The organism is Mesorhizobium sp. M8A.F.Ca.ET.218.01.1.1 (assembly GCF_004791165.1).
GTDB lineage: Bacteria > Pseudomonadota > Alphaproteobacteria > Rhizobiales > Rhizobiaceae > Mesorhizobium.
In genome coordinates this window covers 115,343-289,775 of sequence record NZ_SRUZ01000009.1, presented here as the reverse complement: position 1 = coordinate 289,775, position 174,433 = coordinate 115,343, and the positions used below count along the sequence as shown (strand labels likewise).

Below are 174,433 nucleotides of genomic sequence, written 5' to 3'. Positions count from 1 at the left end.
CCCACAGTCGAGCTCCGGAGCACGACCCATGCAATGGGGACGCCTGCGCACTCTTGGCAGACTGTTTCGCAAGGAAAGATGCCGGCTGCCCACAAGGGCCTATCACACGCCGCGGTCATCATGGCTGCGACAGCAATGGAGCTCCTGCTGGAGCCCGCCCTCTTGAAAAAGGCGAAAGAAGAGCACCTGAACCTCAGGCACGGCTCGGATTATGTCGATCCGCTTCCGCCAACGGCCGTCGCGGAGATATGAGAACCAGCGCGGTGGCAACAGCTGAAGCCTCTGGGTGCTCCAAGTCTTTTGCTCGGGGACCATGGTATCAAGATCGGCATCCAGTTGGTGATCGAGATTTGCTGGCATCGGCCTCGCCGCTGCTTTGGGATCTGGAGATGCACCGCGCAATAACCCAAGGCGCAGTACCAATTTTGGTCGTCAAATCTGTAAAACAGGCACCGTGCGACGCGCGGTCACTGTTCGGCGCGTTGCCGCAGCGCCTTCATCGTCCTTAAAGCGCGTCAGGCTGCTGGCCCAGGATTTTCATCGGTTCCAAGGGGTATCAGGCACGTCTTTTCATCATGAAGGACTGCGGGGGCGGAAAAGATCAGATGTTGAGGGTAACCCCCCGCTTCACCACATCCATTGACACGATTGTTCGAAACTTCTTTACATTTCCATTGTGAAAAAAATGCTGACGCGTGAAATTCTCGTATTCCGTCATGCTGGAAACCACCAAAACAAGAACAAAATCAGCGTCGCCAGTGACGTAGTAGCATTGCTGGACCTCTGGCGCCGAACTAAACCGTGATTTCATCTGGTCGATCTCATCGATCGTTTCGCTGACGAGCTGCACCTCCACGATGATCGTAAGCGGTAGACCCACCGCCTCTGGCTGAATTTGGGCCACACAGGCACTGATTATGCCCTCCCGTCCCATCCGCTGGATTCGCCTCTGAACCGCGGGTGCCGACAGATGTACCGCTGCACCGATTTGCCGTTGCGACGTTGAGCTGTCGATCTGTAGGATTCTCAGTATCGCAATATCGAAACTGTCAAGAGCCATGGCGTGTTACAAACTTTCGTAATTCCTATCAAATTGTAGCGCCTGTATCGTACGTTCCCTGCGATATTAAGCGCTGCTCCAAGCGTGTCCCAAGCCCTGGCTTCCATCAGCCAAGCCGTAGCGATCATGAGTATTTATCACAATACAAAAAGAATATCAAAATATAAAAAGATAACTGTTGTAGTATCCAATCTGGTCGCTGCATATGCGGAGGATAATCGATGCTGAATAAAAAAATAGCGATCCCACGCAGAGGTTTCTCAGCAAGCGAGTTCCAGTCCAGGATTGTGAGGCTGCAAAAATTGATGCGAGACAAGCAGATTGATGCGTGTCTCTTCAATACTGAATCCGAAATTTACTATTTTTCAGGTTTCAACGAGGCGATATGGTTGAGCCCGACCCGACCGGTATTCCTGATCGTCCCGATAGAGGGTGATCCGGTTGCGGTCGTTCCAAAAATTTGCGCCCATGGTTTTGACAAGTCGATCGTGCCGGACGTGCGGACATGGGCGTCGCCTTGCCCCGATGACGAGGGGGTCACGCTGCTTGCCAGGGCGATCAGAGAGTTGGCGACAAAGTCACGACGAGTGGGACTGCCGCTCGGTCCCGAGACGCATGTCCACATGCCGGGTCGCGACTTTGATCGGCTGAAGTTGGAAATCGGCGGCATTGAATTCATTGACGCGACCTCTCTCGTTCGCACACTGCGCATTGCAAAATCCGAGGCCGAAATCGCCAAGATGGCCTATATTGGGTCGATCGCTTCGGACAGTTTCGAAGCGGTCGTCACGGCGGACATCATCGGCGTCCCGGAACGCGAAATTGCGCGTCAGATCAAGATCGATCTTTTGCAGCGTGGAGCAGATCAGGTCCATGATGTTCAAATCTTGTCGGGTGCTGGAGGTTACGGCGAGGTGATCGGCGCTCTCGGCGATCGGCTGATCCAACAAGGTGACGTAATTTTCATCGACATAGGTGCGACTTTCGACGGCTATTGGTGCGATTTCGATCGGGTTTACGCAGTTTCAGAGGCATCCAAAGCGACCACTGCTGCCTATGCGCGGGCCTATGAAGCAACCGAGGCTGGCATGGCAACGGCTTTGCCGGGCAACAATGTCTCGGATATCTGGCGGGCAATGTCGCAGGTCATGGGAACGACCGAGAGCAAGGTCGGGCGAATTGGTCACGGCCTAGGTCTGCAGAATACCGAGTGGCCCTCCATCATGGAGACCGACACCACCGCCATCGTCGAAGGGATGGTTCTGTGTGTCGAGCCAGGATATGAATATGCGCCAGGAATGCTGATGGTGCACGAGGAAAACATTGTCGTTCGTGCAAATGGCTTTCAACTTCTAACGCGCCGAGCCCCCTCGGAAATTCCAATCCTCTGACAAGCAATCGATTCTCGGCAAGGGTTCTCATACCAGGGAAACGAGCTGCAAGGAGCGTATTCCAACGTCATGGGCCGGGACCTAGCGCAGCCGAGCCGGGAGGTCAGGCAGCGTGCCATCCGGAATCGGATCAACGTATGGGGTTCGGGAGAGTGCGGCGGAATGTTCTTGTTTTGCGCGCAACAGCGATTCAGGACTGAGAAACAATCGCATGCCCGTTGCAGCCATAACCTTGGCCGCATGTTCCATGCCCTTCATTGCCGCATTGCTCTTTCCCTGCGCCACCAATTGCCAAGAATGAAATGGCGTTCCAACGGCGTAGTTTGCGCCATAGATTTCTATGGTCGGTGCGAGCCAGCTGACGTTTCCGACATCCGTGGAGCTGGTCAGGGTGTTGGGAATGCGCGGCGGAAAAAGCAGTGACGCCATGCCCGTTTGCAGCTCGGGCACCTTGAGGCCGATGCTTTGATATGCCTCGACGATGCTGTCATGTTCGAACGTCTTTTGCATCGCCTCTGCCAAGACATTGTCGGCTTCGTCGAAGGCCGGGGGACCAACCCGCCGGAACTCCTCCCACGCGATATCTTCAAGGACCCTGTTTCCAAGGAAATTGGCTTCCCCTGTGCGAACACGGTGGCTCATGGCGGTTTCGGTCATCATCGCGGCGCCCTGAGCGACCTTGGAAACCCGTTCGACGAGCGATCGCAGCTCAGGCGTATCGCGTCCGCGCACGACGTATCGCACCGTCGCTTTTGCCTGCACGACATTGGGAGCTTCTCCCCCGGCGTCCACGATCGCATAATGGATACGGGCGTGGCTTGGGATATGTTCCCTCAGATAGTTCACACCGACATTCATCAGTTCCACCGCATCGAGCGCGCTGCGACCCAGGTGAGGGCTCGACGCTGCATGCGAACTGCGGCCGGTGAAGTGAAAGTCAATCTCGTTGCAGGCCAGCGTGACGGCGTTCGGTACGCCTGCAAACCAGTAGGGGTGCCAGGTAATGAACGCGTCGACATCTTTGAAGGCGCCGTTACGGGCCATGAATCCCTTCCCAGAGCCGCCTTCCTCGGCAGGGCAACCGTAGTAACGAACTCGCCCGGGAATATTCTCCTGCCGAAGGTAGTTCTTCACAGCGGTGGCAGCCTGCATCGCTCCTGAACCCAACAGGTGATGTCCGCATCCATGTCCGTGTCCGTAGGGCTTGATCGGCGCGTGCGAGGCTACGCCTGCCTCCTGGCTGAGATGGGGCAGGGCATCATATTCGCCCAGAAAGGCGATGACCACACCACCTTCTCCTGCCTCGCCCATCACTGCTGTGGGCAGGCCGGCGACTTGCCGAGTGACCGTAAACCCTTCCGCCGAAAGGGCGCGAGCGTGCTCCTCGCAGGAGGCGAACTCCTCGTAGTTCACTTCCGGGTTTGACCATACAGTATCGGCCAGGCGCCTGAACGTGCCCGTCTTCTCGCTTACGAGGTTCCAAATTCTTTCAGCGTTCTGGTCCATGTCTGCTTTCCCAGGGGTCGCGATCAAACTGTCATGATCAGCCCTTTCTATTCGATAGCTGTCACAACATCTGCTTAAAAAAGCAGGCCACTTTAAGCGAACATTGCACAAAAACGCATGATTGCTTCTATATTAGCCGGTTTTGGACTTTCGGCGGGCGAGGCATGGACACATTGTTTCATTTGCATACCGTTAGCCTCAAAGATGCAAGCGATCACCGCTGCAAAAAAAAAGGGGAACAAACATGCACAGGCGCACTCTCTTAAAGGCCGCAGGAGCTCTCGGTGTGGCCTCGATCTTTCCGGCACCGCTCATCGCAAAGAGCCTTAAGGGTTCGGGCGAAGTGGTCATCTACGATGGCGCCGGAGCATGGGGTGAAGCCATGCGTTCGGCATATTTCGAACCCTTCGAGGCGGAAACTGGCATCAAGGTCATCGTCGAGCCGACGACCGATACAGGGGCCGTGCGCGCCAGCGTCATGACCGGAGCTCCCCGGTACGATATTTACATCTTCTCGGGTGGGTATGCGAACAGCTTCGCCAGGGACGGCCTGCTCGAAAAGATCGATTTTTCGTTCTTCGAGCGTTCGGACCTGGATGCCTTCCGGCCGGCGAAACCCACCGACTATTCGTGCCCGACCATCATTTACTCCCTGTTGATGGCGTACAATCCGGCCGCCTTTCCGAATGGCGGCCCCCAGACCTGGGCCGACATGTGGGACGTCAGCAAATTCCCGGGCGGGCGCGCATTGGGTCCAGGGTCATGGGGCGGCGAAGCGGGTACTTTTGAGATCGCGCTCCTTGCCGATGGCGTGACGCCAGATGGGTTGTATCCCATCGATTTCGACCGAGCGTTTCGCAGCCTGGACAAGATCAAGGCCAGCATCGTGAAGTTCTGGGAGAGCGGCGCCGAAGGCCCTCAGTTGGTGGTCGACAAGCAGGTCGCGATCGCCGCCGCTTGGAATGGGCGCGTTTCGGCCGTGAAGGATCAGGGCGGCGAGATAGCCATGAGCTGGCACCAGGCCCTCCTGCAATATGATGAATTCGGCATCTTGAAGGGAGCCTCCAACGTCGAGAATGCCTCCAAGTTCATTGCCTTCGCGTCGCGGGCGAAAAATCAGGCCGATTTCTCGAATAAGATCCTGTATGCTCCGCCCAATTCCAACGCCTATCAATATCTCTCGAAGGAACGCGCGGGCATGCTGCCGACGGTCCCTGACCTGCTTGCGTTGCAGATAGTGCAAAACCAGGCTTATTGGGCTGCGCTGCGTGACGACGGCAAGGACAACACCCAGTATGCCGCGGAACTCTGGGAAAACTGGATCACGCGCTAAGGGCGCGGGGATGCCCTTCCTCCCGCGCCGCAGCCGCCATGTCGGCACCGCAGGCATGATGGCGCCAGTGCTTGTCACTCTGGCGCTCATCTACATGATTCCCGTCGTGGGCCTGTTCATTAAAAGTTTTCAGGATCGCAACGGGTTTACACTCGATTCCTACCTGAACCAGCTGACATCTCCGGCATTCTTGAAGCTGCTAGTGGAGACGCTGGAGCTCTCGGTCGGGGTTACGATACTATGTCTGCTTTTCGGCTATCCAGTAGCCTATACGATCAGCCGGGTGAACAAGCGATCGGCCGCGCTTCTGCTCTTGCTCATATCACTGCCGTATCTGACATCAGTACTTATTCGCACCTATGCCTGGATCGTGGTGCTGGGTCCGAATGGCGTTGTGAACCAGTTTCTTATGTCGGTGGGCCTGACGTCGAAGCCGGTGCAGTTGGTGTTCAACCAGATCGGCGTTTACACGGGCATGGTCCAAATACACCTGCCGTTGATGATCTTTCCGGTCTATGCAGCAATGACCAAGATCGACCGTTCGCTCACGGCCGCCGCTGTCAGTCTGGGAAGTTCGCCGGCAAGCGCGTTCTGGCACGTCTTCGCGCCGTTGACCTATCCGGGAATTGTCGGCGGATCGACGCTTGTCTTCCTGTCGTGTCTTGGATTTTACACCACGCCCGCACTGCTGGGCGGGACCGCCGACTACATGCTGGCGCAAGGCATCACCCTTCGCGTCCTGCGACTGGCGGATCTGGCGGGCGCGGCAACCCAGGCGACCATCCTGCTTACGATCGTGTTGGCGGTTTTCGTCTTGCTGCGAAAGCGATTTGCGGCGAGCCTGGATGACGAGGCCTCTGCTCCAGCCCCTCTGAAACGCGGGGATGGTGCATCATCCGAGCCGCTTCTTTACGGTTTGCAACGAAGGTTCTCGACGATCCTCTATCGATTTGGAGTCATTGTTTCGCAGGTGAGAAATTATGTTCTTTGGGCCGTCACTGCGGCTGTCATGTTCTACCTCATTGTTCCATTCCTTGTGGTCGTCCCCCTGTCGTTTAGCTCCGCGGCTTATTTGACGTTTCCCCCTCCTGGTTATTCCTTGCGCTGGTACGAAAGCTTTTTTTCGAACACCAAATGGCTTGAGGCGACTTGGTTTAGCCTCCGCGTCAGCGTCATGGCGGCAATCGCGAGCCTGGCGGTAGGGCTGCCGGCCGCGTTTGCCTTGGCACGGCGGCAATTCGCCCTCAAGCTGCCTGCATATCTGCTGATCATTTCGCCGATGGTCGTTCCGCAGATCGTGATCGCGATTGCCCTCTATCTGATTGTCGCCCCACACAGAATGGTGGGAACGGAGCATGTTTTCCTGCTCGCCTATATGCTTTTGGGGATACCCTACGTCGTCGTGGTCGCCGTCGCCGGGCTTCAGCGGTTCGACACCTCCCTGGAATCAGCTGCAGCCAGCCTGGGTGCGCGACCGGCGGTCGTTCTTTTTACGATTACCCTGCCGCTCCTGATGCCCAGCATTGTCAGTGCGTTTTTGTTCGCGTTCATCGCGGCGTTCGACGATGTCGTGTTTGGACTGTTTCTCTCCGGCAGGGATGCCATCCCGCTTCCCATGAGAATGTGGGAAAACATCCGCCAGGAGATCGACCCTCAAATCTCGGTTGTTGCTTCGATTCTGCTCTTTCTCGTCATTGTCGGATACCTGGCGCATAACACCCTTGGTAGGCTGAGATGGTCGAGAGTTAACGGCCGCTGATGCGGTTTCGGCACGCGGCGTTCGACCCGCACACACACTCCCGAGGATCTTTCATGGCTACCTCTCTAGCAAACGGAGCTTCCGTATCGCTGAAAGGCGTGACGAAGCGGTATGGGAACTTTCAGGCCGTTCACCCGGTGGAACTGACCGTCAATGAGGGAGAGTTCATTTCTCTCCTGGGCTCAAGCGGATCGGGAAAGTCGACGATACTAATGATGATTGCTGGCTTTGAAGCCCCGACGACCGGCAGCATTTACCTGGACAATCAGGAAATCGTCGGCTTGCCGCCTTATCGCCGAAATATCGGCGTGGTGTTTCAGCGATACGCCTTGTTCCCGCACCTTTCCGTTGCCGGCAACATCGCATATCCGCTGCGTCGAAGATCGATGCCATGGCGGCAGGTTGAGATGGAGGTTGAGCGCGCCCTGCGACTGGTCAATCTCGAAGGGCTCGGCGATCGTTTGCCCAGCCAACTTTCGGGCGGGCAACAGCAACGCGTGGCCCTCGCTCGTGCCTTGGTCTTCCGCCCCCGGCTTTTGCTCTTGGACGAGCCGCTGGGAGCCCTCGATCGGAAACTCCGTCAGCAATTGCAAATCGAACTCAAGATTCTGCACAAGGAGATTGGGACAACCATCATCCTGGTCACCCATGACCAGGAAGAGGCCTTGTCCATGGCCGACCGGGTGGCGGTGATGAGCAAAGGACAGATCGAGCAGATCGGCAAACCATCTGAACTCTTCAACGCTCCGGCCAATGCCTTCGTCGCTGATTTCGTGGGCGAGACCAACTTGATTCCCGTGGACGTCGTAGAGCGATCGGACGATCTGGTGAAGGTCGCCCTTGAAAAAACGGACAAGGTTGTGCTGGTGGCCGCGTCTCAATGCCTGACGTCGCGAGGAAGCGCGCTCTTGGGTATTCGTCCCGAGCACGTCAAAATCGTCGCGAATGAGGGAATGCCTCTTAAAATCGTAGAGCGCGTGTTCAATGGCTTGACGACCAGCCTTCTGCTGGCTCTTGGCAATTCAAAAATTCTTGTCAGGGCTCCGACAGATATGATCGGCGGGATTGGTGGCGACATCTTGCGTGTCGAGTTCCCGATATCGGCATGTCGTCTTTACGATAAGCTCTGACGCGGGCAGTTGGTCTGCTTCCAAGCGAGGCAAGAGCGCGGACGTCAAATCTCGTTTTCGACACTGATGGAACACAAGACCCTTGTCGGTCGCAGGGCAAAGCACAAGTCGGCGTCAAGTCGCTGCGTGGACCCCGCGCGAGAAACGTGGTCAGATTTAAGTTTGTCAATAATTGATCGTGTTCGTGAAACAAACTTGCAAATAAGGTCATGTGAATGAGCACCGTTTTCTCCACGAATAGAATAGAGTTTTCCAACACGGAGCTTGATACATGTTTCTTTTGAACGCGAACGCCGCCTATCGCCAGCCACTCGACGATAGGGATGCGGAGACCCTGGGCATCGCGGCAGCGGTCGAAGTGGAGCGTCACCTGAGTTTCCGCGACAACCATGCCGAGACACCGCTGGTGTCGCTTCCGGGCTTGGCCGTGCAAACCGCAGTTGCGTCCATCTATGTGAAAGATGAGGGACATCGTTTAGGCCTCGGCAGCTTCAAGGCGCTCGGTGGCGCTTACGCGGTCATTCGCCTGGTCCTCCAGGAGGCTTCGAAACGGCTCGGCCGTGCCGTCGAGATGTCGGAGTTGAATTCGCAGGAAGTCAAAGCCGTGGCTGGAACGATGACCGTAGCTTGCGCCACCGACGGCAATCACGGCCGATCTGTTGCGCAGGGTGCCGAACTCGTCGGTGCGAAGGCAACCATATTCGTCCATGCCGGTGTTAGCGACGAGCGGGTAAGGGCAATTGGACGGTTCGGCGCAAATATGATCCGCATCGACGGTAACTACGACGACTCGGTCAAGGAGGCTGCGCGCGTTGCTGAAAGAGAAGGCTGGACTATTGTCTCGGACACGTCATGGCCGGGCTATGAACGCATCCCCGGTCTGGTCATGCAGGGCTATACCGCTCTCGTCAGAGAAGCGCTGCGAGCGTTGCCGGAAGCTCCGACACATGTGTTCATCCAGTCGGGGGTAGGCGGCATCGCGGCGGCTGTTGGCGGACATCTAGCGATTGAGTACGGCGACAAGCGGCCTGTATTCATCGTCGTCGATCCAGCGCGGGCGGCGTGCGTGCTCGAAACGGCGCGCGCGGGTCATCCGATTTCGATCAAGCATGGGCAGCCTACGGTGATGGCAATGCTCGAGTGCTACGAACCCTCGCTTGTCGCCTGGAGGATTCTTTCCCGCGTGGCCGACGCATTCATGACTGTGGATGAAGAAGACGCGATATCGATCATGAAGCGACTTGCCAATCCCGCCCATGGTGACCCATCGATAGTGGCTGGGGAGAGCGGCGGCGTCGGGCTGGCAGGGTTTCTCAAGGCGGTCGCCGATCTCAAGATCAAATCGAAACTGCGCCTCGACAGCGCCTCGCGCATTTTGGTCGTAAACACGGAAGGCGCGACTGATCCCGCGAAGTACGAGGAGCTCGTGGGCACGACGCCGGAAGCGGTGGCGGCGCAGCGCAGGACGGCATGACCATCGACAGCGAAGTTCTGAAGCCCCGAATCGCGGGGGGACTTGTGCCTCCGCGCACCAGGCCGGTGCCCTTGCGCTGGCGGACAACATCTCGGCCATCATTCGGGGACCGAATATTCGGCGGCCATTGCGATCTCATGGCCGGCATCGTCCTCCTACCGGATGCGTCTCCGCTCGGGCGCCCTTGCGCATGATCCAGCGGCACGACCGCAGTGTCGCCGCGGGTATGATGCTTTTGCCGGCTGCGCGCGAGCGTGGCGCGCTGCAAAATCACGGACCGCCCACAAACTGGTCCGTTCGGCCCGAGTACGATCAAAGTCGAGGGTAATCGATCGTTCGACAGTAATGCCTGCGCCCAGAGAGCGTGCAAATGATGCCGCTATCCGCCGCGTCCCAGCTTAATTCGGCCGTCCTGTAGCGGGGGTCGGATTCTGCGCATAGGCCGATTGATACGGGTGTGTTCGATCAAGCCCGCCGCCAAAGCTGATCCGGTGCACTGAGAAATGCTGCAATGCACAATGTGAATGCAACAACCCCATCCGGTCAGAATTTGAGCATAGGGGATTGACGCAGGCCAACCCGAATGCTTCTATTCTCGATATTCAATATTGATTCTCAATAATCGAGAACAAAGCAAATGGGACAAGCGCCTTCAGCCATGGTTCACCCCCCGATGCATGTCGGCATGACCTGCATATCCAAGACATATGATGGCCATAGCTTCGTGGTTCGCGATCTCAACCTTGACATCGCGAAGGGTGAATTCCTGACGCTTTTGGGGCCGTCGGGATCGGGCAAGACGACGACGCTCATGATGCTCGCTGGCTTCGAATATCCGTCAGCGGGTGAAATCACCCTCAACGGGCGGCCGATCCAGGACAAGCCGCCGGAAAAGCGCAACATCGGCATGGTGTTCCAGAACTATGCCCTCTTCCCGCACATGACAGTCGCTGAGAATGTTGGTTATTCCTTGCGGGTGCGAGGCTCCTCCAAGGAGCGGATCGCCACTCGCGTCGGCGAAGCGCTGGCGATGGTCCAACTTTCGAACCTTGCGCTACGCAAGCCCACGGCCCTGTCGGGCGGCCAGCAGCAACGAGTGGCGCTTGCGCGAGCGCTTGTCTTCGAACCCAGTCTGGTGCTCATGGATGAGCCGCTCGGCGCCTTGGACAAAAGCTGCGCGAGGACTTGCAGCTCGAAATCCGTCGGATCGCCGATCGGCTTGACCTGACAGTCGTCTACGTGACGCACGATCAGCACGAAGCGCTGACGATGTCCGACAGGATCGCCATCTTTAACGACGGCTGCATCCAGCAAATCGGTTCAGCGCAGGATATATATGGACGTCCGGCCAATCGCTTCGTGGCCGAGTTCGTTGGCGACAACAATTGTTTGGGCGCAGATGTCATCTCGATCGAAGGCGACCTGGTGCGCGCAAGGCTGCCGAGTGGCCAGGAGGTTTGGGCGCGCAGCAGCGTTCACACCAAGGTTGATCAACGAGCGACGATTGCCATCAGGCCAGAGAGCGTCCGCATTACCGGACAAAACCGCGCCGGGACGCTGAGTGGGCAAGTCAGCGACATCATTTATTGCGGCGACCAGTTCCGGATCCACGTCGAACTGCCGGGCGGGGAACGGTTGATTGCGAAGAGTTCATCATCGTTAGAAGTCCAGATGGAGATGGGCAGCCCTGTCCTTCTCGACTGGGAGCCGCACGATGCCTGGGCGCTTGACGGCAGATAACACAACCGAACATCCAGAGAGGAAGTCACATGTTACGAGCGAATCCGTTCAAGCATTCATGCCTTGTTGGGCTTGTCCTGAGCGCAGCTAGTTTACCAGCGCTGGCAGACGGACTTACCGTCGTGTCCTGGGGTGGTGCCCTACAGGAGGCACAGACAAAGGCTTTCCTCGATCCATACGCGAAAGCAAAGAACATCACCGTGACCCAGGATACATGGAGCGGCGAACTGGCCAAGCTGCGTGCCACGGTCGATAGCGGCAATGTTGCCTGGGATGTCATCGACGTCGATCCGCAAACAGGCGCGACCGCCTGCGATCAGGGCTTGCTTGAAAAAATCGGCGGCGATGCGGGCTTCAAGGCCGCCGGCCTTGTGGATGGTGCTCTGACTGATTGCGCCGTGGGAACCAGTGTCTATGCCACGGTCCTGGCGTTCCAGAAGCAGGCATTCCCAACGGCGCCCACCAAACTGGCGGACATCTTTGACACGACCCGCTTCCCCGGCAAACGTGGCTTTCGCAAGAGCCCGGTGGACACCCTCGAAGTCGCGCTCATAGCGGATGGCGTCGCGCCATCGGACGTCTACAAGACACTTGCAACTCCCGCCGGTGTCGATCAAGCGTTCAAGAAGCTCGACACGATCAAAAAAGACATCGTCTGGTGGGAGGCTGGCGCGCAGCCGCCGCAGCTTCTCAAATCCGGGGAAGTCAAGTTGACGCTGGCCTGGAATGGCCGCATCGCCGACGCCAACACAAAGGAAAACGCCGATCTGGGGATTGCCTGGACCAATCAGATCCGTGGCTTTGATATGTGGGTCATCCCGACCGGCTCCAAGAACCTGGCAACTGCAAAAGACTTCGTCGCTTTCAGCGTCAAGCCAGACGTTAACGCTGCCTTGAGCAATCACATCGCGTACGGGCCGACCGTAAAGGCAGCCAGCGATCTGGTCGCCAAGGACGTACTGCCGAACTTGCCGTCTGCCCCGCAAAACAGCGAGGGCGCCTTGGCCCAGGACGGATCATTCTGGGCAAAAAACGGCGACGCGCTGAACGCCCGCTTCTCCAGCTGGATTTCCCAGTAATTCTGACCACGGGAGCTCCTGGATGACACTGCCGTACGGCGACGTTGGCTTGGTAATGACGCAGACCAATACCGCGCCACAGGTAGCGTCGCCGGCGGCTCATGTCGTCGTTCGCTCGACGATCAGGAGGGACAACAATCGGAGGGCAGTCAGGGCTGCTCTTCCAGCGGCGCCCCTCATGATTTTCCTACTTTTGTTTCTAGTTATTCCGATAGGGTCAATCATACACACGGCGGTGTCTGACCGGGAAATTTGGAAAGCGCTGCCGCTTACAACGCAGGCGCTTCAGGCCTGGGACGGAGATGACCTCCCGGACGCCGCCGTCTATATGATGCTCGGACAGGAGCTTGAGGCCGCAGGGCATGCTGGATCGGTGCGCCCGCTAGGGCGTCGAATGGGTTACGAATTGTCCCGCGGGGCGAACATCATCCTCAACGCGCAGCGGACGCTTTCCGAGGATTTCGACCGCGCCGCCCCCGAGGCCTGGAAGGCCCAATTGATCAAGGCAGACCCGGCGTGGGGTCAAAGCGGTGTCTGGAGCATCATCAAGCATTACAACGGTCGCTACAGCGCCTTCTACTTGCGCTGGGCGACGGGCTTTCCCGTGAAGATAGACGCCGATGGTCGATTGTCCCAGGAAACGAGCTACGATTTCCAGTCGATCTATCTCAGGACGATCCTGATCAGCCTTGTCGTGACGGGCCTCACGATCGTGATCGGATACCCGCTCGCGTATGTCATCGCCAATTCCAGTGGGCGGACAGCCGCGGTTCTGCTGTTCTTCATTCTCCTTCCATTCTGGACCTCGCTCCTGGTTCGAACAATGTCGTGGATCGTCTTCCTTCAGACAAACGGCGTTCTCAACAATGCCCTGGCGGGAACGGGACTGATTTCCGAGCCGCTGTCCCTTCTTTACACCCGCATGGCGACGATCGTCGCGATGATCCAGATTCAGCTGCCGTTCACCGTGTTGCCCATGATCAGCGTGATGCGGGCGATTCCGGTGAACCAGGTCAAGGCCGCCCGCAGCCTCGGCGCCGGCCCACTCCTGGCACATGCGACGATTTTTCTGCCGCAGGCGGTTCCAGGCATTGCCGCCGGCGGCCTTCTCACTTTCGTGCTGTGTCTCGGCTTCTATCTGACGCCAGCATTGGTGGGTGGACCGTCCGATCAGATGGTGAGCTTCTTCATTGCCAGGTTTACCAATGAGGATTTGAATTGGGGGCTCGCTTCGGCGCTCAGTACCGTACTCATCTTTGGGGCAGGCCTTGTTGCTCTCCCGCTTGCGAGACACGTCGCGCGTCACTCATCGGATCGGATATAAACATGGGGCGCCGCGTCTATTCCGAGTTTCCGACTTACATTCGCATACCGCTCTATGCGTTTGTGGGGGTCGTTCTTCTGCTGCTGATGCTGCCGCTGGCGGTCGCTCTTCCGATCTCGTTCAATGCCGATCCCTGGTTCACCTACCCATTCCGTGCGCTGTCTCTTCGCTGGTTCGCACAGCTCTTTTCGTCACCCCTGTGGACCGGGGCAATGGTCAACAGTCTGGTGATTGCAATGTCCACCACCGTCGTGGCCACGACTTTGGGCACACTCGCGGCTATCGGGCTTGTCAATCCACGGTTTCCTTTCCGGACAGCCGTGATGGCGCTTGCGATCTCGCCGATGATCGTTCCCGTCGTCGTGCTCGGCCTCGGGCTGTTCATTTTCTTTTCGCCGCTCGGGCTGAACTATTCCTACGCCGGCGTCGTTATTGCCCACACCATTCTGGCATCACCCTTCGTTGTTATCACCGTCACGGCGACACTGACGCGCTTCGACTTCAACCTGATGCGGGCCGCGGCAGGCCTCGGTGCCGGCCGCGTGACGGCCTTTCGAACGGTGATGCTTCCAATCATCGCGCCGGGCGTCGCGGCGGGCGCGGTCTTTGCCTTCGCCTCGTCATTCGACGAAGTGGTGATGGTCCTGTTTATTGCCGGACCTCAGCAGCGAACACTTCCAAAACAAATGTTCACGGGGCTGCGTGAACAACTCGATCCGACGATCCTGGCTGCCGCCGCGGTGATGATCATCCTGACGAGTTGCCTGATGGCCGTGGCCTATAACGCTAACAAGAAAAGGTGAATTCATGCTGCACATCATGTCGCCAGACATCGGGAAGATTGGTGCTGCGCAAGCCGAATTGTTCGCCGATGATTATCTCGAGGAACCTTACTGGTGGTCTGCGGCGCCACTGCCCGCATCCAACGAGAACACGGAACCGGTCAGCCTTGGCGGCAGGGCTGATGTCGTCATCGTTGGCGGTGGCATCACGGGCCTGGTCGCCGCGCTTCATCTGGCCCGCTCGGGCTGCGACGTTGCTGTTTTCGACGCACAAAGGATCGGCGAGGGCGCTGCGCGCCGCAACGCCGGTTTTGTCGGGCGCACTTTAAAGCGGTCCGTCGAATGGCTGGCGGCGAGGTCGGGGCGCGAGTACGCGGTAAAGGTCTATCGTGAGCTTGATGCTGCTTTGCGCGGCGTCCAGGCCTTCGTCGAGCGTGAGCGTATCGATTGCCACTACCAGACCTGTGGCCGCTTCATTGGCGCCAATTCGAAAGCCCATTTTCGAGCTTTGATTGCCGAACTTGAACAGACCCGACAGGCCGTCGGGTTCGACTATTCCGTGGTCGAGAACCATGAAGTTCATACGGAAATCGCCTCCGACAGCTACCATGGCGGGGCGATCATTCCGGATCTCGGTTCGATTCATCCCGGGCTTTATCACGCGGGTCTTGTCCGCAAGGCGCTCGATGCTGGTGTCAGGCTGTATCCTCTCACCAATGTGGTGGGCGTCGAGCATGGCGCGAGCGGGAAAACTGTTCGAACTTCAAAAGGAACCATCGCTGCCCCTCATGTCATTGTCGCCACCAACGGTTATACGAGCCGCGACCTCAAATGGCTCGCAAGGCGGGTCATTCCTTTCCGCGGCTTTGTTGTCGCGACCGAGCTGTTGCCACCGGAAACAATCGACAAGGTAATACCGCGCCGCCGCACCTATCTCGACACCAGGATGAACATCGATTTTATTCGCCCCGCACCTGATTCAAGCCGCATTCTGTTTGGCGGCATGACTGGTACAGCGAGCCCGACGGCGACGCCGCTCGCCGGTGCGCTACGCGAACGCCTTGTGAGAATTCTGCCGGACCTCAAAGGGGTCCGCCTCAGTCGAGCCTGGACCGGGCACTGCGCCGGAACTTTCGATTTCATGCCCCATATTGGCGTCAAGGACGGGGTACACTTCGCCCTTGGCTACAACTTTGCAGGCATTCCACTTGGAACACATTTCGGGGAAAAACTTGCGGCCCGAATTCTCCAGCAAGGGGACCTGTCCTCGGCCTTTGATGTCGAAAAATTCCCGACCGCGCCTTTCTTTAACGGCTCGCCGTGGTTTGTGCCGTTGGCCATGCGCTATTTCGACTGGCATGATGATCGAATCGCAAGGGGCTAGAGCGCATACATCATGACGAAGACTCCGACCATCAAAGCGGCCGTTGAAAAGCCTCTGGAGCGCTATGTGCGTATTCTTGAGATCGTCGCCGGCTTTCCAGCCGGCATCTCGGGAACCGCCGTCGGCGAGATGCTCGACCTGCCGAAAGCTTCGGCCTACCGGCTGATGAAGAGCTTGGCTGATGTTGAATTGATCGAGCAGAGCGGCCCAAGCGCGGCCAATTTCAAGCTCGGGCGACGGCTGGAAAGACTGCTCTTTTCAGGGGCGAGCGACGACTGGTTCAAGGTCGTTGCACGCCCGACCTTGCAAGAGCTTTCAGAAAAAACCGGCCAGGCCTGTTTCATCGCGCGACTGTCGGGCGACAGCGTGCGCAGCCTCGACATGGTCGCCCCGGGCGATCTAGTCAGGGCCTACATCGTCCCGGGGCATGAAATCCCAGCGCACGCCGGCGCCTCTGCCAAGGCGATCCTAGCCTTTCAGGATTCGGACTTCATCGCTTCGATGCTCGACAAGCCGCTTAAGCGGTTCACGGCTGCGACCAAAGTCGACTTCGCCGTCCTCGTGGAAGAGCTGCAACTCGTGCGCAAAACCGGTGTGGCTTATTGCATCGGAGAGGATGTTGACGGGTTTGCGGCGATCGCCGCACCGATCAGGATCGATGGGCAGCGAACGCAGCATAGTCTGTGCGTGACGGGCACGATTCAGGGAATTATCGACACCAACCGGGAAATCAATGTCGCAATGGTCAAGCGCCTGGCGGAGAAACTCTCTAAGGTCCTGGAGAAACAATTCCGGCATACGTTAACAATTACAGCTTGAATCACGGGAATTCTTGGTTGTGCGGCAGCGTTTGGTAGTAACCGAAGCGCTCTTGTGGCATATACTATTATAAAAAAGCTTTTTTTAGCGCAACGTCGTCGAAGATATTCATAAGAAATATCTGACTAACGTCATCGATGGCGCTCGTTTTCAGAGAAATCAATGTGGAGCATTGCGATCTTGTGTTGACAGGAAGCGGCCGACAGGTTTATTTTCTCGTTAATTGAATAGATGTATCGATTATCGAGAAAGGCAATCCCATGAGTGCAATCGACTGGCGGCAGGCCGCGTCAAATCTCAATCTTCGCAAACAGGCATTCATCGGCGGAAAATTCGTGGACGCGGTATCGGGTGGGGTGTTCGACGCGATCAATCCCGCCAATGGAACAACGCTTGCCCAGATAGCGTCGTGCGACGCGGCGGATGTCGACCTGGCGGTTCGCTCCGCGCGCGGCGCTTTCGAGTCGGGCTCCTGGTCGCGGCGCTCGCCGAGCGATCGCAAGAAAGTGCTGCAGCGCTTCGCGGAGCTGATGCATCAGCACGGTGATGAGCTCGCCCTGCTCGAGACCTTGAGCATGGGCAAGCCGATCTCCGACGCGCGCTCAATCGACGTCCCGGCATCGGCCAATACGATCGCCTGGTACGCCGAGGCGATCGACAAGATCTACGACGAGATTGCTCCGACCGGCAGCGGTGCACTGGGTATGATTACGCGTGAGCCTGTCGGCGTCGTGGCGGCGGTCGTTCCATGGAACTTTCCTTTGCTGATGGCATGCTGGAAACTCGGGCCAGCGCTGGCAGCAGGCAACTCGGTCATTCTCAAGCCTGCCGAGCAGTCACCGCTTTCCGCGATCAGGCTTGCCGAACTCGCGGCGGAGGCCGGTATTCCCGATGGCGTGTTCAACGTGGTCACCGGCCTTGGCGAGACCGCGGGCAAGGCGCTTGGCCTGCACATGGATGTCGACGCTGTGACGTTCACGGGTTCAACTGAAGTCGGCAAGCTCTTCATGAGCTATTCCGCCCAGTCGAACATGAAACGCGTCGCACTCGAATGCGGTGGCAAGACCCCACATATCGTCATGGCCGATTGTGGCAACCTCGACGAAGCCGCGACAGCGGCGGCCTACGGCATCTTCTTCAACCAGGGTGAGGTCTGCAACGCCGGCTCGCGTCTTCTCGTCGACGCCAAGATCAAGGACGTGTTTCTTGAGAAGGTGATCGCGGTCGGAAAAACGCTTACGGTTGGCGATCCCCTCGATGCAGCCACGAAGCTAGGCGCCATGGTCAGCCAGGCTCAAATGGATCGTGTGCTCGACTACATCGATATCGGCTCCAAGGAAGGGGCCGAGCTCAAGTCCGGCGGCAAGCGTGTGCTCAGCGAGACCGGCGGCTATTACATCGAGCCGACCGTCTTCGACAATGTCAGCAACAAGATGCGCATTGCGCAAGAGGAGATCTTCGGCCCCGTCCTCGCCACCATCTCCTTTTCCGGGGCCGAGGAAGCGGTCGCGCTCGCCAACGACACCATCTACGGTTTGGCCGCCGCGGTATGGACCGACAACATCGACGTCGCGCTGTCCACCGCGCGCCAGCTGCGGGCAGGCTCGGTCTGGATCAACAATTTCGACGAGAGCAACATTACGATGCCCTTTGGCGGTTACAAGCAGTCGGGCTTCGGGCGGGACAAATCGCTGCATGCGATCGACAAATACACCGAGCTCAAGGCAACCTGGATCAAGATCCGCGCCTAGCGATCGTACTGGCTTCATCCCCTGACCAAGCACGCCCTTCGTCGTTATTTGAGGCGAAGGCACAGAAAGAGCCATGCATGCGCGATCCACGCTTCGATATACTGTTCGAGCCGGTGCGGATCGGACCTGTTGTCGCTCACAACCGATTCTACCAGGCACCTCACTGCAACGGCATGGGCAATTTGCGACCGCAAGCCCATGCCGCGATGCGCGGTATCAAGGCCGAGGGCGGATGGGCGGTGGTCAACACCGAACATTGCTCGGTCCATCCCTCTGGCGATCTGATGCCGGAGGTTCTGCAGATGCTGTGGGATGACGGCGACATCCCGCCGCTCGCCCTGATGGTCGAAGCCGTTCACGAGCACGGCTCTCTCGCCGGCGTGCAACTCGCCTATCCCGCCTACTACAATGCCAATCGCATGACCCGCGACGTGCCGCTCGGCCCGATGGACAGACCCGTCAGCGGACACCATCCGGTCCAAGTTCGTGCCATGGACAAGTCCGACATCAAGGCACTGCTGGGCTGGTGGAAGGCGGCGGCACAGCGTGCGCGCAAGGCCGGCTTCGACATCCTCAATGTCGACGGCAATTTTTCCACCATCGCCTTCCAATTCATTTCGCCCCGCAATCAGCGTACCGACGAATATGGCGGCTCGCTGAAAAACCGGGTTCGCCTTCTCAAGGAATTGATCGAGGCAACGCGAGAGGGTGGCGGCGATGCCTGCGCGGTGAGCGTACGTCTGATCATCGATGAACTGTTTGGCCCCGAAGGACTTCGCGCCGCGGACGAAGGGATAGAGGCCATAGGCTTGCTCGCCGAACTGCCGGACCTGTGGGATCTCGTCGTTGGAACCTGGGCCGACGATTCGCCGACCTCCCGCTTCGCATCGGAGAACGACCACGAGCCGTTCATGACCGGGATCAAGGACGTCACCACCAAGCCGGTCGTCGGGGTCGGGCGCTTCACCTCGCCCGACACGATGGCAAGCCTGATCCGTCGCGGCGTGCTTGACATGATTGGCGCTGCGCGCCCCTCGATCGCCGATCCCTTCTTGCCGAAGAAGATCGAGGAGGGGCGCTACGAAGATATCCGCGAGTGCATTGGCTGCAACATCTGCGTGTCGAGCCACTTTGCCATGACGAACCTGCGCTGCACGCAGAACCCGACCATGGGCGAAGAATGGCGCCGCGGCTGGCATCCCGAACGAATTTCCACCAAATCAAGCGATGCAACCGTGCTCGTGGTTGGCGGTGGGCCAGCGGGTCTCGAATGCGCCCGGGCGCTCGGTCAGCGCGGCTACCAAGTAACCTTGGCCGAGCGTCAAAGCCGTCTCGGTGGCCGCGTGACCCTCGAGGGCGAGCTGCCGGGCCTGCGTGAGTGGCTGAGGGTCCGCGACTGGCGCGTCACTCAGCTCGACAAACTCTCGAATGTCGGGATCTATCTCGAAAGCGATCTCGGATTGGCCGACGTTCTCGAGTTTGACGCCGATGAGGTCGTGCTGGCAACTGGATCGCAATGGCGCGCCGATGGCGTGGGGCGCGCGGCGTTCAAGCCGCTTGCATTGTCAGCCAGCGTGCCCGTGTTCACACCGGACGACATCATGGGCGGCAATATCCCTTCGGGCCGCATTATCGTCTATGACGACGACCACTATTACATGGGCGCCGTGATCGCTGAAAAACTGGCGCTAATGGGCAAAAATGTGACGCTGGTCACACCAGCGGCCGACGTGTCCTCCTTCACGATCAACACGCTTGAAAACATTCGAACAGCAAAGCGGCTATATGAGCGTGGCGTTGGAATGGTTACGCACATGGCGCTCACCGGTACGCATGAAGGCCAGGCCCTCTTCGTTGATGCGCGAACAGGCGCAACGAGCCACCGAGAGATCGAGGCCCTTGTCCTCGTCACAGCGCGGCTACCTCGCAACGAACTGTTTGAAGCGCTGACCGCCCGTCTTGACAGGGGTGACGCAGGCCGACTGCGCCGCGTCTCACGCATCGGGGATTGCGAAGCGCCGGCCGCCATCTATGCCGCCGTCTATTCAGGCCACCGTTTTGCTCAAGAATTCGAGAACGGCCACCCGACCTTGCGTCGAGAGCGGATCAATCTTGCCAGCTAGAACCATGTGATGAGCGACCTCATGTCAGCACCAGCGACACCAAATTCCGAAAAGCTTTATGCCCGTGCCCGCGAGGTCATGCCTGGCGGGAACACGCGCACGACCGTCTATCGCAAGCCGCATCAAATCTATGCCTGGCGCGGCGATGGCTGCCGGATCACCGATGTCGATTGCCATGTCCGGATCGACGCCTTGGGGAACTTCACCTCTCTGATCCATGGCTATGGCAATCGCCGGATCCTGGAGGCGGCCACACGGCAGCTCGAAGCCGGCACATGTTTCGGCATGCCTACCGAGAGTGAGATTCGATTGTCAGAAATCCTGTGCGAACGTCTGCCGTCCGTCGAGCAGCTTCGTTACACCAATTCTGGCACTGAAGCGGTGATGAACGCGATCAAGGCCGCGCGCGCCTATACCGGCCGACCGAAGATCGCAAAGTGCGAGGGCGCCTACCACGGGACCTACGATCCGGCCGAGACAAGCCAGGACGCCAGCCCCGCCACCTGGGGTGATATCGACAGGCCGGGATCCGTGCCGACCGCCAAGGGGACACCCCAGGGCGTGCTCGACGATGTCGTCGTCATTCCCTTCAACAACACGCCTGTGGCCGAGGCAATCCTTCGCGCGAGCGGCAACAGCCTCGCGGCTGTGCTCGTCGACGTCATGCCCAATCGCGCAGGGCTGGTGCCGGCAAAGCCCGAATATCTGGCGATGCTGCGGCGGGTTACGCGCGAGCTTGGGGCGCTGCTGATCCTCGACGAGGTCATCACCTTTCGCCTCGGCTACAATGGTGCGCAGGGCCGGTTCGACATCGATCCGGATTTCACTACGCTCGGCAAGATTATCGGGGGCGGCTTTGCGATCGGCGCCGTCGGCGGCCGTGCGGAAGTAATGTCGGTGTTCGATCCGAGCAAGGGCCAGCCCGCAGTGCCGCATGGCGGCACATTCAGTGCCAATCCCATGTCCATGTCGGCAGGGATAGCCGCTCTGGAGGAATTGACCCCCGCCGCATTCGAGAAGCTCGAGGCGCTCGGTGATCGCTTCGACCAGGGTATTCGTGCCTGTTTCGCCCGACACGGGATCAAGGGGCAGGTTACCGGACTGGGTTCGCTGCGCCGTGTCCACCTGACGGACGCACCGTTGAGCGACTACCGCTCCACATTCGCCGCAGATGGTGCCGCGCGGGTATTGGCCCTCGCCAAGACGTTGTTCGACGAAGGCGTGATCATTGCAGGCAATGGGTTGATGGCGTTCTCCACCGCCATGGAAGATGCCGATATCGACGAAATCGTGCGGGCCTTCGACCGAGCATTGCTGCCTTTCGCGTGATGACGCCGCCAGTACCCAATTCACAACCAAGGAACGGAATTTGAAAAGGGCCAGGGTCGACGTGAACAACAAGTGGGGGGCCGCGATCGGCTACTCCCGGGCCGTGCGAGCCGGAAACATCATTGTCGTATCGGGCACTTCCGCCTCTGGACCCGACGGGGTACTTCACCCCGGCGACGCGGAACAACAAACCATCGTGGTTCTGAAGCGCATCGGTGCGGCGCTGCGCGAACTCGACGCCACCATCGATGATGTTGTCGAGACGCGCATTTTCCTGCGCGACATGAACGATTGGGAAGCCGTCGGCAAAGCCCACGGCTCCGTCTTCGGCGACATTCGACCGGCAACGACGATGGTGCAGGCGGGAGCACTCATTGACGATGGCCTTCTCGTCGAGATCGCCGCCACGGCCATCCTTGCAACCTGAAGGAGTAGCCTGATGTCGAAGGACACCATCATCACTTGCGCCGTGACCGGTAGCCTGACAAGGCCGCAAGACAACGCAAATCTGCCGGTCACGCCGGAACAAATCGCCGCCTCGGCGCTTGAGGCCGCCGATGCGGGCGCGGCCATCCTGCATCTTCACGTTCGCCATCCCGACGGTCGGCCGTCGATGGAACTCGATCACTACCGCGAGCTCGTCCGTCTGATCCGCGCCAATAATACGGAGGTGATCCTGAATATCACCACCGGACCTGGTGGCCGGTTCCAGCCCGGTGAGGAGGACCCCAAGATTGCCGGCCCCCGGACCAATTTCGTGACGGCCGAACGTCGCGTCGAGCATATCCGCGATCTGCGGCCTGACATCTGCACCTTGGATCTCAATACGATGACGTTCGGCAGCGAGGTCGTCATCAACACGCCCCCCAACGTCAAGAAGATGGCGGAGATCATCTATGACTGTGGAGTCCAGCCCGAGTTCGAGCTTTTCGACAGCGGAGACATCAATCTCCTCAACGATTTTCTCGCAAGCGGTGTGTTTCGCGGTCCCCCGCTCGCAAGCCTTGTGCTTGGTGTGAAATACGGCTTCGCGACGACGCCTGAGACCATGATGTTCGCCCGCAACATGCTGCCACGCGACGCCATCTGGACAGGCTTCGGCATCGGCCGCGCCGCTTACCCGATGTTGATGCAAGCTTACCTGCTCGGGGGCCATGTACGGATCGGCATGGAGGACACGATCCGCATGTCGAAGACCGAGCTTGTGAAGAGCAATGCTGAACTCGTCGAGAAAGCAAAATGGCTTCTGGAAAGGCTCGGCGCCACGATCGCCAGCCCTGCTTCAGCACGATCTCAACTTGCTTTGAAGTCTTAGCAGTCCTCAAATAAGGCTCAATGCCAGACTAAGGCTGTTTGCAGAGGGGAACTCGAGATTTGCTTTGTTCCCATGTGGATGCCCATTTGGTCGACGGGAAGGTGCGTCAATATCCGCTCTGCGGCGACCCGACGGATTTGAGCCGTTACACGTCTGCGGTGAAGTTCGAGCAGGCAGGCCGCGGCGGATGAAGCTGGATCCACAAGACAGTTTGCCCGGGATTCACGCTGCCGGTCTTCGCTCCGCGCAATCATTTCCCCTCGGTGAAAGCCGCGGCCCGGTCCTGCTTCTGGCGGGAGGTACGGGACCACTCCGATCCTGGCAGTGGCATGGGCGCTGGAGCGGCAGGGCAGACGCTACGAACTCCACTACTTCACGCGCAGCAGCGCGCTCACGCCCCTCTTGTCGATCGACCGCGCTCGCGGCACTTCGAGGGACGGGCCTGCTGCTCATGGCCTCATGCGAGAAAGGCGTTTGCGGGACCTGCGAATGCGGTATGCTGGAAGGTCAGCCGATCCACCGCGATGCTTTCCTGTCCAGGCAGGCCGCGACAGTCGGTCTATCCCGTGCGTGTCTCGCGCGAAAGGTGTGCTCAAGCTCGATCGATCGGCAGGGCGAACGTTTTGGACTACAATGGCACCGCCGTCCCAACGCGACGTGAGGGCGCGCCAGATTTCCGTTCCCGCGAATCCGGTGACGAGAGCCCCTATGGTTCTGCGATCATCTGCGAATGACTGAAGAGAGCGCGAACGCAGTCAGCGTATCGCGCACCCCAGGTAACTCCGCTATCTGCTGCCAGATCTGACGAATGCGGTCGGCATCAGGCGATTCGACTCGCACCAGGAGATCAAAGTCGCCGCTCATCACATCGCATGCGACGACCTGGGGTATCTTGCGCAACGCCTGAATGACGTCGCCACCCCGCATTCGATCATGCCGGTAAACGAACATCAGCGCTGTCGTGACATGCTGGTTGCCACCACCTTCGCCCGTGACGATCGTATATCCCTTGATGAACCCTTCGCGTTCCAGGCGCTCGATACGCACGCGCACCGCGTTGCGCGACAGGTTGACCTTCGTTGACAGCTCAGCGTGCGAGATGCGTGCGTTGGCTTTCAATTCGCCGAGTATCTGTTCATCCGTTCGGTCAAGCAGATATTTCATGACGAGGAGGAGCCAGGGCAACAAGCAATGATGTCAGGGACAACCGACTCATAGGCAATCACGGCGACTTGCGGCAGGCAGGTCCTGTCTGTCTGGCTGGCGTAGCGCCTGGCGGTCGACGCCATCACGAAGTCCCGCAGCGCTTCGCTTTCCGCACAGGTGAGCTTGCGTATCTCCTGATAACCCTGGAGGAGGGCCCGCGCCCGTTCCTTGTCGAGCGCGCCGGTGCTCTGGCTCGCCCAGTCAACCAGCACATCAGCGACTTCAGCGATGAGAACGTCGTTGTGACGCAGCCTGAAGTTTATGACCCCGCTCACGCTTTCGCCCAGGAAGAAAACGTTTTGATGGTCCAACGCACCATGCACGGACCCGGTGCGCAGCTCTGTTGCGGCCTGTTCAGGGCTCCGGTCCAAGACAGTGTGGATTTGCGCCATCACGCGGCCAAGACTTGCGCACTTGGCGGCGCTCGCGTTGCTTGTGGCCGATCCTGACACGAAACTCACGACCGCAACCAGGCGCCCTGCCGCCTGAAAGGTGGCATCGCCTTCGACCGTTCGCATGGGCCTGGGGCAGGGAACCCCGTTGTCGTACAGCATTTCCATTGTCGCGAAGGCCCTTTCCAGATCGAGCGGTTCAGCACCGTTCTCGAACAGCGTTACAATGAACTCGCCTTCCTTGCTCCGAAAAAGATAGGTTGTTTCCCGGTCGCCATCCGCTATCCCGATGACCGACGACAGCGATGTCATTCCATAGGCTGCGGTAATCGAGATGCGATCTTCATCGGACAGTTCAGTAAAAATAGCCATTTTGTTTCCTTGGTTATGCCGAGACGTTGGCAAACGCCGCGCTGTCCGCGAACAACTGGTCAAGTTGGTTGGGCGCCAAAATTCCCTCTTCTTCGATGACCTGGCGCAGCTCCCGGTTCTCGGCCAAAGCCTTCTTCGACAGATCAGCCGCTTTGCCATATCCGACGAGTTTTGCCAAAGGCGTAGTGAGAACAAGAGATTGGTCAAGCAGGGTCTTGCAACGATCCACGTCGACTTCGATACCGTCGATGCAGCGCTGCTTGAAAATCTCCATCCCTCTCGTCAACATTCGCATTGATTGAAGAATGTTGAGGACGATGACAGGCTCCATCGCATTCAACTGCAGTTGGCCCGCGCTCGCCGCAAGGGTCACCGTGAGATCGTTTCCGATAACCTGGAAGCCGATCTGGTTCATCATCTCGGGAATGACGGGATTGACCTTGCCAGGCATGATGGACGAGCCGGCTTGCACCGGCGGCAGGCGGATCTCTCCCAGCCCCCCGCGTGGCCCACTGCTCAACAGACGCAGATCGTTGCATATCTTCGTGAGCTTGACTGCAATGCGCTTCAGGACGCTGGAAAAAGAAACAAAGGCGCCCGTGTCGGATGTCGCCTCGATGAGATTGCGGGCCGAGAGAAGCTCGAACCCGGAGATCAGGCTGAGATGCAGGCAGGCAGCACTTGGGAAACCACGAGGGACGTTTATGGACGTACCAATCGCGGATCCCCCAAGGTTGACTTCCTTGAGCAGCCTTGATGCCAGCTGGACTTGAACGATGTCCTCATCGATGAGCTCTGCAAACGCTTCGAACTCTTGTCCGACCATCATCGGCACCGCATCCTGAAGCTGGGTCCTGCCTACCTTCAAAGCACTGCCGTACTGAACTGCCTTGGCTCGAAAGGCGTCGCGCAGGCAAACCTGCGATGACACAAGCCCCTCGCAGGCGCGCAGGACGGTCAGGCGAATGGCGGTCGGATAAACGTCGTTCGTCGACTGGGAGAGGTTGACGTCGTCGTTTGGGTGCATCCTCGAGTAGTCGCCAATATCGGCCCCTAGCCTCATGAGGGCCAGGTTGGCGATGACCTCGTTGACATTCATGTTGGTGGACGTTCCAGCACCGCCTTGCATCATGTCCACGGGAAAGTTCTCGTCGATCCCCTTCAACGCGATGAGGTCGTCACAGGCTCCCGAAATCGCGAGCGCCTTATCTTCAGACAGAAGCCCCAGTTCATGATTTGCCAGGGCCGCGGCCTTCTTGACCATCGCCATGGACTGAATGAGTTCGGGAAAATCCTCGAGGCGAAGCCCCGACACGTCAAAGTTCAGCTCGGCGCGACGCGTTTGGGCGCCGTATAGCGCGTCCGCGGGAATTGAGAGGGACCCGATCAGATCAGCTTCAATGCGGTCTAAAGCCATTCTCTTGATCTCCCTACCCCAAAATACCTGCGTGGCGCATCGCCTCGTCGATCGACGCCTCAACCGGCGCGCTGACCTGCACCAGGGGAAGTCGCAGGTCCCCGCGTATCCGGCCAAGGCGTTGCAGGGCGTATTTCGGTCCGGCAGGATTGGTTTCGAGAAACAGCGCTTGGTGAAGTGGCATCAAGCGGTCCTGCAAGTCCAAGGCAGCTGCGTAATCCCCGTTCAGGCAAGCGCGCTGGAAATCGGCACACAAACGGGGCGCGACGTTGGCGGTGACGGAAATGCAACCGTGACCGCCGTAGACCATATAGCCCAACGCCGTCCCGTCCTCTCCTGACAGGAGGTTGAAGTCCTTGCCGCAGGCCATGCGTTCGAGCGAAGGGCGCAGAATGTTGCCGGTTGCGTCCTTGACGCCGGTCACATTCCGGCAATCCTTGAAAATCCGGGCAAGCGTCTCGACCTGGATATCAATGACGCTGCGCCCTGGAATGTTGTAGACGATGATCGGAACGGTTGCCGCGGCATCGATCGCTTTGAAGTGTTGGTAGACCCCCTCCTGCGTCGGCTTGTTGTAATATGGCGAAACGATCAGCACCGCGTCGGCGCCGGCGTCCTGAGCATGGCGCACAAAGTCTATCGCCTCCGCCGTGCTGTTTGATCCTGCGCCCGCAATCACGGGAACACGGCCCTTGGCGGTTTCGATCGTGATCTCGACAACCTGCTTGTGCTCGGCATGGCTGAGGGTAGGGCTTTCCCCCGTGGTTCCGCATGGAACCAGTCCGGATGATCCTTCCTCGATCTGCCACCCGATGAGGTCACGGAGCGCGACCTCATCGACATGACCATCAGCAGCAAATGGTGTGACCAGCGCGGTGATGGAACCCTTGAACATTCAAATACTCCTAAGTGCACTGATGGAATGAGTGGCCATGGCCGCGGTCACCGCTTCAGACGGTTGATGCACACGACTTTCGGTTGCGTCATGTCCTCATAGGCAAACCGCACCCCTTCGCGTCCCATGCTGCCATATTTGAAACCGCCAAACGGCATGGCGTCGAACCGGTAGTCGGAGGAGTCGTTGATCATGATGCCGCCGGCATCGATCCTGCTTGCGGCCTCGAGTGCCGCCTCCAGGTCATTTGTGAAAATGCCGGCGTGAAGGCTGTATTCGGGGCTATTTGCCAGGTCGATCGCATCAGCCAGCTCATCGAAGGGCTGCAGGATGACGATCGGGGCAAATACTTCCTCGTTCCACACATCACAGCTTGCAGGAACATTCTCCAGCACCGTCGGCGCGTAGAGGTTGCCGGCTGGCTTATGGCCGCAAAGCAATGTCGCGCCGGCATCAAGCGCACGGTCAACCATGGCAGCCGCTTTACCGACCGCCTTTGCGGAAATCATCGGACCGACATCGATGTCAGCGTCGAGAGGGTTGCCGGTCTTGAGCTTCTTGGTGTCTTCGACGAACTTCGCCTTGAACCGCTCATAGATGGAGCGCTGGATCAGAATCCTCTGCGTTCCGATGCAGTTTTGCCCGGCCGCCCAGTAGGCTCCCGATACGCAGCTCTCGACGGCAGCATCAAAGTCGCAATTCTCCATGACGATGACAGGAGCATTGCCGCCAAGATCCATGGCAAGCTTCTTGATGCCGGCATTTTTTGCGATGGCCTCGCCGGTGGCGAAGCCGCCGGTGAAGGAGATCATCCGGACGTGTCTTGCCGAAACAAGAGCTTTGCCAAGCTGCGCTCCGCCGATAGCAACGGTGATGACCTCGTCGGGCAGACCGCTTTCGACAAGCACCTCCACCAGCTTGATCGCCGAAAGAGGCGTGAGCTCCGATGGCTTCAACAGAACGGCATTTCCACCGGCGATGGCCGGGCCAAGCTTGTGAGCCACAAGGTTCAGAGGGTCATTATAGGGCGTGATGGCGGTGATGATGCCCAAAGGCTCCCTCGTGTACCAGCCCTGACGGGACTCCGATCCGACATAGGAGTCAAAGGGGATCACCTCACCGGCATTGCGCTTGGCCTCATCCGCCGAAAGCCTCAGCGTGTTGACGCAACGGCTTACCTCTTTCCGTGCCTGGGTCATGGTTTTTCCGGCCTCCCTGACGATGAGCAGCGTGAACTCCTCCTGGCGGGCTTCGACCAAGGCGGCTGCTTTCTCCAGGATTGCCGAGCGCCTGTGGCGGGGCAGGGATCTTGCCTCTTGCGCTCCGCGTGTTGCCCGCTCCAGGAGCGAATTCAAGCTCGCGGCGCTTGTCTCGGTCACCGTTCCAACGACTGTCCCGTCGAACGGGTTGATCACCACAATCTGGTCAACCACGGTCGTGTTGCTGAGAGCAAGGTTGTACATTATGCAGCCTCCTTCGTGGCGACCGACGCGTGAGCGTTGTGGATTGCGACGATGTCGGACAGGAGCGCGTAAGCGGTTTCAATGCGACCAGCGCCCGGACCGGTGATCGTGACTGAACCGAGAAGTTCAGTGTTCAGCGACACTGCATTTGTAGCGCCGTTGACGCTAGCCAGCGGATGGTCCAGCGGGAGCTGTTTGGGCGACACACTGCCGGTCACGCGGCCGTCGGCACTGCGCACCGCGGCGCCGATCAGCTTCCAGCGGCTGTTTGCCTTGGCAGCCTTTTCGATGTCGGCGGCCGAGAGATCGGAAATGCCCTTACAGGTTACATCCTCGGGCTTGAGGTTCGCCCCCAGCAACTCGTTAGCGAGGATAACCACCTTGAGACGGACGTCGAAACCTTCGACATCGGCGGTCGGGTCGGCTTCGGCATAGCCCAGCTGCTGTGCCTCTTTCACCGCCGAGGCAAAATCCAGGCCGCCTTCCATGCGGCCAAGCACGAAGTTCGAAGTGCCGTTGAGGATGCCTTCAAAGCCGGTTACTTCCGCGCCGGCGAGGGTCTTTTTAGCCATGCGGATGACAGGCGTGCCGCTCATGACGGAGCCTTCGTACTCGAAGTGGAGACCATTCGATTTCGCCAGGGTTTCGAGCTCCCGGGCAGCAATGGCCACAGGACCCTTGTTGGTGGTAACGACATGTTTTCCGGTCTGAAGCGCCCAGCGGCAATGGGAAACGGCGGGCTCGCCGTCGGTCGGATTGGTGAAGGTGGCCTCGACGACGATGTCGGCTGGAGCAGTCGTGATGATGGTCTCGTTGTCGGCTTCCGCATTTCCGCCCGAAAGCTGACCAAAGCCACCCTTCGCGAACTTCGTTTCCACGAGCATCTTGGCATCAAGGCCATTCGGGGAAATGACCGAACCCAAAAAGAGATCGCTGACCGCGACAATGTTCAGACGAAAGCCAAGGTCGCGTTCCCAGAGCTGGTTTTTCGTCGCAATGAGTTCAGCCAAAGCGCGGTTGACGCCGCCAAAGCCGATAAGCGCGATATTGTAGACTGTCATGAAGGCTCCCTCCGGCGAGATTCTGTTTGCTATTGTCAGGTGCGGACTGCTCAGAGGGAACGGTGCATATGGACCAAACAACTGGGCAATTGTGCTCGTTGCGTTGCCGTATTGGCACTCGTCTTCCTGATGGTGGGCCTGCAAGCTCGTTCGAACTGCCTGCCTCGCTGCGGCACCGGTGGCGTTTACATGGGGGGCCGTTCAGCGACCTTGAGGCGCCTTCCTGTTTGGGCGCCGCTGGCCAAGGCTTTCGAGGATCTTCTCCCTGCCCAGCACAAGGTCCCTGCCTGACACGGCTCAGGTGCTTGACAGCTTCATCATCAAAATTCCCGACACGACCAACGAGCCATCAAACGAATCGGCGACGCCGGTTTCCCAAGAATGGCCATGCCTAGAAGAAATGAGCCTACTGCTCCGATCCCCGCCCAAACCATGTAGGCGGTCCTAAGTGGCAAAACCCTCATGGAAAAGGACAGCAGCACGTCGCTGGCAATCATAGCAGCGACGGTGATTTGTCGAGGGGACGAGCAATGTGAATCCTTCAGATCTCTTCATAAAATAGGCCTAAACGATCTCAAGCAGGCCGGCGACGAACAGAATTATCCAATGCATGGTATCCTTCCTGGCGAATCTGATCAGTCGCGCGGGAGCTTTGAAGGGAAGCGGGCGCGGATTGCCCGCGAGAGACAATACACGAACCGTGATCCCGTCAGGATCTGCCAAACGTCCTATCAAGCGCGTGTGCGATGTCGGCGACCAGACCCTCGGTGTCATCAAGGCCGATCGAAAGACGCAAATGTCCTTACTTCCCAAAGTTCGGCTGGTAACGGTCCGACCCGCCAGGCCCAAGGGCAGGTGAGCGCGACATCGAGATGGTAGCGGCCCGCTTCAGCAGTGAACTCCGCACCACCCGTCGGGCGGGCGCCGCCGTCAGACGAAGCCGCCTTTGGCATCGGTTGTCTGCACGGGCTGCCAATTGGCAGTCCATTTTCCTTCAACGAGCATCGTCTTTGCCCTTCCACCGATCCAGCGGCGTGCGTTATCAACATCATGGGCACGTCGCGGCTTGCTGTTTGTTCGTCGATGTCGTTCCCCGGGCACTAAGGGCCGGGGAACGATGAATGCCCGGGTAGACGCCGACCCAGGTCGGAGCGATATTGGTGCCTTTGCCCTGGCCACATCCCAGGCCGATTTTGAGAGCGCCCAAGGCCTCGATGTCGCGCTACGCGGCTAGAGGACCGGCGATGGCTACTCGTGAGAACAGGTGTCTAGCATTAACATTCTAGTCAAGAAGGGCGACCGCGTCCCATCTACATGCCGATCACCGGAGCTGTCAGTTCGCCACCCCCGCGACATTCCAGGGCTTGCTCGGCATCATGATGGTGCTACCACCGTCCACCACCAACACTTGGCCCGTAATGAAACGCGCCTCGTCGGATGCCAGGAACGCCGCGGCCTCACCGACATCCCAGCCCTCGCCTTGCCAGTGCATGGGTACGGCGTTGTCGCGCGAGCTCATCATCTCTTCGAGGTCGTCGTGATTATCCTTGTGAGCGGACTGCACCATCGGCGTGGATAGCATCCCCGGCGCTATCGCGTTGCAACGTATGCCCTTCGCGGCGTATTGCGCCGCAACGGCCATGGTCAGCGAATTCACCGCTCCCTTAGAGGCGCTGTAGGCAATCCACGGGACGGTGAACCTCACTGCCGCAAAAGACGAAATATTGACGATCGCCCCTTTTGCCTGACGCTCCATGATCGGCAGCGTCCACTTGCACGTCAGAAACATGCTCTTCAGATTGACGGCGATGACTTGATCGAAGTTCTCTTCTGAGCACTCCACCGGGCCACCCATCTTGGTGATCCCTATGTTATTGTGTAGGACATCGATGCGGCCATTGTAGCCGAGGGACTTTTCGATCGTCTCCTTCACGCTGTTGGATTGGGTGGCATCGCAGCCAAAGGCGAATGCCTGTCCGCCCTGGCTCCGGATGAGTTCTGCCGTCGCGGTCGCCGCGTCCAGGTCGATATCGACACAGGTGACGGCCGCGCCATGGCGGGCATAGACAAGCGCCGTGGCTTTGCCGACGCCATGGACCGTGTCACTTACCCGCCCAAGGCTCCAGCCTTTCTCGACATCGTTGGCCGTCCCCGCGCCGAACAGCACGACATGTCGTCCTTCGAGCTGGCGCCCGCTTCTTGGATTTGAAAGTGAAGGAATGCTCATCTGACTTTCCGATAGTTGCTGTGTTGGCAGATGCGCAATCCGGGGCTCGGGCGTTTGCGCTAATTGATGGCCGCGTACATGACCTTCTCTTCGGTCGCCTCCAGGGCGGAGAACTCCTCCACCACCTTGCCCTTGCGGAAGACGAGCAGACGGTCCGATAGGGACATGATCTCCGGCAGGTACGACGAGATCACGACTACGGCCTTGCCCTCGTCGGCAAGCTGGTTCAGGTACCTGTGGATCTCAGCGATGGCGCCGACGTCAACGCCACGCGTCGGCTCATCGAAAATGATCAGGTCTGGCTGCTGGATCATCGACTTGGCGATCACCACCTTCTGCTGGTTGCCGCCGGACAGTTCGATTGCCTTGGCCTCAGCGTCGATGGAACGGATGTTGAGCCGCTTGACCCAATCGTTGCCATACCTGGTCGCTTCGTCCTCGGAAACGAGCGTCCTCCCCCGGCCAAGCTTTGCCAGCAGGCCGAGATAGATGTTCCATGAGATGGATTTTGTTTCGAAGAAGCCTTCGAATTTTCTGTCTTCGGTAATATATGCGATGCCGTCTCTCACCGCCGGAGCGGGCACGAGGTAGCTCTTTTTCTTTTCGTTGAAGACGACCTCTCCGCCGTGGAACATGTCGCGCTTGATGACACCGGCGACGACCTTGAACGTCTCGGTTCGCCCGGAGCCGACCAGTCCGAACATTCCCGTGATCTGGCCTGCAAAGACCGACAGCGAATTGTTCTTCACCATCGAAGCCATGCGAAGGTTCTGAACCGACAGAACACGCCGGCCGGCAGGCCGCACGAAGCTTTTCTTGGTCCCGTAGAGCGTCTGCGAAATGTCGCGTCCGATCATGGCTTTGACGATGCGGGCCTGATCGAAGTTTTCGGTGAGGTCGGTCACAATGTGCTTCGCATCGCGCAGGACCGTGATGCGATCGGAGATCATCAGGGCCTCTTCGAGCGCGTGACTGATGAATATGATCGAAATGCCGCGGCTCTTGAGCACTGAAACGAGGTGAAAGAAATGCTGCTTTTCCTCCGGTGTAAGCGTCGCGGTAGGCTCGTCGAAAATGATGACCTTGGCCTTCTGCAGAACCGCTCTTGCGATCTCGACCATCTGCTTCTTGGCCGCACCCAGCAGGCCGACGACCATGGCCGGCTCGACGTCGAACTGGAGCGACTGCAGGAATTGCTGCGCCTCGATGTTGATGCCGCGCATGCGATTGAAATAGCGCTCATTGCCGAGAAACAGGTTCTGGGCAACCGTCATGGTCGGCACCAGACTGGTCTCCTGAAAGACCATCGCCACACCGAGCTTGTTGGCCTCGTTCGGAGATTTTGGTGTGACCTCGTTGCCATCGAGGAACATCTTGCCAGACGTCAACTGCACGACGCCAGCCATGATCTTGGTCAGCGTCGACTTGCCCGCGCCGTTCTCGCCCAGGATCGCATGAACCTCTCCGCGCAGCAGCTGATAGTCGATCTCGTCGATCGCCTTAACTGAGCCGTACTTCTTCGTGGCGGCGCGAAGTTCCAGTACCTTGTCGGACATGGTGTCAAATTCCTCCCTGGGCAGGGACTTTCATTTTGAGAACTCTACCGCTTCCCTTAGACAGGACGAAGAGGAAGCCGTCGCATTCCCCCGTGGCCACAACGCCGTGATTTCGGCCGCCGAGGCGGCTGTGGAACGAATATTGTGGTAGCCCGGCCGCCGACAGCTTGATGACGAGTCCGTAGGACCGCGGCGGCGCCCACGGCTTCAACACGCCGCGCATCTTCACGCCCGCGCCCTGCAGCGGCTCCAGGAACGTGCGGCCAGAGCTCAGCGCCGGCGCAATCCAGTATTTGGGATCGACTTCGGCAACCATCCTCTTACGATAGGTTGGTTCGCGCAGCACGAATTCGATCAGCTGTGTGCGACCCGCAAACGCCGACAGCCAGGCCCCGCCGTCGGAGGCAGGCGACAGCCGGCAAGGATAGCCCGGCAGATGGTCGACAACGACGGACGTCCGCCCGTTAGCGTCGAGTTTGACGACACGATGCTTCCAACTCTCGGAGAACCAGATGGTCCCGCCGGATGCCAGAACACCGAAGGCGTAGGACAGTCCGCTCGCGAGCACCTTGGCGCCGCCGTCAGCCGGATTCAACAGGATGACCCGGCCGGTGTGTCCCTTGGTCATCACATCATGGCTCCACTGCGGATATGGATATTCGGCCGACCCGTCCGACACCGCGAGCGATCCATCCTGACGCACGCCTACTCCATTGACGGCATTGAAAGACTTGCCGTCCACGGCCTTCCAGCTTCGCCCGTCGAACAAGCCGCCAAGGATGCGGACTTCCTTGCCGTCCAGCGCGACGGCGAGACCACCACCCGGCATGCAGGCCAAGGCTGTGACGGGCCTATCGAGCGTGGCCGTCACTTTCCATTCGCCGCTTTCGTGAGAGAGGATGCGCTGGCCATCGGCCAAATAGATGGTCTTCCCGTCGGAAGCGAGATCCTCGGGCGCTTCGAATTCATCCAGGATCGTAGCGTCTTCCAGCAGGCTGTTCGGCTTCAGCGCACCGTCGAAGATCGGGATGGTGATCGCAGCCTCGCCGCGGCCCCTGATGTTGTCACTGACCCTCCGGAGAAGCTCAAGCATCGCGTTCTCCCCACCTGAAGTCATATTGAACGTAGTTCGGATTGGCGTCCTTGAGTTTGAACTGTCCGATGCGATTGTTGGTCAGGCCGCCGAGATAGAGGTACCCGCGATGCTCGCGCATTGACGTGATCATCGGATGGTTGACCGCGTGGAGGTCCCAGAACGTTTCCAGGATTTCACCCTTGTCGTTGAACTTGAGCACACATCCAGTGTTCAGGTTTGGATAGAGCCACTCGTCCTGGGGTACGCGCTTGGCCATGCGCCGGCGGAAACCGGGCATTTGCCAGGCGAGATCGAGTGCCGGGCTGCGCATACCAACCAACGACATCCAGTAATTGCCGTCGGAAGCGCGGTTGATGTTGTCAGGATAGCCCGGCAGATTGTGAAGCAGCATTTCCAGCTTGCCTTTCTTCGGGCCGTCGAACCAGTAGCGCTTGACCGTGCACCCCCAGGACTCGGCGAAAAGCAAGGACTGATTGTCCGATCCGATGCAGACGCCGTTCGGAAAGATGAGATGGTCGAGGACAGTATGAGTCCTGTTGGTGTTCGGGTCGTAGCAGATGATGCGGCCGTTTCCGCGCGCCTCGAGGGCGTCAATCGGCCAATCATGGATCTCGAAACGCTTCGTCGCCTCCGAGAAGAAAACGCGTCCGTCGTCTGCAATATCGAGGTCGTCAGCCAGACGCAGCCGGCTATCGTCATTCACGGAGGTATAACCACGGTTCGTCTCGTCGGTCGCCTTCTCCACCTTGCCCGACGGCGTGACGCGATAGAGACCCATGCCGCCGACACAGACATAGAGATTGTCCTGGCGGTCGAAGGCCATGCCGAGAGGCTGGCCGCCGATATGGGCAAAGATTTCCATCTTCTTGTAGTCCGGGGGAACGAACCGGACGATGTCGCCAAGACGCGAGCCGCCATAGAGATAGTTGTTCCGATCGAGGATCACGTCCTCCGCGCCCTCGACCTGTCCAAGACCGATCACGTTGACATCGCTCAGCTTGTCGTTGAGACCCCAGACCCCGCCATCCTTTGGGTCGGTGGAGATCAATGGCCCCATGAAATGATAAGCAGGGCTGACATAGATCTTGCTGACGATCCGGTGCTTGTTTTTCAGCCATCTGATGTCGATGGCGGCGGCGCCGAGTAAGATCGTCGCCAGCGCGATGCGGTTGATGCCGCCGACGAAGCCCATATTGGTCGCGCCGTTGATCAAGATCAGGACGATCAGCGTGCCGACCGTGGCCTTGGTGACGCTACCCTTGCCGCCGCCCAAGCTGACACCGCCGATTACTGCGGCGGTGAGCGCTGTGATCTCAAGACCGACGCCGATGTCCCCCCCCGCGGATCCCAGACGAGATGCGTAGAAAATCGCTCCGACAGCGGTGAGCCCGCCTGAGCCGAGATAGGTCAAGGTAACCGTCCGACGAACGTTGATGCCGCTATTATATGCAGAACGCCGGGCACCGCCGATCGCATTGATGTGCCAACCCGGGCGAAGTCTTGTTAGAAAGACGTGGCCATAGATAGCGACTGCGGCATATACCCAGGCGACCAGGGGAAAACCGAGGAACGCGGCCTCGGAAAGGAGTTCCCATGCTTGTGAATCCGGAAGGCTTCCCGCTATCTCCAACGCATGATCGAGGATCAGCATGTCGTAGGTGGCTCGGTATATGATCAGGGTGATCAGCGTGGTCAAAAACGCCCGAAGCCGGAAATATCCGATTAGGATGCCGTTCACGAGGCCAAGAAGACAGCCGCAGGCTATCGTGGCCAGGATCACGACGGGAAACGGAGCCGCGACGACGCCGATCAGATAAAGCGCTACGAAATTGCAGAGTGCGAAGATCGATCCGACAGACAGGTCGATGCCCCCAACGATCATGACGAGCGTGAGACCGAGAACCACGAAGCCGATCTCGGCAGCTTGCTGCAATGTGTCGGATATGCCGCCAAGGGTCAGGAAATCAGGCGTCAGGAACGACATGGCGACGGACACGACGATGAGCAGCAATACGGGGATTGCCGTTTCCATCCATCGCTTTGCCAGGATTTCACCCAGTATATGATCTGGCCAGTACCGATATCGGAACTTGACGATCTTTTGGGTCAGTGTCGCTTCGCGCCAGCGCGAGCCGTCAACATAGGCAGGTTCGGCTTTCGCAACGGTTTCGCTTGGTGGAGCGTATGTTTTCACAGAATTGTCCCCGGCGAGAAAAAAAATCAAGGACCGATCTTACGGCCGAAGAGGCGCTCGACAGGGTGGGTTGCGCCGGCCGAAGCCGACACAACCCGGTCCTGGGAGGACCTGCTGCGAACCATGGACATTGACGCGGCAGCCATGCCCGACGCCCGTGCGTCAGGACTTGCCAAGCCGCCAGCACATACCCGGCTCAGCCGCGTTCTGGGGCGTGACCACCTTGAGGGTCGTGTAGATGGAACCCTTGGAGTCTCCCACAGTGGCTCCAGCCTGGAGAAGCCACTTCACCACTCCCGCCATGGTCATCGCCTGAGCAGGCACGTCATAGCTGAAGTCCACGTCGAAAGTCCCGTCCGCGACCTTGTCACATGCACCTCTCTGTTCGCCGCCGCCCGAAGTCGCCAGGAATACCTGATCCTTCATACCGGCCTCGACGACAGCCGCACCGGTGCCGATGTCCATGCCGTCCCAGAATCCCACGATGCCGCATAGGTCGGGGTTCTGGCGTAGCACCGTCTGGGTAATACCCTTCGCTTTTGCGGCATCCCAGTCGGCCGCCTGGCTAGAGACCACCTTGATCTGAGGGTTGTCTTTGAGCACATTTTGCACGCCGGTCAGTGTAAAGGCGCTCGAGGCCGACGATGTCGGGCCCTGCACGATCGAGATCTTGCCGGATTTTCCCTTGCAAGCCTCGACCACGGCGGATGTCGCACGCTCGCCGACTTCCACCCAGTCGGCTCCGACATACACCGTCGACTGGTAGACGGAGCGCATATTGACCTGAACGACCTTGATGCCTTCAGCCTCCGCCTTTTTCAACAGCTTTGCGTAGGTTTGCAGGTCGGCATTGTGCACGATGAGCACAGCGGGCTTCGCCGCGATTAGGGTTGTCAGCGCCTGGGCTCCAGCATTGGAGTTCCAGTTTGGATCGCGGACAATCAGCTCGATCCCGTAAGGCTCAAGTTCCCGCTTCAGACCCTCCTGCCAACCCAGGGCCAAATCGAAACTCAGGGCGATCGGAAGGAAGGCGACCTTCTTTCCCTTCAACTTCTCCAGATATTGCGCCCGCAGCGGATCGTCCAGCCCGTCTGCATGGCTGATGGACACAGTCGCTTGAGAGCTTATTGCCGCCATCGCAGTGAAACACATTGCTGACAGCCCGTTTCTAAATGCGTATTTCATGTCATCCTCCCTTGTTAAAATTACGGCGGCCAAACAGGCCCATCGCTACTAAACGTCGCCTTGCTGGGCGGTCTCCTCGTTTCGTGGATTGATCTTGGTATCGACGAGAAGAGCGATCAGAAGAACAATGCCCTTGATGATGTTCTGGGCCGAATACGAGATATTCAGGATCGTCATGCCGTTGATCAGGGTGCCGATGAAGACGGTACCCAGGATCACGTTGGGTACGCCGCCGCGCCCACCGCTCAGGCCGATGCCGCCCAGAACGACGACCAGGATCACGTCGTAGATCAGCGTCGAATTGTAGATTCGCGTCGGCATGCTGCTGATCGACGCGGCCATGACGATGCCACCAAAAGCCGCGATCAGACCGGCCAGCACGTATTGGAAGACGATCGTCGGTCGCGTTGGAATGCCGGCGGTTCGGGCTGCATGGGGATTGTCGCCTATGGCGTATATGAAGTTGCCGACCTTCGTCTTCTTCAGGAAAATGGCGATTGCAATTACCGCCACCGCGAACATGAAAACCGGTTTGGGCACGCCAAATAAGTCACCCCGGCCTACCCAAGCGATGACATCAAGCTGCGAACTCCACTGCACGACGTCGAGGGTGAAGAACGCCGACTGTCCCAATCCCGCCAGGAATATGCCCGCGCCGAGGGTCGTGTAGAGCGAAGGGACCTCGGCATACGCCACAAACCATCCGACGATAAGCGAGAATAGGATCACGAGCCCAAGCGCCGCCAGGAAGGCCACGGGCACCGAGTGGCCGTCCTGCACCATTTGAAGGATGAGGCCCGGCGGCACCGCCAGCATGGCGACGGTCGAGAGATCGATGCCGCGGCCGATGACGATGATCGCCATTGAGAGTCCAAGGATGCCTAGAATTGATACGTTCTGAAGCAGGGCTATCAGATTGAGCTTCGTGAGGAAGCCCGGAAGAAGAACCGCAAACGTCAGAAACATCAGAACGAATATCACGACAACGATCCAGAACTGGCTGAACTTCAGGCCTCTCAGCTTTAAGATTTCTGCCGCCATTGACGTTATCCTCCCTCGACTATTTCCCGGTTAGGGCGTTGTACTTGTCGCCACTCCCCGCGGCGGAGCGCGACTAGCCTTCGGTATTCTCCACGCTCGGCAACCTCATCACGAACGGCGAGGGCACGCCGCGCTTCGTATTGATGAACACGCTTTTGGCTTCGAGATATTCTCGTATGGCTTCCTTGCCGTTCTCGCGTCCGATGCCGGAATTCTTGAAGCCGCCGAAGGGGGCAAGATAGCTGACAACGCGATAGGCATTGACCCAGACGGTTCCAGCCCGCAGTTTCGCCGGCATGTTGATCGCCCTTTCCAGGCTCTGCGTCCATATGCCGGCCGCGAGGCCGTAAAGCGTGTCGTTCGCGATCTGGATGGCTTCTTCGTCCGTCTTGAAGCGGATTACCGACAGGATCGGCCCGAAGACCTCTTCCTGAGCGATACGCATGCCGTTATTCACTTCGGTGAAGATAGTTGGTTGTACGAACAGACCGTTGCCGAGCCCCTCAACGCGCTCGCCGCCTAATACGCATTTGGCGCCCTCGCTCCTGGCGATGTCCATATAGGCGAGAATCTTTTCAAACTGGGGCCGTGTGGCGATCGGCCCAACATCGGTGTCGTCAGACATCGGGTCGCCAAGTCTAGCACTGCCGGCGAAAGCAACGAGCTTGTCCACGAAGGCATCGTGGATGTTGTCATGGACCAGCAGCCGCGAGCCTGCCATGCAGGTTTGACCGGCTGCGGCGAAAATGCCGGCCACCGCGCCCTTGACCGCATCGTCCAGGTCAGCGTCCTCGAAGACGATATTCGGCGACTTGCCGCCCAGCTCCAGCGAGATACGCTTGAAGGACTTTGCAGCCGCCTGGTAGACCGCACGCCCGCCGCCTTCGCCGCCCGTGAAAGCGATCCGTTCTACTAGAGGATGATTGACCAGCGCCTCCCCGACCTCGTTGCCCATGCCGGTGACGACATTGATGACGCCCGAAGGGAACCCCGCCTGCTCGAAGAGCTCGGCCAGATAGAGCATCGACGCGGAGGAATATTCCGACGGCTTGACAACTACGGTGTTGCCAGCGGCAAGTGCGGGAGCAAGCTTCCATACGGTTAGGACGAGCGGCGAGTTCCACGGCGAGATTGCAGCGACCACTCCGATTGGCTCATAGCGGATGTAGTGCATCATTCCGGGCCGCTCGGGTGGCGTCACGGCGCCTTCCACCTTGTCGGCCAAGCCGCCATAGTAATAAAACCACTCCGGAAGATAGCGCATCTGGCCGAGCATCTCGGCGAGCAGCTTGCCGTTGTCGCGAACCTCCAATTCCCCCAGTTTCTCCGCGTTTGCGGCGACGAGGTCACCGAGCCTGTAGAGGAGACGCCCGCGTTGGGTGGGCGTCATCTCCGCCCACGCCCCTGTCGTAAAGGCGCGGTGCGCAGCCCTGACCGCCTGATCGACGTCACGTGCCGTGCCGCGAGGCACCCGAGACCAGACTAGCCCGGTATACGGATCGATGCTGTCGAAATAGTCGCCACCCGCTGGTGGTGTTGACTGCCCGTCCACGTAAAGGGCGAGCGTCTCTGTTTTTTCGCTTCGAACATACACGGGTGGCCATCTCCCCTTGACACCTATATCTTCTATAGCAGAAAATTTAACCGATGGAAGAGAAATCTTTCATAGAAGATTCACGTCTTCAGTAGAAGATGGCACAGTTCGTTGACTAAAGCGGGCGGCGGCGTTCAAAGGCTGGATTCAGTCACCGAGAGCGAAATGTGACATCTGCGATGCCAATGCGTAGAGTGACGCGAATGATTTGGGCGGAAAATTAGAAGATGAAAACACCCGTAGCACCCCGAAGCACCGGACAAGACGCCGTCAGCCGCGTGTTCGGTGATCGTGTCCGCACGATACGCGAACAGGCAAACCTCACGCTGGAGCAGTTCTCGAAGCTGTCCGGCGTGAGCAGGGCAATGCTGTCGAAGGTCGAGAGAGGCGAGAAAAGTCCAACCATCGGTGTTGCGAAGCGTATCGCTCACGCTTTGGGTGCATCGTTTTCAGCTCTTCTCGGGGACGAACCTGCTTCGCGTCGGGCCTTCGCCTTGGTCACGAAGGACCAGAGGCAGGTGTTCCGGGATCCGGAAACGGGATTCGAGCGCTTCCTGCTGTCCCCAATCATGGCCGGCATGACCGTCGAAGTCGTCCTTCATCGCCTGCCTGCCGGTACGTCGACGGGCCGATTGCCGCCTTACCCGTCAGCCACCGGCAAGCATGTCGTGGCGTCCCGGGGACGTGTAGTCGTGGGCACTCCAGAGAATGAGACTGTCCTTGAGGAGGGCGATGCGCTCTACTTTGAGGCGGATGTACAGCATTGGTTCGAAAACCGGACCGACAAGCCAGCGGAGTATTACCTGATAATTTCGGCTCCCGCCCCCAACCGGCTCTCTTGAGCATATGGATCGGCCCAGATCGTCAAGGCGGGCTGGTATCGGGAGGTCGGGGTAAAGAGTCTCGACAGCCACGCGGTACGCTCCATGCTTGGAGCACGAGCTCAACTCGTCGGAATGCGGGTAGAGGTCACCAACCAAATTAGGCGCATTCTCAACAAATGGCGTTGTTCTTTCAAGACGAACGGGCGAACCGTTCGGACGGCTCGTGGATGAGATGTGCGACGATAGCAACCCTTGCTCACCCTCGGCACACGTTAATATTTATGCGACCGCCATGTCTCTCAAAGATCGAACCGATAACAGCGGCAAAAAATTGTGGCTCGTATTCGAGGCCAGAGTTGGAATTTTGCTGTTGGCGACCTCTCTGAGTGACCGAGTTCAACTCGATAGAGACGCAACTCGGCAAAGGCCGCGCGCCCGACAGCGCGGCGCCGAGCACATCCGGCTGTATCAGCACGAGAACGGCGTGGGCCCTGCGATCAACGGCGCGGTTTAGGCGCTGCGGTTCCCGTTCACCATGACGCTGAAGCGGCGCGCTCTGGCACGCGCGCTGATGGTCACCCCCTTTCCGCGCAAGCTGCCCGATGTCTTGAGCGTCGTGAGTGGTTCACGGTCGGCTGCGCAATCGTGCGCGCCACGAGTGAACCCGACTTACTGCCGCTCATACCAGACATCAAGAAGTCGGTTGCCGACCATAGAAAATAGACGATCCAGCGACGGCTCGGGCGTTGTCTTTTGAGCAACACAGAGCCGCCAAGATAGTGCTACCGGCATCACCAGGTAGCCTGTAGTCTGCTTGCAGTGACATCGAGAATGGGAGCTCGAGGGTGGCTAGACAAGTGATAGTTCCGAAGAATTCACCGCCGCCGCTTGGTCCTTATTCACCGGCAACCAGGGCTGGTGATACGATCTATGTCGGCGGCGTGCTGCCGACGGATGCCGAGGGAAAGTTGGTCGGCGATGGGGATGTCGCGGCCCAGACCCGTCATGAGCTTGAGCTCATCAAATCCGTGCTTGAAGCGGCCGATGCTTCGCTTGATGACGTGGTGTTCAATCAGGTCTTGCTGCGCGACATGAGCGATTATGCGGCGATGAACGCGGTCTACAGAACCTATTTTCCCAAGGATCCGCCAGCGCGATTTTGTATCCGTGCTGATCTCGTGAAGCCGGAATTTCTGGTGGAGATCATCGCCACAGCGCATGTTTCGAGACGAGGGTAGGTAAGTCAACGACGACAAAGCGTGGGCGAACCACGCTCAGATAAGGGGAACCAAAACTATGAGCAGACTGGAGAAGCTGATCGCCGACGTGTCGGCAGGACGGATTTCGCGCCGTGATTTCATTGCCCAGACCATGGCGCTCGGAGCTGCGAGTGCCACCTTGGGTTTGGGGTTTTCAACAAAGGCGAATGCCGGCGACATAACAGTCGGCTTCAGTTTCCCGAGCTTCGAACATTTTCGCTGGGCGCATGACCGTGCCTATTTCCAGGCGCGCGCCGACGAACTTGGCATGAAATACATCGTCCAGGGCGCCGAGGAGGATGTCTCCAAGCAGGACGCGCAGGTCGATGCGATGCTTGTCCAAGGCATCCAGGCACTCATCATCATCCCGGTCAACATCGATGCGGGAAAGGACCTTATCGAGCGGGTGAAGGCTGACACCAACATTCCCCTGATCTCCTACAACTATGTCATTCCATCTCCCAAGCTGGACTACTGGTGCGCCCGCGACAATTATCTCGTTGGTGAAATCCAGGCCAAGCAGGCGCTGGCGCAGGCCAAGAAGGGCAATTGGGCAATCGTCAGCGGTCCAAGCGGCGTCGATGTCGCACGCCAGAAGACGGAAGGCGCGCTGCGCGTGCTGAAGCCCTTCATCGACTCGGGCGAGATAAAGATCGTGTCGCATGAATGGCACGACGCCTGGCGTGCCGAAGGTGCGCTGGCGCAGATCGAGAACGCCTTGACCAAGACCAACAACGATCTTCAGGCTGTTGTGGCCAACGAGGACGGCATGGCGCTTGGCGCCCTTCGCGCTCTTACCGAACAAGGGCTGGCCGGCAAGGTCTGGCTGTGCGGTGAAGATGTCTTTCCCGAAGTCGGTCGCGAGATCGTCAAGGGCAACATCGCCATGAGTGCGTGGACGGATCTCATACAGATGGGCCGTGCCGCCGCCGACGCCGCATTCGCGCTGGCGCAGGGCAAGAAACCGGAATCCAACGACAAGGTGACGGTCGAAGGCATCGACGTGGCGGGCATGCGTATCCAGTCGCGCGGCGTGGATCGTGCCAACCTGGCCGAGTTCCTGAAGCTGACCGACTGGCTGAAGCCGGAAGATGTCGGCCTTTGATCTGGTTGAAACTCCCGAGCGTTTGACATGGTGCAGTATGCAGAGCGCGTTGGACGCGCGAAAGGTTTCGGTTCCGCCGATCAAGCCGCCCCGATCGTGAGGCTGAGCGATATCGCTGTCCAGTTCGGAGCACAGCGGGCACTCGGCGGCGTGTCGCTCGATATCAGGCGCGGCGAGGTCATCGGTCTTGTCGGCGCCAATGGCGCCGGCAAGAGCACGCTCGGGCGCGTGATTGTTGGAGAGGTGCCATTCGGCGGCTACAGCGGCCGTATGGCAATGGACGGCATTGAAACCCGCTTCGTGGATACCCAGCAGGCGCATCGGGCCGGCGTCGTCCTGATCCATCAGGAAGGCGCCGGCGTCGAACAGCTCACGATCGGCGAGAACGTCATGTTGACGATCGAACCCAATGCGCGTGGCCTCATAGACTGGACATCGCTTCACCGGCAAGCGGGCAAGGCACTGTCGGAACTGGGCGTCGACACCGACACCTGTGCTACCCTTGGGGCGCAAGGCGGTGTCGCCTTGATGGAACTGGTCGAGATAGCCAGAGCGATCGCGCGCGGGGGGCGCGTGTTTGTGTTCGACGAATCCACCGCGGCTCTGGGCGCCGACGAAGTGACGATCCTTCTTTCGAGGATGCGGGACCTGGCTGCAAAAGGCGCGGCGATCATCTTCATCTCTCATCACCTCAATGAGGTGCTTGCGGTTTGCGATCGCATTGTCGTGCTTCGCGATGGCCGCAAGGTGCTGGACGCCCCACGCGCGACCGAGACGCATGCATCGGTGATCGCGGCCATGCTCGGTCGCGACACCTTCGAGCATACAATGCGCATGGAAAATCCGGGCCATCCGCACGATGGTCCCGAGGCGCTGGGGCTCGGTGCCTGGAAGGTGGCACGATCCGAGAAATGCCGGCTGTCACTTGGGCCGATTGAGTTCGGCGCGCTTAGAGGCGAGATCCTGGGTGTCTACGGACCGTTGGGATCAGGCAAGACGGAACTGCTCCATTCGATCTTCGGGCTGCTGTCGGAGGAAACGACCGGTCAGATGCGCCTGAGCGGCGAAGCGTCGAGGCCGTTTGCCAATGCGCGCACCGCCCTGGGCCGCGGCGTTGCACTGGTTTCCGCCGAACGGCAAAAGGAAGGCATCGTTGCTGAACTGTCGGTTCTCGACAACATGCTGCTTGGGCATGGCCGCGCCGACCTGGTTCGCCACAAACTCTTCATCCGCCATAACAGCGAGCGTCGCTTGTGCGAGCAACTGGTCGAGGAACTCGGCATCAAGATCGACAACCTCGATCAACCCATCAGCTCGTTGTCGGGAGGCAATCAGCAGAAGGTTGTGCTTGCACGGGCGTTGATCAATCGGCCTCAGGTTCTTCTTCTCGACGAGCCGACACGCGGCATCGACATCGGCGCGCGCCAGGATGTGTACCGCTGGATGCGCAAGATCGCAGCCGAAGGCACGACCATCATCGTGAGTTCCCTCGAGGAAGGGGAAATCCTGACTTTGACCAGTCGCGTGCTGGTTTTGCGTGACGGAAGGCAGGACGCCATTGCGGATACTCAGGGAATGAGCGAGCATCAATTGACTGTTCTTGCCGTTGGGGGAGGGCTGCATTGACCTACGAAGCCTCAGACCCGCAGGCCTTGCCTGCTGAACTCAAGGTAGAACGCGCCGAGACGGGCCGTCGCCGCAGGTTGCTGCATCAGGCGCGGTCAGCTGGAGGTTTGCTGCTGGCGGTCGGCCTGGTCTGGCTCATTCTTTTCATCACGACCGACGGCGTGTTCATCAGCGATCGCAACCTCATCAACCTGATGCGCCAGACCTCGGTGACGGCCATGGTCGCGCTTGGCATGCTTGTCATCATTGCGCAGGGCGAAATCGACCTGTCGGTCGGCTCGTTCCTGAGCCTTTGCGCCACCGTGATAGCGCTCATGGAATCCTGGGCGGGATTGCCTGCTCCGGTCACCATTCTTGCCGCTCTTGTACTTGGCGCAATCGTTGGCCTGTGGAATGGGCTGTGGGTTGCGCGACTGGGCGTGCCGGCCTTTGTCACCACCTTGGGCGGCATGCTTGCGTTTCGCGGCATATCGCTCGCGATCTCCGGCGGCAACACCATTTCGGGAATTCGCGGCGACATCCGTTTCTTCGGCGAGGCGTTCATCACCGGCCCACCGCTGTGGTTGTTTCTCGCCGGAGCCATGCTGGTCGCCATGGCGCCCTTGCGCCGCGTCGAAGCCAGGCGGCGGCCGAAAGACCTGATCAAGGTGGCGGCGGGCCTGCTCGCGGTCGCAGCACTTGCCTGGATGACCCTTTCCTACCGTGGTCTTCCCATGCCCGTAGCGTTGACACTGGTGATTGGCGGGGCACTTGCCTACGCATTGAAGAATCTCGTCTGGGGCCGTCATGCGTTTGCTGTTGGAGGCAATCGCACTGCCGCCAAAATCGCAGGCATTGCTGTCGGCCGGCAGATCGTTATCAGCTACCTCCTGATCGGGGTCCTGACGGCGATCGCTGCGCTGATGTTTGTCGGCAGGCTTGGCGCTGCGCCACCCGAGGCAGGCTACTTCCTCGAGCTCAATGCCATTTCCGCGGTCGTCATCGGTGGCGCCAGCCTCTATGGCGGCACCGGCACTGTGACGGGCGTGCTGCTCGGCGCGCTCCTCATGCAGAGCCTTTCAAACGGCCTGTCTCTGATGAACGTACCCTCGGCCTATCAAAACATCACCAGCGGCTTGGTGCTGATGTTTGCCGTCTATCTCGATGCGGTCGCAAAGCGGGGAGGTGTGCCATTCCTGCGTCAGTAAATCCGTCCGACATGTTGCTTCGCTCGGCGGCCTGGACCTTGTTTGCGGCGGGGTTCCTGTCGAAGCGGCTTGCAGCCGGCGTCGAGCGGATAGGGCATCTCATTGCGGCCAGGCGTCATTGGAAGACGTTCGACCTAGGTGCCGTTGCAATCGAGGTCCCATCCGATTGGGGCAACGTGGAAGTCACCCCTGGTGGATATGTCGTGCACAATCGGGCCGCCGGCGCGCGCGTTGACGGCGATGCGGTCTGGTATTCGTCGGCTATCGAACTGCACATCGGCGCGGCTCAGCGGCGACCGCACCAGGCCAACGCTGCCTTTGCCTATCGGCACCGGGTTTTCGCATCTGCGTCCGGCCCGGTCCGCCTTACATTGGCAATCGCGTGTGGGGTCGGCCAGGCCCAGCGTAAGATCGCGTTGCGGGTGTTCGAGCAAGCCAATTCACGGGCCGGTCTCGACCTTTTCTGCAAGGATGCGTTGACCGCGCCGGACACTGATTTGGCGCCGCTGACACATGACCGCGTCGCGGTGATCCATTCGCATCCAATCAAGGTCAATCCACGACCCGGCGCGGCAAGACCGTGAACGGCTACAACGGAATTAGAGAAGGGATACGTCATGATCGAAGGTCATTTCATCATCAACCCAATCGCCCACGCTTACGATCTGTCTGACGCGAACCTGCAGCCGAATCCCTATGGCCGCGGCCTGCGCGACCTCCTGGTCAAGCTGCATCTGGTCTGGAACCCTCCGCACTTGCGTGTTCCAGCCGAGGTCTACATGTCCAACTGGCCGGTCGAGGCCGTGGCGCGGACACTCTTTCTCGAGACCGATGTCGATATGGCCGCCAATATGTATCTGCGGCTGGATTCCTGGTTTCGCGACGGGCTGTGCTCAAGGGCTAAGAACGTCGAAGCTGCGACCCGATGGCCGGAGCGCTATCTCACCTATGTCGGTGTCAGTCCGACACAGGGGCTGGAAGTCTGTCTGAGCGATCTCGAAGACCAGATGAAAGAGCTGCCGAATTCGATCGGTCTCAAGCTATATCCCGATGAGGTCGAACCGTTCCGCAGCTGGCGAATGGATGATCCGAAGCTGGCTTATCCTCTGTTCGAGCGCGCCCAGGAACTCGGCATCAAGACCGTCGCCATCCACAAGGCCATTCCCAATGGGCCGGTGCCGATAAACCCCTACAGGGTCGACGACGTCGATGGTGCCGCGATCCATTTCCCGGGTCTCAATTTCGAGATCGTCCATGCCGGGCTCGCTTTCGTCGACGAGACGGCGCACGCCATCGCGCGGTTTCCCAACGTCTATGCCAATCTGGAGATCACCAGCCTGCTGATGCATCATGGTCCCGGCATGTTCAGCGAGATTCTGGCGCAGTTTCTTTTCTGGGGCGGCCCTGAAAAAATCATCTATTCCGATGGCACGCTCTTTTGCCACACACAGCCGCTTCTGGAAAAATTCTGGAACCTCGAATTCAGCGAGGAACTCATGGCAAAATACAATCTCAAGCAGCTGACGAAGAGCGAGAAAGCGCTGATCCTCGGTGGGAACTACGCCCGCATCGTCGGTCTCGACATCGAGAAGGCCAAGGCCGCGATCGCCGACGACGAATTTGCCAAGGAACGCCGGCGGACTGGCATCCAGAAGCCATATTCGAACTGGCTTCGGATGTATGAGGAAGAGCGGCAAGCGGCGAGCGGCAAGGTGAGGGCGCTGGCATGACGGGGACCCTGGACGACCAGATCGCCGAGGCGCTTGGCTCGGTCTACGATCCGTGCAGCCTGGCCTCGAATGCGCCCGTCAGCATCATCGATATGGGCTTGATCAAGAGCTGGACCGTCGACGATGTCGGCAATCTTCGTGTGACGATGTGTGTCACATCGGCCTGCTGCACGATGGCGCCGAATATCGTGCGCGGCGCTGTCGCGGCGCTGACGGCCATCCCCGGGATCAAAGCGGCCGATGTTCAGATCGACCCCAGCGTATTTTGGACCCCCGACTCGATGACGGAGCGTGGCCGCGAGACGTTGCGCCGGCGACGCGAACAATCTCTGGCGCACACGAAGACGACACCGCAGCAGTGGCGACAGCAGGTCCCCTCATGACATTTTGGCCGTTGCCAAACCGGGATGACGGCGAACCAGAAACCGGCAGGAAGTTGAACGATTGGATCTGACGGCACTCAGGTACTTCTTCGAAACCGCGCTCGCGGGCTCTATCCGCCAGGCGGCCGAGCGTGTCCACGTCGCGCCGTCCGCCATTAGCCGTCAGATCGCCAAGCTCGAGCACGAACTGGGGACGGCACTTCTCGAACGGCGGTCGAACGGCGTCCGGCTCACGCCGGCGGGAGAACTGCTTGCCAAGCAAATGCAGCTGACCGTGCGCGATATCACGCGCGTCAGAAGCCAGATCGACGAGTTGAAGGGACTGCGGCGGGGCGAGGTCTCGCTCTGGTGTATCGAGGGGTTGGTCGACAACTACCTGCCGGATGTAATCGGGCGTTTTACGCAGCAATATCCCGAGATAACGTTCAACATCGTCATCACCAGCACCGACCGTATCGTGCAGGCGCTCATCGCCGACGAGGCCGAGATCGGTATCGCGCTCAACGCCTCTCTCAAACAGCCCATCGTCAACAGCGGCGGCTGGTCCGAGCCGGTGCAGGCCATCGTGGCTCCAGGTCACCCGCTCGCCAATCGCACCTCGGTTACCTTGTCGGAGTTGACCGAATTCAAAGCCGCCTTGCCGGATACGACCTTCGGCGTGCGTCGCCTGGTCGATCGCATCCTTGAAAGCCAGGGAACGGTGCTGCGGGTTCTTGCGACGACCAACTCGATCCAGATGACGGCATCCATCGCGCGGCAGGGAATTGCTTTTACCCTGATGCCCTATTTCGCCGTGGCGCGAGATTGCGCGGCCGGGTCTCTCGTGGCGGTGCCACTGGCGGAGACCGAAATGGAGATGGCATGCGTGGAATTCTGCACGCATGAGAGCCGCCGTTTGCCGCTCGCGGCGCGCGAGTTTCTGAACTTTCTGAAAAGCTCCGCGCCGGCATCGCATAACCCGCGCAAGAAACGCCTGCACGCGGTGGCATGAGAGCGGAGCAAGACAGTCGACCATCGAATCCGGCTGAGAGCACAAGGCGAAAATGACGAGATCGGACCGACGCTGGCCTGTGGTCATGGGGCTGGGCGTCACCCAGATCATCAATTGGGGTTCGACCTTCTACCTGCTGGCGGTCCTGGCCCAGCCAATTGCCAAGGATACATCCTGGCCGCTGCCTTGGGTCGCCGCGGGGCTTTCGGTAGGTCTGCTATCGGCTGCCCTGGTATCCCTGAAGCTGGGCTCGGCCATACGAAAATATGGCGGCAGGAACGTCCTCGCCGCCGGATCAATCGCGATGGCATTGGGCATGGCCGTCATGGCCTGGGCACCCAGCCTGGAAATCTATCTTGTTGCCTGGGTCTTGCTTGGTTTCGGCATGGCGGCCGGTCTCTATGATGCCGCCTTTGCGGCGTTGGGCTCCATCTATGGCCGCGGCGCACGAAGCCTCGTTGCCTCCCTGACGCTGATTGCGGGTTTCTCCAGCACGATCACCTGGCCTATGAGCGTCGTGATCCTGCATTATAGCGGCTGGCGCGGCGTCTGCCTCGCTTATGTTGCGCTGCATGTGCTGGTTGCCTTGCCGCTCCATTTGCTGATGCTTCCCAAGCACACCTCGCCTCACGCTCCAGACACTGGTGGAGAGGCTGGAACAGCTCCCCTCTTGGCATTGTCCGAGCGTCCAAGTTTTTTGATAATGGCGTCGGCACTGACCACGATAAGTACGATCGCCGCCGTCTTGTCGGTTCATGTCATCGCCATGATGACCAGAAACGGCCTGGCTTTGGATACGGCGGTTGGGCTAGCCGCCTTGATCGGGCCATCGCAGGTGCTGGCGAGATCCATCGAGGTCGCGGCTGGCCATCGCTACCAACCACTTTGGACGCTGCTGGCGGCTGCGACGTTGATCTTGCTCGGGCTTGCGATACTGCTTCTGGTTCCATCGCTGGTTTGGCTGGCTTTGGTCATTTACGGGGCCGGTGCGGGGATAGGTTCGATCGCGCGCGGCACCGTGCCGCTGTCGATCTTCGGCGCCGCTCGCTACCCGAGCATCATGGGGCGTTTGGCCTTTGTGGGACTGCTCGCACAGGCCGCGGCCCCTCCCATTGCCGCCATGATCCTGATAGCCAACCCGGATTTGCTCGCCATCCTGCTCGTGGCTCTGGCAGCGCTGGCTGTCGCCTTTGTCGTTTGTTTGTTGAACTTCAAGAGGGACCGTGATCAGTTGGTGCCTTCATAAAGCTGAGATACCGATCCGAAAGGCCTGGGGCGGTCTTCATGAAGAAATGGCAGGACCGCGGCGATGAATTCTTCCGGCAGGACCTGAGAGCAGGCATGTCCGCCGCGCGGCATGATCTGTAGTCGAGCACCTGGAATAAGCTGCGCCAGCTGGCGTGAGAAATATGCGGGCGTCAGGAAATCATCCTGCGCGCAAAGCACCAGGGTCGGCGCTGAAATCCGGCCCAGATCCTGCTCGCGGTCGAAGTTCATCACCGCATCGCAGCGGCTCGCCGCGATCGTCGCTGACGGGAAAGATGGCAGCGATGCGGCATCGGCTGCATCGAGCATCACGGCGTTCTGGTTGATCCACCAGTCGGGAAACAGGAAGAACGCAGTGGCGCTGATATATTCGGCGGCGGTTGGCGATTTCAGCAGGGCCTTTCGGCATTCGAAGACGCGACGCATGAATGCGTCGCACTTCGTCCATGTGGCATAGAGCACCAGCCTGTCTATGCGCTCGGGATGATCGATCGCCAGGACCTGTCCTATCGCACCGCCGGTGGAATGGCCGACAAGGTGTGCCTTGTCGAGCTTCAGGTGATCCATGAGCCCGAGAAGATCGTCGGCCATCTGTCCGACGGAATAGTCGATTTCCGACCGGCTGCTGCGTCCGGTCCCCCGGTGGTCGTGGACGATCACGCGGAAGTCTTTCGAGAACTGACGAATTTGCGGCTGCCAGTAGGCGCCCAACCCGCCAAGGCCGGCGACCATCAGCAGCGGCGGACCTTCGCCGTAGACGTCATAGTGGATTTCTCCGGTGCTAAGTTTCGCCGTCGGCATTCCACGTCTCCATCTGATGTGCGATTGCCGAAGCCCCGTCAGCCCGGCAGGACTGCTGATGACACCGGCAACGGCAGCAGCGACGGCTTCTGAATGGGTGTCAGCGGCCGACGATGTTTTCGCCGGCAAGGATGCCTGTCCGGGCGTGCATGGTGGTAGCGCAATGTTGGCTTTGCCGTGTTGCCCAGAACGTATCACCGGCCGGGCTGGGCAACCCCCGGGGGCAGCGGGATTGCGTTGCCGCAAGGGCAACGCCAGGCCGCCAACACGGCGCTACCAGCGGCGGCTGTTCTTCTGCGATGGTTGGGCTTCAGTCAGGTGATCGATGCAGCTGGCAAGCGGCTTACCGATCTCGTCTGACATCGCCGAAGAGGCGGTCAAGCTTATCGAGGGACAAGATGCTGAACGACGTTTTCGTTTTGGATGCGATTTGCCACGCCTACAATTTTCGTCTGGCAAACCGCATCGGACAACCCTATGCCAACGGCATCGCAGATGGCGTGTTCCAGATGCATCGGGAGTTCTCGCCGCCAAACCGGCCGGATCTGCTTCTTGATCGCGACACGTTCGACAACAGGATCTGCGATGTCGACGTCACCGGGCATTCAATCTTCGGCGAAAGCCACACCGATGCCGTCATTTATCACGAGCTGCCGCTCTACGGCTATTTCAAGGATGGCGGCTCGCCGCTGGCGATTGGCGAGGGGATGCGCGACCGCTGGCCCGGACGCGTGTTTCTCTACGGCGGTATCTCGCCGCACCAGGACGGCGTGCTCGACCGCATCGACGAATTGGTCGAGAAGCACAAGATTTCAGGCATCAAGCTTTACCCGCACGACATGATCGACGGGAAGCTTCGGTCGTTCGGCATGGATGATGCCGAGCTGATGTATCCGATCTTCGAACGGGTGCGTAAGCGCGGGCTGCGCATGGTTGCCATTCACAAGGCGATCGTCATGGGGCCGGTGCCGATCGAGCCGTATTTTCCCTTCGAGGTGGGTGCGGCTGCCCGGGCATTTCCCGAACTGACATTCGAGATCGTGCATGGCGGCTGGGCCTTCATGGAAGAGACCGTGTCACTTCTGCAATGGCATCCCAACATCACGGTGAGCACCGAGGGGACCACGGGGCTGCTGTTCAAGGCGCCACGCAAGTTCGCCGAGATCCTCGGGACGCTCATGGCGGCCGGCGCGACGGACAGGATCCTGTGGGCCATCGGCGGGCTCATGATCCATTCGCGCGATTTCGAGGAAGCGTTCTGGCGCTTCGAGATGCCCCAGGACCTGATCGACGGCTACGGCTTTCCCCCGCTGACCGACGAGGTAAAGCGCGGCATCCTTGGTCTCAATGCGGCGCGCCTCCTCGGCCTCGATGTTCAGGCGACAAAGTCGGCGATAGCCAATGACGAGTTCGCCAAACCGCGGCGCCTGGCGCCGCAATGGTCGGAGCTGCGCAGACATGCAGCCTGATCCGATTTCGGCAGCTCAGGTCAGGCAGGCGCTGGAGACCGTCATCGATCCGTGCAGCCGATCGGCTGGCGCACCGGCAGGTCTGGTTTCGATGGGGCTGGTGGGGCCGATCGAGATCGAGCCGCGCAGCGACGGCGCACACATTCGCGTGACGCTCTACATCACCGAGCCCGGCTGCATGATGGGAGCATTCTTCAAGATTACGGCCGAAGGCGTGCTCGCCGCCCTGCCTGGCGTCGCGGCGGCGAGTGCAAACATCGACTACGGGCATATGTGGCTGCCGACGCAGATGTCGGCTGACTACCGCGAACGGCTGGCAAGAGTTCGTGCCTGTCACCGGGGGCCGGATACCGGGCACGCAACGTCATCGGGAACATAACAACAAGGAGGGTAACCATGTCCAAATCGAGTTTCTTAAGCAGGTCGCTGGGACCGCTGGTTGTTACGGCTGCGGCGCTGACCATCGCTTCCACTTGGGTTGCGGATAATTCAAGGGCCGACGACCTCGGCTACGCCAACAAGGTGGTCGGCGCGGCGCTCTTGAGCAAAATGTCGAAGGCGCCGCTCGATGTCGGCGGCGTCGCCTGGAGCGGGAGCGACACCTCGCCGGCCCCGATCAAGGGCGGCAAGGTTGCGATCATGCCTTGTCCACTGGCCTATGCGGTGTGCCAATACCTCTACCAGTCGGCGGCCGACGCCGCCAAGGCCATCGGCTGGGAAGCCTTTCCCATCGACAACAAGGGCGACCCCGCGGTTGCACAAAAAGGCGTCGATGCCGCCATCAACAAGGGTGTCAACTGCGTGTTGACGCTCGCATCACCGGCTCGCGACATCAAAGCCCAGATCACACGCGGCAAAGGGAAGGGGATCGCGTTTGTCACAGGCTTTTCCGATGATCCGCGCGAATTCGGCGGTGATGTCGGCTACGGCCTCGACTATGCGGCGGCGGGCTCGATACTCGGCGCTTACATTATCGCCCATGGCGGCGGGGGCATCGTTGTGTTCAACGCGCCGCAAGATCCGCAGCTGACGGTTCGCATCAACGGCTTCAAGAAATTCATCGAGCAATATGGCGGGTCGTCGGCAAAGATCATCCACGAGGAGGATTTCTCGCTCGCCCAAGGCGGGCCAGGGGAGATCACCAAGATGCAGGCGCTCCTGACCCGCTATCCGAAGGATTCCTTCAAATGGGTGATCGCGCCTTTCGACGAGACCCTTACCCCGCTTTTGCAGACTGCCCAGCAGCGCGACAGAACCGAGATCAAGGGCGTAAGCTTCGATGGCGAGGAAGTTGCCTATGCCGACATCCGCAAGGGCGGCCCGCAGGTGGCAACCATGAGCTGGGGGCTTGAGTGGGTCGCGTGGGCGGGCATCGATGAATGCAACAGGGCGCTTAACAAGGCTGAAGGGGGGGTCAACAAGGACTTTCCCCTGCAGATAACGGAAGCCAGCAACGTTCCGGGCAAGGATCTCAAATACGACTTCAAGTTCGATTTCAAGTCCCACTACACCAAGATGTGGGCCGCTGCGGCCGCCGCGAACTAAGTCCCATGGCAGCTCTCCCTGCATTAGCCCCGGAAAGTGGCCAAACGCGTCCGGTACTGGAATTGCGCGACGTCACCAAGTCGTTTGGACCGATCAAGGTTGTCGATCGCGTAAGTCTGGAACTTCATGCAGGCGAGATACATGCCCTGGTGGGCGAAAATGGAGCCGGTAAGTCCACGCTGATCCGTGTGCTTGCCGGCGACCACATCCCTGAGTCTGGCGAGATCATTTTGGCCGGACGAGCGGTGCGCTTTGCCCATCCCGCGCAGGCGATGGAAGCAGGCGTTGGCTTCGTCCATCAGGTTCCGATGTTCGTTCCCACCCTATCGATCACGGAGAATCTTTTTCTCGGCGTGCCCTTCGCCAAAGGCAAGGCGGGGTTGATCGACTGGCGTGCGGCGCATCGCACCGCGAGTGACGACCTTGCCCGGGTCGGCCTTGTCGTCGATCCGCGGCAAAGACTGGAACTGCTCAGGCCGCACGAGCGACAACTCGTGGCCGTCGCCAGGGCGCTGAAACGCAATCCTCGTATCCTCGTCCTCGACGAGGTCACAGCTTCGCTCTCCGAGCCGGAGGTAAGAATACTTCACGAGGTCATCCAGCGACTGTGCCACGGCGGCGTTGCCATTGTCTATGTCAGTCACCGGCTTGAAGAAATTTTCCGGTTGGCGGATCGGGTGACCGTTTTGCGGGATGGTCGAAAGATCGCGACGATGCCGGTCGAGGGACAGACACAGCGCAGCATTGCCGAACTCATTGTCGGTTCGTCGCTGGAACATCTGTTCGGCCGACGGTCGGGTCCGTCGCCCACGAGCGCGTCCAAGCCAGTCCTGGAGGTGCGCGGGTTAAGCGACGGGAAGGTTCGTGACATTTCGTTTTCGCTGGCGCGCGGTGAGATCCTCGGTCTGGCTGGTCTCGGCGGATCCGGGCGAACGCGACTTTTGCACATGCTCTTCGGTGCTCGCCAGACTGTCGGCGGCGAGGTGGCGGTTGACGGTGTGCCGACAAAGTTGGCGAGCCCCGCTGATGCCCTGCGTTGTGGCATCGCGCTGCTCACCGAGGACAGGCAGGAGGACGGCTTTGTGCAGACCATGCCGATCTGGCAAAATGTGACACTGCCCTGGCTCAGCCGCTATCGGCGCAATTGTCTCCTCAAACCGGCAACCGAGCGCATCACAGCAGTCACTTTCACGACGCGGCTCGCCGTTCGCATGCCCGGTATCGACGCACAGATGAGCCAGCTGTCGGGCGGCAACCAGCAGAAAGTGCTGCTCGGCCGCTGGATTTCCGGCAGCCCCAGGATTCTTCTTCTCGATGAGCCGACGCACGGTGTCGACATCGGATCCAAGGGCGAGATCCACGAGATTATCCGGGGTCTTGCAAGCGAAGGCATCGGTGTCGTCTTCGCGTCATCGGAACTGGAAGAGATCGAGGCTCTCGCGCACCGGGTCCTGCTGCTCGGCGAGGGCACGATTACTGGCGAATATCGCGGCATCGAGGTGAGCAAGGACAGGATCCTGCATGCCTTGCTGGCCGAACGTGGAAAGGACTGACCCCTATGGACTTGCCTGTCGCATCAGCCGGAAGCGAGGAGTTGGGCGGGGGCATCAAGACAGTCGCCTTTCGGCGCAGTCTCGATCTCGGTAGCCTGATGCCGATCATTTTCTTTGCTGCCCTGGTGTTTGTTTTCGGAGCGGCGGAACCCCGGGCTTTCCTATCGCACGACAATTTCAATTCCATTCTCAATGACGGTGCGGTGCTCGCCATTCTCGGCTGTGGCCTGACCGTCGTGCTGATAGTCGGCGAGTTCGATCTGTCGATTGCGGCGGCCGCATCATTCGGTGGCGCGCTCGCTGCGGTACTGGGCACTGATCTGGGCTGGCCGGTCCTGCCGATCGTTCTTGCTGTTGTCGCCAGCGGCATCCTGATCGGCATGGTCAACGGCGTGTTGATCACGCACTTCGAAATCCCCGCATTGATCGCTACGATCGGCGTGTCGAGCCTGCTCGACGGCATGACGTTGTGGATCACCGGCAACTCAATCATATTCACTGGCTTCTCCGACCAGTTTCTTTTCGTAGGCAGCTGGTCTCTCTGGGGCCTGCAGGCGCCGGTCTTCTATCTCGCGTTTGTCGCGGTGATCCTGATCGTAATCCTTGGCTACACAAAGACCGGCCGTCACCTCTATGCGACCGGTGGCAACCGAGCGGCGAGCCGCATGTCGGGCATCGATGTTAAGCGCAAGGTGATGCTGGCCTTTGTCGTGGCGGGCGCACTCGGCGCGCTTGCCGGTTTCGTCTACACCTCGAGGCAGGGATCGCTTACGCCGCAGTTCGGCACCGGCTTCCTGCTGCCCACTTTTGCCGCGTCATTCCTGGGATCGGTTACGCTGAGCCAACGCTCGTTTCACATCGTCGGCACGCTGATCGGCGTCTATCTCATCGAGACAGGCAGTGTCGGCCTGCTCATTGTCGGAGGGCCGGCCTACACCCAGCAACTGTTTGCCGGCGCCGTGCTTATCCTCGCCACGATCGGAGCGCGCTACCAGCGTCCCTTGGGTGTCCGTAAGAGTTGACGGTCAGGCGTTCCCGCCTTGATCAAGAACCGCTCGTTGGGTGGCGATCGCCTGGCCGACCATATCCATGAAGGCTCGGATGCGGGGCAAACGCCGCAGACGCTCATGGGTCAAAAGCCAAAGTGAACTCGAGCTGGGCACCGCTTTGAACGTTACCCTGTGGAGGGTCTTGTCCTTTCTGGCCATGAAAGACGGCAGAACGGCCAGGCCTAATCCGGCGGAGCAGGCACGCTGCGCTGTGAGGAAGCTGTTTATGTGCAAGCAGGCGGAGGCGCCCCTCAAATGCGCGGCTTCAAATTCCACGACTTGCGGAGGAGCTTCTGCATTGCCCCAGATGATCCAGGGAAGATCATTCGGTTCGTGTCGGTCGGCAACCGATTTTGCGACATACACACCCAGTTCCAAGTCGCCGAGCATTCGACCAACCAGAAGCGCTGGTGGCGCCTTTGTGCAGCGCAAGACAATGTCGGCTTCGCGTTCGTTCAGGTTGAGGATCTTGTTATCCAGCCGCAGATCGACGGTCACGCCCGGATACTGCCGGACAAAATCGTGTAGAGCCGTTTCCGCAAAGGCGAGCGCCAGATCGTCGGTGGTGGAAAAAGAGATCTTGCCTTCGAGCTGAACGTCGCATCCGACGACGGCGAACTCCATGTCCTGGATCTCGCGAAAGATTGCGTCGGCAGCGGTGAGGACGCGCTGGCCGGCTTGTGTTAGGTCGAGCCCGGCTCGAGATCTGTAAAACAGCCGGGATCCCAGCCTTTCTTCAAGCGCGTTTATCCTGCGCAACACAGTCGCGGCATTGACGCCGAGTGAACCGGCCGCGGCTGTGAAACTGCCATGTTCGGCCGCCCGTTTCACGAATCTCAGCTCGTCCCAGTCCGCAATGCCTGCCAAAGGTCACACCTTCCGGTTAATCCATGTCCCATACCATTTCATGCTGCATCCACGCAATGAAAACATTCACTATTCGATGTTTGTGCTGCGATTGGATGCTGATACCGATGACTGGCATCTGGCACCCATCGGAGTTGTTATGACCAAGGTCCTCGTCTTGTACTATTCCGCCTACGGGCATATCGAAAAGATGGCCGAGGCCGTGGCTGCCGGGGCGAGGGAGACCGGCGCCAGTGTCGACATCAAAAAGGTACCTGAACTGGCGCCGCCAGAGGTCGCCGCAAAGAGCGGCTTCAAGATCGACCAGGCCGCTGATGTCGCCAAGGTCGAAAATCTTGTCGAGTATGACGCGATCATTGTCGGGGTTGGAACGCGCTACGGCCGGATGGCCGCGCAAATGGCGAACTTTTGGGATCAGACCGGTAGCCTGTGGATGACGGGCGCCTTGATCGGCAAGATCGGCGCGGCCTTCACCTCGACGGGAACGCAGCATGGCGGGCAGGAAACGACGCTTGTTGGAATACTTGCCAGCCTTTTGCATCACGGCATGGTCGTGGCCGGCTTGCCCTACTCTTTTAAAGGCCAGATGCGCGTCGATGAGGTGACAGGCGGAACGCCCTATGGCGCAAGCACCGTAACGGGCACCGACGGCGCCAGGCAGCCCAGCGTCACGGAACTGAACGGCGCGCGGTTTCTGGGGCGCCACGTCGCCGACATTGCGAAAAAATTGGCTGCCAGGGGCCCAGGCTAGAGCAGATCTGGCGGCTTCGGGCACTCTTCGATTCTGAGTTTTGACGATGCTGAAGATCGATAATTTTTCAGGATGGCTGCTGCTTGTCTTTGCGCCTTTCGCATGGGCCAGCAATATTGTTGTTGGGCGGTCCTTGGCGGGCATTGTCGAACCAGATCTACTGAACTTGACGCGATGGGCCGGTACCGCCCTGGTATTGTTTCCGTTTGTCGCGCTCCAATTACGATCGAACGCGGCAGCCGTGAAAAGATCCCTGCCACTTTTGCTGTCGTCGGGCATCGTCGGACTAGGTCTGTTCCAGACAATGCTGTACTTAGCCGTGTCGCTTACGTCGGCGACCCATGCAGCTACCGCGCTCTCACTCTCACCGCTGGTGGCTATGATCGTCACGCGTCGCGCGGGGGTGATCGGTCACGCTACTTGGGTCGGGTTTGCCGTGTCGTTGGTTGGCGTTATCATGGTGCAGTCGGACGCGCTTGTCGGAAGGCAACTCGATTCCAAGCTGATCCTGGGTGACGCGATCGCGTTGGGCGCTGCGCTGTTGTGGGGCGCTTACAATGTGCTTGCCGCAAAATTGCCCAAGGACATTCCTCCCTTTACCTCTCTGTTCGTGATGTCGATTGCCGCAATGATCACGTCTTCGTTGCCTGTTTTCGCTAGGGGCGACTTTCACGCCATCAAGTCTTTGAACGCCTGCGCATGGCTAAGCATCATTTATCTTGTTCTCGTCGTATCGGTCATGGGGCTGGCTGCCTACAACATTGGGGTCCGCAGTCTGGGCGCCGCGACAGGAGGGCTGTTTATTCATCTGACACCAATTTTTGCGGTAGTTCTTTCCTTTTTTGTTCTGGGCGAGCATGTCAAGCCAATTGACGGTGCCGGCTTCATGTTTGTTTTGATAGGACTAATCATAGCCGTGCGAAAACCCATGGGGCGGCCGAACCTGTAAGCTCTGGAGGAGTAGAAGTCTCGATCGTCTTTGTTGTGCGTTGGTACGGCGTGAAGAAGAATAGTTGGTGACCATCGTCACACGGGGCCGATGACTGCCGCAGCCATCTCTGCGAAAAATTTGGCTTCGCCAGACCATATTGGCGCATAGTCTGTTTTTTCGGCAAGGTGTCTAGCGAAGGCAACCAGCATGAAAGCTGTCGGTCCGCTGTCGCCCCCTCCCGGACATTCACAAGCCCGCCGATAGCCGAAGTGAGCCAGTGCTATGCCGCCTCTCCATGTTCGCTTTTTGTGCTTCGAAAGTCGCATAAATGGCAGACTGGAATTGGCACACGCGTGACAGCCCAGCTAGGCGTTATCCAATCGCGCTCCACGGCAGCGGATACGCCGATAGCACCCATGATGGATGGGGAAGATATATAAATAAAATCAGCCATTTACGAGTCTCTGTGTGCAAAAAACGCACACGAAAGTTCCGCTTCTCTTCTTTTTTCGTTCCCACGATGAAGCCGCCGACAGCCCTATTTGGACGCTCTTTTGCCGACGATATTGACCGTTCCATTGCGGACGTTCACTGCGATATCCGTGCCCTTTGTTGTCCGATACGGCGTCCAATTTGCCTGGGGTTCCTGGAAGGTTTTCGAACTTTCTGTCTTGCGACTCCCGTTGAGATGCGCGCGCTTCTGAAGGAGGTGGGGCTGTCTGGATCCGCTGTGGTGCAACTGGGTTCGAGTCGGTAGAGAGCTACCGCCAATACAGCGCTGCAACCGAGTTCGTCTGCTGACGGGACTTCGCAAGCGAGATCAGCAGAGTCAAATCCTGTCCCCGCAACGACCCCCTGGCCTCGGCGTGATCGCGGCTCGATGCGCTGGGTGAGCCTGTCGCGAGCAACAGGTTCGGGCGGGGTATGTCGATCGCCTAAGCCGCGTCACATAAACTGAACATCGTCCGTTTTGTGTGCCTGTCTACGGATCGTCAAGTTGGCCCAAGGCTGCCGTTCGGCAATGCGCCTCAAGTTGGCCATTGAACTTATCATGGCCGCCGTCCAGAAGCGGACATCCGAGCGGCTAGCCGCAATGGCACCTTTGCGCCCAACAGCGGCCACCTTCCCCTTGCTGGTGCACCCGCTTCTATTGGTTACAAGCATCGGAGCGGCCGTGGACAGGCTGCTACGCGCGTTACCCGGGCTACGGGGTCGAACTCGGTGCGGGGCTTATTTGGCGAAGCGGCTTCGGAATTCGGTAGTGGTGTTGCTGTGGGGGAAGGGTTCGGCCGGGATCGGCACGCCGAGAAAGGCGCACAGGTTCGGCCAGCCTTCGGCCACCTGATAGACCAGCAGGCGCGACGGCGGGAAAGCCGAGATCACTTCGGCGTTGTGGGCTTCGAGCACTTCGATAGCATGGGTTTCGTCGTCGAGACGACCGCTGAAAATTTTCGTCTCTATGACGGCCCGGCCAAAACTTTGCGGGTCGGAGGTCTGGCCCATGGTGTTGAAGATCGTGGCGCGTGCGCTCCTGTACCAGTCCTCGGGGTTGCGAACGGTGAGGATCAGCTTGGCGTCGGGGAAATACTCTGCGAGTTCGCGCCAGAAATAGGCCGTCGGCCAGTCGACTGCCGACTTGTAGCCGGCATAGACGACGTCCCAAGCCACCGGCTCGCCGCGCCCCGCGGCGCGGATCAGGTCGCGGTGCTCGGGGTTAGAGTTGACGTCCTCCATGTGATGGCACGGCCCGAACCCGAGCATTTCAAGCGCCAGGTTCAGAGTGTGCGTGCCGGTGCGGCCGAACCCTGCCCCGATAACAGATAATGCCATGCAATCCTCCTGTGGCGGGAGCGGATCATAGATTGCAGAGGTTGGGAAGGGAGGATGGTCCTGGCGCTCACCCTGAGAGACCAAATCGGCATATCGAGCGATGCGCCGAACTCGCTCTGCCCGAAGGCTACATAGCGGGCCGGCCGGTTACGGCGTCGATAGCGATCCGAGCCGCAGGAACTAGGCGGCAGTCTTCGTTTCCAACATCATAGCCCCGACAAGGGTCGCTTCGGGGCAATTTCGGCCTCGGGCAGTAGGTGGTCGTATGTCCGCATTCTCGTTGCACAGCCCGGACGCTCCCTATCAGCTCCCGGCCCGGAGGGGGTCGTTGAATGGTCCTACAATTCGGATTCGACCGGTGCTCCTGGAAGCTTTTCGAACTTTCTAGGTCGCGCCTCAGCCCGAATTGCGGTTGCTTATGGATAAAGTGGGATTCGGGTTTTGGATAGCTATGAAGGCATCGACTTCTGGCGCGTGCGCCGGATAGCGCGTGGAGGCGACTAAGAAAGACGAGCAAGCCGAGGTTACCGAAGCTGCGGCCCAACCCTCCGCCCGACCGCCTCCCACGCCAGCTCGACCGGCGCATGCATAGGCTGCGCCAAGGCGCAAGCCGTGAGGGAAGGCTGTGGGATAACTCCTACTGCGGTAGCACCCCAACATGCGCCACCGCTTCGGCAAAGGGGTCATGGAGGGCCAGCAGGGCTAGCAGCGCGAACACTGATCCAACGAAGATAGCTCGGACAGGCTAGCAATATGATCCATTTTCGCAGGCTGCACGTGTTCAGGCGCGAATTTGGAATACGTCTGACTGCAATTGTGAAGCCGAATACTCGCTTACTTGCGGGGATCGAGCAGACTGCGGGCTACGTCTTCTATGTGCGTGCGCATAGCGGTTTCCGCTTGCAGGGCGTCGCGACCGCTGATGGCATCCAGAATGGTCTTGTGCTGCTGCGCATAGTGCTCCCGTCGCTCCGGCGTGAGTACAGCCTGACGCAGCTGGCTCCACGTCCTTTGCCGTCTTATCGCATTAAAGCTATCGAAAATTGAAAGCAGGAGTCGATTGCCCGTGACCAGACACAGTGCCCGGTGGAATTGCCCATCCCAAGACTCCCACGCTGCAGGATCTCCCGAGGCTCTTCCTTTCTGAACTAGTCCGAACATATCGGAAATTTGAAGTTCGCTCGCACGCAGCGCTGCCATTCGGGCGATCTGAGGTTCGATCGCTAGGCGTGCCTCTAGCGCCTCGGCCGGGCTCGTGTTTGCGGTAACGAACGACAGTTGTGTCGGTGCTTTCTCGGGACGCGAACCAGCAAAGGTACCCTGACCGACATGGCGCCAGATCCGTCCTTCCGCCTCGAGCCGATCAAGCGCCACCCGCAACCCCATTCGACTGACGTCAAGCTGCCGCGCTAGATCGCGTTCCGGCGGAAGCCGGCTCTGCGGCTGGAAACGGTTCTCACGCAGCATTTCGTCAAGCTTCTGGTGAGCGTAGTCGGACCTCTTCATACTAGACCATTCCGCATTGGCTTATTTTGATTGGCGAGCGCCCACTGTGTGTTGACAGGGCGCAAGCGTTGGGAAATAGATAATGAAACTCATAACAAGAACACTATCAACAAATAGACCAATAAGCAATGGTCCAAATCGTTGGGCCGATAAACAAGGGGAAGGTTGCCAGATGTCTCGTTTCTCCAAGAGTGCCGGTTGTGCCATCGCGCTCGTCTTCGCGGTTGGTGTTGCTCATGCGGCTGAGGTGGCGCCGCCAGCGGATATCGCCAAGGCGGGCAAGATCACGTATTGCGCCGAATTCGGGAACCCGCCGCTCGGTTTCTACGACGAAAACCAGGTTCTGGGCGGTATGGATGTCGATATCGGCACAGAGATCGGGAAGCGGATGGGGGTAAAGGTCGAGTGGAAGGAGACTGCATTCAGCGCGATCGTTCCGGCTCTCCTGGCGAAACAGTGCGATGCCATTCTGTCGCAGCTTTTCGACAAGCCGGCGCGCCGCGAGGTCGTCGACTTTGTCAACTACATGTATTCGAGCCAGTCGCTCTTAGTGGCGAAGGGCAACCCGAAGAATGTCAAGGGACTTGATGATCTTTCGGGTCTCAAGGCCGCAGTGGACAATGGCACGACGATCCAGAGCCTGCTGGACGAGCAGAACAAGAAATTCAAGGAAGCTGGAAAACCTGAGGTAACGGTCACGGTCTTCCCAAAGGATTCCGATGCTCGCCAGGCGCTGCAAATTGGCCAGGTGGATGCATACGGAACCACTCTCGAAACAGCTGCTTTCTTCCTCCAGAAAGCGGGCCATATTTTCGACATTGGCGGCGAGCCGTTCGCTAAGATCAAGACCGGAATCGCCACCCGCAAAGGTGAGGTCGAGATGCATGATGCCGTTCAGAAGGCCTTCGATTCGATGAGGGCCGACGGTACCTACAAGAAGTTACTCGCGAAGTGGGGGCTCGAAGGGGACGCAATCGAATAGGCGGCCTTCATGAACTTCGAATGGGGCGTTTTCTGGGAGTACCTGTTCTGGCCAAGTTCGGTCTATTTGCACGGTCTCTGGCTGACCCTAAGCATTAGCGTGGTCGCTCAGGGCTTCGGAACCGTTCTGGGGCTGTTCATAGCCTTGGCCCGGATTTCGAAGCATCGCCTTCTGCAAGTGCCCGCGCGAATCTTCGTGTGGGGTTTTCGCGGCACGCCATTGCTGGTGCAGATCGTTTTTATTTACACCGGCTTGGCGGCCGCGAACATTTTTCGCTTCGAGGACATCAATCTCGGCTTCGCGACGCTTCCCGGCAATCTGCAGGCAGGACTTCTTGCATTGACGCTGAATGAAGCAGCCTACATGGCGGAGATCATTCGAGCCGGGATCAATTCCGTCAACCTAGGCCAGACGGAAGCGTCAAAGTCCCTGGGAATGACATATGGCCTCTACATGCGCCGCATCATACTGCCGCAAGCAGCGCGCGTAGTTGTCCCGCCGCTGGGCAACGAATTCAACAGCATGCTGAAAAACACGACACTGCTGAGCGTGATTGGCGTCCCCGAACTTCTGCTCGCAACGCAGATGGTTACCTCCGTAACCTTTCGTGTTTTTGAGCTGTATATGGTGGTCGCCTGCTACTATCTGACCCTCACCACGCTCTGGGGCTTTGTCCAGCAGCGGCTCGAGTCACGGTTTGGCGATCCTGCCGCGGCAGCTTCCCGCAAACTTGCATCAAAGGGATACCGGCGCCTGTTCGGTTTTGGACAAATTGGAGAACCGCGATGAGCGATGATCCGGTGGCGGAGCCTGCGATTGTCACCGCGCGCGGAGTGGAAAAACGCTTCGGAGACCTTCAGGTTCTCAAGGGAATCGATCTTACCGTCCGCAAGGGAGAGGTGGTCGTCATCGTTGGTGCGTCGGGGTCGGGCAAGACCACGTTCATACGCTGCATCAATCACCTTGAGAAAATTCAGAAGGGTCGGATCGAGGTCAACGGCCATCTGATCGGCTATCGCGAACGCAATGGTCTGCTTGTTGAAGACAGCGAGCGCAACATCGCTCGTCAACGCTGCGAGATTGGAATGGTCTTTCAGCTGTTCAATCTTTTTCCCCACCTGACGGCCCTCGAAAACATTATCGAAGCGCCGATTCACGTGCGCAAGATTCCGCGTGAGGAAGCGCTCCGAACGGGCCGCGCATTGCTCGCCCGCGTTGGCTTGGCCGAAAAAGAGAACACTTACCCCGCGCAACTGTCTGGTGGTCAGCAACAGCGTGTGGCCATTGCCCGTGCGCTGGCCATGCGTCCTGCCCTTATGCTGTTCGACGAGCCGACCAGTGCGCTCGACCCTGAGATGATTGGCGAAGTCCTGGACGTCATGAAGGAACTCGCCCGCGAGGGCATGACCATGATCGTGGTGAGCCACGAGATGGGCTTCGCGCGCGAAGTGGCAAACCGCGTCATCATGATGCACGGCGGCCAGATAATAGAGGATGCGCCTCCGGAGCAATTCTTCACCGCGCCTGCCCATGAACGGACCGCGGCATTTCTATCTCGAGTCATTGGCAAGCGAGATTGAGGGCGGTACGCATGAACACGATCCGCGATATCCTAAGTTCAGCGCCCTCGAGTGCTCGAGCAATTGGGGCTCCCGCGCGCTCGGACGTCACCTCGGGAGAACTGCTGGCTCTTGTCGATCGAACGGTCATATCTCTCAACAATCTTGGCATTGGGAGGGGTGACAAACTAGCCATCGTCCTTGTCAACGGCCCCGAGATGGTCGCCGCCTTCCTAGCCTGCGCAACCACCTGTACGACAGCTCCACTCAATCCAGCCTACCGCGAGGACGAGTTTTTCTTTTACCTGGATGATCTCAAGGCGAAGGCGCTTCTCGTTGCGGCCGGTAGCAAGAGCCCAGCGCTCGCTGCAGCCGCTCGTGTCGGGATACCGATAATTCACCTGCACGCACGAGAAGAGGGTCCGGCTGGTCTCTTCGATATGTCGGGCACACCGTCGGTGGCCACCACGCCTGGACCGGCGGAATCTGAGGATATCGCCCTGGTCCTCCATACTTCGGGTACGACCTCCAAACCCAAGATAGTGCCGCTTAGTCATACGAACCTGCTGACTTCAGCGGCAAATATCGTAGGGACGCTCAAGCTCGGGCCGTCGGACCGTTGCCTCAACATCATGCCACTCTTTCATATTCACGGTCTGGTGGCGGCCGTGCTGGCAAGCCTGTCGGCTGGCGGCAGTGTCTTCTGTACGCCCGGCTTCAATGCGCTGAAGTTCGTCAGCTGGATGAACGAGGCCAAATCGACCTGGTATACGGCCGTGCCGACGATGCACCAGGCGATACTGGCGCGCAGCAGTGGCAATGCGGAGCTTATTGCCGCCAACCGGTTGCGGTTCATCCGTTCGAGCTCGGCATCATTGCCATCACCCGTCTTCGCCGAAATGGAGCGCGTTTTTGCGTGCCCGGTTATCGAAGCCTACTCGATGACTGAGAACGCCCATCAGATGACGTCCAATCAGTTGCCGCCAGGCCAGCGCAAGCCAGGAAGTGTCGGCGTCGCTGCGGGACCCGAGGTTGCCATCATGGCCGCGGACGGACGATTGCTTGCTCCCGGACAGGAAGGAGAAATCGTCACACGCGGCGCAAACGTCACGCGTGGCTACGAGAACAACCCGAAAGCGAACGCCGAGGCATTTGCTCACGGCTGGTTTCGCACCGGCGATCAGGGTGTGATGGACGATGACGGTTTTCTTCGCCTTACGGGCCGGCTGAAGGAGATCATCAACCGCGGTGGCGAGAAAATCGCCCCACTTGAGGTCGATGAAGTCTTGATGGCCCACCCTGCGGTTCACCAGGCTGTGACCTTCGCCATACCGCATGACAAGCTTGGTGAGGACGTTGCCGCGGCCATTGTGCTGAGGGAGGGAGCCCAGGTAGGCGAGCGTGATATTCGGGAGTTCGCGGCGGGTCGGCTGGCCGACTTCAAAGTGCCACGACTTGTAGTCTTTGTGCCGGAGATCCCGAAGGGCGCCACGGGCAAGATGCAGCGCATTGGCCTCGCGGCAAAACTTGGGCTCGCATAGGATGGTCAACACCGCATCACGCGCCAAGATTGATTCCGCAGCGGTGCTCGCCCGCTTCAGGGAAGCGAAAGCGAGCGCGATCGGACGCGAACCCCGGAGCTGTCGCGACATTTTGCAATCGTAACTGACAAGCAAATGGGTGGCGCGTCTCAAGGCTCGCCGTTTTCATTCTGTCCGTGCCAATAGGAGTACACTGTGCGCGACTTCCAACTACCTGGCCGCTCTCCGGCAATGGCCATGAACGGCATGGCCGCCACCCACAACCCGCATGCGGCGCGAGTTGCCATTGAGGTGCTGCAAAGTGGAGGCGCGGCAATCGATGCAGCAGTTGCCGCAGCCGCGGTGCTTGCAGTCGTGGAACCGCAGCAAACCGGAATCGGCGGCGACTGCTTTGTCATCATGGCCAAGAACGGCACCGATCAGATTGTTGCCTATAATGGCTCCGGGCGAGCCCCGTCCAGACTTCCGGCCAGCGGACTTGCCGTTGGCGAATCTCAGCTTGAAGATTCAAGCCCGCATGCCGTTACCATCCCGGGCGCTATTGATGCGTGGACCCGGCTCGTGGCGGATCATGGACGCAAGGAGATCGGCGAGCTTCTTGCCCCCGCAATCGCTTTTGCGCGGAATGGATTTCCGGTTCACCCTCGAGTGGCGCAAGATTGGGCTGTGGATGAAGCGCGGTTGCGGCGCGACCCCAATGCAACCCGCGTTTTCCTTCCGCGTGGCCGGGCCGCTCGGGCCGGTGAGATCTTTCGCAACCCCGGTCTGGCTGACGCGCTTAGCCTGATCGCCGCCAAAGGGAGAGATGGTTTCTACAAGGGACCTGTGGCTGAGGATATCGTGAGCTACCTTCGCAGCCTCGGTGGCTATCACACTCTTGATGATTTCGAGATCGCCGCAGGCGAATATGTCGAGCCCGTGCGTACAAACTACCGTGGTATGGAGGTCTGCCAGATCCCGCCCAACAACCAGGGCATCACCGCGCTCCTCATGCTCAACATCCTCGAGGGTTTTGATCTCGCCGCGCTCGAACCTTTGGGGGCTGAGCGCCTGCATCTTGAAATCGAAGCCGGCAGGCTGGCCTACAGGGATCGTGATGCATTCGTCTGCGACACCCGCCATGCGGCTTTTCCGGTGAATGAAATCCTCTCCAAGGACTATGCCGCACGCCTTCGCAATGAAATCCGTCGCGACCGTGTGGCAGACCATCTGCCGCCGCCGCTCATGCGCAAATCGGATACTGTTTACCTGACGGTCGTCGATCGCGATCGCAACTGCGTCAGCTTCATCAATTCGGTCTATTGGGGCTTTGGCTCAACGCGAGTCTCGCCGACCTATGGCATCACGCTTCAAAATCGCGGCATGGGTTTTTCGCTCGATCCTGCTCACCCCAATGCGATAGGACCGGGCAAGCGCCCCCTCCACACGATCATGCCCGGGCTCGCCTTGAAGGATGGTCGGCCATTCCTTTGCTATGGGGTCATGGGGGGCGACTATCAACCTTTCGGACATACGCACGTATTGACCGGTATCGTGGACTTCGGACTCGATCCACAGGAGGCAATCGACCAGCCCCGCGTCTTCTATTCGCTGGGCGACACTCAGGTCGAGCGTGGCGTTCCGATCGGCACGGTCGAGGGGCTCAGAAAGCTCGGCCATCGGCTCGTCGAGGCAACCGAGCCGCTTGGCGGCGGACAAATGATCAAGATCGACTGGTCGGAAGGGGTGCTCATCGGAGGTTCGGATGCTCGCATGGACGGCTGCGCCCTTGGCTACTAGGTCCCCGACCCACCATACGCCATCGGCTCCTTTACTGCCGTCAGTTGGAGCCTCGTCGCGCGGGGTGGATCGGGTGCGGGTGTACTGGTCGACAATGCAACAGGCGATTGGCTGATGCGGATCTGCGTGTTTGGCGCGGGAGCGATCGGCGGTCTCGTCGGTGCCAGGCTTGCCGCACAAGGCGACGCCGAGGTGAGTCTCGTTGCCAGAGGTGCCCACCTTGCCGTTATTCGCGAAACGGGTTTGACGCTTAAGTCGGAAGATAGCGAGACCACCGTCACCGTGCGCGCGACAGACCAGGCCGCCGATCTCGGCCCCCAGGATTATGTCTTCCTGGCGCTCAAGGCCCATTCGCTTCCCGGCATCATTGAAAACCTGAAGCCGCTTCTGGGCCCTGAAACGGCGGTGGTCACGGCGCAGAATGGCGTGCCCTGGTGGTACTTTTACAAGCATGGCGGCGTGCACGAAGGCCGCCGCATCGAGTCCGTCGATCCGAAGGGGGTGCTGTGGGAGGCGATCGGACCTCAGCGCGTGATCGGCTGTGTCGTGCATCCGGCCGCCGAAATCGAGTCTCCCGGCGTCATTCGACATATCGAAGGCGATCGCCTACCGATCGGCGAGCCTTCAGGCGAGAGGACCGAGCGCACCGCCAATCTGGCCGCTCTCCTCGCGTCGGCTGGATTCAGGGCGCCAATCCGCACGCAAATCCGCAATGAGATCTGGGTGAAGCTGTGGGGCAATCTCTCGTTCAACCCAGTTTCCGCTCTGACCGGCGGAAAGCTCGATGAAATCTGCGCCGATCCAGGCACGCGGGCGATCATTCTGGCAATGATGGTCGAAGCTCAGACGATCGGCGAGGCGCTGGGGGCAAATTTCGGGGTCGATGTCGATCGACGGATTGCCGGCGCGGCCGCGGTCGGCAAGCACAAGACATCAATGCTGCAGGATCTGGAACTTGGCCGGCCGATGGAGATCGATGCTCTGGTGTCGGCGGTCCAGGAGCTAGGCCGTCTCACCGGCCATGCGACCCCGACGATCGATATCGTCGAGGCGCTCATTCGGCAACGTGCCAAACTCGCCGGCTGTCTTTGACGACCACCCCCTTCACGCCATTTGATCGGCGCTCATTGTTGCTGCCGCCGCCCGGATCACTGTCCGGGATGAAAGCCCGATCGGCGCGCAAGCGCAACGCACGGAGCGTTGCTTCATTCTAATTGAGGTCTATGTTGCAGCCCCACGTATCAATCAAGTTTATCCAAATTTCTAATTTGAGTGTATTCCCGAATTGTGCGCTCCATTTTCTCACGATGAGATCGCATAGAGATTGAAACTTTTGCTGTAAATCATGGTCACTGGTTGAAATCTTTATTACGACATCTGGAACTGCGGAAGACTGCACTGCCAAGGAATTAAATTCTATTGCTGTACACTGATTTAACTCGATGATGATATCGTGATCAGGAACGTTGAGAATCCTTTTTGTGGCCTGGTAAAGGATGTCCATCATCGGGGCGCTGTGGTCGGCCAAGCGTTGCTGTGTTTCAGTGGATTTAGGGAAAATTTCAATGTACGCCATTTGACTATATGCCCTCTTAATTTCGTGCTCTGTTCGCGATTGTTAAATATAAGAATTAACCCAGTGATGTAGTCGGCTAATATGCGTTATTTATCTCTGATTTTTACTTCCATCAGCTCTATGGGAAATCCAATGGACGGCTCCATGTCCATCTTTACCTCTCTAGAGAATTCAGATGAAAGCGTGTCAGTCACCTTCCACCCCAGCTTTGATAGCCGGTCCAATTCTGCGTCCATATTAGGGGTGAGGAAGCCAATTTCACTCAAGTGCCCAATTGGTGCACCGCACCCGGTATCGTATCCCAGCCGTTGTTTTTCGAGCGGCTCCATTAGTTCAAGATAGAAATCGTCGTTCACCCACGCACCGCTGACAAAAGCTTCCCCCTTGAATAAATTTCCTTCAACGCGAGTAAAACCTCCTTTGCCGATACCAAAAGACTCAGACAGCAACCTTTCCGTGCGACCGATATCCTCAACCCGAATGCAGACGTGGTTCATGATGAGCCTCTGTTCCTGATCGCATTTTTTAACCAGGCGCATCATTCGGCCCTCAAAGCCTTCTTCCCTGTTTTGATTTTCCATAGCTAATTCCTCCGATGGTTTCGCCAAACAAAAGTACGAGATACTGACAAGATCAGTCGTCAAAGCGCGGGCAACCAATTAGTCGTGGCTGTCGACGCAAGCGGCAACTCGCTCCTTGAGGTCAATCCCCTCCCTTAGGCCGGGTCGGCCAAAACATCCGGCGAGGCACAGGCGCATCTAACCTCCCGGCGCGACAACATTGAGGACGCAGCGACCAATCGCATCGAGGCAGTATCCCCCTTCGAGCACAAACATGTGGGGGCGGCCCAAGGATGCAACGGCTTCGCCAATCCGGTTGAAATCAGCCAACTCCAAGGCCAGACGTCCTGCGGGATCCTTGGCATAGCTATCCACGCCAAGCGCCACCACCATGTAGTCTGGAGAATAGTCGTGCAGCCTCTCGAGCGCGGTCGTCAAACCTTCGCTGTAGCCCGACCAGTCGGTGCCGGGTTGGAGTGGCAGGTTCAAATTGAAGCCTTCGCCGGCGTCGGCGCCGATCTCGTCGGCGTACCCGGAGAAATAGGGATAATCCACCGCGGGATCGGCATGGAGAGAGATGGAAAGGACATCGGACCTGGTCCAGAAGATGTCTTGAGAACCGTTGCCATGGTGAGCGTCAATGTCCAGGATCGCGACCCGAGCGCCATCTCGCGTCAGTTCCTGTGCGGCCAGTGCGGTATGGTTGGTGTAACTCGTACCTCCACCCATGTTCCAGCAGGCATGATGCCCCGGAGGACGAGCCAGGACCAGGCCCGGCAATCCAGCGACGCGAAGGTCCCCGGCAGCCTGAAGTGAAGCCCCTGCTGCGCCCAAGGTTGCAGGCCACATCGCCGGCGTGATCGTGCTCACCCCGTCGAACATGTAGTAGGCGATCTTGCCTTCTATCGCGCTTGGGCATCGCGGCGGCCGGTTGCGGTGCGGCCAGACGAAGCCGACGCCGTCGAGTTCGGTTCCGAATGAGCTAGACCATTCATCCCAGGCCGTGGCGAGGAAATCCAGGTAGTCTGCGGAATGAATGGTGCGCAGATCTACCTTCGATGCGGGTGCACAGTCCAAGACATCGGTGTGGCCCGCCTGCCGTAAGACATCCAGAACAGCGCTGGTGCGCTCCGCCACGTCCAGCGTTGGGATGAACCTCCCAGGGGTGAGCTCGACTTTGGATTGATGCTCCAGATGAGCATCGCACTTGTAGATCTTCATCTGCTGATCCCCGGTTGGCTCAGGCGCTATTTGCGATCCGAAGATCGGGTGGCACATCTGTCAGCGCGGTGTGAAGGGCTTCAAAGCACCGGTCGGCGTCGGCGGTGCTGAAGGCCAATGGCGGCCTTATCTTGATGATGTTTCCGAAGGGACCGGTCGAGGCAACCAGGACACCGAGGCTCTTCATCCGTTCACGCACCCAGCGGGCCGCGAGTTTCGCGGGAGCGCGCGAGGTCCGGTCGAGGACAAGCTCGGCTCCGTAGAAAAGGCCGCGCCCATGGATGTGGCCGACAAGCTCGTGCGTGCCGATCAAACCGTCGAGAGATGCCTTGAGATGCGCGCCGACACGCTCGGCGTTGCCTTGCAGGTTCTCGCCCTGCAGCACGTCCAAGGTGGCGTTGGCGACAACCGTCGAGACCGTGTTGCCGCCGAAGGTGTTGAAATAGCCAGTGCGACGCTGGAACTCCAGGGCGATTTCGCGACGCGTCACGAGCGCGGCGATGGGGTGCCCGTTGCCCATCGGCTTTCCCATGGTGACTATGTCGGGACGAACATCGAATGCCTCGAAGCCCCACATATGCGTGCCCGATCTTCCGAAGCCCATTTGGACTTCGTCGGCGATGCACAACGCTCCTGAACGGCTCGCTTTCTCGAAGGCAAGGCGCATGTAGTCGCCCGGCGGGACCAAGGCGCCGTTGCCGTCAAAGATCGAGTCAATCAGCAGCGCTGCAGCGCCCGATCCCCTTGCTCGAAGGCGGACCGCTGCTTCGGTCACGTGATCGGCGTAGCGTTCCCCCAAATCGGCCTGGTCGCCTCGATGGATGCCCCGGTAGACATTAGGGGGCGGCACCGCCTCGACCCAGCTCGGCTTGTCCTTGATGTCGTATTCCAGCAACGAAAGCGGCGCGACCACCGATGTGTTGCCATGATAGCTGTTTTCTGTGATGATCACGCCTTCGTTGCCGGTAACCGACCGGGCAATGCGAACCGCCAGGTCGTTGGCTTCCGAGCCGGTACAGACAAAGATCCAGGTATCCAGGCCTTCGGGGAGGGTCGCAGTCAGCCGCTCTCCCAGCCGCAGGATCTCGCTGTGAAGATAGCGGGAGTTGGTGTTGAGCGTGGCCGCCTGCTGGGCGAGCGCCTGCACCACATAGGGATGGCAATGCCCCACATTGGCGACGTTGTTGTAACAATCCAGGTACTCCGTCCCGGAGGCGTCGAAGAGTTTTGTGCCGCGACCACGCACGAGTTCCAGCGGCTCGTTGTAGAAGGTGTAGGCCTCGCCCAAGACCGATTGCCTGCGGAACATCAGGGCTTGGATATCGGTCGTAGTCTGTTCCACCACGGGCGATGAAATCGGCGTGGGCACCACGGAGGGGGTCATCGAGGCGACGAACGCGTTGCCATCGATGTTGGCGAGGCGTGATACGGCAGCCGAATACAGGGTTTGCAGTTCGTCGAGGTGCTGGTCGTGCCGGCCGTTGACTGCAGCCTGGTAGCGGACGAGCCCGACCTGCAGGATCAGCCGGGCAAGCACCAGATCCTTGAGCACCGCCAGATCGGCGGCCTCCAGTGGCATATATCTCTGGTAGCCGCGCACAATTGCTGATGCAGCAGCCACGGGTTCCGGGCTCCAATGGATGAAAGACGCTACAGCGACGGCGAGGTCCTGCGCGACCGTCCCATAGACCATGTCGCCAAAGTCGATAACCCCCACAACTTCGAGCAAAGGCTCGGCCCGGACCAGAACGTTGCTCTCGTGGAAATCATTGTAGATGACCTGGGATCGGAGGCGGGGCAGCGCCGCAAGGGTTGATCCGGCGAAGTGCTCCAATGCCCGGTCGACGTCTTGGCGGATTTCTTCTGGGATATAGTCCCGCAGCCAATCACCAAGGAGCAGGCCATTTGCCAGGTCCCACGGCATCGGTCGAACGGCACCGCGATGATTGAACCCTTGCAGCGCCCTGGCCAGGCGGCCGTGCGCCGCCCCGAGAGTCAAAAGTTCGTCGGTGGAGAGCTTGAACCCTCGTTGACCCAACTGGTCCATGACAGTCGTACCGGAGACGAACGAGAGAGCGCGTAAACGGTGTTCTCTACCCTCTCCATCCGAAATGCTGGAAAGCAGGTCGCTTCCAAGGGTCCTGCGCACTCGCGGGACCTGGAGCGCCGGATCGACCCTTTCGATATGTTCAAGCGCTTTCGCCTGAAAGATGAGACTTTCCTCATCCTCTTCGAGAGATGCGATCTTGACGACAAACCTCTCGCCGGCGGCAGTGACAAGACGATAGTTCTGTTCTCTTTCCCCTCCCAGCTGATGCCATTCGCCTGCCAGCCCGTAGTGCTCGAGCACATGGTCTGCGACCGGCTTCAGGTCCAGTTGCGGCGCCTTGATGCTGCGCAGGAGCGCACGCGCTTCAGTCTCGGTGATCTTCGTTTGCATGGTCGAACTGGTACCTCGATTTCGACGCCCGGCCAGCTACGCCGTCATGGCGGACGTGAGGGCGTCGCCCAGATCCTGGCGTCTCATGTACCCTACCGTTCTGCCCGTGGAATTGCCGAAGGCGATCACGCTGGCCCCGCCCTGAAATGTTTCCGCGACTTTTCGGAGTGTAACCTCAGCCTCGAGTTGCACGTCGAAAGCGCCCGGCTCTCCATGCTGCATGAAATTTTCCGCCGTCAGTATTCGACTGCGTTCCGCGCTCGCGGTGAATGCCCTCACATAGGAATCCGCAGGATTCAGGATCAGTTCCGCCGCGCTGCCGGTCTGGACCAGTTGGCCCTTGCGCAAAAGGGCGATGCGATCTCCAACGCGTGCGGCCTCATTGAAGTCATGGGTCACGAACACGGCTGTCTTGGAGAGCGTTTTCTGCAGCCTGAGAATTTCGTCCTGCATCTCTTCGCGAATGAGTGGATCGAGCGCTGAAAAGGGCTCGTCCAGCAGCCAAAGGCTCGGATTGGTTGAGAGGCTGCGAGCAATGCCGACGCGCTGCTGTTGGCCTCCGGAGAGCTCATAAGGATAATGATCCTCTTTGCCGGACAACCCGACAAGCCCAATCATATCGAGCGCCTTCTGCTTTCGCGCAGCTGCGCGCACACCTTGAATCTCCAGTGGCAACTCCACATTGCCGACCACGGTACGGTGGGGAAGCAGCGCAAAATTCTGGAACACCATGCTCATGTGCGTACGGCGGAGCAGTTGCAGGCTCTTTTCAGGCACGGCGCGTAAGTCCTGACCCTCGAAGCACAACGCTCCTTCCGATGGCTCCACCAGGCGCGTCAAGCATCTCAGCAGAGTGGACTTTCCGGACCCCGACAGTCCCATGATGACCAGGATCTCGCCCTTGGCCACGGAGAGATCGACGCCGGCCAACGCGACGAAACCGCCGCGCTGCTCCACAGAGGAGATGTTCTCACTCAGCGGCAATTCGGGATCGATACTATGCGCCTTGGCCGGTCCGTAAATCTTCCAAAGGTTCTTGCAACTCAACATGGCTATCCCCGACAATCCTCAGCCTAATTCCCTGGCTTCGTTCAACATGATCGCGTCGGAGGAGGTGTAGCCGCCATCGACAGCGATGCTCGTACCCGAGACAAAGCTGGCCCTGTCGGACAAGAGGAATGCGACCACGCCAGCGACCTCCTCCGGCCTTCCGTCCCGCCCAAGAGGCGTGATTGACGCTGACCCTGAGGACGCCCCAGTTGTCATGTCGGTTTGGATCCATCCCGGCGAAACGGCGTTGGCGCGGATGTTTCGGGAACCGAAATTGCATGCGAGGCTCTTGGCCAGATTGATCATCGCCGCCTTGGACGCCGCGTAAGCCATGCTTGCGTAGGAGCCGAAGAATGCGTCGGTGGAGGCTACCAAAACCACCGATCCTCCCGACACGATCTGCTTCTGCAGTCCAAGAGTCAGCCGCAACGCTGCATTCAGATTTACTTCGAAGGTGCGGTCCCAGATCGAGATGTCATATTCAGTAAATCGCTCGAATTTGACGATTCCCGCATTGTGGACGATGCCCCGAAGCTGGACACCCTGCAGGCGCCGCATCAACTCGTCCTGACTCTCGCGCGCGCCGGCATCGAAATGGTGAAGCGTGACTTTTCGCCCCAAGTCGTCGCCATACGAAACCAGGCCCTCTGCCGCTGTCGCATCGCTGATGTAGGTGGCATGCACATCGTAGCCATCCCGGAGCAACATCTCCGCAGTCGCTCGCCCAATACCGCGGGACGCGCCGGTGACCAGCGCAATCGGAGCTTCACTTGGATTCGACATATTGTTCCTCGATCCTCTTTTTGGCTTTTGGTCTCAGTTTCTGATCTTGATCCATTTCAAGGAACAGGTTCACGCCTTTGCAGGCATACTGCAGGGCAGAGGTCAGAATTTCCTTGGCACTGGCCGCGTCGGCCGCCTCCAAGGCGTCGATGATCGCAACCAGGGCCGCATTCAGTCTCGTGACGATGCCCTTTTCCTCGAAGGCCTCGCGCGCCGGCGGAGCTGTCTTGATCCAGACGCTTTCGATCATCTCGATGAGCGCTTGAGATTCCCCTCGCACATAGATCTTCATCAGAAGGCCGTTGAACCGAGGGGCGTATCCAACGGTGTCGCCAGCCTCGATGTCGCGCTGCATGCACTCGGCTTCGCTTCGGAGCGCCTGGATCGTTTCACTCGATAGACGCCCCGCGGCCCTCTCCAGGGCAAGGCATTCGAGGCTCACCGAGATCTCAAGGTATTCGTTGAAGCTCTGCCGGGAAACGAAGGGGACACGCGCCGATCGGTTTTCCTCGACGATAAGAATACCCTCTTCGCCTAGGCGCCGGAACGCCGTACGGACCGGCATCGGGCTGACGCCCAGTTCGGCGGCGATATCGCGGATCTTCAGGCGCTGTCCGGCCCGCCAGCGGCACTCAAGGATATCCTGACGGACAAGCTTGTACACGCGGTCCGAAGCGGTCGTGCTCTGCTCGTCCTTCGTTGTCATTTGTGACTCATTTGTGATATCTAGCGTCCATATTATGCTGTATTCAACCCGACATTCCCGAGCAATGCAACTTCTTTTTCTATTTTTGTGATTGACATGTGATAAGAAGTGCGCCCTACTTTGGCTCATAGGTCATTTTGAAAGGGTGTTTCGCGATGCGGTTTCCACTCTCGTCAGTCACGTTGGCGTCTGTGCTCTGCGCCAGTCTGTGCATTTCTTCCGGCGAGGCGCTCGCCGCCGCGCAATCCCAGGATCCGGTGCGGCTGGCGGTCGTTAGTGCGCCTGACGCGGACTTCATCACGAACGTGTTCGGGACCTTGCTCAAAAAGGCCGGATACAACATCCAGTACGTGCATACCGACTACACGGCGCAGTTCACGGCCATAGAGCTCGGCGACCTCGAGATCAGTCCCGCAATTTGGTCGTCTTCTCCCGAACTGATCGCAGCTGCGCTCGCGTCCGGCTCTGTGACGAAGGTGGGGTCGGTCGGCGTCAAGATCAGGGAAACCTGGTGGTACCCCAACTATGTCGCTGAGCTATGTCCGGGATTGCCGGACTGGAAGGCGCTCAAGAATCCTGCCTGCATCAAAGCGCTGTCCAACCCGGAGACGGACGGAAAGATCAATTATCTCGGAACACCGGCAGACTTTGATGCCGACGACGAGCGCCGCATCGCGGCGCTAGGCCTCGACGTCCACATAACGTTGCCGGGTACCATGGCGGCCATGGTCGCCACGATGCAGGGCGCAATCGAGAGGAAAAAGCCGATCATCGGATTTGGTTTCGTGCCTCACTGGCTGTACGGCTCCGGCGTGGGCACCTTTGTCGATTTCCCGCCCTATGAGGACGCGTGCCGCAGCGACCCCGCCTGGGGCGTCACCCCCGATCTCGTGGGTGACTGCGCTTTACCCACGGGAGATATCATCGAATTGATCAACAATGATTTCGCCAAGCGCGAGCCCAATGTAACGGATCTCTTGAAGAAGTTTGTTCTGACCAATGACGATGTTGCCTGGGGCATCCTCAAGCAGGATAAGGGCGGACTTACGCCCGAAGCTGCCGCGGCTGAGTGGATTTCCACCAACGAGAAAAAGTGGTCACCGTGGCTTCAATAACCTTCGGCGCGACATCTGTGGCGCCGCTCATCCGCCACAAATGGCTGCTGAGCAGCCGTTTGTGGGTGACATTCGGCCTCATTTTGCTCGTCGCTGCCTATGTTGGGCGGGAGGTGCTGCCCGAAGGGTTGTACGTCTGGCCGAAGCAATGGCTGCTGCCGTTGCTTAAGATGTCCAACGATGTGCTCAACCAGTTGCTTCGCCGATCCGAAATTTTTGGCGAGCCTCTCCGGGTCTGGACGCGTGCGGGTGGGGAGGCAGTCGGCCTTCCGATGCGGGGCCTGCAGAACCTTCTGACCACCGGCTGGTCCTTTCCGGGTCGCACTGCAGCCGAAACGGTTACTCTGCCGCCATTGTCGTGGGTGTCGGTCGTTCTTGCTGCAACCTACATGGGTTGGCTCGCCGGTGGGCGCCGCCTGGCTGTCCTGGCGTTTGCAACTTTTGCGTACTTTCTTGTTTTCAATCTTTGGGCTCAAGCGACATTGACGCTCGCTTCCGTGGCGTTTGCGATCGTCGTCGGCGTGATCTTTGGCCTGGTGCTTGGCGTGATGCTGTTTCGTTGGCGTTGGCTCGAAACCGTATTGAACCCCGTCTTCGACGTCATGCAAACGATTCCGCCATTTAGCTATCTGGTGCCAGTCCTGATCCTCTTCGGGTTCGGTCCCGTCGCGGCGTTGGTGGCAACACTGATCTTCGCCTTGCCGCCGATGGCGCGAGCGGTGGTGTATGGCCTGCGTCGGTTGCCGGACCATACGTTCGAACTGTCCAGCATGACCGGTGCCTCCCGCTGGCAGGGCACATCGAAGATCCTTTTGCCAAGCGCGAGGGACGACCTCCTTTTGGGCGTCAATCAACTGGTGATGATGGCGCTGGCTATGGTCATTCTGGCTTCCATGATCGGCGCAGGTGGTCTGGGAGCGGAAGTGCTTCGCGCGATCCAATCCCTCAAGATCGGTCGCGGGTTGGAGGCGGGGATTGCGATAACACTGCTGGCCGTACTGCTTTACGGCTACGGACATTCGATCGCCGTGCGTCGACCTTCTCATCTGTCTCGACCGCAACCGATAAGGCACCTCGCAATCCTGGCCGCCATCCTCGTCATTCCCACAGTCGGGGGAGTCGCAATCGCACCTCTGGCGCAATATCCGGTCGAGTTGACGATCTCGACCGCTGATTTCTGGTCACGCGTCATCAGTTGGCTGAACGGCAACTGGGGCGATGGTTTCGAAACCGCCCGGCTGACCATCACGCTCGGCGTCATTCGGCCCTTGTTGACGATACTGAGAGATCTCGGCTGGGCGTCGATTGTTGCTTCCATGCTGTGTTTCGGCTTCGCGCTGCGGCGGCCTTCTCTTGCTGTCCTGTCTTGCGCCACGCTCATCCTGATCGCTGCCATTGGCTATTGGGACAAGTTGCTGATCACCTTCAATCTGGTGACGGTCGGAACGCTGCTCTCCCTTTTTGTCGGAGCGCCCTTGGGAGTATGGGCCGGATCTTCGCGCCGCGTGCACGCGGTGTCGGAGGTTGTCGTCACGACCCTGCAGACGTTGCCTTCCTTCGTATACCTGGTGCCCGTTGTCATGCTTCTGGGTCCCGGAGATGCAACCGCGGTGATCGCCATTGCGCTCTACTCCGTGGCGACGACGGTGCGATACACGGACCATGCCATCCGCAATGTCGATCCAACCACGATCGAAGCCGCGGTGGCGTTCGGGGCCACCCCACTTCAAACGTTCTGGAAGGTTCGTCTGCCTCTTGCCCGACCTGGTCTGATGCTGGGTCTCAACCAAACGATCCTCATGTGTGTTGGGATGGTGGTCATAACGGCGCTTGTTGGCTCACAGGGGCTTGAACTGGAGACCGTGGATGCCATCGCTCGTGTCGAGGCCGGCAGAGGATTGCTTGCAGGCCTTGCGATTTCCGCACTGGCAATCATTCTGGACCGCTATGTAGGCGCGGTCGCGGAGAAATTGAACGCCCCCGGCTCGCCCCGCGCCAAATCATCATGATCATCTATGTTCCGGCTGCCCGCTACGGCTGCGGAATTGTGAACATTGAGGGTGGCACGTTGAAGTCATTCAGGGCCTCGGCGGCGGGACGCGCCGTCGGCCAATTCCATGTCTTCTGATTCCAGGAACAACGCGACACAAGGAGAGGGTTTCGCAATGGTTGACTTTAATGAGCGCCTTGCAGCGCTGCGGGCGAAGTTCGCCGACAGTCTCGAGTTTCATGATCCGAAATTTCGCAAGGTTGGTGAGAAGATATTTAGCGGCGGAACCCGTCTGGCGCCGTATTCCGGCATCTCAACCTTTGCCGGCTTGCCATTGAAGACAATCGATTTCAAAGCACCCGACTTCGGCGATCTCCAGGTAGCGGTAGTCGGCGTGCCAATGGACCTTGGTGTAAGCAACCGACCTGGATCGCGTTTCGGGCCACGTGCGATACGGGCAATTGAGCGGATTGGGCCGTACAATCACGTCCTCGAATGCGCGCCTGCGTTCGATCTTAGGATCGCCGACATAGGCGATATTCCTTTCGCAAGCCGCTACCGCCTGGAGCAAAGTCACGATGATATCCAGGCGGCGATTGCGGCGGTCGTCGCTGCGGGCGTAATTCCCGTCTCGGTTGGAGGTGATCACTCGATCACTCATCCTATCCTCAAGGCCGTCGGCCGCGATCGTCCGGTCGGGTTGATCCATATCGATGCGCATTGCGACACGGGCGGCCCTTTCGATCAGACGAAGTTCCATCACGGCGGCCCGATGCGTAACGCGGTCTTGGACGGCGTGCTCGATCCCGCTCGGACAATCCAGATCGGAATTCGCGGCTCGTCGGAGTATTTGTGGGAATTCTCCTACGCCTCGGGCATGACGGTCATCCATGCCGAAGAAATTTCGGGCCTTGGAATCGAAGCCGTGATCCGCAAGGCGAGGGCGATTGTAGGCGACGGCCCGACCTACCTTTCTTTTGATGTCGACAGCGTCGATCCGGCCTTCGCACCGGGGACAGGCACTCCAGAGATTGGCGGGCTCACGACGCGCGAGGTGTTGGAGCTCATCAGGGGACTGAAGGGCGTCAATCTTGTGGGCGCAGACGTCGTCGAAGTGGCTCCGCAATACGACGCGACAACCAACACAGCGCAGGTCGGCGCACAGGTGCTCTTTGAAATTCTGGGCCTGCTGACGTTTAGCCCTTCGCTCGCATGAGCGAGGGTGTGAGCCTTATCCGAATTGGGAAGGAGCATCGTTATGCTCGATAAGCGGAAGTTCTATATCGGCGGCGAGTGGGTATCGCCAATCGCCGGGCAGGATCTGGAAGTTCTGAACCCTGCAACCGAAAAGCCGATTGCCGTCATTTCCATGGGTACGCCAGAGGATATCGCCAAGGCTGTCGTAGCGGCAGAAAATGCCTTCGCTTCCTACAGCCGAACCACTCTTGAAGAGCGCCTCCGGCTGCTCGAAAGATTTCTGGCCATTTACAAGCGTCGCTACGACGAGATGGCTGAAACAATAACGTTGGAACTTGGCGCCCCGATCACCATGAGCCGGCAGCAGCAGGCCGATGTCGGTGTTGGCCATCTGCAGGGGTTCATCGATGCGCTGCGTGATCTGAAAGCTCGCGAGGAATTGCCGAATGGCGATATCATTCTGCGCGAACCTATCGGCGTCTGCGGTCTAATTACACCTTGGAATTGGCCGATCAATCAGATCGCACTGAAGGTGGTGCCGGCCCTCGCGACGGGTTGCACATGCATCTTGAAGCCTAGCGAATTCACGCCCCTCAACGCCATGTTGTATGCTGAGATGATTGATGAGGCGGGGTTTCCCCCAGGTGTCTTCAATTTGGTCAATGGTGGCGCTGACTGCGGCGCGGCGCTTTCCAGACATAGGGACGTCGACATGATGTCCTTCACAGGCTCTACGAGGGCCGGGATCGCAGTTAGCAAAGATGCTGCCGACACTGTGAAAAGGGTAACCCTGGAGCTTGGTGGCAAATCTCCGAACATCGTTTTTGAAGATGCAGATCTCGATGAGCGGGTTTCCGCCAGTGTTGCCGAATGCTTCAATAACTCTGGCCAGTCCTGCGATGCACCGACGCGGCTGCTCGTGCAGCGCTCTGTCTATCAAAGGGCAGTCGAGGTAGCGCGTCGCGCTGGCATGGCCGCCGAAGTAGGGGACCCAATGAAGGAAGGCGCGCACATTGGGCCTCTGGTGAGCGAAATTCAGTTCGCTCGTGTACAAACCTTGATTAATGCTGCGATTGATGAAGGTGCGCAGTTGCTCGTTGGCGGCCCCGGCAAACCGAAGGGTTTTGAAGCTGGTTATTTCGTAAGGCCAACTATCTTTATCGACGTCGACAACGAGATGCGCATCGCACGGGAAGAGGTTTTCGGGCCGGTTCTTGCGATCATTCCTTTTGACAGCGAGGAAGAGGCCATCACCCTGGCGAATGACACGACATACGGCCTTGCCGCCTTTGTGCAAACCGGTGATCCGAAGAGAGCAGAAAGGGTGGCTTCGCGTCTGCGGGCCGGCATGGTGCATATCAACGGAGCGCCGCACCGCTATGGAAGTCCATTTGGCGGCTACAAACAATCCGGTAATGGCCGCGAGGGCGGAAGGTTTGGCCTTGAAGACTTTCAGGAAGTAAAAGCAATTCACAAACCTGACGTAGCCTAACGTCCCTTAGGCCTTTCGCAGCTGCCAGGTCGACGCTGCTACCGTCGATGGGCACCGAGAAGCCAACCATAACGCGGCCATGACTTGCACAAAGGTGGTGGCGATCATCCACGAAGATCGCTTTGAATGTCCGATTAAGTTCGGGAGCTATGACCAGATCGGCGAAGCATATCCTTGCTGGGCGGGCCGATCTCGGATCCCGAAGGTGCCCCTCGAGTTCGAACGGGCGCTCAGATCGCACGAAACTTATGCATAGTTCACCCGACCACCGTTTTTCAAAACAGATCTGCATCGAGGCACGGTGCCACCGTGCCGTCAGCCTGACGGTCTCGATGCCTGGTCGACCAACCAGTCGACGAACCGGCCGATCGCTGGATTAGCCAAGCCTTCCTCATGGCATATGCAGTAATAGCTTCGGGATGCCGCAACACTGAGCGTCAAGGGTTGAACCAGTCTGCCCTCATCCAGGTCCCTGAAGGAAATGATGTCGTTTGTCAGGGCGACACCATGACCATCGCGCGCGGCCTGAAGCACCATGGCAAAGTTGTCGAAATAGATATCGGACTCCACGGAATGGGGTACGCGTGCTTCCGTTAGCCAACGCCGCCATTGGTCGCCGTCGTCTTCATGGAGCAAGCGATGTTTGAGCACATCGTGAGGCTCGCGAATTGCATTTGGACCTCGCAGCAATTGTGGGCTGCACACTGGTGACGCGTAGATGCTGTGCAGCATCCGCCACCAGAATCCAGCCCAAGGTGGATTCCCATAGACGATGGCGACATCGACTTTTCGCCAGTCCACTTCCTCGAAGTCCACTGCTGTGTGCATCTGCATGCGAAGATCGGGGTTTGCATCGAGAAACCGAAAGATCCTGGCCGTGAGCCAGGTCGTTCCAAAGACTGAAGGCGCCGATACGCGCAGCTCCGCCCTGTCTGACGTGGCGTAGGCATTGGCCGATATGTCGCGGATCGAATCCGCAATCTGATGCATGGCCGTGCCGACGCTTTTCTGCAGCGTCGCGCCCCGTTCAGTCAGCACGAGGCGGCGGCCGCTTTTCCTGAACAGGTCGATGCCAAGCGAAAGCTGCAAGGCACGCAGCTGCTGGCTTATGGCGCCTGGCGTCACATGCAATTCGGCAGCCGCGGCCGCGACATTGCCGAGCCGCGATACGCTTTCGAAGGCTCGCAGAGAATGAAGGGACGGAACGGCCACGTATCACCTTAGTTTAGAAAAACTGCTCTAACTAAATGCTAAAGATTTAGCTTGTCTCATAGTAATTGCAACATATGGTCCTCGGCAGCCACAAAACGGCATCGCAAAATAAAATGGGGAACTGGATATGCTTCACGAACGCACTGCCTTCGCAGCGAAAATCGCCTTTGGCGGACTGGTCGTCGCCACCCTTGTCGCCACCGCGCCGGCGGCGCAGGCCGGAGGTGCGGATCTTGTCCATAACGGCGTGCTCAGCGTCTGCACCGGCGGCGATTTTCCGCCCATGCAATATTATGAGAATCCAGGCGACGAGAAGCTTGTCGGTTTCGAAGTCGATGTCGTGGATGCCATCGCAAAGCAATGGGGCGGCACCACCAAATATGTGGTCGGCGACTTCAAGGTGCTGTTGCCATCGCTCGGCGCCGAGCGATGCGATCTCGTCGCCAGCGGCATCATGGTGACCAAGGAGCGCCTGCAGGCCTATGACGCCGTTCCCTACTTCGTCTCCAATGTGGTGCTGGTGACATCGGCTTCGGATTCAGAGACCAAATCGCCGCTCGACCTCAGCGGCAAGGTGCTGGCGATCGAGGCGGGCACCACCTACGAGAAGACAGCTGCGGAGCTGAACGCCGAGCTGACAAAAGCCGGCAAGGCGCCCGCGCAGATACAGACCTATCCGTCCGCCTCCGCCGTCATCGAGCAGATCCTAGTCGGCCGGGCTGCGGCGACGATCACCCAGGACACGACGGCTGCATTCCGCATCAAGCAAATGCCAGGGCGGCTGCAGGTGCCATACAACTATGGCGATGGTGAAACTTACGGGATCTATCTGAGAAAGGGCGGCGACAACCGCGAGGCCCTGGTCAATGCCATCGAGACCTTGCAGGCCAGCGGCGAGATGAAGGCGCTGTTGCAGAAATGGAACCTTCCCGAGGCCGCCGCAGACGTCAAGCACGCGACCAATTAAGGGACGTGCCGAGGTGTTCGACAGCAAGCTCTTCCTGACGGCCCTGTTCGGCTGGCCCCTCGCCAAGGGGGCTTTGCTGACCCTCGTGCTTTCGCTTCTGGTGATGACCGTTGCCCTGGCGATATCGCTGGCAACAGCAGCACTGGCCACGTCGAAGCGGCGCTGGATCCGCCTGTCGATCGCCGCGTTTGTCTGGCTTCTTCGCGGCGCACCCGCGCTGCTCGTGCTGCTGTTCGTCTGGAATGGACTGCCGCAGATCTCGGCGGTGTTCCGCTCGGACTGGTTCAGTCCGTTCGTCGCGGCGTTTCTCGCCCTGACCCTGATTCAGATTGCCTATCTGACCGAGATCCTGCGCAGCTCCTATGCATCGATCGGCAAGGGGCAATCCGAGGGTGCGGCGGCCCTTGGCCTGCACCGGGGTCAGATATTCTTCCTGATCATCCTGCCCCAGGCGCTTCGCGTCGCGCTACCGGCCCTGGTCAACGAATTCATTTCCTTGCTGAAGGCAACCTCGCTGGCGACGGTCATCTCCTTGAAAGAGCTCATGACCGTCACCCAGTTCGCCATCGCCACCAGCTTTCGGTTCTTGGAATGGTATGGCGCGGCGCTGATCTACTACATGTCGATGGTTTCGGTTCTGACTGTCGTTCAGATCAAGCTCGAGCGTCTGCTTGCGCGAGGACATCGTTGATGCCGCTCACCCCAACTGGCGAAGTGCATCGTGCTGCCGACTGGTTCTCACGCGAAACTCTGGGTAGGGGAATCACGCGGATATGGGAGCCGCACGTTCATCCCTATTTCAGAAGCAACGTCTATCATGTTCGCGGGCGCGACGTCGATCTTGTCGTCGATGGGGGCATGGGGCTAGTGCCTCTCAGACCCGTGCTGAACCTGCCACCTGGCAAGCCGGTAGTAGCCGTTGCAACGCACATCCATGTCGATCACGTCGGCGCATTAAGCGAGTTCGAGATGAGACTTGGCCATCGCGAGGAGTCTTCGTTTTTCGACGACATGGCGGATGAACACACATTGGCTCATCTCTTTCGCGCGCAGCGCGACGCCGTCAGCAAGCCTCCGCATGAGGCATGGTCGCTGCTGCATTTCCAGATCAAATCGGCGCCACTGTCCCGAATTCTCGACGAAGGCTGCACCATTGAGACCGGAGACAGGTCATTTCTGGTCCTTCACCTCCCTGGTCATTCGCCAGGGTCGCTCGGTCTTCTTGATGAACGCAACGGCGATTTTTTAGCCGGCGATGCGATTTATCGCGGACGATTGGTCGATGATCTTCCAGGTTCGGACGTGCACGTCTATCGAAAGACAATGCTGCGTCTTTTGGAGATAGAGTTCAACAGGGCATACTGCGGACACGGTGAGATAATCGACGAGAATGAACTGCGATCGATTGCAAGAAGTTATTTAGCGAGCTGAACGTTACGGGCCGCGCATTCTAGCCGTGGCAGTGCAGGTCCCGCGATCTGGCCATCCGCCAAGCTGGATGCTGCTCCAGTGCCCCATCTGGCAAAGCTCTGCCTCGCAACCACACTCATTGAGAACCGCTCCTTAGGGTCAACCCGCCTCAACCTCGGCTTCAGAGGTCATCTGCCGAATGGCAGCTTTCCGTCGACCTCGCCCCGATAGCGGACCGTCCGGTAGCGTGAAGAGTTTCGGGCGCCGGCAGGCGTTCGAAAGTCCCCGAGGAAGGAACCCGTGGGCCACAGGCGATGGCTATGGGGATTTCGATTTGCGGCTGGTGTCGGCGACGGCGCGACCGCTGCTGGGAAGGGTGGGGATGGATGCGGGGAGGCCGCTTCGTTGTGCCTCCGCGCGGTTTAGCCGATCCCGCACGAGGCTCGTTGCGACGCTGTGGGCGGCGATATTGATGATGGACACGCGTGGGGCCGTTGCCAGAGGCGGGGCGCCTGCGGGTGAAGGTTCGACCATGCCATGCCGGGTCATGGAGTTGTCTCCCGGTTCGTCGCGGTTGCATCGGGCGGACCGCGTGGCTGCCTCCGGCGCTCGAACGTCTCGATGATGATCATGCGTCCGCCGCAGCAAGGGCATGGCGGGCGGAAGTCTTGGCTGGCCTTGCGGGCGGAGCCGGCGAGCAGGCCGTAGTGCCGGATGCGATGGAAGCCGCGCAGCAGGACATGGAGCAGGAAGCGGCGGATGAACTCGTCAGCCGCCAGCGTCATGACCTGCTGCCGATCAACGCCGTCGCGGCGATAGTCCTTGTAAAGGAAGGTGACGCCGTCGTGGTCGAACGCGATCAGGCGGCGGTTCGAGATCGCCACCCGGTGGGTGTAGCGCGACAGATAGGCGAGCACCGCCTCCGGCCCGGCGAACGGCGCCTTGGCGTACACCACCCAGCGCTTCTTGCGGACCGGCGACAGGTGCCGCACGAATGCCTGCCGCGCGGACAGGTGCGCCATAGATCCGAAGAAGGCGAGCCGTCCTGCGTCGTGCAGCGCGACCAGCCGGGTGAGGAAGAGCCTTCGGAACAGCTTGCCGAGAACCCTCACCGGGAGCAGGAAGGCCGGGCGCGACGATATCCAGCGGCTTCCGTCCGGCGCGGTGCCGCCGCCCGGCACGATCATGTGGGCATGCGGATGGTGTCATCGCCGATCCCCAGGTGTGCAGCACCGCGGTGATGCCGATCCTGGCGCCGAGGTGCTTCGGGTCGGCGGCGATAGTCAGCATCGTCTCCGCTGCCGCCTTGAACAGCAGGTCGTAGACGAGCGCCTTGTTCTGGAACGCGATGTCGGCGACCTCGGCCGGCAGCGTGAACACGACATGGAAGTAGCCGACCGGCAGCAGGTCGGCCTCGCGCTCGGCCAACCACGTCCGTGCGGCCGCGCCCTGGCACTTCGGGCAGTGCCGGTTGCGGCAGGAGTTGTAGGCGATCCGCCATTGGCCGCAGTCCTCGCAAGCCTCGACGTGACCGCCAAGGGCTGCGGTGCGGCAATACTCGATCGCCGACATGACCTTGAGCTGGGCGAGGCTCAGGTGACCTGCATGGGCGGCCCGGAAAGCGGGTCCGGCAGCACGGAAGATGTCGGCGACCTCGATCGAGGCGCGCACGGCTCAGATGTCGGGCGACTTGAACAGGCCGAGCTTGTCGAGCGGGCTCGTCACGGCACGCACCGTCCGGGTCGCCACCTTCGCGTAAAGGGCGGTGTTGTTGAGCTTGGCATGCCCGAGTAGGACTTGGATGATCCGGATGTCGGTGCCGTCTTCCAGCAGGTGGGTGGCGAAGCTGTGGCGCAGCGTGTGCGGCCCGACCCGCTTGGCGATGTCGGCGCGGCCTGCGCCGCCTCGACGACGATGTGATAGAGCTGCCGCGTGCTGATCGGCTTCATCGCGTGCTGTCCGGGAAACAGCCAGCCGTCGCGGTGCATCACGCCCTGCTGACGTCCGACCTTCCACCACTCACGCAGAAGCGCGAGCAGGTCCTGCGAGAGCATGGCGTTGCGATACCGCCCGCCCTTGCCACGCTCGACGCGCAGCAGCATGCGCTCGCTGTCGACGTCGGCAACCTTCAGCATCGACACCTCGGCGACGCGCAGGCCCGCGCCATAGGCAATCGACAGTGCGGCCTGGTGCTTGAGGCAGGTGGTGGCGTTGAGCAGCCGGGCGACCTCGTCGCGACTGAGCACCACGGGCAGGTTGCGCGGATGCGACAGCCGGACGAGCCGGCGCGCCAGGTCCGGGCGGTTAAGCGTTTGGGTGAGGAAGAACCGTAGCGCCGACACGATGCTGTTCATCGTCGGCACGGGAACGCCGTCTTCCTGCTGGTTGATCTGGAACCGGCGCAGGTCATCGGCGGTCGCTGTGTCTGGTGAACGCCCGAGAAATGTCGCCAGGCGTCCGATGTCGCGGAGATAGTTGCGCTGCGTCTCGCGTGAGAAGCGCCGCATGTTCATGTCGTCGATCAGCCGCTGGCGCAGCGGGCTGACGGGTGCATCGAGAACGGGATGGTGCATGGTCAGGCTCCTTGTTGAAGAAGCCCGCCATGCTCTGCTCCAGCCGAACGACGCTCAACGCGAGCGCGACGACCGGTTCTTGATCTCTACCTCAACCGCAGGCATCCCTCCCGCGCAGCGGGTTCGTTCATCGGCCCTATTGTGGACGTCAGACGGTCTACAATTGACCATCGACTGGGGTTCCTGGAAGCTTTTCGAACTTGCTGTCTTGCGCCTCCAGTCGAAATGCGCGCTTCTGAAGGAGGTTAGGGTCCCTGGATCGCTGTGATGCAACCTTGATTCAACCACTGTGGGGTTCGAGTCGGTATCGCGCTACCGTCTTTCCCCCCGCGCATCGAACTGCCAGTTTAAGCTTCGCTTACGGCTGAGCGAAGAGAGCCTCCACTCACCGCGCCCGCTGAGGGCTCAATCCTCTGCAATCGGCTCATCCCTTGACCCACGACCGACGCGCCATTCGTGAGAAAGATTATGTCCGACTGCTGGCCGCCATGGCTCATGTCGCTCTCCTCCGTCACGCCTCTCTATCTCCCGATGTCCACGAGATCCCCTGGCGCCACACCATGTGTCGGCGCTCACGTTTGCGCCCGATGATCCATGCTGGGAGGTTGTTTGCCGAGTCGATCAACCTAACTCCGGCAGGTTCCTGAACAACTCCAGCGCCTCGGGATTGGCGAGCGCCTCCTTGTTCTTGATGGCGCGACCGTGCACGACGTCGCGCACCGCGAGTTCGGTGATCTTGCCCGACTTGGTGCGCGGGATGTCTGACACGGCGACGATCTTTGCCGGCACGTGGCGGGGGCTCGCCCCGGTGCGGATTTTCGACCGGATGCGTTTTTCCAGATCGGCTTCCAGCTGCACGCCGGCGGCCAGCCGTACGAACAGCACAACCCGCACGTCATTGTCGAAATCCTGGCCGATGCACAGCGCCTCCAGAATCTCGGGCATCTGTTCGACCTGGTTGTAGATCTCCGCCGTACCGATGCGCACGCCGCCCGGATTGAGCGTCGCGTCGGAGCGGCCATGAATGATCAGGCCGCCATGGGCGGTCCATTCGGCAAAGTCGCCATGGCACCAGACATTGTCGAAGCGCTCGAAATAGGCCGCCTGGAATTTCTTGCTCTCGGGGTCGTTCCAGAAGCCGATCGGCATCGCCGGAAAAGCCCTGGTGCAGACCAGTTCGCCCTTCTCCTGCCTGATAGGCTTGCCGTCATCGTCCCAGACATCGACGGCAAGGCCGAGGCCCGGCCCCTGGATCTCGCCGGTCCACACCGGTTCGATCGGCACGCCGAGCACGAAGCAGGAGACGATGTCGGTGCCGCCGGAGACCGAGGCCAGGTGCACATCCTTTTTGATGCCGTCATAGACGAAGCGGAAATCCTCGGGCGAGAGTGGCGAGCCGGTGGAGGAGATCGCCCGCACGCTCTGTAGATCATGCGTGCCGATCGGCTTGAGGCCGGCCTTGCGCACGGAATCGATGAATTTGGCCGAGGTGCCGAAGAAGGTCATCTTCTCGGCATCGGCGAAACTGAACAGCACATTGCCGTCGGGATAGAAGGGCGAGCCGTCATAGAGTAGCAGTGTCGCGCCTGACGCCAGACCCGACACCAGCCAGTTCCACATCATCCAGCCGCAAGTGGTGAAGTAGAAGAAGCGGTCGCCATCGAGCAATCCAGCATGCAGCCGGTGTTCCTTGACATGCTGGATCAGCGTTCCACCGGCCGAATGGACGATGCATTTGGGAATGCCGGTCGTGCCTGACGAGAACAGAATGTAGAGCGGGTGCGCGAACGGCAATCGTTCGAAGGTCACGGGTTTTGCAGCGAAGGGCGCCAGCGCGTCTTCGAGCGCCGCAGCCTTGTCGACGGTTTCGGCTACGTCGGCAGAGGTGCCGAGATAGTCCACGATCAGGATCTTGCGGACGGTGGCAAGTTTCGTCGCGACCGCGGCGATCTTGTCGGCGACTTCGATGGCCTTGCCATTGTACCAGTAGCCGTCCGGCGCAATGAAGACGACCGGTTCGATCTGGCCAAAGCGGTCGAGAACGCCCTGCTCGCCAAAATCGGGAGAGCATGACGACCAGACGGCGCCGATCGAAGCGGTCGCCAGCATGGCGGCGATGGCTTCCGGCATGTTGGGTATCATGGCGGCGATGCGGTCGCCCTTTTTGACGCCGAGCGACAGGAAAAGCTGCTGCAGGCGCGACGTCAGCGCATGCAGTTCGTTCCAGGACAGCCGACGCTCGACCTTGTCTTCGCCATGAAAGACGATTGCGTCGCCCGAGCCGGTCTTCTTCAGCAGGTTCTCGGCGAAGTTCAGGGTGGCGTCGGGAAAGAATGAGGCGCCGGGCATCTTGTCGCCATCGACGAGTACGCGCTCGCCCTTGTCGCCAACGATGCCGCAGAAGTCCCAGACGAGGCTCCAGAAGCTCTCGCGATCCTCGACCGACCAGCGGTGAAGTTCGGCATAGGAGGCGAAGGATGCGTCCGCCTGCGCCGCAGCGGCTTTCAGAAAAGCCGTCATCGGCGCGGCGTCGATCCGGTCCCGCGTCGCGGTCCACAAGGGTGTGTCTGCGGCCATAATTGTTCCTCCCAAAACTGTCGCGATCAGGGCAGCTGGTTCATGTCGACTGCGCGCGAGATCTCATAGTCGGTGCTCCTGCTGGCGGGCCCGCGTCGGACTTGAGACGAGAGAAGAGGGCCCAGCCAGGCCGACGCTCCTTGTTTTGCTACTGGAGGCTTCGATTCAGATGAACAAGGTCGGGACCTCGCGCTTGAAGATGCGGTCTGCCGGCTCAGTTCCCAAATACTCCCTGGCAGCCTTGTGTCCAGAAAACACCGCCGCTTGAATGATCCCCGGCGCGACCGCGTCGCCGATTGTTGTGTGCGGAACACCGGCCTCGCAAAGCCAGGAGGACAGATCGTCTTGTGGAAGTCTTGACGTAACACTCAGCAAGGCCGCTGCGGGGATAGCCGGCAACGGTTCGTAAGTGTCCGACCGATTGATATGCAGCGCACCGTCCTTCCACTCCACGGCCGTCGTGTTCGGATACATCTTGACGCCGGCCGCCATCAGGGCGCTGAGGACACGAGGCTGTTCCAGCGTGTAGCCCATCCAGCCCGCAATCGCGGGCTGAGGACAGACGAGGTGAACCTCGTGGCCTTTCGCCGCGAGATGTTCTGCAAGGACATTAGCCATGTAGTAATGATCGTCGTCATAGATCACGATCGGACCGGACAGGCTCTCGCCGTCCAGGATGCTGTCGGGCGTGAAAGCGCAACCGGAGAAACCTGGGATCGGCGTGTACCGGGTGCGGCCAAGTCCGTCATCCCTCCAGCGCGATCCAGTGGCCACGAATATGTGGTCGGCGCCAAACTCGCAGGCAATCTCGGGTGTGATTTCGCTGCCTAGGAAAAGCTCGACATTCGGCATCTGCTGCATCTGGTAGAGACGGTAGTCGCGGACCCGGTTCCAGGCTGACAAGCCCTTCAGCCTGCTTTCCTTGGTGACGCGTCCACCCATCACTTCCGACTTTTCGGCGATTGTCACCTGGTGGCCTGCCCGCGCGAGGGTGAGGGCGCAGTCCAGCCCGGCAGGTCCGCCGCCGACGACAAGGAGGTTCTTGTTGGTCTGAGCTTTGGGAACGCGTTCAGGATGCCAGCCGCGCCGCCATTCTTCACTCATCGTCGGGTTTTGTGTGCAGCGCAGCGGGATCGAGTACGCGTCGGAGGCCACGCAGATGTTGCAGCCTATGCACTCCCTGATCTCGTCCACCCGTCCTTCGCGGATTTTTTGGGGCAGGAACGGATCGGCGATAGACGGCCGCGCGCCACCGATCAGATCGAGGACGCCACGGCGGATCTGGCTCACCATTGCGTCGGGGGATGTGAAGCGGCCGACCCCGACGACCGGCTTTGTCGTCACTGTTTTCACGAAGCTTGTAAATTCTTCCTGCGCGCCCTCGGGGTCAAAGCGGGAGGTTCCGGAGTCGCGGCTCCAACCCGAGACATTGACGTCCCAAAGATCCGGGATTTCCGCCAGGAGCTCGACCACGTCGCGCCCTTCGCCGCTACTCGATATAGCTTTGGGCCCGGTGAGTTCATGCACCGCAAAACGAATGGCTACGGCTATATCGTCGCTGGCCTCTTCCTTGGCCTCCTCCAGGACCTCGCGTAGCAGCCGAACCCGGTTGGCGAAGCTGCCGCCATATTCATCCGTTCGGTGATTATAGGCCGGGGTCAGGAAGTGCCACAGGATCGACGCGTCGTGAGCGGCGTAGACATAGACGATGTCGTAGTTCGCCTGTTTCGCCCGTCGAACCGCGGCGCGATAGTTCTCGCGTAGCAACTTGATGTCGCTTTTGTCCATGGCTTTGCTTTGGACCGGGACCTCAGGCTTGAGAACGGGGAGACTGGATGGGCCGAGAACCGGATAGCCATTTGCCAGGCCCCGCGAACGCATGCCGCTGTGGCCGATCTCGATGGCCGAAAGCGCGCCATGCTCGCGGATCCTCTCGGTCAGCCGTGCATGGCTCCTGACGTCGACCTCATCCCAAAATTTCTCGATCGGCAGGTTGGAGATATCGGATGACGGATCGATCTCGGAAAGCTGCATACAGACGGTGCCCCAACCGCCTTCCGCCTTCATCGCCCTCATGCCGATGGAGCCGTTGGGCATGAGGGGAGAGTGGCCCGTCGCGTGCGGCACAGCGAAGAATCGATTTGGCGCCACCTTCGGCCCGATCTTGACGGGTTCAAACAGAACCGCATAGCGAGCGTCGATCGGGGTGGCGTGTATCGTCATTGTAGTGCCTTCTTGACGATGCCTCGATCGACCCAATCGTCGAATATTCCAAGCACCGTTTCAGCAAACAGCGCGTCGTTTATGTGCGCGTCGATCTCGGTCAATTCCACCGGATGCCGTATCGCTGAGCGCATTTCATCGAGGAACGCTGCTAGTCCTGCCGGGTCATGGGCAGGTTGCCCCTCCCGGTCCCATTCCTCGATACCTTGAATAGGCAGGATCACATGCACGGGAGCCAAGGCTTTGGCCAACCGATGGCCGATCTCGCGGGCGGTCTCGCGCCGCTCTTGCGCGTTCAACGCGGCGGAGGAGATCAAACGATTGTGCGCGTGGCAGGGTCTGCCGGCGAAGCGGGCGGGGATATCTTGCCAACTGGGAAAGTCTATCAAGTCGACGCAGCCCGGAGCGACGAGTTGTGGGACCTTGTTCTGTCCGGCTGACACAAGTCGGTCCTTGCCACCGTTGACGATAGAGCCAACCAGAAGGTTCCCGAGCTCGGGAAGCGCGAAATCCATGACGGCGCAGAAATATCCTTGCGCGGCCAGATTTTCAAAAGCCATTCCGCCCATGCCAGTCGCATGAAACACCGCAAGTTCGAACCCTCGCTCTTCCAAGGGGCCCTTGAGTAGTCTCATGTAGGAAAGGCACGAGCTGCCAAGGCTCATCATGCCAATGATGGGACGATCCCGCTTCGGCGTTTCGACCGATTGCGCGGACCCCAAAACCGCGCCCGCAGCCTGGCTTAAAGACGACTTGCATATGGAGTTCAATCCGAAGAGGCCTCCCGCCCACAGGATCATCTGGATGTCGGGCGCTAGTCTGTCCGCGGGGACGAGGGGGGAATACGCGACTGTAGAAATCACATATTTCGGTACGCCGAGTGGCAAGGCACGAGCGCAGTCGAGAGCCAGGTCCGTGCCCATGGTGCCGCCCATGGCAATCATGCCGTCGATCTTGCCTTCCGCGTGCAGCCTCGCTGTCAGGATTGACGCGCCGCGCGCCATGATCTGCATCGCGGTGTTCTCGTCGCCGGACGCGATCGCCGTCTGGATCGACGACCCGCCAGCCTCGGCGACATCGTGCTTGCTGATGTCGGTCGGCCGCATGGGACCACCGAGAACGCTTACGTCCATCGTGAGCGCTCGGCCGCCCTGTGCGACAATCCTGTCAGCGAGATAGATCAGTTCGTCCGACTTCGTATCGAATGTACCGATAACAAGGATCGTCTTCGTTTCTTTCGTTGTCATGGTTCCCACTCATTTTTTGTTTTTTGGTTAGTCGGTCTCAGCCACGCATCCGCTCTCCCTGCGGGTCGTAGAGGGGCTGAAGCTGGACCTGGATCGGATAGCGTTTGCCGGCGATCTGGACCTCGAAATCACCCTCTTCGAGCCATGCCTTCGAGACGCCATCCTCACGATGCAGGCTTGCAAGCCCCAGCATTTTGCCAACGCGGTAGCCCCATCCTCCGGAGGTGACGTGGCCCACAAGGTCATCGCCTTTCCAGATCGGTTCATTGTGCGCGAGATAAGGACCTGTTCTTCCGAGGCCGTTGACGGAGACCGATACCGTCCTGAAGAGCGTGGCTGCACCGCCTGCCTTCTGCCTTGCGAGAGGGCCTTTGCCGATGAACTCGCTCTTGTTGAGATCAACAGCAAATCCTAGGCCGGTTTCGTAAGGTGTGTCCTCCTCGGTGATGTCATGCCCGAAGTGCCTGAAAGCCTTTTCAAGGCGGCAACTTCCCATGGCAAACATTCCCATATGCCGCAGGCCGAGTGGCGTTCCGACCGTCAGGATGTTCTCGTAGACACCGTGCGTGAACTCCGTCGAAATCAGCAGCTCGTAGCCAAGTTCGCCTACGAACGATCTTCTGATGGCCCAGACCCGTGCATGGGCAAGGTCGATTTCCCGCGCGGCACCGAACGGAAATTTCTCGTTGCTGAGGTCGTCTATCGTCAGGGCGGAAAGTATCTCGCGAGACTTCGGCCCATGGATCGTCAGCAGCGCGTAGGACGACGTGGCGTCGAAGATTTCGAACCGCCACTCCGGGTCCGCATGCATTTCAAGCCAGGCGCGGTCGCGAACCTGGCTGGGGTGCCCCGTAACCACGAGGAATTTCTGTGGGCCGATCCGCGTGACCGTCACGTCGGCCTCGATGCCGCCGCGTTGATTGAGGAATTGGGTGTAGACGGAGGTTCCGACCGCCACGTCCATCTGGGCACCGCAGACCCTGTTCAACATTTCGACGGCATCCGGTCCCTGCACCAGGAGTTTGGCGTACATGGACTGGTCAAGGAGCACCGCCGCATCCCGGGCGGCGGCACATTCGTCGGCCACCAGGGAAGACCAGTATTGCTCGCCGACCGAAGGTTTGTCCTGCCATCCCAAGCCGGACGGGTCGTAATACATTGGAATTTCCCAGCCGATGCGCTCGGCGAAAACAGCGTTTTGCGATTTCAGCCTGTCGTGCAGTGGTACCCGACGTACCCCGCGTGCCGTTTCGATCTGGCGGCCCGCCCAGTGGATGCCGTAATGGAATCCGACGGACTCACCGACCCTGTCGGCATTGTATGTCGAGTTGGATTGAAAGGGATGGGCGCGAGAAGCCAGCATGGAGTTCATGCTGCGGCTCGGATATCCGTCGATCAGCCACTCCGCCATCGTTAAGCCGACGCCGCCGGAGTTCAGGATGCCGTTGGAATTCATGCCGGCGGCAATGAACAGGCCTGGCATTTCCGGCGCGGGGCCGAGGTAGGGCCGACCGTCCGGTGTGAAACTCTCGGGGCCGTTGAAAAACGTCTTGATCCCCATCTCGGCAAGCGCTGGCATGCGGGCGAAGATCGTCTCAAGCATCGGTTCGGTATGTTCCATGTCGAATGGAAGTTCGTCGAACTCGAAACCGTCTGGAATGCCCTCTTTGCCCCAAGCCTTGCCCAAGGCTTCGAAACCACCGATCAACAGCTTGCCCGCGTCCTCCTTCCAGTAGGTCCGTTCTTCGCCGACGACAAGGCAGGGCAGGGTGCGCGGGAGGCCGGCAATCGCTTCGGTGACGATGTAGAAATGCTCCGCTGCATGAAGGGGCACAGTCACCCCATGTGCCTTGGCAAAGCGGCTTGTCCACATCCCGCCGGCGAGAATGACTTTTTCGGTGGCGATCACACCCTGATCGGTTTCGACACCAATCACCCGGCCGTTCTTCGTCAGAATTCTTGTGGCCGAAGTGTTCTCAAAAATCAGCGCCCCGTTGTTGCGAGCGCCGCGGGCCATCGCCTGGGTGACGTCCAGGGGATTGACCTGACCGTTGGAGGGAACGAAGAAGCCGCCTTGGACGCCCCCATAGTCCACCAGGGGCCAGATTTCTTTCAGCTCCGGGATCGAGAGTATGTGGCTTTCGATTTCCATTCGTCCGGCATGGTCATGGTTGCGCAGCAACTGGTCCATCCGGATATCCGACAATGCGAGATGCAGCGTGCCGTTCTGCTTGTAGCCCGTTGCCTGTCCCGTCTCACTTTCGAGTTCCATAAAGAGCCGTGCGGTGTATTTCGAGAGCGCTGTCTGCGAGCCAGACTCACGCAGTTGCCCGACGATTCCTGCCGCGTGCCATGTCGTCCCACTTGCAAGCTGTTTACGCTCCAAGAGCACCGCACCCGCCATTCCGCGTTTCGCAAGATGGTAGAGGGACGATATGCCGATGATGCCGCCGCCGATGACGACTGCAGGAGCCCGTTCTGGGAGTGACCTTGGGGATCTGTTTTCGGTCATCAGAGTTGAATCCACGCTGTCTTGAGATTGAGGAATTTATCGAGGGCATGCGGCGACTTGTCGTGACCGTTGCCAGACTGTCCGACGCCACCGAGCGGCACGGTGATGTCCGGCCCTCCATATGTGTTGACGTGGACGACGCCGGCCCTGATCGCCCTTACCATGCGATGGGCGCGCGAGAGGTTGGACGTCCAGACGCCGGATGCCAGCCCGTAAATCGTCGAGTTTGCGATCCGAACCGCGGCGGCCTCGTCGTCAAAGGGCGTGATCGCAAGCACCGGGCCGAACACTTCTTCCTGGGCAAGGGCGGCGTCTGGAGCGACTTGGTCAAACACCGTCGGCGCCATGAAGAATCCCCCTGTTTCCTCGCGGATTCGGGTACCGCCGGTAAGCAGCGAGGCGCCATCGGCTGTGGCCCGGGCCACAAATTCCAGGTTCTTGAAAAGTTGGTCGGCGCTTGCAATCGCGCCAGCCTCGGTTCTGACATCAAGGGGATCGCCCAACCGCATCTGTGAAGCAAATTCGGCCACTTTTTGCGCAAAATCAGCGTGAATCGAGCGCTCTACCAAGAGCCGGGAGCCGGCTACGCAAACCTGACCGGAGTTGCGGAATATGCCATAGGCCGCGACCTTGGCTGCCTGATCGAGATCCGGTGCGTCCGCGAACACTACGTTCGGCGACTTACCTCCGAGTTCGAGATAGACGCGCTTGAGATTAGATCGGGCGGAATATTCGAGAAGCCTCCGCCCTACGGGACCGGAGCCCGTGAAAGCCAGCACATCGACGTCATTGTGGAGTCCGAGTGCGGCACCGACGACGGAACCCTGCCCGGTGACCACATTGAAGACGCCGGCCGGCAGGCCAGCCTCCGAACAGATCTCCGCCAAACGCAGCAAGGTAAGTGATGCGACCTCCGCCGGTTTTACGACAACCGAATTTCCGGCCGCCAGCGCGGGAGCGATTTTCCATGCTCCGATCATCATCGGGAAGTTCCACGGAACAATCACGCCAACAACGCCGACGGGGTCATGATGAACCAGGCCGAGAACCGAAGCGGCCGTCGGTGCGATCTCGCCGTAGACCTTGTCGATCAACTCGCCGTAGTAGCGGAACGTGTTGGCCGCGCTTCCAGGCTCCGCCTTTATCGCCATCGAGATTTCGGTGCCGTTGTCGCGGACTCCGAGCACGGCCAGTTCCAGCGCATTCTTTTCGATGAGTTCGGCGATGCGGTGCATCACCTTCTTGCGTTCGGCCGGCGCAGCCCTCGACCATAATCCACGGTCGAAACTCGCCCTGGCACTCGCCACCGCCAGGTCGATATCGCCTTCTTCGGCTTCAGCGAGGCGCGTAAGGATTGACCCATCAAGCGGCGATATCACCTCGCGCGTCCCGCCTTTCAGGGCCTTGCGCGCTTTTCCGTCGATGAAAAGCCCTTGCTCCGGAACTGAAAGCCCCCGAAGCTGGTCGATCTGGATTTGATCCATTGGTTGTCCTTACGGTCGGTTCCGAGTCGTTCTCAGTCACGCTAAATCGGAATGGTGTCGCGGGCTGCCTTCAGCGGTCAGATAGACCGAGCCAGCGGGACGAGCGTTTTGAGGCAAATTCATTCGGATTTCCCATTATGGCTTGACCGTCGTTTCGCGGTTCATTATTGTCACCATCAGTTTAAAAAGCTTGCATTAGGTTTGAAGTTCTGTCAAGTAGCACTCATCGAGGAGAGGAAATCGTGCCGAAATCCGGACCTGGGGAAACAGTTCCAATGATGAAAAGCGTCGATAGGGCGCTTTATCTACTTTCATATTTTACCGTGCAGGAACCGGAATGGGGCCTGAGCGACCTCGCCCGAAAGTCCAAAGTCGACAAAGCAACGACTCTTCGGATCCTTGTTGCGCTTATTCGCAACGGCTTTGTGGAACAGCATGCGGAAACCAAGAAATACCGCCTGGGGATTGCCGTACTCAGGCTGGCTCGGGTTAGAGAAGCTAGTTTCCCGCTCCTGTCATTCATCAATCCCGTGCTCGACAGGCTTGCCGAGGAGATGGAAGAAACCGCGCACGCCACACTGGCGGCCGAGACCGCAATGATCACGGTAGCGGTGACGGAGCCGAAGAGATCGACCCGTGTCTGGGTGAACCCGTCGCAATTGCTGCCTTTTCACGCGACCGCATCTGGTCTGGCGTTTCTGGCGTTCGCCGCGCCTGAGGTCCGCGACGGGGTTTTTGCCGAGGGAGAATTGGTCAGGTACACGAAAAATACCGTGGTCGACGAAGAGGAACTGCGGGCGCAATTGGACCAAATCAGGAATCGCGGCTTCGCCTTTGCGCCTGGGTCTTTTGAAGTGGAATCGAGCGGTGTGGCCGCGCCGATCTTTTCCAGCAGTGGCGACGCTTTTGGATCGGTGGCGATCGCCGGTGTCGCATCTCGAATGACGAAGGACAGGCAGTTGAAAGCCGCACGGCTCGTAGTCGGGGCTTCGGTGGAAATATCTCGCGCAATCGGCGCTGAACCTCATCCGAGCATCCTGCGTGCAACGAAGGATCTTCTTGATGCCTGAACGCCGTAGTGCGCTTGTCCTCGATTTCGGCGGTGTGATCTCGAAAACGGTCTTTGAAACCCAGCGCCTGAACGAGGCCGCCTTGGGACTGCCTGCAGGCACCCTTGACTGGATGGGCCCCTTCGACACCGATGGCGACGCGTTGTGGCAACAGATGCAGTCCGGGGCAATCACCGAACGGGACTACTGGTACACGCGGGCACGCGAGACCGGCAAGCTCCTCGGTGAGACCTGGGATGAACTCCCCGTGTTCCTCCAGCGCATCCGGGGTGATGATCCGCAGCTGATGATCAGACCAGAGGCGTTGCGCGCGATTGAGGTTGCCAAGGACGCGGGTAAGAAGCTTGCCATCCTGTCGAATGAGCTCGATCTGTTCTATGGCGCGGGATTTCGGTCCAAGCTTCCATTCCTTCAGATGTTCGACCTGATCGTCGACGCGACGTACACAAAAATCCTGAAACCCGACCCGCGCGCTTACGGGTTCGTCTTCGACGGGCTTGGCCTTGCCCCTTCGGATTGCGTGTTCGTGGACGACCAGGCCAAGAACGTCAAAGGAGCGTCGGACGTCGGGATGCACATCGTGCACTTCGATGTTACCGGGCCAGGCGAAAGCTATGCCCAGGCAATCAAGATGCTGGGAATTTGAGAGGAACAGAGGGTGCGAGAGACGAATTTCCTTGTTGAGAACAACGCCCGCCACATGTGGCATCCCATGGCGCATCCCGCCGAGATGCAAGCGAACCCGCCGCACATCATCAATGCGGCCGAGGGGGTTGAGGTCACCGATATCCACGGCAGGAAGCTGCTCGATGCCGTCGGCGGCCTTTGGAATGTCAACCTCGGCTATTCTTGCGAGCCGGTGAAAAAGGCGATCCGCGATCAACTGGACCAGCTTCCCTATTATTCCGCGTTCCGCGGCACATCGCCGTCGCCGGCGATCGAGCTCTCATACGAGCTGGCGGAATGGTTCAAGGAAGACGGCCTCGTGCGTGCGTTCTTCACGTCGGGCGGTTCGGATTCGGTCGAGACCGCTTTGCGTCTGGCGCGTCAGTATCACAAGATCAATGGCCAACCCGAGCGCACCAAGTTTGTTGCCCTCAAGAAGGGCTACCATGGCACGCATTTCGGTGGCGCATCGGTCAATGGCAATGCCAACTTCCGCCGCAACTACGAGCCGTTGCTACCTGGGGTTTTTCATCTCGCCGCACCTTATGCCTACCGCAATCCCTTCGGCACCTCTGATCCGGCGGAGATTGCCCAGGCGATCGCTCGCCAGTTCGAGGATGAGATCGCCTTCCAGGGGGCCGATACGATCGCTGCCATGATCATGGAACCGGTGCTGGGGTCGGGTGGCGTTATCGTGCCGCATGAAACCTTCATGCCATTGATGCGTGCCATTTGCGACAAGCACGGCATTTTGCTGATCGCCGACGAGGTGATCACAGCGTTTGGACGCACGGGCGCCTGGACCGGCTCGCGTGGCTGGGGTGTCAAACCGGACTTCATGTGCACGGCCAAGGCAATCAGCAACGGATACTTTCCGTTCGGCGCGGTGATGATCTGCCAAAAGGTGGCAACGGTATTTGAGGCCTCCAAGGGCGCCATTGGCTCGATCGGCCACGGCTACACCTATTCAGGTCACCCAGTTGGAGCCGCCGCAGCGCTCGCGACGCTCGCCGAAACAAAACGTCTCAACGTCGCCGCGAATGCAAAGGCCCGGGGAGCGGAGTTGCTTGTGGGCCTTGAAGGCCTCAAGGAGAAGCATGAGCTGGTAGGGGACGTGCGGGGTCTCGGTCTGATGTGCGCGCTTGAACTGGTGTCGGACCGCAAGACGAAATCGGCAGCGGCCAAAGACGTCGTGCAGAAGGTTTTCGACACCGCATACGAAGAAAGCGTAATGGTCCGCACTTCCGGTGCCAACGTCATCATCTCACCCCCGCTCGTCATCACGGCGGCAGATGTGAAGCGGATCGTCGCCGCACTCGATGTGGGCCTCGCGCAAGCCGGGCGATAATTGATTGAGATGGAATATTGCCTGGGCCATGTGGTCCCGGAATAGGGAAACTCACCCCGAAAATAAGGGCACAATCAAGTGAAAATCCTTGTACCCGTGAAGCGAGTTGTGGATGCGAACGTCAAGGTTCGCGTCAAGGCTGACGGTTCGGCTGTAGAACTCGCCAACGTCAAGATGGCGATGAACCCGTTTGACGAGATCGCGGTCGAAGAGGCGCTCCGGCTGAAGGAAGCCGGCAAGGCGGAAGAGATCATCGTCGTCTCTATCGGACCGCAGCAGGCGCAGGAAACCTTGCGCACCGCGCTCGCCATGGGCGCCGACCGCGCCATCCTGGTCAAGACCGATGAGCAGACCGAGCCGCTCGGTGTCGCCAAGGTGCTGAAGGGCGTCGTCGACGCCGAACAGCCTGGCCTCGTCATCCTCGGCAAGCAGGCGATCGACGACGATTCCAACCAGACCGGCCAGATGCTGGCAGCCCTTCTCGGCTGGGCGCAGGGCACTTTCGCCTCCAAGGTTGTCATCGACGGCGACAAGGCCAAGGTGACGCGCGAAGTCGACGGCGGCCTGCAGACGGTGGAACTGAAGATGCCGGCGATCATCACCGCCGACCTTCGCCTCAACCAGCCGCGCTATGCCTCCTTGCCCAACATCATGAAGGCCAAGAAGAAGCAGCTCGACGAAAAGAGCCCGGCCGACTACGGCGCCGACGTCAAGCGGCGGCTGAAGGTGCTCAAGACCGAGGAGCCCAGCGGCCGCAAGGCGGGCGTCAAGGTCAAGTCGGTGGCCGAATTGATCGACAAGCTCAAGAACGAAGCCGGCGTGCTGTAAGCGATCGGAAAAGGAGACAACAACATGGCTATTCTTCTGATTGCCGAACACGACAACGCAACCCTTTCCGACCAGACCGCCAAGGCGCTTTCCGCGGCCCTGCAGATCGGTTCGGACGTGCATGTGCTGGTCGCCGGCAAGGGCGCCAAGCCGGCGGCGGATGCCGCAGCCAAGCTCAAGGGCGTCACCAAGGTGCTGCTGGCCGATGCCGATGAACTGACCGAGCGTCTCGCCGAACCGCTGGCGGCGCTGGTCGTCTCGCTGGCCGGCGCTTACGACACCATCATCGCGCCTGCGACCTCGTCGGGCAAGAACGTCGCGCCGCGCGTCGCCGCCCTGCTCGATGTCGCGCAGGTCTCCGAGATCATCGAGATCGTGTCGCCCGACACCTTCAAGCGGCCGATCTACGCCGGCAATGCCATCCAGACGGTGCAGTCAACCGACGCCAAGAAAGTGATCACCGTGCGCACCGCATCATATTCGAGCGCCTCCCAAGGCAATGCGGCTGCCGTCGAGCTTGTCTCGCCGGCAGCCGACCCGAGGCTCTCCATTTTCATTGAGAACAAGCTTTCCGACACCGACCGTCCGGAACTAACCTCGGCCAAGATCATCATCTCGGGCGGCCGTGCGCTGGGTTCGGCGGAAAAATTCAAGGAGGTCATCCTGCCGGTCGCCGACAAGCTCGGTGCGGCTGTTGGCGCTTCGCGCGCCGCGGTCGATGCCGGCTATGCGCCGAACGACTGGCAGGTCGGCCAGACCGGCAAGGTGGTGGCTCCCGATCTCTACATCGCGGTGGGCATCTCCGGCGCCATCCAGCACCTCGCCGGCATGAAGGATTCCAAGGTCATCGTCGCCATCAACAAGGACGAGGAGGCGCCGATCTTCCAGGTAGCCGACTACGGTCTCGTCGCCGACCTTTTTGATGTCCTTCCCGAACTTGCCAAAATTTGACACGAGGGGAATGAAAACGTGCCGCAATCCTACACGATTACCCTGTCCTGCGACGACCAACCCGGCATCGTCGCGGCGGTCGCGACGGAACTTTCCGCCCTGGGCGCCAATATAACCGAGAGCAACCAGTTCTGGGACCGCCTTTCCAACCGCTTCTTCATGCGCATCGCCGTCGAATTCAGGCAGCCCACAACCAAGGAACAGGTCGAACACGCCGTGAAGCCCGTGTTGGACCGCTTCGGCATGAAGGCCGATGTCGTCGACGCCGGCCGCAAGCTGAAGATCATCATCATGGTTTCCAGGTTCGACCACGCAATGTTGCATCTGCTCTACCAAATCCGTGTGGGATGGCTGCAGGTCGAGGTTGTAGCTATCGTGTCGAACCACGAGGACAGCCGCCGAACCGCAGAGATAGAGGGTATCCCCTATCACGTCTTCAACATCACCAAGGACAACAAGGCGGAAAAGGAGAAGGTGCTGCTCGATCTCGTCCGGGAGACGGAGGCAGATCTCGTGGTGTTAGCCCGATACATGCAGGTGCTCTCGGACAACCTCTCCACCCGGCTGTTCGGAAAAGTCATCAACATCCATCACTCGTTCCTTCCGTCGTTCAAGGGAGCAAAGCCTTATCATCAGGCCTTCGAACGCGGCGTGAAGCTGATTGGCGCGACAGCCCACTATGTGACGCCTGATCTCGACGAAGGGCCGATCATCGAGCAGGAAACGGAGCGTGTGACGCATACGATGACCGCCGACGATTTCGTCGCCACGGGCCGGGATATAGAAAGCAGGGTGCTGGCCAGGGCGGTGAAGATGCACCTGGAGCGTCGGGTCATGCTCAATGGCCACAAGACAATCGTTTTCGCGTGACCAGGGCCAGATGAGAGAACCAGTCATCATCTCTGGAGCAATCGTGGCGGCTTCAATACTCGAACGAGTAAAACTCGAAACTGAGGCCTTGAAGAGTTCCGGCATCAATCCTGGTCTTGCCGTGGTTATCGTCGGAAGTGATCCAGCCAGCCAGGTTTACGTCTCCTCGAAGGGGCGGAAGGCCGAAGAGTGCGGCTTCCTCTCACGAAAGTATGAATTGCCCGAAATCACGTCCGAGAAAGAACTTCTTGGCCTGGTGCACACATTGAACGAAGACCCGAAAATTCATGGACTCCTTCTGCAGTTGCCTTTGCCAAAACATCTGGATGCAGGAAAGATTATTCAGGCGATATCGCCTGACAAGGACGTTGATGGGTTCCATTATGTCAATGTGGGTATGCTGGGAACTGGCGAACTCGAGGGCGCGCTCGTCCCGTGTACGCCAGCAGGGGCGATGCTGCTGATTGAGTCGGTCCGGGGCAAGGACCTGTCAGGTTTGACGGCGGTGGTCATCGGGCGGTCCAACATCGTCGGCAAACCGATGGCCAATCTGCTGCTCGCGTCGAACGCGACCGTAACGATCGCGCACAGCCGAACAGCGGAAATCGAACAGATCTGCCGAGGGGCCGACATCCTGGTCGCCGCTGTCGGCAAGCCGGACTTCGTGAAGGGAAACTGGATCAAACCGGGTGCCACGGTTATCGACGTCGGTATTAACCGACTACCCGCAGCCGATGGCACCGGAAAGGGACGTTTAGTCGGCGACGTTGATTTCGAGGACGCTTGTCGAATTGCCGGGGCAATCACTCCCGTGCCCGGCGGCGTCGGGCCGATGACGATCGCGATGCTCATGGCCAACACCCTTAAGGCCGCCCAGCGCAGCGCTCGGTGAAGAAGACTCTAGAGCGGTTCGCATTTAGGTTGACTTATAGCCTGCGCTTTCGATGTAGTTGTTGCATTCGTTTGGGCTGACCTGGTCGAGGGTGTGGGCGATGGCGTTGTGTACGGCCTCAATGCTTCGTTTGGCGGCACGTCGCATGCAGTGCTTGAGCTTGGCGAACAGTTTCTCGATTGGGTTGAGATCTGGACTGTAGGGCGGCAGGAAGAAGAGCCGCGCCCCAGCAGCTCTGACGATATCGCGGACGGCTTGGCCCTTATGGGAACCGAGATTGTCGAGAATGACGATGTCCCCCGGCTTCAGGGTTTTGATGAGCTCGGTTTCGACATAGACGCGGAAGGCCTGCGCGTTGATGGGTCCGTCAATGACCCACGGCGCCTCTACCCGGTCATGGCGTAGCGCGGCGATGAAGGTCATCGTCTTCCAATGGCCATGTGGCGTGTGGGCCATCAGCCGCTTGCCGCGCACACCCCAGCCGCGCGATGGCGCCATGTTGGTCTTGACCCATGTTTCATCCAGGAAGACCAGGCGCGTAGGGTCAATGCGGGTCTGGTAGCGCATCCATTGCGCTCGCCGGCGCATCAGCTTTGGCTTGAGCTGCTCGGCCGGCAGAATGGTTTTTTTTAAAACTCTTGCCCTCGCGATGCAGGAAGCGACCGACGCTCGCAGGGTGGATGGTAAGACCACGTTCAGCCAGTGCCGCCGTCAATTGATGAAGCGTCACGTTGGCATCTCGCTCGACCTCGCCCAGGACGAAAGCACGATGCTCCCCGTCGATCAGATAGGGCCGGTGACCGCCCATCTTGCCGGGTGCCGCACTACCAAGGCGACGCTTGCGCGCCGCCCACTTGATCACACTCGACACTGCCACCTTCAGCGCAGCAGCCACCTCGCGGCTCGTCTCGCCCTCTTCAAGCCGGGCCAGTGCCCGCGCCCGCAGATCCATCGAATAAGGCTTCGCCATCAGTCCCGACCTCCAACGGTCAGAACATCGAATCTGATTTGCTCATTCTTGGGAATCCCGATTCAGATAAAACGCGAACCGCTCTAGCAGCGACCAATCATTGCCTCAGCCTTGGTCGAATTCCACGAGTCCTCGATTGACCACGCTGCTGCCTCCGTCGACGTTGATCAGGGCGCCGTTGACATACGAGGCTTCCGGCGAAAGGAGAAACGCGGCGACATTTGCTATTTCGCTCGCGTCAGCTGCCCGCCGTTGCGGCACGAGCCGCGTGACACGGCGATATCCCGGCTCTGGGTCCCCGCCTTCGGTCAGCATGCTCATTTCCATATCGGCCATCTCCGTTCGCACCCAGCCCGGGGCAATCACGTTGGCGCGAAGACCATGGCGAGCGTATTCAAGGGCTATCGTCTGGGTTAGGAGCGTCACACCGGCTTTCGACGCACTGTAGGCGGCCAGCCCGGCACCGGCCGTTGCGCCCGCAACGGACGAGATGGTGACGATCGCTCCTTTTGTCCGCAGCAGATGCGGAATTGCAGCTTTCGCCATTACAAACGGCGCGGTCAGATTGACGTCGATTTGGGTTTGCCAGTCGACAATGGACATCTCCGAGACGGATGCGGCGATGACAGTGCCTGCGTTCAGGACCAGCGAATCCAGGCGACCGAAATGGGCAACGACCTTTTCAACTACGGCTGCCGCGTCAGCGGGCACGCTTATATCAGCCGCAATCGCCAGTCCGCCCGTCTGGTTGGCGACGGTTTGCAGGATTGCCTCTCTTCGCCCGCAGATTGCGACGAAATGCGTGGACGCCAATTTCAATGCGATGGCTGCACCGATCCCGGTGCCTCCGCCTGTTATCAGGGCTACAGGCCTGCTTTCGTCGACTGCCGAAGGCATCTCCGATTACCCTTTCCTAAGCCACCAAATTGCAGAAGGAACCGCGTTCAAGATCACCAGCCTGTGCCAAGATAGTCGTCCGCAAGACCGTATGAATCGTCGAGGTAGCGTGACAAGCGTGCGCCATTGTCGGCCAATTCCGGGCGTTCTCCGATCCATCCAATGTAAGTAAGACTACGCAGAAGCAGGAAGAGCGGCAGCAGCGATTCGGAACGTTCAGACAGTTCCCTGCTTTGCCTATAGCCATCGAGAACCGCCTTCTTGATTGCCGGGTAGTGGGGCTCCTTGCGGTTGCGCAATAGCGTCGTTGCGATATCGAAGACACGCCACCCGTAACCGGAGTCATCGAAATCTATGAACTGGACGGAGCTTGGCGTCACCAGGACGTTCTCCCTGACGAGGTCTGCATGGATCAGGCCGAAATCAAGGTTCTGGACGCCCTCGAGTTTGGACGACAAGATACCGCGAAGCCTACCGAGTTTGTTTTGGTCTGCCACCGACAGAGCGTCGAAATCCCAGAAACGTCCCCATAGAGGGGTCTCCCCGAGCAAACCGTCCTTGTCCCAGGATGGACGGTCGAAAGCACCGCCGCATACCCAGGCGTCGCTGATGTTGTGGAGATCGGCCATCTTGTTGCCGAGGGCGCTGAACAGGCGAACGAGATCTTGCGGTTCGTGCTCAAGCATCACGCCCGACTGGCCCAGCGGCGCTCCGGAGAGCCAAGACACGATGTCGGCGTTCTGTTCGGGAAAGTCCACGCTCGACGGCAGCGCTATATAGTCGCCGCCGTTGAGAGTGGGGAGGGGCGTCGGGACCTCGATTCCGCCTTGCCTCAGCACCTTCATCCACTGCAGCTCCGAACCAAGGGCCGCGGCGCTGTGGTATCCAGGACGGTGGAGCCTCAGGACCGCGGGGCGCCCGTCCGAAAGTGCAATCCTGAAGACTGCATTCTCACGGTACTTCAGAAGCTCCGGCTGCTGGGGCGAGAGTCCCCAGTGAGCGAGTGCTTCCTTGGCTCTGAGTGAAAGACGTGCAGATAGCGCCTCGGAAATGTCTCCCACGACAAATCTCCCTAGAGCGCTGTCAGCACGTCATCGAGGGTGCCGATCAACAGGTCGGCATTTTCCGTAGTGAAGGGCATCGGCGGGCGGATTTTCGTCGCGCACTGGTGGATGCCGAGCTTGCCCATCAAAACCCCGCGCTTGCGCATTTCGTTGATGAGCCGCGTTGCGAGTTCAGGCGCGGGCGTCTTCTCCGCCCTGTCGAGCACAAGTTCCGCCCCGAAAAACAGTCCGTTGCCACGCACGTCGCCGATGACGGAATGCTTTTGCGCCAACCGCACGAGGCCGTCCTTGGCATATTTGCCGACGTTTTTTGCGTTTTCGACCAGTTTCTCGTCTTCCAGCACGTCGAGTACGGCCATGCCCGCAGCACAGGAAACCGGATTGCCGCCAAAGGTGTTGAAATATCGAAACGCCTTGCGGAATGCGTTCAGGGTCTCCGATCCCGCCACGACGCCAGCAATGGGATGTCCGTTTCCCATCGGCTTGCCCAGCGTGACGACATCGGGAACGATGCCGGCGTGCTGATGTCCCCACATGTTGTCGCCAGTCCTGCCAAACCCAGGTTGGACTTCGTCGGCAATTAGAAGACCCCCAGCCTTTCGCACCGCTTCGGCCGCTCCCGTCAAGAATCCCTTGGGCAAATCGGGGAAGCCCTCGTTCGCGAAGAACGGGTCGACGATCAAAGCCGAGAACCCGTGTCCGCTCTCGTCAAGCGAACGGATCGCCTTCTCTACCTCAGCGGTGAAAGCAGCTGCAAACGGTTCGCCCGCAACCCCACCCAGTGGCCGGTAGCTGTCGGGTGCCGATACATGACGGACATGGCCGCCATAGCCTCCGACAGGTGGCATACGTGTCGACAGCTGGGAAACGGCCGTCGTGTTTCCGTGGTAGGTGAAGTCTGTTGCGATCACCCCCGTCTTTCCTGTGACGGCTTGTGCCATCCGAAGAGCGATGTCGTTCGCCTCGCTACCGGTACAGGTCAGGATGGCGGCATCCAGCGAATCGTCGAAGTAACCCAAAAGTCGTTCTACGTAGTTCAGGATGCCTTCGTGGAGATACCGGGTGTGTGTGTTCAGCGTTGAAGCCTGTCGGCAGATCGCATCCACTACATACGGGTGGCAATGGCCGACATGGGGCACGTTGTTGTAGCAGTCTAGATAACGCTTGCCGTCCGCGTCCCACAGCCAGACACCCTTTCCGCGGACGAGATGCACAGGATTCTCGTAGAAGATCGAGGTGTTCTTTCCGAGCAATTTCTCGCGCCTGGCGAGCAGAGCCTGCGTGTCGTCCATCATCCAGCCTGTTGTGGTTTGTTTGACCGTCGGTTCATTATTGTATCCATCAGATAGATTATCGGTCCGAGGCTTAATCGATGTCAAGTATGCCATCGCAAAATAGCGTTGCTGCAGGCCGGTTGACATTTCCAAAAAAAATCACATGATAAAGAACCATCGGTGATAATAATGAACCAATGACGCCGATGAACTCTAGAAGGGGAATTTGGATGTCAAAGGAACAAACCTCAGCTGATCGTGGGCTGCGGGCAGGGACACTGGGAGCAGCGGCCATCACGTTGATGGTGGTGTCTGCCGTAGCCCCGCTCACCAATATGGCGGGCGTCTTGCCCGTCGCCATTCTCTTCGGCAACGGCACGGCGATCGTCCCGGCCTTCATGCTGATGATGATACTGGTACTGATTTTCTCGGTGGGCTACGTGACGATGGCCCGCCACGTGCACAATGCGGCTTCGTTCTACACCCTGATTACAAGAGGACTAGGAAAGACCGCCGGCGGAGCGGCCGCCATTGTGGCGCTTCTCGGCTACAATTGCATGCAGATCGGCATGTCGGGGATGTTCGGCCCTGTCTGCACCGATCTGGTCAAGACATTCACCGGTGTCACGGTGCCGTGGTGGGCATTCAGTCTTTGCGCGTCGGCTCTGATCGGGATCCTTGCCTATCGACGCATAGACCTTTCCGCGAAGGTGCTCGGTATTCTCGTCATCGCCGAATTCGCGGTGGTTTTGATCCTTGACCTGATGATCGTCTACAAAGGCGTTCCTGGTGGGTTCAATCTCGCCCCGCTTTCGCTGTCGGGTATGCCAAGCACGTCCGCACTGGGTGTCACATTCGTGTTTGCCTTCGGCTGCTACATCGGCATTGAAGCCACAACCCTCTACAGTGATGAGGCGAAAGATCCGAAGCGGACCATTCCGCTCGCCACATACGCGGCAGTCCTCCTGATCGGCGTTTTCTATTCCATCTCGACCATCTGGATCGTCGAGGCTGCGGGCACGTCAACGATTGTCACCCAGCTGCAGAACATCGGCGACCCGATCCAGTTCGTGTTCAACATCGCAAATCAATATGTCGGCAACTGGCTGGCTGTGTTGATGCGCGTGTTGTTCGTGACCAGTGTTTTCGCTTGCCTGCTGGCCTTCCACAATCATGTCGCCCGGTATTTCTACTTCCTCGGCAAAGAAGGTCTTGTGCCGGCCTGGCTCGGCCGCACTCATGACACCTATCAGAGTCCTCATCGCGCCACGATCGTGCAGACGGTTATCGCACTCGCGGTGATCTCGGTCTTCGCCATCGCAGGCCTCGATCCGCTACTTACCCTGTTCGCATGGATCGCGAACGTGGCCGTCATATGCATCATCCTTCTGATGCTCGCGGTCTGCCTCGCAGTCATAGCATTCTTCAACAAGAACCCGGAACTGGAACCGAACCAGCCGATCAAGACGAAGATCATGCCTGCTCTTGCTGCTGTAGGCTTTGCTGCCGTGGCATACTTCGGCATTAGCGGTTTCGACATCCTCACGGGCACTCCGGGCCCGTTGGCTGTCGCGCTGCCGTCCACGATCCTGGTGGCTGCCGTCATTGGGGCGGTGAGGGCAATGATGCGGCCTGGAGCCGTCGCTCGGTTAAACGCCGACAGAGTGTAACAACTTCAAGACAAGACGAGAGGGCTCGCCTAATCGGCTGGCCCTTTCGACCTCAATCGCGCCGGCTGCCAGCCCAGGTGCGACCGAGCCCTGATTGGTTCCAAACGTGACGGTTGGCAACGCTACCAGATTAGAATTTTCGCGGAACGGAGGTTTCGAAAATGGCCCAGGCACCGATACACCGCGCAAACACTCCAAAATACATGCCGGGCTTCGGTAACGACTTCGAGACGGAGTCTCTTCCGGGCGCGCTGCCGCAGGGCCAGAATAGTCCGCAAAAGTGCAACTTCGGACTGTATGCCGAGCAGTTGTCAGGCTCGCCCTTTACCGCACCCCGTGGCACGAATGAGCGATCCTGGCTCTACCGCATCCGCCCCAGTGTGCGGCACACGCGCCGGTTTTCCAACGCCAGCTACCCGTTCTGGAAATCGGCGCCGTGCCTCGATGATCATTCTCTGCCGCTCGGCCAATTGCGCTGGGACCCGCTCCCGGCCCCAACGGAAAAACTCAACTTTCTTGCCGGCATTCGCACCATGACGACGGCCGGCGACGTCATGACCCAGGTCGGCATGGCGGCGCATGTCTATGTTTTCAATGACGACATGGTCGACGATTATTTTTTCAATGCCGACGCCGAACTGTTGGTTGTGCCGCAAGTCGGCGCTATTCGCGTTATCACCGAAATGGGCATCATTGATGTTGAGCCTTCCGAGATCTGCCTGATCCCGCGAGGCATGATGTTCAAGGTCTCACGGCTCGGCGAGGGCTCCGATTGGCGCGGCTATGTCTGCGAAAACTACGGTGCCAAGTTCACCCTGCCGGATCGCGGCCCTATCGGCGCAAACTGCCTCGCAAACCCGCGCGACTTCAAGACGCCGGTCGCTGCCTATGAGGACAAGGAAACGCCATGCCGCGTGCATGTGAAATGGTGCGGCAAATTCTATGTCAGCGAAATCGGGCATTCGCCGCTCGACGTTGTTGCCTGGCATGGTAATTACGCGCCGTTCAAATACGACCTGCGCACCTTCTCGCCGGTCGGCGCGATCCTGTTCGACCATCCCGATCCATCGATCTTCACGGTGCTCACGGCGCCAACCGAGGAATCGGGAACGGCGAATGTCGATTTCGTCATCTTCCCGCCTCGCTGGTTGGTGGCCGAGCACACGTTCCGCCCACCTTGGTACCATCGCAATATCATGAGCGAATTCATGGGCCTCATCGAGGGCCAATACGACGCCAAGGAAGAAGGCTTCGTACCGGGCGGCATGAGTCTGCACAATATGATGCTGCCGCATGGCCCGGATGCCATGGGCTTCGAGAAGGCATCCAGCGTGGAACTGAAGCCGGTGAAGCTAGACCACACCTTGGCCTTCATGTTCGAGACCCGGTATCCGCAGCAACTGACTCGCTACGCCGCCGAGCTCGAGACTCTGCAGGATGACTACCTTGAATGCTGGGATCATCTGGACCGGAAATTTGACGGAACCCCAGGCATCAAATGATGCCTCAACTACGCATCAATTCATGAATCCTGATGCCACGTGGTGAAGAAGGACGGTTTGGCGGAATGAAACTCGCAACGATCAAAGACACAACCAGGGACGGAAGGCTTGTCGTCGTCTCAAGGGATCTAAGCCGCTGTTGCGAGGTCGGTCATATCGCGCGCACTGTTCAGGCAGCCCTCGATGACTGGCGAAATGCTGCTCCCCGACTTCGAGAGATCGCCGAAGGCCTCGAGGCAGGTTCGCAACCCTCTACGCCGTTTTATGAAGGTGACGTCTGCTCGCCACTTCCGCGTGCTTACCAATGGGCTGACGGCTCGGCTTACGTCAATCACGTCGAGTTGGTGCGAAAGGCCCGCAACGCCGAGATGCCGGAGAGCTTCTGGAGCGATCCTCTGATGTATCAGGGTGGCTCTGACAGCTTTCTTGGCCCTCGCGATCCCATCGTCATGGCCGACGAAGCTTACGGGATCGACATGGAAGGTGAGGTGGCCGTGATTGTGGATGACGTCCCAATGGGCGTGTCCGTCGATCAGGCCGGTGAAGCCATCCGCCTTGTAATGCTGGTCAATGACGTCTCTTTGCGTGGTCTCATTCCCGCGGAGTTGGCCAAGGGCTTCGGCTTTTTCCACTCAAAACCCTCGTCCGCTTTCTCGCCAGTAGCCGTGACGCTCGATGAACTCGGGAGCGCCTGGAGGGATGGGAAACTACACCTCCCCTTGCTTGTTGCCTTGAATGGCGAACCGTTCGGCAAAGCCAACGCGGGCATCGACATGACCTTCGACTTTCCTCAACTGATCGCCCATGCCGCCAAGACCCGGCCGCTCGCCGCAGGAACGATCATCGGCTCGGGGACCGTGTCCAACAAGCTGGACGGCGGCCCCGGCAAGCCTGTGTCCGAGGGCGGCATGGGGTATTCCTGCATCGCAGAGATCCGCACTATCGAGACTATTCAGAGTGGCGCCCCGAAAACCCCCTTCATGAAGTTTGGCGACACGGTGCGTATCGAGATGAAGGACATGGCAGGACAGTCGATCTTCGGTGCGATCAAGCAGAGCGTTCAGAAACGAGTTCAAACCTGAGGCGAGGTTACCGCCTTCCTCCACCAGCTCTCTACGAGCAAAAACAAGGAATTTTGACTATGGCAAAAGCATTTGCTTCGCAGGGCGACCTTGCGGAAAAGAAGATTTCCTTCACCGAAGTCGGTAAGGACCTCTGGGCGTTTACGGCCGAGGGCGATCCGAACACCGGCGTGATTATCGGCGACGACGCCGTGATGATCGTCGATGCGCAGGCCACCCCACGGCTCGCCGGCAAGGTTGTCGAGAATATCCGCCGCGTCACCGACAAGCCGATCAAATATGTCGTGCTCTCGCACTATCATGCTGTCCGGGTTCTCGGTGCCTCCGCCTACAATGCGGAGCAGATATTCATGTCGGAAAAGGCGCGCGGCATGGTCGCCGAGCGCGGCAAGGAAGATTGGGATTCGGAGTTCCAGCGCTTCCCGCGCCTATTCCAGGGACACGAAAGCATTCCGGGCCTGACCTGGCCAACCATGACCTTCAAGGAACGCATGACGGTCTATATGGGCAAGCGCCGGGTCGACCTGATGCATCTTGGTCGCGCTCACACCGCGGGTGACATCGTAGCCTATGTCCCCGACCAGAACGTCATGTTCACCGGTGACATCATCGAATATCACTCTGCTTGCTACTGCGGCGATGGTCACTTCAGCGACTGGCCGGCAACGATCGAGGCGATCCGTGCATTTGACGTCGACGCGATCGCGCCGGGGCGCGGCGACGCGCTGACCAGCAAGGAGCTGGTGAAAAAGGCTCTCGACAACACTGTCGACTTCGTGCGCTCGACCTATCGACCGATCGCCCGCGTTGCCCAGGGCGGCGGCACGCTGAAGGAAGCGTGGGACGCCTGCCGAGCCGAGTGCGACCCGAAATTTGCCGCCTACGCGATCTACGAACACTGCCTGCCATTCAACGTCGCACGCGCCTACGACGAAGCGCTCGGCATCGACACTCCACGGATCTGGACCGCCGAACGCGACCGCCAGATGTGGGACGCCCTGCAGCGATAAATGCTGTCGAAAGGTTCGATTGGGAGGCACACATCACCAAGATCTTCGAAACACCGCTCTATCCCTACCGGCGATCGTCTGACCAGGACGCCGAGAGACCCGTGCGCCGCCCTGTCGCCATCGTCGGGGCGGGGCCTGTGGGCCTTGCTTTGGCGATCGACCTGGCCAGTCAGGGCATTGCCGTCGTTGTACTCGACGAGAATGACAAGGTGAGCTTCGGTTCGCGTGCCATCTGCTTTGCCAAGCGCTCGCTGGAAATCCTGGATAGGCTCGGCTGCGCGGCTCCGATGGTGGAGAAGGGCGTGCAGTGGAGCGTCGGCAAGGTGTATTTCGATGAACGACAGGTCTTCGAATTCAACCTGTTACCCGAAGGTGGTCACAAACAGCCGGCTTTCATCAATCTCCAACAATACTACCTCGAGCAGTATCTGGTTGACCGTGCCTGCACGCTGGAGGCGGAAGGGCGACCGATCGAACTGCGCGGCAAGAATCGCGTGACAGGCGTCAATGATACCGGAAACGGTGTCCGTGTCTCCGTCGATACGCCGGATGGCCCGTATGATCTGATCGCCGACTGGTTGATCGCCTGCGATGGCGCAGGTTCCCCCGTGCGTAAGGCACTCGGCCTCGATTTCATCGGCAGGATCTTCGAGGACAACTTCCTCATCGCCGACATCGTTATGGAAGACAGTCCTGCTTTTCCGGTTGAGCGCCGCTTCTGGTTTGATCCGCCCTTCAACCGCGGCCAGTCCGCGCTTTTGCACAAGCAGCCTGACAATGTCTGGCGGGTCGACCTGCAGCTTGGCTGGAACATCGACAAGCAAGCGGAATCGACGCCGGCAAAGGTGGTCCCGCGCTTAAAGGCGTTTCTCGGCGAGCACGCGCAGTTCGAACTCGACTGGGTCTCGATCTACACGTTCCAATGCCGGCGCATGGAAAAATTCCGCCATGGTCCGGTGATCTTTGCCGGCGATAGCGCGCATCAGGTCTCGCCCTTCGGCGCCCGCGGCGCCAATTCGGGCCTGCAAGACACTGACAATCTTGCCTGGAAGCTCAAGCTGGTGATCGACGGCAAAGCGCCTGCGAGCCTGCTGGACAGCTATGACGCCGAGCGGGTGCAGGCAGCTGATGAAAACATCCTCAATTCGTCGCGCTCGACAGACTTCATCACGCCGAAGTCCGAGACCAGCCGCCTCTTCCGCGACGCCGTGCTCGATCTTTCAGAGCACCTTCCAGCCACGCGCCCCATGGTCAACTCAGGCCGCCTTTCGGTTCCATCGACCTATGAGGGCTCTCCGCTGAACGGGCCCGATTGTGACGGTTTGCCGATGCAAACCCGGCCAGGTTCGCCGGCTGTGGATGCGCCTGTGGGCGGAGGCTGGCTACTCGACCACCTTGGTGGCGGCTTCCAGCTTCTTACCATCAATGCCGGGGCGCCTGAGATGCTGGACATCGACGGCATTCCGATCGAACGCGTCGTCGTGGCCGCGACCGGCGACGACACCGAGGCTTTTCGCGCACGTTGGCTCGGGACCGCCACGAGCGCCGTTTACCTGCTTCGTCCAGATCAGCACGTCGCTGCCCGCTGGCACGCATTCGACGAGACAGCGGTGCGGAGGGCGTTGCTGAAAGCCATCGGGAGATTGCGATGACGGCACTGACAACCATGCCCAACATAGCTCGACCCGATGATTTCTATGCGGAACTGCTCGACGCTCATGAGGGGTTGAGCAAGGCTGAAAGCGATGCTTTGAACGCCCGTCTTATCCTGCTGCTCGCCAACCATATCGGTAACCGAATGGTGCTGAGTGAAGCGCTCAAAACCGCGTTACACTGCGGCAAACCGACGTGAGCGAGATCGTTCTCTATGATTACTGGCGCTCGTCTGCGAGCTACCGTGTGCGCATCGCGCTCAACAACATCGGCCTCGCTTATCGAGCAGTCCCCGTAAACCTCCTGGACAAGACCCATAAATCGCGGGACCATCTGGCACGCAATCCGCAAGGTCTCGTACCCGTGCTCGACATCGACGGCGTGGTGCTGACCCAGTCGCTGTCGATCATCGAATATCTCTGCGAAACCCGCGAGGCCACATTGCTGCCGAAAGATTCGCCCGGCCGCCAGCGCGTTAGGGCTCTCTCCCACGCGATCGCCATGGATATTCATCCTGTGTGTAACATGGGCGTCTGCGCCCATGTCGTGGAACTCACTGGAGGCGGCGACGCAGTCCGCACTGCTTGGATGCGTAAGTTTATCGGGGAGGGGCTTCGCGCGTTTGAAACCCTGCTCACGCATCCGTCAACTGGCAGATTCTGTCATGGAGACAGCCCGACTATGGCAGATTTCTGCCTTGTGCCGCAGGTCTACAATGCTGAGCGATGGGGTGTCGATCTCAAGGACATGCCCCGCATTCGGGCCATCGATTCCACTTGTGCGGAACTGCCAGCCTTTCGCGCGGCCCATCCGGAAGCGGTAAAGACATGATTGCGAAAGTGCGCCCCGTGCACCTAGGCCGTGGTGACGAATTAACGGGTTGGGATTCCCACGGAGGTGCAAATCAGATTCAAGGCTGACTTTTGGAGGTCAGCGATGGACTGCGATGCGCTTCGGGGCGATCAGTGGGAACGGATCAAGGGATTTGTGCCAGGCGGCACGAAAGGTAAGCGCGGTCCGCGCACGAACAATCGGCGATTTCTGGATGCGCTGTTGTGGATGGCCCGCTCGGGTGGGCGCTGGCGTGATCTACCCGAGCGGCTCGGCGACTATCGATCGGTGAAGCGGCGCTACTATCGCTGGATCGAAATGGGCGTTCTCGACGAGATGCTTATGGTTCTTGCTCGCGAAGCCGATCTGGAATGGCTGATGATCGATTCGACCATCGTGCGTGCGCATCAGCACGCCGCTGGTGCGCGCCGGTCAAAAGGGGGGCGGATGCCCAGGGCCTGGGCCGGTCTCGCGGCGGCCTGAGCACCAAAATCCACGCCGCAGGCGATGCACTCGGGCTTCCGGTTCGCCTGATCGCAAGCCCGGGGCAGCGCAACGACATCGCCTATGCGCATGAGCTCATCGACGGCTTCCAAGCAGAATGCACAATCGCCGACAAAGGCTATGACGCCAACCATCTCATCGACAAGATTGTTGAGATGCAGGCAGCAGTCGTCATTCCACCGAAGCGAAACCGAAAAGATCAGCGTCCTTACGACGCCGATCTCTACAAGGAGCGCAACATCATCGAGCGCTTCTTCAGCAAGCTCAAACAATTCCGCCGCGTCGCAACCCGATACGACAAGCTGCTCGTCAACTTCATGGGCTTCGTCAAACTCGCGGCTATCGCTATCTGGCTCAGATAGTTAAATCGTCACTACGCCCTAGGGCGACCACTTGAACGCCAGCTCACGACATAAAAAGCAGCCCGATAGCCTTCCCATGAAGGCCGGTGCCGCGTCGGTCGCGGGCGCGCTGTCACAGGGCCAGAACTGAGCCTCACCAAAAACTTCTCCGGACCGGTGCGTCCGATTTGGCCTGCTTCGCCGGTTTCGGCGTCGGCAATCCTGCGCTTTGCAATTCTTCGCGTAAACACCGAACCGACATCGCATTGCTGGTCTGACTTCGCTTGCGCCGAGTTCTATCGGACGTCACCGCCGGCCGCAGGCTGACGAGCCTGATAACCGAGGCCGTGCAGAGGCGCTCTGGGTCAACGGCTTTGCACGACGGTCCAGCCTTCAATCGACTCCTTCACTGCTGGACGGGCATTGACACTCGCGTTTGCGCCGGAAATAGTAATGAAACGGCGTTGCGATATAATCAACGATTCACGATCGTATCGAACAAGCGTCGCGTATGGACCGATAGGCGGCAAGACAAACGCGGAGGGCTGATGCCTGAAGGCGATCACTTTTCCATCTTGTTCGAGCTTATCCAGATCGGCTTGGAAGCCGCTTTTTGAGGGGAGAAAGTCAGTGTCCAAGCAAATTCCCGCACGCGCCGATGTCGTAATTGTCGGGGGTGGAATCGTCGGAACCTCGATTGCCTACCATCTGCCGAAGTTCGGAAAACGTGACGTCGTCTTGCTGGAGCGCAAGAAACTGACATCCGGAACGACGTGGCACGCGGCCGGCATTGTCGGTCGACTGAGGCCGTCGCGATCAATGGCTGATTTAGCGAAATATTCGATAGATCTTCTGCGCCGCCTCGAAGAAGAAACCGGGCAGTCCACAGGATTCAAGCAGAATGGCGGCTTTATGATCGCCCTCGACGAAAATCGGCTGGAACTCCTGAGGCGCTCCTCTTCCTATGCCCAATATATTGGCGTTCTGGCCCCCATGGTGACGCCAGAAGAACTTCAAGAGGCGTGGCCGCTTCTGAACATTGATGGCATCCTAGGGGCGCTTCATATTCCCGAAAATGGTCAGGTCAATCCTGTGGACTATACCATGGCCCTGGCCAAGGGCGCTCGCCAAGGTGGCGTCAGCATCTTCGAGGATACAAATGTCACTAGACTCCTCAAACGCGGCGATAGGATCGTCGGCGTCGAGACTGAAGACGGGCAGATCGAGGCGAACACGGTTGTTCTGGCCTGCGGCATGTGGACTAGGGAACTGGCGCGCAAGGTCGGCGTGGCTGTGCCGCTTCACGCGGCCGAACACTTCTATATGGTTACGGAACCGATCGCCCAGCTCGACTCAAAAACGCCCATTCTGGTGATTTCGGAAGAACGATCTTACTACAAGGAGGACGCAGGCAAGTTGCTTGTCGGAATTTTCGAGGAGCGTGGCAAGGCATGGGCCACGCACGGCATTCCGGAGGAATTCGAGTTCGATAGTCTGCCGGGGAACTACGAGCACTACGAAAACGAACTTGCCATGGCAACAAAGCGCGTGCCGCGTCTAGAAAGCGCTGGTGTGCAGACCCTTTTCGTCGGGCCGGAGAGTTTTACCGCAGACGGCCGCTATCTCATAGGGCCGGCCCCCGAGGTCAGCGGATTATTTGTATCAGCTGGCTTCAATTCCAGCGGCATTATGTCATCAGGCGGCATGGGCAAAGTCGTGGCGGAATGGGTTGCCTCAGGCAACAGCCCGGTCGATATGCATGCGTTCGCCCTTACCCGCACAATGCCATTCCAAGCCAATCGCCACTTTATGGCCGAACGAGTGACCGAGTCGATTGGCATCTGGTCAAACATGCCTTGGCCCGGCAAGCAAATGAAGAGCGCTCGCGATGTGCGTCGGATGCCACTGCACCATGAACTGAAAGCGGCTGGTGCGCACTTTGGTGAGCGCGTCGGCTGGGAAATTCCGCTTTGGTACGCACCCAAGGATTCCAGCGAGTTCCGATACAGATTGGGGCGGCAGGATTGGTATCCGTTTGCGCGCGAAGAAAGCCTGGCTGTCCGCGACAATGTCGCGCTGATTGACCAATCGGCCTATGCCAAATTCGTCATCTCCGGTCCGGATGCACTCCGCGATCTCAACAGGCTCTGCGCAAACGAAATCGACGCACCGGTCGGAAAAGTGGTTTACACAGCTTGGTTGAACGAGAAGGGTGGGTTCGAGGCGGATCTCACGGTCACAAGATTGGCCGAGGATCGCTTCCTGGTCATTTCTGGTTTCGCCGATCAGAGGATCGATCTCGCGTGGTTGGATGCTAAATTGCCGAAAGGCGCGGCGACTGTCGTTCAGGATGTCACAAGTTCTTTTGGTCTCTTGGCTATAATGGGCCCCAAGAGCCGGCAGTTGCTACAGAGTCTGAGCGATTCTGACCTTTCGAACGATGCCCTCAATTTTGGGTATTCCGACGAAATCAACCTGGGACATGTAACAGTTCGCGCTTCTCGCGTGACCTTTGTAGGTGAACTCGGGTATGAAATCCTGGTGCCTACCGAGATGTGTGGCTATCTCCACGACCTGATCGTTGGAGCAGGTGCCGGCTTCGGATTGCGCTATGCTGGACTCTATGCGGTAGCGGCGTGTCGCCTGGAGCGCGGATATCGCCTGATGGGCTTGGACATCACTGCCGACGAAACACCGGTTGAGGCCGGTCTCGGCTTCGCGGTGGGCTGGCACAAGGTGGGCGACTTTATCGGCCGGGAAAGGGTCGAGGCGCAGCGGGGGCGCCCCCCAGAATCTCGGCTCGTTCAGTTCGCCTTGGAAGGCGACGACGCACCGATCCTGATCGGCAACGAGATCATCTGGCGCAACGGCGATCGGGTGGGCACCATCACCTCTGGTGGCTGGGGCTTTCGCATCGACCGATCGCTCGGCATGGGTTACGTATTCGCCCCCGGCGGTGCTTCTGCTGATTGGCTGAAACAGGGAAGCTTCGAGATCGAGGTGGCAGGTGCGAAATTTCCTGCCGTGGCTCAATTGGCTCCATTCTACGATCCGACTGGCGAACGGACACGTATGTGAACCCCCAGATGCCACGTTCGAGTAAGATAGAACCGTCGCGATTTGTGGTCGCAGTGCCGGAGAGCGCGATTCTGCGCGATGCACTCGATCATGCTCGAGCGATGGTGAAATCCGCCGGCCACGAAGTGGTTTCACCACGATTGCCACCGGAAGAGTGGGGAGACCTCACCACCCGCATCGACATTCTGGTGCTGACGCCGCGGGGTCGTTTCCCGGTCGCCTTGATGAAGAAGGCAGGGAGGTTAAGAAGCATTGTTTTTCCGACGATCGGCGTCGATCCACTCGACGTCAAGACGGCAACGCTCGCCGGCATAGCGGTCGGCCATGGAGCACCGGCTGAGAGTGTCTACAGCATGGCGGAAGCAACGGTGATGCTCATTGCGAGCTTGATGCACCGTGTTGCAGAAAAGCAAACGGTGTTGATGAATGGAAGTTGGCGCGAGCCGTTGGTGCTTGGCCGTATGCTACGAGGAAAGACAGTAGGGCTGGTCGGATTTGGCCGCATCGGTCGAGCGGTGGCTGAGCTTTTGGCGCCGTGGCAGGTGAGAATCCTTGTCGCCGACCCCGCAGTGACGGATGCAGACCTGGACGCGACCGCAGTGCCTCTAACAAATCTCCTTCGTGAGAGCGATGTCGTATCGCTCCACATGACGTTGACCGGTGCCAGTCGTAGCTTGATTGGGAGAGATGAACTTGCTCTGATGAAACCAGGCGCCGTGATCGTCAACACGTCACGAGGCGCGTTGATCGACGAAGATGCGCTGGCAGACGCGCTACAGGCAGGTCGCCTCGGCGGGGCGGCAGTTGACGTCTTCGCAATCGAACCCCTGCCAGCCGAAAGCCGGCTGCGTCATTGTGCCAACGCAATCCTCACGCCGCATAATGCGGGTCACACCGTTGAACTGATGCGCGCACTTACGGAGTCCTTGATCGACAATCTGCACGACTTGCTGGCCGGTAACCCTCCGCGCCATTTGTACAATCAAGAAGTCGCTGCCAATTGGCAAGGGCGCTTCGGCTCGGCAGCGCCCAAACTGCATACAACCGTTGACAGATAAGAACATGGCCCAGCAATCCGATCTGGTGGCGCGACGCGCCAAACTTTTGGGGGCCAAGTCTCAGCTCTTTTACGCCAATCCGATCCACCTCGTGCGTGGGGAGGGTGTTTGGCTTTTCGACTCGGACGGCAGGCGCTATCTTGACGCTTATAACAATGTGGCCCATGTCGGCCATTGTCATCCGCATGTCGTAGAGGCGATGCATCGACAGGCGTCGCTGCTCAACACCCACACTCGCTATCTGCACACGACCATTCTCGACTATGTCGAACGTTTGACAGCGACGTTCGCTCCGCCGATTTCGACAGCGGTTCTTGTGTGTACCGGCAGCGAGGCGAATGATATCGCGCTACGAATGGCGCAAGCTGTTACCGGGCGCCTGGGCGTTATCGCTACGGACGCGACGTATCATGGAAACACCGCCGCGGTCTCACAGCTAAGCACGCGCATGCCGCCGATCGGCGGCCAAGCTCAACATATTCGGCTCGTACCGGCACCGGATAGCCTTAGGCCAGGGGATGGGCAGGAAGGTGAGCGGTTCGCTGCCGACGTCCGCGAAGCTATCGGGTCGCTGCAGGCCGCTGGAATAGGCATGTCGGCCTTGATCGTGTGTCCGATGCTGGCCAATGAGGGATTTCCAAGTTTGGTCAACGGCTTCTTCGATGGCGCCATCGAAGCCGTGCGCTTGGCTGGTGGACTGGTGATCGCCGACGAGGTGCAACCTGGATTTGGTCGCACAGGCACGCATTTCTGGGGCCACCAGCGCGTCGGCTTCCTGCCCGATATCGTAACCATGGGCAAGCCGATGGGTAATGGCCACCCCGTTGCCGGCGTCGCGACATCAGAAGCGATTTTGGCATCGTTTCGCGAGGCCTTCCGCTACTTCAACACTTTCGGCGGCAATCCAGTGTCGTGTGCGGCAGCCAACGCGGTGCTGGACGTGCTAGAGGGCGAGAACCTCATCGACAACGCACAGCGAGTAGGTGAAGCGTCGCTGGCACTGATGCGCCCCTTGACCGAGAGTCATAAGTGCGTCGGTGATATCCGAGGTACGGGGCTGTTTTTCGGGCTGGAACTGGTCCGTAACCGCGCTATCCGCGACCCAGCGCCTGACTTGGCGACCGCCGTCGTCGATGAAATGCGCGAACGTGGCGTTCTGATAGGCAAGACCGGCATTCACGGCAACGTTCTAAAAATAAGACCACCAATGCCTTTTGGCATTGAGAATGCGACATTCCTCGTTGGTATCCTTGATGAGGTTCTTGCCGACCTTGCCTGCGAGGCGCTCTGATGACCGGGCATCAGAACAACGCCGATGAAGCCGTCGCGATGAAGAATCTGGCTCGTCAGGCGCTGATAGCCTGGGGGGTCGAAGACTGCGATCCAGTATTGCTCAAATACCGGGAGAACGTCGTTTTTCGTGTCGTCATGCCAAGTGGCCTGCCTGCGGCATTGCGTATCCACCGGTTTGGCTACCATTCCGACGCCGCGTTGCGATCGGAGTTGCAGTGGATGAACTACCTGCAAGCCAGTGGCATCCCGACGCCCCGGCCGATTGCAGCTTTGTCGGGTGAGTTGTTCGTGCATGCTCGGACGGAGGCTTCCTCTCAGTCGCGGCAAGTTGACTGCATGTCCTGGGTGGAGGGGCGGCCGCTTGGCCAGAGTGGCGTCCCGCTAAACATGTCAGGTGACGAAGCGAAGCGTTCTTTCTCAGCCTTGGGACGCACGATCGCGCGGATGCACAATCTGACTGAGGCGTGGCCTCTTCCCTGTGATTTTGAAAGGCACGCATGGGACTTCGGAGCTTTCTTCTCCGAAAATCCATTGTGGGGGCCTTTTACCAACTCGCCTCTGCTCGATCATGCCTTGCGTGACCTCGTATCGAAATCTCGGGAAAAGGCGATGGGTGCTTTAGTGGGTTTCGAGAAAAGCGCCAGGACTTTCGGATTGATACATGCAGACCTTGTGCGCGAAAATATTTTGATGAGCGAGGACCACTCGGCCCAAGTCATCGATTTCGATGATTGCGGCTTCGGATGGCGTATGTACGACGTTGCGGTGAGCCTCTATCAGAATCGAGAGGATCCGCTCTTTGACGTCATCGAATGCGCATTGCTGGAGGGGTATGCCTCCGAAAGGACGTTGACAGCGCGTGACATCAAGGCACTGCCATTGTTCACCGCCTTACGCGCTTTTGCAATGATAGGGTGGATGCAAAGTCGAGCCGACAGCGATGCGGCGCGTGAGACCGGAGCCAGAATGTCAAAGAAAGCGGCCGAAACGGCAACTTGGTATTTGGATCATGAATAGAAACGACAGGTTGGTTCGCATCGCGGTCATATTGGTTTGTGCGGCTCCGTCCGCACCGTGCCTTTTTCAAAGCCTGCTCTTTCCAACCGCGCGCTCCTGGTCCCATCGCACCATTGCAGCTACTTGACCGAGAGGTTGCGAGGGGACTAGTCACGAGGAGCATTTAAGTCAGGGCGCTATGAAAACGGCAAAGCTTACGATCCGATTGCTTCGAGAATTTAGTGTTCAGCATCCCGAACTCGGGGTCAGCGAACTCGCCCGCCGGCTGGTGCTCGACAAGGCAACAATACATCGACTCCTGCGATCGCTGTGCGAAGAAGGCATTATTGAGCAGAATTTGGCGACCAAGAGGTACCGCCTAGGGTTGGCGATTTTGGATTTGGCGGCTTCGCGTCTTCAGGCGCTTGGCTTTGTTGAGCTCGCCGCAGGCGAGATGCGCAGCCTTCGCGAAGAGGTTGGTGAAAGCGTTGGCCTACATGTACGAGATGGCCGCGATATGGTTTGCGTACACTATAACGAAGCGTCACACCCGCTGACTGTTCGTTTCACTTTGGGTGAGCGATCACCGGTCCACGTCACGGCTACAGGGCTCATCAGTCTCGCGGAGATGTCGGCGCAAGATTCGGCGAGCGTGGTCGAGGAGGCAGCCCGCGCATATCCGGCATTTCCCGCGCCAGACATCAACGATTTTTCGGAGAAGCTGGCCAAGGTACGGCAAGAGCAGCTGTCAGTTGCCGACCAAAGTTACCAGAAAGGCGTGCGGGGAATTGCGGTTCCTATTCGCGATGGGGATGGTTCGCTGGTTGCCACGCTTAGCATAGTTGCACCGGCCAGCCGGCTCTCGACAGTGGAACTGCTCAAGCACCGATCAGTGTTAACTGAAACGGCCCGGAGAATTGGTCGCAAAATTCCAGTCGGAATGGAGGTGTTGGCGGCGAACGCGGTGCAGACGTCCTAGTCAAGGCTTTCTAGACAGCGCTTCTACCGCCTTCGCAAGGTAAAATAGCGCCCGTCGTCCAGCGCGATTCATCCGACAACAGGAATAGCGCTGCGCGAGCCATGTCCTGAGGGTGCGCTACATAATTCATCGGGAATGCCTCTGCGAGTTGCTCGCGGTCCTCTTCAGATGGCTTCCAAGCATCGAACATTTCCGACCGCGTCGGGCCAGGTGCGATGGCGTTGACGCGAATTCCATCACGGGCATAGTCAAGCGCGGCGCAACGCGTTAGCGCGGTCAAGCCCCACTTGCTGGTAGCGTAGATGCTGTTGCCGGCGGCGCTGATCATGCCAGCAATGGACGAGGCATTGACGATCGACCCACCTCCCGATTGAAGCATAGTTGCGGCCTCGTGTTTCAAGCAAAGGAATACGCCACGCAGGTTGGTTTGCATGACCCGATCGAATTCCTCCACTTGTGCCATATGAATTGGCAGCCGCGCGCCGCTCACTCCTGCACAGTTGAAAGCGCCATCCAGACGACCGAAATGTTCTGATGCGAAGCGTACGGCGTTCTCCACGGACACTTCATTACATACGTCACAGGCGACCGCGGCAGCCTGCAACCCCTCGGCACGCAATTTGGACATAGCGTCTTCAACACGTTCGGTACGTCGGGCCGCTGCTACGACTTTGGCGCCTTCCCGAGCGAAGAGCTCAGCCGCTGCTGCGCCAATGCCGCTCGAAGCGCCCGTTATGAAAATGACCTTGTCTTGCAGTCGCGTGTAGCAAGTCTCAAGTGGCGGTGGATTGAGATATCCCAAAGAGTTCCTCCGATTTTAGTTCTGTCGCTCGAACCACCCGAACCAGCTTTGCTGGTGCGGCACTCCTGGCGTTGATTTCGCGAGAGAATGCTCGCGGCCGCCGATGCGTTGGCGCACTACGCCGGTGATGGTGTGAACTCCTGTTGATACAGCGTTGACTTATTATCAATGACGTCTCGCGCGCAGAATGTAAATCATGCAATTGTTTAGGGAAAACTTCAGGCGTTCAGCCGGCACGAACGCCGTTCGCATGACGGTTTGGGATTTCGCCAGATAACAGCGCAGCCCCTAAGCCGAGCCCGTGGCAACGCGCCCGACAAAGTGGGCTCGATCCCCCGCCAGCTTTGTTGACACGAACTGCTTTTGACCATAGCGTATCGATATCGACACCGGTGTTGATTTATTTGAAACGAGACAGAATGCGATGAGCCCGGATTTCAAAAACTATGCTGCCTTCATCAAGGCCAACAACGCGCGGCACATTCTGCATCCGATGATTTCGCCTCAGGAGACGGCCAGGTCGGCGCCGTTAATCATCAGCAAGGGCAAGGGCGTGTTCGTCGAGGACATCGACGGACGGTCCTATCTCGATGCGGTCGGCGGTCTCTGGAACGTCAACATCGGCCATGGGCGTGAGGAAGTGAAACACGCAATCGTCGAGCAACTCGACCGCATCGCCTACTACACAACCTTCGGCAAGACCTCGAACCCGCCGCAGATCGAACTGTCGACGCGTCTGAGTGAAATGCTCGCGGCCGAGCAAATGGCCAAGGTGTTATTTTCATCCGGCGGCTCGGACGCAGTCGAGACCGCGCTCAAGCTCGCGCGCCAATATCATAAGCTGACCGGGCAGCCGGAACGCACGAAGTTCTTCTCGTTGAAATACGGCTATCACGGCGTCCATTTCGGCGGATTGTCGGCCGGCGGCAATCCGCCGTTCCGGCAGGCTTTCGAGCCGCTGATGCCTGGTTTCTTTCAGGTCGACAGTCCATTCCTGTACCGCAACCAGTGGACGACCGACCCGCAGGAACTGGGACGGATCTGTGCAGAGCAGTTGGAGCGTGAAATCGTCTATCAGGGCGCCCATACCGTGGCGGCCGTGATCGCCGAACCGATCCAAGGTGCCGGGGGCGTAATTGTCCCCCCAGAGAACTACTGGCCGTTGCTGCGCGATATCTGCGATCGTCATGGTGTGCTTTTGATCGCCGACGAGATCGTCACCGGCTTCGGTCGCACTGGCGAGATGTTCGGATGTCGGCTCTGGGGCGTAAAGCCCGACATCATGTGTTTCGCCAAGGGCATCACGGCAGGCTACATTCCCCTGGGCGCAACAATGGTCAGCGCCAAAGTCGCGGCGGCGTGGGATAACCCGGCCAATCCCGCACCGATCATGCATGGCTATACCTATTCTGGCCACGCGCTGGCCTGTGCGACGGCGACCGCGGTGCTGGACATCGTGGTGCGTGAAAAGCTTTCTGAAAACGCAGCCGCGCGGGGAGTTGAGCTCATGGACGGGCTCAAGGCCGTTGCAGAGCAGTCGACGATCATCGGTGATGTGCGCGGCCGCGGGTTGATGGTGGGCGTGGAACTGGCGCGCGACAAGGATACCAAGAAGTCTTTCGGGCCTGCTGATCCAGAGATGAGGGTTTTTGCCGAGACCTGCCTCACCAAGGGCGTCATCGTTCGGGTCATGGCCAGCAAGGTTATCCTGTCGCCGCCACTGACGATCAACGCCGAGCAGGTCACGACTATCGTCGAGACGATCGGTCAGGCAGTTGCCGCCGTAGAGCGGGTCCAGAAAGCCGCTTGATGAACACGAACCCCGATTTTCAACAACGCATCAATGCGGAAGCCGCCAAGTCCCTTTCGCCGGCCATGTCATTCGTGGACGGAAAGTCCTGTGAGGCCATTAGCGGCCAGCGCATGGACAGCATTTCGCCAATCGACGGACTGAGACTTACCGATTTTCCCGAAGGCGACGCGGCCGATATCGATGTCGCGGTTGAGTCGGCGCGGCGGGCCTTCGCGGGCCGGCGCTGGGTCGGGCTCGGTCGGCGCGAACGCAAGAAAATCCTCCTGGGGTTCGCCGATCTGATCGCCCAGCATCAATTCGAACTGGGTGTTCTGCAATCCAGAGACATGGGCATGCCGGTCGGGATGGCCATCCATATGGATGCCGGCGAAGCTGCCGGCACCATCCGCTGGTATGCCGAGGCGCTCGACAAGCTCAGCGATGAGATGCTGCCGATCTCGGATCGCGAGACCGGGCTCGTCGCCAAGATCGCGCTCGGAGTCGTCGGCGTCATCGTTCCATGGAACTTCCCGTTGATGATCGCAGCCTGGAAGTTGGGTCCGGCGCTGGCCAGTGGCAATTCCGTAGTCCTGAAACCAGCCGAAGACGCCTCGCTGGCGATCATCCGGCTCGCCGAACTTGCCAGTGAAGCAGGGGTACCGGACGGCGTTTTCAATGTAGTGACCGGGCGCGGCGACAAAGCAGGTCGCGCGCTTGCACTCCATCCCGACGTCGACGCGATCGCTTTCACCGGGTCGGGCCGGGTGGGCGGACGGATTCTACGCTACGCAGGCGAAAGCAATCTCAAGCGGGTCAGTCTCGAATGTGGCGGCAAGACCGCCAACATCGTGCTGGCCGACGCACCGGATCTGGAAGAGGCCGCCCAGACCGCCGCTCGCGCTATCTTTCGCAACCAGGGACAAATCTGCAATGCACCGTCCCGCCTCCTGGTTGATGCCGCCATTCACGATGACTTCGTCAAGCGCATCACGGAAATCGCCGCAACGCTGAAGACCGGATCCCCGCTTCATCTAGGCAATGATCTCGGCCCGGTGGTCAACGCTCGGCAGCTCGATGGCATTACCCGGGCAATCGCTGTTGCCGAGGGACAGGAGGGCGTGAGCCTGATGCTTGATGGACGCAAGGCGCAACGGCCTTCCGAGGGCTGCTTTATTGGACCGACGATTGCCGTCGGTGTCGAACCCGCCTCGAAGCTGGCGCAGGAGGAAGTGTTCGGGCCGGTGCTCGCCGTAATGTCTTTCACGTCGCTCGATGAAGCCATCGCGATCGCCAATGGCACACGCTACGGCCTTGGTGCCGCTGTCTGGACACGTGACATAGACAAGGCACTCCACGCCAGCGAGCGCCTGCATGCCGGCAGCGTCTTCGTCAACGCCGCCGGAGGCGTGAACATCGAAATGCCGTTCGGTGGCTTCAAGGAGTCCGGCTTCGGTCGCGATCGCTCGCTGCACGCCTTCGACAAGTTCACGGATATCAAGGCGACGCTCATTCGCCGTTCTGCCCGCGCTGTCGGAGCCGTCGTATGATCGTCGCCACGCAACCGGTGAAAGCGACGACTGCAGCCACGGCCTTTCTCGAAGCATTGAAGCGGCGTGGAGTCGACTACCTGTTCGGCAATGCAGGAACGGATTTTGCCGCGATCATCGAGGCCTATGCGACGCATCCCCAGCCATCCGCCCTTCCTCGACCGATCACCGTGCCGCACGAAAATCTTGCGGTGGCCATGGCGCACGGCGCCTATCTTGCCACTGGCAATCCGCAAGCGGTCATGGTGCACGTCAATGTCGGGACGGCTAACGCAATCTGCGGGCTCATCAACGCCTCTCGCGAACAGGTGCCGCTCATCCTTTGTGCCGGCCGCAACCCGATCACCGAAACGGGTTCCCTGGCATCGCGCAACGCTTTCATCCACTGGGCTCAGGAGATGTTCGACCAGGGCGCCATGGTTCGCGAGGTCGTCAAATGGGACTATGAGCTACGTCGGGCAGATCAAACCGACCTTGTCGTCGACCGGGCGATAAGCATTGCCACGGCCCATCCACGTGGTCCGGTCTATCTCACCTTGCCGCGCGAGACCTTTGGCGAACCCGTGTCTGTTGAACCGGCACGGACTTCACCACAGGTGGCGCCGCCCGCTCCTGACGAGAACGCCATCAACATTGCTGCAAAATGGCTGGCTGAAGCGAGGCGTCCACTCATCGTGACCGGCGCGCTTGGTCGTGAGGCGCGCGAACGCCAAGCATTGGCGGCCTTTGCCGGAGCCCACTCGATTGCGGTGGCGGCGCACCGCCCGCGCTTCATGCCGCTTGATATTGATAATGCAAGCTTCGTTGGTTTCGAACCCGGGCCCTTGGTTGAGGAAGCCGACCTGATCATCGTTGCGTCCTGCGACGTGCCGTGGATTCCCCTGCATCACAGTCCTGGTGCCAGGACGCGCGTGATCCACCTGGCCTTCGATCCGAACTTCTCGCGGTATCCCGTGCGTGGATTTCAGGCCGACCTGGCGATCGATGGCGATGTCGCCACAGCCATGCGTTTGATCCAGGCCGCAAGCCACGCCGAGGCAGATGTGGTCGAGGAAAGGATTGCCTGGCTCGATACCAAGCGGACTGCGTTCAGGACCCTGAGAGAACGAGCCGTAGCCGACGTCGAACTGCCAAGCTATGCTCAAGTGGCACGTTGCCTGGCCGACGTGTCGGGGGAAGGCGACACCATTCTCGCCGAGACGGCATTCCCGACTGAGCTTCTCGCACTCGATGGCGGTGGGGGCTATTTTGGCGCGCCAAGCTCCGGCGGTCTTGGCTGGGCACTCGGCGCGGCTCTCGGAATAAAACTGACCGCGCCGGAAAGACGCGTCATCAGCCTGGTTGGCGACGGCGCCTACATGTTTGGCAACCCGACCCCTGCCCATTTCGTTTCCCGGGCAAATCAATTGCCGACGCTGACCATCATAATGAACAACAGCATGTGGGCAGCAGTTCGGCGCGCCACGCTTTCCGTCTACCCGGACAGCGAAACCAGATTGAACAGAAATGCGGTCTTCACGTATCTCGAGCCAAGTCCCGAATATGAAAAGATCGTCGAAGCATCCGGCGGCTACGGCGAGCGGGTCGAGCAGGCGAAAGACCTGCCGGCAGCGCTTCGCCGTGCCCTGCATGCCGTAGAGCAGGAGGGACGTCAGGCCGTCCTCAACGTGTTGGTTGCCTGAACATAAAACCGGGGAATACTCAACAAAACGGAGGACTAAAAAATGTTCAAATCTCACATCAAGGCACTGTGTCTCGGCGCCGCTCTGGTCACAGCCACCGCCCTAAGTGTCAGTGCTCAAGAAAAGCAGATCACCGTCGCCAACTTCGGCGGTCTCGTTCAGGACATGGTCCGGGAGCTCTATTTCAGCCCCTTCGCGGCCACTGGCGTGAAGCTGGTGGAAGACAGCCGTGACTATGGCATCGGCGTCATCCGCACCCGCATCGAAGGGGGCAACAACACGTGGGACGTTGTTGCCGCGGAAGATGTCGAGGTGATCCAAGGATGCCAGGAAGGGCTCTTCGAAAAAATCGACTATAGCAAGATCAAGGAAGCCGCCAAGCTGATCCCGGATGCCAAGCTCGATTGCGGCCTTGGTGAGGTCCTCTACAACATGTCGATCGCCTACGATCCCGCCAAGACCTCAGAAGCACCTCAAAATTGGGCCGACTTCTGGAACGTCAAAAAATGGCCTGGCAAGAGATCTCTCTATCGCGACCCACGCGATACGCTGGAGGCAGCGCTGCTTGCCGATGGAGTTGCGCCGGCCGACGTCTACAAGACGCTCGCCACGCCGGAAGGCCAAGATCGCGCCTTCGCCAAGGTCAAGGAACTGATGCCCAACATCATCTGGTGGACCAATCCGGGACAGTCGCGGCAGTTTCTGGCAAGCGGCGAGGCGGTGTTCATTGCCACCTACGACAGCGGTATCAACGCCACCAATCTCGGCGAAGGGCTTAAGAACAAGGTCGTCAACAACAATTCGATCCGCCACATCGACTACTGGGCGATCCCGAAGGGGGCGAAGAATCTCGATACGGCCTATAGCTTCCTGAATTTCGCGACCGAAGCGGAGAGACAGGCGCAACTGGCATCCAAGATGGGGATCTCGGTTCCGAACACCGATGCTCTGCCCTTGGTCAAGCCGGAAGTGCTGCCGTTGTTGTCGGCCAATCCTGACAACATCAAGACGGCGATCCAGTCCAATGCAAGCTTCTGGCTGGACAATTACGATGCGCTGAACCAGCGCATGACGACCCTCATCGGCCAATGATAGAATGACACAGTATGGGCGCCTCCACAGGGTGCCCATACTGTGTGCATGTTCGGTTTCATGTTTACCAACCTCGCAAAGATAGCGGCCCCTCTCAGGCGGCTCGGGAACGCGCAGGCCCTTATCCTGGTCGCGCCGCTGTTCCTTTTCCTGCTCGTCACGTTCTTCGTGCCGATAGCGGCGACGCTGTGGCAGAGCGTTTCGGATCCGCTGGCCCGGCAGGCACTTCCGCGCACGATTGCCGCTCTTGGCGAGTTCGACGGAAGTTCGCTGCCGGACAGCCCAGCATTCGCCGGCTTGCAGCACGACCTAAAAACCACCGCTCCGGAAACACTGGCCAAGGCAGCCGTCCGCATCAATTCGGATCTGCCGGGTTTCCGGTCACTTCTGTTCAAGACGGTCACCGCCGTGTCGGCCGAGCCCGCTACGCTGACGGGGCCGGACTTCGTCGCCATCGACGCGCGGTGGGGCCAGATCGCGACGTGGGCGGCAATCAAGCGCGCCGGCGGTCCGCTGACGGACGCCAACCTACTTGCCGCGCTCGACTTGAAGCGCACCGATCAGGGCGCTATCGCCAAGGTGGCGCCTGACAAGGCGCTTTTCGCCGGCATGCTTGTCCGTACGGTGGTCATGGCCGCCTGGGTGACACTCATCTGCCTGATCGTCGGCTTCCCGCTCGCCTATTTCATAGCCAGCTCACCGCCACGGCGGGCCGGATTTCTGATGATCTTTATTCTCCTGCCGCTGTGGACATCCATACTCGTGCGAACCCTGTCCTGGACCGTCCTCCTGCAACGCGAGGGCATCGTCAACGCCGTGCTTGCGGGGCTCGGTGCAGGTGGCGCGCCGTTCGACCTCATGTTTAACCGTATGGCAGTCTATGTCGGAATGACGCACATTCTGCTGCCGTTCATGGTCCTTGCCATCTTCAGCGTCATGAAAGCGTTCCCCGACGGCTATCTGAGGGCGGCATCCTCGCTGGGTGCCAAGCCGTTCACGGTGTTTCGCCGCGTCTACCTGCCCCTGGTTATGCCTGGCGTGGTGTCCGGCTGCCTTCTCGTCTTCATCCAGGCTCTCGGCGCCTATATTACGCCGGTGCTGCTCGGCAATCCGAACGACCAGACGATCGCGCCGATCATCGCCTTTTACGTGACGAAGAGTTCCAATTGGGGGCTGGCTGCAGCTCTCTCGCTGATACTCCTTGTAGCAATCGTGCTGCTGTCCAGCGTCTATCGCTCGATTGCTGGCGGCAAAACAGTCGGGGTGGTCTGACCATGGCACACGGCATCCGGGCCACGCCACTGCAGATTGCCTGCCGATGGGGAGTTCCTGTCGTAGCCACGCTCGCCTGCATATTTCTTGTCGCCCCGATCCTGATTTTCCTGCCGCTGTCCTTCAACTCCGGCAGCTTCTTTCGCTTCCCCCTCGATGGGTTGAGCTTGCGCTGGTATCAGGATCTGTTCACCTCACCCTTCTGGATACGCTCTCTTTTCAACTCATTGCTGGTCGGCGCGTGTGCGACGGCGCTTGCCATGGCTCTGGGCGTGCCAGCGGCCTTCGGCCTGTGGAAAGCGACATTCCGCGGCAAGAGCCTGCTGGTCGGACTGCTGATCTCGCCCATGATGGTGCCGGTCATCATCACCGGCGTTTCTGTCTACTACGCGTCGGCACCGTTCCTGCTCAACAACACCTACATCGGCCTCATTCTGGCGCATACGGCGATCGCGGTGCCCTTCGTCATCGTGACGGTCTCGGCCAGTCTTTCTGGATTCAATCCGGATTATCTGCGTGCCGGTGCCAGCCTCGGCGCGCCGCCCCTGCTCATCTTCCGCAGGATCACCTTGCCACTCATTCTTCCGGGCGTGGTCAGCGGCGCACTGTTTGCATTTTCCGCTTCGTTCGATGACGTCGTCATCGCGCTGTTCATGGCCGGACCCGAACAGCGCACCCTGCCGCGCCAGATGCTCACCGCCAGTGTCGACGGCTTTCGCCTTACGATCACGGCGGCTGCCTCGCTGATGATCCTGATTTCGGTCGCTTTAATGGCTGTGATCCTGATGCTGCAGCGCCGCAGCCAGCGTCTGGCGGCGAAGATCGCCTGATCACTTCAATCCCATAGGTATTCATTCGCAATGACACGAACGATAGAAACACAGGTGCTTGTCGTCGGCGGCGGCCCGGTCGGCCTCACCCTCGGCATGGATCTCGCGTCGCGCGGGGTGGAGACGCTGTTGGTGGAAATGCGGCATGAGGGGGAGCCGCCGAGTGTCAAATGCAATCACATAGCAGCTCGTTCGATGGAGATTTTCCGCCGCTTGGGCGTTGCCGGAAAGCTGCGGCAAACCGGCTTGCCGGCCGACTATTCCAACGACATTTCCTACCGAGTGAGCTTCACCGGCAAGGAATTGTCGCGCATCGAAATTCCGTGCCGGAAGGACCGCTATACGGCGACCGGCGGCCCTGACACATGGTGGCCGACGCCGGAGCCGCCGCACCGGATCAACCAAATCTATATCGAACCGGTGCTGTTCGCCCATGCCGCGGCGATGCCGAATCTCTCCTTGCTCAACCGTGTCCAGATCAATGATTTCACCCAGGATGACGATGGCGTTCAGGCAACGGGGCGGCTGCTCGATACGGGCGAGACCATCTCCATTCGCGCTCGCTATATGGTTGGCTGCGATGGCTCGCGTTCCGGCGTGCGTAAGGCGATTGGCGCCAAGCTTTCCGGTACGGCGGTCGTGCAGCGCGTCCAGTCCACTTATATCAGAGCGCCGTCGCTGCTGTCGCTCAGCAACCTGAAGCCCGCTTGGGCGACATTCTCCCTCAACCCGCAGCGTTCCGGCAATGTCTATGCGATCGACGGCAAGGAGAAGTGGCTGGTTCACAACTATCTCAGGCCGGGCGAGGAAGACTTTGAAGCCATCGACCGCGACTGGGCGTTGCGAACCATCCTCGGCGTCGGTCCTGATTTCGCTTACGAAATTCTTAGCAAGGAAGACTGGATCGGTCGGCGCCTGGTAGCCGACAAGTTCCGCGACAGGCGCGTCTTTATCTGCGGCGACGCGGCCCATCTATGGGTGCCGATGGCCGGGTACGGCATGAATGCCGGCATCGCCGACGCTGCAAACCTCGCCTGGCTGCTCGCCGCTCACCTGAACGGCTGGGCGCCGGCATCCATTGTCGACGCCCATGAGAAAGAGCGGCTGCCCATCACCGAGCAGGTGTCGCATTTTGCGATGAACCATGCGCTGGCGTTGTCGAAGCAACGCGGCGACGTTCCTGACAACATCGATGATGACGACGCCGAGGGCCAGCGAGCAAGAGCCGCGCTTGGCAAACTCGCCTATGACCTCAACGTTCAGCAATATTGCTGCGGCGGGCTGAACTTTGGCTATTTTTATGACCAATCCCCCATCATCGCCTATGACGGAGAAAAACCACCTGCCTACGGCATGGCCGACTTCACACCGTCCACGGTTCCGGGCTGCCGGACCCCTCACGTCTGGCTCGACGATGGCCGCTCGCTCTACGACGCGATGGGTCCCGATTACACGCTGCTTCGCTTTGATCCTTCGATTGACGTGACCACATTCTTGGCCGCAGCGGACGCGATCGCTGTTCCTGTCCGGTTGCTCGATGTCACGGCGGAGGACGCTGCTGGCGTCTACGACAAGGCCTTGGTCCTCTCGCGGCCCGACCAGCATGTCGCCTGGCGGGGTGATACCGCACCGACTGATCCGCTCGGTCTTATCCAGCTTATTTGCGGAATGGCCATACAGCACGAGGCAGCATGACCAACAACCCTCAGAGGACCGTTTCAGCGGTTCAATCCTATCCCGATCTGCGCTTGCTGATCGGCGGCGAATGGCATGAGCGAGGCGATCGTGAGTCAATACCGGTCTTCAATCCCGCGACCGAGGCCGTTCTTGGCAACCTGCCCGTGGCAACTCAGGACGACATGGACGCCGCTCTAGCGGCGGCGGCAACCGGCTTCGAGCTATGGCGGAGACGTTCGCCCCTTGACCGTTCCGATATCATCCGCCGCGCGGCCGCAATCGTTCGGGAAAGGGGTGAGAGCATCGCGCGTCTGATCACGCTCGAAGAAGGCAAACCTCTGGCCGAGGCCCGTATCGAGGCGGAAGCCGCTGCGCAGACTCTGGAATGGTTTGCCGAGGAGGGGCGCCGGGCTTACGGCAGGATCATACCCTCGCGCATCGAAGGGATGCAGCAATTCGTGGTCAAGGAACCAGTCGGCCCGGTGCTGGCGATCGCGCCCTGGAATTTTCCAGCCGTCAATCCGGCCAGAAAGCTCGGCGCGGCATTGGCCGCGGGTTGCTCGTGCATTCTCAAACCACCCGAAGAAGCGCCAGCCAGTGCCATGTCGATCGTCCAGGCGCTCGACGATGCAGGGATTCCCAAGGGCGTGATATCCATGCTGTTCGGTATACCTGCCGAGATTTCATCGTATCTGATCGCCTCCCCGATCATACGCAAGGTATCGTTCACCGGTTCGGTGCCCGTCGGAAAACATCTGATGGCGCTCTGCGCCGCAGGCATGAAGCGGACAACGATGGAACTCGGCGGCCACGGTTCGGTCATTGTCGACCGTGATGTCGACATCGATGCCGTCGTGCGGCTTTCAGCGATGGCGAAATATCGCAATGCCGGCCAAGTGTGCGTGTCGCCGACCCGCTTTTATGTCCACAAGGCGATCTATGTTGAGTTTGTCGAACGCTTCGCTGCCATTGCGGATGGCGTTGTGGTCGGCGATGGCTTCCTGGAAGATACGGCCATGGGACCTCTTGCCCATTCGAGACGCGGGTCTGCGCTGGATGAACTCGTGGCCGATGCCGAAAAGCACGGCGCTAACCTGCGTGCCGGCGGCCATCGGCGTAACAGCCCCGGTTACTTCTTTTCACCGACGGTGTTGTGCGATGTATCAGAACATGCGCGTGTCATGAATGAGGAACCGTTTGGCCCCGTGGCTCTGATCAATCCGATCGACTCGATCGAAAGTGGAATCAAGCAGGCCAATCGGCTTCCCTACGGTCTGGCCAGCTATGGTTTCGGCGCGACCGCAGACGCGGCGAAGGCATTTTCCAGCGGGCTCGAAACGGGGATGGTCGGGATCAACAGCTTTACCATTTCCTTTCCCGAGACGCCGTTTCTGGGCATTAAGGACAGCGGACACGGGGCCGAAAACGGTGTCGAAGGCCTTGAGACCTGTCTCGTCAGCAAATTCGTGAGCCAGATATGATGAGCGACTTGTCGGCAAATCCCGCGCGAGCCCATGACGAGACCGCACTGGTCCGGTTCATCAATGTACAGAAATCGTATGGAGGCCTTGGCCTCGTCGTCAAAAACCTCAACCTCGACGTACTCAGGGGCGAATTCCTCACCTTGCTCGGCCCGTCGGGCTCCGGCAAGACGACCACCCTGATGATGCTTGCTGGCTTTCAGGATGCCACCTCAGGAGAAATCCTGCTGGACGGACGGCCAGTGACCCAGACGCCGCCGCATGAGCGCGGCATCGGCATGGTGTTCCAGAGCTATGCACTGTTCCCGCACATGACCGTGGCACAGAATCTCGCCTTTCCCCTTGAGGTGCGCCGCGTCGCCAAGGCCGACATCGCCAACCGGGTCAAACGCGCGCTCGATATGGTTGAGCTGCCCAATTTCGCAGGGCGACGCCCCTCGCAGCTTTCCGGCGGCCAGCAGCAGCGCGTCGCGCTAGCGCGGGCACTCATCTTCGAGCCGACAGTGGTTCTGATGGATGAACCGCTGGGCGCGTTGGACAAGCATTTGCGAGAGCAGATGCAATACGAAATCAAGGCGCTGCATGACCGTCTCGGCATCACAATGATCTACGTGACCCACGACCAATCCGAAGCCCTGACCATGTCGGACCGGATAGCCGTGTTCAACGATGGCATCATCCAGCAGCTTTCGACACCGCAGGACCTCTATGAACGTCCCGCCAACGCGTTCGTCGCCCGGTTCATTGGTGAGAACAATACACTGACAGGGAAGGTCGCCAAGTCCGGCAAGGACGGACTGTACGATGTTGCCTTGTCAGGCGGTGGCGTTGTGCGTGCAGTCGCCGATGAGTCTCTCGCGCCAGGCGATGGCGTGATAATTTCGGTCCGCCCGGAACGCTGTCTATTGGGCCATGACTTTCCAGACCCGATGAACCAATTCGATGGCAAGGTGCTCGATACGATTTATCACGGCGACCATATTCGGGTGAAAGTTCACGCGGCGGGCTCGGAGAACTTCATCATTAAGACAGTCAACGCAAGATCCGACCTGCCACTGCGGCCTGGCGTTGATGTGAAGATAGGCTGGGACCCAAAAGACTGCCGCGCCTTTCGGTGAGGTCTCTGTCAGCAAGCTACCGTCGTTCTTCGCTTCGACTAACAGCAATGTCTCCCCAGCATTTAATCAAAGCACGCTTCAATTTCTCTCGCTCGTTCACGATCGGCCATATTCAAGTCCAGGTGCTGGGACTCCGAACGATCTCCGTCCGTTCATGCGGCGATTGGCGGCAAATACGCGTCATTCGGAGCCATTCTGCCTGACGTGGACCATTCCACCGATGGTGGTTTCCACTCGACCCAGCGTCCCGTCAGGGATCTAGGCTCGCTACGGGTGAGAGCAGTGCCCCTATGCAGCCGATTCACCTCTATCGGTCCGGCGGGACTCGGTGCTGTCGCCCAGATGCGACGAAGGATGACCGCGAGCTTTCGGGCGAGTGCGATCTTGGCTTTTGCCGATTGGCGGCCTCACGGCCCAGACGCGCGGACCATCGACCATTCGTCTCATATGTCGTTTGCCACTTCTTAAGGTGAGGGCGGTCCGCACCATCTCGGCTTTGGCCTTGCTAATGCGGCCGGTGCGGACGAGTTCGACCGACTGAAGCTTGCTCATAGGCTGAAGTGACGAGGCACAGCGAGTCTGTTTCAAGCGCCGCTCTAGCGGGCGAACGCGATGCGGATTGTTCCATGAGGGCCGAAATCGGCGACGATGCTGTCGCCGTGGCGGGCTTCGACCGGGCGCACGAACGAGCCTGACAGCACGACCTGTCCAGCAGCGATCTGCATGCCGTATTGGTGCAGCCGGTTGGCCAGCCAGACGATGCCTTTGGCCGGATGATCGAGCACGCCGGCGCCAAGGCCGGTTTCCTCGACCTCGCCATTGCGCGAGACGATGGCACCGATCCAGCGCAAATCGGCTTCGCGCGGCCCGGCTGCGCGGCCAATGACGATGCCGGCATTGGCGGCATTGTCGGAGATGGTGTCGAAGAAGGTCCTGACCTTGCCGGTCTCCTTGTTGATGCGCTCGATGCGGGTGTCGAGGATTTCAAGGGCAGGCGTGATGTAGTCGGTGGCGTCGAACACGTCGTCGATCGATACGTCAGGGCCTGCCAGCGGCGCCTTCATAACGAAGGCGATCTCGGCCTCGATGCGCGGCTGGATGAAGCGGTCGCCGGGAACGGTGCCGCCGTCGTCGAAGAACATGTCGTCGAACAGTACGCCGGAATCGGGAATGTCGATGGCGAGCGCCGACTGCATGGCCTTGGAGGTCAGGCCGATCTTCCAGCCCTTGATTGTCAGGCCGGACGCGACCTTCCGCTTCACCAGTGCTGCCTGCACGCGGTAGGCGTCGTCCATCGTCGCATCGGGAAAATCAAGGCTGAGCAGCCTGATCTGGCGGCGGTTGCGTTCGGCCTCGAACAGCCGCGCGGCGGCGTCCTCGACTTGCTCGGGAGTCATCGTGCTGTCCCTTCGTCGACGACGCCGTTGCGAAGCAGGCCGATGCCGTCTGCGTCGACCTCGATGACGTCGCCCGGCTTCAGCCAGATCGGCGGGTCGAAACGGGCGCCGGCGCCGGTCGGCGTGCCGGTGACGATGACGTCGCCGGGCACCAGCGTGGTGAAGGTCGAGACATAGTTGATGATCTTGCGGAAGGAAAAGATCATGCGGCTGGTGCGGTCCTGTTGCCGCAGCTCGCCATTGACGCGGGTGGTCAGCGCGATGTCGGCGATCTGCGCCTCGCTGGTGTAGGGCACCAGCCATGGGCCGATGGCGCCGGTGCGGTCGAAATTCTTGCCCTGGGTGACGTTGAACTTGGCGTGGCGAACCCAGTCGCGGATGGTGCCTTCGTTGCAGAGCGAAAGCGCTGCGATGTGGTTCAGCGCTTCCGTCTCGGCGATCCGCCGGCCCGCCTTGCCGATGACGATGACGATCTCGCCCTCATAGTCCAATTGCGACGATTCCGGCGGCCGTACCAACGGCGCGCCATGGCCGACGAAGGAGCGCGGGAAGCGGATGAACAGCGACGGGTTGGAGGGGGCCGCCTGGCCGTCCTTGTACTCTTCGTTGCGGTCGGGAAAGTTGACGCCGACGCAGATGATCTTTTCCGGGGAGGGGACCGGAATGTCGTAAGCGATATCGTCGAGGGAAAAGTCGGCGGCAAAGGCCTCCGCCTCTTCCGCCAGATGTTGCAAGGCTTCGGCCTCTATCACTTCTCGCAATGTCGGCCACTGCCTATGGCGCGCCGACAGGTCGACGACGCCCTTGCCGGTGATCGCGCCGTAGCGCTTTTTGCCGCCGACGGTGAAGGTGGCGAGCCGTGCCTGTGCCGTCATGCTGATTTCCCCATCACGCCTGTTCCAGCCATCGTCATGGCGCGATGATCGGCGAGGCAGAGAGATCGGGCTGGCGCGGCTCGATACCGGCAAAGACGCTGCCTTCCTCGAACCAGCTTTTGGGCGCCGGCGCGCCCCACAGCGTCTGCCGCTGCGGATCCTTGAGGTCCCACTTGATCGGCTCCAGATCGGGATCGACCGTCTGGTAGTCCGAACAATAGATCTCGATGCGGTGATTGTCGGGATCGCGGATGTAGAGGAAGAAGGCGTTGGAAATGCCGTGCCGGCCGGGACCGCGCTCGATGTTTGCGAGGTAGCCGGTCGTCGCCATCAGGTCGAGCAGATCGATGATGTTGAGCGGGGTCGGCACCCAGAAGGCGAGGTGGTGCAGGCGCGGTCCGACACCGTTGGTGAAGGCGATGTCGTGGACGCCACCCTTGCGGTGCGTCCACGCCGCCCACAGTTTTCCACTGCTGGCATCCTCGGTGTACTCGGTGACACGAAAGCCGAGCTCGTTGTAGAACGCCACCGATTCATCGACGTTGGGCGAGAAGCAGTTGAAGTGGTCGATGCGCAACGGCTTGACGCCCTTGTAGAGCGCGTATTTCTGGTGAATCGGCGGCAGCCGCTCCATCTTCGAGTAGAACTCCAGCGGAATGCCGTGCGGGTCGCGGGTGCGGAAGGTCCGTGACTGGTACGGCCGCTCGACCCATTCCACCGGCAGGCCTTTGCCTCTGAAGAAGTGCTCGGCCTTGTCGAGATCCTCGTCGGAGAACAGCTTGAAGCCGAGGTCGCGGGCTTCCGGCTTGGCAGCCTTCCGCAGCACGATGCAATGGTGGCCGCGCTCTTCCAGCGCGCGCAGATAGATCGCGTCCTTGCTCTCGTCGGTCACCTGCAGGCCGAGCGTGTCGACATAGAAGGCGCGTGATTTTGCGAGGTCGGTCACTGCCAGTTCGACATGGCTCAGCCGCACGATGTTGAAGGCCGGGTAGAGGTTGGGTGTGGGCAAGGGCATCTTGATGTCTCCGGTCAGCCGCCGAGCTTCTGGATCGAGTGTGGCGCGGTCGCGAACGCGATGTTCTTGGTTTCCATGTAGAAATCGAACGACCAGTCACCGCCGTCGCGACCGATGCCCGAACTCTTGACGCCGCCGAACGGCGTCGGCAGATGGCGCACATTTTCTGAGTTGACCCAGATCATGCCGGCGTCGAGCGCGTCGGTGAAGCGGAAGGCGCGGGTGACGTCCGAGGTCCAGAGATAGCCGGTCAGGCCGTACTGCGTGTCGTTGGCCAGCGCCAGCGCCTCGGCCTCGTCCTTGAACGGGATGGCGGTCAGCACCGGTCCAAAAATCTCTTCCTGGGCGATACGCATGCGGTTGTTGGCGCCGGTGAACAGCGTCGGGCTGACATAGCAGCCGCCGCCAGGACCATCGAACTTGCCGCCGCCGGCAGCGACCGTGGCGCCTTCCGACTTGCCGATCTCGATATAGGACAACACCTTTTCCTCATGCACCGGATGGATCAGCGGACCGACCACGGTTTCCGGGTCGAGCGGATGGCCTATCTTGATGCGCCTTGCCTTCTCCGCCACCAGCGCGGTGAACTTGTCATAGACGCTTTCCTCGACCAGCAGGCGCGAAGACGAGGTGCAGCGCTCGCCGTTCAGCGAGTAGATCATGAAGACGGCGGCGTCGGCGGCGCGCTCCAGATCGGCGTCGGCAAAGACGATGACCGGGTTCTTGCCGCCAAGCTCGAAATGCACGCGCTTCAGCGTATCGGCGCCTTGCTTCATGATCATCGAGCCGGTGCGGCTTTCGCCGACGAAGCCGATCGCCTTGATGTCAGGGTGTTCGGTCAGCGCCTTGCCGGCATCCTCGCCAAAACCGTTGACGAGGTTCCAGACGCCCTTGGGCAGGCCGGCTTGCTCGGCGATCTCGACCAGCAGCCGCGCCGTCAGTGGTGACAGTTCCGCCGGCTTGTGGACGATGGTGCAGCCAGCGGCGAGTGCCGGCGCGATCTTCCACGTCGAAAGCATGAAGGGCGTATTCCATGGCGTGATGACGCCGACCGGGCCGATCGGCACGCGCGTGGTCATGTTGACCTGGTTCGGCGCGCGGATCGTGCGGCCATCGCGCGCTTCGGGCGCGCGATCTGCGTAGAAGCGGAAGTTCTCGGCACCACGCAACGCTGCCTTGGCCATGAACTTCAGCGACTGGCCGGTGTCCATGCACTCGACAAAGGCGATCTCCTCGGCGCGTGCGACGATGGCGTCGGCAATCTTGTGCAGGAGTTTCTTGCGGGCGTCGCCGGCAAGCGCCGCCCAGTCGCGAAAGGCCGCCTTCGCCGCCTTGGCGGCGCGGTCGATATCGGCTGCCTTGCCGCGCGCAACGGTGGCGATCGGCTTCAGGTCGATCGGCGAGATCGTCTCATAGATCGAGCCGTCGGCAGCGGGTACCGCCTCGCCGCCGATCTGGTTGAGCACGCCGCCCTTTTTGAAGCGGTCGAGATAGGCCTCGGCCTTCTTCAGATTGTCGTCTAGAGCCATGAGGTCTTTCCTGTCACTTGCCACGCCCTGTCACTTGCCTCGCAGGCGCGGGTGGATGGCATTCTTCTTCCAGCTCAGTTCGGCGTCGATCTCGCGGATCTCCAGCGACAGCGCGAAATGCGGCGTCGTGAACAATGAAGCGAGATGCTCGGACACTGCCGCGAAGATCGCTTCGCCGGTGCGTTTCTTCTCTTCGTCAGTGCGGCCCTTGCCGATGCGGAAGTTCAGGTCGATGAAACCGTTCTCGGGCAGACGGTCGGCGATGGCATAAGCATCAGCGCGAAAGGCGCGCACCCTGACCGCGCCCGGCTCGAACAGACCGGTTTCGAGGATTGTCCGCGAGACCAAAGCGCAGAGCTCCGTCATGTCGACCCTGGCGTCGAGATTCGCCGAATAGTCGATCACCATGTGCGGCAAGCTGTCGCTCCAGTCGGACATATACGCTGTCTTTAATTAACGTGCGTATTACATTTTGTTGATGTATTGTCAATTGCTTTGCAGTTGGGTCAACATCCTTTCCCGTGCGCTCGACATCCTAACTTGGCTGTGAGTTCGCGGGTGATTGCCAATGGGCTCATGCGCGCCTTCGTGGAGTCTTCCTTGCGAATAACGGAAACCAAACGCTCCCTGCCAATGGCCCTGCTTCGTGCCCGTGAAGTGATCATGGCGCACTTTCGACCGATGCTTGCCCGACACGACATCACCGAGCAGCAATGGCGCGTGCTGCGGGTGCTTGCCGAAACCGGGCCGCTCGAAGCAACCGAACTCGCCAATCGAGCCTCGATCTTGCCGCCTAGCTTGACCCGCATCATCAAGGCGATGGAGGAGCGGCAGTTCATCACCCGCAACAGGGTAAAGGATGATGGGCGTCGGGCACTGATCGCCATCAGTCCGGCCGGGCTGGCACTGATCGAGGACCTGTCGCCTGAGCGTGCCGCGATCTATGAGGCGATCGAGCAACGCTACGGTGCCCAGCAGCAGGACCGGCTGCTTGATCTGCTAGAAAGCCTGATCCAATCGGAATCCTCTTAACCACCGAAGCTACCAGTGCAGTCGGCAGCAAGCAGTTGCGACTGACATAGAGCAATGCCGCCTCTGCCTCCTATGGCCATTTCCGCCAATAGTGAACAAAAAGAGAACAAAGTGTCAAGCATGCCCCTTGACGGGGGAGGAATATGTTCCTTATTTCAGCGTGATCTGAAGCAGAAAAGGACCATGGCTCGGCGTCAATCGCGCTGGCCGGCGAAGCTATGGCAAAAACAGCGGAAGACAATTTTCGGATCGAGGTATGGGATCGAGAGGAGCAGGCCCTATCCGAAACCATTTCGCGTTCCCCCGATTCAACGGTGAGTCAGGCAGCCTGGCAAGCTGCCATCCGGCGCCGGCCAGGCATGTTGCTGATCCACTACAACAGTCGGCATGTGATGGAGAAAATCCTGACACCAGGCGAGGTCAAGATCCCACCGCAGGCCATCATTGATGGTAGCGTTCATGCGGGCCTCGACGTGGCGCTCGGCGATCTTCGCGAATGGCATGTGTTGCGGGCCTGGTGCAGATCCTGTTCGCACCATGCGACGGTAAAGCCTGCCGGGCTCATCGAACGCTATGGAAAAGGCGCTCTGTTCAGTTCGGTCGAGCGAGCGCTCTTCTGCACGAGTTGTGACAGGGGAGGGCCTGTCAGGCTGGAAATTCACAAGCTGCCACGCAATTGAGGGGCGAACGGATGCAAGACCTCATCGAATTCGTCCAGGCCCACTCGGCACTGGTTGGACAATCCTATCGCATCGTCGCCGATCAGCGGCCGGACTGTCGAGAACCGGGAATGCGAGCGATCTCCGCCGGTCGGCTTCGACGCAAAACATGCGGACCACCGCGGGCGGGGACAGTCGGTCCCGCATCCCGTCCTGCGGCCGGCGCTATGCTGACGCTCCTACGGCTGGCCCGTTCACCGCCCGCGGCGGGGGCGAATTTCCTCCGTCCTACGTGCGACAATGATCCGCGGTGCGGACGCGCGCAGGACTGCGGCGTATACGCCGTTCTTCCTTAGAGCGCCGACGGTCGCCGGCGCGGAGATGCTTGGACATGGAACCGAATCCCAGGCAGGGTATTGAATCGGACTATGTATCCGAGTTCCGCATGTCGGCTGTAGATGGCACCCTCGGCATCAGCAAAAGGCGCACACGGCACCGAGACTCGGAATCTATCCCTAGACATCCGCTGCCGGGATTTCGGTCCTTCCAGCTCTGCACATTGACAGACCACATACCGGTCGGCGGGGATTGGCTCTTCGAGATGAAGTTCGACGGCTATCGTGCCCAAGTCGCCATCTCCGGCTCGAACGTCGTCGTCTATACCCGCAATGGCCACGACTGGACCCGACAGTTCAAGGTCATCCTGCCGCCGCTTCGGAGACTGACCAAGGGCGCGGTGCTGATCGACGGTGAGATCGTCGCCATCGACAGCCAGGGCCGCACGAACTTCTCCATGCTGAAAACCGGCATTGCCGCGGGTATGCCGCTCAAATTCTATGCCTTTGATCTGCTTGAATTCGATGGCGAAGATCTGTCGAACCAGCCGCTCCTTGAGCGCAAGGAGCGACTTGAGTCCCTGCTAGGGTCGCGCCGCCCTGAAGACAGCCTGCAATTCTCCAGCCACATCCTCGACCAGGGCAAAAGGGTGTTCGACGCCATGTGCGCGGGCGGCCACGAAGGCGTTATCGCCAAGCGCGCCGACAGCTCCTACGTCGGCGACCGCACCGGGAGTTGGCTCAAGATCAAGTGCACGAAGCGACAGGAATTCGTTGTCGGCGGCTATCGCCCAAGTGACACAGGACATGGCATGGCCTCGCTGATCCTCGGCACTTACGACAATGGCAAGCTCATCTATCGCGGCCGCGTCGGCACTGGGTTCACCGCAGCTATGCGCAAGGACATCCTCGCGAAGCTCGAGAAACGCCATCTTGAGAAACCGGCTTTCGCCTCCGTTCCGAGAGACATTGCCCGCCGTGCCCGGTGGGTGAAGCCCGAGCTTGTCGCCGAAGTCACCTATGCCGAAGTGACACCGGACGGCAGCTTGCGACATCCAAGCTTTGAGGGCATGCGCGAAGATAAGCGAGCCGACCAGGTAGTGATGGAAATGCCGAAGGCGCCGGCAACTCTTGGCTCCCCCAATCTCGATCCGGGAATCGGCAAGGAGATCGCCGTTGCTGTCGGCGTCAAGCTGACGCATCCGGACAAGGTCATGTATCCCGGGACCAAGGTGACCAAGGCCACGCTTGCCGCCTACTACGCCGTGGTCGCCGAGAAGATGCTGCCGCACATACAGGATCGGCCGCTGTCGCTGGTGCGCGATACCGACGGCGACCTGCAACAGACCTTTTTTCAGAAACACAGACTGCCAGGCATGCCCAAGGCCATCCATGACGGCCAGTTGGAGAAGATGTCTGGGAAGGAAAGCCGGATCTTGTGGATCGATGACCTGGCTGGGCTGATCGCAGGCGTCCAGATGAACGTGCTCGAATTCCACATCTGGGGAAGCCTGCGCCAGCAGCCGGATCTGCCACACCGCATGATCTTCGACATCGACCCCGACGAGGGCTTGGGCTTCACTGCCGTCAAGCAGGCAGCCCTCGACGTTCGGGGCATCCTGGAAGCGCTTGGACTGCAGTCGTGGCCGTTGCTGTCCGGCGGCAAGGGCGTTCATGTGGTCGTGCCGCTCGTCCCGGAGGCAGACTGGGACGAGGTCAAGAGCTTCTGCCAAGACTTCGCCGAACTGCTGGCCCGTACAGATCCGTCGCGCTTCGTCGCCAACATGAGCAAGGCCAAGCGCAAGGGCCGGATGTTTCTCGATTACCTACGCAACGGCCAGGGATCCACTGCAATCTGTCCCTGGTCCACTCGGGCACGCGAGGGGGCGGGGTGTGCGGTGCCCGTCAGCTGGGAGGAGTTGCCCTCCTGCGAAAGCGCCAACGGTTTCGATGTTTTCGCCGCCGCCGCGCGGGCTCAGCTGCCGGAAGCCTGGGAAGGCTATTTCGACGTCGAACAAACGCTTACCGAGCGCATCCGCCACGCAGTCCGGTAGGAATAAGCATTTGGCGCGGACCGCCTTTGCCCAAAATTCGAGAGCGTCCCTCTTCTGCGGGAGGCCCCCGCAACGCCGTCTAGAGTGAGAGTACGGACCAGTTTGCCGTGACGGGTTGAGAGCTGGAGGAGAGGCCTCCGGCGCCCGTCGCGGAGAACCGCGATGTCCAGACATTACGCTCGCGCCGGCGCTGACCGGTCAAGCCTCTATGACGATATCACCAGCAAGATCATCGCCGAACTGGAAGCAGGGCGCTTTCCCTGGGTGCAGCCCTGGGGCACGGCGGCGGCGCAAGCGCCCCTTGCTATGCCGGCCAATGCCGCGACAGGCCGCGCCTATTCCGGGATCAACGTGCTGATCCTGTGGGGTGCGGTCGTCGAGCATGGCTTTCCCATCCAGGGCTGGCTGACTTTCCGCCAGGCGCTATTGCTGGGCGGCCATGTCCGCAAGGGCGAACACGGCACCACCGTCGTCTATGCTGACCGCTTCATCCCTGACGACGCGAAGAATCGCGCGCGGGAAACCGGCGAGGCGGCACAGGCCATACCGTTCCTGAAGCGCTTCATCGTGTTCACGTGGCGCAATGTGAAAATCTGCCCGACGATCTGGCCGTGGCTCCGCCTGCACCAGAGCCCGGGCTGATCGAGCCGGCAGTCGAGGCCTATCGCTTAGCAAGTTCCATAAGATAGATTACGCGACTTTCGCCAGTAAGTGTTAGTACTTCTTAATAACTTAAACGCATTAATGGCGATTTCTGCAAGTCTTGTCGGTTGTAATCGAATGACAAACCCTCATTGTTGCAACAGGACGGCTTACTCTTCGACAGATCGATTTTATCAACACCACGTCACCGTCTGATTAAGACTGGGCGGCGGACTCTGCTCTTCTGAAACGCCGGGGTCGGCACCCCAGGTGAGACGATATCGGCCTTCGCTCGCCTCCCCTCCCGGCGCACTCACTTGTGCGGCATGCAAAAGACGCCCTCGGATTCCATGAGTACCGCGCCACCCTTCAACTCGCTCAGTGCGCCGACCCACGCCTGCGAATAAGTGCGGCTGGCATCCACGGCCGTCAGCCAAAGAACGCGGTTGTCGGCCAATTCAACTTTAACCTCCTGCTGCAAAGGGCTCCCCTGCACGGTCTGTTGATAGTGGCGTTTGATCCTGACATTGCTGGCCGGAAACTCAGCTTCGTTGCTGCCGTAGTTCAGCACAAATCCAGTGTGGTCCTCAACCACCGAGCAACTGCCATCGCGCTCGCACACGATTTTGGCTGCGGTCTTGCAGTCCCATTTCAGTGAAGCGGGCCACATAGGATTGTCTACGTTTGATCGGGGCTTGTCGCTCTGACCAGCCGCCGTCAACACAGCGCCTGTGTTCAAAATCACCGTGGACAGGAGAAGCACCTTGAACACTACAAACCTCCGTGAATTGTGACCCTCATAGTGCCTCGTCCTGCTCGATCGCCTGGCTTAGCGCATGTTGAGATTGAACCAGCTTTTCTGGCGCACGCCGTTCGCGTCATCATACTCGATGAACCAGGGCTTTCCGCGCATCGGTCGAGGGATGGTGTAGTAGGTGGGGCCATTACCAAGGGAATGCCCTCGATCGTTTCCCGCAGGCTGGATTGTTGCCGCAACCACCTTACCGTCGATTTCGATTTGGACCGGACGTGATCCGTCTCGATGATGCCCGCCGAGGGCGTTGTTTTTGAAAACAACGGGCAAGGAGAGCCTGTCGGCCGCGATGCGGCAGATGTTCCGTTCTTGACCTAAGCCCGGCCGATCGGATTCGGAGCTGCCAACTGCTTGCCAGCCAGACGGACAATCCTCATACTTCTCAAATCTCGCCGCGCTGGAGTTGGCTTGCGGACAGGTCGGCCAATTAAAACCCGGGGCTTCCATCGCCGCAATCAACTTGTAAATTGGCGGGTGGCACGAGGGGGTGCCTTGCCAGTCGCCGGAAAGACATAGGAGGACCTGACAGCCCCATTCCGACGCTTTCGATTGGGATGGAAGAGCTGCGGCGCCCGCGATGGCGACGGCACCCCCTAGTAGGAATTTGAGTATGGTCATAGCCTTTCCTCGCTACAGATTTGACAGTTTACTATGGACGATCGGCGCGAAAAAGGACAGGTCGAAAAGGCAGGTTTGTGCGACTACATCGATTTATGAAACGAGACGGCGGAGGCGTGGTCGACAACCCGTTGCGCGCCAACATTGCACTGACGCTTGAGCGGGAGAGAGCCAGACGCGGCCTAACCCATATGCACATGGCCGAACTGTTTCGGACCCCCGAGGGCGAAAAACTGGCCTATCGAACCTACATTCAGACTGTGCGTCACAAAAACAATGTCACATTGACGACGCTGCAGATCATGGCAAACGGCTTGCAACTGTCTTTTGCATCACTGCTCGCCGGCGGCAAGAAAGTTCCGGAATGGGCGCATCGGTTGGACGACAATGCGATTCGCAAGCGGCTGGCGCACATCATCGATTTTGAGCGACAACGACGTACTTTGCACCGCTATGAGATGGCCGAACTAATCGGCGTGGCGGAGGCGACATTCACGAAACTGGAACGCGCGAGCGGCAATATCAGCGTGGACACGATTGCGGCGATCGCCAAGGCGTTGAAACTTGATCCAGCGACCTTCCTCTTTTCCGAAAAGATCCCGCCTGGCGGAGCCGACACCTAGCCGCCGGACGAGTGTTCCTAAAGGGCCTGTAGTACGCCTCAGCCGGCGACCGCTCCCATGCCCCTGCCCGTCAGGCCCGGCGGCACTAGACTAGCACCCCCGCCGCGGCTGTCGGGCCGCTGCTGTCATCGTCGGCTGCTAGCCTGTTGCAGCGGCGGGGATGATAAGGGACTTTGACATGGACGACTGTGCCGGCGTCGGGAATTCTGCTGATGAAGAGCTTCCCCTTGAGGGTCGAAACCATATGAGAACAAGCCGTCAAACCTAGCCCGGTGTAATTGCCGGCGCGTGCAGAGTACAAGGGTATAGTGACCTTTTCGACAACTGCCGGTGTCACGCCTGCGCCGTTGTCGGCCAATTCCAGGGGTCGGTTCGGGTAGGGGGCGACCCAGATTCATCACTTTCGTGTCGTGATGCACACCAGAGAATTTGCTGGTGAACTGACTGGCCAACGCCAAACTCATGCTGACCGGGCAGACTTGTCAGCACACGACAGAAAACGCTTCAAGCTCAAACCGGCCAACAAAATGTATGGCGGCATGGCCAGCGAATAATGACCACAGTTTAATTCCAAAATATTTGGCCTAGCTTCGGCGTCCTTCAGCCTCTGCATGAACCTCTCCGATAGCTCTGGCAACACCACTTTGTCTCTCTTAGCCAACACAACGTGAAGACCGAGATCAGGCCGTGCCAAACTACGTGCGTAATTCTCCAAGTTAAGGGGACCCCAAGCCCTTCTGAGATCGGTCAGCTTAATCTCAGGCTCGAGACTAGCACGTATCAATCGTGTCGCGCGACCCGTCCAAACCATATCCGCTAGACTCCCCGCCGTCAGAAACAACGAGGCTTTCGACACAGCCGAGTCGTGCGCCGCGAGAAGGCCCGCAACCCAGGAGCCTAAGCTCATACCGAGAACCGAAATCTCTCGATAGCCTTCGATCTTCAACCAACGTATGAGTTTTCGCCCATCCAACACTGCTTGCCTTACAGATTGGATCGTTCGACCGAGACTAGGGCTAAGCATATAGTCGGCGTGCACGGAGCCGGGACGGCTGCGTTCGAAGTGATAAGGCATAGCGATCTCGACAACCGTGGTGCCACGCTGGGAGAAGAAGTTGGCAATCTGACGATTCCGGGAGCTTGCATTCCAATGGTGAAAAATCACCATCGCCTGATCGAACGACCCGCTTTCTGTGATTTTCGCCGAGACGACATTGTTCTGTTCGATATCAGTAGATATGTCCGATGGAAATTTGAGCCACCCATCTAGCCTTTCAAACCCCTGAACACGCACATTCGGGTCATCGAAAAAGGCTGGATCAGCCACGGCTTGGTCCGCAAGGGCACAGAATTCCTCGATACTTGTTATCTCATCCGCACCTGGAAAGGCGCGTTCCGCGTCAAGGGCGAAATCGGTTGATTTCTTCCCTTCCTCACCGCGTCGCGCCCGCCGCTCATCCCAATGATCAAGCCAACTATGATACACTCTGATTGTTTCCCAACTTAATCGCTTGCCGTCGCCCCAACCCTGGATCAAACAAGCCATATATCGCGAACAGCACTCCAACGCCCAGAAGGATCGAAAAGCCGGCAAATGCATCGATCAGCAAGTAGCTAGCCACGAGTAACGCTACGATCGCTGACATCTTCCACAAAGACATACGAAACCGAGGTTCGACACCTACACGGATGGAGCCGTACAGAAATACAGCACAGGTCGAAATAGCGATAAGAAGGCTACTATAATGGGTCGGCCTACGGTAGCTGATCACGGCGGTCACATCATTTCGCCCATAGAAGGCGGAAGACATATCGCCGACCAACCACGCCACAATATTCTCCCCACGCGATGTCAGGTAAGCACTTTGGAGCTTCATGACTATGGCGATCAGAAGCCCCAAAACAGTACACCGAAAAATCGCACGCATAACCCTGAGGCTGGCTTCATGGAAGCCGTATTGATAATCCACCTCGGGCGAATTACTAGCCGCTTTTCCAATTTTCCAAAGATCATGGATCACTGTATAAAGCAAAATTAGACCTACGAAGAACAGATAAAAACATAGGCACATGTATAGGTAAGCGAGTCCCGTGAACACGATCGCTTCCGGCACCGATATAACTTCAGGGCGCACAATCGCTAACGAGCCCCAGTCCGTCGCATAACTGCCACCACCTTTGAGCAACGGGATTAAAGACACGCCGATCCACTGAAAAAGACCAGCGAATACCACACAAATCAAAAGAACCGCCCAATATGAATACGAAGAAGCTTGTACGCTGCGCGCCCAGGCATCGTCGCTTTCCATCTTGTCGTCCTGCGCTACAAGCTTTGGGCGGCCTTCATCTTTCCAAAAGGTCACCAGCTCTGTCACGAAGGCAAAAAACAGTGGCAAAAATACCATGAAGACGAATGTCCAATTCGCTGTCCAAAGAAACCCAACTTGCTTGACGACGCCATCCGCCCGGCCATATGTCACGCTGTGAATCCCCGTAAGATACGACAAAAACCCAAGAGCGGTGACACCCGCAAACACCGACGCCGGTAAATTCAGGGGAGATCCGCGACTAAAAAACGCCTCCGATTTCCTCGCCAAACTAAAACGCCGGCTCGGCCCCTTGGGGTCAGTATCCCGTGTCAGCACTGCTGGGGAGTCTGTCTCGTCGTCGAAGGTCGCCGTCAGTGCCGTATCTGGAATCTCCTGTGCAACGCTGCTTCCGGCTCTCTTCCATCCTCGTCTCTTGATCGATAGCCGCGATTGCGCCGCACTAAGCTCCATCTGCCATTCGCTAGTTGCGATCGGATCATCGCATCCGAGAATCCTCGCCAGCCAACGAATGTTGGCAGTGCTAATACCCTTCTCGTTCTCTTGAAACCAAAGCTGCACCGTTCGTAGATCGACCCCAACCCGGTTGGAATCAATCTGTGAAATCGCCTCTGCAAGGAGCTCGGGCGTCCATGGGCCGGCAGGAAACCCGTCTTTGCCCAGTAGTCGACCCGCGCCCGCCGCCGCCAATCGTTTGAATAATTCTTTGAAATCACTCCCGTCTCTGGGCGGAGGGAGAAATAACTTTCCGTTCTTAAACAACAACTTATAGGCTCTAGTTTCGTTCCGCTTCGCTAGGCTTCGTATCTTATCGTGCCTTCGTGCTCAATCAACGCTTTTATCAACTGGATTTGGCCGGCACGGGAGACGATCGATGACTGGTGACCCGCTGGAGAGGCTGCACACGGTTGTTGCGGGGGAGATGTTTCGCAAACCGCCGGCCAAGGCACTGAGCTGCCCGGATCGGTCGCGACCGCATGAGCGAAAAGTAGGGGAAGCCAGGGCTTCGGGAGCCTGAGAAGCAGAGGGATGAAGCCATCCCTATTTTTCTCGCCTCCCGAGGTATCATTTACGAATTGTCATGAGCGTGGAGCCAATCGATGCCCATTCAAGTGGTCTGTAACAACGGAGTGGTGGAAGAGGCCGACGGGGTCCCGAACCTGATCGCGGCGCATCGTCAAGCAGTCGCCATGGTTGAACGTCTCGGCAAGCGATGGACGGGGGCAGAAGGGCCGGACGCGACCCTGACCGGCCGGCGATTGGATTCGGTCATGGCGGAAGAGGTTATCGCGCGTCGGCGCGCGGCCGCTGCGCCGGTGGCCGATGTCGTTGAGATGAAAATGAAGGCAGCTTATTTCTGTCGGTTGTTGGGGAACGACTGGTGCGAGATTGACGTCGACGATTTGCGCGCGTTGCTCGATTCTTTCGCGAAACTGCAGGCCTAGGAGAAGAGCGCTGAAATCCATGAGGCCACGGTATTCCAGGCCACGTAGATTCCCGCCGGCACCAAGATGATCGCGATGAATGCGATAGCATCGCCGATTGCGCCGTCGGTGCGTCCTTCCACGGGATAGTAATATTTGTGCGCCTCATCGTCGTGCTTCATTCTTGTCTCTCCGATCGCTTATTTAGCAGCAGCTGAACAGGGTGCTGAAACGTCGTGCCCCACAAACCTGCACGTTTCATCTTAGCGTTGATTTCCGCGACGAGGTAGTTCTCATTGACGGCTTTGCCCTTTGCTGTCGTTGCGGCAAACGCGTATCCGGTCGCTATGAGCGCGGTGCCGACGTCGATTGTGTCGCCATTCAGCTGCGCACCGCAGACGACAAAGGCCGCCTTGTCGAGGGCGTAGCCGATTGGCTGGCATGTCACCGCCGCGCTATCGAACAGTGCTGCCAGATGCGCCAGCGAGATGTTCCCGCAATCGAGTTTGTTCCCATTTCGCTGTTCAGCCGACGTGCCGCGAAGACATGACTGCACGCCATAGAGGCGGAAAAGGTGGTCGCCGTCACGCCAGGTATCTCCGGTCAGCAGTTGAGCCGATTTCGACACCGCGAAGGGCGTTGGCGCGGCAGATTGGGATGCACCCTGGGCCTGTGCCGATGCGCACAAACCAAAAGCGGCCAGCACTGCAAAGCGCGCCTGTTTCATTCCTGGAACTGTCCACCGAGGTCGGCGGAGTGCTCCAGATCGGGGCGCAGCGACTTGCCGTCCTTGTTGCGTCCGATTGCGGCCATGCCGAAGAAAACCATTTCGTCATCGTCGTAGGCGACGTTGTACGGGTCGTTTGTATTGCCCGCACCCACGAGAGAAAAACACGACACGGCGTCGGGTTCCCCCTTCCTGCTCTGCAGCACAAGCGTTTTGCAAAGCACGACAGAAGCACGATGGTTGTAGATTCCTTCTTCATAGTCCTGCGCGGCTTTCGTGCAGTCCCACGCCTGCGTCTTGTAGGTAATCTTTGGATTTGGGCAGGCGGCGAGGCCGCGCAGTCGATAGGCCACGCCGTTGATGACGCGCTCGGTCGCCGACGACGCCTTAACCGGCGAACTGAGGGTCGCCGCGTCGCGCTGAAAGAGCGCGCCTTTCGCATCGTAGCGCTCATAGACGAACACCTTCTCGCCCCGCTTGGCAAACTGGAGCAGGTAGTGTTCCGACGGCTGCGCGAAGGCATTTGGAGCGTCGGCGCCGGCAGCATAAGCCGCGGTGCCCTGGAGCAGCAAAACCGTGCAAAGGGCAATCTGTTTCATCGAAATCCGTCCCTGCGGTGCATATGGTGTTGACACTTTACTAGGGCTGCGTGTAGCCATAGTAAAGTGTTAAATTTTGGCGACAGTATGAACACTCGAACAGCTCTTCTGCTCACCCTGTGTGCCGCTACAATGCCCTTGGAAGCGCACGGCCGGGATCTGGCATCAGACCGCGTCGCGGTCGCCTTTGCAACGCCGGCGCAAGCCCTTACCTCAGTCGGGGCGCAGAGGCCTGGGGCGTGCAAGACCGGAAACCGTACTGAAGTCGTCGAACTTGTGCGTTCAGTCGCGCTGGACGAAGGCTTCGACGCCGATCTGGCCGAGGCGATCGCATGGGCTGAAAGCGATCTCGGCGCCAATCAGGGTCCGTCCAAGGCCGGAGCCCTTGGGATCATGCAGTTGATGCCGGGGACGGCGGCCGATCTCGGCGTGAGCGACCGTTGCGATACGCAGGCGAATGTTCGGGCTGGCTTGCGCTATCTGAAGTCACTCTATGACGAGTTCCAGGATCCGCTGCTGATGCTGGCGGCATATAACGTCGGGCCCAACAGCGTCTACAAGGCGCAGGGCATTCCGGTGAATCCGGAGACCGCGGAATACATCGTGAAAATCCTCAACCGCTGGAAGTTCGGCGGTGTCGCGAAGAAGCCCGTCCTGACCAAATCCGAAATGCTCGCGGCCGGTCCGCCAGCAAGCGGAGACGCTTGGCAGGAGGGTCATGTCATGGATTTCGGCAACTGAAAGGAGCCAAGGGTGGAATACAGGAAAGCAGGCAAATTTGCTCTGAAACTGGCCTTGGCCTCGGCGGTCGGAATAGCTCTGGCGCCAGCCACCGCATACGCCCAATCGGCGGCGCCAGTCGAAAACGTGCTGGAATGGTTCGTCGGCGTTCTGCAGGGCAACATAGCGCGCTCATTTGCCATCATCGCGGTCTGTTTTCTCGGCTTCCTCGCCATGACGGGACGGCTGGCGTGGATGATGGCTTTTTCCATCATCATTGGCATCGCTCTTATCTTCGGCGCTGCCCAGCTGGTGGACGCGGTTCGCGCGACGGCAGGAGGTAGCTGAGCCATGGACGACGAGGAAGTCTATGTCGAGCCGGTCAGCCTGCCCCTGACACGCCCCCCGATGAAATGGGGGGTGCGATATGAGGTTTTTGCCCTGAACGGCATCCTGGCGGTGATCGGTTTTATCGCCACGAGCAGCTTCATGCTCGGCCTTGGCGTGTTCGGCGTAGTGCATCTGGTCAGCGCATATCTGTGCCAGCGCGACCCCTACATCTTTCATATTTTCGAGCGGCGCGTCTCCAAACGCGGAGCGGTGGCGAACCTTACTTTCTGGGGGGCGAGGAGCTATTCGCCATGAGCCTCGATGCCGACCTGAAATTTGGCCGTGAGCGCCGCCGCGAAAAGCCCGCGGCGATGCACATCCCTTACCTTCGCCATGCCGATGACAATCTGATCGTGACGAAGAGCGGCTTTCTGGTCGGCGTCATCCAGCTTAGTGGCCTGCCGTTCCAGACGATGGACCAGGCCGAGCTGAACAGCCGAATGTTCAACCGCAACACGACGTTCCGCAATCTCTCGACGTCTCGCTTTGCGGTCTACACGACGATCATCCGCCGCCACGTGACGCCTGAGATCGAAGGCGACTTTGACAATCCTTTCGTGGCCGAGCTCGACGCCCGCTACATGGATGAGCTTGGGGCGAAAAACCTTTTCGTCAACGAGGCGTATCTGACTGTCATACGCCGACCGATGGTCGGCCGCGTCGGCTGGGTGGACAAGGCGCTCAATGCGTTTCGCATAAGTACCGCGGGCGAGGAAACCCGCGAAGAGGCGGTGGCCGAATTGCGTGACATCCTTGATGGGATGGTCAAGGATTTCACCGCTTATGGGGGACGTCTTCTCGGCGTCGTGAAGCGCCGCGACAGCTTCTTTTCCGAGGCCGCCGAATTTCTGGCGAAAATCCTCGCCGGTGGTAGCGACGTGGAAATGCCTTTGCCGCGCATGTCGCTTGGCGATGTGCTGGCGACGCGGCAGCTGTTTTTCGGCAAGTCGGCGCTGGAACTTCGCGGTCCGGACCAAGCCAAGCTCGGCGCCATGGTGTCGATCAAGGAATACCCACCGTTCACGGCTCCGGGCTCATTGGACGGTCTGTTGCGCCTGCCACACGAGTTTGTGCTCACGCAAAGTTTCGCGATCGAAGACCGGGTAACGGCGATGCGCAGGATCAACACCATCGCGAACCAAGTTGAGGGTTCCGACGAGGCAGGCACGACGGTCGAGGTATCCGTCCACGACGGTGCCGACAAACTGGCCGGCGGCGAAGTCGTCTTCGGACAACATCACATGAGCGTCATGGCATTGGCGCCGGACATGACTGGGCTCAACCGTGCGCTATCCGACATCACGGCCGAGCTTTCGCGCATGTCGATCGTGCCGGTCCGCGAGACCCTAAACACGGAACTGGCCTTTTGGGCGCAGTTGCCGGGAAATTTCAGCTACATCGCGCGACGTGCGTTGATCTCGTCGCTGAATTTCGCCGGCCTTTTTTCAGGACACAATTTCCCGTCCGGCCAACGTGAGCGGCTGCATTGGAAACGGCCCATCGCCTTGCTCGAGACGACCAGCCAGACAGCCTACTATTTCAATTTCCACGTACACGATGTCGGGCACTTCACGGTGTTCGGCCCGACCGGCTCGGGCAAGACCGTGGTGCTGTCGTTCCTGATGGCGCAGGCCATGCGCATCATGCCGCGGCCGCGGTGTGTTTATTTCGACTACATGCGCGGCGCCGAGATCTTCGTTCGGGCGCTCGGCGGTCGTTACGAGGTGATGGAACCCTCTCAGCCGACCGGGTTCGCCCCATTGCAGCTTGATGACACGGCGGAAAACCGTTCTTTCCTGGAAGACTTGCTCATCTACATTCTGACGCCGGAAGGCGGTGCGCTTGATGTGGCGGAGATGCGCGTCATCAACGCGGCCGTCGACATGATCTACAAGATGCCGCGCGAACAGCGGACCTTCGAGCTGCTGCCTGAAGTGCTGCGAGGCTCGCTCATGCCTGGCATGAATGATCTGGCGGCGCGGATACAACCCTGGCTCGACCCAAAGGACAAGGGCTGGCTTTTCAACAATCCCGTCGACTTGGTTGATTTCTCGAAACCCGTTGTCGGGTTCGACATGACGAAGATCCTGGGCGACCGCAAGCTGCGCTCGGCGGCGTTGCTCTACATCTTCCATCGTCTGGAGGACGTCATCGACGGCTCGCCGATCATGCTCTTCCTCGATGAAGGCTGGAAGCTGCTGGACGATGAGGTTTTCGCTGCCTTCATCAATGAGACACTGAAGACCATTCGTCGCCGCAACGGCGTGGTGGGCTTCGGCACGCAGACAGCGGAAGACGTCGTCAATTCCTCGATCTCGTCGTCACTGATCGAGCAAACGAAGACCAACATTTTCTTCCCCAACCCGAAGGCGAGCAAAGAATCCTACATGGAGCGCTTCTCGCTGACAGCGAAGGAATTCGAGTTCGTGCGCCGAACCGCGAAGGAAACACGCACCTTCCTCGTTAAGCACGACAGCGACTCGATCGTTGCCAAACTCGATTTGTCGGCGATGCCCGATCTCATCAAGGTCTTGTCCTCGAACGAAGCCAACAGCAAGGAATGCGCACGGCTGCGGGAGACCTTCGGCTACGAGCCGGAGATGTGGTTGCCGTACTTTTGCGGATGGGAGGACGAGCATGACGAAGCGGCTTAGCAGCTTTTGTCTGGCCGTGGCTCTCACGACAGCGGAAAGTTTGAGCGTGGCTGTCGCTCAGATCGCGGTAATCGACGGGCCTAACCTCGACAAGCGGCAAGAGGACGAGCAGCACAGCACTAAGTCGGACGAGGCCAAGAAGGATGAAACCGACAAGAAGAAAGGCGTCGTCTGCACCTATTCGAACAAATACCGATCACAGATGTTTCGCCGATCGCCGGCCGAAGCGTTGCAGCGCGACGCGGGCAACGTGAAGATGATCCGCTATTATGCGCAAAAGTACGGTGTGCCCGAAGGCCTGGCGCTTTCCGTTGCTTATCAGGAATCGCGCTTCGACACATGCGCCGGGAGCCACACCGGCGTCAAAGGCGTCATGCAGCTGACCAAGGGCACCGGCAAGTCCATGGGACTGGACCGCGACGTGAACGAGCAGAATGTCGAGGGCGGCGTCAAATATCTCGGAATGGGCGTGAAGCAATGCGGGGCGACGAATTACAGCTGTCTCGCCTCCTTCTACAACGGATCGAACGCTGCCGAGCAAAGAGGGTGGGCCGGCGGTGTTGGCCGCTGGAACAGCTACTTCAACGACTATGTAGCGAGCGGCAAGGCTCCCGCCGCCGCGCCGCCACCATTTTCGATCGTAACGGCCGACGGCGCAGGCGGCACAGCTCAGGAAGACGCCATGGGCGCGGTGAGGAAGGCGGCTGGCGGCCTTGATGCAAGCTCATCGCAGATGGGCGCCAACAATGCTGCAATCGACGCGCTGGCGGGCAACGTTGGCCAGGTTACCGAATACAAGGATGCGTGGGAGCTGAACTCGTCGGCTCGTGGGATCAACGCCGATGTCACCAACCAGTACCTCGCCCAGGCGGGGGATTTTACGACGTTGCTGGCCCAACTTCTATCGTTGCAGAATGTTCAGGCATCGCAGTCTTCCAAGCTGGTGCAACAGCCGAAGAGCGGGTCTCCAAACCCGTTGTCTTGTGATCCCGCGGAATTGGAGCGGTTGAGGATCGATCGCGGCCGGTGGCTGCCATGCGCACTTGAAAACGCGGGGGCAAGCTCGGCCGACAGCAGCGCGACGATCATCACCAGTGATCCTGCCGGCGCTGCCAGCGTGATCAATTCTCTACAGCAATAGGAGGCTGACATGAAAAAATTCGCGATTGCTGCCAGTCTGGCGCTTTGGGCAAGCACGGCCCACGCACAGATTGCCGTCATTGATGGCGCCAATCTCGACGTCGCCCGCAAGAATGCGGACAACACCAACTCCATCATGGATTCGAACAAAGATATCCTGAAAAAGAGCGAGGAGATCCTGCAGGCTCTCAGCGGCAGTCGTGACGGTTCGCTCGGGATCGGACAAATGGGTCTTGGCGGCAACATGTCGATTGCCCAGGCTCCCTCGTTCGGATCGATCCTGAACGGCGGGGCTCTTTCGTTTGGTGGCCTTTCACCCGAAATCCAGAAAATCGCCGGCGCCGTCATCAATGGGCTGCAGCTGGTGAAGCAGCTCCAGCAGATTGCCGGCAAAGAGACGAGCGCCGTCAACACAGTCTATGGCGGCAGCGTCAACGTGGCCTCGCTGCTAAGCGCGCTGACTTCGCAGGCCTCGCAGGGCGTCACCCAGCGCCAACAGTCCCTGCAATCCGCGAGTGGGCAGATCGGGCAGTCGCAGGACGTCAAGGGATCGGTGGACCAGAACACACGAATGCAGCTGGAAAACGCGCGTGCGGTCAACGAACTGATCGGCGTCCAGAACGGCGCGGTCGCGGCCCTGAATGAGAAGCTGAAGGGAGATCTTCTTCGCCAGAGCCAGGTGCAGAAGATGATGACACCGCGCACCGTCAATCCGTTCGCGGAATTCGGCAAGAGCGGGGGCTGAACGCTTGTCGGGGCGAGTCCTGCGCATATGCGTTGTGATTGGGCTCGGTGCCGGGCTTTTTGGATGCGCAAATCGCGAACTGAAAGCGCCGTGCGGGCCTTTGGCGTATGCCCACGCCGACGAATGCGGCGCGTTGAAGCCGGTCAATTCAACGCCGTTCGCCAGCATCATTGACGAGGATCCATGAACGGTCTCGCCGCAAGCATTCTGGGTGGCATTGACAACATCGGTGAGGACTTCGTCCGCACCGTCTATATGCAGTTGGGCAATGCGATGGGCAACGTCTTCACCCTGATGCTGACCCTCTATATCGTGTGGTGGGGCTATTCGATCCTGAGTGGGCGTGAGTCGATTTCGCCAATCGAAGCGGCCTATCGCCTCGGCCGCGCCGTCATCATCTATCTGCTGCTGACCGGATGGGGCACATTTTCCGCGACGATCTATCAGCTCGTGCAAAGCATTCCAGACGAGGTCGGTAAGGTGATCGTCGGCGCCGTGTCGCGGGCCACCGGCAATCAGCTTAGCGATCAAGCGGCAATTCCAGCGCTGATCGACAATCTCTACCAAGGGGCCCAGGACGTCGCCAATCAGGTCTACAGCGGATCCTTCTATGACATTTTTGGTGCGCTCTTGTCGCTGCTCGTCCTGCTGTCTGCCATCATCTTCGCAGCGCTTGCCATTGCCGCGATCATCGCCGCCAAAGTGATGTTGTTCATCACGCTGGCCTTGGCGCCGATATGGATCATCCTTTGGCTTTACCGATGGTCCTCGCGCATGAGCGAAGGCTTTCTTTCGCTCACCACCTTCCTGATGATCCAGCAAATCCTGATCTACGGCTTTCTCGGTTTCTACTTCTCGCTCGTCAATGCGGCGCTGAACACCGCCACATCAGGCGGAGCGACCATCGACAGCAAGATGTCGCTGGTGCTGCCCCTGGTGCTGGTGACGATCATCGGCATCTACGTTCTCATGCAGATACCCTCGATTGCTTCGATTCTGAATGGTGGCGGGTATCTCAGCACCATGGGCGCTCGCTACTCATATGGGACGTTCGGCAGGAATGCCGTGCGCTATTCCGGCGCGCGATGGGCCGCAGGCCGCGCCGCTCGGGGCGCCCGGCAGGTCGCGACAAACAGTTTTCGATCTTCGCGAGCAGCCAGGGCCGATGCCGCAACCCGGACCGCCATCCAGCAAGGTGCGCGCGATAACGCCAGGCCTCTGGCCTAAGCAAGAACACAACGATCATTGATCGCGACCCTTGGATCGGGATGCGGCGCAAACGAGGCTATAGGAAAGTGTCAAATCCATCGGAAACAGCTGCTAACGGCGGCAGCGAGCTCGTCGACAGACGCTATTACAGGGCGGGCGCGACCTGGGAAGACGACACGCACAGGTCAATGCGGCGATCGCGTACATTGGCATGGATCGTCAGCGGCGTTTCCGGACTGGTGGCGGTGCTTTCGCTACTGGCGCTCGTGCTGATCCTGCCGCTCCGGCAGTTCGAACCGTATGTTGTGGAGGTCGATAAATCGACGGGCTACCTCGAGATCATGCGGGCGCTTAAGCCTGGCGATTTGTCGCAGAACGAGGCCGTCACGGCGGCCAATCTTGTGCGCTATATCAGGGCCCGCGAAACCTACGATTCCCGTGAGCTGAAGCAGAATTACGACCTGGCGCAGCTCTACTCCACCGACGCGGCGTCCAAGGATTTGACATGGCTGTACACGCCAGCAAATCCGCAATCGCTCGAGAAGATCTATGGCCGCAATGCCACCATCTCGGTCGAGATCAAGTCGGTTTCCCTGCTCAATCGCAACACCGCCTCGGTGCGCTTTGCCACTACGACGCGTCGGGACAATTCGACCACGACCGACAATTGGGTCGCGGTGATAAAATTCCGCTACACCTCAACGCCACTCAAGAACGAATGGCGTTTCGACAACCCGTTGGGATTTCAGGTTACGGACTACCGCCGCGACCAGGAATCGGCGCCGGCTGCGGGTAGCCTGCAATGAGAGGGCGTGTGAGACTCGCCCTGGCGACCGCCGCCCTTCTGCTCGGCGCGATCCACGGCGCGGCCGCACGCGATGGCCGCATCCGATATGTCACCTTCAACAATGACGACGTGACCACGGTGCGCGCAGCTCTTGGTATTTCAACGATGGTCGAGCTAAGCCCGACCGAAGTCATCGAAACCGTCTCCGCCGGCGACACGAAAGGCTGGTCGATCATCCCCAAACGCGGATCGCGGTTCCTCTTCGTCAAGCCGTTGGAGCGCGATGCTTGGACCAACGTCAACGTGGTCACCAACCGGCGGGTCTATTCCCTTCTGCTGCAGGCGACTGACAATAGCCGCGACCGGGCATCCTTCCAAGTCCGGTTCAAATACCCGGACGAGGATATTAACGCGCGCCTGCTCTCGCAGGCCAAGGAGAGCGCCGCCGATCCGGATTTGAAGGATCTGAACTATGCCGATCTCAACTACGACTATGCGTACAAGGGCGACGACAGCCTGAAGCCGCGCACCGTGTTTGACGACGGCACCAAGGTGTTTCTGGAGTTCAAGGGTGACATTCCGGCGATTTTCGTTGTCGACGACAAGCGTCAGGAGTCGCTGGTTAACGTTCGCACGCAGGGCAAATACACCGTCATCGACAAGGTCGCACGGCAATTCACCTTGCGGGCCGATGGCAAGACGCTCTGCCTTTACAACCGGGCGCGACCCAACGCTATCGATCCAGTCGAGCAGGTCTACGGTCCAACGAAACTGACAGGTGGTTCCACCCTGTTCGGGTCCAGCGGAGGGCGGTGATGACGCAGATCGACTATAACCAACTGGACGGCAGCCCGACTGTCGCGCGCCGCGGTGCGGGTGTGGGTACCAAAATCGCCCTGGTCGGCCTCGGCGTGGTGCTGGTAGCCGCGCTAATATGGCTGAATTGGCCTCGAGAGCCGGTATCGCGCGATCTTCGCAGCGATGCCGAGGAAAACTTCAACCCGCCGGAGTTTCGCCCGCCGGTGCTGAACGAGCCGCCGCAGCCTGCCGACGGCACGATCGACCAGATCGTGGTGCCGCCAGCGGCCGACGACCTGAAGGGCACGCAACAAGCCGATAATGTCGATCAGACCGTGCAGGAGGGCGCGGATCTCGATGCTCAGCGGCGCGCACTGGAGGCGCAAATGGCGGCCGAGGAGACTCGCCGCAAGGCCGAGGCGGAAGAAGCCCGTCGCAAGGCCGCGGCTGAGGACGAGGCTCGCCGCAAGGCTGAGGCCGCCGAGCATGAAAAAGCGGTGTGGGAACGCCTGCGCTCGAACCAGATGGTGACGAATGGTGAAGCCGGCTCGACGGACGCCGGCCCCCAGGCGGCACAGGTAGAAATCGCGCCCGACGGTCAGATCATCCCGGTCCCCGGCGCCGACAGCGATCCCAACAAGGCATTCCTGGCACAGTCAGAGGCAAGTTCTTCCAGTATCGTCAAAGCCAGGGTCTTCCGACGCACCGATGCGTTGATCCCTGAAGGAACGATCCTTCGCGGCTATTTGGAAACCGCGATCAACACCGACCTTCCCGGTGCCGTGCGCGCTGTCGTGCGTGAGGATGTCTTCTCGCTCGACGGCAGGCGGATTCTCATCCCGAAAGGGTCGCGCCTGACCGGGGAATACCGCTCGGGGCTTGCGCGCGGTCAGAAGCGTGTTTTCATCGTCTGGAGCAGGCTCATCCGCTCTGACGGCATTTCCGTCGATATCAAGTCGCCCGGTGCAGATGCGCTCGGCCGCGGCGGCATGGGCGGCCGTGTCGATACGCACTGGGTTGAACGGTACGGCAACGCTATCATGCTTTCAGTCGTTGGCGGCGTCTCTGAATACCTATCCTCGCTTGGCGACAGCAGCCAGGATGGACAACAGCGCCAGGTGTCGACGACCGATCCCGTGACCGGTGAGACCACGACCGTAACTTACGGTGGGAATGGCTCGCAGCGCGACGCCCGCAGCATCGCGTTCGATAAGTCATCGACCGCCCTGCAGCAACTCGCGCAAGAGGCGTTTCGCGACACGCAGAACATTGGCCCGACAGTCTACGTCGACCAGGGCACATCGATCGTCGTGCTGGTGCGGAGAGATCTCGATTTCTCGGACCTGTACGCTGATCCCGTCCAGGAAGAAGTAGCGCGCCTGAAGGCGGGTGGGCGGCCGAAGACGGCGATCGATCCGACGCCTCTTTACGCGACGCCAAAGGATCATTTCTATCCCGGCTATGGGAGCCGGTGAAATGAATGCCGTGCATCCCCTCCCCGACCCTTGGGCGAGAGCCCCGGTGCTGCGCGCTCATCTGGAGCCAATATGGTCCTATTTGAACGAAGAGTCCGTTTCCGAGATTGCGATCAACAGGCCAGGTGAATTGTTCATCGAACGCTTAGGCGCTAAGGAAATGGAGCACGTCGTCAAGCGCGAGGTCACTCCCGGCTGGATTAGGCATATCTCGACGGGCGTCGCCTCGGCGACAAATCAGGTCATCAACGAAGAAAAACCGGTCCTGTCGGCCGCGCTACCTTCGGGTGAGCGTATCCAATGCATCTTGCCGCCCGCGGCTCCCGAAGGCGGGGCGATCTCGATCCGCAAGCAGGTCATCATGGATATGAGCCTTGATGCCTACAAGGATCTTGGCGCATTCGAAAACACGGCGATGGGCAGCGGCCTGGCGCTCTCAGCCGAAGAAAAGCGACTTGTCGAAATGCTGCACGACACGTCGCCGATGGACTTCTTGCGTTATGCGGTGCGCAACCGCGTCTCGATCGTCGTTTCAGGCGGTACGTCGACCGGCAAGACGACGTTTTTGAATGCACTCCTGAAGGAGATCCCGGCTCATGAACGGATCATCACGATCGAAGACACCCGCGAACTGAGGCTGCCGGCTCCCAACAACGTCACCCTGATAGCCTCGAAGGGCGACCAGGGCCTTGCCAAAGTCTCCGCGCAACAGCTTCTCGAAGCTTCGCTTCGCATGCGACCCGACCGTCTGTTGTTGGGCGAGTTACGCGGCGCTGAAACCTTCGCGTTTCTCCAGGCGATCAACACCGGCCATCCGGGCTCCCTCACGACCGTTCATGCCAATTCCGCCCGGTCCGCCTACGAGCGGCTGGCGCTAATGGTCATGCAGGGCAGTACGGGGCTCTCACGGAGTGAAATCCTCGATTACTTGCGCGAGGTCATTCCGGTGGTCGTCCAGATGGTCCGCACCGAAGGCGGACGGCGCGGTATCAGCGAGATCAAGTTCACCAAGGCGGAGACGATCTAACGAGGCCCATCCATGCAGAAAATCGCAACAGCAATTTTCATGGTGCTCATGGCGATGGCCGTGGGCGCCCTGCTCTTCACGGTCGCCTATGTCGCGACAGATTGGTACCGGACTGGCTCCCACGTCCTGTTCGACCAGCTGAACGCCAATCCCTTGCCGGTTGTTCGTCTGGCCTGGACTGACGTGACCGCGAGAAATTTTGACCGCGTACAATATGCCGTTGCAGCGGGTGCATTAGGGTTTCTCTTGCCACTGGTGAGCTTGTTTCTCATGCGCCCGAGAAAGCGCAATGACTCTCGCTTCATGACCATGAGCGACATATCGAAAACCGGCCTGACGAAAGTGGGCGGCGTCTTCGTCGGTCGAGCCGGCGGCGGGCTTGCCGAAATTCTGTCGCCCGGCCGCGATCAGCGCTCGGGCAAGATCCACTTGACGCAGCGCAAGCTGATCGGCGGTAAGAAATTGTGGATTGATGGCGATGATGTCGGCGGCTTCATCATAGGGCCGCCGCGCTCCGGTAAGGGCACGTCTCTCATCATCCCGAACGCCTTGACCTGGCCGCATTCGCTCGTGGTTCTCGACCTGCGGGGCGAGACCTATGCGGCGACTGCTGGTTACCGTTCGACCATGAGCCGCGTGGTGCGTTTCGCGCCGGCTGATCCGGACGGGAATACCGCGTGCTACAATCCGATGGACTTCATCTCGCTGGACTCGGCACAGCGCGACATCGACCTTCGCAACATCGCGGCAGCGCTGTTTCCGCGCCCCCCTTCGAACGCGGATCCCTATTGGGTCAACGACGCCCGCCTCCTTTTTACCGGCATAGCATCCTTCGTCATGGAATCGCCTGCGATCCTAAACGAGAAGAAGACCTTCGCCACAATCCTCGAGATCATGAACGGCGCCGAGCAGCCGCTCCTCGAATTCATCGGCTCGCTGCGCGATGAACGCCGCCGCGAATGCTCGCATTTCACGCTGCAAACCCTGTTGCCGTATTTCGAAATGTCTGAGCGGCAGTTTTCCGGAATCTATGCCGGCGTGCGGACCGGCATGGCCCCCTTTCTCAACGAGCGCCTGATGCGAGCTACCTCGCGCAGCACGTTCGATATTCGCAAACTCAAGCGCGACCGGATCTCTCTTTATCTCGACGTACGGCGCGAGCAAATCACGTCGCTTGGACCGTTGTTCAACGTCCTGATTACGCAGATGATGAACTTCATGTCGGAGACTATGCCGCGTCCGGACGAGCATCCGGTGCTTGTGCTGCTCGACGAGTTTCAGAACCTCGGCAAGCTCGAGAACGTGACCGAAATGGCGAGCGTGCTTGGCGGCAACGGGGTCTCCATGTGGTTTTTCGTGCAGTCGCTGAAGGCCGTAGACGAGATTTATCGCCAGGAAGGGCGCAAGACGCTCATCAACGCTGCTCGCGTGCAGATCTTTTTCGGCGCGCAGGACGCGGACGATCTGCGCTACGTTTCCGAGCAGCTCGGCGAAACGTCGGACGTGCAAAAGGACGTGACACGCACCAAGGCAACGTTGTTCGACACATATTACACGCGCTCGGAGCACCGCAAGGAAGTGCGGCGGCCCCTGATGCGGCCAGATGAAATCCGTACGCTCGACAAGAACAAGGTCATCATATTGCCGCGCGGCGAACTGCCGATCCTCGGCACCCGCAATTTCTATTTCGCCGACGGCCAGCTCGCCAACCGCGCGTTCATGCCCCTGCCCGCCTCTACCGACGCTTCGCGCACGAAAAGCCCTGCATTGGACGCTTCCGGGGCGGTTCCATCTCCTGCGCTTCCGACGATTGTGCCGACAGCACCGGCGTACCGCTCGGGCCTCTTGCAGACGCGGCTGCGGCGCGGCGCGACATTTGCCGCAAAGGCAAACCGTATACCTCGACCTCAGGGCCGGCGCACAATCGTGAAAGACCGGCTGAAAGTAACAGACGCTGCAGCCGCGCCAGCTTATGCCGCCATAGATTTTGCCGCTTTGGCCGCCAAAGCGGTGACAACACGCATAGCGCCCGACAAAGAAGCGGCGGTTGCGGCCATCCTGAACAAGGTGCGTTCTCTGCGCGCCAACGCATCCGACACCGAGACTTTCGATCGAAATCTGAGCATCGTCGAAGAAGCTTTGCCTGATCTAGTCGATGGGTAGGCTAGCATTCCGATGCGGCGTAGAGGTCATTGTCTACCGTGACCTTGTTCGTCATGGCGGTGGAGGACATTGCCACGCGTTTCGAGCAGCGCCGAGGTCTCAATCGAGTTCAAGCGCAAATCCCGCATAGACCGCGCTTCGCGCAATGAGATCACCAAGTTCCCAGTCCGTGAGTTCGCAAAGGGGAAGCATTCTCCTCACGGTGTGGCTAACCTCGGATATCGAAATAATCGGGCTGCCGAGGTTGTCGATCAGATGCGGACAATCGCTTGGCGAACGTCCGACAAGGTAGGCGTCTGCGCGAGCGCGGGCAATCTCCGGCCCTATGAATAGAGCCGTAGTTGTGCCGCCACGGCTGTTTTTAAGTCGAAGGCGACCGGCACACCGTGAACAATGGATGCTGCCGCCACGCCATCAGTGACCGCGCGCAAGTATTCCTTTGTGCGTGGTCGAGGTCGAACACGAGGCGGTCGGCCTCGCTTTCGTAGCTGCGCTTGTTTCGAGGCGATAGCAAGAGTGGGCCAGCGGTCGTGCTGTTGCACAGAGTTCCGACCTTCAAGACGAACATCCTCTCTAGGCCTACCGACCATCAGAGAGGGGGCGAACCGTGCGTTCGCCGCTTTGAGTGGGACGCCAGAATACCGCGTATCATGCGGCCAGCGCCCACCGCAGTGATCGCCTATCTGTCGAGTGGCGCATCATCCTGATCCCACCCAAATACATCTTGATGCGGAACGTCAACGTCGCGAAGGCGGAATCGCGATACCAGAAATTTCTCAGCTCCCTCATAATCCACGCTTGGTGGCCAATGCAGCTGCCAGCTGCTGAAAAAGGCGCCAAGGTAAACCTTGGCATGGGCGCGTAGCAGCTCATCGGTGAACACCGCCGGGAGAAGCGCATCGGCCTCGGTCTCGACCTTATCTAGCAGGGCCATTCCCCGGCTTCGGAGCTCCTCAAGTGGGAGATCTTTCGGCACATCAAGCCGAATGCCCATCGCGATGTTGCTTAAGATGCTCAGAATCTCCCAATCTTTCATGCCTCGTTCATGCATCTCGAGCAATCGCGCCCGAGTGCCAGGATCGTGAGCGATGCCTGAAATTGTGTACCGAAGCGATACAAGGACTTTGTCATACCTATTTTGCGCGTCACCGAGTGCACGTTCCAACTCGAACGTTGGACCCGGCCCGTCGAACCACTCAACACGGCCGCCGGCGCGGCTGACGAAGGAACGCTCGGGATCGAGAGGCGCGATCGACTGGCGGAAGAGCTCGGCAAATAGATCCTCAGGAACAAACTCCCGGAACAGTTCCGCGTAGGGCCGACCAACAAAGGTTGGTTCCAGCACGGACCTGTCAAATTGCCTCGCTAAGGCCTCATCATCGAGCACGGAGATTACGCGAAGGGCCGCAGCGAACACCAATAGAACATCAGCACTTTCCTCCGGCCCTCGGTCCCGCGACGGCAGCGTCACGCGAAATGCGGCTCGCGTCTCGGTCGGCTCTTCTACCGTCAGTCTCTCAATCGCGTCGGAAACCTCGATATTCATGATGATATCGACCGGGACGATTCCCAGGTCCCTGTTCGCGAAGGCGAAGACTACAAGCTGCAGTTCCGCGATAATCTGCTCGGCCGGTGGGGTCGTGCGATAATCGTTGAGGAAAACGCAAGTCCAGCGGATGCCGAGCCCCTCCCAGCGGACGTGTCGTTCGAGCCCGAGATCGCCGAAGGGTCGATCGAGTAGTGCTTCCTCAAGGCCGGTCCACGCCTCCGGCCAGGTGCCTCGTTTCCAAAAGCCATCAGGCTTGTTCGCGGCGCTCAGAATCGGATCTCTGAGCAAGGGAGGCCACTCGCCTACGAGTTCGTCTAGCGCCTGGCGTGTCGTCGGGCTCCCCCGCTTCAGGAAACCAAGTAGGGACGCCAACTGTCCCAGATTGCTCTGCAGCCGCGGATGCCGCTCTGTGTTCAGTGGATGATCGTCATGGAAAATATGGGCTTGAACGAACACGGGAAGCAGCCGAAGAAACCCAAACGAATTGCCGGCACCGTCTTCGGCATCGAGCAGCTCGAGCAAAGCCTCGGGTTGTAGGCGGCGGACACCGTCCTCCCGCTCGTAACGGGTTAGAAGCGCGGCCGTCATCGCATGGTACTTCGCAGCATAGGCGAGACCATGTTGGCGATATTGTTCGGCAAGCAGGACCAGGATGCGCACCGCTCCTACTAATCGCTCACCAGAGAACCACTTGGCTTTGGCTCGATGAAGTTCCCGGATGGCAGCCGCGGGTTGGTCCCGCTCGAGCAGCGACAGAGCTCGATCGATGGCCTTCTCACCGGCCGCCACGCCGCCCATACGCTCAGCCAGCAGATCATCGGCTCGTGCTGCGAGACCCATCAACTCCGGATCGTCCCCGCGGAGCTTGACTATCTCGACCAGCAAATCCGCAAATGCTTCGATCGGATAAAGTGACGCTTGCTCGGCGCTGTCCAACATGGCGTTCCAGAGTGCGATCACAGCAGAAAAATCGGGCGCCAGGCCGGGTCCTGCAGGCGTCTGCGCTAGAAGGGCCCGCACGTGCAGCAGGCCCGCCCTTCGTCCCGGACCGATCGCTTCGTCGAGTTGTGATTGCACGGCATCTGCGAGTTTGCGCCGATAGTCATGCAGATCGGACTCCTTCGTGAGAAACTGTCCCAGCCAGTACCCGCCAAACGCGTAGGTCAGTAGCGTCGCAGCCGTAGTCAGATCGCCGATGTCTGTATGGGCTTCGACGTCAACGAAGTAGTCGGCAACCAGATGAGCCTGACTGGTCATGTCGCCGCGACCACGCAGATGAGCCACGGCTATCTCATAACTCGCCGAGCGAACCAGATCGCGCGGCGCCATCGGCACGAGGAAGCCCGCCATTCTCTCTATCCAGAATGATAGGTCCGGCCGTGCGACAGGTTCAAACGTAGCATGACGCAAACCCGCTTTGATCGCAACGAAGTCGGCGCGGCTGATCGGAAGCACCGTCCGAGCCTTCCAGTCCACCTTATGCTGCGCATAGCCGTCGTCGTCCGACTGCATCTGTGGGCTGATCTCGGCTGGGACGTGCAGAAATTCCTCCGCGATCCAGAACAGGTCGGGCTCAGCCAACCACTCTGCAATGGTATTGCCGTCGAAGATTTGGAGCTCAGCCCCTATGCCGCTGGCCGCAGTGACCAATTCCTGGCGTTTGGCAATCGGGAGATTCGCCTCGCAGAAATAGACGATCTCGTCGACCTTGCCGGTCGCGAGGATCTTTTCGACATCGCTACGGATCTTTCTTTCTATGCGCTTTTCGAGACTACAGGCAAACGCGACCGCCCATTCTCGCGATGAGCGCGCCGCGAACAGGGAGCCGGCCACGGGTAGCGCAATCCCGGTTCGAAACGTCTCGAAATCGCGGCCTCCGTCCCCACCGGCGCTGACAGGGCCCGTCGCAGGCAGGATGTTGCTGTAGATGCGGGCGCGGGCAAGGTGGCGTGCGAGATGCTCGAACTCGTGATGCGCGTTACGGGAACCCAATTCGCTCAAATGAAAGCGAAGCTGGGCGGCGAGTTGGACAGGATTTACCATTTCATGCGCGTGTGCCGGCCGAACACACGCCCCCCGATCCCACGATCTGCGAGAATTGCGATAAACGCGACCCGGTGAGCGTATGGGTCGAGCACATATCAATGTCCGCCTTCACCGGTTCAACCGCGGAGCTGGATACGCTGGCGTATCTGCTGGTAGATTTGAATCTCGGCTTCGTGTGCGACCTGCACGACGATGGCAAACCGTTGGCGGTCAAGCTCCGTCGCCCACCCGGCTTCGCACCGAACGACCATGTAATAGCGATCGCCGTAGTTCGAAATGTCGGTCTTGAACGTCGCAGTAGCCGACTGGAGCGTACTCTTCTCCCTCGATTGCGGACCGGGAACCAGCTTACACTGGAACCGGTTCGCGATGTCGGGGATCGCCTCGTCACGCGGTCTGCGGCGATAGTGTTCCGAGATCAGCGCGGGCTCGCATCCCCGCACAAGGCGGAAACTCATACCGACGCCGGCATAGTCATTGCGGCTGTGACGGACCGGCGGATCGTACGCAAGCGAAACGCGGATCGTGCGCCGGCCATTTGTGCTCTGAAATAATGCTGGGACCGGCAGCTCGTAGATGGCGAAATAATCCATCGCCAGCTCGTCTTCCGCATAGAGCACGACGCGTGCATCATCGGAGAATGCGGCGTGCTCCAGATTGATCTGCCCGTAACCACACACGTTCCGGACTGCGTCGTCGCCCAACGGCGACAAACGCTGGTATGCGGCCTCAGGTACAGTCGCCGATGTGGCAAGTAGTGCGCGTACGAGGTTGGCCGACGCCTCTGGAAACCGGGACAGCACCTGAGCCGCCTTGAAGGCGACGATCGGAGCCGCATAGGAGGTGCCCGATCCGCTGGTAATCAATTGGTCAATCGGCCGATGATGAAGCGTGAGCAGTCCGGCGCTCGCGATGTCGCCGCCGTCGCGTAGTCTGTGAACGAGTGGGTCGACGATCATCGTACCGCCGAGATCGATGAAATCCGGCTTGACCGATCCCTCCACCCCGGGCCCGACCCGCGTAAATGGCGACGGCTCGCCCTCCTGCGTGATCGGCCGCACCGCAACTTCTGC

At 59.5% G+C, this 174,433-nt stretch carries 144 protein-coding genes and 7 pseudogenes (1 of these 151 only partly in view); 95 read left to right on the top strand and 56 right to left on the bottom strand.

Annotation, left to right across the window (positions count from 1 at the left end):
* Positions 1–252, top strand: a pseudogene (locus EN861_RS35895) (amidohydrolase); the annotation flags it as partial.
* A 349-nt stretch (positions 253–601) separates the two neighbouring features.
* Here EN861_RS35895 and EN861_RS29265 read toward each other — a convergent pair.
* Positions 602–1,060, bottom strand: coding sequence for an Lrp/AsnC family transcriptional regulator (locus EN861_RS29265; protein ID WP_135866993.1), 459 nt, complete (start codon positions 1,058–1,060; stop codon positions 602–604).
* 221 nt (positions 1,061–1,281) lie between these two features.
* Here EN861_RS29265 and EN861_RS29260 point away from each other — a divergent pair, with 221 nt between their 5' ends.
* The gene (locus tag EN861_RS29260) at positions 1,282–2,451 is read left to right on the top strand and encodes a Xaa-Pro peptidase family protein (protein WP_135866991.1); all 1,170 of its coding nucleotides are present in this window, start codon (positions 1,282–1,284) and stop codon (positions 2,449–2,451) included.
* An 81-nt stretch (positions 2,452–2,532) separates the two neighbouring features.
* On the opposite strand, the gene EN861_RS29255 is transcribed toward EN861_RS29260, so the two are convergent.
* The gene (locus tag EN861_RS29255) at positions 2,533–3,957 is read right to left on the bottom strand and encodes an amidohydrolase (protein ID WP_135866989.1); all 1,425 of its coding nucleotides are present in this window, start codon (positions 3,955–3,957) and stop codon (positions 2,533–2,535) included.
* A gap of 286 nt (positions 3,958–4,243) precedes the next feature.
* On the opposite strand from EN861_RS29255, the gene EN861_RS29250 reads away from it, so the two are divergent.
* The 16 genes and pseudogenes from EN861_RS29250 (at position 4,244) to EN861_RS36855 (ending at position 23,960) form a co-directional block, all read left to right on the top strand.
* A complete protein-coding gene (locus EN861_RS29250; RefSeq protein ID WP_189343769.1) occupies positions 4,244–5,290 on the top strand; it encodes an ABC transporter substrate-binding protein in 1,047 nt (348 codons plus the stop codon).
* A gap of 10 nt (positions 5,291–5,300) precedes the next feature.
* Positions 5,301–7,049: an ABC transporter permease subunit gene (locus tag EN861_RS29245; RefSeq protein ID WP_189343768.1), complete on the top strand. Its 1,749-nt coding sequence runs from the start codon at positions 5,301–5,303 to the stop codon at positions 7,047–7,049.
* Between the two features lie 53 nt (positions 7,050–7,102).
* Positions 7,103–8,179 (top strand): ABC transporter ATP-binding protein, encoded by a 1,077-nt coding sequence (locus tag EN861_RS29240; protein ID WP_189343767.1) that lies wholly within the window; start codon positions 7,103–7,105, stop codon positions 8,177–8,179.
* Positions 8,180–8,450: 271 nt separating this feature from the next.
* Positions 8,451–9,653: a diaminopropionate ammonia-lyase gene (locus EN861_RS29235; RefSeq protein WP_135866980.1), complete on the top strand. Its 1,203-nt coding sequence runs from the start codon at positions 8,451–8,453 to the stop codon at positions 9,651–9,653.
* A 673-nt stretch (positions 9,654–10,326) separates the two neighbouring features.
* Positions 10,327–11,393: pseudogene (locus EN861_RS29230) on the top strand (ABC transporter ATP-binding protein).
* Positions 11,394–11,422: 29 nt separating this feature from the next.
* Positions 11,423–12,472 (top strand): ABC transporter substrate-binding protein, encoded by a 1,050-nt coding sequence (locus tag EN861_RS29225; RefSeq protein WP_135866978.1) that lies wholly within the window; start codon positions 11,423–11,425, stop codon positions 12,470–12,472.
* Positions 12,473–12,494: 22 nt separating this feature from the next.
* Positions 12,495–13,796 carry an ABC transporter permease gene (locus EN861_RS29220; RefSeq protein ID WP_135866976.1) on the top strand — a complete coding sequence of 434 codons (1,302 nt, stop codon included), beginning with the start codon at positions 12,495–12,497 and terminating at the stop codon, positions 13,794–13,796.
* Positions 13,797–13,798: 2 nt separating this feature from the next.
* Entirely contained in the window at positions 13,799–14,599 is an 801-nt protein-coding gene (locus EN861_RS29215; RefSeq protein WP_135866974.1) for an ABC transporter permease, read from the top strand.
* Positions 14,600–14,603: 4 nt separating this feature from the next.
* Positions 14,604–15,962 (top strand): FAD-binding oxidoreductase, encoded by a 1,359-nt coding sequence (locus tag EN861_RS29210; protein WP_135866972.1) that lies wholly within the window; start codon positions 14,604–14,606, stop codon positions 15,960–15,962.
* A gap of 12 nt (positions 15,963–15,974) precedes the next feature.
* Positions 15,975–16,781, top strand: a complete 807-nt coding sequence (locus EN861_RS29205) for an IclR family transcriptional regulator (protein ID WP_135866970.1) — start codon at positions 15,975–15,977, stop codon at positions 16,779–16,781.
* 260 nt (positions 16,782–17,041) lie between these two features.
* Entirely contained in the window at positions 17,042–18,532 is a 1,491-nt protein-coding gene (locus tag EN861_RS29200) for an aldehyde dehydrogenase (protein WP_135866968.1), read from the top strand.
* Between the two features lie 77 nt (positions 18,533–18,609).
* Positions 18,610–20,655, top strand: coding sequence for an FAD-dependent oxidoreductase (locus EN861_RS29195; protein WP_135867251.1), 2,046 nt, complete (start codon positions 18,610–18,612; stop codon positions 20,653–20,655).
* A gap of 9 nt (positions 20,656–20,664) precedes the next feature.
* The gene (locus tag EN861_RS29190; RefSeq protein ID WP_245512143.1) at positions 20,665–21,984 is read left to right on the top strand and encodes an aspartate aminotransferase family protein; all 1,320 of its coding nucleotides are present in this window, start codon (positions 20,665–20,667) and stop codon (positions 21,982–21,984) included.
* Positions 21,926–22,411, top strand: coding sequence for a RidA family protein (locus tag EN861_RS29185; RefSeq protein ID WP_245512142.1), 486 nt, complete (start codon positions 21,926–21,928; stop codon positions 22,409–22,411). Before EN861_RS29190 ends, EN861_RS29185 begins: the two co-directional genes overlap by 59 nt.
* A 12-nt stretch (positions 22,412–22,423) precedes the next feature.
* Complete coding sequence (locus EN861_RS29180; RefSeq protein WP_135866966.1) at positions 22,424–23,299, top strand: 3-keto-5-aminohexanoate cleavage protein; 876 nt, start codon at positions 22,424–22,426, stop codon at positions 23,297–23,299.
* A gap of 187 nt (positions 23,300–23,486) precedes the next feature.
* The gene (locus EN861_RS36855; protein WP_348630911.1) at positions 23,487–23,960 is read left to right on the top strand and encodes a 2Fe-2S iron-sulfur cluster binding domain-containing protein; all 474 of its coding nucleotides are present in this window, start codon (positions 23,487–23,489) and stop codon (positions 23,958–23,960) included.
* A gap of 59 nt (positions 23,961–24,019) precedes the next feature.
* On the opposite strand, the gene EN861_RS29170 is transcribed toward EN861_RS36855, so the two are convergent.
* The 15 genes and pseudogenes from EN861_RS29170 to EN861_RS29095 all read right to left on the bottom strand — a co-directional run bounded on the left by EN861_RS29170 (position 24,020) and on the right by EN861_RS29095 (position 40,998).
* Entirely contained in the window at positions 24,020–24,463 is a 444-nt protein-coding gene (locus tag EN861_RS29170) for an Lrp/AsnC family transcriptional regulator (RefSeq protein ID WP_135866964.1), read from the bottom strand.
* Complete coding sequence (locus EN861_RS29165) at positions 24,460–25,269, bottom strand: phosphotransferase (protein WP_135866962.1); 810 nt, start codon at positions 25,267–25,269, stop codon at positions 24,460–24,462. The genes EN861_RS29170 and EN861_RS29165 overlap by 4 nt, the downstream gene beginning before the upstream one ends.
* 13 nt (positions 25,270–25,282) lie before the next feature.
* Positions 25,283–26,686 (bottom strand): aspartate ammonia-lyase, encoded by a 1,404-nt coding sequence (locus EN861_RS29160; protein ID WP_135866960.1) that lies wholly within the window; start codon positions 26,684–26,686, stop codon positions 25,283–25,285.
* A gap of 13 nt (positions 26,687–26,699) precedes the next feature.
* Entirely contained in the window at positions 26,700–27,581 is an 882-nt protein-coding gene (gene dapA / locus EN861_RS29155) for a 4-hydroxy-tetrahydrodipicolinate synthase (protein WP_135866958.1), read from the bottom strand.
* Positions 27,582–27,628: 47 nt separating this feature from the next.
* The gene (locus EN861_RS29150) at positions 27,629–29,044 is read right to left on the bottom strand and encodes an aldehyde dehydrogenase family protein (protein ID WP_135866955.1); all 1,416 of its coding nucleotides are present in this window, start codon (positions 29,042–29,044) and stop codon (positions 27,629–27,631) included.
* Complete coding sequence (locus EN861_RS29145) at positions 29,044–30,105, bottom strand: homoserine dehydrogenase (protein ID WP_135866953.1); 1,062 nt, start codon at positions 30,103–30,105, stop codon at positions 29,044–29,046. Before EN861_RS29145 ends, EN861_RS29150 begins: the two co-directional genes overlap by 1 nt.
* A 297-nt stretch (positions 30,106–30,402) precedes the next feature.
* A pseudogene (locus tag EN861_RS29140) lies at positions 30,403–30,660 on the bottom strand (SMR family transporter).
* 281 nt (positions 30,661–30,941) lie between these two features.
* Positions 30,942–31,110, bottom strand: a pseudogene (locus tag EN861_RS36460) (glutathione S-transferase family protein); the annotation flags it as partial.
* A gap of 328 nt (positions 31,111–31,438) precedes the next feature.
* Positions 31,439–32,332, bottom strand: a complete 894-nt coding sequence (locus EN861_RS29125) for an SDR family NAD(P)-dependent oxidoreductase (protein ID WP_135866951.1) — start codon at positions 32,330–32,332, stop codon at positions 31,439–31,441.
* Positions 32,333–32,391: 59 nt separating this feature from the next.
* On the bottom strand, positions 32,392–33,888 hold the full coding sequence (locus tag EN861_RS29120) for a sugar ABC transporter ATP-binding protein (RefSeq protein WP_135866949.1): 1,497 nt from the start codon (positions 33,886–33,888) through the stop codon (positions 32,392–32,394).
* Positions 33,889–33,892: 4 nt separating this feature from the next.
* Entirely contained in the window at positions 33,893–34,981 is a 1,089-nt protein-coding gene (locus EN861_RS29115) for a hypothetical protein (RefSeq protein ID WP_135866947.1), read from the bottom strand.
* Complete coding sequence (locus EN861_RS29110) at positions 34,974–37,094, bottom strand: SMP-30/gluconolactonase/LRE family protein (RefSeq protein ID WP_245512145.1); 2,121 nt, start codon at positions 37,092–37,094, stop codon at positions 34,974–34,976. Before EN861_RS29110 ends, EN861_RS29115 begins: the two co-directional genes overlap by 8 nt.
* Before the next feature lie 246 nt (positions 37,095–37,340).
* Positions 37,341–38,363 (bottom strand): sugar ABC transporter substrate-binding protein, encoded by a 1,023-nt coding sequence (locus EN861_RS29105; RefSeq protein ID WP_245512140.1) that lies wholly within the window; start codon positions 38,361–38,363, stop codon positions 37,341–37,343.
* A gap of 48 nt (positions 38,364–38,411) precedes the next feature.
* On the bottom strand, positions 38,412–39,404 hold the full coding sequence (locus EN861_RS29100) for an ABC transporter permease (protein WP_245512139.1): 993 nt from the start codon (positions 39,402–39,404) through the stop codon (positions 38,412–38,414).
* A 73-nt stretch (positions 39,405–39,477) separates the two neighbouring features.
* Positions 39,478–40,998, bottom strand: a complete 1,521-nt coding sequence (locus EN861_RS29095; RefSeq protein WP_135866943.1) for an aldehyde dehydrogenase — start codon at positions 40,996–40,998, stop codon at positions 39,478–39,480.
* A gap of 227 nt (positions 40,999–41,225) precedes the next feature.
* On the opposite strand from EN861_RS29095, the gene EN861_RS29090 reads away from it, so the two are divergent.
* From EN861_RS29090 to EN861_RS29040, 10 genes are all read left to right on the top strand, one after another.
* A complete protein-coding gene (locus EN861_RS29090; protein WP_135866941.1) occupies positions 41,226–41,840 on the top strand; it encodes an XRE family transcriptional regulator in 615 nt (204 codons plus the stop codon).
* Between the two features lie 827 nt (positions 41,841–42,667).
* A complete protein-coding gene (locus tag EN861_RS29080; RefSeq protein ID WP_135866939.1) occupies positions 42,668–43,060 on the top strand; it encodes a Rid family hydrolase in 393 nt (130 codons plus the stop codon).
* 58 nt (positions 43,061–43,118) lie between these two features.
* The gene (locus EN861_RS29075; RefSeq protein WP_135866937.1) at positions 43,119–44,186 is read left to right on the top strand and encodes a substrate-binding domain-containing protein; all 1,068 of its coding nucleotides are present in this window, start codon (positions 43,119–43,121) and stop codon (positions 44,184–44,186) included.
* A gap of 27 nt (positions 44,187–44,213) precedes the next feature.
* Positions 44,214–45,812, top strand: coding sequence for a sugar ABC transporter ATP-binding protein (locus EN861_RS29070; RefSeq protein WP_135866935.1), 1,599 nt, complete (start codon positions 44,214–44,216; stop codon positions 45,810–45,812).
* Positions 45,809–46,999 (top strand): ATPase, encoded by a 1,191-nt coding sequence (locus EN861_RS29065; RefSeq protein ID WP_135866933.1) that lies wholly within the window; start codon positions 45,809–45,811, stop codon positions 46,997–46,999. The genes EN861_RS29070 and EN861_RS29065 overlap by 4 nt, the downstream gene beginning before the upstream one ends.
* Positions 47,000–47,010: 11 nt before the next feature.
* On the top strand, positions 47,011–47,583 hold the full coding sequence (locus tag EN861_RS29060; protein WP_135866931.1) for a hypothetical protein: 573 nt from the start codon (positions 47,011–47,013) through the stop codon (positions 47,581–47,583).
* Positions 47,584–47,616: 33 nt separating this feature from the next.
* Entirely contained in the window at positions 47,617–48,729 is a 1,113-nt protein-coding gene (locus EN861_RS29055; RefSeq protein WP_135866929.1) for an amidohydrolase family protein, read from the top strand.
* Positions 48,726–49,112, top strand: coding sequence for an iron-sulfur cluster assembly protein (locus EN861_RS29050; RefSeq protein ID WP_135866927.1), 387 nt, complete (start codon positions 48,726–48,728; stop codon positions 49,110–49,112). Before EN861_RS29055 ends, EN861_RS29050 begins: the two co-directional genes overlap by 4 nt.
* Before the next feature lie 61 nt (positions 49,113–49,173).
* Complete coding sequence (locus EN861_RS29045) at positions 49,174–50,103, top strand: LysR family transcriptional regulator (protein WP_135866926.1); 930 nt, start codon at positions 49,174–49,176, stop codon at positions 50,101–50,103.
* Between the two features lie 85 nt (positions 50,104–50,188).
* Positions 50,189–51,349, top strand: coding sequence for an MFS transporter (locus EN861_RS29040; RefSeq protein ID WP_245512138.1), 1,161 nt, complete (start codon positions 50,189–50,191; stop codon positions 51,347–51,349).
* On the opposite strand, the gene EN861_RS29035 is transcribed toward EN861_RS29040, so the two are convergent.
* Entirely contained in the window at positions 51,331–52,416 is a 1,086-nt protein-coding gene (locus tag EN861_RS29035) for an alpha/beta fold hydrolase (protein ID WP_189343766.1), read from the bottom strand. The genes EN861_RS29040 and EN861_RS29035 overlap by 19 nt on opposite strands.
* A gap of 152 nt (positions 52,417–52,568) precedes the next feature.
* On the opposite strand from EN861_RS29035, the gene EN861_RS29030 reads away from it, so the two are divergent.
* From EN861_RS29030 to EN861_RS29010, 5 genes are all read left to right on the top strand, one after another.
* Positions 52,569–53,639, top strand: coding sequence for an amidohydrolase family protein (locus EN861_RS29030; RefSeq protein ID WP_189343765.1), 1,071 nt, complete (start codon positions 52,569–52,571; stop codon positions 53,637–53,639).
* Entirely contained in the window at positions 53,629–54,018 is a 390-nt protein-coding gene (locus EN861_RS29025) for an iron-sulfur cluster assembly protein (protein WP_189343764.1), read from the top strand. Before EN861_RS29030 ends, EN861_RS29025 begins: the two co-directional genes overlap by 11 nt.
* Positions 54,019–54,035: 17 nt before the next feature.
* The gene (locus EN861_RS29020) at positions 54,036–55,184 is read left to right on the top strand and encodes a substrate-binding domain-containing protein (RefSeq protein WP_135866914.1); all 1,149 of its coding nucleotides are present in this window, start codon (positions 54,036–54,038) and stop codon (positions 55,182–55,184) included.
* Positions 55,185–55,246: 62 nt separating this feature from the next.
* Entirely contained in the window at positions 55,247–56,737 is a 1,491-nt protein-coding gene (locus EN861_RS29015; protein WP_189343763.1) for a sugar ABC transporter ATP-binding protein, read from the top strand.
* A 5-nt stretch (positions 56,738–56,742) separates the two neighbouring features.
* A complete protein-coding gene (locus EN861_RS29010; protein ID WP_135866910.1) occupies positions 56,743–57,759 on the top strand; it encodes an ABC transporter permease in 1,017 nt (338 codons plus the stop codon).
* A gap of 3 nt (positions 57,760–57,762) precedes the next feature.
* On the opposite strand, the gene EN861_RS29005 is transcribed toward EN861_RS29010, so the two are convergent.
* Complete coding sequence (locus EN861_RS29005) at positions 57,763–58,653, bottom strand: LysR family transcriptional regulator (RefSeq protein WP_135866908.1); 891 nt, start codon at positions 58,651–58,653, stop codon at positions 57,763–57,765.
* 139 nt (positions 58,654–58,792) lie between these two features.
* On the opposite strand from EN861_RS29005, the gene wrbA reads away from it, so the two are divergent.
* A complete protein-coding gene (gene wrbA / locus EN861_RS29000) occupies positions 58,793–59,404 on the top strand; it encodes an NAD(P)H:quinone oxidoreductase (protein WP_135867246.1) in 612 nt (203 codons plus the stop codon).
* A 46-nt stretch (positions 59,405–59,450) separates the two neighbouring features.
* Positions 59,451–60,353, top strand: coding sequence for a DMT family transporter (locus EN861_RS28995; protein ID WP_135866906.1), 903 nt, complete (start codon positions 59,451–59,453; stop codon positions 60,351–60,353).
* Positions 60,354–61,565: 1,212 nt separating this feature from the next.
* On the opposite strand, the gene EN861_RS28985 is transcribed toward EN861_RS28995, so the two are convergent.
* Complete coding sequence (locus EN861_RS28985; protein WP_126070474.1) at positions 61,566–62,165, bottom strand: sulfotransferase family protein; 600 nt, start codon at positions 62,163–62,165, stop codon at positions 61,566–61,568.
* Between the two features lie 834 nt (positions 62,166–62,999).
* Complete coding sequence (locus EN861_RS28980) at positions 63,000–63,671, bottom strand: FCD domain-containing protein (RefSeq protein ID WP_126070473.1); 672 nt, start codon at positions 63,669–63,671, stop codon at positions 63,000–63,002.
* Between the two features lie 172 nt (positions 63,672–63,843).
* On the opposite strand from EN861_RS28980, the gene EN861_RS28975 reads away from it, so the two are divergent.
* From EN861_RS28975 to EN861_RS28950, 6 genes are all read left to right on the top strand, one after another.
* On the top strand, positions 63,844–64,653 hold the full coding sequence (locus EN861_RS28975; protein ID WP_126070472.1) for an ABC transporter substrate-binding protein: 810 nt from the start codon (positions 63,844–63,846) through the stop codon (positions 64,651–64,653).
* Positions 64,654–64,662: 9 nt separating this feature from the next.
* Positions 64,663–65,442 carry an amino acid ABC transporter permease gene (locus EN861_RS28970; protein ID WP_126070471.1) on the top strand — a complete coding sequence of 260 codons (780 nt, stop codon included), beginning with the start codon at positions 64,663–64,665 and terminating at the stop codon, positions 65,440–65,442.
* Complete coding sequence (locus EN861_RS28965) at positions 65,439–66,233, top strand: amino acid ABC transporter ATP-binding protein (RefSeq protein ID WP_126070470.1); 795 nt, start codon at positions 65,439–65,441, stop codon at positions 66,231–66,233. Before EN861_RS28970 ends, EN861_RS28965 begins: the two co-directional genes overlap by 4 nt.
* 11 nt (positions 66,234–66,244) lie before the next feature.
* Positions 66,245–67,753: an acyl--CoA ligase gene (locus EN861_RS28960; protein WP_126070469.1), complete on the top strand. Its 1,509-nt coding sequence runs from the start codon at positions 66,245–66,247 to the stop codon at positions 67,751–67,753.
* 195 nt (positions 67,754–67,948) lie between these two features.
* Positions 67,949–69,532: a gamma-glutamyltransferase gene (gene ggt, locus EN861_RS28955; protein WP_126070468.1), complete on the top strand. Its 1,584-nt coding sequence runs from the start codon at positions 67,949–67,951 to the stop codon at positions 69,530–69,532.
* 114 nt (positions 69,533–69,646) lie between these two features.
* On the top strand, positions 69,647–70,624 hold the full coding sequence (locus tag EN861_RS28950) for a 2-dehydropantoate 2-reductase (RefSeq protein ID WP_135867245.1): 978 nt from the start codon (positions 69,647–69,649) through the stop codon (positions 70,622–70,624).
* Positions 70,625–70,742: 118 nt separating this feature from the next.
* On the opposite strand, the gene EN861_RS28945 is transcribed toward EN861_RS28950, so the two are convergent.
* The 7 genes from EN861_RS28945 to EN861_RS28915 form a co-directional block, all read right to left on the bottom strand.
* Entirely contained in the window at positions 70,743–71,108 is a 366-nt protein-coding gene (locus EN861_RS28945; protein ID WP_126070466.1) for a hypothetical protein, read from the bottom strand.
* An 86-nt stretch (positions 71,109–71,194) separates the two neighbouring features.
* Positions 71,195–71,689, bottom strand: coding sequence for a VOC family protein (locus EN861_RS28940; RefSeq protein WP_126070465.1), 495 nt, complete (start codon positions 71,687–71,689; stop codon positions 71,195–71,197).
* Positions 71,690–71,866: 177 nt separating this feature from the next.
* Positions 71,867–72,889, bottom strand: coding sequence for a histone deacetylase family protein (locus EN861_RS28935; protein WP_164548778.1), 1,023 nt, complete (start codon positions 72,887–72,889; stop codon positions 71,867–71,869).
* Positions 72,890–72,908: 19 nt separating this feature from the next.
* On the bottom strand, positions 72,909–75,329 hold the full coding sequence (locus EN861_RS28930; RefSeq protein WP_135867244.1) for an aminotransferase class III-fold pyridoxal phosphate-dependent enzyme: 2,421 nt from the start codon (positions 75,327–75,329) through the stop codon (positions 72,909–72,911).
* Between the two features lie 36 nt (positions 75,330–75,365).
* Entirely contained in the window at positions 75,366–76,379 is a 1,014-nt protein-coding gene (locus EN861_RS28925; RefSeq protein ID WP_126070462.1) for an ATP-binding cassette domain-containing protein, read from the bottom strand.
* Between the two features lie 18 nt (positions 76,380–76,397).
* Positions 76,398–77,162 carry an SDR family oxidoreductase gene (locus tag EN861_RS28920; protein ID WP_126070461.1) on the bottom strand — a complete coding sequence of 255 codons (765 nt, stop codon included), beginning with the start codon at positions 77,160–77,162 and terminating at the stop codon, positions 76,398–76,400.
* Positions 77,146–77,868, bottom strand: coding sequence for a GntR family transcriptional regulator (locus EN861_RS28915; RefSeq protein WP_164548777.1), 723 nt, complete (start codon positions 77,866–77,868; stop codon positions 77,146–77,148). Before EN861_RS28915 ends, EN861_RS28920 begins: the two co-directional genes overlap by 17 nt.
* A 155-nt stretch (positions 77,869–78,023) precedes the next feature.
* On the opposite strand from EN861_RS28915, the gene EN861_RS28910 reads away from it, so the two are divergent.
* The 4 genes from EN861_RS28910 (at position 78,024) to EN861_RS28895 (ending at position 83,662) form a co-directional block, all read left to right on the top strand.
* Positions 78,024–78,983 (top strand): ABC transporter substrate-binding protein, encoded by a 960-nt coding sequence (locus EN861_RS28910; RefSeq protein ID WP_126070459.1) that lies wholly within the window; start codon positions 78,024–78,026, stop codon positions 78,981–78,983.
* Positions 78,962–80,992, top strand: coding sequence for an ABC transporter permease subunit (locus EN861_RS28905; RefSeq protein WP_135867243.1), 2,031 nt, complete (start codon positions 78,962–78,964; stop codon positions 80,990–80,992). Before EN861_RS28910 ends, EN861_RS28905 begins: the two co-directional genes overlap by 22 nt.
* A 156-nt stretch (positions 80,993–81,148) precedes the next feature.
* On the top strand, positions 81,149–82,189 hold the full coding sequence (gene speB, locus EN861_RS28900) for an agmatinase (protein ID WP_126071189.1): 1,041 nt from the start codon (positions 81,149–81,151) through the stop codon (positions 82,187–82,189).
* 42 nt (positions 82,190–82,231) lie between these two features.
* The gene (locus tag EN861_RS28895) at positions 82,232–83,662 is read left to right on the top strand and encodes an aldehyde dehydrogenase family protein (RefSeq protein WP_126070457.1); all 1,431 of its coding nucleotides are present in this window, start codon (positions 82,232–82,234) and stop codon (positions 83,660–83,662) included.
* Between the two features lie 315 nt (positions 83,663–83,977).
* Here EN861_RS28895 and EN861_RS28890 read toward each other — a convergent pair whose 3' ends face one another.
* Positions 83,978–84,874 (bottom strand): LysR substrate-binding domain-containing protein, encoded by an 897-nt coding sequence (locus tag EN861_RS28890; protein ID WP_126070456.1) that lies wholly within the window; start codon positions 84,872–84,874, stop codon positions 83,978–83,980.
* Between the two features lie 127 nt (positions 84,875–85,001).
* Here EN861_RS28890 and EN861_RS28885 point away from each other — a divergent pair, with 127 nt between their 5' ends.
* Genes EN861_RS28885 through EN861_RS28875 form a run of 3 tightly spaced genes read left to right on the top strand, consistent with a single transcriptional unit; the run spans position 85,002 to position 87,272 of the window.
* Positions 85,002–85,841, top strand: coding sequence for a transporter substrate-binding domain-containing protein (locus tag EN861_RS28885; RefSeq protein WP_135867242.1), 840 nt, complete (start codon positions 85,002–85,004; stop codon positions 85,839–85,841).
* A 13-nt stretch (positions 85,842–85,854) separates the two neighbouring features.
* Complete coding sequence (locus tag EN861_RS28880) at positions 85,855–86,532, top strand: amino acid ABC transporter permease (protein ID WP_135867240.1); 678 nt, start codon at positions 85,855–85,857, stop codon at positions 86,530–86,532.
* Positions 86,532–87,272, top strand: a complete 741-nt coding sequence (locus EN861_RS28875) for an MBL fold metallo-hydrolase (protein ID WP_126070453.1) — start codon at positions 86,532–86,534, stop codon at positions 87,270–87,272. The genes EN861_RS28880 and EN861_RS28875 overlap by 1 nt, the downstream gene beginning before the upstream one ends.
* 524 nt (positions 87,273–87,796) lie before the next feature.
* On the opposite strand, the pseudogene EN861_RS28865 reads toward EN861_RS28875, so the two are convergent.
* From EN861_RS28865 to EN861_RS28830, 7 genes and pseudogenes are all read right to left on the bottom strand, one after another.
* Positions 87,797–88,922, bottom strand: a pseudogene (locus tag EN861_RS28865) (IS91 family transposase).
* A 3-nt stretch (positions 88,923–88,925) separates the two neighbouring features.
* Positions 88,926–89,824 (bottom strand): annotated as a pseudogene (locus EN861_RS28860) (tyrosine-type recombinase/integrase).
* Between the two features lie 621 nt (positions 89,825–90,445).
* Positions 90,446–92,401, bottom strand: a complete 1,956-nt coding sequence (locus EN861_RS28850) for an acetoacetate--CoA ligase (RefSeq protein ID WP_135867238.1) — start codon at positions 92,399–92,401, stop codon at positions 90,446–90,448.
* A gap of 165 nt (positions 92,402–92,566) precedes the next feature.
* Complete coding sequence (locus tag EN861_RS28845) at positions 92,567–94,624, bottom strand: FAD-dependent oxidoreductase (protein ID WP_126070450.1); 2,058 nt, start codon at positions 94,622–94,624, stop codon at positions 92,567–92,569.
* Positions 94,621–95,871, bottom strand: a complete 1,251-nt coding sequence (locus EN861_RS28840; RefSeq protein WP_126070449.1) for a Tm-1-like ATP-binding domain-containing protein — start codon at positions 95,869–95,871, stop codon at positions 94,621–94,623. The genes EN861_RS28845 and EN861_RS28840 overlap by 4 nt, the downstream gene beginning before the upstream one ends.
* Before the next feature lie 37 nt (positions 95,872–95,908).
* A complete protein-coding gene (locus tag EN861_RS28835) occupies positions 95,909–98,383 on the bottom strand; it encodes an FAD-dependent oxidoreductase (protein ID WP_135867236.1) in 2,475 nt (824 codons plus the stop codon).
* The gene (locus EN861_RS28830; RefSeq protein WP_126070447.1) at positions 98,383–99,867 is read right to left on the bottom strand and encodes an aldehyde dehydrogenase; all 1,485 of its coding nucleotides are present in this window, start codon (positions 99,865–99,867) and stop codon (positions 98,383–98,385) included. The genes EN861_RS28835 and EN861_RS28830 overlap by 1 nt, the downstream gene beginning before the upstream one ends.
* Before the next feature lie 275 nt (positions 99,868–100,142).
* Here EN861_RS28830 and EN861_RS28825 point away from each other — a divergent pair, with 275 nt between their 5' ends.
* From EN861_RS28825 to folD, 7 genes are all read left to right on the top strand, one after another.
* Positions 100,143–100,937 (top strand): IclR family transcriptional regulator, encoded by a 795-nt coding sequence (locus EN861_RS28825; RefSeq protein ID WP_245512137.1) that lies wholly within the window; start codon positions 100,143–100,145, stop codon positions 100,935–100,937.
* A complete protein-coding gene (locus EN861_RS28820; RefSeq protein ID WP_126070446.1) occupies positions 100,930–101,583 on the top strand; it encodes an HAD-IA family hydrolase in 654 nt (217 codons plus the stop codon). The genes EN861_RS28825 and EN861_RS28820 overlap by 8 nt, the downstream gene beginning before the upstream one ends.
* Before the next feature lie 12 nt (positions 101,584–101,595).
* Positions 101,596–102,951: an aspartate aminotransferase family protein gene (locus tag EN861_RS28815; protein ID WP_126070445.1), complete on the top strand. Its 1,356-nt coding sequence runs from the start codon at positions 101,596–101,598 to the stop codon at positions 102,949–102,951.
* A gap of 78 nt (positions 102,952–103,029) precedes the next feature.
* The gene (locus EN861_RS28810) at positions 103,030–103,779 is read left to right on the top strand and encodes an electron transfer flavoprotein subunit beta/FixA family protein (RefSeq protein WP_126070444.1); all 750 of its coding nucleotides are present in this window, start codon (positions 103,030–103,032) and stop codon (positions 103,777–103,779) included.
* 24 nt (positions 103,780–103,803) lie between these two features.
* On the top strand, positions 103,804–104,730 hold the full coding sequence (locus EN861_RS28805; protein WP_135867235.1) for an FAD-binding protein: 927 nt from the start codon (positions 103,804–103,806) through the stop codon (positions 104,728–104,730).
* An 18-nt stretch (positions 104,731–104,748) separates the two neighbouring features.
* Positions 104,749–105,600, top strand: coding sequence for a formyltetrahydrofolate deformylase (gene purU, locus EN861_RS28800; RefSeq protein ID WP_135867232.1), 852 nt, complete (start codon positions 104,749–104,751; stop codon positions 105,598–105,600).
* Positions 105,601–105,610: 10 nt separating this feature from the next.
* The gene (folD, locus tag EN861_RS28795) at positions 105,611–106,492 is read left to right on the top strand and encodes a bifunctional methylenetetrahydrofolate dehydrogenase/methenyltetrahydrofolate cyclohydrolase FolD (protein ID WP_135867230.1); all 882 of its coding nucleotides are present in this window, start codon (positions 105,611–105,613) and stop codon (positions 106,490–106,492) included.
* A 24-nt stretch (positions 106,493–106,516) separates the two neighbouring features.
* Here folD and EN861_RS28790 read toward each other — a convergent pair.
* From EN861_RS28790 to EN861_RS28775, 4 genes are all read right to left on the bottom strand, one after another.
* Positions 106,517–107,462 (bottom strand): IS630 family transposase gene (locus tag EN861_RS28790; protein WP_135867228.1). Its coding sequence is split into 2 segments (ribosomal slippage): positions 106,517–107,122 and positions 107,124–107,462, totalling 945 coding nucleotides; the frame shifts between segments, so codons are not numbered across the junction.
* Positions 107,463–107,567: 105 nt separating this feature from the next.
* Positions 107,568–108,359, bottom strand: a complete 792-nt coding sequence (locus EN861_RS28785; protein ID WP_126070440.1) for an SDR family oxidoreductase — start codon at positions 108,357–108,359, stop codon at positions 107,568–107,570.
* Between the two features lie 53 nt (positions 108,360–108,412).
* On the bottom strand, positions 108,413–109,420 hold the full coding sequence (locus tag EN861_RS28780; protein WP_126070439.1) for a phosphotransferase: 1,008 nt from the start codon (positions 109,418–109,420) through the stop codon (positions 108,413–108,415).
* 11 nt (positions 109,421–109,431) lie between these two features.
* Entirely contained in the window at positions 109,432–110,715 is a 1,284-nt protein-coding gene (locus tag EN861_RS28775) for an aspartate aminotransferase family protein (protein ID WP_135867262.1), read from the bottom strand.
* A 212-nt stretch (positions 110,716–110,927) separates the two neighbouring features.
* Between EN861_RS28775 and EN861_RS28770 the strand changes: the two genes are divergently transcribed.
* The 8 genes from EN861_RS28770 to EN861_RS28735 all read left to right on the top strand — a co-directional run bounded on the left by EN861_RS28770 (position 110,928) and on the right by EN861_RS28735 (position 119,311).
* Positions 110,928–112,367: an APC family permease gene (locus EN861_RS28770; RefSeq protein ID WP_126070438.1), complete on the top strand. Its 1,440-nt coding sequence runs from the start codon at positions 110,928–110,930 to the stop codon at positions 112,365–112,367.
* A 161-nt stretch (positions 112,368–112,528) separates the two neighbouring features.
* The gene (gene hmgA, locus EN861_RS28765; protein ID WP_135867226.1) at positions 112,529–113,869 is read left to right on the top strand and encodes a homogentisate 1,2-dioxygenase; all 1,341 of its coding nucleotides are present in this window, start codon (positions 112,529–112,531) and stop codon (positions 113,867–113,869) included.
* 65 nt (positions 113,870–113,934) lie between these two features.
* Positions 113,935–114,951, top strand: a complete 1,017-nt coding sequence (locus tag EN861_RS28760; RefSeq protein ID WP_126070436.1) for a fumarylacetoacetate hydrolase family protein — start codon at positions 113,935–113,937, stop codon at positions 114,949–114,951.
* Positions 114,952–115,010: 59 nt separating this feature from the next.
* Positions 115,011–115,961, top strand: coding sequence for an MBL fold metallo-hydrolase (locus tag EN861_RS28755; protein ID WP_126070435.1), 951 nt, complete (start codon positions 115,011–115,013; stop codon positions 115,959–115,961).
* Positions 115,962–115,993: 32 nt separating this feature from the next.
* The gene (locus tag EN861_RS28750; protein WP_135867261.1) at positions 115,994–117,613 is read left to right on the top strand and encodes an FAD-dependent oxidoreductase; all 1,620 of its coding nucleotides are present in this window, start codon (positions 115,994–115,996) and stop codon (positions 117,611–117,613) included.
* Positions 117,610–117,813: a DUF2783 domain-containing protein gene (locus tag EN861_RS28745; RefSeq protein WP_126070434.1), complete on the top strand. Its 204-nt coding sequence runs from the start codon at positions 117,610–117,612 to the stop codon at positions 117,811–117,813. The genes EN861_RS28750 and EN861_RS28745 overlap by 4 nt, the downstream gene beginning before the upstream one ends.
* Positions 117,810–118,445, top strand: a complete 636-nt coding sequence (gene maiA, locus EN861_RS28740; RefSeq protein WP_135867224.1) for a maleylacetoacetate isomerase — start codon at positions 117,810–117,812, stop codon at positions 118,443–118,445. The genes EN861_RS28745 and maiA overlap by 4 nt, the downstream gene beginning before the upstream one ends.
* Before the next feature lie 105 nt (positions 118,446–118,550).
* A protein-coding gene (locus tag EN861_RS28735) for an IS5 family transposase (protein WP_135867222.1) occupies positions 118,551–119,311 on the top strand; the annotation gives its coding sequence in 2 pieces (ribosomal slippage) (positions 118,551–118,890 and positions 118,890–119,311; 762 coding nt in all).
* Positions 119,312–119,655: 344 nt separating this feature from the next.
* On the opposite strand, the gene EN861_RS28730 is transcribed toward EN861_RS28735, so the two are convergent.
* Positions 119,656–119,928: a hypothetical protein gene (locus EN861_RS28730; protein ID WP_126070432.1), complete on the bottom strand. Its 273-nt coding sequence runs from the start codon at positions 119,926–119,928 to the stop codon at positions 119,656–119,658.
* Here EN861_RS28730 and EN861_RS28725 point away from each other — a divergent pair.
* The 5 genes from EN861_RS28725 to EN861_RS28705 all read left to right on the top strand — a co-directional run bounded on the left by EN861_RS28725 (position 119,921) and on the right by EN861_RS28705 (position 126,694).
* Complete coding sequence (locus EN861_RS28725) at positions 119,921–122,368, top strand: FAD-dependent oxidoreductase (RefSeq protein ID WP_126070431.1); 2,448 nt, start codon at positions 119,921–119,923, stop codon at positions 122,366–122,368. The genes EN861_RS28730 and EN861_RS28725 overlap by 8 nt on opposite strands.
* Complete coding sequence (locus EN861_RS28720) at positions 122,365–123,426, top strand: NAD(P)-dependent oxidoreductase (RefSeq protein ID WP_126070430.1); 1,062 nt, start codon at positions 122,365–122,367, stop codon at positions 123,424–123,426. Before EN861_RS28725 ends, EN861_RS28720 begins: the two co-directional genes overlap by 4 nt.
* Before the next feature lie 4 nt (positions 123,427–123,430).
* Positions 123,431–124,717, top strand: a complete 1,287-nt coding sequence (locus EN861_RS28715; protein ID WP_135867220.1) for an aminotransferase class III-fold pyridoxal phosphate-dependent enzyme — start codon at positions 123,431–123,433, stop codon at positions 124,715–124,717.
* Positions 124,717–125,736 carry a phosphotransferase gene (locus tag EN861_RS28710; RefSeq protein ID WP_135867218.1) on the top strand — a complete coding sequence of 340 codons (1,020 nt, stop codon included), beginning with the start codon at positions 124,717–124,719 and terminating at the stop codon, positions 125,734–125,736. The genes EN861_RS28715 and EN861_RS28710 overlap by 1 nt, the downstream gene beginning before the upstream one ends.
* 178 nt (positions 125,737–125,914) lie before the next feature.
* On the top strand, positions 125,915–126,694 hold the full coding sequence (locus tag EN861_RS28705) for an IclR family transcriptional regulator (protein WP_126070427.1): 780 nt from the start codon (positions 125,915–125,917) through the stop codon (positions 126,692–126,694).
* A 10-nt stretch (positions 126,695–126,704) separates the two neighbouring features.
* On the opposite strand, the gene EN861_RS28700 is transcribed toward EN861_RS28705, so the two are convergent.
* Positions 126,705–127,496, bottom strand: coding sequence for an SDR family oxidoreductase (locus EN861_RS28700; protein ID WP_126070426.1), 792 nt, complete (start codon positions 127,494–127,496; stop codon positions 126,705–126,707).
* A 424-nt stretch (positions 127,497–127,920) separates the two neighbouring features.
* On the opposite strand from EN861_RS28700, the gene EN861_RS28695 reads away from it, so the two are divergent.
* The 9 genes from EN861_RS28695 to EN861_RS28655 are packed head-to-tail and all read left to right on the top strand — an operon-like array spanning position 127,921 to position 139,987.
* Complete coding sequence (locus tag EN861_RS28695; protein ID WP_126070425.1) at positions 127,921–129,306, top strand: aminotransferase class III-fold pyridoxal phosphate-dependent enzyme; 1,386 nt, start codon at positions 127,921–127,923, stop codon at positions 129,304–129,306.
* A complete protein-coding gene (locus EN861_RS28690; RefSeq protein WP_126070424.1) occupies positions 129,306–130,835 on the top strand; it encodes an aldehyde dehydrogenase family protein in 1,530 nt (509 codons plus the stop codon). Before EN861_RS28695 ends, EN861_RS28690 begins: the two co-directional genes overlap by 1 nt.
* Positions 130,832–132,517, top strand: a complete 1,686-nt coding sequence (locus EN861_RS28685; RefSeq protein ID WP_126070423.1) for a thiamine pyrophosphate-requiring protein — start codon at positions 130,832–130,834, stop codon at positions 132,515–132,517. The genes EN861_RS28690 and EN861_RS28685 overlap by 4 nt, the downstream gene beginning before the upstream one ends.
* Before the next feature lie 42 nt (positions 132,518–132,559).
* Positions 132,560–133,609 (top strand): ABC transporter substrate-binding protein, encoded by a 1,050-nt coding sequence (locus tag EN861_RS28680; RefSeq protein WP_126070422.1) that lies wholly within the window; start codon positions 132,560–132,562, stop codon positions 133,607–133,609.
* A gap of 60 nt (positions 133,610–133,669) precedes the next feature.
* On the top strand, positions 133,670–134,881 hold the full coding sequence (locus EN861_RS28675) for an ABC transporter permease (protein ID WP_126070421.1): 1,212 nt from the start codon (positions 133,670–133,672) through the stop codon (positions 134,879–134,881).
* A complete protein-coding gene (locus tag EN861_RS28670) occupies positions 134,776–135,711 on the top strand; it encodes an ABC transporter permease (RefSeq protein WP_348630910.1) in 936 nt (311 codons plus the stop codon). Before EN861_RS28675 ends, EN861_RS28670 begins: the two co-directional genes overlap by 106 nt.
* A 30-nt stretch (positions 135,712–135,741) precedes the next feature.
* Positions 135,742–137,406 (top strand): FAD-dependent oxidoreductase, encoded by a 1,665-nt coding sequence (locus EN861_RS28665; protein WP_135867216.1) that lies wholly within the window; start codon positions 135,742–135,744, stop codon positions 137,404–137,406.
* A complete protein-coding gene (locus EN861_RS28660) occupies positions 137,403–138,869 on the top strand; it encodes an NAD-dependent succinate-semialdehyde dehydrogenase (protein WP_126070419.1) in 1,467 nt (488 codons plus the stop codon). Before EN861_RS28665 ends, EN861_RS28660 begins: the two co-directional genes overlap by 4 nt.
* The gene (locus EN861_RS28655; protein WP_126071184.1) at positions 138,869–139,987 is read left to right on the top strand and encodes an ABC transporter ATP-binding protein; all 1,119 of its coding nucleotides are present in this window, start codon (positions 138,869–138,871) and stop codon (positions 139,985–139,987) included. The genes EN861_RS28660 and EN861_RS28655 overlap by 1 nt, the downstream gene beginning before the upstream one ends.
* 596 nt (positions 139,988–140,583) lie before the next feature.
* Here the strand turns inward: EN861_RS28655 and hpaH are convergent.
* The 5 genes from hpaH to EN861_RS28630 are packed head-to-tail and all read right to left on the bottom strand — an operon-like array spanning position 140,584 to position 145,220.
* Positions 140,584–141,384, bottom strand: coding sequence for a 2-oxo-hept-4-ene-1,7-dioate hydratase (gene hpaH / locus EN861_RS28650; RefSeq protein WP_135867213.1), 801 nt, complete (start codon positions 141,382–141,384; stop codon positions 140,584–140,586).
* The gene (locus tag EN861_RS28645; RefSeq protein WP_135867211.1) at positions 141,381–142,259 is read right to left on the bottom strand and encodes a fumarylacetoacetate hydrolase family protein; all 879 of its coding nucleotides are present in this window, start codon (positions 142,257–142,259) and stop codon (positions 141,381–141,383) included. Before EN861_RS28645 ends, hpaH begins: the two co-directional genes overlap by 4 nt.
* A 34-nt stretch (positions 142,260–142,293) precedes the next feature.
* Complete coding sequence (hpaD, locus tag EN861_RS28640; RefSeq protein WP_135867209.1) at positions 142,294–143,274, bottom strand: 3,4-dihydroxyphenylacetate 2,3-dioxygenase; 981 nt, start codon at positions 143,272–143,274, stop codon at positions 142,294–142,296.
* A 14-nt stretch (positions 143,275–143,288) separates the two neighbouring features.
* Entirely contained in the window at positions 143,289–144,803 is a 1,515-nt protein-coding gene (hpaE, locus tag EN861_RS28635) for a 5-carboxymethyl-2-hydroxymuconate semialdehyde dehydrogenase (RefSeq protein WP_135867207.1), read from the bottom strand.
* A 30-nt stretch (positions 144,804–144,833) separates the two neighbouring features.
* On the bottom strand, positions 144,834–145,220 hold the full coding sequence (locus EN861_RS28630) for a 5-carboxymethyl-2-hydroxymuconate Delta-isomerase (RefSeq protein WP_126071183.1): 387 nt from the start codon (positions 145,218–145,220) through the stop codon (positions 144,834–144,836).
* Between the two features lie 159 nt (positions 145,221–145,379).
* Between EN861_RS28630 and hpaR the strand changes: the two genes are divergently transcribed.
* From hpaR to EN861_RS28610, 4 genes and pseudogenes are all read left to right on the top strand, one after another.
* Positions 145,380–145,835, top strand: coding sequence for a homoprotocatechuate degradation operon regulator HpaR (gene hpaR, locus EN861_RS28625; protein WP_126070414.1), 456 nt, complete (start codon positions 145,380–145,382; stop codon positions 145,833–145,835).
* Positions 145,836–146,053: 218 nt separating this feature from the next.
* Positions 146,054–146,515, top strand: coding sequence for a hypothetical protein (locus EN861_RS28620; protein WP_126070413.1), 462 nt, complete (start codon positions 146,054–146,056; stop codon positions 146,513–146,515).
* Positions 146,516–146,885: 370 nt separating this feature from the next.
* Positions 146,886–148,883 (top strand): DNA ligase D, encoded by a 1,998-nt coding sequence (ligD, locus tag EN861_RS28615; RefSeq protein WP_245512136.1) that lies wholly within the window; start codon positions 146,886–146,888, stop codon positions 148,881–148,883.
* Between the two features lie 162 nt (positions 148,884–149,045).
* Positions 149,046–149,545: pseudogene (locus tag EN861_RS28610) on the top strand (ArdC-like ssDNA-binding domain-containing protein); the annotation flags it as partial.
* A gap of 293 nt (positions 149,546–149,838) precedes the next feature.
* Here EN861_RS28610 and EN861_RS28605 read toward each other — a convergent pair.
* Both EN861_RS28605 and EN861_RS28600 read right to left on the bottom strand, forming a co-directional pair.
* Positions 149,839–150,297 carry a hypothetical protein gene (locus tag EN861_RS28605; RefSeq protein WP_135867205.1) on the bottom strand — a complete coding sequence of 153 codons (459 nt, stop codon included), beginning with the start codon at positions 150,295–150,297 and terminating at the stop codon, positions 149,839–149,841.
* 57 nt (positions 150,298–150,354) lie between these two features.
* Positions 150,355–150,957, bottom strand: a complete 603-nt coding sequence (locus tag EN861_RS28600; protein ID WP_127415128.1) for a hypothetical protein — start codon at positions 150,955–150,957, stop codon at positions 150,355–150,357.
* 116 nt (positions 150,958–151,073) lie between these two features.
* On the opposite strand from EN861_RS28600, the gene EN861_RS28595 reads away from it, so the two are divergent.
* Positions 151,074–151,580 carry a helix-turn-helix transcriptional regulator gene (locus EN861_RS28595; protein ID WP_245512135.1) on the top strand — a complete coding sequence of 169 codons (507 nt, stop codon included), beginning with the start codon at positions 151,074–151,076 and terminating at the stop codon, positions 151,578–151,580.
* Positions 151,581–152,040: 460 nt separating this feature from the next.
* Here the strand turns inward: EN861_RS28595 and EN861_RS28585 are convergent, their stop codons facing one another.
* Positions 152,041–153,066 (bottom strand): dienelactone hydrolase-related enzyme, encoded by a 1,026-nt coding sequence (locus EN861_RS28585; protein WP_135867201.1) that lies wholly within the window; start codon positions 153,064–153,066, stop codon positions 152,041–152,043.
* Positions 153,056–154,669, bottom strand: a complete 1,614-nt coding sequence (locus tag EN861_RS28580) for a hypothetical protein (RefSeq protein WP_135867258.1) — start codon at positions 154,667–154,669, stop codon at positions 153,056–153,058. Before EN861_RS28580 ends, EN861_RS28585 begins: the two co-directional genes overlap by 11 nt.
* Before the next feature lie 338 nt (positions 154,670–155,007).
* Between EN861_RS28580 and EN861_RS28575 the strand changes: the two genes are divergently transcribed.
* Positions 155,008–155,352 (top strand): hypothetical protein, encoded by a 345-nt coding sequence (locus tag EN861_RS28575; RefSeq protein WP_135867198.1) that lies wholly within the window; start codon positions 155,008–155,010, stop codon positions 155,350–155,352.
* Here the strand turns inward: EN861_RS28575 and EN861_RS35605 are convergent.
* From EN861_RS35605 to EN861_RS28565, 3 genes are read right to left on the bottom strand one after another with little or no spacing between them, the layout of a single operon-like run.
* Positions 155,349–155,513 carry a hypothetical protein gene (locus EN861_RS35605; protein WP_171026564.1) on the bottom strand — a complete coding sequence of 55 codons (165 nt, stop codon included), beginning with the start codon at positions 155,511–155,513 and terminating at the stop codon, positions 155,349–155,351. The genes EN861_RS28575 and EN861_RS35605 overlap by 4 nt on opposite strands.
* Entirely contained in the window at positions 155,510–156,058 is a 549-nt protein-coding gene (locus EN861_RS28570) for a thermonuclease family protein (RefSeq protein ID WP_135867196.1), read from the bottom strand. Before EN861_RS28570 ends, EN861_RS35605 begins: the two co-directional genes overlap by 4 nt.
* Entirely contained in the window at positions 156,055–156,657 is a 603-nt protein-coding gene (locus EN861_RS28565; RefSeq protein ID WP_135867194.1) for a hypothetical protein, read from the bottom strand. The genes EN861_RS28570 and EN861_RS28565 overlap by 4 nt, the downstream gene beginning before the upstream one ends.
* A gap of 87 nt (positions 156,658–156,744) precedes the next feature.
* Here EN861_RS28565 and EN861_RS28560 point away from each other — a divergent pair, with 87 nt between their 5' ends.
* The 12 genes from EN861_RS28560 (at position 156,745) to EN861_RS28505 (ending at position 169,765) form a co-directional block, all read left to right on the top strand.
* Positions 156,745–157,398 (top strand): lytic transglycosylase domain-containing protein, encoded by a 654-nt coding sequence (locus EN861_RS28560; RefSeq protein ID WP_135928197.1) that lies wholly within the window; start codon positions 156,745–156,747, stop codon positions 157,396–157,398.
* Between the two features lie 12 nt (positions 157,399–157,410).
* A complete protein-coding gene (locus tag EN861_RS28555) occupies positions 157,411–157,725 on the top strand; it encodes a TrbC/VirB2 family protein (RefSeq protein ID WP_023720448.1) in 315 nt (104 codons plus the stop codon).
* 3 nt (positions 157,726–157,728) lie between these two features.
* A complete protein-coding gene (locus EN861_RS28550) occupies positions 157,729–158,022 on the top strand; it encodes a VirB3 family type IV secretion system protein (RefSeq protein WP_006339854.1) in 294 nt (97 codons plus the stop codon).
* On the top strand, positions 158,019–160,421 hold the full coding sequence (locus tag EN861_RS28545) for a VirB4 family type IV secretion system protein (RefSeq protein WP_135867190.1): 2,403 nt from the start codon (positions 158,019–158,021) through the stop codon (positions 160,419–160,421). Before EN861_RS28550 ends, EN861_RS28545 begins: the two co-directional genes overlap by 4 nt.
* Positions 160,405–161,562 carry a transglycosylase SLT domain-containing protein gene (locus tag EN861_RS28540; RefSeq protein WP_135867188.1) on the top strand — a complete coding sequence of 386 codons (1,158 nt, stop codon included), beginning with the start codon at positions 160,405–160,407 and terminating at the stop codon, positions 161,560–161,562. The genes EN861_RS28545 and EN861_RS28540 overlap by 17 nt, the downstream gene beginning before the upstream one ends.
* 9 nt (positions 161,563–161,571) lie before the next feature.
* Positions 161,572–162,306, top strand: coding sequence for a type IV secretion system protein (locus EN861_RS28535; RefSeq protein ID WP_135867186.1), 735 nt, complete (start codon positions 161,572–161,574; stop codon positions 162,304–162,306).
* Between the two features lie 183 nt (positions 162,307–162,489).
* The gene (locus tag EN861_RS28530) at positions 162,490–163,533 is read left to right on the top strand and encodes a type IV secretion system protein (protein WP_135867184.1); all 1,044 of its coding nucleotides are present in this window, start codon (positions 162,490–162,492) and stop codon (positions 163,531–163,533) included.
* A 41-nt stretch (positions 163,534–163,574) separates the two neighbouring features.
* On the top strand, positions 163,575–164,321 hold the full coding sequence (locus tag EN861_RS28525; RefSeq protein ID WP_348630909.1) for a type IV secretion system protein: 747 nt from the start codon (positions 163,575–163,577) through the stop codon (positions 164,319–164,321).
* A gap of 8 nt (positions 164,322–164,329) precedes the next feature.
* Positions 164,330–165,118 carry a TrbG/VirB9 family P-type conjugative transfer protein gene (locus EN861_RS28520; protein ID WP_189343762.1) on the top strand — a complete coding sequence of 263 codons (789 nt, stop codon included), beginning with the start codon at positions 164,330–164,332 and terminating at the stop codon, positions 165,116–165,118.
* Positions 165,118–166,575, top strand: coding sequence for a type IV secretion system protein VirB10 (gene virB10, locus EN861_RS28515; RefSeq protein WP_135867178.1), 1,458 nt, complete (start codon positions 165,118–165,120; stop codon positions 166,573–166,575). Before EN861_RS28520 ends, virB10 begins: the two co-directional genes overlap by 1 nt.
* A 1-nt stretch (position 166,576) precedes the next feature.
* Entirely contained in the window at positions 166,577–167,602 is a 1,026-nt protein-coding gene (virB11, locus tag EN861_RS28510; RefSeq protein ID WP_135867176.1) for a P-type DNA transfer ATPase VirB11, read from the top strand.
* A gap of 12 nt (positions 167,603–167,614) precedes the next feature.
* Positions 167,615–169,765 (top strand): type IV secretory system conjugative DNA transfer family protein, encoded by a 2,151-nt coding sequence (locus EN861_RS28505; RefSeq protein ID WP_135867175.1) that lies wholly within the window; start codon positions 167,615–167,617, stop codon positions 169,763–169,765.
* A gap of 679 nt (positions 169,766–170,444) precedes the next feature.
* Here EN861_RS28505 and EN861_RS28495 read toward each other — a convergent pair.
* Complete coding sequence (locus EN861_RS28495) at positions 170,445–173,357, bottom strand: hypothetical protein (RefSeq protein ID WP_135867173.1); 2,913 nt, start codon at positions 173,355–173,357, stop codon at positions 170,445–170,447.
* Between the two features lie 119 nt (positions 173,358–173,476).
* Positions 173,477–174,433, bottom strand: the 3' end of a protein-coding gene (locus EN861_RS28490) for a S8 family peptidase (RefSeq protein WP_135867171.1). Its footprint extends 1,380 nt past the window's final position; only the last 957 of its 2,337 coding nucleotides appear in the window; the start codon falls outside the window, past its right edge — the gene reads right to left on this strand; it ends in the stop codon at positions 173,477–173,479.

Bases quoted from the DNA above. Each gene is read 5' to 3' on its own strand.
- EN861_RS29265 (WP_135866993.1), bottom strand. From the start codon at position 1,060: ATGGCTCTTGACAGTTTCGATATTGCGATACTGAGAATCCTACAGATC.
- EN861_RS29260 (WP_135866991.1), top strand. From the start codon at position 1,282: ATGCTGAATAAAAAAATAGCGATCCCACGCAGAGGTTTCTCAGCAAGC.
- EN861_RS29255 (WP_135866989.1), bottom strand. From the start codon at position 3,957: ATGGACCAGAACGCTGAAAGAATTTGGAACCTCGTAAGCGAGAAGACG.
- EN861_RS29245 (WP_189343768.1), top strand. From the start codon at position 5,301: ATGCCCTTCCTCCCGCGCCGCAGCCGCCATGTCGGCACCGCAGGCATG.
- EN861_RS29240 (WP_189343767.1), top strand. From the start codon at position 7,103: ATGGCTACCTCTCTAGCAAACGGAGCTTCCGTATCGCTGAAAGGCGTG.
- EN861_RS29235 (WP_135866980.1), top strand. From the start codon at position 8,451: ATGTTTCTTTTGAACGCGAACGCCGCCTATCGCCAGCCACTCGACGAT.
- EN861_RS29225 (WP_135866978.1), top strand. From the start codon at position 11,423: ATGTTACGAGCGAATCCGTTCAAGCATTCATGCCTTGTTGGGCTTGTC.
- EN861_RS29220 (WP_135866976.1), top strand. From the start codon at position 12,495: ATGACACTGCCGTACGGCGACGTTGGCTTGGTAATGACGCAGACCAAT.
- EN861_RS29215 (WP_135866974.1), top strand. From the start codon at position 13,799: ATGGGGCGCCGCGTCTATTCCGAGTTTCCGACTTACATTCGCATACCG.
- EN861_RS29210 (WP_135866972.1), top strand. From the start codon at position 14,604: ATGCTGCACATCATGTCGCCAGACATCGGGAAGATTGGTGCTGCGCAA.
- EN861_RS29205 (WP_135866970.1), top strand. From the start codon at position 15,975: ATGACGAAGACTCCGACCATCAAAGCGGCCGTTGAAAAGCCTCTGGAG.
- EN861_RS29200 (WP_135866968.1), top strand. From the start codon at position 17,042: ATGAGTGCAATCGACTGGCGGCAGGCCGCGTCAAATCTCAATCTTCGC.
- EN861_RS29195 (WP_135867251.1), top strand. From the start codon at position 18,610: ATGCGCGATCCACGCTTCGATATACTGTTCGAGCCGGTGCGGATCGGA.
- EN861_RS29190 (WP_245512143.1), top strand. From the start codon at position 20,665: ATGAGCGACCTCATGTCAGCACCAGCGACACCAAATTCCGAAAAGCTT.
- EN861_RS29185 (WP_245512142.1), top strand. From the start codon at position 21,926: ATGCCGATATCGACGAAATCGTGCGGGCCTTCGACCGAGCATTGCTGC.
- EN861_RS29180 (WP_135866966.1), top strand. From the start codon at position 22,424: ATGTCGAAGGACACCATCATCACTTGCGCCGTGACCGGTAGCCTGACA.
- EN861_RS36855 (WP_348630911.1), top strand. From the start codon at position 23,487: ATGAAGCTGGATCCACAAGACAGTTTGCCCGGGATTCACGCTGCCGGT.
- EN861_RS29170 (WP_135866964.1), bottom strand. From the start codon at position 24,463: ATGAAATATCTGCTTGACCGAACGGATGAACAGATACTCGGCGAATTG.
- EN861_RS29165 (WP_135866962.1), bottom strand. From the start codon at position 25,269: ATGGCTATTTTTACTGAACTGTCCGATGAAGATCGCATCTCGATTACC.
- EN861_RS29160 (WP_135866960.1), bottom strand. From the start codon at position 26,686: ATGGCTTTAGACCGCATTGAAGCTGATCTGATCGGGTCCCTCTCAATT.
- dapA (WP_135866958.1), bottom strand. From the start codon at position 27,581: ATGTTCAAGGGTTCCATCACCGCGCTGGTCACACCATTTGCTGCTGAT.
- EN861_RS29150 (WP_135866955.1), bottom strand. From the start codon at position 29,044: ATGTACAACCTTGCTCTCAGCAACACGACCGTGGTTGACCAGATTGTG.
- EN861_RS29145 (WP_135866953.1), bottom strand. From the start codon at position 30,105: ATGACAGTCTACAATATCGCGCTTATCGGCTTTGGCGGCGTCAACCGC.
- EN861_RS29125 (WP_135866951.1), bottom strand. From the start codon at position 32,332: ATGAGCATTCCTTCACTTTCAAATCCAAGAAGCGGGCGCCAGCTCGAA.
- EN861_RS29120 (WP_135866949.1), bottom strand. From the start codon at position 33,888: ATGTCCGACAAGGTACTGGAACTTCGCGCCGCCACGAAGAAGTACGGC.
- EN861_RS29115 (WP_135866947.1), bottom strand. From the start codon at position 34,981: ATGCTTGAGCTTCTCCGGAGGGTCAGTGACAACATCAGGGGCCGCGGC.
- EN861_RS29105 (WP_245512140.1), bottom strand. From the start codon at position 38,363: ATGAAATACGCATTTAGAAACGGGCTGTCAGCAATGTGTTTCACTGCG.
- EN861_RS29100 (WP_245512139.1), bottom strand. From the start codon at position 39,404: ATGGCGGCAGAAATCTTAAAGCTGAGAGGCCTGAAGTTCAGCCAGTTC.
- EN861_RS29090 (WP_135866941.1), top strand. From the start codon at position 41,226: ATGAAAACACCCGTAGCACCCCGAAGCACCGGACAAGACGCCGTCAGC.
- EN861_RS29075 (WP_135866937.1), top strand. From the start codon at position 43,119: ATGAGCAGACTGGAGAAGCTGATCGCCGACGTGTCGGCAGGACGGATT.
- EN861_RS29070 (WP_135866935.1), top strand. From the start codon at position 44,214: ATGGTGCAGTATGCAGAGCGCGTTGGACGCGCGAAAGGTTTCGGTTCC.
- EN861_RS29060 (WP_135866931.1), top strand. From the start codon at position 47,011: ATGTTGCTTCGCTCGGCGGCCTGGACCTTGTTTGCGGCGGGGTTCCTG.
- EN861_RS29055 (WP_135866929.1), top strand. From the start codon at position 47,617: ATGATCGAAGGTCATTTCATCATCAACCCAATCGCCCACGCTTACGAT.
- EN861_RS29050 (WP_135866927.1), top strand. From the start codon at position 48,726: ATGACGGGGACCCTGGACGACCAGATCGCCGAGGCGCTTGGCTCGGTC.
- EN861_RS29040 (WP_245512138.1), top strand. From the start codon at position 50,189: ATGGGGCTGGGCGTCACCCAGATCATCAATTGGGGTTCGACCTTCTAC.
- EN861_RS29030 (WP_189343765.1), top strand. From the start codon at position 52,569: ATGCTGAACGACGTTTTCGTTTTGGATGCGATTTGCCACGCCTACAAT.
- EN861_RS29025 (WP_189343764.1), top strand. From the start codon at position 53,629: ATGCAGCCTGATCCGATTTCGGCAGCTCAGGTCAGGCAGGCGCTGGAG.
- EN861_RS29020 (WP_135866914.1), top strand. From the start codon at position 54,036: ATGTCCAAATCGAGTTTCTTAAGCAGGTCGCTGGGACCGCTGGTTGTT.
- EN861_RS29010 (WP_135866910.1), top strand. From the start codon at position 56,743: ATGGACTTGCCTGTCGCATCAGCCGGAAGCGAGGAGTTGGGCGGGGGC.
- wrbA (WP_135867246.1), top strand. From the start codon at position 58,793: ATGACCAAGGTCCTCGTCTTGTACTATTCCGCCTACGGGCATATCGAA.
- EN861_RS28995 (WP_135866906.1), top strand. From the start codon at position 59,451: ATGCTGAAGATCGATAATTTTTCAGGATGGCTGCTGCTTGTCTTTGCG.
- EN861_RS28985 (WP_126070474.1), bottom strand. From the start codon at position 62,165: ATGGCATTATCTGTTATCGGGGCAGGGTTCGGCCGCACCGGCACGCAC.
- EN861_RS28980 (WP_126070473.1), bottom strand. From the start codon at position 63,671: ATGAAGAGGTCCGACTACGCTCACCAGAAGCTTGACGAAATGCTGCGT.
- EN861_RS28975 (WP_126070472.1), top strand. From the start codon at position 63,844: ATGTCTCGTTTCTCCAAGAGTGCCGGTTGTGCCATCGCGCTCGTCTTC.
- EN861_RS28970 (WP_126070471.1), top strand. From the start codon at position 64,663: ATGAACTTCGAATGGGGCGTTTTCTGGGAGTACCTGTTCTGGCCAAGT.
- EN861_RS28965 (WP_126070470.1), top strand. From the start codon at position 65,439: ATGAGCGATGATCCGGTGGCGGAGCCTGCGATTGTCACCGCGCGCGGA.
- EN861_RS28960 (WP_126070469.1), top strand. From the start codon at position 66,245: ATGAACACGATCCGCGATATCCTAAGTTCAGCGCCCTCGAGTGCTCGA.
- EN861_RS28950 (WP_135867245.1), top strand. From the start codon at position 69,647: ATGCGGATCTGCGTGTTTGGCGCGGGAGCGATCGGCGGTCTCGTCGGT.
- EN861_RS28945 (WP_126070466.1), bottom strand. From the start codon at position 71,108: ATGGCGTACATTGAAATTTTCCCTAAATCCACTGAAACACAGCAACGC.
- EN861_RS28940 (WP_126070465.1), bottom strand. From the start codon at position 71,689: ATGGAAAATCAAAACAGGGAAGAAGGCTTTGAGGGCCGAATGATGCGC.
- EN861_RS28935 (WP_164548778.1), bottom strand. From the start codon at position 72,889: ATGAAGATCTACAAGTGCGATGCTCATCTGGAGCATCAATCCAAAGTC.
- EN861_RS28930 (WP_135867244.1), bottom strand. From the start codon at position 75,329: ATGCAAACGAAGATCACCGAGACTGAAGCGCGTGCGCTCCTGCGCAGC.
- EN861_RS28925 (WP_126070462.1), bottom strand. From the start codon at position 76,379: ATGTTGAGTTGCAAGAACCTTTGGAAGATTTACGGACCGGCCAAGGCG.
- EN861_RS28920 (WP_126070461.1), bottom strand. From the start codon at position 77,162: ATGTCGAATCCAAGTGAAGCTCCGATTGCGCTGGTCACCGGCGCGTCC.
- EN861_RS28915 (WP_164548777.1), bottom strand. From the start codon at position 77,868: ATGACAACGAAGGACGAGCAGAGCACGACCGCTTCGGACCGCGTGTAC.
- EN861_RS28910 (WP_126070459.1), top strand. From the start codon at position 78,024: ATGCGGTTTCCACTCTCGTCAGTCACGTTGGCGTCTGTGCTCTGCGCC.
- speB (WP_126071189.1), top strand. From the start codon at position 81,149: ATGGTTGACTTTAATGAGCGCCTTGCAGCGCTGCGGGCGAAGTTCGCC.
- EN861_RS28895 (WP_126070457.1), top strand. From the start codon at position 82,232: ATGCTCGATAAGCGGAAGTTCTATATCGGCGGCGAGTGGGTATCGCCA.
- EN861_RS28885 (WP_135867242.1), top strand. From the start codon at position 85,002: ATGCTTCACGAACGCACTGCCTTCGCAGCGAAAATCGCCTTTGGCGGA.
- EN861_RS28875 (WP_126070453.1), top strand. From the start codon at position 86,532: ATGCCGCTCACCCCAACTGGCGAAGTGCATCGTGCTGCCGACTGGTTC.
- EN861_RS28850 (WP_135867238.1), bottom strand. From the start codon at position 92,401: ATGGCCGCAGACACACCCTTGTGGACCGCGACGCGGGACCGGATCGAC.
- EN861_RS28845 (WP_126070450.1), bottom strand. From the start codon at position 94,624: ATGACGATACACGCCACCCCGATCGACGCTCGCTATGCGGTTCTGTTT.
- EN861_RS28840 (WP_126070449.1), bottom strand. From the start codon at position 95,871: ATGACAACGAAAGAAACGAAGACGATCCTTGTTATCGGTACATTCGAT.
- EN861_RS28835 (WP_135867236.1), bottom strand. From the start codon at position 98,383: ATGACCGAAAACAGATCCCCAAGGTCACTCCCAGAACGGGCTCCTGCA.
- EN861_RS28830 (WP_126070447.1), bottom strand. From the start codon at position 99,867: ATGGATCAAATCCAGATCGACCAGCTTCGGGGGCTTTCAGTTCCGGAG.
- EN861_RS28825 (WP_245512137.1), top strand. From the start codon at position 100,143: ATGATGAAAAGCGTCGATAGGGCGCTTTATCTACTTTCATATTTTACC.
- EN861_RS28820 (WP_126070446.1), top strand. From the start codon at position 100,930: ATGCCTGAACGCCGTAGTGCGCTTGTCCTCGATTTCGGCGGTGTGATC.
- EN861_RS28805 (WP_135867235.1), top strand. From the start codon at position 103,804: ATGGCTATTCTTCTGATTGCCGAACACGACAACGCAACCCTTTCCGAC.
- folD (WP_135867230.1), top strand. From the start codon at position 105,611: ATGAGAGAACCAGTCATCATCTCTGGAGCAATCGTGGCGGCTTCAATA.
- EN861_RS28785 (WP_126070440.1), bottom strand. From the start codon at position 108,359: ATGCCTTCGGCAGTCGACGAAAGCAGGCCTGTAGCCCTGATAACAGGC.
- EN861_RS28775 (WP_135867262.1), bottom strand. From the start codon at position 110,715: ATGGACGACACGCAGGCTCTGCTCGCCAGGCGCGAGAAATTGCTCGGA.
- EN861_RS28770 (WP_126070438.1), top strand. From the start codon at position 110,928: ATGTCAAAGGAACAAACCTCAGCTGATCGTGGGCTGCGGGCAGGGACA.
- hmgA (WP_135867226.1), top strand. From the start codon at position 112,529: ATGGCCCAGGCACCGATACACCGCGCAAACACTCCAAAATACATGCCG.
- EN861_RS28760 (WP_126070436.1), top strand. From the start codon at position 113,935: ATGAAACTCGCAACGATCAAAGACACAACCAGGGACGGAAGGCTTGTC.
- EN861_RS28755 (WP_126070435.1), top strand. From the start codon at position 115,011: ATGGCAAAAGCATTTGCTTCGCAGGGCGACCTTGCGGAAAAGAAGATT.
- EN861_RS28745 (WP_126070434.1), top strand. From the start codon at position 117,610: ATGACGGCACTGACAACCATGCCCAACATAGCTCGACCCGATGATTTC.
- EN861_RS28715 (WP_135867220.1), top strand. From the start codon at position 123,431: ATGGCCCAGCAATCCGATCTGGTGGCGCGACGCGCCAAACTTTTGGGG.
- EN861_RS28710 (WP_135867218.1), top strand. From the start codon at position 124,717: ATGACCGGGCATCAGAACAACGCCGATGAAGCCGTCGCGATGAAGAAT.
- EN861_RS28705 (WP_126070427.1), top strand. From the start codon at position 125,915: ATGAAAACGGCAAAGCTTACGATCCGATTGCTTCGAGAATTTAGTGTT.
- EN861_RS28695 (WP_126070425.1), top strand. From the start codon at position 127,921: ATGAGCCCGGATTTCAAAAACTATGCTGCCTTCATCAAGGCCAACAAC.
- EN861_RS28690 (WP_126070424.1), top strand. From the start codon at position 129,306: ATGAACACGAACCCCGATTTTCAACAACGCATCAATGCGGAAGCCGCC.
- EN861_RS28685 (WP_126070423.1), top strand. From the start codon at position 130,832: ATGATCGTCGCCACGCAACCGGTGAAAGCGACGACTGCAGCCACGGCC.
- EN861_RS28680 (WP_126070422.1), top strand. From the start codon at position 132,560: ATGTTCAAATCTCACATCAAGGCACTGTGTCTCGGCGCCGCTCTGGTC.
- EN861_RS28675 (WP_126070421.1), top strand. From the start codon at position 133,670: ATGTTTACCAACCTCGCAAAGATAGCGGCCCCTCTCAGGCGGCTCGGG.
- EN861_RS28665 (WP_135867216.1), top strand. From the start codon at position 135,742: ATGACACGAACGATAGAAACACAGGTGCTTGTCGTCGGCGGCGGCCCG.
- EN861_RS28660 (WP_126070419.1), top strand. From the start codon at position 137,403: ATGACCAACAACCCTCAGAGGACCGTTTCAGCGGTTCAATCCTATCCC.
- EN861_RS28655 (WP_126071184.1), top strand. From the start codon at position 138,869: ATGAGCGACTTGTCGGCAAATCCCGCGCGAGCCCATGACGAGACCGCA.
- hpaH (WP_135867213.1), bottom strand. From the start codon at position 141,384: ATGACTCCCGAGCAAGTCGAGGACGCCGCCGCGCGGCTGTTCGAGGCC.
- EN861_RS28645 (WP_135867211.1), bottom strand. From the start codon at position 142,259: ATGACGGCACAGGCACGGCTCGCCACCTTCACCGTCGGCGGCAAAAAG.
- hpaD (WP_135867209.1), bottom strand. From the start codon at position 143,274: ATGCCCTTGCCCACACCCAACCTCTACCCGGCCTTCAACATCGTGCGG.
- hpaE (WP_135867207.1), bottom strand. From the start codon at position 144,803: ATGGCTCTAGACGACAATCTGAAGAAGGCCGAGGCCTATCTCGACCGC.
- hpaR (WP_126070414.1), top strand. From the start codon at position 145,380: ATGCGCGCCTTCGTGGAGTCTTCCTTGCGAATAACGGAAACCAAACGC.
- EN861_RS28620 (WP_126070413.1), top strand. From the start codon at position 146,054: ATGGCAAAAACAGCGGAAGACAATTTTCGGATCGAGGTATGGGATCGA.
- ligD (WP_245512136.1), top strand. From the start codon at position 146,886: ATGGAACCGAATCCCAGGCAGGGTATTGAATCGGACTATGTATCCGAG.
- EN861_RS28600 (WP_127415128.1), bottom strand. From the start codon at position 150,957: ATGACCATACTCAAATTCCTACTAGGGGGTGCCGTCGCCATCGCGGGC.
- EN861_RS28575 (WP_135867198.1), top strand. From the start codon at position 155,008: ATGCCCATTCAAGTGGTCTGTAACAACGGAGTGGTGGAAGAGGCCGAC.
- EN861_RS35605 (WP_171026564.1), bottom strand. From the start codon at position 155,513: ATGAAGCACGACGATGAGGCGCACAAATATTACTATCCCGTGGAAGGA.
- EN861_RS28570 (WP_135867196.1), bottom strand. From the start codon at position 156,058: ATGAAACAGGCGCGCTTTGCAGTGCTGGCCGCTTTTGGTTTGTGCGCA.
- EN861_RS28565 (WP_135867194.1), bottom strand. From the start codon at position 156,657: ATGAAACAGATTGCCCTTTGCACGGTTTTGCTGCTCCAGGGCACCGCG.
- EN861_RS28560 (WP_135928197.1), top strand. From the start codon at position 156,745: ATGAACACTCGAACAGCTCTTCTGCTCACCCTGTGTGCCGCTACAATG.
- EN861_RS28550 (WP_006339854.1), top strand. From the start codon at position 157,729: ATGGACGACGAGGAAGTCTATGTCGAGCCGGTCAGCCTGCCCCTGACA.
- EN861_RS28545 (WP_135867190.1), top strand. From the start codon at position 158,019: ATGAGCCTCGATGCCGACCTGAAATTTGGCCGTGAGCGCCGCCGCGAA.
- EN861_RS28540 (WP_135867188.1), top strand. From the start codon at position 160,405: ATGACGAAGCGGCTTAGCAGCTTTTGTCTGGCCGTGGCTCTCACGACA.
- EN861_RS28535 (WP_135867186.1), top strand. From the start codon at position 161,572: ATGAAAAAATTCGCGATTGCTGCCAGTCTGGCGCTTTGGGCAAGCACG.
- EN861_RS28530 (WP_135867184.1), top strand. From the start codon at position 162,490: ATGAACGGTCTCGCCGCAAGCATTCTGGGTGGCATTGACAACATCGGT.
- EN861_RS28525 (WP_348630909.1), top strand. From the start codon at position 163,575: ATGCGGCGCAAACGAGGCTATAGGAAAGTGTCAAATCCATCGGAAACA.
- virB10 (WP_135867178.1), top strand. From the start codon at position 165,118: ATGACGCAGATCGACTATAACCAACTGGACGGCAGCCCGACTGTCGCG.
- virB11 (WP_135867176.1), top strand. From the start codon at position 166,577: ATGAATGCCGTGCATCCCCTCCCCGACCCTTGGGCGAGAGCCCCGGTG.
- EN861_RS28505 (WP_135867175.1), top strand. From the start codon at position 167,615: ATGCAGAAAATCGCAACAGCAATTTTCATGGTGCTCATGGCGATGGCC.
- EN861_RS28495 (WP_135867173.1), bottom strand. From the start codon at position 173,357: ATGGTAAATCCTGTCCAACTCGCCGCCCAGCTTCGCTTTCATTTGAGC.